This window comes from Kluyvera genomosp. 1 (assembly GCF_001266615.1).
GTDB lineage: Bacteria > Pseudomonadota > Gammaproteobacteria > Enterobacterales > Enterobacteriaceae > Kluyvera > Kluyvera cryocrescens_A.
The window spans coordinates 56,912-245,646 of the sequence record NZ_LGHZ01000011.1 but is presented as its reverse complement, the minus strand read 5'-3'; the positions used below and the strand labels follow the sequence as shown (position 1 = coordinate 245,646).

Here is a 188,735-nt window from a genome sequence, read left to right as displayed (position 1 = left end):
CCACCACCAGTACCACCGCCAGTGCCGCCACCAGTGCCACCGCCAGTGCCACCGCCAGTGCCACCGCCAGTGCCTCCATCACCACCACTGTCTCCTCCGCCGGATCCACTGCCCTGAGTGGAACCATTTTTGGCCGTTGAATGAGAGCCCCCGCCGCTACCGCTACAGGCAGAGAGTGAGAATGCAATAAGTACTGCCACAGCAATAATGCTTAAGTGGCTAACGTTATTAGAAGTCATGATCCTTCTCCACCAGTTAAAACGCCGAGTGCGTATTAGTCAGTGTAAGTAGAAAAATAAGCCTTGCACGGGGTGTTTTTTTTCATACGAAAGTCTGAATATTCTGATTTAACTTAGGCAGAAACAAAGTCTGCTATGTAAAATAATATGCCTTTGCGAAACATGCTGTTACTTCATTTTTAACATAGTAAGCCGAAATAAATAATGGGGTAGGGAGTTTAGCAGGAGTTAAATTGAGTAATAAATTGGGAGTAATCTGAGTGGCGTAAAGCGTCTGAATATATTGTTTCTGTTTTTTAAATAACGATCATGGTCACAGAAAACATCAGCCTCCAGAATTAGAGGCTGATATATTGTATATTAACGTTTCTCGCGCCAGGCTATTTCAATTTCCTCGGCGAGTATTTTGACGCCAGCTTCTATTTTTTCTGGCTCTGGAACATAGTTCATACGCATGCATTGATGGGTATGCTCCCAAGATTCATCCAGACCAGGGAAGAAGAAGTCGCCAGGTACCATCAGAACCCCGCGTTTTTTCAGGCGCTGATACAGTTCTTCTGTGGTAATCGGCAAATCTTTAAACCACAACCACAGGAAAATTGCCCCTTCAGGCTTGTGAATGAGGCAGCGTTCTTCTGGCAGATAACGACGAATAGTGGCAATTGTTTCCTGAACGCGCTGGTAGTAGAAGGGCTTGATAACTGTTTCAGACAGTCGCAGTAGATCTTTTCGCTTAATCATCTCGCACATAATGGCTGGTCCGATGCCACCTGGTGCAAGGCTGATAATGCCGTTCATATTACTGATAGCCGTGATGATTTTTTCGCTGGCAATAATAATCCCACAGCGGCTGCCCGGTAGACCCAGTTTTGACAGGCTCATGCACAGCACGGTGTTTTGATTCCACAGTGGCGTGGCTTCGCTGAAGATGATCCCGGGGAAAGGGACGCCATAGGCGTTGTCGATAACCAGCGGAACTCCATGCTGGGTCGCCAGCGCATCCAGCTGTTTAACTTCGTCATCAGTAATGACGTTGCCGGTTGGGTTGGTTGGACGCGAGACGCAAATCATCCCGGTATCTTTACCAATCGGCAGGTTGTCAAAATCAACGTGGTATTTAAACTGCCCTTCAGGAAGCAGCTCAATATGCGGACGTGTTGAAACAAAGAGGTCGTCTTCGAGGCCGGAATCCGCGTAGCCGATATACTCCGGCGTCAGAGGGAAAAGTACCTTACGGGTAGTGCCATCCGCGCGACGACCGGCAAACAGATTAAACAAGTAGAAAAATGCGCTTTGACTGCCATTTGTCAGTGCAATATTCTGTGGGCCAATCTCCCAGCCTAATTCATCACGCAGCATATCCGCGAGGGCGATCAGCAGCTCATTTTTTCCCTGCGGGCCGTCATAATTACAAAGCGCATCAGAGACTTTGCCGCTTTCCAGCATCTCCGCCAGGAGATTCGTGAAGTATGAATTCATCTCTGGAATCTGCGCCGGGTTACCGCCGCCGAGCATGATGGCCCCTGGGGTGCGTAAACCGTCGTTGAGGTCTTCCATCAGGCGGGCAATGCCTGTATGGCGGGTGAACTTGTCGCCGAAAAGTGAAAATGTCATCGCTGATTATCTATTGCTTGATCTGTGAAGTGGGTAACGATAACGCCACTCACGATGTGGTGCAAATGGCCTGCTGGCGACATTCATGGAGGGTAATGCGATATATCTTTATTATGGTAGTGTTTTATTCTAAAAAAGCCTGCGCCAACGACGCAGGCCTGGAGAAGGATAAATCAGTGGTGACCCGCCCATACTACCATCACTTTATCCTGCCCGTTTTCACGCACAAAACCGTAGCCCTGAGGGAGTGTGAGCGTCGTTTGTTTGCCTGCGCCAATGGCCGGGTGCCGCGCGCGGAATTGCCCCAATTTCTGCCAGTGGGCAACCGTTGCGGCGGCGTGACCCGCGACATCCTGCCAGTTCATCTGCGAGCGGGTTCCCTGCAGCGGGTCAGAACCAGTAGGGCCAAATGGGCGGCTGGATTCATCGCCATAGAAAATCTGCACCGCGCCGGGGGCCAGCAATAGCAGTTCGGCGGCGTTGTTGCCTTTCTCGCGGAACAAGCGGGTATCGTGGGATGACAGATAGCTCAGGACGTTAAAACTCTGCAGTTTGTCGGCCATTTGCTGCCAGGTGAGATCGATATTTGCCAGGCAACTCGTGGCTTTTGCCGCTTGATCCTGGTAATCAAAGTTGATCATCGCGTCAAAGCCATGGCGGTAATACTCACTCTCCATCACGCCGTGGCCCCAGGCTTCGCCCGTCATCCAGAATGGGGCATCATCCAACGCTTTTTGTGGATTGGCCTTCTTCCATTCCGCCAGTGCTTCAATAGATTGCGTTTTCAACTGTTGCCATGCCGCCATTTCAACGTGTTTGGCCGTGTCGACGCGGAAACCATCAATGCCATAATCGCGTACCCATTGGCTGAGCCAGCGGGTGAGGTAATCACGCGGTGTATTACCCTCAATAGCTTTGGCGTGGGTATCCGGTTTATGGCTGTAGAAATGGGGCAGCCCGCTTGCGGTGGCCGACTCGGTTTTGAGATCCGGCAGGAATGCCAGCGACATGGTTAAATCATCAAAGCCGGGATTGTCGTAGTCGCCAATATCGGTGCGGATCCACGCTTTACCCCACCATTTCTCCCACGCGGCTTTGTCGCTGAAATTGATGTAGTCATTAAAGCTGTGCCAGGTTTGGCCCGGGCCGGGCTTCCAGTCAGTCCACTGTTGGCCCAATGTTTTGGTGATCTCATCTCCTTGAAGGTACAGCGCGCCAAACTGATATTGCTGCATGTCGGCGAGCGTCGCATACCCGGTATGGTTCATGACGACATCAAATAAGACGCGCATGCCGCGCCGATGGGCACCATCCACCAGCGCGCGAAGATCATTCTCGGTGCCCATATTGGCATCGAGCCGCGTCCAGTCCTGGGTGTAGTAGCCGTGATAGGCGTAATGGGGGAAATCACCATTGGTGCCACCGCCAACCCAGCCGTGGATTTGCTCAAGCGGAGAGCTTATCCACAACGCGTTGACACCGAGTTGCTGGAGATAATCCAGCTTGCTGGTTAGCCCTTTAAGGTCGCCACCGTGGAAGGTGCCAATCTCCTGCATGTCGTCTTTATGGCGACCATAGCTGTTGTCGTTGCTGGGGTCGCCGTTGACAAAGCGGTCGGTCAGTACGAAGTAAACCGTGGCGTTATGCCAGCTAAACGGCGCGCGTTCGTTCACATCTGCATTTTCAAGTAGTAATAGACCATTGCTGCCATCGGCAGGCAGCAGCGTAATTTTCCCCTGTTTGACCACCGTGGTCTGCCCGCTGTAGAAGTCACGAACGGTACTGCCTTCAGCGAATGTTTTCGCGACATCCAGCGTCAGCGGTTTTCCATCCCAGCGAGGACACTGGCGAACGTCTACCTGCGTGTCGCTGCTATCGGCGGCGCTTTGGACCGCAATCATCAGCGTTGGCGTTCCTGAACGGGTATCCACTTCAAGCATATAGTCACCATCCCTGAACAGGCGCCATTGAGGGGAATCTCCCTGGCAGGGCTCCAGAGAGAGCATTTGGTTAAGCCGAATCGCTGACGAGGGTTGCCAGCACTGTTGGTCAAAATTAAGCCTTAGAGGGCGAGTACCCTTTGTGAGCATTTTTTGACTGGTGAATTTTCCCGTTCCGTCGGCGGAAAAAGCAGGGAAGTCATCCATCGTCCAGCTTGCTGCGCTGGCGAAGGCGGGGAACATTAACGGTAGGATTGCGGCGAGTTTCATTCCAATATCCTGTGCCTGAAGGTGTTTTTTTGTAGTGTGCCAGCCGTTGGTTATGCTGGGCTCATCCTCTTGTCAGGAGGAGAGAAAGGGCTGAGTGATGACGGTCAAAAAATGAACTAAAATGAGAGCTGCTCGGCATTTTGCCTGTACGAATTGTCATATGCTGAATCGCGTCCGTGAGGGCGTTTCGGAATCGGACTATTTCTTGTACGTGCTTTTGTGGGCTATTTTTGCTATAATTTGAGATTCAGCTCTCAATTTTATTAAATAAGAAGGCGTTGGAATGATTGCATCCGACCAGGAGATCTAATGATATCGACACCCATTCGACGATATGGGGCCGCGATACTAATGTTACTCATCTGCACATTTTCAGGTGGGGTGTTCGCAAAAACGCACACGGTAACAAAGCATCAAAAAGCCTCGGTAACAAAGACAAGTTTAAGTAAGGCCAGCAGTAAGCAAGAGTATTCTCGCAATAGTGTAAAGAGCAGTTCACTTCCTGATTTGCGAAAATACCCTTCCGGGACACCAAGGAAAAGAGCGTTTCTCCGGACGGTAATGCCTTATATTACGAGTCAAAATGCTGCTATCACGGCGGATCGTAACTGGTTGGTTTCCAAACAGTACGAAGGTCGTTGGTCGCCGTCTGAGCGCGCGCGTCTGAAAGACATTGCCGCTCGTTATAAAGTGAGCTGGAACGGCAACACGCGTAAGGTGCCGTGGAACTCTCTGCTTGAGCGTGTAGATATTATCCCAGGCAGCATGGTAGCCACCATGGCTGCAGCAGAAAGCGGTTGGGGTACCTCTAAACTGGCGCGTAGCAACAACAACCTGTTCGGCATGAAATGCGGTAAAGGTTGTAAAAATGGCGCGGGTTCAGTTAACGGCTACACCAAGTTTGACTCCGTAAAAGAGTCTGTGCAGGCGTATGCAAGAAACCTGAATACGCATCCAGCTTATGCCTCGTTCCGTAAATCACGCGCACAGCTGCGTAAGACGGATCAGGAAGTCACCGCTACGGCGATGATTCATAAGCTGAAAGGCTATTCGACCAAGGGTTCTAGCTACAACGACTACCTGTTCGCGATGTACCAGGATAACCAGCGTCTGATTGCAGCACACATGTAATCGGTACTGAATCGTAAAAAAGCCTTCCATCACAGGAAGGCTTTTTTTATCCGTAAAACTCACGTGAATCCATCAAGCCTGAATCAGCGCCTCGCTATGCTGTTCACGGTACTCTTTTGGCGTGGTGTCGTACTCTTTCTTAAACACGGAATAAAAGTACTGCAGCGATGGATAGCCACACATCTGCGAGATTTCATTGATCGACAATGACGTGGAGACGAGCAGGCTGCGCGCTTTTTCCAGCTTCTCGCTGTGGATCACCGCGTGAATAGTCTCGCCAACCTCTTCTTTAAAACGCTTTTCAAGATTCGAGCGTGAAATGCCGACGGAGTCGAGCACCTGCTCGACCTTGATGCCCTTACAGGCGTTATTGCGGATATAGTGCATGGCCTGGATAACCGCTGGATCGTTCAATGAACGGTAGTCCGTCGAGCGGCGTGCCATGACGCGCATGGGCGGCACCAGCACGCGCTGGAGCGGTAGGGTTTCGCTATCGAGAAGACGCTGCATCAGTTTCGCCGCCTGGTAGCCCATCTGGCGTGCGCCTTGTGCCACCGATGAAAGTGCCACGCGGGAGAGGTAGCGAGTTAGCTCTTCGTTATCAATACCGATAACGCAGAGTTTTTCCGGCACCGGAATATGCAGATGCTCGCAGGCTTGCAGAATATGACGCGCTCGGGCATCGGTTACGGCGATGATCCCCGTTTGCGGCGGCAGCGTTTGCAGCCAGTCGGCGAGACGATTTTGGGCGTGCTGCCAGTTTTCCGGGGCGGTTTGCTGGCCCTGATAAATTACGCCGCGATATTTTTCTTTGGCGACAATCTGGCTAAAGGCGTACTCGCGCTCTTCGGCCCAGCGCTTGCCGCTGGCGGAGGGAAGACCATAAAAGGCGAAACGATGAACCCCTTTTTCCTTTAAATGCAAAAATGCGCTTTCAACCAGCGCATAGTTATCGGTCGCAATGTAGTGAACCGGTGGATACTGTTCCTGTCGATGGTATGAACCACCGACGCCGACGATCGGCACGTTGACGTCGGTCAGAAGCGCCTCGATGGTTGGGTCGTCGTAGTCGGCGATGACGCCATCGCCGAGCCACTCTTTAATATTTTCAATGCGCGCGCGGAAATCTTCTTCAATGAAGATATCCCACTCTGACTGCGACGCCTGTAAGTATTCGCCAACGCCTTCAACGACCTGACGATCGAAAGCTTTGTTGGCATTGAATAACAGCGTCACGCGGTGACGTTTTCCAAACATGGTTCAGGGTTCCTCGTGAATCATGAGCGGTGCTGCCACGGACGCGACGGCAGCACCACGGACTGGTAATTACGCGCGCCGCTTGGTGGCGGAGTCCATCCAGACGGCAAGCAATAAAATCGCACCTTTAACGATATACTGCCAGAAAGTCGGGACGTCCATCATACTCATTCCGTTATCGAGCGAAGCCATGATAAATGCCCCCATCACGGCGCCGGCTACGCTGCCGACGCCACCTGCAAGGCTGGTACCACCGATAACGCAGGCGGCAATCGCGTCCAGTTCGGCAATGTTTCCCGCTGAAGGTGAACCGGCGCCCAGACGAGAGCTGAGAATCAGTCCAGCAATCGCCACCATCAGGCCGTTAATCGCGAATACCGCCAGCTTGTTGCGCTCCACGTTGATACCCGACAGACGGGCGGCTTCGATATTTCCACCGATGGCGTAAATGCGTCGACCAAAAGCGGTACGCATCGCCATAAACATTCCTGCTAGCATCAGCAGCGTGAGCAGCAGTACTGGCGTCGGTACGCCACGGTAGTCGTTTAACAGCCAGATAGCACCCAGTACGATAACGGCCGTCAGCGCCTGACGACCGACCATCCCGGTGGACGCTGGTGTCGTCAGGCCCAGAGACTGCCGGCGCATCCGGCCTCGCCACTGCCAGGCGACAAATGCCATCAGCCCGATAGCGCCGAAAGTAAAGCCAATCCCGTTTGGCAGATAGCTCTGGCCGATTTGCGACATGGCGGCACTGGTGGGTGAGACGGTTGTGCCGTTAGTGATGCCAATCAGTATGCCGCGGAATGCGAGCATCCCGGCTAGCGTGACGATAAACGAAGGCACCTTGCGGTAGGCGACCCACCACCCGTTCCATGCTCCAAGCACCAGACCCATTGCCAGCGTCACGATGATGGTAAGCGGCAGCGGCCAGCCGAGCCAGACATCAAAAATGGCCGCCGCGCCGCCCAACAGGCCCATCATGGAACCCACGGAAAGGTCGATTTCCGCAGAGATAATGACAAACACCATCCCCACCGCCAGGATGCCGGTGATGGCAGTTTGGCGCAGCAGGTTAGAGACGTTACGCGCGCTCAGATAGGCGCCGTCGGTGGTCCAGGTGAAGAACAGCATGATCGCCACGATTGCGGCGATCATCACGAAAACCTGCAGGTTGAGCGATTTTAACCGTAGCGCTGGAGTGGCTGCAGGGGCCGCCAGTTTCATTTCAGACGGGGTGTTTTTCGACATGGCGTTCGCTCCTTAAGGCGGCTTCCATCACGTGTTCCTGGGTCAGGTTATGGTTCACCAGGTCGGCTTTGAGTTTTCCTTCGTGCATGACCAGTACCCGGTCGCTCAGACCCAGCACTTCCGGTAGTTCAGAGGAGATGACGATGACGGCGATACCTTGCTGTACCAGCTGATTGATAAGCTTGTAGATTTCATATTTCGCGCCAATATCGATACCGCGAGTAGGCTCATCGAGAATCAGAATGCGGGGATTTAGCAGCAGACAGCGTGCCAGAATCGCTTTCTGTTGGTTGCCGCCGCTCAGACGACCAATCGCGAGATCTGGTGAAGAGGTTTTCACTTTCAGACGCTGAATGGATTGCAAAATACACTGTTGCTCTTTGGCATCATCAAGGCTGCTCAATGCGCCGCTAAAATCGTTAAGCGCGGCGAGCGTGATATTTTTGCCGACGGCCATGACCGGAACGATGCCGTCTTTTTTACGGTCTTCCGGCACCATAGCGATTCCATGAGCGATGGCCTGTTGACAGCTACGGATATCGACCGGTTGCCCATCAATGAAAATTTTACCTTCCCAACGCCCATGCCAAACACCAAACAGGCACTGTACCGCCTCGGTCCGACCTGCGCCGACCAGCCCGGCAATGCCGAGGATCTCTCCACGCTTGAGGCTAAATGAAATATCATTGACGCGTTTGATATGGCGATTGACCGGATGCCAGGCGGTGAGATGTTCCACGCGCAGGATTTCGTCCCCCGTCGTGTGGGGGTCGTTGGGATATAGAGCCGTCAGCTCGCGACCGACCATCATGGTGATGATGTCATCTTCGGTCATGCAGTTGGCATCGCGAGTGCCAATATGCTGGCCATCGCGGATAACGCAGATGGTGTCGGAAATCGCCTTTACTTCGTTAAGCTTGTGGGAGATGTAGACACAGGCGATGCCGTGGTTTTGCAGATCGCGAATGATATCGAGCAGCACGGCGGTCTCTTGCTCGGTCAGCGAGGCGGTAGGTTCGTCGAGGATCAGCAGTCGTACCTGCTTATTCAGCGCCTTGGCAATTTCAACCAGTTGCTGCTGACCCAGGCCCAAATCTCCCACCCGCGTATCAGGCGAAATGGCCAGGTTGACCTGAGCGAGGAGTTTCTCACAGCGCAACGTCATGGTGTCGTAATCCAGCACGCCGTGGCGGCTGATTTCCGCACCGAGAAAAATATTTTCCAGCACGGTCAGATGTTTAACCAATGCCAGTTCCTGGTGAATAATGGCGATGCCTTTACGCTCAGTATCGCGAATATGGGTGGGTTGAAGCGTTTCTCCGGCAAAAATAATCTCACCGTCATAGCTGCCGTGCGGGTAAATACCGCATAGCACCTTCATTAAGGTTGATTTGCCGGAACCGTTCTCACCACACAGTGAAACCACCTCACCTGGATTGAGGCGTAGGCTGACGTTATCAATAGCCTTAACCACCCCAAAGGTTTTGGTGATGCTCTTCATTTCGAGTAAATATGGCATAAGTGTTTATGCTCCACGTTAACCTGGCTCGCGGTTCTTATCGCCAGCCGAGCCGCCCCAGCGCTGGGCTGGGGCATGCCATTTAGAGTTCGCTTTTCTTATGGAAACCATCTTTCACGACGGTCTCGTCAATATTGGTTTTATTGACTTCAATCGGGGTAAGCAGGCGGGAGGGAACGTCTTTCAGGCCATTATTTAACGTGGCATCGGATTTCGGCTGCTGACCGTTGCCCAGTTCGACGGCAATCTCGGCGGCGCTATTTGCCAGTAGCGTGATCGGTTTATACACGGTCATGGTCTGCGTACCGTTCATAATACGTTTGATACCCGCAAGATCGGCATCCTGTCCGGAGATAGCCACTTTGCCCGCCAGCCCCTGGGCGCTTAACGCCTGGATAGCCCCGCCGGCAGTGGCATCGTTTGACGCGACAACGGCATCGATTTTGTTATTGTTGGCGGTGAGCGCATTCTCCATAATCTTCAGCGCATTTTCCGGCAGCCAGCCATCAACCCATTGATCGCCGACGACTTTAATTTTTCCCTCATCAATATAAGGTTTTAATACTTTCATTTGGCCAGCACGGAAAAGCTTAGCGTTATTATCAACTGGAGACCCGCCCATCAGGAAATAATTCCCTTGTGGTACCTGGTCAACCAGACTTTTGGCCTGCATTTCACCGACTTTTTCGTTATCGAATGAAATATAAAAATCAATATCTGCATTATTAATCATGCGATCATAGGCTAATACTTTAATTCCTTCTTGCTTGGCTTCTTTAATTACGTTGCTAAGTACCTGGCCGTTATAAGGAATAATAACAAGGACATCGACACCGCGATTGATCATATTTTCAATCTGCGCCATCTGAGTCTCTTCGTTACCGTTAGCTGACTGAACAAAGACTTTGGCACCCAGTTGCTCAGCCTTGTTCACAAAGATATCGCGGTCTTTCTGCCAGCGCTCAAGTCGCAGGTCGTCAATAGCCATGCCGATCTTAACGTCTTTGGCACTGCTAGCCATGCTGGTCAGGAGAAGCGATGCGCAGAGTGTGAGGCAAAGGTTCTTTATCTTCATAATCATAATGCCTTCTGTAGGGATAGGGGTGAGATTGGCGATAAAAGAAACAGAAATGACTTAACACGCAGCAAATTCTTAACATGTATATAGCGTCTGGCAATTACAGATTTTTATCTTGCCATTACGATATTTCGTTTAATTGCTAATATTTGACCGCGATCTGATTTTCATTTTGTTAAATGGAGAAATTACAAACTGAAATGAAGAATTCGCCTTTTTATTTTGGGAGCCAGCGCACAGTTGTGGATTCTCTTAATAGCAGTGTGAAATAACGTAATTGAGCAACGGCAATTCCGTATTCAGTATGACTACACGAAGTATTCCTCGCCGCGTCTCAGATTATGGAGTTCATTATGCAAGCTTATTTCGACCAACTGGATCGTGTTCGTTTCGAAGGCCCAAAAACCGAAAACCCGCTGGCTTTCCGCCACTACAACCCGGATGAGCTTGTACTGGGTAAACGCATGGAAGACCACCTGCGCTTTGCTGCCTGCTACTGGCACACCTTCTGCTGGAATGGTGCAGATATGTTCGGTGTTGGTTCATTTGACCGCCCATGGCAACAGCCGGGCGAAGCGATTGAGCGCGCAAAACGTAAAGCCGACGTGGCGTTCGAATTCTTCCATAAACTGAACGTACCTTATTACTGCTTCCACGACGTCGACGTTTCTCCAGAAGGCGCAAACCTGAAAGAGTATCTGAATAACTTTGCCCAGATGCTGGATGTGCTGGCTGAGAAACAGCAGCAAAGCGGCGTTAAGCTGCTTTGGGGTACCGCTAACTGCTTCACCAACCCGCGCTACGGCGCTGGTGCAGCGACTAATCCAGATCCAGAAGTGTTCAGCATGGCGGCCACTCAGGTATTCACGGCCATGAACGCGACCCATAAATTGGGCGGCGAAAACTATGTGCTGTGGGGCGGTCGTGAAGGCTATGAAACGCTGCTCAATACCGACCTGCGTCAGGAGCGCGAACAAATTGGCCGCTTTATGCAGATGGTGGTTGAGCATAAACACAAAATCGGCTTCCAGGGTACCTTGTTGATTGAACCCAAACCGCAGGAACCGACCAAGCACCAGTATGACTATGATGCTTCAACGGTGTATGGCTTCCTGAAACAATTCGGCCTGGAAAAAGAGATCAAGCTGAACATCGAGGCCAACCACGCGACGCTGGCAGGCCACTCTTTCCACCACGAAATAGCCACCGCCATTGCGCTGGGCCTGTTTGGTTCTGTGGACGCCAACCGCGGTGACCCGCAGCTTGGCTGGGATACCGACCAGTTCCCGAATAGCGTCGAAGAGAATGCGCTGGTGATGTACGAAATCCTCAAAGCAGGCGGTTTCACCACCGGTGGGATGAACTTTGATGCCAAAGTCCGTCGTCAGAGCACCGATAAATACGACCTGTTCTACGGCCATATCGGCGCTATGGATACCATGGCGCTGTCGCTGAAAGTGGCGGCCCGCATGATTGAAGGCGGTGAGCTGGATAAACGCGTGGCGAAACGCTACGCGGGCTGGAATGGCGAACTGGGCCAGCAGATTCTAAAAGGCCAAATGTCGCTGCAGGAACTGGCGAAATATGCTGAACAGCATCAGTTGGCGCCGCAGCATCAAAGCGGCCACCAGGAGTTGCTGGAAGGGCTGGTGAATCATTACCTGTTCGACAAGTAAGGCGTAAGTCTTGCAGTATAAACAATGCCCGGAAGCGCAAGCTTACCGGGCATCGTAATAATAAAAGGAGCAGTCGCGATGTATATCGGCATAGATCTCGGAACCTCCGGCGTAAAGGCGATCCTGCTTGATGAGCAGGGCTGCCTGCTGGCTTCACAAACGGAAAAATTGACGGTCTCTCGCCCCCATCCTCTTTGGTCTGAACAGGATCCTGAGCAGTGGTGGCAGGCGACGGACCGCGCCATGAAAGGGTTAGGCGAGCAACATAGCCTGCAGGGTGTGAAAGCGCTGGGGATTGCTGGACAGATGCACGGCGCGACGCTTCTCGATAAGCAGCAGCGCGTGCTGCGTCCGGCGATTTTATGGAATGACGGTCGCTGCGCCGAGGAGTGCGAACTGCTGGAAGCGCAGGTGAAAAACTCGCGACAGATCACCGGCAATCTGATGATGCCGGGTTTTACCGCGCCGAAATTGCTGTGGGTGCAGCGCCATGAAGCGGAAATTTTCCGCCAGGTTGATAAGGTCCTTTTGCCTAAAGATTATCTGCGGCTGCGGATGACCGGCGAGTTTGCCAGCGATATGTCCGATGCGGCAGGCACGATGTGGATGGATGTGGCAAAACGTGACTGGAGCGACGAGATGCTCGGAGCCTGTGGGTTAACCCGCGAGAATATGCCCGCGCTATTTGAAGGTTGCGATATTACCGGCCACCTGCTGTCATCGGTTGCCAGCACCTGGAAAATGCCTGCTGTGCCGGTCGTTGCGGGTGGCGGTGACAATGCCGCGGGAGCGGTGGGTGTCGGCATGGCGGATGCTGGCCAGGCGATGCTGTCGCTCGGCACCTCGGGCGTCTATTTTGCTGTTAGCGAAGGCTTTTTGAGTAAGCCAGAAAGCGCGGTGCACAGCTTCTGCCATGCGCTGCCTGAACGTTGGCACCTGATGTCGGTGATGCTGAGCGCCGCATCCTGCCTGGATTGGGCGGCGAAGCTCACCGGGCTGGGGACGGTTCCTGCGTTAATTGATGCGGCACAAACGGCGGATATGAGCGCAGGCCCCGTGTGGTTCCTGCCCTATCTTTCCGGCGAACGCACGCCGCACAATAACCCTGAGGCGAAAGGTGTGTTCTTCGGTCTAACCCATCAACACGGCCCGGCTGAACTGGCGAAAGCGGTGCTGGAAGGGGTTGGCTTTGCGTTGGCGGACGGGATGGATGCTGTCCATGCCTGCGGCGTTGAGCCGAAGAGCATCACGCTCATCGGCGGCGGCGCGCGTAGCGCCTACTGGCGTCAGATGCTGGCGGACATTTGTGGTAAGCAGTTAGATTACCGCACCGGTGGCGACGTCGGCCCAGCGCTCGGCGCTGCTCGTCTGGCACAGTTGGCTATCCGCAAAGATAAGTCATACGCTGAACTACTGCCGCAGCTGGCTCTGGAGCAAGAGCACCATCCGGATGCCCAGGGCGTGGCTTACTACGCGCCATTGCGTGAAACGTTCCGTAAAATCTATCAACAACTGCAACCGTTGATGTCCTGACGCTCCTTCCTACCCGCTCCTTAAGGGGCGGGTAGTCTGCCATTCCCTACGAGTGTTACATCAATATTTTATATTGATGAATTCTGAAACTGCCGTTTTTCAATATCGTGATACTGCGAAAAATCTCTCGCTGCTCATAATGGTGACGTTATAGATGAGGGAGATGGATGATGTGGAACATCGTTAAATTACCGCGCCTCACGCTTATTTCTGGCGTTTTACTGTATCTGTCCTTCCTATGGCTCGCCTGCCCGGCGCTGGAAGATAAAGGCTATTTTCTGGCGGTATTAGCGCTGGGGATCTTTGCCATTGTCGCTCACCGCCAGGCGGTCACCCCTCAATTCGAAAAACTATGCGGGCTGATGTTGCTCCTGGCAGCCGGGCTGCTGCTGGTTGGCATACTCAATATGCCGTTCGCACTTGCCTATAAAGGACTCTCGGTTGCGGCATGGTTTGCCTGCATGTACGGGACGTCTGCCTACACGCCTTCGTCGCTACAGCATATCAGCTAACCAATCGGCGCTTATCCACACGCTGTAAAGCGAGTGAAAGCAGTAGACTGCCGGCAAGGGTGGCGGTAAATACCCAGAGCACATCCAGCGCCGCCCAGTGTTTGAGATCGAGATTCCAGCTGCGGAGCGCATAGATGATGAAGGCATGGAAACCATATATGCCCAGCGAGTGGCGTGAGATCAGCCCCAGCCCGGGGAGCACTCGCTGGTTTAGCGTGTTCTTGACCACAATAAACAGCGCAGCTGCACAGATAAAGACCATCGGTCCGCAGTAGACATACCAGGTGTCAGCAAAATTTCCGCGCCACTGCAGTTCATAAAGCGTCCCGCGTGAAATAATCCATACCGCACCGATAAACAGCAGGCCGCAGATCCCCGTCAGTGATTTACGGCTGGTTTCCATCATTCCCAATGCGCGTCCAAGCAAACCGTAGAGCACGTAGTAGAAGGTATCGCCGTTAATGTAGAGGTTCACCGGCAGCCATTTCGCCCCGTAGCTGCTGAGTGGGACCGTATTCGGGTTGGCCACAATACCAATCACCACCATCAGTGCCAGCAGCATTTTTCCGCTGATAGCCTTGACCTCAATCAGCGGGGAAACCAGGTAAATCACCATGATGGCGAAGAAAAACCACAGGTGATAGAACATGGGTTTTTGCAGCAGATTTTTGAGTGATGCCTCCACACTGATATGGGTGAACGTCGCGATAAAGATCAAGGCGATGGCGCTGTAGAAAAGAAGGCACAGGGCAATCCGTAGGAAATGGCGCGGTTGTGCGCTGCGCGGGCCAAAAAAGAGAAAGCCTGAAATCATAAAGAACAGTGGTACGCTGACGCGAGAGGCGGAATTCAGCACGTTAGCGAAATCCCAACTGAGCGGGCTGATTTGATGTGGATTGGTTACGAACCAGGTCGTGGTGTGGATCATCACCACCATCAGGCAGGCAATTCCGCGTAGGTTATCAATCCAATTAATCTTTGCTTGCATCAGATGCCTTTTTCCTGGCTATTAATAGAGATTCAGACTCGCCTTATCTGGCGCTATTTCACTGGATAATTCTGAGTTTTTCGCCCCGTGCTTGTGGAGTCGCTGCGAGATTCGCACAATGCGGTGGCATAAAGGGGTACAGCCTAAAATAACCGCCTGGAAATAGAAATAATGATGATGAAGTCTCTCCCGTTTTTGCTGGTGGGTTTCCTGCTAGCAGGGTGCTCGACGGCGGAACCGCCGGTAGTGCAAAAAACGCAAAGTGCGAGAGTGAATCCCGCGCTCTCACTGGAGATGGAACAACTGTGCAAAAACAACGCCGCGCAGCGCTACAATACGGCAGCGCAGAAAATCGATGTCACCGGTTTTGAACGTTATCAGGGTAGCTATGAGCTGCCGGGCTATACGGCGAAGAATGAAAGTTTTGTCTGCTCTTTTGATGCAGATGGCAGTTTTTTACATCTCTCGATGCGTTAAAACGGGCGAGAATGCCGTAATAATCGGCCCGTTTTGTTCAATTTTCCCTAAACAACCCCGTTTCATACTGTATATCTCGCAGCCAGCGGGTATACTGGATCCTTCCTTTAAATCCACACGTATCCAGCACGAAATCATATGCAAAAGTTTGATACCAGGACCTTCCAGGGCCTGATCCTGACCTTACAGGATTACTGGGCTCGTCAGGGCTGCACCATTGTTCAACCACTGGACATGGAAGTCGGCGCGGGCACTTCTCACCCAATGACATGCCTGCGTGCATTGGGCCCAGAGCCAATGGCAACTGCCTACGTGCAGCCTTCCCGCCGTCCAACCGATGGCCGCTATGGCGAAAACCCGAACCGTTTACAGCACTACTACCAGTTCCAGGTAGTGATTAAACCGTCTCCGGACAACATCCAGGAGCTGTACCTCGGGTCTCTGAAAGAGCTGGGTATGGATCCAACCATCCACGATATTCGTTTCGTGGAAGATAACTGGGAAAACCCAACGCTGGGTGCCTGGGGGCTGGGTTGGGAAGTGTGGCTGAACGGAATGGAAGTGACGCAGTTCACCTACTTCCAGCAGGTTGGCGGCATGGAATGTAAGCCGGTGACCGGTGAAATCACCTACGGTCTGGAGCGTCTGGCGATGTATATCCAGGGCGTGGACAGCGTTTACGATCTGGTCTGGAGCGACGGCCCGCTGGGTAAAACGACCTACGGCGACGTGTTCCATCAGAACGAAGTGGAACAATCCACCTACAACTTCGAATACGCCGATGTGGACTTCCTGTTCACCTGCTTCGAGCAGTACGAGAAAGAAGCGCAGCAGCTGCTGGCGCTGGAAACTCCGCTGCCGCTGCCTGCCTACGAGCGCATTCTGAAAGCCGCCCATAGCTTTAACCTGCTGGATGCGCGTAAAGCCATCTCCGTCACCGAGCGTCAGCGCTATATCCTGCGCATCCGCACCCTGACCAAAGCAGTGGCAGAAGCTTACTATGCTTCCCGTGAGGCCCTTGGCTTCCCGATGTGCAACAAGAATAAATAAGAGGCGGCCATGTCTGAGAAAACTTTCCTGGTGGAAATCGGCACTGAAGAGCTGCCACCAAAAGCACTGCGCAGCCTGGCTGAATCCTTTGCTGCGAACGTGACCGCAGAGCTGGATAACGCTGGCCTCGCGCACGGTAAAGTTGAATGGTTTGCTGCCCCGCGTCGTCTGGCGCTGAAAGTGGCAAATCTGGCGGCTGCACAGGCCGATCGCGAAGTCGAAAAACGCGGCCCGGCGATTGCCCAGGCGTTCGATGCGGAAGGTAAACCAAGCAAAGCGGCTGAAGGCTGGGCGCGTGGCTGCGGTATCACCGTCGATCAGGCTGAGCGTCTGACCACCGATAAAGGTGAATGGCTGCTGTATCGCGCACACGTGAAGGGCGAAAGTACCGAAGCGCTGCTGCCGAACATGATTGCGACCTCGCTGGCGAAGCTGCCAATTCCAAAACTGATGCGCTGGGGCGCGTCCGACGTGCAGTTTGTGCGTCCGATTCACACCGTGACCCTGCTGCTCGGCGACAAAGTCGTCCCTGCGACTATTCTCGGGATTCAGTCCGATCGCGTGATTCGTGGCCATCGCTTTATGGGCGAGCCAGAATTCACCATCGACAATGCCGACCAGTATCCGCAGATTCTGCTGGAGCGCGGTAAAGTCGTTGCTGACTACGAACAGCGCAAAGCCAAAATCAAAGCGGATGCTGAAGAAGCGGCACGCAAAATTGGCGGTAACGCCGATCTGAGCGAAAGCCTGCTGGAAGAAGTGACCTCTCTGGTGGAATGGCCGGTTGTCCTGACGGCGAAATTCGAAGAGAAGTTCCTCGCGGTGCCAGCCGAAGCGCTGGTATACACCATGAAGGGCGACCAGAAGTATTTCCCGGTTTACGATAACGCCGGCAAACTGCTGCCGAACTTCATTTTCGTTTCCAACATCGAATCGAAAGATCCTGTCCAGATTATCTCGGGTAACGAGAAAGTGGTTCGTCCACGTCTGGCGGATGCTGAGTTCTTCTTCAACACCGACCGTAAAAAGCGTCTGGAAGATCATCTGCCGCGCCTGCAAACCGTGCTGTTCCAACAGCAACTCGGTACACTGCGCGACAAAACTGATCGCATTCAGGCTCTGGCGGGTTGGATTGCCGGCCAGATTGGTGCTGACGTTAATCACGCGACCCGTGCGGGCCTGCTGTCTAAATGCGACCTGATGACCAACATGGTCTTCGAGTTCACCGACACCCAGGGCATCATGGGTATGCACTACGCGCGTCACGACGGCGAAGCCGAAGACGTGGCCGTCGCGCTGAACGAGCAATATCAGCCGCGCTTTGCAGGTGATGATTTGCCGTCCAACCCGGTAGCTTGCGCGGTAGCGATTGCCGACAAGATGGATACCCTCGCGGGGATCTTCGGTATCGGCCAGCATCCGAAAGGCGACAAAGACCCGTTTGCGCTGCGTCGTGCGGCGCTCGGCGTGCTGCGTATCATCGTTGAGAAGAACCTGAACCTCGATCTGCAAACGCTGACCGAAGAAGCGGTACGCCTGTACGGTGACAAGCTGACTAACGCCAAAGTGGTTGATGAAGTTATCGACTTCATGCTCGGTCGTTTCCGCGCCTGGTACCAGGATGAAGGCTACACCGTTGACACCATTCAGGCAGTACTGGCGCGTCGCCCGACCCGTCCGGCTGACTTTGATGCACGTATGAAGGCGGTTTCGCACTTCCGTACTCTGGAAGAAGCGGCGGCGCTGGCTGCGGCCAATAAACGTGTTTCGAATATCCTCGCGAAATCAGACGAAACGCTGAATGACATCGTTCATGCGTCCGTGCTGAAAGAAGCGGCGGAGATTAAGCTTGCTGGCAACCTGGTTGTTCTGCGTGACAAGCTGCAGCCATACTTCGCCGAAGGCCGTTATCAGGAAGCGTTGGTTGAACTGGCCTCCCTGCGTGAGCCAGTGGATGAGTTCTTCGAAAACGTGATGGTTAACGCCGAAGACAAAGACGTACGTATCAACCGTCTGACCCTGCTGTCTAAACTGCGCGATCTGTTCCTGCAAGTAGCGGATATCTCCCTGCTGCAGTAATCGCCTTTGGATAGCCAAAAAACCTGCCTTCGGGCAGGTTTTTTTATGTCCGCAACTTGATAATCCCTATTTTCGTTAACTGGGGAATGCAGGATAGTTTTAATTTTAATATATATGATTTACCATATGTGAATTACCAAAGATGGATGAAGTGAAAATGCTACAGCCAGTTCAACTTTTTAAAATCCTGTCCGACGAAACGCGGCTGGCCATCATTATGCTGCTCAGAGAGTCAGGAGAACTTTGCGTTTGTGATATCTGTGCCGCCACCGAGGAGTCACAGCCTAAAGTTTCGCGACATATGGCGATTCTACGGGAGTCTGGGCTGGTTCTGGATCGCAGGCAGGGGAAATGGGTTTATTACCGTCTGTCTCCACATATGCCGGCCTGGGCGGCAGAAACCATTACCACCTCCTGGCAATGCCTACGCAATGATATTGGTGAATGGCTGAAAAAATCGGCCTGTACATCCTGCTAAGTTAAAAATACATACATATAATCATATGTGATGGAGCGCTGAATGTTGTTGGCCGGAAGTCTCTTTTTACTGACGCTGGTGTTGGTAATCTGGCAGCCCAGAGGGTTGAGCATTGGCTGGAGTGCAAGCATCGGGGCGGCGCTCGCGTTAGCGACCGGCGTGATTCATGTCAATGATATCCCGGTGGTCTGGAATATCGTCTGGAATGCGACGGCGACGTTTATCGCGGTGATCATCATCAGCCTATTGCTCGATGAGTCCGGCTTTTTTGAATGGGCTGCACTGCATGTTTCCCGCTGGGGAAACGGGCGTGGACGCCTGCTGTTTACCTGGATAGTCCTGCTCGGCGCAGCCGTTGCCGCGCTGTTTGCCAACGATGGGGCGGCGCTTATCCTGACACCAATCGTCATTGCCATGCTGCTGGCTCTAGGATTCAGCAAAGGAACGACGCTGGCTTTTGTCATGGCCGCGGGGTTTATCGCTGATACCGCCAGTCTGCCGCTGATTGTCTCGAACCTGGTCAATATCGTCTCGGCGGATTTCTTTGCGCTGGGCTTTACACACTATGCTTCAGTGATGGTTCCTGTCGATCTGACGGCCATTGCGGCCACGCTGGTAATGCTGCATCTGTTCTTCCGTCGGGATATTCCGGCGACCTATGACGTTGCGCTGCTGAAGGCCCCCGCCAGTGCAATAAAAGACCCGGCAACGTTCAGGGCGGGCTGGATTGTGCTGCTGTTTCTGCTGGTGGGTTTCTTTATGCTGGAGCCGATGGGTATTCCGGTCAGCGCGATCGCCGCGACAGGGGCCGTCGTGCTCTTTGCGGTTGCTAAAAGGGGGCATGCCATTAATACGGGGAAAGTGTTGCGCGGCGCACCCTGGCAGATTGTGATTTTCTCGCTGGGTATGTACCTGGTGGTCTATGGGCTGCGCAATGCTGGGCTGACGGATTATCTGTCGGGGGTATTGAACGTGCTGGCGGATAAAGGCTTATGGGCAGCCACTTTTGGCACCGGCTTCCTGACAGCGTTCCTGTCATCGGTGATGAATAATATGCCGACGGTGCTTATTGGGGCATTGTCGATTGATGGCAGCACGGCCTCAGGCGTCATCAAAGAGGCGATGATTTATGCCAACGTCATTGGCTGTGATTTGGGCCCTAAAATCACCCCGATCGGCAGCCTGGCAACTCTGCTGTGGCTGCATGTGCTGTCGCAGAAAAATATGCAGATTAGCTGGGGATATTACTTCCGCGTGGGCATCGTCATGACCCTGCCGGTGCTCATCGTTACCCTGGCCGCGCTGGCGCTGCGGCTTTCTGTCTCTTTGTGAGTATCTGACATGAACAACATAACGATTTACCACAATCCCGCCTGCGGGACGTCGCGTAACACGCTGGAGATGATCCGTAACAGCGGCATTGAACCGACGATTATTTATTATCTCGATACACCACCCTCACATGATGAGCTGGTTAAACTCATTGCCGATATGGGGCTGACGCCGCGCGCATTGCTGCGCAAAAATGTCGAGCCGTATGAACAGCTTGGCTTGGGAGCCGCGACGTTTACCGATGAGCAATTAATCGGCTTTATGCTTGAAAATCCCATTTTGATTAACCGCCCTATCGTCGTGACACCTATAGGAACTCGCTTGTGTCGTCCTTCTGAGGTGGTGCTGGATATTCTTCCCGAACCGCAGAAAGGCGCCTTCACGAAAGAGGACGGCGAAAGGGTCGTGGACGGTCACGGGAAAAGGATTAAGCCGTAGAGTGGGCAAAAAATCGCCTTGAAATCGGTAACGCAATGCGTTTATCCTTTGCAACGACGAATCCCTCGTCTCACTGAGGCACACTGAAAATGGACAAACACACCTGTTGAATTCGAATCCTTGCTGAGCAGATGACTGCAAGCAGGGGAGTTATTGATTTCACTCAGGAGTGCTTATGGCCCATCGTGCCCAATTCCCTTCATTTATTTTGCATCAGGTTTCCTGTCAGTTCGCGACGGGAGATACGCTTTTTGGTCCGCTGAATCTGTCGCTGGACAACTCGCTTTGCGCGCTTGTTGGGCGTAATGGTGTCGGTAAAACCCGGCTCCTGCATCTGCTGGCGGGGGTAGATACACCATCCACTGGTCATATTGAACGCTTCGCTTCTCACGCCTACGTAGCCCAGCTGCATGAGGTCGAGGAAGAGGCGACGCTCGCTGATTTTTTGGGGTATACATCGATTTTCGCCTCGCTACAGCGCCTTGATTCTGGCCAAGTGACGGCAGAGGATATCGATGCGCTGGACGGATTTTGGGATCTGCCGCCGCGACTAGATGCCGCATTTCAGGAGGCGGGTTTGGGGGCGGTTACGCCACAACGGCTGGCCTCTTCTCTCAGCGGCGGTGAGCGAATAAAGGCTTTACTGTGCGCGGCGTTTATTTCGGATGCCGACTATCTCCTGCTGGATGAACCGACCAACCATCTGGATACCCGTGGGCGTGAATGGCTTTATCGCCAGCTGGAAAACTGGCGCGGCGGTGCGCTTATCGCCAGCCACGACCGCCAGCTGTTGGCGCGTATGCCGCGTATTCTCGAATTGACTCCCGGCGCGCTGCGTAGCTATGGCGGTAATTTTGCCGACTACCAACAGCAGCGTGATGCGGAACAAAATGCTGCGCGTGCAGCGCTGGAACATGCGGCCACCGAGCGACGACGTACGCGGGCGCGGATGCAAAAAGAGCATGATGATTGTCAGCGGCGTTCGGCAAAAACGCTGCGCACCGTGGATAGCCTGAACATCGCGTCGTTTGAACGGGTGAAATATAAAGGCGCGGCGCGAGAGCGCCCCGGCACGTTATTACGCCAGCATCGGGAACAAAACAGCGCGCTGGATAGCGCAGTCCGCCAGGCTCGAGAACGGGTAGAGAACGATAGCCCGGTGTTGTTTACGCTGCCGGGCAGCCATATCGCGGTTGGGAAACAAATTCTTGTGCTGGACGCGCTGAGGCTGGTCCATCAGACACTTCCACCGCTCGATTTGCGGTTGACGGGGCCAATGCGTGTGGCGCTACGTGGTCCCAATGGCTGTGGGAAAACAACGCTCTTAAAATCGCTGGCGGGCCTCGAATCACCGCTTTCAGGGCTTTGCCAGCTTTCGGTCACCGCAGCGCTGTTGGATCAGCATCTGACGCAGTTGGATTTGTCGCAGTCGGTTATTGCCCATCTGCGCGCCGGTGAAACGCCTCTGGATGAAGGGATGATTCGTACCCGACTGGCGCAGCTGCAGCTTGGCGCAGATAAGGTGAATTTACCGCTGGCGATGCTGAGCGGAGGCGAACGGCTTAAAGCTGCGCTGGCCTGCGTGCTCTGGCGGCGGGAGTCGACGCAGTTGCTATTGCTGGATGAACCGACCAACCATCTGGATTTGGCGTCAGTGCAGGCGATAGAGTCCGCGCTGGCTGATTTTCCCGGTGCGATGCTGGTGGTGTCTCACGATGAGGCGTTCTTGCAGGGGCTTAAGCTGACGCATAGCCTGGAGTGGCAGGTGTCGGGCTGGCATTTCGCCGAACTTTAGATAAAAAAAATCCCCGCCGTAAGGCAGGGATTCATAATTCTTAGCGGCGTTAACTTACAGGGAAGTTACGTTGCCAGCTGCTGGGCCTTTAGCGCCGTTCTCGATGGTGAAGGAAACTTTCTGACCTTCGTCCAGAGATTTGTAGCCATCGTTCTGGATAGCGGAGAAGTGTACGAATACATCTTTAGAACCGTCATCAGGAGTGATGAAGCCGAAACCTTTATCAGCGTTGAACCATTTTACGATACCAGTCATTTTACCGGACATAGAAATTACCTTTAAATATTTAGTGAGCCTTACGGCATTATGGCATGCTTTACAGAATTTAAAAGCGTAAAGAAAATGTCGCTACGAGGGGTACCAATGGATAACCTTGAAGGGAACTGCTTTACTCACTGCTTTGTGGTCTGTACGTCAAACCGTGGATGCATTAACGCATACTTCTTATCTGGAAAGCAAACGTTATCCGCATAGAATTTATGATGCCGCTTCGTTTTCTTGGTGATGTTTTTAGTTTAATTATTTGAAAATAATGTATTTTATTAAAATTTGGTGAAGTGTAAAAAAATGTCATTCAACCCCGGCAGCGGTGCTGCCGGGGCGAATATCATACTTTTTGCACGGAATCCGGTACAGAAACCGGTGCGTTGTCAGCATGGCCTGACTGGCGCTTACTGGCCGCGTATTTGACCATCAGCGCGATGGCAGAGAGCACCGCAGGGATCGCCAACAGGGCGAAAATGGTCTTAAAGGAGAGCTCTGCCTGCATCAGGAATGCGCCGCTGAAGGCACCCAGGATGCCGCCGAAACGACCCAACCCCAGCATCCAGGCAACACCCGTCGCGCGGCCCTGCGTTGGATAAAAACCTGCCGCCAGCGCCGGCATGGAGGACTGCGCGCCGTTCATAATGGTACCGGCGATAAACACCATCACGCCCATCAGCACCAGGCTATCTGTGGAGAAGCCAACCAGGCAGACAAAGACTCCAGTGAGTAAATACCCTACCGCGACCACTTTATTAGGATTGATTTTATCCATCAGCGCGCCGAGGACCAGAACGCCAATACCGCCGCCCAGTGGGAAGAGGGCGGTGATGACTGAAGCCTGGCTTAAGGTTGCACCGGTTTCACGGATCAGCAGCGGCAACCAACTGGTCAGCAGATAGAAGATTAGCAGGCCCATAAAGTAGGTCAGGCACAGCATGATGGTGCCCACCAGATAGCGCGGTGAGAAGATGACGCCGAGCGCGGACTGATCTTTAACCTGCCCCGCTTCCTGCAGGACGAATTGCGTGTTCTCTGGCAGCGGCGCGATACGGCGCAGGATGCCGGAAATTTGCTGTTGGGACTTGTTCTTCACTGCCAGATAACGGGCGGATTCCGGCAGCAGGAAAATCAACGCAACGGCCAGCGCCAGCGGCATCACGCCGCCGAGAATAAGCACGCTCTGCCAGCCGTAATGTGGAATCATCCAGGCAGAAATAAAGCCACCCATTGAAGAGCCAATCGGGAAGCCGACGAACATTAAATTGACCAGCAGCGCGCGACGGCGTCCCGGCGCGTATTCGCTCATTAATGTGGCGGCATTTGGCATTGCCGCTCCCAACCCAAGGCCGGTTAAGAAGCGCAGGATGGTCAGTTGAGTTAACGATGTGGCGAAGGCGGTAATCAGGCTGAAGCCGCCAAATACCAGAATCGACAAGACCAGCACTTTTTTCCGTCCAATACGGTCAGCCATTGGGCCTGCGGTCAGTGCGCCGAATGCCAGGCCCACGAGTGCAGCGCTCATCACCGGTCCGAGATCGGATTTTTGCACGCCCCATTCCTGGACGAGGTCAGAGGCGATAAAGCCGATAATGGCAGTGTCGAATCCGTCCATAGCGACGGTGACGAAGCACAGTACCAGGATCATCCACTGGTATTTTGAAAAGGGATGGCGGTTGATAAAAGCCTGAATATCCGTGGTTGTTTGTGTTGTCATGCGGTAATTCCTGCTAAGCGATGTGAGAGAGCCGGATTGATATCTCTTATCTCTCCCGCGGGTATCGAGATAGTTGGGCGATAATCGAACGTAATGTCGTTAATCGTTCATTCAATAAAATCACTTACCCGCACTTCTCACAATGCATCGCCAAACGGAAGTGTGCGATTATCGTTCCCTTGACCGTAATGACCGGCATAGCAGAATGTAAAAATCATTTATATCATTAGGTTAAGTTATTTTTCTTTGGCGGGATTCATTACCATAAATGTGATGGGCGCAACACCTTATTAACATTTTTGCTGAACCCGTGGGGAACGTGTGAAAAAGGTATCTTGCGACGCGGCTCTGGACTATCCTTGTCACCGTTAGGCACGCGTGTGCCAGTTTGCGCTTTTTTGGCTGAAGGAGTAAGAAAATGGCGACAGGAAAGTCCTGCTCTCGCTGGTTTGCGCCTATTGCGGCGTTATTGATGGTTGTTAGCCTGAGTGGGTGTTTTGATAAGGAAGGCGATCAACGTAAAGCATTCGTCGATTTCCTGCAGAATACGGTCATGCGCGGGGGTGAACGCCTGCCGACGCTGACAGCCGATCAGAAAAAACAGTTCGGGCCGTTTGTTTCCGACTATGCCGTCATTTATGGCTATTCACAGCAGGTGAGCCAGGCGATGGACGCCGGTTTGCGCCCGGTTGTTGATAGCGTAAACGCGATTCGTGTGCCGCAGGATTATATGACCCAGCGCGAGCCGCTGCGTCAGGCAAATGGTTCGCTGAACGTCCTGAGTCAGCAACTGCAGAATGCGAAAATGCAGGCGGATGCTGCGCACGCGGCGCTGAAACAGGCCGACGATCTGAAGCCGGTGTTTGATCAGGTGTATAGCAAAGTTGTCACCGCACCGTCTGATGCGCTGCAGCCGCTGATCCCTGCTGCGCAGATCTTCACTCAACAACTGGTACAGGTGGGTGATTTTGTCGCTCAGCAAGGTACTCAGGTGAGCTTTGTGGCTAACGGCATTCAGTTCCCAACGTCACAGCAGGCGAGTCAGTACAATACGCTGATTGGGCCATTGGCTTCACAGCACCAGGCATTTAGTCAGGCCTGGACTGCGGCAGTGAACGCCACCAAATAAGTCTTCAGAAAGCCCGGCAGAAGCCGGGCTTTTTCGTATTATCCCGCGACCTGCGGGTTCACACAGTTCTTCTCCACTTTCCCCAGCAGCGCATCAATGAGGTTATCCACCGCACAGGCCGCCATGTTATAGCGCGTCTCATGCGTCGCGGAACCGATATGCGGCAGCGCCACCACGTTAGGCAATGTTAGCAGCGGCGAATCGACCGGCAGCGGCTCCTTCTCGAACACATCCAGACCCGCAGCATGGATTTCGCCGTTTTGCAGCGCGGCGATCAGCGCCTGCTCATCCACCACCGGGCCACGACCGGCATTAATAAAGATGGCGGAAGACTTCATTCTGGCAAACTGCTCAGCACCGAACAGGTGATGCGTCTCTTCGGTCAGCGGCAGGATCAGGCAGACAAAATCAGCCTCTTCCAGCAGCGTATTTAAGTCACAGTAGCGGGCATTAAAGCGTTCCTCCGCCTGCGGATGCTGGCGGCGAGCGTTGTACAGAATCGGCATGTTGAAACCGAAATGGGCGCGCTGCGCTAGCGCCATGCCAATACGGCCCATGCCGACGATACCCAGCGTTTTATGGTGCACATCCACGCCAAACCAATCCGGGCCAATGCCTTTCGTCCATTCACCGGCTTTTACCCGCTCGGCCACTTCCACGACGCGGCGGGCGGAGCTTAACACCAACGTCATTAGCGTATCGGCGACGGTCTCGGTCAGGACGGTTGGCGTGTGCATCAGCAGCACGCGACGCGCGTTCAGCGCGTCCACGTCAAAGTTATCGTAACCCACGGAGATCGTTGAGGTGGCACGCAGCTTGGGCATCTTCTCCAGCAGGGCGGTATTGACGGCTTCGCTGGAGCCCAGCAGGCCTTCTGCCTCGGCAAACGCCTGGTGATGTTGTGCGACGGTTTCCGGACGCAGGTTAGCGACCTGAGTCACGGTAAAATGCTCTTCCAGGCGATGCAGTAAATCGTCAGGTAACGTTTTATAGAGAATAATGGACGGCTTCATGCAAATCTCCGTAAGTTAAAATTTAAGCGTGGCGTGCGCCAACCGGTAGCTGTTGATTATTAGCAGGCTTAACAATCAGAGTTAGCCATACTGAGGCAAAAAGCGCTACCCCCATAAATATGTATGAGGCGGACGGGCTGCCGGTGGTGCCGTTGAGATAGCCGACGAACCACGAGCCGAGGAACGAACCCAGCGCACCCATACTGTTAATCAGCGCCATCGCGCCCCCTGCCACGTTGCGCGGCAACATTTCAGGAATGATGGCGAAGAACGGGCCATACGGGGCGTACATGGCGGCACCGGCAATAACCAGCAAGGTATAAGAGAGCCAGAAGTGATCGGCACCCACGGCCCAGGAGCCGATAAAGGCAAAGGCAGCAATCAGCAGCAGCGGCCAGACGAACAGCTTGCGGTTTTGTAGCTTATCGGAGGCCCATGAGACCACAATCATCGCTACCGTAGCGGCTAAATAAGGGACAGAAGAGAGCCAGCCGACTTCCACCATGCCTAAGTTTGCGCCGCCGCTACGAATGATCGATGGCAGCCACAGGACGAACCCGTAAACCCCAATACTCCAGGTAAAATACTGCATGCACAGCAGAATAACGTTGCGTGAGCGGAATGCCTCGCCGTAGTTACGTACCGCTTTGATACCCTGCTGCTCGCGTTCCAGTTGTGCCTGCAGCGCCGCTTTTTCAGACTCGCTGAGCCAGCCCACCTGCGACGGTTTGTCCTTTACCAGCACCCACCAACAAAATGCCCAAATGACCGCCGGGAAACCTTCGATGATGAACATTTCACGCCAGCCGAGCGCCTGAATCAGGTAGCCAGAAACCACCGACATCCACAGTACCGTCACCGGGTTGCCGAGGATCAGGAAGGTATTGGCGCGTGAGCGTTCCGATTTTGTAAACCAGTTACTGATGTAGATGAGCATCGCTGGCATCACCGCCGCTTCGACCACGCCGAGGATAAAGCGGATGGCAGCGAGTGCAGGAATGTTGCTGACGATCCCGGTGAGCGATGCGCAGCCGCCCCATAAAATCAGGCAGACGAAAATGAGCTTACGCACGCTGCGCCGCTCGGCGTAAATTGCGCCGGGGATTTGGAAGAAGAAGTAGCCGAGGAAGAACAGGGCGCCCAACAGGGAAGAGATCCCTTTGGTGATGCCTAAATCTTCGTTAATACCGGCCGCGGAGGCGAAACTGAAGTTCGCACGGTCAAGATACGCCAGGCTGTACGTGATAAACACGATGGGCATGATGTACCACCAACGTTTTGCTGCGTTTGTTGAGCTGTTCATAGGCCTGCCTCTATTATCGCTTTGCCGCCGCTGCATGTAGGGTACAGGGAGGCAGTTATCGTAACGTGACGCTATTCACCTAACGCTTCACGTGTGGGTAATCCTTCGCTGTCACCCTGGACCTGGATTGCCAGAGCGCCAATTTTGTTCCCGCGGGTCACGGCCTGATGCAGCGAACGGCCTTCCAGCAGGGCACTGATAACCCCGACCGCAAAACCATCTCCTGCGCCTACCGTATCAACCACGTTATCCACTTTTACCGGTGCAACGCAGCCATGTTCGCCGTCGGCGGTTTTATACCAGGCACCGTCCGCCCCGGTTTTCAGCACCACCGCTTTAACGCCGTGATGCAGATAAAAATCAGCAATACCTTCCGGGGTTTGCTGACCGGTTAAAATCATCCCTTCTTTTAACCCCGGTAGAACCCAGTCGGCCTGGAACGCCAGCGCATTGAGTTTTTCGACCATCTCCGCTTCGTTCTTCCACAGAACCGGCCGCAGGTTTGGATCGAAGGAGATCGTTTTGCCCTGGGCTTTCATCGTACTGGCGGTGTGCGCTAGCAGTTCATAAGAGCTGGCGGACAGCGCTGCTGCGACGCCGCTTAAATGGAGGTGACGGGCGCTGGCGAAGTACGCTTCGTGGTAATCGTCCACGCTAAGGTGGCTGGCCGCCGAGCCTTTACGGAAATATTCCACAATGGGATCGGTTCCATTTTCGACTTTAGATTTGAGCTGAAAGCCCGTTGCGTACTGGCCATCAACGGTAACAGCACGGCTATCAATACCCTCTTTTTTCAGGGATTTCAGGACGAAGCGGCCAAAACTGTCGTTGCCGACGCGGCTGACCCAGCCCACTTTCAGCCCAAGTCGCGCCAGCCCAGTAGCGACGTTAAGCTCGGCACCGGCGACCCGTTTGATGAACTGCTCAACCTCGTCCAGATCGCCGGTCTGCGTCGCGACAAACATCGCCATCGCTTCACCTATGGTGATGACATCCAAAGAATTTTTCATATTGAGTCCTTGCGTAACAGTTCGACGTAGTGACGCGTCACCTGGGTTAGGTCGGCCCCTTCTAACGGGAACTCGATACCGCGTGGTACGTCGATAGGCAGTTGATTGAGCAGCTGTAGCCAGCGAGGATCCGCTTCGTCCGGCGGCACTGCGCGATAGCTATCGTGATGCGCCACGGCAGCTTTGACGTGGACATAGCCCACGGACGGGGCGAGCTGTTCGGCTGCTGCTTCCGGCGTATCGCCGACCCACAGCCAGTTACCCATATCAAAGGTCAGCTGCACGGGCAGCTTCTGGGTGTGGCAAGCAGCGTTAAAGCGCTGCATAGGCGGTAATCGCCCACAGACGGTCTGATCGTTCTCCACTACCAGTTTCATCCCGCTGCTGTCGAGCCAGTCGCGCAGGGTCGTAAACTGAAGCGCGTTGGTGAAGTGACCGAGGGATACTTTCAGCCATAGCGCGTTGAGCGTTTTGGCTTCCTGAAGCAGCGCTGGAAGTTGAGGATTGAGGGTGCCATCGGACATAAACAGCGGCTCGGGAGCCGAGTAGCAGGCCTGCAGGCCTACTGAGGCAATTGCCGATGCCAGCTGGGGAAGCGCCTGTTGTTCGGCAGGGGTGAACATTTCGCGGCGAATTTCCACGCCGTCAGCCCCCGCAGCGGCGATAACCGGCAGCATAGCGATTTGTCCACCTGCGGCACGTACCGAGTCATAGCCATAAGCGGCAGTGACCACCATGATTTTTCTTTGCATAGGGACTCCAAATCCAGCGTTCTTTCTAATACGCTAAATGGAATCGGTTCCAAAGAGAATCTCAGGGTGTTGAATTTATGATCACCATCACGAAGGAATGTTAACGCGCCGTTGATCCGCGAACGATCAGCTCACCGGAAAAGACCTGCTCATGGATAGATTCGGAAACCCCTTCGATGCGCCGAACAACCTGCTCGACGGCGGCGTAGCCAATCTGCCAGGTCGGCTGTTTCAGGGTGGTGATGCCCACGCCTGCCAGTTCTGCCCATTCCAGTTCGTCAAAACCGAGTAGGCCAATATCGCTGCCCCAGTTCAGACCAATGCGTTTAAGCGAGCGGGCAACCTGTAGCGTTAATGCACCGTTGGCGGAAATAACCGCCTTGCGCATGCCGCGATGCTGCTGGTGGAACTGACGCAGAGTGTTATCAAGCTGGGTGTTTTCGGCCAGCGGCACTTCGGCGTTTTCGGCCACGACGCCGGGATAGCGGGCGAGGGTGGCACGAAAGGCGCTCAGGCGCTCGCGACGGGTATTGACGGTGCCCAGCGGTTCGCTGATAAACAGCAGCGCTTCAAAGCCCTGTTCGATAAGGTGTTCGGTGGCGGTTGTCGCGGCCTGGGTGTTATCCAGCCCTACGACATCACAGGAGAAATCCGGGATTTTTCGGTCAATCAGCACCATTGGCAGCGCGGACTGTTGCAGGCGCTGGAGACCTTCTTCCCGCATCCCCACGGCATTCACTACAATGCCTTCTACCTGATAACTGCGTAGCAGATCGAGATAGTGCAGCTCCTGGTTCACCTCGTTGTTGGTGTTACACACCAGCGGAGTAAAGCCTTTCTCACGGCAGGCCGCTTCGATACCGCTCAACACGTTGACGGAGTAGGGGTTGGTGATATCGGCGATGATAAGACCTATCAGGCGGGTACGGCCGCGTTTGAGGTTGCGGGCCATCAGGCTTGGGCGGTAGTCGAGTTCAGCAATGGCGGTTTCAATGCGTGCGAGAAGCGCATCTGAGAGCAGATGTTTTTCGCCATTCAGATAGCGTGAAATACTGGTTTTGCCGGTTTTTGCCGCTTTTGCCACATCGCTAATGGTGGGGCGTGCTGATTTTGCCATGGAAGTTCTCTCGCCTGAAAGTGAGAACACCTTAACGCGAAAATCTGGCTAAGCAAGTGTTTTGCCGGGTGGTGTTGCACCGCCCGGCAATAAAAAGATTACATCGGGCTGAGGGTGATCTCGACGCGGCGGTTCTGCGCTTTGCCCTCTTCGGTGCTGTTGCTAGCGATAGGATTCGCCGGGCCCATTCCGGAAGTGCGTACGCGCGCGGCTGCGACGCCCTGAGTGATGAGCGAGCTGGCAACTGAGTCGGCACGCTGCTGGGACAGTTTCATGTTCAGCTGCTGGCCGCCGGTGCTGTCGGTGTAACCGACGACGTTCACCGCGGTTTTCTCATACTCTTTCAGGACCATGGCGACGCCGACCAGCGTGTTGGCACCCGCGGGTTTCAGCGTGGAAGACGAACTGTCGAAGGTCACGTTGTTAGGCATATTGAGCACGATGTTGTCGCCGTTACGGGTGACGCTCACGCCGGTGCCCTGCATTTTCTGCCGCAGTTTCGCTTCCTGCGCATCCATGTAATAACCCACGCCGCCGCCCACGGCAGCACCCGCTGCGGCACCAATCAGTGCGCCTTTGCCTCGGTCGTGTTTAGACGATGACAGCGCACCGATACCGGCGCCGACTAATGAGCCCAGCCCTGCGCCGATCCCGGCTTTACCCGCTTCGCTTTCACCGGTATAGGGGTTAGTCGTACAGCCAGAAACCGCCATTGCGCCGCTCACCAGAGCCGCAATCATGAAAATGCGTTTTTTCATCTTATGTCCTTAATCCTTTTTATTCTTTGCCACGGCAGGTGTGGCGGTTGATTATGACGTGCAAAAGCGGGGAAAATTCCCCTCGATTTTTAACTTTTTGTAAATAATTTCGAGCGATGATGAAAGATCGCCGTAACACCTGCATCAGCTATCCAGGAGTATGCCTTGGCAAATTCAGCGACAACCAAAACCATCCTTACCGCCGCCCATTGGGGACCCATGTGGGTTGAAACTGACGGCGAGCAGGTTCTTTCCTCGCGCGGGGCGCTTAAAACCACGTTTACCAACTCGCTGCAAAGCGTGGTGCGCGACCAGGTGCACAGCAAAACGCGCGTGCGTTATCCGATGGTGCGTAAAGGATTTCTGGCATCGCCAGATAGCCCGCAGGGTGTGCGCGGGCAGGATGAATTTGTGCGGGTAAGCTGGGACGATGCGCTGGCGATGATCGACCGCCAGCACCGTCGTATTCGCGACAGCTATGGTCCATCGTCAATTTTCGCCGGTTCCTACGGCTGGCGTTCCAACGGGGTATTCCACAAAGCGGCGACGTTACTTCAGCGCTATATGAGCCTGGCAGGCGGCTATACCGGCCATCTTGGCGATTACTCGACTGGCGCGGCGCAGGCGATTATGCCCCACGTGGTGGGCGGCAATGAGGTTTATCAGCAGCAGACCAGCTGGCCGATGGTGCTGGAGCATTCTGACGTGGTGGTGCTGTGGAGTGCCAATCCGCTGAATACGCTGAAGATTTCTTGGAACGCTTCCGATGAGCAGGGGTTACCCTATTTTGAACAGCTGCGCCAAAGCGGCAAACGGCTGATCTGCATCGATCCGATGCGATCGGAAACTGTCGCCTTTTTCGGTGAATCAATGGAGTGGATTGCGCCGCATATGGGGACCGATGTGGCCATGATGCTGGGCATTGCCCATACGCTGCTGATCAATGACTGGCACGATGCGGAGTTTTTATCGCGCTACACTACCGGTTTCCCCACCTTTGCTGACTATCTGCTGGGCAAAAATGACGGTGAAGTCAAATCTGCCGAGTGGGCGGCGGCGATCTGCGGTGTCAGTGCGGCTAAAATCTGCGAACTAGCAGACATTTTCCGTCATAACACCACCATGTTGATGTCTGGATGGGGCATGCAGCGCCAGCAGTTTGGCGAGCAAAAACATTGGATGCTGGTGACCCTAGCCGCCATGCTGGGGCAAATTGGTACACCGGGCGGCGGGTTTGGCCTTTCTTACCATTTTGCCAACGGCGGTAATCCAACGCGTCGCGCAGCGGTGCTGGCCTCAATGCAGGGCACGGTGCAGGGCGGCGTTGATGCGGTAGATAAAATCCCGGTGGCGCGGATTGTTGAAGCGCTGGATAACCCCGGCGCGCCGTATCAGCACAACGGTCTGGATCGCCAATTCCCGGATATTCGCTTTGTCTGGTGGGCCGGCGGCGCTAACTTTACCCATCACCAGGACACCAACCGCTTGATTCGCGCCTGGCAAAAGCCGGAGTTGGTGATCATTTCTGAATGCAACTGGACGGCGGCAGCACGCCACGCGGATATTGTCCTGCCCGCCACCACCTCATTTGAACGCAACGACCTCACCATGACCGGCGATTACAGTAACCAGCATTTGGTGCCGATGAAGCGAGTGGTGATGCCACAGGATGAAGCGCGAGATGATTGGCAGGTGTTTGCCGATTTAAGCGAACTTTGGCAGTCGGGCGGACGTGCGCGTTATACCGAAGGTAAAAGCGAGCTGCAGTGGCTGGAGACGTTCTACAATATCGCCGCTGAGCGCGGTGCCAGCCAGCAGGTTACGTTGCCGCCGTTTGAACGCTTCTGGCAGGCCAACGAACTGATTGAGATGCCAGAGAGCGAACAAAACGCCGGGTTTGTGCGCTTTGGCGCGTTTCGCGCCGATCCGCAGGCGAACCCGCTCAAAACGCCGAGCGGTAAGATTGAGATCTATTCTGAGCGTATCGCCAGCTTCCAGTACCCGGACTGTCCGCCGCATCCAATGTGGCTGGAGCCTGACGAATGGCACGGCAACGCGCAGCCGGGCCAGCTTGAACTGCTGTCGGCCCATCCGGCGCACCGCCTGCACAGCCAGCTCAACCATACCTCGCTACGCGAACAGTACGCCGTGGCTGGACGCGAGCCGCTCACGCTACATCCGCAGGATGCACAGGCGCGGCAAATCAACGATGGGGACGTGGTACGGCTGTGGAACCACCGTGGGCAGGTGCTGGCGGGTGTGGTAGTGAGCGAAGACATTAAACCCGGCGTGATGTGCCTGCACGAAGGCGCGTGGCCCGATTTGGATCTGCAGGCCGGTGGCATCTGCAAAAACGGGGCGGTAAACGTGCTTACTAAAGATATCCCCAGCTCGCGGCTGGGGAATGGCTGTGCGGGGAATACAGCGTTGGCCTGGGTTGAAAAGTATAACGGCCCTGAACTCACGTTAACGGCGTTTAATCCGCCTGCCAACGCATAATCCAGGTAGGATGCCGGGTCTCTTCCTGCCACGCGCTGTCTTCAATACGAAAACCCTGCGCGTGGTAGAAATTCACCGCCCGACAGTTTTTTTGGTACACCTCAAGGCTTAAATCGGTAAAGTGCTGCTTAACCGCGTCCAGCAGTGCTGTACCGATACCGAGGTGGAAAAATTCCGGCGCGACAAATAGCGCCCCCACGAAGCGTCCTTGAATGACGCTCACAAACCCTCGCACCTGCTGTTCCTCCTCCCACACCCAGGTTTCGGCGGCCGGGAGGTAGGTATCGCGTACAATCGGCAGGCTCTCCTGCCAGTACTGCTCGGCGATAAACGGATGGGCGTAGGTTGTACTTTCCAGCCACAGCTCGAGTAAAGAATCGAACTGGTTAGTGTTCCATTTTCTGATCATGCTGAACTCCAGGATGGCAGAAGCAGCCCGTCACGTGGTCGCTGACCAGACCGCAGGCCTGCATGAAGGAATAACAAATCGTGGTGCCGACGAATTTAAAACCGCGCTTTTTCAGCGCCTTGGATAGCGCATCGGAGGCGGGCGTGGATGTCGCTATTTCAGCGAGCGTCGCGGCCTGGGTGACGATAGGTGTGTTATCGACAAATGACCATACGAAGGTATTGAAAGGCTCGCCGTTGGCTTCCATGGCCAGGAATGCGCGCGCGTTGCCGATAATGGCCTGAATTTTGCCCCGATGGCGAATGATGCCGGCATCCAATACCAGACGCTCGACGTCTTCTTCCGTCATGGCTGCCACTTTGACTGGGTCGAAGTGATGGAAGGCCTGACGATAGTTTTCGCGCTTCTTCAGCACGGTTATCCATGACAGCCCGGCCTGCTGGCCCTCGAGGCAGATCATTTCAAACAGTTTTTGGTTATCTTTTTGAGCGACACCCCACTCGGTATCGTGATATTCGATATAAAGCGGGTCCTGGCTTACCCAACCGCAACGCTGCATGTGATTCTCCCTTTTGCCAATGGCTCACCCACGATAATAAAACCCTGTACTTCGCTTGACGCCAATAATAAAGAGACAATAGTTAATACAGGGATCTTTCCCATAAAACATAACAATAACTGCCGAACCTGGCTCTTCTCTGGAGTCACTTGATGAATAATAAGAAATGCAATGGCCCCTGGCGATATGTTACGCCGGCATCGGTTTTCGTGTGGATGTTATTTTCCCCACATGCAAATGCCTGGCAACAGGAATATATCGTGTCTGACTCACAAAGTAATACTGCGGAGCGCTATACATGGGATAGCGATCACCAACCGCGCTACGATGACATTCTGGCGGAGCGCATTGAAGCCGTGCAGGCTGGCGCGGGACTGAATCTGAATTCACCGGATGATATGCCGCTGGATGCTACCAAAACGATGAGCTTTGGCTGGAATTTTCCGTTAACCAACAGCATCACGACGGGGCCTGTCGCCCAGTGGCACTATGACGGCTCTCCGGGCTTTATGTGGAATGAATTTGGCGACTCGGTGACCACGGCGTCGCTTACCGATCCGCTGTGGCATGCCAGCGTCAGTACCCTTGGCTGGCGGGTTGATTCGCACACCTGGCTTGGTATCAGGCCATGGGCGCAGGTGAGTTATAACCAACAGTTTGGCGAGAACCAGTGGAAGGCGCAGTCTGGTTTAAATCGGATGCCGACCGCGACGCAGGATGGCAACTGGGTCGATGTGACCGTCGGTGCCGACATGTTACTGAATTCACATCTGGCTGCCTATGCGGCGCTGTCGCAGGCGGATAATATGCCCACCGGCGTTAACTATTTTTATACGATGGGCGTCAGCGCGCGCTTCTGAGTTCGTCAGTTTTTATTACCAACATCAGCGGCTGTTCATTTTTTTCAATGTCATTCATTCCGCCGCTGATGCATTTCATTCCGTCCTGAATGCACTTCATGCCTTTTTTGAACTGAGAAAATGCTAACTTCGTTATCGTTGGCAGCAGTTAATCTACGAAGGCATCTTCATCATGAACGCTGCAACTAAAAATCATACTCGCTGGCTGACATTGTTCGGCACCATCATCACCCAATTCGCTTTAGGTTCAGTCTATACCTGGAGCTTGTTCAACAGCGCGCTGTCCAGCAAGCTGGATGCCTCGGTCAGCCAGGTGGCGTTCTCCTTCGGTTTATTGAGCCTGGGGCTGGCGCTCTCGTCCTCCGTTGCCGGTAAACTGCAGGAGCGCTTCGGCGTTAAACACGTCACCATGGCTTCCGGCATCCTGTTGGGTATCGGTTTCTTCCTGACCGCACATGCTAATAGCTTACCTATGCTGTGGCTGAGCGCCGGGGTGATTGTGGGTCTTGCCGATGGTGCGGGGTATCTGCTGACGCTGTCCAACTGCGTTAAATGGTTCCCTGAGCGCAAAGGACTGATTTCTGCCTTTGCTATCGGTTCTTATGGCCTCGGTAGCTTGGGGTTCAAATTTATCGATAGCCATCTGCTGGCAACCGTGGGCCTGGAAAAAACCTTCATGATCTGGGGCGCGATTGTGCTGGTGATGATTGTCTTCGGCGCGATGTTGATGAAAGATGCACCGAACCAGGCCGTTGCGAGCCATAACGGGGTGATGGAAAACGACTTCACGCTGGCTGAATCCATGCGTAAACCGCAGTACTGGATGCTGGCTGTAATGTTCCTGACCGCCTGTATGAGCGGCCTGTACGTTATCGGTGTAGCAAAAGATATTGCCCAGGGCATGGTACATCTGGACCTGGCGACCGCCGCTAACGCCGTAACCATCATCTCGATTGCCAACCTGAGCGGCCGTCTGGTGCTGGGTATCCTGTCCGACAAAATCTCTCGTATTCGCGTTATCACTATCGGTCAGATTATTTCGCTAGTGGGGATGGCCGCACTGTTGTTCGCTCCGCTAAATGAAGTGACCTTCTTCGCGGCGATTGCCTGTGTTGCTTTCAACTTCGGTGGCACCATTACCGTCTTCCCATCGCTGGTAAGCGAGTTCTTCGGTCTGAATAATCTGGCGAAAAACTACGGTGTGATTTACTTAGGCTTCGGGATTGGGAGCATCTGTGGTTCGCTGATTGCATCGCTGTTCGGCGGCTTCTATGTCACCTTCTGCGTTATCTTCGCCCTGCTGATTATTTCCCTGGCGCTGTCGACCACAATCCGTCAGCCAAAAACTGAAATCCTGCACCAGGCTCACGCTTAAAAATAATTACCTCACTTATTAAGTAGATTCTGGCCAGATATTTTTGTAAATATCTGGCCAGATCACGATCCCCGCGAATACTTTTCCCCTTTCTTGTTGTCTACTTACCGCGCTTGCATATGAGGCCAGAATGGCTCATGACATTTATTCTCGGGCCTGACGATTTTTGTCGTCTTTGTCCGTTTTTTGTTTTCCCTTTTCCCAGGGTTTTTGCATGAAATATATAAAATCGATGTCTCAGCAGACGCTGTGTGTGCTGCTGGCGGTTTACATCGGCTGGTTGATGAACTATTCCGTGTTCGTCCGCCGGTTTGAAGGCTATCTACAGGATTTTAGCGTCGAAAAAGGGATTTTCATTGCTATCGAACTTGTGGGTACTTTGCTAGTGACCTTCTTCTTGCTGCGTTTGCTGTCGCTCGGTGGACGTACTTTGTGGAAAGTCCTGGCCACGTTAGTGGTGCTGATTTCCGCCGGTGCCAGCTACTACATGACCAATCTGAATGTGGTGATTGGCTACGGCATAATCGCCTCGGTGATGACTACCGATGTCGATCTCTCCAAAGAAGTGGTGGGCTGGCACTTTATCTCCTGGCTAGTGCTGACCAGCATCGTACCGCTGGCCTTTATCTGGCTCAACGGGGCGCGTGACACGCTGTTGCAGCAGTTACGTACCCCAGGTCAGCGGATACGCAGCGTGGCGATTATTCTCGTCTGCGCGTTGCTGGTGTGGGGGCCGATTCGCCTGATGGAAGCGCATCTTAAAGAGAGTGAGCGCCTATCTCAGGTTGATTTGCCAAGCTACGGCGGCGTGCTGGCAAACTCCTATTTACCGAGCAACTGGGTTTCTGCGCTGAGCCTGTACGGTTGGACGCAGATCGATGAATCTTTTGATACCAAAGAGCTAATCGACCCGGCTAAGAAATTCACCTACGTTGCGCCTGAGGGGATCGATGATACCTATGTGGTGTTTATCATCGGTGAAACCACCCGTTGGGATCATATGGGGCTGTTTGGCTACGCGCGTGATACCACGCCTGAGCTGGCCAAAGAGAAAAACCTGGTCGCGTTCCGCGGATACTCCTGCGATACCGCCACCAAGCTGTCGCTGCGCTGCATGTTCGTGCGACAGGGTGGGGCCAGCGATAATCCACAGCGTACGGTCAAAGAGCAAAACGTATTTGCCGTGTTGCACCAGCTCGGCTTTACCGGTGATTTGCTGGCGATGCAAAGCGAGCTGTGGTTCTACAGCAACACCATGGCGAATAACATCGCCTATCGTGAGCAGATTGGTGCTGAGCCGCGTAACCGCGGCAAGAGTGTGGACGATATGCTGCTCGCCGACGAGCTTAAAAACGTGCTGGCACGTAGCGGAGTTGACGGTAAGCATCTGATTATTCTTCATACCAAAGGCTCACACTTTAACTATACCCAGCGCTACCCACGCAGCTTTGCGAAGTGGCAGCCGGAGTGCGTGAACGTGGATGATAAATGCACGAAGGCGGAGCTGATTAACTCCTACGATAACTCGATAACCTACGTCGACCACTTCCTGGTGAATGTGTTTGACCAGATGCGCGATAAGAAGGCGATTGTCTTCTTTGCCGCTGATCATGGCGAGTCGATCAACGAGCATGAACGTCTGCACGGCACGCCGCGCAAGATGGCACCGCCGGAGCAGTTCCGCGTGCCGATGATGGTGTGGATGTCGGATAAGTATCTGGAAAATCCGGACCACGCTCGCTCTTTCGCCTATCTGCAGCAGCAGGCGGCGATGAAGCAGCCTAAGCGTCACGTTGAGCTTTACGATACGATCATGGGCTGTCTGGGCTACACCTCGCCGGACGGCGGTATTAATGAGTACAACAACTGGTGCCATGTGCCTGAGAAGGCAGTAAAAGCGCAGTAATGGCTTTCTCTTGACTGGGAGGCCAAAACCGCTCAAAAGCTAACACCGTTCACTAAAGCAAAGCGATTAGGGGAAACGCCGGGATTTAGTTCCCGGAGGGACGCCAAACCCGGTGGTCGCCCCGGGTATCTCAATCTTAAACTGACGGTGTTAGCTTAAAGAGCGGTTTTTTTATGTCATGCCCCCGGGGTATCAGCCATTTCGGTGGCGAAAACTAAGAGGCTGGCCCACGGTCCAGCGCCGCAAACTCTTCCCCTGTTTGTTCACAATTCTGTGACATATTCCATTGCTTTTTTTTATGCATAGCGGAATCTTTTTTCACGCTGCTTATGGCTAGACCCAGCATTTTCACCTGTGCGTTTTAACGTTCACGGCATTAATCGCTCAGATAATCAGCATATCGAAATAAATTTTTCACATATAGGCTAATTGTTAATCACTAAATGTTGCAAAGTATTAAGTGAATAACTCTGCTTTATTGCCCATAGCATAAATTTCTCTGCTGAAAATAGTCCTTCGGGGTTTTTTTAATCTTTGCCCATCCATTCTCACCTTCAATACAAATCCCGGATAACTGTATTGACGTTTTCACATTCTATTGACAGATTGTAGGGCATGAGGGGCATTTCATGGAGAATCCGCGCTGCAACTCAGTTGTTCCAGTGAAAGGAATCCCGCCTCTACAACACATCGACCAAGCCGGGTAAAACACAAATAAAGGCCAGGCGGTGTAACCCAATGCAAAGGGTAAAAACAACACAAATCACTTTGGAGCAGAATAATGAGTATTTCCTTGAAGAAGTCAGGGATGCTGAAGCTGGGTCTGAGCCTGGTCGCCATGACCGTCGCTGCCAGCGTACAGGCGAAAACCCTGGTTTATTGTTCAGAAGGCTCGCCGGAAGGCTTTAACCCACAGCTCTTCACGTCTGGTACCACCTATGATGCCAGCTCCGTGCCAATCTATAACCGTCTGGTTGAATTCAAAACCGGTACCACGGAAATCGTTCCGGGTCTGGCTGAGAAGTGGGACATCAGTGCAGACGGCAAAACCTACACCTTCCACCTGCGTCAGGGCGTAAAGTGGCAGGACAGCAAAGACTTCAAACCGACGCGTGACATGAACGCCGACGATATCGTCTTCTCCTTCGACCGTCAGAAAAATGCCCAAAACCCGTACCACAAAGTCTCTGGCGGCAGCTATGAATACTTTGAAGGCATGGGCCTGCCAGACCTGATTAGCGAAGTGAAAAAAGTCGACGATAATACCGTTCAGTTCGTGCTGACTCGTCCGGAAGCACCATTCCTGGCCGACCTGGCGATGGACTTCGCGTCTATTCTGTCAAAAGAATATGCTGACAACATGCTGAAAGCCGGTACGCCGGAGAAAGTTGACCTGAATCCAATCGGTACCGGTCCATTCCAGCTGCAGCAGTACCAGAAAGACTCCCGTATTCTGTACAAAGCGTTCCCGGGCTACTGGGGCACCAAGCCGCAGATCGATCGTCTGGTCTTCTCCATCACGCCTGACGCTTCCGTGCGTTACGCTAAGCTGCAAAAAAACGAATGCCAGGTGATGCCGTACCCGAACCCGGCAGACATCGCGCGCATGAAAGAAGACAAGAGCATCAACCTGATGGAACAGGCTGGCCTGAACGTGGGTTACCTCTCCTTCAACACCGAGAAAAAACCGTTTGATGATGTGAAAGTGCGTCAGGCACTGACCTACGCGGTCAACAAAGAAGCGATTATCAAAGCGGTTTATCAGGGGGCAGGCGTTGCGGCTAAGAACCTGATCCCACCAACCATGTGGGGCTATAACGACGACGTCAAAGACTATACCTACGATCCGGAAAAAGCGAAGGCACTGCTGAAAGAAGCGGGCCAGGATAAAGGCTTTACCGTTGAGCTGTGGGCGATGCCGGTACAGCGTCCATACAACCCGAACGCTCGCCGTATGGCTGAGATGATTCAGGCTGACTGGGCGAAAATCGGCGTACAGGCCAAAATCGTGACCTACGAGTGGGGCGAATACCTCAAGCGTGCGAAAGCCGGTGAACACCAGGCTGTCATGATGGGCTGGACCGGCGACAATGGGGATCCGGACAACTTCTTCGCGACGCTGTTCAGCTGTGCTGCGGCGAAAGACGGTTCCAACTACTCCCGCTGGTGCTACAAGCCGTTTGAAGATCTGATTCAACCGGCGCGTGCGACCGACAACCACGAAAAACGCGTTGAACTGTACAAACAGGCTCAGGTAGTGATGCACGATCAGGCTCCTGCTCTGATTGTCGCTCACTCAACCGTATACGAGCCGGTGCGTAAAGAAGTCAAAGGCTATGTGGTTGATCCATTAGGTAAGCACCACTTCGAAAACGTATCTATCGAATAATAAAGACGACGCCTTAACCGGCAGCGCACGCTTCCTACCCCCTTGGGGTGGGAAGCCGCGCCGTATCTGCGTCTGTCTCATTTGGGGCTGGCGGCAGATTTGTGAGCAATACAGACGTCCTGTGACCAGGCGGGCCGTCATTATAGAGAATCAGGGCTATGTTGCAGTTTATCCTCAAACGGTTGGGTCTGGTGATCCCAACGTTTATCGGTATCACCCTCCTGACGTTTGCCTTCGTGCATATGATCCCCGGCGACCCGGTGATGATTATGGCCGGCGAACGCGGTATCTCCCCTGAGCGTCACGCCCAGCTTCTTGCTGAGCTTGGCCTCGATAAGCCGATGTGGCAACAGTACCTCCACTATATCTGGGGCGTGCTGCACGGTGATTTAGGGATGTCATTAAAAAGCCGACTTCCGGTGTGGGACGAGTTTGTGCCGCGTTTTAAAGCGACGCTGGAACTCGGTATCTGCGCCATGATTTTTGCTGTCGCCGTTGGTATTCCAGTTGGCGTACTGGCTGCGGTTAAACGCGGTTCCATCTTCGACCACACCGCCGTTGGCCTTGCGCTGACCGGCTACTCCATGCCGATTTTCTGGTGGGGCATGATGCTGATTATGCTGGTCTCGGTGCAGTGGAACCTGACGCCGGTTTCCGGGCGCGTGAGCGATATGGTGTTTCTTGATGACAGCAACCCGCTGACCGGCTTTATGCTGATTGACACTGCTATCTGGGGCGAGCAGGGCAACTTTATCGATGCGCTGGCGCATATGGTTCTACCGGCGATGGTGCTGGGTACCATCCCACTGGCGGTTATCGTGCGTATGACCCGTTCGTCGATGCTGGAAGTGCTGGGCGAAGACTACATTCGTACCGCTCGCGCCAAAGGGCTGACGCGCATGCGCGTCATCGTGGTTCACGCCCTGCGTAACGCGATGCTGCCGGTGGTCACCGTTATCGGTCTCCAGGTCGGTACGCTGCTGGCCGGGGCGATTTTGACGGAAACCATCTTCTCCTGGCCAGGACTGGGACGCTGGTTGATTGATGCTCTGCAGCGCCGCGACTATCCGGTGGTTCAGGGCGGGGTGCTGCTGGTGGCGACGATGATTATTCTCGTCAACCTGCTGGTGGACCTGCTGTACGGCGTGGTGAACCCGCGCATCCGTCATAAGAAGTAAGGGGCCGTCATGACACAAGTTACTGAGAATAAAGCGGTGTCCGCACCGGTGCCGATGACCCCTTTCCAGGAATTCTGGCACTACTTTAAACGCAATAAAGGCGCCGTGATTGGCCTGGTCTATGTGGCCATCGTGCTGTTTATTGCCATCTTCGCCAACTGGATTGCGCCGTATAACCCGGCGGATCAGTTCCGCGATAGCCTGTTGGCGCCACCTGCGTGGCAGGAAGGCGGCTCATGGGCGCATCTGCTGGGTACCGATGACGTTGGCCGTGATGTGCTGTCGCGCTTGATGTACGGCGCGCGTCTGTCGCTGTTGGTCGGTTGTCTGGTGGTGGTGCTTTCGTTGGTGATGGGGATTGTCCTCGGCCTGGTTGCCGGTTACTTCGGCGGCATCGTCGACAACATCATCATGCGCGTCGTCGATATCATGCTGGCGCTGCCAAGCCTGCTGCTGGCGCTGGTGCTGGTGGCGATCTTCGGCCCGTCGATTGGTAACGCCGCGCTGGCGCTGACGTTCGTGGCTCTTCCTCACTACGTGCGCTTAACGCGTGCAGCGGTGCTGGTGGAAGTGAACCGCGATTATGTGACGGCCTCTCGTGTGGCAGGCGCTGGCGCAATGCGCCAGATGTTCGTCAATATTTTCCCAAACTGCCTCGCGCCGCTGATCGTTCAGGCGTCGCTCGGTTTTTCTAACGCCATTCTCGATATGGCTGCCCTTGGCTTCCTGGGGATGGGCGCACAGCCGCCTACGCCAGAATGGGGTACCATGCTCTCTGACGTTCTGCAGTTCGCGCAAAGCGCCTGGTGGGTTGTGACCTTCCCAGGTCTGGCGATTCTGCTGACGGTGCTGGCATTTAACCTGATGGGTGACGGTCTGCGTGATGCGCTCGATCCCAAACTGAAGCAGTAAGAGGTTCGAGATGGCGTTATTAAATGTAGATAAATTATCGGTGCACTTCGGCGACGAAGGCACACCGTTTAAAGCCGTAGACCGTGTGAGCTATAGCGTCAGTCAGGGTGAAGTCGTCGGTATTGTCGGTGAGTCCGGCTCCGGAAAATCCGTCAGCTCGCTGGCGATTATGGGGCTGATTGACTATCCCGGCCGCGTGATGGCCGAGAGCCTGCAGTTTAACGGTCAGGATCTGAAACGTATTTCAGAGAAAGAGCGTCGTAATCTGGTGGGCGCCGAAGTGGCGATGATCTTCCAGGATCCGATGACCAGCCTTAACCCGTGCTACACCGTTGGTTTCCAGATTATGGAAGCCATTAAAGTGCATCAGGGCGGTAACAAGAAAACCCGCCGTCAGCGGGCTATTGACCTGCTCAATCAGGTTGGTATTCCGGACCCCGCGTCACGTCTGGACGTTTATCCGCACCAGCTTTCCGGTGGCATGAGCCAGCGCGTGATGATTGCGATGGCCATTGCCTGTCGTCCGAAGCTGCTGATTGCCGATGAACCGACGACGGCGCTGGACGTCACTATCCAGGCGCAGATCATCGAACTGCTGCTTGAGCTGCAGCAAAAAGAGAACATGGCGCTGATTCTGATCACCCACGATCTGGCGCTGGTGGCGGAAGCGGCACACAAAATCATCGTGATGTATGCCGGTCAGGTGGTGGAAACCGGGGCGGCAAATGATATTTTCCGCGCACCTCGCCACCCGTATACCCAAGCCTTGCTGCGCGCGCTACCGGAATTTGCTCAGGATAAAGCGCGCCTGGCGTCGCTGCCGGGTGTGGTGCCGGGCAAATACGACCGTCCGAACGGTTGCCTGCTCAACCCGCGTTGCCCGTATGCTACGGATAAATGTCGCAGCGTTGAACCTGAACTGGCCCTGCTTAACGATGGTCGCCAGTCGAAATGCCACTACCCACTCGATGATGCCGGGAGGCCCACACTATGAGTACGCACGAGGCCACCTCGCAGCAGCCGCTGCTGCAGGCAATTGACCTGAAAAAACATTACCCGGTGAAGAAGGGCATTTTCGCCCCTGAGCGCCTGGTGAAAGCGCTGGATGGCGTTTCGTTTACCCTCGAACGCGGTAAAACGCTGGCGGTCGTGGGGGAATCCGGCTGCGGAAAATCCACCCTGGGCCGTCTGCTGACGATGATTGAAATCCCGACCGGCGGTGAACTCTATTATCAGGGGCAGGATCTGCTCAAGCACGACCCGCACGCGCAGAAGCTGCGTCGGCAGAAAATCCAGATTGTGTTCCAGAACCCGTACGGTTCCCTGAACCCGCGTAAGAAAGTGGGACAGATTCTGGAAGAGCCGCTGCAGATTAATACCTCACTCAGCAAAGAGCAGCGCCGGGAAAAGGCGCTGGCGATGATGGCGAAAGTGGGGCTGAAAACTGAGCACTATGACCGCTATCCGCATATGTTCTCCGGCGGCCAACGTCAGCGTATTGCGATTGCCCGTGGCTTGATGCTGGATCCCGACGTAGTGATTGCCGATGAACCCGTCTCCGCGCTCGACGTTTCCGTACGCGCGCAGGTATTAAACCTGATGATGGATTTGCAGCATGAGCTGGGGCTGTCCTACGTCTTTATCTCTCACGATCTGTCGGTAGTGGAGCATATTGCGGACGAAGTGATGGTGATGTATCTGGGGCGCTGCGTGGAGAAAGGAACCAAAGACCAAATCTTCAACAATCCTCAGCATCCGTATACCCAGGCACTGCTTTCAGCAACGCCGCGTCTAAACCCAGACGAGCGTCGCGAGCGTATTAAGTTGACCGGTGAGCTGCCAAGCCCGCTCAACCCGCCTCCGGGTTGTGCGTTCAATGCCCGCTGCCGCCGTCGCTTTGGGCCGTGCACTCAGCTTCAACCACAGTTGAAAGATTATGGTGGTCAGCTGGTGGCGTGCTTTGCGGTCGATCAGGATGAGAATCCAGAGAAAGCGGTATAGCAGATAAGGCGTTTTGCTAAGAGGGGAAACGCATGAGGCCGCCGGGGTTAAATCCGGCGGCCTTTTTCGTTGTTATTGCGGATAAGGCACCCAGGCACCGCCGTTCAGACGAACGTAAGGTTTGCCCTGGTACTGCATGACAACGGTGTTGGAGTTCTCCGATACCGCAGCGGTTTGCGGCAGATTACCGGTGAAGGCTGACCAGTTGACGCTATCTTCAGTGAAGATTTTTCCGTCTACCGCACGCGCGACCAGCTCAGAAATCGCCAGATAACTGCTTGGCTGATTGATATCAATCGCTGCGCCCTGATGCGGAGCCTTCATGCCGAAGAACTTCACGGCCGCAGGAACGTGGGTAATGGATGGGCTTGGGATATCACGCAGGCCAGAAACCTGCATCTTGTCGCCCTGCAGCGCTGCGCCGTGTTCCGGCACCACGATAACCATCACTTTACGACCCGATTTATCCAGCTCATTAAAGAAGGTATCCAGCTCATCAAACAGCTTCTGCGCACGGGCTTTATAGTCCGCGGTTTTGCTCTGACCCTGGTAGTGGTTACCGTCGTGCAGCGGCAGGATGTTATAGAAGGTGGCTGAACGCCCACCTGCTGGCATATCCGGCGACTGCATCCAGCGGTTGAGGACCGCGAGGTCGTCATACACAGGGGAACCGTCAAAGGAGAGCAGGTTAACCGGCAGCTTGCTTTGATCCATCAGTGGGCTCTGCATACCGCCGTTCTCGCGCACTTCTTTGAGGAAGTCGCCAAACACGCCGTTGTGGTCAAGCATCAGGTGCTGGGTAAAGCCCAGTTTTGACAGGTTATCAAACAGATAGCACTGGTTACCCGCTGGCTGATACAGGTTGGTATGCGAGGGTTGACCGCAGCTTGCGCGCAGCAGACGAATCGCCGCCGGGCCGCTGTAAGACGTTGCGGAGTTAAAGTCGCTGAAGCGGATATCAAAGTGGGACCACAGCGGGTGCTGCATGAGGCCCGCGGCTTCCACATCGGATGTGGCGAGCGAACAGATGTTAATCACCAGCAGGTCAAACGGCTGGGCGTCAGCCGGCAGCTGCGTCGGGAACGTCGTTGCACGCTTGCTTTCAGAGGCGTAGAAGCCATTTAACCATGCATTAAGGTTGTCCGACGTCGGTGCCTCGGTTTGCGCTGGAATATCACCGCTGGCTGCCGGAGTGCCTGATGCCGCTGCCGCCGGTGACGCGGTGGTGGTCGCGGCGGTGGTGTTGGTGACTTGACCGGTAGGCCACAGGCTGAAGGATGGGCCAACCAGCGCTGTCAGGTTAACCCAGACCATGGCGATAACCACAAAGACGGTAATGCGGATCCACTGATTCAGGAACATCCACGCCACAACCAGCACGAAGAAGGCGCCTACCATTTCCCAGTTAATGAAGCGCGTCACCAGATCCCAGATGTAGTCGGCGCTGAAGCCGGCAACCTGCGAGCCCTGGCTCATAATGCTCTCCGGGCCAGGCAGCCAGGTATCGTGCCAGAACAGCGCAAAGCCTAGCGGAATGGCGAGCCACTGCCGCCAGCGGTGCAGACGGTCGTTGGGCAGTGGGAATAGCAAGAACGCCATAAAGACGAGGTTCATCATGGGATGGAAATTCAGATACCCAGCCCAAAGCAGCCCAAATTTAACCAGGAAATAGAGGTTCCAGCCTGACAGCCCTCGCCAATAATGCCAAAGCGGGGAAGGGGTAGCGGCGGCATTTTGCGTCGATTTAGTCATTTTTTGATTTTGCCCTGACGGCCTTATCGCGGCGCAGAACGCCTACGGGTTTAACATAACGGGGTTTGAGAAACATCAGGCGAAACGCATTCTGAATACGTCGCTGATGGTGGCGTGCTATATAGCCGAGCGGGAAGAAAATCAGCGCACAGAGCACCACTAATTGAATAATATCGCTTATCGACATCATGACGGCGTCCCTTCGGAGTCAGCTGACAGGCGGTGAGGCTCGGGATAGCGGCGCCAGCCATTATCCTCGAAGGTCGCGTTGATCACATTTCTCGGCTTCGGCGCGATTTGCAGTGGTTTCGTCCACTTCTCGGGTTTCACATCGCGCATCATCACCAATTCTGAGGCGATTTGTTTATCTTCGAACCAGATCATGCGATTCGAGAAAATATCGCCGGTCGGTAACGGGAAAATATGGTTCAGCGCTTTGTCGAGATCGTTCACGCGACAGAAAGGCAGGAACAGTACCAGACGCTGATCGGCGATGGTGGAGATATCGCCCATTCGGTGCGGACGACAGAGCGTTAACGCCTGCTCTACACGCAGCCCTGGTGCCGGACGTAACGCGACCATCACGCCTTTGCTGTCTGCTGGGAGTAAGGTGTTGTTGATAACCTTTTGCACCCCATCGCAGAAAACATCCCACTTCTGATAGCCTTTCAGTTTTAGCGGTTCGGTATTCTCCAGCAGGGTCGTTAAATCTTCCGGGACATGGCGATTGAACTGCTGCGTCTGCACGCTTTCAATCAGGGTCAGGCTGCGAGACAGCGGCGCGCTGGATGAGATGACCAGATTGGCACCGCAGCTTAGAAGCAAACGCTCGTCGGTTGCGCGCAGGCTGGGCGTGGTTTCGCGAACGATAATTTTTAAGGCGGTACCGCGTTGGCGACGCAGAGTATGGGTAAAGCGTGCAAGCTGCTCTACCTGGCTATTTTGGCTCAGTGAGAATATGACGGTTGCTGCTTGAGCAGTGCGCGCGGCATTAAAAACAGCATCGTTTGTGTCAAATAAAGACCAATGTTCTGAAAGTGCCGGGGCGCCTTCAAGAATATTGATATTACTGATCACTTGTTTTTCATCGCTACGAGGCTGGATATTGGCAACTTCATCCTGAGCTAAAGACCAGCCGCCCTCGTTTTGCTTAATTAAAAGCTGCTGACGTGCACTCACGCCTTTTTCATTGGCCCAGTAGGATATATCTAGCAGTTGACTATCACCCTGGTAACGTAAACTTGCGAGACCGGAAAGAGAGCGATATTCACCAAGTAATAGTGAGGTCTGAGCGTCAGCGTTGTTTCCCGGACTCAGAACTAAAAGGGTGCAATGGTAGTATTTTGCCCATTTCTGAGATTTCCTAACCCAATTGAGTAACTTTTCGGCAGGAATATTTTTCCAGGCATTGTGGGAACATAAAAGGACAACGAAATAATTATTCGGCTCAAGTGTACAGAGCAGATCGCGGCGCATGGAGTATAGACTATCCGGGCTATCCTGCATGGCAAAAAGCGATATTTTTTTTGGCCCCTTATTTTCCTCTAATTCTATGAGGTCATTAGGGTTTTCGCCCATGCTAACCACGGCAACTTTCGCCTCATCCACCTGGGCGGAAAGCGTTTGGTTTAGCAGGCTAACGGCATCTTCATGGCGATCGGTATTAATCCACCATACACCGCCTGTGGGCATATGACTGACTTCATCCCACAGCGACTTAATGCCAATAGAAAATATGGGGTTCATCGTGTCCCTCTTATCGACGATAATCCGGCATCTAAGTTTACTAGTGTAAACGCCAGAATAAACCTAATATTGAAATTAAATAGCATCAGATTTAGCATGTATAGTCTAAATAACTCGAGTTTCGTCAGGCGATAAGTGAGCTAACCCCTCAAAACCTGCATAACTATGTGGTTGAGATGCGTAAAAGCGAATGCATACATCTGCAGTCTGAAGTATGACGAGTATAAACGAATTTCATAGAAAGGTTGCGCATCGTTCGATGTGGCGCATTCTGACTTTGATTTCAGAGGGAGCCAAACAATGCCTGATAATGAACCTGTGACATCCGTTGATTCACAACTTGGCTACACTTTTCAGAATGACTTTCTCGCACTGAGTCGGGCTTTCTCTCTACCCAATATAGATTACACTGATATTTCCCAGCGCGAAAAATTAGCGGCTGCGTTTAAACGTTGGCCGCTGCTGGCAGAGTTTGCAGAACAAAAAGCCGAACAAAAATAAGGAAGCCATAATGGCTATTCTGGGAATACAGGGCGTACGTGGTGGCGTGGGTACGACCTCCATCACGGCGGCATTAGCGTGGTCTTTGCAACTGCTCGGGGAATCGGTGCTGGTCATCGATGCAAGCCCTGATAATATGCTGCGTCTGTCGTTTAATGACGATATTGCACGCGAAAGCGGCTGGGCGCGCGCGGTGCTAGACGGCAAGGACTGGCGTGATGCCGGCCTGCGTTATACCTCACTTATCGATGTTCTTCCTTTTGGTAAATTGCAGCCTGGCGAACAGCAAAACATCGCAACGCTTAGCCGCCATTTGATGGCGGTGGGTGAGATTGCCAAAGAAATGGAGAGCCAGGGGACATACCAGTGGATCCTGCTCGATCTCCCGCACGGGTTTTATCCGTGGACGCCGTCGCTGATTGACGCCTGTCATTTCACCCTGACGGTGGTTAAACCGGACGCCAATTGCCATATTCGACTGCATCAGCAGCCGCTGCCCGCCAATACGCATATTCTCCTTAATGGTCTGCGCATGAACAGCCCGCTGCAGGAAGACCTTTATCAGGTATGGCTGCAAACCCAGCGTCGTCTGCTGCCGGTGGTCATTCACCGTGATGAAGCGATGGCGGAAAGTCTGGCAAGCAAGCAGCCGCTGGGTGAATACCGTCATGACTCTCTGGCCGCTGAAGAGTTAATTACACTCGCCAGCTGGTGCCTGATGCACTACGCCGGACATCATGCGGCGGCGGAGCGCGAAGCATGATTCGCCTCGGCAGTTTAATTTTTGTCCCGCCGGTCTACGCGCGTATGCGCGCGCGCTACGTAGAGTATCGCCGCAACGGTTCCTCCTGGTTCGCGGCAACATTATCTTGCTTGTGGGTTGGTTTGGCGTGGATGTTTTTGCCGCTGGAAAATCCGCGCTGGCAGTCGCTGTTTGCACGCCAGGACGAACTGTTTCCGCATATCAATTTTTCCCGCCCGCGTCCGCTGGACCCGCTTCGTTTCGCCCTGCAGGCCGCTTGGCTGATTGTCAGCAGGTCGCCTGAGAGCCGTAAGCCAGTGCAATGGCGACCGCTTTCTGGGATTGACCGTCTGCGCGAGCGTTATATCCGCTGGGCGGATGAACTGCCTGCTCGTTTTAATAGCAAAACCGGCCACCTCGATGACAAAAAAGAGCTGGCCCACCTCAACCCGAAAGTCCGTCGACTGGTACTGGGTGTGGCGATTACATTTTCGCTGATCCTGGCGCTGGTGTGTATCACCCAGCCGTTTAACCCGCTTTCCCAGTTTGTTTTCCTGATGCTGCTGTGGGGCGTAGCCCTGCTGGTGCGGCGTATTCCGGGACGCTTCTCGGCGCTGATGCTGATCGTTCTGTCGCTGACGGTTTCCTGCCGCTACATCTGGTGGCGCTATACCTCTACGCTTAACTGGAACGACCCGGTCAGCCTGGTCTGCGGCCTGGTATTACTTTTTGCCGAAACCTATGCCTGGATTGTACTGGTTCTGGGCTATTTCCAGGTGGCCTGGCCGCTGAACCGCCATCCGGTTCCGCTGCCAAAAGATATGGACCAATGGCCAACGGTGGATATCTTCGTTCCAACCTATAACGAAGACCTCAACGTGGTGAAAAACACCGTTTATGCCTCGCTGGGTATCGACTGGCCAAAAGATAAAGTGGTTATCTGGATCCTCGATGATGGTGGCCGCGAAGAGTTTCGCCAGTTCGCCAAAGATGTGGGCGTGCAATATATTGCCCGTAAGACGCATGAACATGCGAAAGCCGGGAACATCAACAACGCCCTGAAGTATGCGAAAGGCGAGTTCGTGTCGATCTTCGACTGCGACCACGTGCCAACGCGCTCATTCCTGCAGATGACCATGGGCTGGTTCCTGAAGGATAAGAAGTTGGCAATGATGCAGACGCCGCACCACTTCTTCTCGCCGGACCCGTTCGAACGTAACCTTGGCCGATTCCGCAAAACGCCGAACGAAGGCACGCTGTTCTACGGGTTGGTGCAGGATGGTAATGACATGTGGGACGCGACTTTCTTCTGCGGTTCCTGTGCCGTTATCCGCCGCGAACCGTTGGATAAAATCGGCGGTATTGCCGTTGAAACCGTCACCGAAGATGCGCACACCTCGCTGCGACTTCACCGTCTGGGTTACACCTCTGCCTACATGCGTTTACCGCAGGCGGCAGGGCTGGCGACGGAAAGCCTGTCGGCGCATATCGGCCAGCGTATTCGCTGGGCGCGCGGGATGGTACAGATCTTCCGCCTGGATAACCCGCTACTCGGCAAAGGGTTGAAGCTGCCGCAGCGGCTGTGCTACCTCAACGCCATGTTCCACTTTTTATCCGGCGTGCCTAGGCTTATCTTCCTGACCGCACCGCTGGCTTTCCTGCTGCTACACGCCTATATCATCTACGCGCCTGCGCTGATGATTGCGCTGTTTGTATTGCCGCACATGATTCACGCCAGCCTGACCAACTCCAAGATTCAGGGCAAGTACCGCCACTCTTTCTGGAGCGAAATCTACGAAACCGTGCTGGCCTGGTATATCGCACCGCCAACCATGGTGGCGCTGTTTGCGCCGCATAAAGGGACCTTCAACGTCACCGCGAAAGGTGGCCTCGTGAAAGAGGAGTATGTCGACTGGGTGATTTCCCGTCCGTATATCTTCCTCGTGCTGCTGAACCTGGTAGGCGTAGCATTTGGTATCTGGCGCTACATGTATGGCCCGGCAGATGAAGTCCTGACCGTGTGGGTGAGTCTGCTGTGGGTGTTCTACAACCTGATTATTCTCGGCGGCGCCGTGGCGGTCTCGGTGGAAAGTAAGCAGGTGCGTCGTTCGCACCGCGTGGAAATCAAAATGCCTGGGGCTATTTCCCGTGAAGACGGCCATCTCTTCTCCTGTACCGTTCATGACTTCTCCGATGGTGGCGTGGGTATCCGTATTAACGGTGATGCTCAGGTGCTGGAAGAGCAGAAGGTGAATCTGCTGCTTAAACGCGGCCAGCAGGAATATGTCTTCCCAACGCAGGTTGTTCGCGTGCTGGGAAGTGAAGTCGGGCTGAAGCTGCTGCCAATGAGCACGCGACAGCATATCGATTTTGTACAGTGTACGTTTGCGCGCGCGGATACGTGGGCGCTCTGGCAGGACAGCTTCCCGGAAGATAAACCGCTGGAAAGTCTGATGGATATCCTGAAGCTGGGGTTCCGTGGTTATCGTCACCTGGCCGAGTTTGCGCCGCCGGTGGCCAAAGAAATTTTCCGGTCGCTCACCTTGCTGGTGGCGTGGGTGGCCTCGTTCGTACCGCGTCGACCTGAACGCGAGGCGGTGATCGAGCATCCGCTATCGGCTATGGCTCAACAATAATGATGATTACGCGATGAAAAGAAACCTTTCCTGGATTTGTGCAGTGGCGGTGGGCATGGGCAGTTTACTGCCGCTCACGACGTATTCAGAACCGACGACAGAGGTGTCCGTTGCGCCATCTGTTCAGGAGGATGCAGCAGCGTCGGCTACCGCCGCTGTCACGCCGGTAGTGGTGGAAGATGCGCCGAGCCGCGACGTAAAGCTTTCTTTTGCTCAGATTGCGCCGCCTCCAGGCAGCATGGTGCTGCGTGGTGCTAACCCGAACGGTGGCATTGAGTTCGGTATGCGCAGCGACGAAGTGGTGTCGAAGGCGTTGCTGAATCTGACTTACACGCCATCGCCGTCATTGCTGCCTGTCACCTCGCAGCTCAAGGTTTACCTCAATGATGAGCTGATGGGCGTTCTGCCGGTCACCAAAGAACAGTTGGGCCAAAAGGTCACCACGCAGATCGCTATCGATCCGCTGTATATCACCGACTTTAACCGGGTGCGCCTCGAGTTTATTGGCCACTACCGCGACGTGTGTGAAAACCCATCTAACTCAACCGTTTGGCTTGATGTCGGCCGCAGCAGTTCACTGGATTTGACCTACCAGTCTCTGAAAGTACGCAATGACCTCTCGCACTTCCCGGTCCCGTTCTATGACACGCGCGACAACCGAGCGTTGAATCTGCCGATGGTGTTTGCCGGTTCTCCGGATCTGCAGCAGCAGCAGGCGGCGGCTATTGTCGCCTCGTGGTTTGGTGCGAAAGCCGGCTGGCGTGGCCAGGCGTTCCCGGTGATGTACAACACGCTGCCGGACCGCAATGCCATCGTCTTTGCGACCAACGATCAGCGCCCAGACTTCCTGCGCGATCACCCTGCGGTGAAAGCGCCGACGATCGAAATGGTTGATCACCCGAACAACCCTTACCTGAAGCTGCTGGTGGTATTTGGGCGTGATGATAAAGATCTGCTGAAAGCCGCGCAGGGTATTGCGGCAGGTAACATTCTGTTCCGTGGCAACAGTGTGACAGTGAATGAAGTTAAACCGCTGCTGGCGCGCGTACCGTACGATGCGCCGAACTGGGTGCGAACCGATCGTCCCGTGACCTTCGGCGAGCTGAAAACCTACGAGCAGCAGCTGCAATCCACCGGGCTTGAGCCAGCGTCCATTAACCTGTCGCTGAACCTGCCGCCGGATCTCTATCTGATGCGCAGCACCGGCATCGATATGGATTTGAAATACCGCTATACCATGCCGCCGGTGAAAGACAGCTCGCGCATGGACATCAGCCTCAACAATCAGTTCCTGCAGTCGTTTAACCTGAACAGCACCCAGGACGTCAACAAGCTGATGATGCGCCTGCCGGTTCTGCAAGGCCTGCTGGATGGTAAGAATGATGTCAGCATCCCAGCGCTGCGTCTGGGCGCAATGAACCAGCTGCGTTTTGACTTCCAGTACATGAACCCGATGCCGGGCGGTTCGGTCGATAACTGTGTGACCTTCCAGCCGGTGCAGAACCACGTGGTGATTGGTGACGATTCAACGATTGATTTCTCACACTACTACCACTTCCTGCCGATGCCGGATCTGCGCACCTTTGCCAATGCGGGCTTCCCATTCACCCGTATGGCGGATCTCTCCGATACGACAATCGTCATGCCGAAGAAACCGTCTGAAGAACAGCTCAGCACGCTGCTGAATACCGTGGCGGTGATTGGCGGCCAGACCGGTCTGGCGGGCTCGAATATGACGATTACCGATGACGGTAGCCAGATTAAAGATAAAGACGCTGACCTGTTGCTGATTGGATCCATTCCACCGTCGCTGAAAGATGATAAGAAAGTGGATCTGCTGGTGGATGCGACCCAAAGCTGGGTGAAAACGCCGGTACGCCACAACGACCTGTCGAGCATTTATCTGGATGCTGACGATCGTACCGCCAGCGTACAAACCGAGGTTTCTTCCTCGGGGCCGATGGCCGCTATCGTGGGTTTTGAATCGCCATATTTCAAACAGCGTAGCGTTGTCGCGCTGCTGGCTGATAGTGATAAAGGGTATGACCTGCTCAATGATGCGCTGAATGACAGCGGCAAGCGTGCGGCCATGTTTGGTTCGGTATCGGTTATCCGCGAATCCGGTGTAAACAGCCTGCGTGTGGGTGACGTGTATTACGTTGGCCACCTGCCATGGTTCGAGCGTGTCTGGTTTGCCCTGTCTAACCATCCGGTGCTGTTGGCCATCTTCGCGGCGATCAGCATCGTGTTGCTGGCATGGGTACTGTGGCGTCTGCTGCGCATTATCAGCCGTCGTCGTTTGGATCCGGAAGACGAGTAAGCCGTGATGAGAATGTTACGCTGGATTGTTGTGCTGTGCGCCCTTAGCGGCCAGGTTCAGGCCGCGTGTAATTGGCCTGCCTGGGAGCAGTTTAAACAGGATTTTGTTAGCGCTGAAGGGCGCGTTATTGACCCCAGCGATCCACGTAAGATAACGACCTCGGAAGGGCAAAGCTACGCGCTCTTCTTTGCCCTGGCGGCGAACGATCAAAAAGCGTTCGCCACGCTGCTTGGCTGGACGCAGAACAACCTTGCTCAAGGCTCTCTGCGCGAACATCTTCCCGCCTGGCTGTGGGGGAAAAAGAACGAAACGGAGTGGAAGGTGCTGGACAGCAATTCTGCTTCCGATTCCGACATCTGGATAGCCTGGACGCTGCTGGAAGCGGGGCGTCTTTGGAAGAACGACGACTACAGTGCAACCGGCAAGGCGCTGTTGGCTAAAATTGCTGATGAAGAAGTCGTGAAGGTTCCGGGCCTGGGCATGATGCTGCTGCCGGGCCGCGTGGGTTTTGCCGAAGAGACCAGTTGGCGTTTCAACCCAAGCTATTTCCCGCCACAGGTTGCCCAGTACTTCAGCCGCTTCGGTGCGCCGTGGACGACGCTGCGTGAAACCAATCTCAAGCTGTTGATGGATACCGCACCAAAGGGCTTTTCGCCTGATTGGGTCAGTTACGATAAGACAAAAGGTTGGCAGCTGAAAGCGGCAGATATCGTGGGCAGCTACGATGCCATTCGCGTCTATCTGTGGGTCGGTATGATGGACGATGCGGACCCGCAAAAGGCTCGACTGCTTAAACGCTTTAATGCGATGGCGGCACAGACCGTGAAGCAGGGACTGCCGCCGGAAAAAGTGGCCATTGCCACCGGCAAAGTGACCGGTAATGGCCCGGTCGGTTTCTCAGCATCATTACTTCCATTCCTACAAAATCGTGACGCCCAGGCCGCTCAGCGCCAGCGCGTTGCTGACAATTTTCCCGGCGCGGATGCGTATTACAATTTTGTTCTGACTCTCTTTGGGCAGGGCTGGGATCAACACCGTTTTCGCTTCAGCGCCCGCGGCGAATTACTACCTGACTGGGGCCAGGAATGCGCAAGTTCACACTAAGTTTAATCACTCTCTCTCTGGGCCTGACGCTGGTACAGCCAGGCTATGCGGATACCTCGGCGGAAGAGCAATTGCTCAACCAGGTGCGCCTTGGAGAGGCCAGCAAACGGGACGATTTGGTGCAGCAGTCGCTGTATCGGCTGGAGCTGATTAATCCCAATAACCCGAAAGTCATGGCCGCTCGCCTGCGTTATTTACTGCGCCAGGGCGATGCCGCTGGGGCGCAAAAACAGCTGGATAAACTGGCGAAAGTGGCCCCTAACTCTGCGGAATATAACACTGCTCGCGTTGAAATCGGGCTGAATACCGACGCCGGACGCCAGGCGTTGCAGCAGGCACGCCTGCAGGCAACGACCGGGCACGTGCCGGAAGCGTTGGCGGCTTACGAAAAAGCCTTTAATGGGGCGCCGCCGGACGGCGACTATGCGGTTGAATACTGGAGTGCGGTAGCTAAGATCCCCGCGCGCCGCGCTGAAGCATTGAAGCATCTGCAATCATTAAACCAACAGAATCCGGGCAATACCGGTCTGCAAACCACGCTTGTGAATATGCTACTGGCGGATAACCGTCGCGACGAGGCGTTTGCCGTGCTTGAACAGATGGCCAAATCGACCGGCGGGCGCGGTGCGGCGAGCGACATCTGGTTTAACGCCATCAAGAATCAACCGGTCAGCCCGAATAGCGTACAGGCATTACAGCGTTATTTATTGATCTTCAACAGCGGCGAATCTGCCGATAGCGCGCGTGCGATGCTGGCCGATCAGCAAAAGCAGATGGCGGATCCGGTTCTGCGTGAGAAAGCGGAACAGCAGGTTAAAGCGGCGGAAGTGGAAGCCAGCAAACCGCAGACCTGGGAGCTCTACTGGCCGCTGATTCGCAAAGGCGATGCGGCGCTGAAAGCCAATAATCTGGCGCAGGCGGAAGGTTTCTATCAGCAAGCGCGTAAGCTTGATGCCACCGACAGCTATGCGGTACTTGGGCTGGGCGATGTTGCGATGGCGCGTAAAGACAGCGCTGGCGCCGAGCGTTATTACCAGCAAGCGTTACGTCTCGATCGTACGAACAGCAGCGCGATTCGCGGGCTGGCCAATATCTATCGTGCGCAATCCCCAGAGCGCGCGACCGACTTTATTAACAGCCTTTCTGCCAGCCAGCGCCGCAGTATCGACGATATTGAACGCAGCCTGACTAACGATCGTCTCGCACAGCAAGCGGAAGCGCTGGAAAACCAGGGACGCTGGGCGCAGGCTGCCGAACTCCAGCGTCGTCGTCTGGCGCTCTCTCCGGATGATGTGTGGATAACCTATCGACTTTCCCGCGATCTGGTCAGCGCTGGCCAGCGAAGCGAAGCCGATAACTTAATGCTGAATCTGGCACGGAAAAAACCGGCCGATGCCGAGCAGGTTTATGCTTATGGGCTGTATATGTCCGGCAACGGACAGGATCAGGCCGCGCTGACGCATCTGGCTGCGCTACCGGTCTCGAAGTGGACGGATAATATTCGCGAACTGGATACGCGCCTGCGTAGCGATCAGGTCATCGCTCAGGCAAACCGCCTGCGCGATGGTGGCCAGGAAACGCAGGCTATCGCGTTATTAAAACAGCAGCCGGAGTCTGCGCGTATTCACTCGACGCTTGCCGACTGGGCGCAGCAGCGAGGCGATAGCGCAACGGCAATAGCCGAATACAACGCCGTGCTGGCGAAAGACCCGCACGATGAGGATGCCCATCTGGGGTTGGCTGAAGTGTATGCCGCCGATGGCAATAAATTGGCGGCCCGCCAGCAGCTCGCTGAAGTGCCCGCCGAAGGTGAACGTTCGCTGAACACGCAGCGTCGTATTGTGCTGGTGAGCGCGCAGCTTGGCGATACCGCCACGGCGCAGAAGATGATGACTGCGCTGATTCCGCAGGCCAAATCTCAGCCGCCGTCGATGGAAAGTGCGATGGTGCTGCGCGATGCGGCGAACTATCAGGCGCAGGCGGGAGACCCTCAGCAGGCGCTGGACACCTACAAAGATGCGATGGTAGCGGCGCAGGTCACCCCAACGCGCCCGCTGGATAACGACAGCTTTACCCGCCTGACCCGTAATGACGAAAAAGATGATTGGCTTAAACGCGGCGTGCGCAGCGATGCCGCCGACCTTTATCGTCAGCAGGATCTCAACGTCACCTTGCAGCATGAATACTGGGGCTCCAGCGGTACCGGCGGCTACTCGAATTTGAAAGCGCACACCACCATGTTCCAGGTGGATGCGCCGCTGTCTGATGGCCGTATGTTCTTCCGTTCAGACCTGGTCAACATGGATGCCGGGAGCTTCTCAGCGGACAAAAACAACGCCTACAAAGAGCAGTGGGGCACCTGTGATTTGTCTACCTGCTACGGCTCGAAGAATCAGTCTGGCAACGGCGCGAGCGTTGCGGTCGGCTGGAAGAACGACACCTGGGATGCCGATATTGGTACCACGCCGATGGGCTTCAACGTGGTTGATGTGGTCGGTGGCCTGAGCTACAGCAGCGATATCGGCCCACTGGGTTATACGCTGAATGCACACCGTCGCCCAATCTCCAGCTCGCTGCTGGCATTTGGTGGACAAAAAGATAACAGCAGCGGCGCGCATCCCGGTACCACCTGGGGCGGCGTTCGCGCTGACGGCGGCGGTATCAGCCTAAGCTACGACAAAGGTGAAGCCAACGGCGTATGGGCGTCACTGGGCGGCGATCAGCTGACCGGCAAGAATGTGGATGATAACTGGCGCGTGCGTTGGATGACGGGCTACTACTACAAGGTTATCAACGAGAACAACCGCCGAGTGACGGTAGGGCTGAACAACATGATTTGGCACTATCAGAAGGATCTGAGCGGCTATACGCTGGGTCAGGGGGGCTATTACAGCCCGCAGGAGTATGTGTCGTTTGCGGTACCGGTTAACTGGCGCCAGCGCACGGAGAACTGGTCCTGGGAAGTCGGTGGTTCAGTCTCCTGGTCGCACTCACGTACGAAAACGCAGCCGTCTTATCCATTGATGAACCTCATTCCGTCACAGTGGCAGGAGGCCGCGAGCAACGATAGCAGCAGCGGCAGCAGCAGCCAGGGCTTCGGTTATACGGCGCGTGCTATCGTAGAGCGTCGGGTCACCTCTAACTGGTTTATCGGCGCGGGCGTTGATATCCAGCAGGCGAAAGACTATACCCCTAGCCATGCGTTGCTGTACGTGCGTTACTCTGCTGCTGGTTGGCAGGGCGATCTCGATATGCCGCCGCAGCCTCTGATTCCGTATGCGGATTGGTAATTCACTCTATTCTGCTTTATACCCTAAACCGTTCGGGCTGCAGTGAAACGGCAAGGGCGTGAAACCTCAGCCATGGGCTAAGTGGTGTGGCTGAGGGGAATGAACGCTTCCCCATGTCGGCAGCTCTCGTCTGGCGGGTTATAGGTATTCGTCTTATATAACCCGTCTTCACGGCGGGTTATAATCGTTGCGGCTGAGTCTATTTTGACTTTGCTGCCAGCCTCGTTATTCTCAATTGCCTGTGCAATACGTTCGTTTCAGTGGAGAGCTCTTTTGCGCGTCAGCCGTTCACTTACCATAAAACAAATGGCTATGGTTGCAGTTGTTACCATGTTGTTTTTGTTCGTCTTTTGCTTCATTTTACTGTTCCATTTTGTGCAGCAGGACCGCTATAACACCGCGGCGCAGCTTGAAAGCATCGCGCGCTCCGTACGTCAGCCGCTGTCTGCGGCCATTTTGAAAGCCGACATTCCCGAAGCCGAGACCATTCTTGAACGTATTCAGCCGTCGGGCATTGTGAGCCGTGCGGATGTGGTATTGCCGAACCAATTTCAGGCGTTGCGTATGAGCTTTATTCCGGAACGTCCGGTTCCGGTGAACATCACGCGTATTTTTGAACTGCCGGTGCAAATTTCGCTGCCGCTCTATTCGCTGGAACGTCCGGCAAACCCGCAGCCGCTGGCTTATTTGGTGCTACAGGCTGACTCCTATCGTATGTATAAGTTCGTCATGAGCGCCTTAGCAACGATAGTGACCGCTTACTTTCTTTTGGTGCTAATTCTGACCGTGGCGCTGACCTGGTGTATTAACCGTTTGATTGTCAGGCCGCTGCGCAAGATTGCCTATGAAATCCACGATCTGCCGGGTGCTGACCGCATTGGGCATCAGCTGACGCTGCCGCGCCTGCATCATGATGATGAAATTGGCACGCTGGTGCGTAGCTACAACCGAAATCAACAGGCATTATTACGGCAGTACGACGAACTTAGCAGCCAATCGACCCGTTTTCCGGTCTCTGACCTGCCGAATAAAGCTTTTCTGTTAGGGCTGCTGGAGCAGAGTCTGGAGCGTCAAAGCCCGGTAGCCCTGCTGACAATAGCCTGTGAAACCCTGCAGGATACGGCCGGCGTGCTGAAAGAAGAGCAGCGTGAAATTCTGTTGCTGACGCTGGCCGAGAAAGTGAAACAAGTGATTTCACCACGCATGGTGCTTGCACAGATCAGCGGCTATGATTTCGCGATTCTGGCCTACGGCATCAAGGAGCCGTGGCACGCCATAACGCTAGGTCAGCAAGTACTTACTATCATTAATGAGCGTTTACCGTTACAAGGCATCCAACTGCGGCCGAGCGCCAGCATCGGGATTGCGATGTACAGTGAAGGCCTGACGGCAGAACAGTTCTACCGCCGCTCGCTCTCCGCGGCGTTTACCGCACGGCGTAAGGGCAAAAATCAGATTGAGTTTTTCGATTCTGAGCAGATGGTGAAGGCGCAAAAACGCCTGACCGAAGAGAGCGATATCCTGACTGCGCTGGATACTCAGCAGTTTTCCATCTGGCTGCAGCCGCAAGTGGATACCAAAACCGGGCAAGTCTGTAGCGCTGAGGTGCTGTTGCGCCAGCGTCAGCCGGACGGACAATGGGCGTTACCCAACGATCTCATCGAGAATATCGAGTCCTGTGGGTTGATGGTCACTGTCGGGCACTGGGTGCTGGAGGAGTCATGCCGCCAGCTGGCAGTGTGGCAGTCGCACGGCATTATGCTACCGCTGTCGGTGAATATTTCTGCACTCCAGCTGCTGCATCACGATATGGTTTCCGACATGCTGGCGCTGCTTAACCGTTACCGAATCGCACCGGGTACGCTGGTGTTGGAAGTGACGGAAAGCCGTCGTATTGATGATCCGAAGGCTGCCGTGGCGATTCTGCGTCCGCTTCGCAACGCCGGGGTGCGCATTGCGCTGGATGACTTTGGTATGGGCTACGCTGGGCTACGTCAGCTGCAACATATGAAATCCGTGCCAGTCGATATTCTTAAAATCGATAAAATCTTCATCGACACTCTGCCGGAAGATGCCAGCATGGTGGCGGCGATTATTCAGCTTGGGCGAAGCCTTAACTTGAAGATGGTCGCTGAGGGCGTTGAAAATAAAGAACAATATGACTGGCTGAAGGCGGAGAATGTCGACATTCTGCAGGGCTTCTTCTTTGCTCGTGCGGTACCGACGGAGGTCTTTGAGCAGGATTATCTGGGTAAGGAGAAATCACTGCTACCGGAGTAAATTTGATAACGATTGTGCGTGTCAGCTCAAGGTTTTAACAATTAAGTATCAAATTCACTTACAAATATTTCGATTATGTTTCTTGGATGTTATTTTGTGCCCACAGGTGAAAATAATCCCTACTTTTCCTGTGGCTATAGCTTAAGGACATCCTATGAAAACCTCTTTCTTTAAAAGCCTCTATTTCCAGGTGCTGTCGGCGATAGTGATCGGTGTACTGCTCGGTCACTATTACCCGGAACTGGGCGCGCAAATGAAACCGCTCGGCGATGCCTTCGTCAAACTGATTAAAATGATTATCGCCCCGGTTATCTTTTGTACGGTCGTCACCGGGATCGCTGGCATGGAAAGTATGAAAGCGGTAGGCCGCACCGGTGCCGTCGCGCTGCTGTACTTTGAAGTGGTCAGTACCATTGCTCTGCTGATTGGTCTGGTGATTGTTAACGTGGTTCAGCCGGGTGCCGGAATGAACGTTGACCCGGCCACCCTGGATGCGAAAGCCGTCGCCATCTATGCGGAACAGGCTAAGGATCAGGGTATTATCGCCTTCCTGATGGACATCATTCCGTCGAGTGTTATCGGCGCCTTTGCCAGCGGCAACATTCTGCAGGTGCTGTTGTTTGCGGTGATGTTCGGCTTTGCGCTGCATCGCCTGGGCAACAAAGGTCAGCTGATTTTCAACGTTATTGAAAGCTTCTCACAGGTCATTTTCGGCATTATCAATATGATCATGCGCCTGGCGCCGATTGGTGCATTCGGGGCGATGGCCTTCACCATTGGTAAATACGGCGTGGGTACGCTGGTGCAGTTGGGGCAGCTGATTATCTGCTTCTACATCACCTGTATTCTGTTCGTGGTGGTAGTGCTGGGCTCTATTGCGCGTGCGACCGGATTTAGCATCTTCAAATTCATTCGCTACATCAAAGAAGAGCTGCTGATCGTGCTGGGGACATCGTCCTCTGAGTCCGCGCTGCCGCGTATGCTCGATAAGATGGAAAAGCTGGGCTGCCGTAAGTCCGTAGTAGGGCTGGTAATTCCGACAGGCTACTCGTTTAACCTTGATGGTACGTCTATCTATCTGACGATGGCGGCGGTGTTCATCGCTCAGGCCACCAACAGCCATATGGATATCTTCCATCAGATAACCCTGCTGGTGGTGCTGCTGCTCTCCTCTAAAGGGGCGGCTGGGGTTACGGGCAGCGGATTTATCGTGCTGGCGGCGACCATCTCGGCGGTAGGGCATCTACCGGTGGCGGGCCTGGCGCTGATTCTGGGTATCGACCGCTTCATGTCGGAAGCCCGCGCGCTGACCAACCTGATTGGTAACGGCGTGGCAACCATCGTGGTGGCCAAGCGCGTGAAACAATTAGATGCAAAACAGCTTGATGACGTGCTCAATAACCGTCCGACTGCCAACAAATCGCACGAATTATCCTCATAATCCCATCACTTAAGCCCGTACTCCCTTGCTGGAGTGCGGGCTCCTGCGCATAATTAGGCGGCGTTATTCGTGAGCCGTGATAGCCTATGGCTATCGTGTATTTTATTTTACGTAGCCATGTGACGTTTTGACGATCGCGTGGTCCAACTGACGTATTTACTTCAAGATTTTAGGCTATCGCCAGAGGGCGGTAGTTGTTTATACCCGGAAATAGCGCCCAGGCGACTCACGCGTCTGCGGATTGAGCTAAGAAGGGAGTCACCAGGAATGTTCATCAGGGGTTCACATGCAGGGCACAACAATTCGACTTTTAGCCGGTGGTTTGCTGATGATGGCAGCGGCCAGCTGTGTGCAGGCAGAAACGCTCCAGCCGGACCCGGCCTGGCAACAAGGCACGCTGCCTAACGGCTTCCAGTGGCAGGTGCTTGCCACGCCACAGCGCCCGAGTGACCGTGTAGAGATCCGGCTCTCGATTGATATTGGCTCGCTGAACGAAAGCGCTCAGCAGACCGGCTACAGCCACCTTATTCCGCGCATTGCGCTGACGCAAAGCGGCAGTATGCCTGCCGCGCAGGTTCGCTCAATGTGGCAACAGGGGATTGATCCAAAACGACCGCAGCCGCCGGCGATCGTCTCTTACGATTTCACCCGTTTTAATTTGAGCATGCCAAATAATCGCAGCGACCTGCAAAAAGAGGCGCTGACCTGGCTTGCTAACTCGCTGGGCAAACCGGACATTACGCCGGACACCATCAGCTACGCACTGAGCGTACAGGACATGGTGGCAACCTGGCCGCACGACACCAAAGAGGGCTGGTGGCGCTATCGTCTGAAAGGCTCAACCATGCTGGGTCACGATCCTGCCGAGCCGCTGAAGCTGCCGGTGGATGCGAAACAGCTGACCGAGTTTTATCACAAATGGTACACCCCGGATGCGATGACGTTAATCGTGGTGGGTAACGTGGATAGCCGCGCGACCATCGAGCAGATCGGTAAGGTCTTTGGCGAACTAAAAGGTAAACGCGAAACGCCGGCTGTGATGCCGACGCTCTCTCCACTGCGCCCGGAAGCAGTCAGCATCATGACTAACGCGGTACAGCAGGATCGCTTGTCCATCATGTGGGATGGTGCGTGGCAGCCTATCCGCGAGTCGGCGGCGCTGCAACGCTACTGGCGAGCCGATTTAGCGCGTGAAGCGCTATTCTGGCATGTTCAGCAGAAGCTGAGCCGTACCAACATGAAAGATATTGGCCTGGGCTTTGACTGCCGCGTGCTTTATCTGCGCGCGCAGTGCGGCATTAACCTCGACTCTCCGGGTGACAAGCTGGAAGGCAATCTGGGGTTGGTGGCGCGTGAACTGGCGAGCGTTCGTGATAACGGCCTGCCGGAAGACGAGTTCAATGCGCTGGTGGCGCAGAAAAAGCTCGAGCTGCAAAAGTTGTTTGCGACCTATGCGCGTATGGATACCGACGTGCTGATTAATCAGCGTATTCGTTCCCTGCAAAACCAGGTGGTGGATATTGCACCTGAGCAGTATCAGAAGCTGCGTCAGAGTTTCCTTGAGTCACTGACGCTCGATATGCTCAACCAGGATCTGCGTCAGCAGCTGTCGCAGGATATGGCGCTGATTCTGCAGCAACCAACCGGCGAGCCTGAGTTCAACATGAAAGACCTGCAGGATACCTGGAGCAAAATCATGCTGACCTCTAAGCCTGAATCCGCTGCGGTAGTGGATGATAGTCACCAGGATGTCACGGATATTCCGCCGGCGCAGTAAGCGCGGCGGCTGACCCCTCACCCTAACCCTCTCCCCATTGGGGAGAGGGGATCGATCGAGCTGTTGGCGGTTTGGTGTTCATTCCTTCCTACTGATGAGAAGGGATCGCTCAAACGACGGGTTGTTTTGCCTTTCCCCCTCGCCCCTTTGGGGAGAGGGCCGGGGTGAGGGGAAACCCATGCTCCAGACGAAAAAAAACCTCTCCCGCCAGGAAGAGGTTTTTTTATGCGTGCAATCTTACGCTGGCATCGCGTCGCGCGGAATAATCGCGCCACGGTGTTGAATCACGGTGCTCGCCGTCTGGTGGCCGCGTTTTGCTGCCGCCTGTGCATCACCGCCGGTAAGACGTACGGACAGATACCCGGCGCTGAAGGAGTCGCCCGCTGCGGTAGTATCGACCACTTTCTCTTTTGGTAGCTTCACCGCAGGTACATCGACCAACGCTTCACCGTTAACGGAAACCAGGCAGGAGTCAGCGCCACGCTTGACCACCACTTCGTTAACGCCCGCGGCGTGGGTGCGTGCAATCACCTCTTCAACCGGCTTCTCGCCCCACAGCGCATCTTCGTCGTCCAGCGTCAGGAAGGCGATATCAGTGCATTCCAGCATCTGCTGATACACTTTCTGCGTCTCTTCTTTGCTCGCCCACAGGCGCGGACGGTAGTTGTTATCGAAGATAACTTTGCCGCCGTTGGCTCGGCACTGGGTGAGCAGCGCCAGCAGCTTCTCACGGCTCGCCGGGCTTAAGATAGCCAGGCTAATGCCGCTCAGATAGAGGTAGTCAAAGCCGGCCAGCTGTTCGCAGATAGCGGCAGACTGCTCGCTCTCCAGCCAGAACTTCGCGGCCGCTTCGTTGCGCCAGTAGTAGAACGTGCGTTCGCCGGTGTCATCGGTTTCGATGTAGTACAGACCCGGCATGCGGTCGCTCATGCGTTGAATCAGGTCAGTGTTAACGTTCTCCGCCTGCCAGGCGTCCATCATCTGCTGGCTGAAGGTATCGGTGCCTAACGCCGTGACGTAATTGACGCTGAGTTCAGCCGGGGAGACCTGACGCGCGATATAGACGGACGTGTTTAAGGTGTCGCCGCCAAAACCACGGTTAACTTGTGCGCCCTTCTCGGACAGTTCAATCATGCATTCGCCAATCACGGCAATTTTTTTAGACATAGTCATCAACCTGAATCGGTAAATTTTTCGTAGTGTGCGCTGTGGCTAATCGGTGGTCAACTATATTAAAACATCGTTCCATTATTTTTTTTGAGCTAGCGCGTGTTACGGCGTATTTGTCATCTTTGCAGAAAAATAAAATGGCTTGGCCTGGACATAAAGTTATCAAATGGCCCGCCGATAACCTTATGACCAGACCCTCTGACCCTCTATTCACAGGAAGCTTAAATGACGTTAAAGCAGGTGAGCCAGCGGGCGAGAGTTCCTGATACGGAGCTGGATAGCCTACAGCAGCTGCGTTATTGGCAAGAGTGTGAGCGCGTCTATACATATCAGCCTATCTACACCACCCAGGGTCGCCTGATGGCGATAGAGGTGTTAACGGTAGTGACCCATCCCTCTGACCCCCAAAAGCGTATCGCACCGGATCGTTACTTCGCCGCAGTCTCTATTGGTCAGCGAATTCATGTCATCAAAGAACAGGTGGCAATGCTGGCAAAAAAGAAACAATTCTTTGTGCAGAACAAGGTGCTGGCTTCGGTGAACGTTGACGCGCCTACGCTGCTGGAAATGCGCCAGGATAGGATCCTGAAAACGATGATCGAAACGCTGCCGTGGCTGCGTTTCGAGCTGGTGGAGCATATGGCGCTGCCGCAGGATTCAACGGTGGCCTCGCTGTGCGAATTCGGCCCGCTGTGGTTGGATGACTTCGGCACCGGGATGGCCAACTTCTCGGCGCTTAATGAAGTGCGTTACGACTACATTAAAGTGGCACGCGATTTGTTCATCATGCTGCGTAAAACCCCGGAAGGCCGCAAACTGTTTATCCTGCTGTTACAGCTGATGAACCGCTATTGCGAAGGGGTCATTGTCGAAGGCGTTGAGACGCTGGAAGAGTGGCGTGAAGTGCAGCAGTCACCGGCGCATGCGGCGCAGGGCTATTTCCTGTCCCGTCCGGTGCCAATGTCGACCTTAGATAATTTGATGATTCACCTGGCATAACGCTGGCCTACGCGAACGTAGGCCAGTAAGAAGGGGTTAGAGCGATTCGTGACGCGTTTCGTGCGTCAGCAGCAGCGCAATTAACGTCAGTGCCGCCATAGCCGCCAGATAGACGCCCACATAGAACAACCCATAGCTGCTCTGCAACCAGGCTGCGATATAAGGCGCGACGGATGCACCCAGGATCGATGCCACGTTGTATGAGAACGATGCCCCGGTATAACGCACTTCAGTTGGGAACAGTTCAGGCAGCAGCGCTCCCATTGGACCAAAGGTCAGACCCATCAGGCTCAAGCCCACCAACAGATACAGCATAATCAGCGACGTGTCCCCGGATCCCAGCAGCGGCTGGAAGAAGAACAGGGCGAATACGATGATCAGGCTGGTGATGACGATCATGCTTGGACGACGCCCGAAACGATCAGCCAGCAGGCCCGCAATGGGCACCATCACGCCGAAACCGATAACCGCCAGCATCAGCATCCACAGCACTTCGTTACGCGGCAAGCCCAGACCATTCGGGGCAGCAGCGGTACTGTACGTCATGGAGTAGACGGTCATGATATAGAACAGCGTATAGGTTGCCAGCATGATAAAGGTGCCGAGAATGGTCACGCGAACGTGTTTGCTCAGCAGCGTACCCATTGGCACTTTAACCTGTTTCTTCGCCGCGGCGATTTTGGCAAATACCGGCGTCTCATGCAGCGAAACGCGTACGTACAGACCAATCAATACCAAAACGGCGGAGAAGATAAACGGAATACGCCAGCCCCAGCTCATGAACTGCTGGTCGGTCAGCAGCCAGGAGAGCAGCAGGAAAGTACCGTTGGCAAAGAAGAAGCCAATTGGCGCGCCCAGCTGTGGGAACGAACCGTATAGCGCACGCTTACGCGGTGGCGCATTCTCGGTGGCCAGCAGCGCCGCGCCGCCCCATTCACCGCCTAATCCCAGACCCTGACCAAAACGCGCCAGCGCCAGCAGCATCGGCGCCAGAATGCCGATGGAATCATAGGTTGGCAGCAGACCAATCAGTACGGTTGAGATCCCCATGGTCAGCAGCGAAGCCACCAGAGTCACTTTGCGTCCGACACGGTCACCGAAGTGGCCGAATAGCGCGGAACCGATAGGACGAGCGACGAAGGCGATAGCGAACGTTGCTAGCGATTGCAGCGTTGCCGCCGTGGGATCGCCCTGTGGGAAGAAAATATGCGGGAACACGATGACCGCGGCGGTGGCGTAAATATAGAAGTCGAAGAACTCAATGGCCGTGCCAATGAGGGAAGCCACGACGACTTTATTACGCGAGTTAACCGGAGCGGAAGCCTGTTCGTTATCGAGTGTTGTGCTGGTCATAGTCTTTTCTAATATGTATAGCGAACGAAAGGCCATATTAGACATAGCAAAAGAGACATTTCAATGTGTAACGGGAATGTAAAAACAGGCAAAAATAGCGAAAGAGTGGATAATTTTTATACCAGAAGATTATCAAACATGAAACGCTTCACATTTTTTATAAATTGGATGATAAAACTGGTTTTTGGTTAAATAAAAGTTACGGACTGGATTTATATGCTGAAACGATGAGTTGGGCTGAAATTTTTCATTATCTCTCAGCCCAACATGGTGATTACCGGTGGGTTTTGCCCGGCATTCTCGGGTCGTCTTTGTATTCCGCGGTCGCAATCCACGCGGCGCAGAATAGGGTCAGTCGCGCGAAGAAGTAGAAGAACGCCATCAGTCCAAGCACCGAGCCAAACGCCGCGCCTGAAGGGGATTTCACCAGCGTCGGGAGCGTCCAGGTCATGATGATTTTAATCACCTCAAAGCCAACTGCTGCAATAAAAGTCCCGCGAATCAGGGCTTTTTTGCGCGGCCGATGGCGTGGCAGGCGCCAGAAAATCCAGAAGAACAACAGGTAGTTGGCAAAGATAGAGATGGCGAGGCCAATCAGCCTCCAGGCCGGCTTAAGCCATTCGATGCTGTCGAGATACAGCGCAGAGATAATCAACTGCTGTGCTGAACCGGCGACCGAGGTAATCGACAGAGTAATAATCAGTGCGATGAGCAGGCCAATCAGTGAGATAAAGTCGCGCAGATATTTCAGCCACAGCGCTTCCTGATCCTGTGGCGTGCGTTCCCAAACGTCACGGGACTGCGCGCGGATGGCCTCGCGCAGGTTGCCCATCCAGTTGATACCGGAGTAGAGCGCAATCCCCAGCCCGACCAGTCCGACAGTGGTACGTTGCTGCACGGCGGTGTTGATGGTGCTTTTAAGCGTTGCGGCGAGCGTGGGGTCACTGACGTTGACGAGGATTTTATTGAAGATGTCCTGCAATAGCGTCGGGTGTGAAGCAAGCACAAAACCGGCGGCAGCGAACGACACCATCATGATGGGAATCATCGATAGGAACGAAAAATAGGTAATGGCGGCACCAAACTGATTGCCCATGCGATCGTTGAAACGCTCAGCGGCGCGGATCAGATGGGCGATAACCGGGCGGCGTTGGATCTTCTGTGCCGTGCTGGTGACGGTATCCAGCGCCTTGCTGGCCTTTTGCTGCGTACGGGATAGGTGGCTTGGTTCCGCTTCCTGCAGCGGACGCTTCTCGTCATTTTCCGACGTCATCAGGGATATTTTCCTTTTTATTGCTTTTACTTAAGTATAGATCGTTCGCCGAAGTCGGCGCAGGCGCGCCTCGTCCGGGTGATATTCCAGCAAGCCTGGCCTTGTGGCTCGGGCTGCAAGGCGGAATTTAATCAACGTAATCCTGCAACACCTCGGTTAACCATTCCATGAACAGATGAACCCGGCGCGAGAGATTACGGCGATGTGGGTAAAGTAACGAAACTGGCATGGGCGCTCCCCGGTACTGCGGCAGTATCTCCACCAGTTTGCCGTTATGCAGCGCCTCACGGACACCTACGCGCGGTGCCTGAATGATCCCCAGTCCAGCCAGGCAGGCGGCATGATAGGTTTCGGTGCTGTTTACCGTCAGAACGCCGCCGGCTTTCACCCACTGCGTACCATTCTCTCTTGCCACTTCAAAACCCGGCGGGCGTACGCCGATATTGGTCGCGTAGTGCACCAATGCATGGCTGCTCAGGTCGTCCAGCGATTCCGGGTAGCCAAAGCGCGATAAATAGGTAGGGCTTGCGCAGTTGATCACGGTTAGCTTGCCGAGCGGTCTGGCAATAAGGCCAGAGTCCTTAAGCGTACCAACGCGTACCACGCAGTCAAATCCTTCGCGAATGACATCCACCAGGCGGTCGCTGCTGCTGAGCTCAAGTTCAATGCCTGGGTAGTGCTGTAAAAAGTCCGGTAGCTTGGGAATAACCACGTGGCGAGCAACGGCGACGGGCATATCCACGCGCAGCCTTCCGCTGATGCTGCTGGGATCGCTTTGAAACATGCTGTCCAGCTCATCGAGATTGCTCAACAGATCTTTGGCGCGTTCGTAATACACCATCCCATCCTGGGTTAACAGCACCCGGCGCGTGGTGCGGTGCAGCAGACGGCAGCCGAGATGGTTCTCCAACGCCTGGATCTGCCGCGATACGCTACCTTTAGGAAGCCCCAGGGTGTCAGCCGCACGGGTGAAACTCTCCAGTTCGGCGACGCGAATGAACAGCTGCATTGCGTGAATTTTATCCATCGAAATGGCCCATTGTTGTTGCAGATGAGACAGTGAAGCGCAACTGGCGGTATTTATTGTTCTTTTACCACCTAATAAGCTTGTTCTCAACGAACATACCATCTGAAATGAGGTTCATATGTCCCAACGTATCGCATTAGTCACCGGCGGCAGCCGTGGTTTAGGTAGAAATGCAGTATTGAAACTGGCCGCTGCCGGAACGGATATTATTTTTACCTACAACAGCCAGCGTGATGCTGCGCTGCAGGTTGTCGCTGAAATTGAGAAAACAGGCGTGAAAGCGGTGGCATTGCAGCTAAATGTCAGCGATATCGCAAGCTTTAGCGCATTTGCTCAACAGGTCAAAGCACAGCTTCATCAGGTATGGGGGCGTGAGTCCTTTGACTATTTAGTGAACAATGCCGGGGTGGGGCTCTACGCGGCGTTCGCCGAGACCTCTGAAGCCCTGTTTGATGAGTTGATGAACATCCACTTTAAGGGACCCTTCTTCCTGACTCAGCAACTGCTGCCGCTGCTCGCTGACGGTGGGCGTATTCTCAACGTCTCCACCGGATTAGCACGCTTCGCCCTGCCGGGTTATGCCGCCTATGCATCGATGAAAGGGGCGATGGAAGTGCTGACTCGCTATCAGGCCAAAGAACTTGGGGCGCGCGGTATCTCCGTTAACAGCATTGCACCGGGGGCGATTGAAACCGACTTCGGCGGCGGACATCTGCGCGATAACGAAGAGCTTAACCGCTACGTGGCCTCGCAAACCGCGCTGGGCCGTACGGGATTACCGGACGATATCGGCGACGCGATTGCCGCATTGCTGAGCGATAACCTGCGTTGGATGAACGCGCAGCGCATTGAAGTCTCCGGTGGGATGTTCCTGTAACCGTGATGATGACACTCGTAAGGATGCGATGAACTCATTGTGCTGAAATAAGTCCGCGCTCGGACTTATTTCTTTTTTCATTTCCCATGATGGCTGAATTGTTTTATGTTTTGGTTAATTAATATTATTTAACCACGTTCTATTTTAATCCTTTTCTTAATTCACTTGTGATGAGTTATGTGAATACGTAATTGAGGAGTCGTGGTTGTAAGTATTCATAATTGTGATGTTTGCATTATTCGGTTTCTACGTAGAATGCCCCAGGCCAAACGGCGAGTTCTTATTTTGTGCCGCGAGGATTACTCTTTCGGCCATTAGAAGGCTATTTATTATTTAAGGGGAGTCCGTAATGCAGGTAATCATGTTTGACAGGCAGTCAATATTTATTCATGGAATGAAAATCATCTTACAGGAACATATTCCAGGAATTGATATTTCTGCCGTCAGTCAGGCCGATGACCTCTGGAGGCAACTGTTGCGCGACCCGGATGCGCTCTTGATCCTTGACGGTGAGATGGATCATGACTTTTGCCGGTGGGTACTGCAGGAAAAGTATCAGCAGTTTCCTGATTCGAAAGGCATCATTGTCGCCAACGAATATAACCGTGCGTGGCTACACGACATGATGACGTTTAACGTGCAGGCTATTATCTCGCGTAACGCCAGTATTGAAGCCTTTGTGAAGACTATCAAAAGCGTCATGTGCGGCTTGATATGCCTGCCGGGAGATTGGCGGATGGAGTATGAGCAGGAAAAAAGTGGAATGGATAACCTCAGTCATCGCCAGCGTGAGATATTAACGCTGTTGGCCAACGGTGAGTCCAATAAAGAGATTAGCCGGACGTTAAATATCAGCGCGGGTACCGTAAAAGCGCACCTGGAATCACTGTACAAGCGTTTGGACGTGAGGAATCGCACGCAGGCCGCCATGCTGCTCAATAGCCGGAATGCGTCAGCGCATATCTGTCTGGAATAAGGCCGACTCTGCCTGGCGCTGTACGGCCAGGCTGCTTTGAGGTTGTCCTTCATGCTGCCACAACGCCAGCGCTTTCTGAAATTGTTGGCAATTTACGCTGTGGACGATAGGCGATAACTGGAAGGCTTCCGGCCCCAGGCTGAAAGCCAGTGAGAGCAGGGCATCAAACTGACTTTGCGTGAGCGGCGCATCCACGCTGTGATGTAAGATCTGCTGGTAATAACTCACATCCTGTTCAAAGAGTATTTCTGCCCGCAGTTGTGTAATAGGTGTATCAAATGTCTCGTGGTCATGAATCAGATGGCCGTAACCAATTAACCATAATCCTTCCTCATCCCGATATTTTTCCAGCGACAGTCCCTGATAGCGTTTAATAAAATCCAAACCCTGCGGGCTTGGCGTAAGGGGATCAAGCGGCATTTTTTATCCTCAATCGACGGGAGAATGAGTGTAAAAGAATGCCCTGGATACGCCTATTGGCCGAATGTCGGTGACGTATCATACTCATGGCTAAGTAGGCCAAAAAGCCAGTCGTCGTGCCACTCTCCGGCCAGCTGATAGCTTTCGCGCAGCTCCCCTTCCAGCCTAAAACCGATTTTCTCCAGCGTCCTGCGCGAGGCCATATTGCCCGCGGTGACCGTCGCGGTCAGGCGGCGAATGCCTCCCTCTTTAAATGCATAGTCGCATACCGCACGCAGAGATTCCGTGGCGTAGCCTTTTCCCTGTGATTCAGGGGCGAACAAAAAACCGACCTCCGCGCAGTCGACTTCCCGATGAATATACCCGGTGACCCCCAAAGCGACGTTTTGTGTATCGCGCACGACCAGACAAAGCCAGTGCGATGCACCGGGAGACCAGGGGGGCAGGCGAGAATCAAATGTCTGTCGAATCTCATTTTCGCTTCGCTCATCGGCGACATAGCGCATCACCTGCGGGTTCTGTTGCAGCATGAGAAAAAATGGCCAGTCTGCTGGCGTAATTAAATGACAGGCTAAACGTTCGGTGGTGAGCGCGATCATAAATTCACCCTCTGAAGGTGGGGACAGGACTGTTAATTTGCCTGATTTGCTCTATGGTGTAACGACAAAAATAACAAAATAATAACATGTTAATCCTAAGGCTAAATTGCCTTGTTGTTGATTAAGGAAATTGAAGATGCCGACCTCATCGCATCAGATTGGCCAGCAATTTGAACATTGCCTGAACGTCATCCGTCAGGCGTCGATAGAGATTCTCACGTTACTGAAAATGCGCGTCACGGAAGGCAAAGATCCACGCTGGTTTCTTGAACAGCTCGATCAGGCACGGCTGAATCTGGGGGGATGGGGTGCGGTTGCCCAGCGTCTGAAGATTAACGACAGCCAGCTGAGTGAATTTATGCTCCAGCTGCGCCACCTTCAGCAGGGGACCGTGTCTTACGAACATGGGCTACTCGCGACAGAAAATCAGCTCATTGCCGCCGAACGTTTCGTGGTCACGCTCGAGCAGATAAAGCAGCAGCAACCGCTGCTCAAGTACGGTACCGGTTATGCCAGCGACGCCGATCAGCTCCAGGAACAGGCGGAGCGGCAGATCCGGACAATTCATCTGATGCTCTGCGGGCTGGTGACGCAGATCTGGCCGGATTCGCTGCATCTGCACCATCATCTTAAATCGCTGTTTGGTGCGCAGGAGGTGGCTCGTTGGCACTCGCGCAGCCCGTCCGGTGAGATTCTTAATGGCATGTCTTTTAGCGAGCTGGCGCTGCTGGTAGTGGATAAAAAGACCTTTTCCCGCCATTACTCATCGCTGTTTAACTCAGGGGCAGCGTTAACTTTTCTGGTCGAACAGCGTCTGACGCTACACGCTTTTCTTGATGATATTCGCCGAATGCGCAATAAGCTGCTGGCGCATCATCCGTTGACCGAGATTGAATGCCTGCTGCTTGAACACTACACGCAGCAAATTACCGCGCCGGTGCAGCGTGCCTACGAGCAGGGGCGTACACGGGTGAATCCAGCGAGCCTGATGGCGGCTGATGGGAGTGAAACCCAACATTATTGGCACGAGGCTGCCGAGTACACGCAGGCCTGGGGCGCGGATGCGCAGCCCATTGCCGACAGCATTGAGCGTGTTCATCACGAAACGCGCGAGCATTCCGATGCTCATGAGCGGATCATCACCGCCGTTTTGTGGGGGGCCGTGGGCGTTGTGGTTCTGGGCATTACGCTGGGGGGGATCAGCATTTTGGTCTCGCCGCCGGAGCCTTCACCTCCGGTCGAACAACGCTATGCCACGCATGTTATTGACGAGGCGGTAGGGCAGATGCCTTCTGCGCGCGAGATGCTTGCCAGGCGCGGCATTCTCTGGGACAGCAACGCATTTCGTTCGGCTATCGACCGAAATGATATTGAGGTGGCCGAACTCTTTTTGCGCGGCGGCATGAACTGGCAGCTGGCGTGGACAGACCTGGCGATGTCTTCCCAGCATGAGGCGGTGCTTAACCTGCTGCTGCGCTACCGCAATCAGATGGATGAAGCCAAACCCTGCCGACGTTTTATCAACACGTTGACCCACGAGCTGTCACGCGGCACGCGGCTTGACGCCGTGCGGAAATCCTATCTACAAACCTTTTGCACCACGCCTGCGGTTGTCACCCGACAGCGGTTGGCGTTAGAGAATGCGCAGAAGCGCAATGCAGCCACCGGAGATGCCCAAAGTAAGAAATGGCTGCAGATTCAAAAATCGGTCTACGAGGTGATTAAGTAACTCAGCTGCGCTACGTAAAATTTGCTGAGTACACCCCCGTACCTCATCGCCTCTCACGTAGCGCAATTCGGATTAAAGCAGACGGTAATGGGCGTCAGGTTTTATTTTCATTGGCACCATGCTCTCTTTCAGCATCTCCCGCAGATCGATCTCTATCGCGTTGCAGATGGCGTTTAACGGCAGATCGTTATCTTCCGTACCGAATGGATCTTCCAGTTCGGTGGCGATGGCATCCAGCGCCAGCAGGGCATAGGTAGTGAAAATTGAGAACAGCAGCGTTAGAAAGCCAAAGTCATGAATCAAGAGCAGCGGATAGACCGCGCAAAAAATACCGACGGTGCGGTGCAGCAGCAGCGAATAAGCATAGGGAATCGGCGTATTGCTGATGCGCTCACAGCCGCCCTGAATCGTGCTTATCTGATTCAGGTAGGTATTGAAGTTACGATAAACAAACTCATTTGGACGATGCTGGTAAAGCCACTGACCAATACTCTGCAGCAGGGCGTTACACGGCGTGGTCAGGTGCTGATAATCCAGCGCTCGGCACACCGGAACCGGCCCGTGGCGTAGCTTCGCTTTGAGCGTCTCGCAGTAGGTCACCATCAAATCCAGCACCACCTTTTTCTCCTGCTGAGTGGTTTGGGTGGTATTCACGATTTCCCGCATTAGTGAGCGGTTAACGATTAGCAGATCGCCCCACAGCTTGCGGGCCTCCCAAAAGCGCAGCCACGCGGTATTATTGCGAAAGCCTAGAAACACCGAGATGGAAATAGAAATACCGATGAAATAGAACGAACTCTCTTTGGCGATAATCCCGTGGAGATGTAATAGCGGCAGCGTAAAGAGATAGACAATATTGAGCAGGATAAAAAAGCACAGCTGCGGCGATATTTTTCTCATGATCGACCCGCGCCATGAGAACAGCTTTCTAAACCAGGTTTGCTCCGGCCTGACTATCATGTTTAAGCCTTATCCTGCGACAGCGCCAGGATGGTGTCGTAGATAATTTGAAGACGTTGCAGATAGTGGGCAAACACGCCCGCTTTGTCATTCACTGAGATGGCGTGGTCAAGTTGACCCTGCCCATCAATGCAAGCAGGGGGAAGGACAAGGCCGCTTAGCTCTTCAGACTCAATCTGGAAATCGATTTTGACTTCACCAAAGGCCTGCGAGCGGACGATATTGATATTCACACAGCCAAACAGATTGACGGTAAGTCGCCCTTTTTCGCTTGGCTGGATCTGGTGGTTGTAGAGGCGTTCAGTGGCGGTAATCTGGGTAATCAACTCCATGGAGTACGTGTTCCAGTATTTATCCATTTTGTTTTTATGATTGAAGATGAGGATGGATTTGTCTTCCAGGGAAATAGCACTGTTCATCATGGTTTACTTATCGATAAGGAGTCTGAAAATATCTGATGTAATGGAAGTAACGTGATATGGCGCTATTGGCATTGCATCTACCGGGAGCTTAAATGCCCGCGTATACAAAATACCATGGTTTATATAAAGGTGCGGCAACGACAGCGCGTAAATAATAAGGTAGATAGTCGCTGCCTATTATGGGTTATTTCGATAATCAATGATGAGTAAGTGATTAATATTAGCGTGGATATTCGAGAGCAAATGAATAGCGTGCTGTGGGGGAATATTAGCAGAACAGTCGGGGTATTTTATTGACTGCCCAAAGGTGTTCGAAAGCGCTGTGCCTATGCGACTGGCGACATATAGTGTCGGAACGGGCCCTTGGGCACGCCCCGACACGGTGTGTGGCTTAATGGCAATGGTGCAAATTAATCCAGCTTAATACGCGCGATGCTGTCCAGGCCTTTGGTTGAGTAATCTTTGTTGAAGTCCGTTTTGAGCGTGACGAATAGCGTTTTGCCATCATCAGACAGCAGCAGGCTATTCGGACGGCTGGTGAAATCCCAGCTCTGCTTCACGGCGTAGCTGGTGGCATCCAGACGCAGCACTTTCTTCGATTCACGCTGGCTGATGAAAATCTCATTACGTTTATCGTCGAACTTAATGGCTAACGCATCGCCGGCAATACGCTTAATCACCTTACCGGTGTGCTCATCAAACACCAGCGTGGTTTTGGCTTTGGAATCATCGGTAACAAACAGGCGGCCGGTTTTCGGGTCTTCCGCCATATTCAGCAGCAGGTACTCTTTACCATCACCCGGCGTCCAGCGCTGCTCAATCTTGTAGCTCTGTGGGTTAATCACCAGCACTTCGCCTGCGCCGTTAGTGGCGTAAATACGTTTTGTCAGCGGAGAGTAGATAATGCCGGTAACCCATTTACCTGCGTTATCAATACGCCCTTTCAGGGTCATGGTGTTGGCATCAACGATGGTGATGAAGCCAGGTTCCGCTACGCGGCCGATAAACAGCAGCCCATCGTGGAACAGCACTTCACGCGCGCCCGTTGGGTCACCGTCTTTGTCTTTTTTGCCATCTAACACCAAACGCTGCAGTACTTTGCCGCTTTTGGCATCGACTCTCGACACCGTGCCGTCCAGTGAGTTGGTGGTGTAGAACACTTTGCCATTGTCATCGACGGCCATACCGAAGTTTTTCAGATCGGTGTGGGTGGTGCCTTTCGTGGCAAGGGTCGCGGGGTCGAGACGATAAATCACGCCGCCGTTCACATCTTTAAAGCTCTGCGCGCTTGCTACAAACAGCGCGTTTTCGGCGGACAGGTAGGCCATCTCATACAGGCCATCGCCCAGTTCACGTTGAGTCACGGAGGATGCCGTCTTCAGCGCAGCGGCGCTTTCGGCAGGCTGCGCATTTTCAGCAGCAGCAGGCAGTGCGGTCAGGGTAAAAGCGGCAATAAGTGCGGCGGACAGGGCCGTTTTACGCGGGCTGAATAACGATACCATTCGAAACTCCATCTGTGGATAAGCGATTCCCGAGTGAGGCAAAGCCGCGGCGGGAGTATTTTAATAAGAATGAGAATAATAATTATTTATAAGTGTCGCGCAAACCCCCCAATTGCGTAGTACCGGGAGGTCACGCCTCTCTTGCACGCTCAGCGTGGCGTTATTCTGCCAACCTAAGCGTGCAAAATATCAGCAACATACTGATATAGAACACGTATATATTTACTTACATTTAACTGACAAAACCGCCTGTGATATTTAAAGCGAGTAATTATCATTAGCGTTCTCATTTGTTGCCGATATCGCTTCTTATGCAGGTCAATCGCTTACGGAAAAGCAGGTCATCTCCTGGCGCTGCGGGCGGAAGGGCTTCACTCACAACAACAAGATTTGATGGGAATACTTATGCATTTTTATGGCAGGGAAATTAGCGGAAAACCGCTGACGGTTTCACTCCTGGCGCTGGCGATACACGGCTTCATTCAGCAGGCACATGCGGAAGAAAAAAGTCAGGATATGGTGGTTTACGGCAGCACGGAAAGTGCTGCGGATGAACAGCAGGATTACGCGGTGAAAACCACTCGTGCGGGTACCAAAATGAATTTGGCGCCGCGTGATATCCCGCAATCTGTCAGCGTAGTTACACAGCAGCGTATGCAGGATCAAAACCTGCAAACGGTGGATCAGGTGCTCACCAACGCCACCGGTATTTCATCGCAGCAGATAGACTCCGAGCGTTCTTACTACTACTCGCGCGGTTTTGAGATTACTAACTTTTCCTATGACGATATTCCGACTTCAATAGGCGATGCGTGGAACTACGGTGACGCCGCCGAAGATACCGCGATCTACGACCGTATTGAGATAGTGCGCGGCGCCAATGGCCTGATGACCGGCGCGGGGGACCCCGGTGCCACGGTGAATATGGTGCGCAAACGCGCGGACAGTAAAACCGCAACCGGTAATATCAGCGCCAGCTATGGGAGCTGGAATACCCAGCGCTACGTGGCCGATGTGGCTACGCCGCTGAATTCCGATGGCAGCCTGCGCGGGCGCATTGTGACAGGCTACCAGGATCAGGACAGCTGGCTCGACCGCTACCATAAAACCAAGAAATTCCTCTACGGTGTGGTTGATGCCGACCTGACCGACCACACGACCGTATCGCTGGGCTGGGACTACCAAAAAACCAATACCGGTAACCCGACCTGGGGCGGTCTGCCAAGCCTCTACAGCAACGGCACGCGCACCCACTACGACCGTAGCACCAACTCGGCAGCCGACTGGACTCGCTACCAGGTTGAATCGCGTAAGGTGTTTGTCGACCTGACTCATGATTGGGATAACGGCTGGACTTACCGCTTTAACGGCACCCACGGCGAACAGACCTTCAACGACACGTTGCTGTACGTGATGGGGAATCCGGATGCGGAAACCGGTGACGGCGCAACCGGCTGGGGGAGTAAAGACAAAGGCAAACGCACCGTCGACTCTTTCGATACCTATGCCAGCGGGCCGTTCAAGCTGCTGGGGCGTCAGCATCAGCTGATGGCAGGGGCCAGCTACAGCCGCCAGCATAACGCCACAGAGAGCCAGGATGGGCCGATGGATGCCAGCCAGATTGGCATTTTCGACAACAACTGGAACGGCAGCGTCGCGCAGCCAACGTGGGGTGACTGGTATCAGAACGCCAATGATATTGTGCGGCAGAAATCGGCCTATACCGCGGCGCGCCTGTCGTTGGCTGATCCGTTATCGTTGATTATTGGCGCACGCTATACCCAGTACAGCACTGACGGCAGCAGCGGCGACATGCGTAAATACAACATCACGCCATACGGGGGCCTGGTTTACGATCTGACCGAAAGCCTGTCGGCCTACGCCAGCTACACTTCCATCTTCTCGCCGCAGACCAAACGTACTGCTAGCGGCACATGGTTATCGCCAATAACTGGCAAAAACTATGAAACTGGCCTGAAAGCGGACTGGATGGACGGACGACTGACCACTAACTTTGCGGTGTTCCGCATTGAGCAGGAGAATGTGGCTGAAGAAGTGAGCGGCGAGTTTGTGAATGGCGGTAGCGAGCAGGCGTACCGGGCAACCAGCGGAGCGGTGAGTAAAGGGGCCGAGTTTGAAGTCAACGGCGCGGTAACCGATAACCTGCAGCTGACCTTCAGCGCCACGCGCTATGTTGCCACGGACAACGATGGCCGCTACAACAGCTTTGCCCCACAGACGCACCTTAAACTGTTCACCCGCTACCGTGTGCCGGTGATGCCAGCGCTGACCCTTGGCGGCGGTGCCAACTGGCAAAACGGCGTCTACAAAGATGTGACCGGACCGGACGGCGAAACACAGCGTCTGCGCCAGGGCAGTTACCCGCTGGTGAGCCTGTTTGCGCAGTATCAGGTTACCAAACAGCTGGCGGTGCAGGCGAACGTCAACAACCTGTTTGACCGCGAATATTACTCCTACCTGGATGATTCGGCCGTCTACGGCGAGCCGCGCAATGTCTCGGTGAGCATGAACTATTCGTTCTAAAACTACGCCCCGGTTTTGCCGGGGCACGCCGCTAGCGAGGTTGTGCCACCTGGCGGCGGATCTCTTCCAGCACCGCATCGAGAATAAACTGCACGCGCCACGGCTGATATTCGCGTTTGCGGTAAATGGCCACCAGATCGAGCCACCACTCATATTGCTCGGCAAAGCAGGGGGCCAGGACGCCGGCTTGAATGTCGGCCTGTACGCTGTTTTTCGGCGCAAAGACAATGCCCAGACCGTTGCGTGCCAGCTCAAGGGCGGATTGATTATTGTCGCAAATGTAGTTGCCGGTGACGCGGAAATCGCGGACTTCTTCACTTCCCGCGAGGCTAAAGCGCCAGATGTTAGCGTTATCGACCAGCATGGAATCCTGCAGGATGCATGAATGGTGTTCCAGCTCTTCCGGTAAATGGATCGGGTGCTTGGCCAGATATGCGGTACTGGCAAAAGCGCTAACGGCATATTTAGTGATGAAGCTGGCAACCAGCGATTCATTCTTAGGCTGCACGCAGGAAATTAAAATGTCGCAATCATCGGGGAAATCAGAACCCTCGTAAAAAGATTTAGGTTCGAGGTTAAATGTTTTTAAATAGAGACTAATGTTTCCGATGTCTTTTATGGTATTGACAACGTTGCGTGCTAAATAAGCATTGATCATCGTCGGTGAGTAAATAGTGACGCGGCCATTTTTCTCATGCTTATAGTCATCAATGAAATTATTGAGCTGGTTTTCTTTTTCCAGGAGATCGTTTACGTAGGGCAGAAGCGATTCGCCAAAGCGCGTCAGTGAGAGATTTCGGGAGCTGCGTTCAAAAATTCTCAATCCAATTTTTGATTCAACATCAGAGAGATACTTGCTCACATTGGCCTGCGCCATGCCAAGAATAGCGGCCGCGTGGCTGATGTTTTCGCTGGCTGCAATGACCGCGATTATTTTTAATTCCTGCGGCTTAATCTGGAGTTTTTTCATCGTTTGGCTCTATATATAAAACAATATAGTGTTATATAAATATTGAGATTGCAGCAATATAAATACGAACATTATCATATTTGGTATTAGGGTATGATATTAGGTTGGAACAACAGGAATGTCAATTAAGCGTAATGCCACGCTGCTTCTGGCGCTGTCTTTTATCGGTAATGCCGCGGCAAATGAATTATCTCTCGGGGCGGCGGTAATATATAACGAGTCAGCCTATCGCGGATATAATAAAAATACACATGTAGTGCCTATCGGGAATTATGAAAGCGATTCATTTTATATTCGCCAAACCACACTGGGCTATGCGTTATTTAAAGATAAACGTGATGAAGTCAGCCTGACCGCATCGTGGATGCCGCTGACCTTTGATCCGTCCGATAACGATGATCGTGCGATGAAGTGGTTGGACAAACGTGACAGCACGGCGATGGCCGGCGCTGCATGGTATCACCATGAACGCTGGGGCAGCCTGAAACTGTCGGCTGCCGCGGATATTCTGGATAACAGTAACGGTTGGGTTGGCGAAATCTCCTATTTCCGCGTGCTGCCCGTTGGCAAATTATCGATAACTCCGGCGCTGGGCGTTTATTACTACGACGCGAGCTTTAACCGTTACTACTACGGTGTGTCCGGCGCGGAGTCCCAGCGCAGCGGTCTGGCCCACTGGTCGCCGGGTAGCAGCTGGATGCCGTACGTCGGATTAACGCTCAAATACCCGCTTACCCGCAATCTGGTGCTGCTGGCGAATGCTTCGTACAGCGTGCTGCCAGATGAAGTCAAAAACAGCCCAATGGTCGACCGGGATGACAGTTTTACCCTGCTGACCGGCGTGAGCTGGCGCTTCTGATGGTGCCTGCCGCCAGACTCTCGAGATAAAAAAAGCCAGACTGCTGTCTGGCTTTTTGTCTTTCCCGGTGCACTAACTTAACGCATGGTCACGAACTCTTCTGCCGCCGTTGGGTGAATTGCCACGGTGTTGTCGAAGTCTTTCTTGGTCGCGTCCATTTTCAGCGCCACGGCGAAGCCCTGCAGCATTTCATCCATCCCGAAGCCGATACCGTGAATGCCGACAATCTTCTCTTCCGGGCCGACGCAAACCAGTTTCATACGGCACGGCTGGCGGTGTGAGGTCACGGCGGTATACATGGCGGTGAAGGAGGATTTATACACCTTCACGGCATCATCACCGTACTGTTCACGCGCCTGCGGCTCGGTTAAACCGACGGTACCGATTGGCGGGTGGCTGAAGACTACGGTCGGAATATTGCTGTAGTCCAGGTGTTCATCCGGCTTGTTGTTAAACAGGCGTTCGGACAGACGGCGGCCTGCGGCTACCGCGACTGGCGTCAGTTCAACCGCGCCGGTGTTATCCCCCACCGCATAAATTCCGGACACGTTAGTGTTCTGGAACTTATCAACGACGATGTAGCCTTTGTCATTGGTTTTCACGCCCGTTGCCGCCAGATTGAAATCATCCGTTGCCGGTTCGCGGCCAATTGCCCAGATCAGGCAATCCACGGTCTGGCTGCGGCCATCTTCCAGCTCCAGAGTCATGCTGCCATCGGCATTCTTCACCACGGCTTTTGGAATGGCATTGGTGTGCAGCTGCGGGCCTTCAGCGTTCATCACTTCCACCAGCGTCTCGACGATCAGCGGATCAAAAGTACGCAGCGGTGCGTGTTTACGCACGAACAGATGAGTTTCCGCACCCAGGCCATTAATCACACCGGCCAGTTCAACGGCAATGTAGCCAGCCCCGACCACCGCAACGCGTTTTGGCAGCGCCGGCAGTTCGAAGAAACCGTTGGAGTCGATACCCAACTCGACGCCCGGAATATTCGGGTGGCTAGGACGGCCGCCGGTGGCGATCAGAATGTGATCGGCAGTGATCGTTTCACCGTTGACTTCAATGGTTTTTGCATCGACAAAGCGCGCAAAGCCTTTAATCACGTCGACCTTGTTCTTACCCAGTACGTTGTCGTAGGAGGTATGAATACGGTCGATATAAGCGGTACGGCTGGCGATCAGACGGTCCCAATCGAAGTTATTGATGGTGGCGTCAAAACCGTAATCCGGGCCATACAGGTGGATAGCTTCGCGAATTTGCGCGGCATGCCACATCACTTTCTTCGGTACGCAACCCACATTGACGCAGGTGCCGCCCAGGTCTTTGGCTTCAATCAATGCGCATTTCTGGCCATACATGGCTGCACGGTTGATTGAGGCGATACCGCCGCTGCCGCCGCCGATGGCGATGTAGTCGTAATGTTTGGTCATGGCCGCTCCTCAAACGTTCAATGTCGGACAGGTGAGCGTCATGCCCACCGTCAAAATACTCGCGATTGTATACCTGAAATTAATAGGTTCCACCGATGTCTGCGATTACTCCGGCACAATCCAGTTGACCAGCGTATGGCCGATGCCGGTCGGTACCAGCTTGCTGTGCAGCCACGGCAGAACGTTGTTCATCTGGGCTTCGAGCTTCCACGGCGGATTGATAACAATCATGCCTGACGCGGTCATGCCGCGCTGATCGCTGTCGGGGCGCACCGCCAGCTCGATCTGCAGGATTTTACGAATGCCGGTGGCTTCAAGGTCTTTGATCATGCGCTTGATCTGTGCGCGCAGTACCACGGGATACCACAGCGCGTAGGTGCCGGTAGCAAAACGCTTATAGCCTTCATGAATGCCCGCAACCACTGCCTGATAGTCGGTTTTAATTTCGTAAGGCGGATCGATGAGGATCAGGCCACGGCGAGAAACCGGCGGCAGCTTGGACTTCAACTGCTGGTAGCCATCGGCTTTTTCCACGCGCGCACGGTTGTCCTTCTGGAACTCAGAGCGCAGCAGCGGGTAATCGCTTGGGTGCAGCTCGGTCATCTGCAGGCTGTCCTGCTCGCGCAGCAGCTGGCGGGCAATCAGCGGTGAGCCAGGGTAGTAGCGCAGCTGGCCGCTACGGTTAAAGTGCTCCAGCACGGAAATATACGGCTTCAGCTCTTCTGGCAGATCGTCCTGCTGCCAGATACGAGAAATGCCTTCCAGGTATTCCCCGGTACGCTCGGCGTGTTCACCGCTCAGCTGATAGCGGCCTGCACCGGCGTGGGTGTCCAGATAAAGAAACGGTTTTTCTTTCTCTTTAAGTGATTCAATGATCAGACTCTGAACGGTATGTTTTAGGACGTCGGCGTGGTTGCCAGCGTGAAAGCTGTGGCGATAACTGAGCATGGATGCAGAGATTCCGGGAATTAAACAAGATAACCGACAGTTTACCGCAGATCTGCTCAGATTACTGCTGTACCGCGACGTCGTTTCCATTGTGGCATTTATGTTGCAAAACATGACGGTGTCATAAAAACGTCAAGCAGCAGGATTAGCGTCAACCGCAGGCAAGGTAATTGTTTGAATAAAAGGAAAAATAATGAAACTGCAAATCACGTTGTTGGCTTCGGCGCTGGTGCTTGCGCTGCCAGCATTGGCAAAAGACGTTTCCGTCTCTCAGGCGGCGGCCATCGCCAACGGCGTCACGCCGGCGGCGGAAAGCCAGGCATTTGATACGCTGGAAGGCCAGTCGCTTACCGCGCTGCGTGCGGCGCTAAAAGGTGATGCCGCGACCCTTACGCGTGACCAACTCGAGCACGCAAAGCAGAGTAAAACTCAGGCTGACAAAGCCTGGCTCAAAGCCAGCGGTTATGATTTCCAGGCTAAAGCCAATCAGCAGGCCGGAATCGAACTGCTCTCTTCTTTCAGCACGCTGCCGGAAGCGGTGGTGAAGCAGAACCTGGTGACGGTCACCGACATTAACCGTGATGCCAGTCAGAGCACACGTCATCAGGCGTTGGCCGATGCCGAAGGCATTAACTATCTCTATTTCCTTAGCGATGCGATGGGGCCGCGTCTGGGTAAAGCGTTTATCACGGCCTACGACAAAGGGGAATTGAGTAAAGCGGCGGCGTTAATCAAAGCTTCAGAAGTCAGTACGGGGGCGGCGAAAAAACACTTCAACAACCCGCGTCCGTTCCTGATTCAGGGGAATACCATTCACCTGGTGCCCGATGATGTGGTGGTGAAAGATAACCACCCTTACAGCGCGGATGCGGGTTCGTTCCCCAGCGGCCACACCAATACCGGCTATACCGATGCGCTGCTGATGGCGCAGATGATCCCGGAGCGTTTTGACGCGCTGGTGACTCGCGGTGCGCGCTACGGTTATTCGCGTATTGTCCTTGGCGTCCACTATCCGCTGGATGTCATGGGGTCCAGAATGGTGGCGGAGCGCAACGTCGCCCATTACCTGAACGATGCGAAATACCGTGTGCTGTTTAATGAAGCTCGCGATCAGCTGCGCACGGCGCTGGAAAAAGAGTGTGGTACGACGCTTGCCGAATGCGCCAAAACAACGGGCAAAGACGACCCTTACCGCGACCCGGCGATGCGGGAATTCTATCATTTCACGATGACCTATGACTTGCCACAGCATAAAGGCGAAAAGCAAACGCTGACGGTACCGGATGGGGCTGAAGTCTTGCTGGAGGCGGCACTGCCAAATCTTTCAGCGGCCCAGCGCCGTGCACTGATGGCGAAAACCGCGCTACCGGCGGGCTATCCGCTCTCCGGGACCACGGCCGATCAGCAGTTCTGGCAGCGCGTGAACCTGCCGGCGGCTTATCAGATGGCGAAGAAAACGCATTAATCTAGCGTAGATAGCTGAGCGAGGGCGGTACCGGCTGCGGTATCGCCTGTTTTAATCCCTGATACAGCGTATCGACAGTTGCTGCGTGAGGTGTCCCTTTCGGCCAGACCAGCCAGTAGCCGTCGCCCGTCGCCACCGCCTCGTTAAACGGCAGCGCCAGCAGCCCGCTTTCAATGGCTTCCAGGCTTAGCAGTAAATCCCCAACCGACACGCCGTGGCCGCCGATGGCCGCCAGATAGCCGTGCTCAAGGGTATCGAACACTTTACCGTGTGCGGTGTTGAGTGCGTCGTGCTGTTGCGTCCGCTTGAGCCAGCGCCGCCAGTCGCGGCGATCCGGTGAAGGGTGAATCAACTCACAGCTTGCAATGTCGCGCCGCACCTTATCGATGAGCGCTGGCGAGCAGATAGGCACCAGCCATTCCTCAAACAGCAAGCGGCTCTCGGTGTCCGGGCCAAAATGACCGTTGCCGAGCAAAATCGCGCAATCATAGGGCTCGCGCTTAAAGTCCACGGTATCGGTATCCATCCAGACGCTGGCCAGCTCAACCGGCGGCGTTGGACAGTTTTTTAGTGCAGACAAAAGCCAACGCAGCGTGAGCGTGGAGGGGGCTTTTAGGCGCAGCTCCTGACGGCGACGGGCAAATGTCTCGCAGGCGAGTTCCAGGCTGTGAAAACCTTCACCGAGCTGAGCGGCAAGAACGCGACCGGTAGCGGAAATCTCCACGCGCGGTCCGTGGCGGCTGAAAAGCTCGCAGTCAAACCACTGCTCCAGCGTGCGGATATGACGGCTGACGGCGCCGGGTGTGACATTGAGTAATTCAGCGGCTTTGCTGAACGACCCTAACCGGGCGGCGGCTTCAAAGGCTCGTAGGGCATACAGCGGTGGTAGAGGCATGATGTGTGTCTATTGTGAGTTTAACTCACATTGAAGCGCAGTTTTTTGCGTTTTTCAACGCGCGTGGTCCACTCAATAATAGCGGGCATTGCTCGCTCTGGCGTAAGGATTCTCTGGATGAATGTTTCCCTGCTGACGGCCTATACGCTGGCCGTTTTACTTCTGCTTGTGACCCCCGGCCCGGTGGTCGCGTTGATTACCGCAACGGCGGCGCGCGACGGCCGACGCCGGGCGTTCGCCACGCTGGTGGGCACCAATTCGGCATCACTGATGCTGATGCTGCTGGCGATGCTGATGCTGCTAGGCTTGGTAGCGCTATCGCCCCTTTACCTGTCATTGCTGGGCATTGCCGGTTCGCTGTATATCGGCTGGAGCGCGCTGGCTGGGTTGGTGAGTCAGGCTAAGCCTTGCGAGGCGGTGAACCATCGCGGTGGTGTCATCAGGGGCTTTCTGACCGGCATTGCCAACCCGAAAGATATTCTGTTTTTTGTCGCCTTCTTTCCGCAGTTTATCGCCGTCACCGATAACTTTGCTTTTAGCATGGCGACGCTTTCGCTGGTATGGACGGTTTTGGATGTGCTAGTGCTGTCGCTGTACATCCTGGCGGTGACGAAGTGGTTGCCTGGTCAGCATCACCGCCGCCTGGAGCGGCTTTCATCGCTGATTTTGCTGGCTATCGCGGCGGTTGGTCTCTTCTACAACGTGGGTGAAATGAGTACCCACTATCATTGAAATTCCCCCAACTATCCCCCATTCTAGATCTATCGCTAAAGCGCCGCTGAGCGCTTCATTTCTTTCTTAGACCAGGACTGCGCATATGACCAATCCATTACTGACCCCCTTCGAGCTGCCGCCGTTTTCCCAAATTCAGCCAGAGCACGTTGTTCCTGCCGTCACCAAGGCGCTGAACGACTGCCGTGAAAATGTGGAACGCGTCGTCGCGCAAGGGGCGCCGTATAGCTGGGAAAACCTCTGCCAGCCGCTGGCAGAAGTGGACGATGTGCTGGGGCGTATTTTCTCGCCGATTAGCCACCTGAACTCGGTCAAAAACAGCCCAGAGCTGCGTGAAGCCTATGAGCAGACGCTGCCACTGCTGTCTGAGTACAGCACCTGGGTTGGGCAGCACGAAGGGCTGTACAAAGCCTACCGCGATTTACGCGATGGCGATAACTACGCGACGCTGAGTGTGGCGCAGAAGAAGGCCGTGGATAACGCGCTGCGTGATTTTGAACTCTCCGGTATTGGTCTGCCGAAAGAAAAACAGCAGCGCTATGGCGAAATCGCCACCCGCTTGTCTGAACTGGGTAACCTCTATAGCAACAACGTGCTCGATGCGACCATGGGCTGGACCAAGCTGGTGACCGACGAGTCCGAGCTGGCTGGCATGCCGGAAAGCGCGCTGGCTGCGGCGAAAGCCCAGGCCGAAGCGAAAGAGCAGGAAGGTTTCCTGCTGACGCTGGATATCCCAAGTTATCTGCCAGTCATGACCTACTGTGACAATCAGGCACTGCGTGAAGAGCTGTACCGCGCCTACTCGACCCGTGCTTCTGACCAGGGGCCGAATGCCGGTAAATGGGACAACAGCCCGGTCATGGAAGAGATCCTCGCGCTGCGCCACGAGCTGGCACAGCTGCTGGGCTTTGAAAGCTACGCCTTTAAATCGCTGGCCACCAAAATGGCCGAGAACCCGCAGCAGGTGCTCGACTTCCTGACTGACTTAGCAAAACGCGCCCGTCCGCAAGGTGAAAAAGAGTTAGCCCAACTGCGCGCCTTTGCCAAAGCCGAATTTGGCGTCGATAATCTGCAGCCGTGGGATATTGCCTACTACAGCGAAAAACAGAAACAGCATCTGTACAGCATCAGCGATGAGCAGCTGCGCCCATACTTCCCGGAAAATAAAGCCGTTAACGGCCTGTTTGAAGTGGTGAAACGCATTTACGGCATCACCGCCAAAGAGCGTACCGACGTTGATGTTTGGAACCCGGAAGTGCGCTTCTTTGAATTGTACGATGACCACAACGAACTGCGTGGCAGTTTCTACCTTGACCTGTACGCTCGCGAACACAAACGCGGCGGGGCATGGATGGATGACTGCGTCGGGCAGATGCGCAAGCTGGATGGCACGCTGCAAAAACCGGTCGCCTACCTGACCTGTAACTTCAACCGTCCGGTCAGCGGCAAACCCGCGCTGTTCACCCACGATGAAGTGATCACCCTGTTCCACGAATTTGGCCACGGTCTGCACCATATGCTGACTCGTATTGAAACCGCTGGCGTGTCCGGGATTAGCGGGGTGCCGTGGGATGCCGTCGAGCTGCCAAGCCAGTTTATGGAAAACTGGTGCTGGGAGCCGGAAGCGCTGGCGTTTATCTCCGGTCATTATGAAACCGGCGAACCACTGCCAAAAGAACTGCTGGATAAAATGCTGGCGGCGAAGAACTACCAGGCCGCGCTGTTCATTCTGCGTCAGTTGGAGTTTGGCCTGTTCGATTTCCGTCTGCACGCCGAATTCAGCCCGCAGCAGGGGGCGAAAATTCTGGAGACGCTGGCCGAGATTAAAAAACAGGTTGCCGTGGTGCCAGGCCCAAGTTGGGGCCGCTTCCCGCACGCCTTCAGCCACATCTTTGCTGGTGGCTACGCGGCGGGGTACTACAGCTATCTGTGGGCTGACGTGCTCGCGGCGGATGCTTTCTCTCGCTTTGAAGAGGAAGGTATTTTCAACCGTGAAACCGGCCAGTCGTTCCTCGATAACATCCTGACCCGCGGGGGTTCTGAAGAGCCAATGGCGCTGTTCAAACGTTTCCGTGGCCGTGAACCTCAGCTCGACGCGATGCTGGCGCATTACGGAATTAAAGGCTGATTATTCGCGTGAAAATCTGCTTAATGGATGAAACGGGCGCCGGAGACGGCGCCTTATCTGTTCTTGCCGCCCGCTGGGGACTGGAACACGACGATGACAACCTGATGGCGCTGGTGATGACGCCAGAACATCTGGAACTGCGTAAACGTGATGAGCCGAAGCTTGGCGGCATCTTCGTTGATTTTGTCGGCGGTGCGATGGCGCATCGGCGTAAATTTGGCGGTGGTCGCGGTGAAGCGGTGGCGAAAGCCGTTGGCATCAAAGGTGACTATCTTCCGGATGTGGTGGATGCGACGGCGGGTCTTGGCCGTGATGCGTTTGTGCTGGCGTCGGTTGGCTGCCGCGTGCGGATGCTGGAGCGTAACCCGGTGGTTGCCGCGCTGCTCGACGATGGCCTGGCGCGCGGGTACGCGGACCCGGAAATCGGCGGTTGGTTGCAGGAGCGCCTGCAACTGATTCACGCTTCCAGCCTGACGGCGTTAACCGATATCACCCCGCGTCCGCAGGTGGTGTACCTCGACCCAATGTTCCCGCATAAGCAGAAAAGCGCGCTGGTGAAGAAAGAGATGCGCGTGTTTCAGTCGCTAGTGGGGCCGGATTTAGATGCTGATGGGCTGCTGGCACCTGCGCGTCAGTTAGCGACTAAACGCGTGGTCGTAAAGCGCCCGGATTACGCTCCGCCGCTGGCGGAGGTAGCCACGCCGAATGCGGTGGTGACCAAAGGGCATCGCTTTGATATTTATGCCGGGACGGCAGAGTAGTTTCCCCTAACCCTCTCCCCGACGGGGAGAGGGTACCGTTTGGTACGGTTTGCGGGTTGGAGTGCCTGAACCGGTGGTCTTTAATGCTTGAGAGCGGTGAAGTTCGTCGTACTCCCCCTCCCTGTGGGAGAGGGGCGGGGTGAGGGCAACCGCGAGCGCCATTGCCCCTTATTGCTTAAACAAACGGCGCGTACGGATCCGCCATATCAAACGCCGCCGTTCTTTCCGCTTTTGGTGGGTAAATCAACTCGCTGACGATCGACACCTTCAGCTTTTTGGCCTCTTCGCGAGTCAGTTTCACCTGCTGATCCCAGCCTTCAGAATACACCGCACCCCATGCCCCCAGATCCAGACAGGTGACGTACATCTCCTGACGATACGGCAGCGGTGCGACATCCAGCAGGCTAGCCGCCGCGTTATTGCCAGCAAATTTACCCAACAAGATAGCGTGTTGGCAGGTCATCAGCGCATGGTTGCCTTTGTCATCGGTCGCTGCGTAGGCCACGTCGCCGGTGGCGTAGATATCGTCATGGCCCAGCACCTGTAGATTATTGTCCACGTGCAGGCGGCCCTGACGGTCGCGCGGCGCGTCAATCTGCGATGTCAGGCTGCTCGCTTGAACGCCGACCGTCCAGATAACCGTTTGTGAGGTAATCACCTGTCCGTCTTTGAGCGTGACGCCGGAGGCATCAACGCTTTCAACTTCGGCATTCACCAGCCACTCGACGCCCAGTTCGGCAGAGGCTTCGATGATCACGTCGCGCAGCTCTTTGCTCCAGCGTCCTCCAGGTTGGGCACCACGTTCAACTACGACAACTCTGGTCTTAGCATCTTGCCCCAGAATTTCGCGCAGACGGCCCGGCAGCTCCAGCGCCATTTCAATGCCGGTAAAGCCACCACCGCAGACAACGACGGTATTGCGCGCGTCACTTTCCGGCTGTTGGGACAGATCCTTCAGGTGTTGCTCCAGCACGCTGGCACTTTCTAACTGGTCGAGATCGAAGGCGTGTTCCGCGGCACCCGCGACCATACCGCGATTGACGTTGCTGCCGCTGGCCAAAACCAGGCGGTCGTAACGGCGCAGACGAATCTCACCGTTTTCATCTTTCCAGCTCACTTCTTTGGAGGCGGGAAGAATTTGCTCAACGGTGCCACGCAGGAAGTTAACACCGGTTACGTCGAACAGTGGCTGCAGCGGAGCAACCAGAGTCTGGACGGCGCTTTCATAAAAACGTGGACGCACTCGCAGCTCGGGTTGTGGTGCAATCACCGTAATATCAATAGATTGATTGTTTAAGTCGGCCAGGCGCGCGGCGCTCAGGGCTGCCCACATACCGGCAAAGCCGGCGCCGACGATCAGAATTTGTTTACGCATTGGTTTTTTCTCACTGGTGACTACGATTTGTTGACTCGGATTTTATTGGTCGTAGTTAAGAATTGCAATGTGGATCCACATTTAATGACAAATTAGCTAACGGTTTTCTATTTATCTAATTGATATTCAATTGATTATATTTTTATGGTTTCTGGTTTCATGTCGAGCGTCTGGAATCTGTGAACCGAAAAAGATACAATTAACTCAGATTAATTTTGGCTGAGATAAGAGTATGGCATTCTACAGTTCTGGGGTTGAGTACGGCATTCATAGCCTGATGTGTATGGTGGACAGCAAAGGCGATGCTCGTGACATGAGCGTGCGTGAAATCGCCGAGCTGCAAAGCGTACCCTACGATTATCTAGCCAAAATATTCACCCGTCTCTCTAAGGCTGGGCTGGTGCGCAGTATCGAGGGCAAAGGCGGCGGCTTCCAGTTGGCGAAACCTGCCGAGCACATTACGGTGCTGGATGTGGCGAATGCCATTGATGGCGATAAGCGTATTTTTGAATGCCGTGAAATTCGCCAGCGCTTAGCCGTTTTTGATGAGCAGCCACCGGAGTGGGCCTGTGAAGGTATTTGCGGCGTGCGTTCGGTGATGGATATGGCGCAGCAGCGAATGGAAGAGGCGCTGGGTCAGCATACGATTCTCGATCTGGCGCGCAAAATGTACCGCAAAGCGCCGGATACTTTCGTGGTGGAAGTGCAGGAGTGGATCGCCGGGCGTAAGGGCGACAAATAAAAACGCCTGCAAAAGCAGGCGTTTCTCGATGCTCGACGGGACTTATTCTTCTTCGTCGTCGCGCAGCGGAACAATCAGCATATCGACGTGGACGGTGTTGATCAGCTGACGTGCAGACGACATCAGTTTGCTCCAGAAGTCCTGGTGGTGACCGCAAACAACCAGGTCCATATCGTATTTCTTAATGGCATCAACCAATACCTGACCCAGATCGCCGCTGCCGCTCAGGGTTTCGGTGATTGGATAGCCCGCGCCGGTAGACAGCTCGCTCAGCGCGTGGTGGGTTTCTTCAGAAATGCGTTTTTGCATATCGCCCAGGTTAACGTCAATAAGACCGGTGTACAGGTCTGAATAGTTCACATCAACGTGAATCAGAGAGACTTTAGCATTGTAAGGGCGAGCCATAGATACCGCTTTTTCGACCAGCACTTTGCTTTCTGGTGAAAGGTCGACGGCAATGAGAATGTGTTTGTAAGCCATGGTGTTACTCCTTCCATAAAGTTGTCGATGACTGTTGGACCAGACAGCCCATACGCTGTCCCTTGCCCGCGTCCTGCGTGCAACATGCGCGGGGTTTGCCATTAAAGACCTAATTGTAGTAGATATTTCTACCTTATCTTGGCCTTTAGGCGCCGTCAATCCATCCGGTTCGCCAATTAGTTAAACAAATTATTCCATTCTTCGTATTGATAACGATTAACCTTGTGGTAAAAAATTTAACTGATCTCCTACACTATTAAATGAGCCGATCGAATATTTAAACGTGATCGGTATCGCACTCTTTTACTGAGCCGTTGGTTGGATATGGGGAAGCGGTATGTTCCTGGAGATGTCTTTGGGAACTGGTCGCCGGGGAGGCGTTATGATCAGCACGATTGCGCTGTTTTGGGCCCTGTGTATCGTTTGTGTTGTGAATATGGCACGTTACTTTTCATCACTGCGTGCATTATTGGTTGTACTACGTGGTTGCGATCCCTTGCTCTATCAGTACGTTGATGGCGGTGGTTTCTTTACCTCCCACGGCCAGCCTGGCAAGCAGGTGCGCCTGGTTTGGTACATTTACGGACAGCGCTACCGCGATCATCATGACGACGAGTTTATCCGTCGCTGCGAGCGGGTGCGTCGGCAGTTCATTTTGACCAGCTCTCTCTGTGGACTGGTGTTGATTAGCTTGATTGGCCTGATGATTTGGCACTAAGCAAAAAAAAACGGGCCAGTTTCCTGACCCGTTTCTCTTTGTTTCTGATGCTTAGATAAGCTTCAGAGACAGCCAGTACAGTACACCAGACAGCAGAATAGACGCCGGTAAGGTGAAGACCCAGGCCATCAGGATGTTGGTCACGGTTTTTCTTTGCAGACCACCGCCGTCAACCACCATGGTACCCGCCACGGAGGACGACAGTACGTGGGTTGTTGAAACTGGCATCCCGGTATAGCTCGCCAGGCCGATGGAGACTGCAGAGGTCATCTGCGCCGCCATACCCTGCGCGTAGGTCATCCCTTTCTTACCGATTTTCTCACCGATAGTGGTTGCCACGCGACGCCAGCCGATCATCGTACCCACGCCTAATGCCAGCGCGACGGCCATGATAATCCACACTGGAGCGTACTCGATGGTGCTCAGCATGTCGGTTTTCAGCTTTTTCAGCAGACGCTGGTCATCGGCATTCACTTCCGGCATCTTCGCCACTTTATCGGTGGTATCGGAGATACAAAGCATAATGCGACGCAGCTGACCGCGCTGTTCAACGGAGAGCTTATCGTAGCTTTCGATGTTGGCCAGCATGGCTTTGGTGCGGTCGAGCGCATTGATGGTATTCGCCGGGTGACAGTGGAATTCCACTGCTGCCATCGCTTCCGGAGTCAATTTCTCAGCGCTGTCAGCCACTTTCTGCAGCAACTCAGGGCGCTGCTGGAAGAAGGTTTCAACGTTGTTGACGGCATCGCGGGTACGGGTAATTTCGTAACCGGAAGCATTCATATTGACGACGAAACCTGCCGGGGCGACGCCAATCAGTACCAGCATAACCAGACCAATGCCTTTCTGACCGTCGTTGGCGCCGTGGGAGAATGCCACGCCAATCGCCGAGAGGATCAGAGCAATACGGGTCCAGAATGGCGGTTTTTTCTTACCGTCTTTCTTTTCACGTTCAGCAGGAGTCAGGTGGATACGGGCGCGTTTTTTGGTACCGCTCCAGTAACGACGCAGCAGGAAAATCAGACCACCAGCGACGACCAGACCCACGATTGGCGAGATGATCAACGACGCGAAAATGTTAATCACTTTCGGGATGTTGAGAGCATCAACCACTGAAGTGCCGGTCATCAGCGCATTGGTTAAACCAATACCGATGATAGCGCCGATCAGCGTGTGGGAACTGGACGCAGGCAGACCGAAGTACCAGGTGCCGAGGTTCCAGATGATAGCAGCCAGCAACATGGAAAAGACCATGGCGAGGCCGTGCGCGGAGCCCATATTGAGCAGAAGATCCGTCGGCAACATATGCACAATCGCATAGGCTACACTCAGACCGCCCAACAGAACGCCGAGGAAGTTAAAGATTGCCGCCATAGCAACCGCAAGCTGCGAGCGCATGGCGCGGGTGTAAATAACGGTAGCAACCGCGTTAGCCGTATCATGGAAGCCGTTAATGGCTTCATAGAAAAGAACAAACACAAGTGCCAAAACTAACAACAGCCCGGTATGTAAATCCAGGCCAGCGAACAAATGTAACATAGGACGTTACGCCATTTTGAGGACATGAACGCGCGGCATTATCAGGGACTTTGGCAGCGCGGGCAAAGTGAAATCTCTATTTTTTTTGATAATTATCCGCCTCTTGTCAGCGAGTGCAAATAATTATTTCCATTGTATCAATCAGATAAGTCGGCTTTGTGGATATTTCACTGGTATGACATCCATGAAAAATTTACACTTCCCGACAATACCTATGTTGAGGATAGTGCGTGGAAAGGTTTGATGCCATTGTAGTGGGTGCCGGAGCGGCAGGAATGTTTTGTGCAGCCATGGCTGGGCAAGCAGGACGTCGCGTTCTGCTGCTGGATAACGGTAAAAAACCGGGACGTAAGATCCTGATGTCCGGAGGCGGACGCTGCAATTTCACTAACCTTTATGTCGAACCCGCGGCCTATCTCAGCCAAAACCCGCATTTTTGCAAATCAGCCCTCGCGCGTTATACCCAGTGGGACTTTATCGACATGGTCGGCAAGCATGGTATTGCCTGGCATGAAAAGACGCTGGGCCAGCTGTTTTGCGATGACTCTGCCGAGCATATTGTCGCGATGCTGGTCGCCGAGTGTGAGAAGGGCAACGTCACCACCCGCCTGCGCAGCGAAATTCTTAGCGTTACTCAGGATGACGCGGGCTATACCTTACAGCTCAATGGCGACGTGGTGGCGGCGGATAAGCTGGTTATCGCCAGCGGTGGCCTGTCGATGCCGGGTCTTGGCGCATCACCGTTCGGCTATAAAGTTGCGGAGCAGTTTGGTCTGAAGGTGCTGCCAACCCGCGCAGGGCTGGTGCCATTTACGCTGCATAAACCAATGCTGGAACAATTCCAGGTACTGTCTGGCGTCTCTGTACCATCGACCATCACCGCGCAGGACGGCACGCTATTTCGCGAAAGTCTGCTTTTCACTCACCGTGGTCTTTCTGGTCCGGCAGTGCTGCAAATTTCCAGCTATTGGCAAGCGGGTGAGTTTGTCAGTATTAATCTGCTGCCCGACGTTGACCTCGCTGACTTCCTCGATGTGCAGCGCGTGGAACATCCCAATCAAAGCCTGAAAAACACCTTGGCGATGCAACTACCAAAACGTTTGGTGGAGTGCTTACAGCAGCTGGGACAGATCCCGGATGTGACGCTCAAACAGCTTAACGTCCGTGAGCAGCAAACGCTGGTAGAGACGCTGACGAACTGGCGAGTTCAGCCTAACGGCACCGAAGGCTACCGCACGGCGGAAGTGACCCTTGGTGGTGTTGATACCAACGAACTTTCTTCACGCACCATGGAAGCGAAGAAAGCGCCGGGCCTGTACTTTATTGGTGAGGTGATGGACGTGACCGGCTGGCTGGGCGGCTATAACTTCCAGTGGGCGTGGTCAAGCGCCTGGGCCTGTGCGCAGGCGCTGGCTGATAACACTTGATCTGACCAAAAATAAGTTCAGCGCAAAACAAGAGAGCTTCGCCCTTCCTGAGACTCCGGATAAATTCATCCGGAGTGGTTTTATTTCATCGCTATATTCCCTTCGTCTGCGTTCCCACTTTGGCATAACCTGTGTGTCTTAAGGCCGGTGACACCATAGATTCTCACATCTGACATAGTCTCCTGTGTCCAATGTGCATGAAACGGGGAAGCGTTAATGTTTTGCTGATATCGGTTACCGCAATCCTCAGTTCGCTTGAGCCAGACAGCACAAAATCATTGTTAAAATGGCGTAAGCTAGCGATTTGAAACACCTTTCAGCTGTTCGTCCAGGACATTTCCCCATTTCGGCAAGTTGTTACTTTTTTATTTCGATATTTACAGAAATGGAAACAGTCGAATCTGTTTTTATGTCAGTCTATGTCCCGCTATGTATGGATTTTTCTGTTGATTATTCGTTTAAATTCAAGATAAACGATCGATAAGTCCAAATATGACTAAATCTCATACAATTTAACAAAACTACAAAAATAAAAGGTGTCATAGCCAACCAGGAATTTTCCAGAACAAAAATGAAAATAGGTTTTATTTTACATAACCTTTTGATAAGCAGACTGATATTTAAAAAAATGGGTTGTGATTTAAAGAATATTCCCGCATTAGCATTCTCACTGCTTTTCGTACGTAAATTGATCGACTCATGAAAATAGAAAGATAAAAATTATAGTGTAATTTGTTGCAACATGGTTTTGATCAAGTTAACCAATGATATGATTTATGACGCGTATTGATTCAGATCAATTTATGGCTTTTATAAAATTATATCTTTTTTTAATCAAAATCGTCTTATAAAAAGCTACGATTCGTTAAGGTATGAGGAACAAAAAAGCACGGATAGAAAAACAAATCATCGCGGATGTTTAACGGTCGCGAAATAATAATTGTAGAAAATTCCTATTATTGTGGATTGAAAAACTGACGTATATCATATTCACAGTAAATCGGCGGCATTAATTAACCTCTTATTATTAAGAGGCGGGTATACACATCCTTTATTTAGGTCGCCATGCGTGTTCGTTCAATTCAACCCAACAGGGAATTATTATGCGTAAATACACAACGGCTATTTCGGCTTTAGCTCTGGTTGTTTCATCTGCATTCGCGGCCTCTGCTTTCGCCGTGGATGGAACGATTACAATTAACGGAAAAATTACTGATACTACCTGCACCATTTCCGTTGACGGTGGCAGCAATGATGCGACAGTAACACTGCCAACCGTTTCTTCCAGCACCCTGACAGCAGCAGGCCAGACCGCTGGCGCGACGCCATTTAATATTTCTCTGAGCAGCTGTTCTGGCACTTCATTAAATACTGCGAGCACCTATTTTGAGCCTGGTGCTTATGTCGATAGCACAACCGGTCGTCTCAATATTGATAGTACTGCAGCAGACGCAGCAACTAACGTTCAGGTTGAACTGCTGAACGCAGATCGTAATGCCATCGTTGCGGGCGCTTCCGTAGCTAATGGTCAAAACGATGTACCGGTAGACATCAGTGGCGGTAACGGCACGCTCAACTACTTCGCACAGTACTACGCAACAGGCGCTTCCACCGCAGGTTCTGTCACGACCCAGGTTGATTACACCATGACCTACGAGTAATCCCTCCGGAGTAAAGGCTTTGGCCTTTACTCCGGTTTAAGATGAGGTATTCCGATGTTTAAAATTTTAATGCCCGCGTTAATGGCAGGCCTGCTTTCCTTTAACGCTTTTGCCGAAGTGGTGATTAATGGCACCCGAATTGTATTTAATGCCAAAGAGAAAGAATCCGCGGTTCAGTTAAAAAATAACGGAAAGAATCCTTATCTTTTGCAGCTCTGGATTGATGATGGCAACCCTAAATCTCGTCCCGGTGATGTGAAAGTACCATTTTTAATTACTCCACCTATTGTCCGTATCGATCCGGGTAAAGGCCAGGCCGTACGTATACTTTCCACGGCATCAGGATTACCGCAAGAAAGAGAATCTGTTTTCTGGTTTAACATGCTGGAAGTACCTCCGAAGCCTACGGCGAAAATAGATGCGGGCAGCAACCTGATTCAGTTGGCATTCCGTACGCGCATTAAATTGTTTTATCGCCCGGCTAATCTGCAACCCGAACCCTTACAGGCTTATAAAGATTTAAAATTTACACGTGATGGAAACAGTCTGACGGTCATAAATGACTCGCCTTACTTTATTACGCTAAATAAAGTTGAAATTCGCAAATCAAAAAATAGCGATATTCAGGCATCTGTCGATAAATTTCCACAGCGCATGGTTGAGCCGAAAGGGAAAATAACACTACCGCTGACGATAAAGAACACCGCCGGGATGAGCAGCGGAACGTTATTTTACAGCGTAATCAATGATTATGGCGGAGAGACGACCAATGAGCAGGAATTGCACGTTAGGTAATAAATATAATTATCCTTCTTCACCTTTAACACAGATTGCTCAACTGGTTATTTTTTCTCTCGCTTTATCTCAGAGCGCACGGGCTGACCAACAACATGATGTTGAATTTAATAGTGCTTTCTTACGCTCAGCAGTTGATGTTGGCGCTTATTCTCAGGGTAACCCGGTGGCGGCAGGTAGCCATACCGTCGATCTTTATATTAACGATAGATGGAAAGGTCGCTCAGCGGTGAATTTTGAGAATGCTCGTCCAGAAGACCGGGTAGCTGAACCCTGCTTTGATGCCACACTGATAGCCCAACTTGGCCTGGACAGTACACATCTTAGCCCTGAAGGATTAGCGCAGCTTAAAAGCGGATCGGGTTGCGTGCGCATTGCAAGCCTCGCGCCGGGGCTTTCGGCAAACTATGACGTAGCAACGCAGCAGCTTCAGGTGCAGGCACCGCAGATTTTTTTGCTGCGTAACGCGCGTGGTTACGTGAGCCCGGAGTTATGGGATAACGGCATTCCCGCTGCCACGTTGCAATACGACTACAACGCCTGGCACTCCGAAATGTCGAACTCAGATTCCCTCTCTACCCAGTATCTCGGCCTGCGTGGCGGCATTAACTGGGATGTTTGGCGCCTGCGCTATCGTGGCACTTTCAACTGGAATGAAGGCCAGGGCTGGCACTATGACAATACCAGCACCTACCTGGAACGGGCCATCGTACCGTTTCGCAGCAAAATGGTGCTAGGAGAATCCACGACAGATGGCCAGGTGTTCGATAGCGTGGGGTTTCGCGGCGTAATGCTGACCTCCGACGACCGTATGTATGAGGATTCTCAGCGCGGCTATGCACCCGTGGTTAATGGTATCGCCAACACCAACGCGCTGGTTCGCGTGAGCCAGCGCGGTGTTCGTATCTATGAAACTACCGTGCCACCCGGGCCATTCGTGATTAACGATCTTTATCCGACCGGTACCGGCGGCGATCTGCTAGTGACGATCAAAGAAGCCGATGGCAGCGAACGCAGCTTTACCGTCACCTACGCCTCCATTGCCGAACTATTACGTCCTGGCACGACGCGCTTCACCCTGATGGGTGGCCGTTATCACAACGCTACGATCGGTGAAAAACCGTATATAGCGATGGGGACACTGCGTCACGGCTTCACTAACCTGATAACCGGCTACACCGGCGTACTGGGAGGAGAAGACTATCAGTCCGTGGCGGGGGGGATTGCGCTGAACACGCCCATTGGGGCTATTTCATCAGATATCACCCACGCGCGTACCACGCTTCGCGATGATGTAAAAAAAGAAGGCCAGAGCCTGCGTTTTGCCTTTGCCAAAATACTGCCAGTCGTCGATACCAACGTCACACTTGCCAGCTACCGCTATTCCAGCTCGGGTTATTACGATATCGACGACGCTATGCTGCTGCGCAGCGGTCGGTGGGGCTACACGGATAGCTACACCAACAGCATTAATCGAAAAAACCGTATTCAGCTGAGCGCTAGCCAGACGATCTCTGAAACCCTCGGCAGTCTGAACATCAGTGCCAGCACGCAGGATTACTGGAATCGGAGCGGGCGTGATACGGAGTATCAGTTGGGTTACACCAACGCGTTCCGCAGGTTCAATCTCAATGTGAACGCCAGCCGCACCCGCGATTTGGTGAATGATAAGTGGGATAACAAAATTGCCATTGGTATCTCGCTACCGCTCGGTGATAGCGCTCAGTCGATGTACCTCAACTCTACCTACGTGCAGGAACGCGATCATCACGGTATTCAAAACTCAATTGCGGGTACCGCAGGCGATAACCGTCAGTACAACTACAGCGCTTTTGGCAACGTGGATCACTACGACACCAACGGTACCAAAACAACTGGCGGTGTTAGCGGCAACTGGACCGCCCCGTGGACCAGTGTCGGCGGCAGCTATTCTGCCGGGAACGGTTATCAACAATACGGCATGACCCTTTCAGGTGGGGCTGTCGCTTATGGAAATGGCGTCGTCCTGACGCCGGTGATGGGCGACACGATGGCGATTATTGAAGCCGATCACGCCAGTGGGGCGAAAATTACTAACAACACTAGCCTGAGCCTCGATCGCAGCGGTAAGGCCGCGGTGCCGTACCTTACGCCTTATCGCCAGAACACGATTGAGCTTGATCCTAAAGGGTTATCGAACGATGTGGCGCTGGATGTGACCAGTCAGAACAGTGTGCCGACCGCCGGGGCAGTGGTGTTGATGAAATATAAGACGGATATCGGTCATTCGGTACTGTTCACCGTCAGCCACGCCGGAGAAGAGCTGCCTTTCGGCGCGCCACTGGTCGATGAGAACAATGACACCGTCGGCTACATCGCCCAGGGCGGCCAGAGTTTTGCACGCGTGAAAAACGAACGCGGCACCCTACGCGTGCAGTGGGGGAAGAGCAATAGCCAACAGTGCGCTATTCACTATCAGTTGCCAGCACCTGCCGTCGGGGATGCCCTCCGCCAGCGCGACGTTGTATGCCAATAAAGGAACCAGACACATGAAATACTTCCTTCACGCTTTATTGCTGCTGGCGGTGGCTGGGCTCAGCCCTAACGCACTTGCCGATGGCACCTGGGTTAACTGCGAGCGCACCAATGGTTACTATCAGTACTTTAACTCCACCTCGATTCAGGTAGGGAAAGATGCGGCCGTCGGCGATCTACTTGGTACCTGGATCACTTCCTCCAACCCGACCGCCTGGACGTGTTCTCACGTTAGCAGCTATCAGAGCTACACCGTGCCGATGGCAGTACAGGGGTACCCGCCATATACCATCTGGGGCTCTACTCAAGTAGACGGGCAGACCTACAACGTTTACAACACCGTTGTAAAAGCCGGGCTCGGCTATGTTGCCCGCTGGCGCTATACGGTGAAAGGGCAGACCAGCGATTGGTATCCGCTGACCGTGGCGAACGGCGTGTACCAGACGCCATCCCAGTTGTTTAATGTCAGCTATGACAGTTCGGTCCCTAAATGGAACATCGGCGTCGACGTGCAGGTGCGTTTTGTGAAAACCTCCGCCTCGCTGACCGCAGGCAGTACATCGGTGTTTGACCCGATGTATATGCGCACTTACCAGACCTATGGCGGGAGTTCATTCGCAGGAAGCGGAACCTACATGATTGCCGATTTCCTCGCAGGTAATCTGAACGTGGTTACCACCGGAGGGACCTGCACCACATCTAATGTCAGCGTCACGCTGCCGCCGGTCAGTCGCAGTGAGTTCACAGGCGTAGGTTTTACCGCCGCACGCACCGACTTTGCCCTGAACTTCACCAAATGTCCGGCAGGCCTCGCTAGCATCAGTTATCTCTTCACGCCGACGAGTACCATCGTGAACAACAGTATCGGCGTTTTTAAGCTCGACAGCAGCGCGACCGCAAGTGGCGTCGGGCTGCAATTGTTAACCGATCAGGACATTCCCTTGAACTTCAACACTGCTTATCTGCTGAGTCAGTACGATCCGTCCGTCAATAATGCTAACTACACAGTGCCTTTGCGCGCAGGGCTCTATCAGACAGACAACAGCGTCTCTTCCGGTAGTGTCAGTGGGTCGGTTACTTTCACCTTGAGTTACAAATAGCCGAAAGGAGACCACTCGCCGATGTTAAAAAGGATCCTTCAGCATTTTGGGTATGCAATCTTCTTGTTTGGGTTGGCTTCTGGTTCACTCGTACAGGCCGCCACTTATGTGAATCAAACCAGGCTTATTATTGATGAGAATACGCGGGACGTGACTTTTTCAGTGATTAATGAAGGGACTAGCCCCACGTTAATGCAGCTCTGGAGCGATCGTGACAATCTGCTCGATAGGCCGGAAATCATTAAGATGCCGTTTGTTATCACGCCGCCAGTGTTCCGTTTGGAGGCAGGGAAATCACGGGCCGTCCGTATTCAGTGGACTGGAGACAGCAGTTCCCTTGCAAAAGAGAGTGAGTCCTTGTTTTGGCTAAATATTTTGGAAGTGCCCCCCAAAAGCGCTAATCCAACGGATGCGAACGTGCTACAGATGGCGTTTCGTACACGCATCAAGCTCTTATATCGCCCGTCGGCCATTGCCAAGGTCACTCTCCTGGAAGGAGTAAAACAACTGGAGACAGCGACCATCCCCTGTGCCGGAAAAACGTGCCTACGTCTGAAAAGCCGTTCGCCATTACACATCACATTACTGAACATCACGCTGAATAATGGAATGCAGATCAACGTGTTACCACATGACGGTATTATTGCCCCTTTTTCAACGCTGGATATTCCACTACCTGACCCGCAAAGGAGCGGGCAGCTACAGGCAGCCACATGGATTGATGATTACGGCGTGGCCAATCATTTCACAAAATAATCTGGGGGATATCGCGATGCTGGGATTTAACTCTGCTTCTTTACGTTATAAATTCATCTACTTAACTCGCAATATGTATCACGGGGTCGCCGTGCATTCGCTGTTTGCCGAATCGCTGCAAACATCATCGCTAAGTAAGGTTTGTGGTGAAGCTATTTCTTTTTATATGATTGATAAATATATAAATTTTATTCCATTTTCATTGCGCTTTGACACGTATTACCAGCAACATGATCAGCCGTTTTCTCAGGATATTATTCTGCCGGCCAAGCGGCTGGAAACGAAATGGATAACCTTTACTAACATTCTCTTTTTTGTCGATATGTTCGACCCTGAGCGCACCTCGTTTTTGTACCTTGGCCCGGATGATGAAATTGCGGAGATTAAAGCCAAAATTGACGTTTACCTGCGCCACTGCACTGCAGTTGTCTGCAATGACAAAAAAATGCAGAGCAGCGTCTTCACCTTCTCTTTGCGAGACCAGCAAATTGTTTTTCACATGCTGGCAGGCCGGACAATCAAAGAGATCGCCGGGATGCTGAACGTCAGTGATAAGTTGATTTATAAAGAACGAGACCAGCTCACCCGAAGGCTGGAGTCGCAGAAAGAACCGTTTTTGTATAAGCGGTTAGCGCAAAGAAGCAAAGCGCATCCGGTGACGACGTAAAAGTTTGAGGTAGTGATCCTCAGACTTTAATGCTTGGTTCTGGCTAGTTCGGCTTGACCATGACACTCAACAGGTTACAGAGACGACGAATACGCAGCATTGTTGAGAGCATCATTATTAACAGAAGTGCCGCAACAGTGTGAGAGTTGAGACTCTGACACGACGGTTATCGCTACGGGCGGCCTGTATTGTTATTCCACAAGAATAAACGTCTTATTTCTCCTGCTGGCTAAACAGCGCCAGCAGCATCTCGACCTGTTCGTCGAGCGGGGCCAAATCCTGTTTGACGATCAGATGCAGCGGCGTAGCGCGCCTGACGCCGTGGCTCAGCGGTAACTGTTTTAACGTTCCCTGCGCCAATTCCGCCGCAATTCTCTCCTCCGGCAGCCAGCCGTAACCTACCTGATACATCACTGCATCGATAGCAGCATCAATCGTGGAAAAGGTCCATGCATCGCGGCCAGCCTGGCGGTCACTGTCGCTTTCCGCAATACGGATCAGCGGCCACGGGCGCAGCAGTTCATCGTTGAGCGGGCCTGGTTGATTGAATAGAGGGTGATCGCGATGGGCCACGGCGACAAAATCAATATTCATCAGCCATTCACCACGTCCGGTGATGTCCTGACGGCGCGTCAGTACCATCACATCGGCTTCGGTCTGCGCGACATCATTACTGCTGGCGTTTTCCAGTACTTCCGTCAACCGTACCTGGGTTTGCGGATAGTGTTGCTGGAACTGACGCAGTATGGCGAACAGCCGCTGGCGAGGGAAAATACTGTCGACCACCAGGTCTAAACGGGTGCGCATCCCTTCACGCAGCGTGGCAGCACGGTTCTCGACCCGGCTAAAGGCTTTAAGCAGTGGCTTGACCTGGCTCAGTAGCAGCTCGCCCGCCGGGGTTAAGACCGCTCGTCTTCCTTCCGGTACTAACAGGGCTACCCCCAGCCGTTCTTGTAGCAACGCGAGGTTATAGCTCACCGACGATTGGCTGCGGTTGGTCTGTTCCGCGGCTTTGGCAAAGCTGCCTAGCTCTACCACTTTCTCCAGTAATACCCATTGTTCCAGCGTCGTCTTATGCATAATTGATTCAATAATTAGATGAATATCATTAAAACATAGCGTTATTCATTCGGTTTTTAAAGCAATAAGATCTCTGCATCGACACAAGGAGATTTCATTATGAGCAACTTTGATAAACATGATTTGAGCGGTTTTGTTGGCAAACATCTGGTCTATACCTATGACAACGGCTGGAACTATGAAATTTACGTCAAAAATGACAGCACTCTGGATTACCGCATTCACAGCGGCATCGTAGCGAATCGTTGGGTGAAAGATCAGCAGGCGTATATTGTCCGCGTGGGGGAAAGTATCTACAAAATCTCATGGACCGAGCCGACCGGTACAGACGTGAGCCTTATCGTCAACCTCGGCGACAAACTGTTCCACGGCACGATCTTCTTCCCGCGTTGGGTGATGAACAATCCAGAAAAAACGGTTTGCTTCCAGAATGACCACATTCCATTGATGAACGCCTATCGTGATGCGGGCCCAGCGTATCCAACGGAAGTGATTGATGAATTTGCGACCATTACCTTCGTGCGTGACTGCGGTGCCAATAACGATAGCGTTATTAACTGTGCAGCCAGTGAATTACCAAAAGATTTCCCTACTAATTTACGTTAATTGTTTAGTGCGGCCATATGCAGTATTTATTACACTAATATGCAACGAAGGTTAATTTACTCACTAAATAAAATCCTCGTTTAGGTCGCGTTGAATAATGTGATTTCGCGCTCAGTTAGCATGTAAGCTGGGCGCTTTGTTTTCATCATAAAAAGAGTGTAATCAATTGATAAACAATTAATTTTGTTTATTGAACATTTATTGTCTCGAACCCTCCTCCTTTCTTAATCTTATCCTAAGATAACACTGATACTTTTAACGCCATCGAATGTTGCTGGCTTAAATATCATGTCTATTCACTCCTGATTTTAACAAAACAACTATCGTTAGGTTTTATTCACTATTCAGGCGTGCTCATTTGAGTAACAGGGTAAGGAACATTCATGAGTGATTTTCTGCCGTTTTCTCGCCCCTCTATGGGCGAAGCGGAATTTGCGGCGCTTAAAGAGGTGCTGCAATCCGGTTGGATCACCACCGGGCCGAAGAACCAGGCGCTGGAAGAGGCGTTCTGTGCCTTAACGGGCAACCGCTTTGCTATTGCCGTCAGCTCTGCCACCGGTGGTATGCACGTGACGCTGATGGCGATGGGCATTGGTCCCGGCGATGAAGTGATTACCCCATCCCAAACCTGGGTTTCTACCCTCAATATGATCGTCTTGCTGGGGGCGACGCCGGTGATGATCGACGTTGATCCGGACAACCTGATGATCACCCCGGAGGCCGTTGAAGCGGCGATCACCCCGCGTACCAAAGCGATTATCCCGGTGCATTATGCCGGCGCGCCAGCGGATATCGATGGTATTCGCGCTGTGGCCGAACGCCACGGGATTCCGATGATTGAAGATGCCGCACACGCTGCCGGGACCTACTACAAAGATCGTCATGTCGGCTGGCAAGGGACGGCGATTTTTTCCTTCCATGCCATCAAAAATATGACCAGCGCCGAAGGCGGGTTGATTGTCACCGACGATGAGCAGCTGGCAAACCGCATTCGCAGCCTGAAGTTCCACGGCTTGGGCGTGGATGCCTATGACCGCCAGACGCACGGTCGCGCCCCGCAGGCGGAAGTTATCAGCCCGGGCTTCAAGTATAACCTCGCGGATATCAATGCCGCGCTGGCGCTGGTACAGCTGGGAAAACTCGGCCAGGCCAATCAGCGCCGCAGCGAAATCGCGACGCGCTACACCCATGAGCTGGCTGATACCCCGTTCCAACCGCTGGCCGTTCCGACATGGTCGCATCTGCATGCCTGGCATCTGTTCATCATCCGCGTTGATGAAGAGCGCTGCGGTATCAGCCGCGATGCGCTGATGGAAAAGCTAAAAGCCCAGGGTATTGGTACCGGGCTGCATTTCCGCGCGGCGCACACGCAAAAATATTACCGCGAGCGCTTCCCGGCGCTGTCGCTGCCGAATACCGAATGGAACAGCGCGCGTATCTGCTCGATCCCCTTGTTCCCGGATATGACCGATGACGACGCCACCCGCGTGATTACGGCGCTCCATCAGCTAGCAGGACGTTGAAATGTTTGAATACCCGAAAGTGAAAAAAGTCTCCGTAGTGATTCCGGTTTACAACGAGCAAGAGAGCCTGCCGGAGCTGATTCGCCGCACTGACGCAGCCTGTGCCCTGCTGGACTGCGAATATGAAATTCTGCTGGTTGATGACGGTAGCGTTGATGACTCGGCGCATATGCTAGTGGCCGCTGCCGAAGCGCCAGATAGCCATGTGGTCGCGGTGCTGCTCAACCGTAACTACGGCCAGCACTCGGCAATTATGGCGGGCTTCAGCCACGTAACCGGTGATTTGATTATCACCCTTGATGCCGACCTGCAAAACCCGCCGGAAGAAATTCCGCGTCTGGTAGAGAAGGCCAACGAAGGCTATGACGTGGTTGGCACCGTACGACAAAACCGTCAGGACAGTGTATTTCGTAAAACCGCCTCGAAGATGATTAACCGTCTGATTCAGCGGACCACCGGGAAAGCGATGGGTGACTACGGCTGCATGCTGCGCGCCTATCGCCGCCATATCATCGACGCGATGCTCAACTGCCATGAGCGCAGCACCTTTATCCCTATTCTGGCGAATACCTTCGCTCGCCGCGCCGTGGAAATCCCGGTACACCACGCCGAGCGCGAGTTTGGCGACTCCAAATACAGTTTTATGCGCCTGATTAACCTGATGTACGACCTGGTGACCTGTTTAACCACCACGCCGCTGCGTCTGCTCAGCGTGGTCGGCAGCATTATTGCCGCCCTCGGTTTTGCCTTCTCCATCCTGCTGGTGGTGCTGCGTTTGGTACTCGGTGCGGAATGGGCGGGCGACGGCGTATTCATGCTCTTTGCCATTCTGTTCATGTTCATCGGCGCCCAGTTCATCGGTATGGGGCTGCTCGGGGAATATATCGGCCGTATCTACAACGACGTACGTGCCCGTCCCCGTTACTTTATTCAACGTGTTGTACGCCAGGAAAGCCTGGTGTCTGAAGAGGAAAATCGTTAATGAAAGCTGTTGTATTTGCCTATCACGACATGGGTTGCACCGGTATTCAGGCATTGCTGGATGCCGGATACGACATCGAGGCGATCTTCACTCACCCGGATAACGCCGGTGAAAATAACTTCTTTGGCTCCGTTGCCCGTCTGGCGGCCGAGCAAGGGATTACCGTTTATGCCCCGGAAGACGTCAACCACCCGCTGTGGGTTGACCGCATTCGTGCGATGTCCCCGGAGGTCATTTTCTCCTTCTACTATCGCAATTTGCTGTGCGATGAAATCCTGAAGCTGGCACCGAAAGGTGCGTTCAACCTGCACGGTTCTCTGCTGCCGAAATACCGTGGTCGTGCGCCGCTGAACTGGGTGCTGGTTAACGGCGAGAATGAAACCGGTGTGACTTTGCATCGCATGACTTCCCGCGCTGATGCCGGTGATATCGTCGCGCAGCAGTCCGTCGCGATTGCTGATTCTGACGTCGCGCTGTCGCTGCATCGCAAACTGTGTTCCGCCTCCCAGATGTTGCTGGGCGATGCGCTGCCGAAGATCCGTAGCGGCCAGACGCAGGAAAGTGCACAGGATGATTCTCAGGCAACTTACGTGGGGCGTCGTACTCCGGAAGACGGCCGTCTGGAGTGGGAAAAACCGGCTCAAACGCTGCATAACCTGGTTCGTGCGGTGAGCGATCCGTGGCCGGGCGCGTTTGGTTTTGTGGGCACCAGCAAATTTATCGTCTGGAAATCCCGCGTGCGTACCGATCTACCGGCGGCAAAACCGGGCACCGTGCTTTCTGTTGCGCCGCTGGTTGTTGCCTGTGGCGAAGGGGCGCTGGAAATTGTGACCGGCCAGAGCGCCAACGGCGTCTATATGCAGGGTGCACAGCTGGCACCGGCGATGGGCCTGGTCGCCGGCGCGCTGCTCTCCAGCCGTCCATTTACCGCCGTGAAACGCCGCACCCGCGTACTGATCCTCGGGGTTAACGGCTTTATCGGTAACCACCTGACTGAGCGTCTGCTGCAGGATGACAACTACGAGATTTATGGCCTGGATATTGGCTCCGATGCCATCAGCCGTTTCCTCGATTGCCCGCGCTTCCACTTTGTGGAAGGGGATATCAGCATTCATTCCGAGTGGATCGAATATCACATTAAGAAATGCGACGTGGTCCTGCCGCTGGTCGCGATTGCCACGCCGATTGAGTACACCCGTAACCCGCTGCGAGTATTCGAGCTCGATTTCGAAGAGAACCTGAAGATTATTCGCGACTGCGTGAAGTACAACAAACGCATCATCTTCCCGTCCACTTCAGAAGTGTACGGCATGTGTACCGACGCGAACTTTGACGAAGACACCTCGAATCTGGTGGTGGGGCCAATCAACAAACAGCGCTGGATTTACTCGGTTTCCAAGCAGCTGCTGGACCGCGTGATTTGGGCCTACGGTGATAAAACCGGTCTCAAGTTTACCCTGTTCCGTCCGTTTAACTGGATGGGGCCGCGTCTTGATAACCTGAACGCTGCGCGTATTGGTAGCTCCCGCGCCATTACCCAGCTGATTCTGAATCTGGTTGAAGGCTCGCCGATTAAACTGATTGAAGGCGGTAAGCAGAAACGTTGCTTCACCGATATCAGCGATGGTATCGAAGCGCTGTTCCGCATCATTGAGAACAAAGATGGCCGCTGTGATGGGCAGATCATCAACATCGGTAATCCGGACAACGAAGCAAGCATCAAAGAGCTGGCGGAAATGCTGCTGGACTGCTTCGAGCGTCACCCACTGCGCGACCGCTTCCCGCCGTTTGCCGGTTTCCGCGAAGTGGAAAGCAGCGACTATTATGGTAAAGGTTATCAGGACGTTGAGCACCGTAAGCCGAGCATCCGCAACGCGAAACGCTGCCTCGACTGGCAGCCAACCGTTGAGATGCAGCAGACGGTCGAAGAGACGCTGGACTTCTTCCTGCGTACGGTGGAACTAACGGACGAAAAACCATCATGAGAAAAGTAGGTTTGCGCGTTGATGTGGATACCTTTCGCGGAACGCGCGAAGGGGTTCCACGGCTGATGGCGGTGCTCAAAAAGCACCGCGTCCAGGCCAGTTTTTTCTTCAGCGTCGGGCCGGATAACATGGGGCGCCATCTGTGGCGCCTGGTAAAACCGAAGTTCTTGTGGAAGATGCTGCGCTCGCGCGCGGCATCGCTGTATGGCTGGGATATTCTGCTGGCCGGTACTGCCTGGCCCGGTCGCCGCATTGGTGCGGCCAATGCGGAAATTATCCGCAGCGTCGCGCAAGCCCATGAAGTGGGGCTGCACGCTTGGGATCACCATCGCTGGCAACAGTGGAGTGGTGTCTGGAAAGAGCAGCCGCTGGTGGATGAAATCGGTCGCGGGCTGCACGAGCTGGAGGCCATACTTGGGCGTCCCGTTTCTTGTTCGGCTGTCGCTGGCTGGCGTGCCGACCAGCGGGTGGTGAAGGCTAAAGAGTCGTTTGATTTTCATTACAACAGCGACTGCCGCGGCACGCAGCCGTTTCGTCCACAGCTGAATAATGGTGAACTTGCCACGGTGCAAATCCCCGTCACGTTGCCGACCTGGGATGAAGCGGTAGGGACCGTGGTCAGTGCGGAGGGCTTCAACCGCTGGCTGCTGGAGAAAATCCGTCTCGATACTGGGACGCCGGTTTATACCATTCACGCTGAAGTGGAAGGGGGCGTTTGTGCTGAACAATTCGACCATCTGCTGACGCTGGCTGCGCAGCAGGAAATTCATTTTTGCCCATTAAGCCAGCTTCTGCCGGATGACTTTAGTCAGCTACCGGTTGGGAAAGTGGTGCGTGGAGAGATTGCTGGCCGTGAGGGCTGGCTTGGTTGCCAACAACTTTTGAGCCCCGATGTATGAAATCCCTTCGCTATGGAATTTCGTTAGCTGCATTGTTCGTGCTGTATTACCTGGTTCCGCTCAATTTCCGGCTGCTGTGGCAGCCGGATGAAACCCGTTATGCGGAAATAAGCCGTGAGATGCTGGCAACGGGTGACTGGGTGGTGCCTCATTTCCTGGGGTTACGCTATTTTGAGAAGCCGATTGCCGGTTATTGGATTAACAGCATCGGTCAGTGGTTGTTTGGTCACAACAACTTTGCCGTCCGTTTTGGCGTGGTGTTCTCCATCACCGTCTCCGCGCTGCTGGTGGCCTGGCTGGCGTGGAAAATCTGGCGCGACCGTAAAGTAGCGCTGCTCTCCGGCGTGATTTTTTTAACTGCGTTTTTGGTTTACGGTATTGGCACCTATGCGGTGCTCGATCCGATGATTACCCTGTGGATGACCATGGCGATGGCCAGCTTCTGGTTGGCGGCGTCAGCGACATCCACCGCTGAGCGATTCTGGGGATACGTGCTGCTGGGCATCGCCTGCGGTATGGGGGTGATGACCAAAGGTTTCCTCGCACTGGCGGTACCGGTGATTGGTGTTCTGCCGTGGGTTATTGCGCAAAAACGCTGGCGAGAAGTATTGATTTGGGGCTGGCTGTCGGTGTTGGTTTGTGTGCTGACCGTCTTGCCGTGGGGGCTTGCTATTGCCGAACGCGAAGGCGATTTCTGGCGCTATTTCTTCTGGGTGGAGCATATTCAACGCTTCGCCCAGAGCGACGCCCAACACAAAGCACCGTTCTGGTATTACATTCCGTTCCTGATTGCCGGAAGCTTACCGTGGCTGGCGTTACTGCCTGGTGCGCTCAAACGTGGCTGGCGTGAGCGCGAAGGCCAGGGGGGAGCGCTGTACCTGCTGGGCTGGGTTGTCATGCCGTTCCTGTTCTTCAGTATCGCCAAAGGCAAGCTGCCGACTTATATTCTGCCGTGCTTTGCGCCGCTGGCGATGCTGATGGCGCGCTATGCGGTAGAGGCGGCGAAAACGGGGGCTAAAGCACTGCGGATTAACGGCCTTATCAATATCGCCTTTGGTGTGGTGGGGCTGGTAGCAGTGATGGCTGTCTCGCCATGGGGCCCGATGAAGCATCCGGTATGGATGAAAATTGAGCTGTATAAATGTGTGCTAGCCGCGGTGGCCTTCTTTGTCTGGGCGCTGATGGGCTGGCTGTCAATCAAGCCGGGAACCCAGCGCTGGACGCTGGCTGCGCTCTGTCCGCTGGGGCTGGCGCTGCTGGTGGGATTTGCGATCCCTGACCGCGTGACCGACAGCAAGCAACCGCAGTTCCTGGTCGATATCGTGAACGAGTCGCTGACGCCAAGCCGCTATGTGCTGAGCAACAGCGTCGGCGTCGCAGCAGGGCTGGCGTGGGAGCTTAAACGCAGCGATGTCATGCTGTATGGTCAGCAGGGAGAGCTGAAATACGGGCTCTCGTACCCTGATGCTCAGGGCCGCTTTGTTGATAGTGATGAGTTCCCGCAGTGGCTGGCGGCACATCGTCAGGAAGGGCCAATCTCTTTGGTGCTGCTGCTGTCGCGTAATGTGAAGTTGGCGGATCTGCCGCTGCCGAAACCTGATGAGGTGTACATGATGGACCGCACCGTCTTTATTCAGTATCGCCCGAAATGATTGTTTGGGCCTGTCTGCTGCTCGCCAGCTTATTGAGCTGCGCTGGGCAGCTGTGTCAGAAACAGGCGACGCGCCCGGCCCCGCAAGGCCGGCGTGGCCGTCATCTGTTGACCTGGCTTGGCTTAGCGCTGGCGCTACTTGGGCTGGGAATGCTGCTGTGGCTGCTGGTATTACAGCAGATCCCGGTTAGCGTGGCCTACCCGATGTTGAGTCTCAACTTTGTGTGGGTGACGCTGGCGGCACGCACCATTTGGCGTGAACCGGTGAGCCGTCGCCACTGGGCCGGCGTGGTGTTGATTATTCTGGGCATCATGCTCTTGGGGAGCAGCGTCTGATGGGACTGTTGTGGGCATTAATGAGCGTGGCGTTGGTCAGCGCCGCGCAGCTGACGCTGCGTTCGGCGATGACTACGCTGCCATCGGCGGATGAGCCGTTGGCTCTGCTAATGCATTTGCTGCACTTAGGCGACGGTACTTTGGCTCTGTTTTTAGGGCTGTTAGGCTATGTGGCGTCGATGGCCTGCTGGTTCTTCGCGCTAAAACGCCTGCCGCTGGCCAAAGCTTATGCCTTGCTGAGCTTGAGCTACATGGTGGTGTGGCTGGCCGCCATTTGGCTACCCGGCTGGCATGAGCCTTTTTCGTGGCGTGGGCTGTTGGGCGTCGTCGTGATTGTGGCTGGGGTGATCACCATTTTCTGGCCCAACAAACCTTCCCGCGCCGTATAGCGCGGTCTCGACCCGGCGACAAAATATGCAATAATGCCCTTTTGGTTATGTTTAAACTCTAAATAATTCGAGTTGCGGGAAGGCGGCAAGTGAGGGAATCCCGATGAGCTTACTCAAGTCAGTGATTCGGGTGAGTGAGCGCAGCCAACGCACAGGCAACTTGAAGTATGACGAATATATAAGGGATTATTTATGCCAGCGGCCGACGCGGAGGTGCAGCTTAGCGGTTTGCGCCTCAATCTGCGTATTGTCTCCGTCGTTATCTTCAACTTCGCCAGCTACCTGACCATTGGCCTGCCGCTGGCGGTCCTGCCAGGCTATGTCCATGATGTCATGGGGTTTAGCGCCTTCTGGGCTGGGTTGGTGATTAGCCTACAGTATTTCGCCACGCTACTGAGCCGCCCGCACGCTGGGCGCTATGCCGACCAGCTCGGACCCAAAAAAATCGTTGTCTTTGGCCTGTGCGGCTGCTTTCTCAGCGGGCTGGGATATTTATTGGCCTCGTTTGGCAGCGACTGGCCGCTGATTAGTCTTGTGCTGCTGTGCGTGGGGCGCGTGATCCTTGGCATTGGCCAAAGTTTTGCTGGCACCGGCTCCACCCTCTGGGGCATTGGCGTGGTTGGCGCTCCCCACATTGGCCGGGTGATTTCGTGGAACGGCATTGTGACCTACGGGGCGATGGCGATGGGCGCACCGCTGGGCGTGCTTTGCTACAGCTATATCGGCCTGCAGGGGCTGGCGCTAGCGATAATGGCCGTGGCGGCGGTGGCCATTCTGGCGGCGCTGCCGCGTGATGAAGTAAAAGCGGCGAAGGGCAAACCGATGTCGTTTCGCGCCGTTCTGGGGCGGGTGTGGCCTTACGGCATGGCGCTAGCCCTGGCATCGGCTGGGTTTGGCGTTATCGCTACCTTTATCACTTTGTTTTACGATGCCAAAGGCTGGGACGGCGCGGCCTTTGCGTTGACGCTGTTTAGCTGCGCTTTTGTCGGTACCCGGTTGTTGTTCCCTAACGGTATCAACTGGCTGGGCGGCCTGAATGTGGCGATGATCTGTTTCGCCGTTGAGGTGGTCGGTTTGCTGCTGGTGGGCGTCGCGGCGACTCCGCTGATGGCCAAGGTCGGGACATTTTTGGCTGGAGCCGGTTTTTCGCTGGTCTTCCCGGCGCTGGGCGTGGTGGCCGTGAAGGCGGTACCGCAGCAGAATCAGGGCGCGGCGCTGGCTACTTATACGGTGTTTATGGATCTGTCGCTGGGGATCACCGGGCCGCTGGCTGGGCTGATGATGGCGTGGATGGGCGTGTCGACTATCTATATTGCAGCCGCGGGGCTGGTGACGCTGGCACTGCTGCTGGGATGGCAGCTAAAAAAACGGCCTCAGGCGTAATCACGCGAGAGGCCGTTAGGTCATCAGACGAACTTAGTTGATGACCAGCGTATTAATGATTTTTTCCGCGTCGGCCTGTGCTTGCTGCTGGTTATCCGCTGGCAGCGTGACCTGCAGCGTCAACAGTTTGCCATCGACTTTACCCAACACAACGGAAGAGTAGGCGGTCTGCCCTTTAGCCGAAATGATGCTATCGAGCTGCTGCAGGCTGTGGCCCTTCACGTCGATAGCTTTATTGGTGACAACCTGCAGCTGCGGATCGCGGTTGCGCTGCTGTTCTTCCAGGCGCTTGCTCAGCACGGCCAAATCTTCATTGGTGCCATCACCGACAATCACGATGACCGCTTTCTGGCCGGTCGCATCAGAATAAACGTGCATGTTGTTGCTTTGGGTACCGAGCTTCCCGCTCTGGTCGGTCATCCCGGCCGGTAGCGTGAAGCTGAGTTTACCGTCTAACAGGCTGATGGCCTGACCGGCGGCGTCACTTGCGGCAGCCGAACCCTGTGCTGGGGTGCTGGTATCGCTGTTGTCACAGGCAGCAAGACCCACAACCAGCAGGCCAATACCAACGTATTTCACCAATTTGCGCATTGACTTCTTCCTTTCGATAAACAGCCACTAACGGCTCATCCCGCTATCTTATCACAACCAATGTCATGAACTCTTAACCGGGCTGTGCTGCGGATAAATCAGATTTATCTGCCAGCTTTTTCATCAGCAGGTTCAACAACACGCCGTACATCGGCAAGAAGAACACGATGCTTATCAGCACCTTGAAGGTGTAGTCTACCAGCGCGATTTCCACCCAGTGGGCCGCCATAAAAGGATCGGTGCTGCGCCAGAAGGCAATGAAGAAGAACGCCAGTGTATCGCTGATATTACCGAACAGCGTTGAGGCAGTCGGCGCCAGCCACCAGTGTTTGCTTTGACGCAGGCGGTTGAAGACGTGGACGTCGAGAATCTGCCCTAATGCGTAGGCCATAAAGCTCGCGGCGGCGATACGGGCGACAAACAGGTTGAAGTGCGCCAGCGCGCCGAAGCCCTGCCATTCTCCCATATAAAACAGAGACGAAATGACGTAAGAGATCATCAGCGCCGGAATCATCACCGCAAAGACGATGCGCCGCGCCAGCGGTGCGCCAAAAATACGCACGGTAAGGTCGGTAGCCAGGAAAATAAACGGAAAGCTAAACGCACCCCAGGTGGTGTGAAATCCGAAAACGGACACTGGCAGCTGCACCAGATAGTTACTGGAGGTGATCACCAACAGGTGAAATAGCGATAGCCAAACCAGCGCATGACGGCGCTGTATGGAGGTAAAGGGAGTCATATTGTACCTTTTTAGTGGTTGGGGTGAGGGAACCCAATAAACTGCAAACCTATTGCAGGGGCGGAATGATACTGCTTTCCCGGTTCATTGCAATGGTTGTTTTTCACGCAATCGTTAACCTTGTTGCGTTGTGGGAGCGGCGGCGTAAACTAATGCCGTTTTTTTAAATGACGAGATGATAATGACCGATTTGTTCTCCAGCCCCGATCACACCTTAGATGCGCAGGGACTTCGTTGCCCGGAGCCGGTAATGATGGTGCGCAAAACCGTGCGTACGATGCCGGTGGGTGAAACGCTGCTGATTATTGCCGACGATCCCGCTACTACGCGTGATATTCCCGGTTTTTGCCGTTTTATGGAACATGAGCTGATTGCCGAGCAGACCGACTCGCTGCCGTATCAATATCTGCTGCGTAAAAGCCATTAATGCCGGACGACGGTTGTAGCTCTATTAATGAGCATGCTTATCATAACATATTGATTTTATTTGTTTGGTAAGCGCAGCCGTTGTTAGTTTCCTCTGCGGAATTGTTCGTACTGCTAATCTTGAGCTGCCTCTCAGTTTCAATGTCTATCCTGTAAAGCTGCTAGCCAATTTATTGATGTGAATCGCATAATTTCCCCTCGTTTCCCTTCCGGCACATCAAATAAAAATGAAAAAATCGATTCTTGCGCTTTTACTTTCTCTGGGTACCTCTGCGGCGATGGCTGAACCCGTCAATATCACCATCCTCGGCACCTCCGATCTTCATGGCACTTTTGTACCGTGGGACTACTCAACGGACACTGAAAACCTGGCGGGCAGCTTGAGCCAGATTGCCACCAAGGTGCGTCAGGTCCGCAATGAACAGCCTAACGTCATTCTGGTCGACGCAGGCGATACCATTCAGGGCAACTTTGTCGAGACCTTCAAGAACGACAAAACCAGCCCGATGATCCTGGGTTTTAACGCGCTGGACTATGACGTCTGGGTGATGGGTAACCACGAATTCGACTTCGGCCTGAAATCGTTGTCGACCTCGCTGAACCAGTTTAAAGGCACGGCGCTGGCCGGCAATATCCTGTGGGACAGCGGAAAACCGTACCTCCCGGCGTCTAAAATCATTGAACGCCAGGGCGTGAAGATTGGCATTATCGGTATGGATACGCCGATGACCGCCGAATTTGCCAAAGGCACCGACCGCGTGAAGGGGCTGAACTTTACTGACCCCGTTGATGCCGTGAAAAAGACCATTGCGCAAATTCAGGGCCAGGTGGACGCCATTGTGCTGGTGGCACATATGGGCATCGATAACGAGAACGAGAGGCCGGGAACCGGCGTGGGGGATATCGCGCGCGCGAACCCTGAACTGGCGGCTATTGTTGCCGGGCATATGCACGTAAAAGTCGACAAAGAGGTGATTAACGGCGTTATCGTCACCGAACCGGATAAGTATGGCCGTGCGCTGTCGCGTATCGACCTGCAGTTTGAGCAACACAATGGCAAATACGTACTGATTAACAAAGACAGCTATACGTATGCCATTAAAGGCATGGCGTCCGATAAGACGCTGGAAGAAGTCTATCAGCCGTATCACAAGATTCTGCGCGCTAACGCCAATCGCCCGATTGCTCAACTGAGTGGCCAGGATCTGGTGCCGCCGGATGCGGTGAAGGGCATTCCGCAGGTGCATATTCAGGACACCGGCATCAGCAAGCTGTATCAGGAAGCCAGTCGCCACTACGCGCCGAAGGCGCAGGTGATTGCGCTGCAGATTGATAACGACCGTCCCAAACTCAACGTTGGCACCATCACGGCGAAAGATATCGCTTTTAACTACCAGTATGCAGGCGGTGAAATTACCGTCTATCAGCTGACGGGCAAAGAGCTCAAGAAATACATGGAGTGGTCTGCCGGTTACTTCAATCAGTTGCATGACGGTGACGTGACCTACAGCTTTAATCCGCAGCGCCGAGCGTCCAAATACTCCACCAATGATTTCTTCGACGGGGTGACCTATAAAATCGACCTGCGCCAACCGGCTGGGCAGCGCATTCAGGACCTGAAAATGGTCGATGGTACGCCGGTGACGGACAACACGCCGATTCGCCTGGGGATGAACAGCTACCGCATGGGTCATCTGACGCAAAAAGGCGGCGTGCTGGAAGGCATGCAGTTCCCGGTGCTCTCGGACACGAAAGCGGAATATGGCGAAGAGGCCGGTACGATTCGAAATCTGACAATCCGTTATCTGAGCGAAGTGAAAAAGGGTCAATATCAGGGTGTGACGGAGCAGCGCTGGCAGCTGGTTGGCCTGCAAGGTTATGACCGTGAAAGTAAAATCGTCGACACGTTGCTCAATGAAGGCAAAATCAGCGTCCCGACCACTGACGATGGGCGCTACAGCAACGTGGCGTCATTCAATGTGAAAGAACTGCTGTTTAGTGACCCACAGGCGAAGCAGCAGAAAAAGGCGGCATTACAGGCGGAGCTGGCGGCGGCAAGTACGCCGGCGGCGAAGAAGTTCGTCAGCGATAAACTGGTGGTGCTTGAGGCGATAAATCAACCTGGATGATATCGATGCGGCGGGCGGTCAAAGTGACCGCCCGGAACTGTGTAGAGGTTGGGTAAGCGCTACGCTTACCCTGCCTCATTATCGGCTTGATAAACGCAGCGCCAGCATACTCTGCATTAAGCGGTAAACTTCCCTCGCAGCAGACGCAGGGCGTTGAGCGTTACCAGCACGGTGGCGCCGGTATCGGCCAGCACGGCCAGCCAAAGCCCGGTCATTCCCAGCAGGGTGGTGATGAGGAAAATCCCTTTCAACCCCAGCGCAATGGTGATGTTCTGCCGTACGTTGGCGTGGGTGGCGCGCGCCAGACGAATCATCTGTACCAGCCCGGTTAAACGGTTGTGGGTCAGCGCCGCATCGGCGGTTTCCAGCGCCACGTCGGTACCGCTGCCCATCGCAATGCCCATCGCCGCTGCTTTCATCGCCGGGGCGTCATTGATACCGTCGCCGACCATCGCCAGCGGCCCCTGAGCGTTAAGCGCGGTGACCTCTTTGACTTTATCGGCGGGCAACAGATTGGCGCGGTAGGCCATGCCAAGCTCGTCGGCAATTGCCGCCGCCGCACGTGGGTTATCACCGGTCAGAATCACCCCCTGAATGCCCAGTTCGCGTAGGCCATCCACGGCCTGACGCGCTTCCTGACGCACCGTATCGCGAAGCGCCAGAATCCCCAGCAGCATGTCATTACGCGTTACCAGCACAACTGTGTTGCCCTGACTTTCCAGTTGCTCAATGTTTGCCTGCTGTGCCTCCGCGGGGAATTTACCCGCTGCGCAGATAACGATACGTTGGCCGTCGACTTCCGCTTCAATTCCTGAGCCGACCAGCGCACGCTGAGCCAGCGCTTGCGGGATGGTGAGATTACGCTGCTGAGCTTCCCGCACTACCGCTTGGGCCAGTGGGTGAGTAGAACCCTGCTCGACGGCGGCGGCCATCGCCAGCAGTGCCGATTCATCAACATCCGTGGTAGGGATGACCGCCGTCACCTGCGGTTTGCCGAGCGTCAGGGTGCCGGTCTTATCAAAGGCCATCTGGGTGATACGGCCTAATTGTTCCAGCGCCGCACCGCCTTTAATCAGCGCTCCGTGGCGCGCTGCGGTGGCCAGACCCGATGTAATTGCCGCCGGTGTGGAGATCACCAGTGCACATGGACAGCCAATCAGCAGCAGGGTCAGCCCTTTGTAAATCCACTCTTCCCAAGAGGCGGAGAGCAGCAGCGGTGGCACCAGCGCAACCAGCAGCGCAACGGCCATTATCACCGGCGTGTAGATACGGCTGAAACGGTCGATAAAACGCTCTATCGGCGCACGGCGTTCTTCCGCTTCTTCGATCAGACGCAGGATACGGTCGATGGCGCTATCGCCGGGTTTGGAGATGACGCTGAGCTGCACCAGACGGTCGGCGCTGGTGGCGCCTGCTGGGACGCTTTCGCCCGTACTGCGTTCAACCGGGATCGACTCGCCGGTGAGGGCGCTTTCATCGAAGCTGGCGAATGGCGTAATAAGCTTGCCATCAGCGGGGAGACGACCACCGGCGGCCACTTCAATCACATCGCCGGGTTGCAAATCTTTCTGCGCCACGGTTTCACGTCGGCCGTCGCGCACCCGCACGGCGGTATCGGGCTTCAACGCCATCAGCGCGCTCACGCCCTGACGCGCGCGGTTGGCGGCCCAGCCTTCGAGTCGTTCGCCGATTAAAAATAGCAGCAGCACCATTGCCGCTTCCGCCGTCGCGCCGATAAACAGCGCGCCGATGGCCGCTACGCTCATCAGCGTTTCGATGGCAAACCAACTGCCGCTTTTAATGAGGCGCAGTGACTGGCGGGCGATAGGGAACAGCCCGACCAGGGTGGTGGCAATAAAGGCCAAATTGCCGAGCGGATGGTTAAACTGCTCAAGCCCCCAACTGATAGCCATCATGACGATAAGCGCAATCAGCGGCAGGTTTTCCCGCAAGCGGGAGGTTTTGGCTTCTGGTTCGGAGGCGTCTTCGCTGCGCAGCGTGTAGCCCGCGGCGCTGACCGCTTTTTCAATCTGCGCACGGACGTCATCGTCGGCATCGACCAGCAGTTTTTCGGTGGCAAACAGCACTTTGGCCTGCTTCACTCCGGCAACCTGGCGCGCGGCAGTTTCCACTTTGCGGGCGCAGGCGGCGCAGTCCATGCCGTTAACCACCCAGCTGTAGCGCGCATCCAACGGGCTTTCTACCGGCTCCGGGGCGGTGGCACATTGGCTGTCGCAGCAGCAATCGTCCTGCGTCTGTGGGGCAGGAGCCAGCTTGAATGAGGAGAACTGCGGGGCTTTTTTGTCATGCGTCTCTGGAGTCGACATCGTATCCTCCGGTTAATGATCGTTGTTTCATTAAGCGCAGCATACACTCTGGAGTCGACTCCAGAGTCAAGCAGGAAATTACAAATAAAGTGCGCGAACGATAAAGAAGTGTCCGGCAAAGTAGCAGGCGGCGTAAATGGCGGTATCCGCGCGGAAGCGACAACGATAGTGACTCACCAGCCAGATAATATTGCCAATCAGCAATAGCGCGGCGCCGAAGAACCCGGACATCGCGGTATCGGTTGGGCGCAGGAACCACAGTTCGCCCGCCACCCAGACCATAACCAGCGTCATGCCAACAAACGCCAGCACCGGCAGACGCATCTCTTCCAGCCTTGTCCAGATCGTGACTAGCAGCAGCGCGCCAATCACCAGTAATATCACCGGCAGCGGCCAGAAGAAGGTGAAGGTCAACTGACCGGCAAACCAGATGGTATAAAGCAGGTGCGAAAGGAAAAAGGCCCCCACCGCATAGAGCATGCGCTGTCGTGGCAGCAGCGTTAGCGCATCGCCGACCAGCGCGGCACACAGACCCGCCAGCACCAGATAGCTGATAGCGTTAAACATCGGTGCCTGCCACGCAAGAAACAGCAGTAAAATGAGCGTGATAGGTTTGAATGCCCAGCGCTGCCAGGTTGGGCCACGGTAGGCGGCGTCAACATAGAGCCACCCGGAAAAGAACACTGCGATAAACGACCAAAGCATATTAAGTCCCTGTATCTGTTATCTTAATAGGTACGGTATTTCCAGTCCTGAATGTCCAGTGTAGTAGTGGGGAATGCAGGATGACAATGACTGACTGCGCCGTTTACTATGATTTGCGTAAATTCTTAAGAGAATCTGAAATGAGCAAGATGCCCCTTTTTTTCGTCGTCGTGGTGGCGGTTATCGTCATCGCCGCCTCGTTTCGCTACGTTCAACAGCGCCGGGAAAAGATGGATAACGACGCCGCGCCGCTGCTGCAAAAGCGGGTGGTAGTGAGCAATAAAAGGGAAAAAGTACTGAATGACCGCCGCTCGCGTCAGCAGACGGTGGTTCCCGCAGGCAGTGAAATACGCTATGACGTCAGCTTTAAGCCTGAACAGGGCGGGCTGGAGGTGAGTTTTCGCGTAGAAGCTGAGCAGTATCATCAGCTTACCGTCGGGGATAAAGGAACGTTGAGCTATAAAGGCTCGCGATTTGTCGATTTTAAGGCGGAATAGGTCATGCTGGCCTGGTGCGCTCACCAGGCCGACAGGTTTATTTCTTCTTTTTCAGGCTGGCAGCCGTTTTCTTTTGCCACACCAACAGTTCAAACACGCCAAAGAGAAAAATGCGAACTTTCTCGCCAAACGTCATCTGCGGGCCATCTTTTGGCATCGTGGACTGCAGCAGTGCCATCTGCATACCGTGCATTAACACCATAAAAATCAGTGCGACGTTGACGAAAATATTCAGCGGGCGCGGGAACGGCTGAATGACATTCAGCACCAGAAATCCCCATACGCACAGCATTAACAAGCGACCCAGATTAATCAGCATCCTTTTCTCCCTGCACTTCACGATGATAGAGGCGGTAAGCAACCTGGCCGGCGATTTTTTCCCGGTGCAGACTCCAGCTGGCGGGCACCGGCGGCATACCGTTTTCCACTTCGCTTTCAACGTAGATGAGCGCGCTTTCCGCCAGCCAGCCGTGTGCTTCCAGCAGGTTTAACGTCTCTTCCAGCAGCCCTTTACGGAACGGTGGATCGACAAACACCACATCGTGCGGTGTTCCGCTCTGGTTAAGGTAGGTCAGGGTGTTGGTGTTCACCACTTTGCCGTGTTCGGCTTTGAGCGTGGCGAGATTTTTTTGCAGCTGCTGAGCAACGTGACGCTCCATCTCCAGCAGCGTCGTGCTGGCGGCATAACGGGAGAGTGCTTCCAGCCCTAACGCGCCGCTACCGGCGAAACAGTCCAGACAGCGGGCGTCTACCATTGACGGCGCTAGCCAGTTAAAAAGGGTTTCACGCACGCGGTCGGTGGTGGGTCTGAGACCTGGGCTGTCGGGGACAGGAAGTTTACGGCCGCGCCACTGCCCGCCAATAATGCGGATCTGGCCACTGCCGCCGGAGGTTGGTTTTTTCATTTGCTCACTCTGATCGCTCTTTCAGCCTGCTATTCTAGCGATCTGCTCTGCCGGGTGAAAGCGGTGAAGCCAGGGAAGTTAAGTGGTAGACTAAGCGACTAATTTCATCATTATTTCAGCCTTCGCGTCGATTGTGGCGAAGTGGCGCCATCAATTATCAGCGGGGAGTGTGGTTGCAAATGGCAAAAGAGAAAAAACGCGGGTTTTTTTCCTGGCTGGGCTTTGGTCAAAAAGAACAGGATCAGGTTGTTGAATCAGAAGAAAAAATTGAAGAACAGCCGGCACTAGAAACGCCAGCGGTTGATCCTGAGACGGTTGTTGAAACGCCAGCGGTTGAAGACGTTGCCGCCAAAGAGAATGCCGATGCGCATACGGTTGAAGAAAGTGAAGTTTTCGCCGCTGATGTGGTTGAGGTCACTGAGCAGGTAGCGGAAAGCGAAAAATCGCACGTGCGTGCTGAAGAAGCCGTTTCTGCGGTTGAAGAACCTCTGGTCGCCGAAGAGTCTGCTCCGGTGCAGGTGGAAGAACTGCCGGTGGTTGAGGACAACGCGCCAACTGTCGTCGCAGAAACGCCGAGCGTCGAAGAGCCTGTCCGGGTAGAAGACCTGCCGGTTGTCGAAGAAAATGCCCCTGCCGCGGTGGAAGAAACTCCGGTTGTTGAAGAGCTTGCTCCTGTATTAGTTGAAGAACTGCCGGTCGTTGAAGACAACGCTCCCGTAGCCGATGAAGAAACACCGGTTGTCGAAGAAACCGCACCTGTACGCGTCGAAGATCTGCCGGTTGTTGACGTGATTGCACCTGAAGTTGAAGCCGCTGCCGAAACCGTCGCGACCGAAGAAGCTGACGCTGAAGAGACTGAGCTGAGCGACGAAGAGCTGGAAGCGCTGGCGTTGGCTGCCGCTCCGCAGGACGAAGCGGCAGGTGAAGAAGCCGAAGAACAGCCGGTAGAGGAAGAACCTGCCGCACAGCAGGAACAGGAAAAACCGACCAAAGAAGGTTTCTTCGCCCGCCTGAAGCGTAGCCTGTTAAAAACCAAAGAAAACCTCGGTTCCGGATTTATCAGTCTGTTCCGTGGCAAGAAAATCGACGATGATCTGTTTGAAGAGCTGGAAGAGCAGCTGCTGATTGCCGACGTCGGCGTGGATACCACCCGTAAAATCATCGCCAGCCTGACCGAAACGGCCAGCCGTAAACAGCTTAAAGATGCGGAAGCGCTGTACGGCCTGCTGAAAGATGAAATGGGTGAAATCCTCGCAAAAGTGGATGAACCGCTTAATATTGAAGGCAAAACGCCGTTCGTTATTCTGATGGTTGGCGTCAACGGTGTGGGTAAAACCACCACCATCGGCAAGCTGGCGCGCCAGTTCGAGCAGCAGGGTAAAACGGTGATGCTGGCGGCGGGGGATACTTTCCGTGCGGCGGCAGTTGAGCAGCTCCAGGTGTGGGGTGAGCGCAACAATATTCCAGTAATTGCGCAGCATACCGGCGCAGATTCTGCCTCGGTCATTTTCGATGCCATTCAGGCAGCGAAAGCGCGTAACGTGGATGTGCTGATTGCCGATACCGCAGGGCGTCTGCAGAACAAGTCGCACCTGATGGAAGAACTGAAGAAAATTGTCCGCGTGATGAAGAAGCTGGATGTCGATGCGCCGCACGAAGTGATGCTGACGATTGACGCTAGCACCGGGCAAAATGCCATTAGCCAGGCCAAACTGTTCCATGAAGCGGTGGGCCTGACCGGCATCACGCTGACCAAACTCGACGGAACTGCCAAAGGCGGGGTGATATTCTCCGTGGCAGATCAGTTCGGCATTCCGATTCGTTATATCGGCGTCGGTGAACGTATTGAGGACTTACGTCCGTTTAAAGCGGGCGATTTTATAGAGGCACTTTTTGCCCGAGAGGATTAATCATGATTCGCTTTGAACACGTCAGCAAAGCCTATCTCGGCGGGAGACAAGCGCTGCAGGGGGTGACTTTTCACCTGCAGCCAGGCGAGATGGCATTCCTGACCGGCCATTCCGGCGCAGGTAAAAGTACCCTGCTGAAGCTTATCTGCGGGATCGAACGGCCAAGCGCCGGGAAAATTTTGTTCAGCGGCCATGATATCAGCCGCCTGCAAAACCGTGAGGTGCCGTTCTTGCGTCGCCAGATCGGCATGATTTTCCAGGATCACCATCTGCTGATGGACCGCACCGTGTTTGATAACGTGGCTATCCCGCTGATTATTGCGGGTGCAAGCTATGATGATATTCGCCGCCGCGTCTCTGCGGCGCTGGATAAAGTCGGCCTGCTCGATAAAGCGAAAAATCTCCCGATTCAGCTCTCCGGCGGTGAACAGCAGCGTGTGGGGATCGCCCGTGCGGTGGTCAACAAGCCTGCGGTACTGCTGGCGGATGAACCGACCGGTAACCTTGATGATGCGCTGTCGGAAGGCATTTTGCGTCTATTTGAAGAGTTTAACCGCGTTGGGGTGACGGTGCTGATGGCGACGCACGATATCAATCTCATCTCTCGTCGTTCATACCGCATGCTGACGCTGAGCGACGGTCACTTGCATGGAGGCTTGACGGGTGAATAAGCGTGATGCAATGAATCAAATCCGCCAGTTCGGCGGCCGTCTTGACCGTTTTCGCAAGTCGGTAACGGCTTCTGGCGATACGGGGCGTAATGCGCCGAAGCGCGGAAAACCCGCGCCAAAACCGAACTCGCGTAAAACCAACGTATTCAATGAGCAGGTGCGTTATGCCTGGCAGGGCGCGGTGCAGGACCTGAAAAGCAAGCCTATCGCTACCTTCCTGACGGTGATGGTTATCGCCATCTCTCTGACGCTGCCGAGCGTTTGCTACATGGTTTACAAGAACGTCAACACTGCGGCTTCACAGTACTATCCTTCTCCGCAGATCACGGTTTATCTGGAAAAAACGCTGGATGACGATGCGGCGGCGAAAGTGGTTGGGCAGCTACAGGCCGAGCAGGGCGTAGATAAAGTGAACTACCTCTCCCGCGATGAAGCCTTGGGCGAGTTCCGTAACTGGTCGGGCTTTGGCGGGGCGCTGGATATGCTCGAAGAGAACCCGCTGCCTGCCGTGGCTGTGGTTGTCCCGAAAATCGATTTCCAGACTACCGATGCGTTGAACACGTTACGTGACCGCGTGGCGCAGATTCAGGGCGTCAACGAAGTGCGTATGGATGACAGCTGGTTCTCCCGTCTGGCGTCCATTACCGGACTTGTGGGCCGCGTATCGGCGATGATTGGTGTGCTGATGGTTGCAGCGGTCTTCCTCGTCATTGGTAACAGCGTGCGTCTGAGTATCTTTGCCCGCCGTGACACCATTAACGTGCAGAAGCTGATTGGTGCAACGGATGGTTTTATCCTGCGTCCGTTCCTGTACGGTGGCGCGCTGCTGGGCTTCTCCGGTGCGTTCCTGTCGCTGATTCTGTCGGAGATTCTGGTGATGCGTCTGTCATCGGCGGTGACGGAAGTGGCGCGGGTATTTGGTACCCAGTTTGAGCTGAGTGGCTTGTCGTTTGACGAATGCCTGCTGCTACTCCTGCTGTGCTCGATGATTGGCTGGGTGGCCGCCTGGCTTGCCACGGTCCAACATTTACGCCACTTTACCCCCGATTAAAAAAGTTCTGTTATAATCATCCCCTGCGACGACCCACGTCCGCAGGGGATGCGTTTTAAACCCCATCTTTCTGCCCTCGCGCTTATCGCGTGTCACATTTTGTGCGTAATTTATTCACACAGTTGCATTGAACTTGTGGATAAACTCACGGTCTGATAAAAGAGCGGATGATATTCTCGTTGCTCATAGAGCCTGGCATGTTTGTTGCGTATATCGGCAAGCCTCCGCCAGTATGAAGTGAATTGAGAGGATTTGAATGACCAAAGAAATGCAAAATTTAGCGTTAGCCCCTGTCGGTAACCTGGAATCCTATATCCGGGCTGCGAACACATGGCCGATGTTGACGGCTGATGAAGAAAAGGCGCTTGCTGAACGGCTGCATTACCAGGGCGATCTGGAAGCAGCTAAAACGCTGATCCTGTCTCACCTGCGCTTTGTTGTTCATATTGCTCGTAATTACTCGGGCTATGGCCTGCCGCAGGCGGACCTGATTCAGGAAGGCAATATCGGCCTGATGAAAGCGGTGCGTCGTTTTAACCCAGAAGTGGGCGTCCGTCTGGTTTCCTTTGCCGTGCATTGGATCAAAGCGGAAATTCACGAATACGTGCTGCGTAACTGGCGTATCGTCAAAGTCGCGACCACCAAAGCACAGCGTAAGCTGTTCTTCAACCTGCGTAAAAACAAGCAGCGTCTGGGCTGGTTTAACCAGGATGAAGTTGAAATGGTGGCCCGTGAACTGGGCGTGTCCAGCAAAGACGTCCGCGAGATGGAATCTCGTATGGCGGCGCAGGACATGGCGTTTGATATGACTTCTGACGATGACTCAGAAAGCCATGCCGTTGCACCTGTGCTCTATCTGCAGGACAAATCGTCCAACTTTGCCGATGGCATCGAAGACGACAACTGGGAAGAGCAGGCAGCCAACAAGCTGACCGACGCGATGCAGGGTCTGGACGAACGTAGTCAGGACATTATTCGCGCCCGCTGGCTGGACGAAGACAACAAGTCTACGCTGCAAGAACTGGCCGACCGTTATGGCGTTTCCGCCGAGCGTGTTCGTCAGCTTGAAAAGAATGCGATGAAAAAACTGCGTGCGGCGATTGAAGCCTAATCACGCCGGTTAGTTCACCGCTCCGATAACCCCTGGATGCCCATCCGGGGGTTTTGTTTTTTTATCCTACCGTCATCACGCTTTCCTCTGTTTATTTCCGTTTTGCCGCTGGCGTTAATGCAGGCGATGGCAAAGACTGAATATGCGCTACGCATTTTTCCGTCTTTTAACGGCAGGGGGTTTACCGTGAGTAACGAGTCACTGAATCATCGGCGTTTACAGGCAACGCCACGCGGCGTTGGCGTGATGTGCGGTTTCTACGCAGAGCGCGCGGAGAACGCCACGCTGTGGGATATTGAGGGCAATGAGTATATCGATTTTGCCGCTGGGATTGCGGTGCTCAACACCGGCCACCGCCACCCGCAGGTGATTGCTGCCGTCGAGAACCAGCTCAAGGCATTCACCCACACTGCCTATCAAATCGTGCCCTATGAAAGCTACGTATCATTAGCAGAACGTATCAATGCTGCGGCACCGATCGCGGGGAATGCCAAAACCGCTTTCTTCAGCACCGGGGCTGAGGCGGTGGAAAACGCGGTGAAGATTGCCCGCGCCTACACCAAACGCCCAGGGCTTATCACCTTCGGCGGCGGCTTCCACGGCCGTACCTTTATGACCATGGCGCTCACCGGCAAAGTGGCACCGTATAAAATTGGCTTTGGCCCGTTCCCGGGCTCGGTCTATCACGGTATTTATCCGAACGCCGCCCACGGCGTCACCACCGAAATGGCGCTGAAAAGCCTGACCCATATCTTTAAAGCCGATATCGCACCCGATCAGGTGGCGGCGATTATTCTCGAGCCGGTGCAGGGTGAAGGTGGTTTTAACGTCGCACCCGCTGATTTTATGCAGGGTCTGCGCGCGCTGTGCGATACCCACGGGATTTTGCTGATCGCTGATGAAGTGCAGACCGGTTTTGCCCGCACCGGCAAGCTGTTCGCCATGGATTATCACAGCGTGAAACCTGACCTTATCACCATGGCTAAAAGCCTGGCCGGTGGCTTCCCCCTCTCCGGCGTTGTCGGACGCGCGGAGGTGATGGACGCACCAGCACCGGGCGGTTTAGGCGGCACCTACGCCGGTAACCCGCTAGCGATAGCCGCAGCGCATGCGGTGCTGGACGTTATTGAAGAAGAGGCGCTGTGCACGCGAGCGAACCATCTTGGCCAGCACTTGATCGAAGTGCTTAATAAAGCACGCGAAATCTGCCCGGCGATTGCCGATGTCCGCGGTTTAGGCTCGATGGTGGCGGTAGAGTTTATCGACCCGCAAAGTGGCGAGCCGTCGCCGGAGTTCACCAAACTCGTCCAGGAACGTGCGCTGGCGGAAGGCGTTCTGCTGTTGAGTTGCGGTGTGTACGGTAACGTGATTCGTTTCCTTTACCCACTCACCATTCCGGAGAAACAGTTCCAGCAGGCGCTGGAGGTGATTCGCCGGGCGCTGACGGAATAGTTATCTGCTGAACCTTGCCAGCCATTAAGCCACTCTGATGGGTGGCTTTTTTTTGTCATTTTTGCGTTACAAATCCGTCAAAATTATCGTTTCAATTCCATAAAAATGGGGTATGTTTTAGCAGAGTATGCTGCAAAAGCACAGGCAGTATCCCTTAATATTAATATCTTATACTTAGCTTGCGCTTCATATAAGAATAATGTGCTAAATAACAACATCACAACAAATGCAATAACCATAACAATGGGGAACCTCAGGATGAATATGAAGGGTAAAGCGTTACTGGCAGGATGTATTGCACTGGCATTCAGCAATATGGCATTAGCAGAAAATATTAAAGTTGCTGTCGTGGGTGCGATGTCCGGTCCGGTTGCGCAGTATGGCGATCAGGAGTTCAGCGGCGCAGAACAAGCGGTATCGGATATCAACGCTAAAGGCGGTATCAAAGGCAATAAACTGGAAATCGTTAAATATGACGATGCCTGTGACCCGAAACAAGCGGTCGCGGTCGCGAACAAAGTCGTCAACGATGGCATCAAGTACGTTATTGGCCACCTGTGTTCCTCTTCCACCCAGCCAGCGTCTGATATCTATGAAGATGAAGGCATTCTGATGATCACTCCTGCGGCGACCGCGCCGGAGCTGACCGCACGCGGCTATAAGCTGATTCTGCGTACTACCGGTCTGGACTCAGACCAGGGCCCAACGGCGGCGAAATACATCATCGATAAAGTGAAGCCGCAGCGCATCGCTATCGTGCATGACAAGCAGCAGTATGGTGAAGGCCTGGCGCGTTCTGTACAGGACGGTCTGAAGAAGGGCGGGGCTAACGTGGTCTTCTTCGACGGTATCACCGCCGGTGAGAAAGACTTCTCCACGCTGGTCGCACGCCTGAAGAAAGAAAATATCGACTTCGTTTACTTCGGCGGCTACCACCCGGAAATGGGGCAGATTTTGCGCCAGGCGCGTGCTGCGGGTCTGAAAACCCAGTTCATGGGCCCAGAAGGGGTTGCGAACGTGTCGCTGTCTAACATTGCTGGCGATTCTGCGGAAGGCCTGCTGGTGACCAAACCGAAGAACTACGATCAGGTTCCGGCGAACAAACCGATTGTGGATGCGATTAAAGCGAAGAAACAGGATCCAAGCGGCGCATTCGTATGGACCACCTACGCCGCGCTGCAGTCTCTGCAGGCTGGTTTGAACCACTCAGACGATCCGGCTGAGATCGCTAAATACTTGAAAGCCAGCACTGTCGATACCGTGATGGGGCCGCTGTCATGGGATGAGAAAGGCGATCTGAAGGGCTTCGAGTTCGGCATCTTCAACTGGCACGCTAACGGCACCGCAACCGACGCAAAATAAGATTCACCGCGTCGTGTGAGCACGTCAGACGCCCGGGTTACATACGAGTAGCTCGGGCGTCATTCGCTAGGCCGGGGTCTGTATTACCCTCTAATCCAGCTGTCATTCTGCATCGTAAAACCCAATGCTTTCGCAAACGCCGCCATTTCCTGGCTCTCCTCTGCGTGAGATTTGCTGAGCACCCAGCGGCTGACCTGCGGGTTGTTGTGCATGACTTCTTCAATCAGGTACTGGCCCACGCCGCGGCGGCGGGTGATTTCGCGTACGCAAAGATCGTCCAGCGTTCCCTGATCGCTGTTAAGCGTGACCCGCACCGCCGCAAGCAAACGCTCGTTGAAGCGGGCGGCGTAAAGATGGTGGGTGTCATCCAAAGCCAGGTCTGTCGCGGTTATGGCAGGCCAGATCTTACCGAGGCAGATACGATCCTGGTCGCTAAACGTGGTTAAACGAATGATGGTCAGTTTCATGGACGGTTTGCTCAAATCGGAAAAATTGTGGCCAGTTTACTCAATTTATCCTGCTGGAGGCTTTCTCTTTTTGCGGCGTCTAACAGGGGATTAGTTTTTCGATGTCTACGCAGGCAGTTTGAAACATTATAGATAGAAAAATAACCAGAATTTTAACCTGAAAACCAGCGTTTTATTCGGCCATATGTGTCGTTATTTTATGCTGAAATCGGACTTATTTTTGTTTATCTATGGCGAAAATCAGAATATTATCTTTTCTTAATAGACTGAAAAATAGAGAATTTAGTCTGTATTTGGTTAAAAAACTGCGCTAACTCATTAAAGATAATGGTAAAAGTAGCGTTGTATAATAAAAGTACAGAATGCTTTTTAACCGCATAATTACAAAATATATACACGCCACGACGTGTAAATACGACATCACGAATGGGGATCCCGAAGCATGAAAAGGAATACAAAAACAGTAATCGCAGGGATGGTCGCACTGGCTATGTCACACACGGCACTGGCGGCTGATATTAAAGTTGCGGTGGTAGGGGCCATGTCCGGCCCGGTCGCGCAGTGGGGCGACATGGAGTTCAACGGTGCGCGTCAGGCGATTAAAGATATCAACGCCAAAGGCGGCATCAAGGGCGACAAACTGGTCGGCGTTGAGTACGACGACGCCTGCGATCCAAAACAAGCGGTGGCGGTTGCCAACAAGATCGTCAATGACGGCATCAAATACGTGATTGGCCATCTTTGCTCTTCTTCCACTCAGCCCGCTTCTGACATCTATGAAGATGAAGGCATTCTGATGATCTCTCCGGGGGCGACCAACCCAGAGCTGACCCAGCGTGGCTATCAATACATCATGCGTACCGCAGGTCTCGACTCCTCCCAGGGGCCGACGGCGGCAAAATACATTCTGAATAACGTTAAACCGCAGCGTATTGCCATCATTCATGACAAACAGCAGTACGGTGAAGGTCTGGCACGCTCCGTTCAGCAGAGCCTGAAAGCGGCGAAGGCTAACGTGGTCTTCTTTGACGGTATCACCGCTGGTGAAAAAGATTTCTCCGCGCTGCTCGCCCGTCTGCAAAAAGAGAATATCGACTTCGTTTATTACGGTGGCTACTACCCGGAAATGGGCCAGATGCTGCGCCAGGCGCGCGCGGTCGGTCTTAAAACCCAGTTCATGGGGCCGGAAGGCGTCGGTAACGCTTCGTTGTCGAACATTGCCGGCGATGCGGGTGAAGGGATGCTGGTTACCATGCCAAAACGCTATGACCAGGATCCGGCAAACAGCGCTATCGTCGATGCCCTGAAAGCGCAGAAGAAAGATCCAAGCGGTCCGTACGTATGGATCACCTATGCCGCCGTACAGTCTCTGGCGACAGCCATGGAACGCACCGGCAGCGATGAGCCGCTGGCGCTGATTAAAGATTTAAAAGCTAACGGGGCAAAAACCGTGATTGGGCCGCTTTCCTGGGATGAAAAAGGCGATTTGAAAGGATTCGAGTTTGGCGTCTTCCAGTGGCATGCCGACGGCTCGTCCACGGTCGCGAAGTAACCTTCATTCCCCCCTGGCGGGCGTAGATCCGCAGGGGTAGCAAAAGGCTAATTTATGTCAGAGCAGGTTCTCTACTTTGTGCAGCAGATGTTTAACGGCGTTACGCTGGGAAGCACCTATGCACTGATCGCCATCGGTTACACCATGGTGTACGGAATTATCGGCATGATTAACTTCGCCCACGGCGAGGTCTACATGATCGGTAGTTATGTCTCCTTTATGATCATCGCCGCGCTGATGATGATGGGCATCGACACCAGCTGGCTGCTGGTGGCGGCTGGCTTCATCGGGGCGATTGTGATTGCCAGCGCCTACGGCTGGAGTATCGAACGGGTGGCCTATCGTCCGGTGCGTAACTCCAAGCGTCTGATTGCGCTGATCTCCGCTATCGGGATGTCCATCTTCCTGCAGAACTACGTCAGTCTGACCGAAGGCTCGCGCGATATCGCGCTGCCAAGCCTGTTCAACGGTCAGTGGATTGTCGGTAGCAGCGAAAACTTCTCCGCGTCTATTACCACCATGCAGTTGGTTATCTGGATTGTCACTTTTGTGGCGATGCTGGCGCTGACGCTGTTTATCCGTTACTCACGGATGGGCCGGGCCTGCCGAGCCTGTGCAGAAGACCTGAAAATGGCCAGCCTGCTCGGGATTAATACCGACCGCGTGATTGCGCTGACGTTTGTTATCGGCGCAGCGATGGCGGCGGTAGCGGGCGTGCTGTTGGGTCAGTTCTACGGTGTAATCAACCCGTACATCGGCTTTATGGCCGGGATGAAAGCCTTTACCGCAGCGGTGCTTGGCGGTATCGGCAGCATTCCAGGCGCGATGATTGGCGGGCTGATTCTTGGTATCGCAGAAGCGCTGTCGTCGGCGTATTTGAGTACAGAATACAAAGACGTGGTGTCGTTCGCGCTGCTGATCGTGGTGCTGCTGGTGATGCCAACCGGCATCCTGGGTCGCCCGGAGGTAGAGAAAGTATGAAACCGATGCAATTTGCGATGGCGCTGCTGTCGGCGGCGATGTTCTTTGTTTTGGCCGGCGTCTTTATGGGCGTGCAGTTGCAGCTTGACGGCACTAAGCTGGTGGTCGGCAGCGCGGCGGACATTCGCTGGCAGTGGATCTTTATTGGTACCGCCGTAGTGTTCTTCTTCCAGATGCTGCGTCCGCTGTTCCAGAAAGGGCTGAAAAGCGTCTCCGGGCCGAAGTTTATTCTGCCGGCAATTGATGGCTCGACCGTCAAACAAAAGCTGTTCCTGATTGCGCTGCTGGTGATTGCTGTAGCGTGGCCGTTTATGGTGTCACGCGGCACGGTGGATATCGCCACTCTGACCATGATTTACATCATCCTCGGTCTGGGGCTGAACGTGGTGGTCGGGCTGTCGGGCCTGCTGGTGTTGGGCTACGGTGGCTTCTACGCTATTGGCGCTTACACTTTCGCACTATTGAACCACTATTACGGCCTGGGCTTCTGGACCTGTCTGCCGCTGGCTGGCCTGGTATCCGCCGCTGCGGGCTTCCTGCTGGGCTTCCCGGTGCTGCGCCTGCGCGGTGACTATCTGGCGATTGTGACCTTAGGCTTTGGCGAAATCGTCCGTATTCTGCTGCTGAACAACACTGAAGTCACCGGCGGCCCGAACGGCATCAGCCAGATCCCGAAACCGACTTTCTTCGGCCTTGAGTTCAGCCGTAGCGCCCGTGAAGGCGGCTGGGATACGTTCAGCAACTTCTTTGGCGTCAAATATGACCCTTCCGACCGCGTCATTTTCCTCTATCTGGTGGCGCTGCTGCTGGTAGTGCTCTCCCTGTTCGTGATTAACCGCCTGCTGCGTATGCCGTTGGGGCGCGCGTGGGAAGCGCTGCGTGAAGATGAAATCGCCTGTCGCTCGCTGGGGTTAAGCCCAACGCGTATCAAGCTGACCGCCTTCACCATCAGCGCCGCGTTTGCGGGCTTTGCCGGTACGCTGTTTGCTGCGCGTCAGGGCTTCGTGAGCCCGGAATCGTTCACCTTTGCCGAGTCAGCCTTTGTGCTGGCGATTGTGGTGCTGGGCGGAATGGGCTCACAGTTTGCGGTGATCCTCGCGGCGATTCTGCTGGTGGTGTCGCGTGAACTGATGCGTGACTTCAATGAATACAGCATGTTGATGCTCGGTGGCCTGATGGTACTGATGATGATCTGGCGTCCACAAGGACTTCTGCCGATGACCCGTCCACAGTTGAAGATGAAAAGCGGGAAAGCGAAAGAAGGAGAGCAGGCATGAGTCAGCCATTATTATCCGTTAACGGTCTGATGATGCGTTTTGGCGGCCTGCTGGCGGTCAACAACGTCAATCTCGAGCTGCGTCCTCAGGAAATCGTCTCGCTTATCGGCCCGAACGGGGCCGGTAAAACCACCGTTTTTAACTGCCTGACGGGCTTCTACAAGCCGACCGGCGGTACCATCATGCTGCGCGATCAGCACCTCGAAGGGCTGCCGGGCCAGCAGATTGCCCGTATGGGTGTGGTGCGTACTTTCCAGCACGTGCGTCTGTTCCGCGAAATGACGGTGATTGAAAACCTGCTGGTAGCACAGCATCAGCAGCTGAAAACCGGCGTCTTCTCGGGTCTTTTGAAAACGCCATCGTTCCGCCGTGCGCAGAGCGAAGCGCTGGATCGCGCCGCCACCTGGCTTGAGCGTATTGGTCTGCTGGAGCACGCCAACCGTCAGGCCAGTAATCTGGCCTACGGCGATCAGCGTCGTCTGGAGATTGCGCGTTGCATGGTGACGCAGCCGGAAATCCTGATGCTGGATGAACCCGCAGCGGGCCTCAACCCAAAAGAGACCAAAGAACTCGATGAGCTGATTGCTGAGCTGCGTAATCATCACAACACCACTATCCTGCTGATTGAGCATGATATGAAGCTGGTGATGGGTATTTCTGACCGCATCTACGTGGTGAATCAGGGCACACCGCTGGCCAACGGGACACCGGAAGAAATCCGCAACAACCCGGACGTGATCCGCGCTTATCTGGGTGAGGCATAAAATGGATAAAGTGATGTTATCGTTTGATAGAGTTAGCGCCCACTACGGGAAGATTCAGGCGCTGCACGAGGTCAGTCTGCATATTAATCAGGGCGAGATCGTGACACTCATCGGTGCGAACGGCGCGGGAAAAACCACGCTGCTCGGTACGCTGTGCGGCGATCCGCGGGCGACCACAGGGCGGATTGTCTTTGATGATAAAGACATTACCGACTGGCAGACGGCGAAAATCATGCGTGAAGCGGTGGCGATTGTGCCGGAAGGGCGTCGCGTGTTCTCGCGCATGACCGTGGAAGAGAACCTGGCGATGGGCGGCTTCTTTGCCGAACGTGACCAGTTCCAGGAGCGCATCAAATGGGTGTATGACCTGTTTCCGCGTTTGCATGAACGTCGTATCCAGCGTGCGGGCACCATGTCCGGCGGTGAACAGCAGATGTTGGCCATCGGCCGTGCGCTGATGAGCCAGCCGCGTCTGCTGCTGTTGGATGAGCCCTCTCTTGGGCTGGCGCCGATCATCATCCAGCAGATCTTCGACACCATCGAGCAGCTGCGCGAGCAGGGCATGACCATCTTCCTCGTCGAGCAGAACGCCAATCAGGCGCTGAAGCTCGCCGACCGCGGCTACGTGCTCGAAAACGGTCACGTGGTGCTGGAAGATACCGGTGATGCGCTGCTGGCTAACGAAGCGGTACGTAGTGCCTATCTTGGTGGCTAAGCACTGCTGTTAGCGGCATAAATCCCTTACCCGGCCGACACCTTCCGTAGGCCGGGTAAGCCGTATTATCTTCCTGTTCATCCTCTCCTTTCTCCGTGAATGTTGGGCAGTACGCTTGCGTTCCGCTTCCGTAACTGTTTATTTCCTATACGTGTCTCAGCTCCCACTTTGCCTTCTTCGAAGCGTCACTGCCTTGCCATCCCTTTGTCGCCTTACTATCTTTTTTTTGTAATAAAAAAGTTATTTTTCTGTCATTCGAGCATGTCATGTTACCCCCGCGAACATAAAACGCGTGATATCGCGCATCCCGGCACAAAAAGAGAGATAACCGATGATATCGTTACGACATACAGCTTTAGGGTTGGCAATGAGCCTGGCGTTTGCAGGCCAGGCAATGGCAGTGACCACCATTCCATTTTGGCATTCTATGGAAGGTGAACTGGGGAAAGAGGTTGACTCTCTGGCGCAGCGCTTTAACGCCGCCAACCCGGATTACAAAATTCAGCCGATCTACAAAGGTAACTACGAGCAGAGCCTGAGCGCAGGTATTGCCGCGTTCCGTACCGGTAATGCGCCAGCCATTTTGCAGGTGTATGAAGTGGGTACCGCCACCATGATGGCCTCGAAGGCGATTAAGCCGGTCTATCAGGTGTTCAGCGATGCCGGTATCAAGTTCGACGAATCTCAGTTTGTGCCAACGGTTTCCGGTTACTACACCGATTCTAAAACCGGTCATCTGCTCTCTCAGCCGTTCAACAGCTCCACGCCGGTGCTGTACTACAACAAAGACGCCTTCAAAAAAGCCGGTCTTGATCCGAATCAGCCACCAAAAACCTGGCAGGATCTGGCGGCCTATACCGCGAAGCTGAAAGCGGCGGGGATGAAGTGCGGCTATGCCAGCGGCTGGCAGGGCTGGATTCAGATTGAAAACTTCAGCGCCTGGCATGGTCTGCCGGTAGCGACCAAAAACAACGGTTTCGACGGCACTGATGCGGTGCTGGAGTTCAACAAACCGGAGCAGGTGAAGCACATCGCACTGCTGGAAGAGTTGAATAAGAAGGGTGATTTTAGCTACTTCGGGCGTAAAGACGAATCCACCGAGAAGTTCTACAACGGTGATTGCGCCATTACCACTGCGTCGTCCGGCTCGCTGGCTGATATTCGCCAGTACGCCAAATTCAACTACGGCGTGGGCATGATGCCTTACGACGCTGACGTGAAGGGCGCGCCGCAGAACGCCATTATCGGCGGGGCAAGCCTGTGGGTGATGCAGGGTAAAGATAAAGATACCTACACCGGCGTGGCGAAGTTCCTCGAGTTCCTGGCTAAACCGGAAAACGCGGCCGAATGGCATCAGAAAACCGGCTATCTGCCGATTACCACCGCTGCGTATGACCTGACGCGTCAGCAGGGCTTCTACGATAAAAACCCTGGGGCGGATATCGCCACCCGTCAGATGCTTAACAAGCCGCCGTTGCCGTTCACCAAAGGGCTGCGTCTGGGCAATATGCCGCAGATTCGCACCATTGTTGATGAAGAGCTGGAAAGCGTATGGACCGGGAAGAAAACGCCTCAGCAGGCGCTGGATTCTGCGGTTGAGCGCGGTAATCAGCTGCTGCGCCGCTTTGAGAAATCGACGAAGTCTTAATCTTATCGCCTGACCCCTCACCCTAGCCCTCTCCCCATTGGGGAGAGGGGACTGTTCGGTGCTGTTTGGTAAGGATTGCCCGGTACGGCCTTTCTCCTGCCAATGCTGGAGAGGGGACTTTTCGGAGCCGTCTGGTCAATATCGCTCAGCTCGGCCTTTCTCCCTCGCCCCTTTGGGGAGAGGGCCGGGGTGAGGGGAAAACAACTCAGAGTTTAACTATGTCATCATCCCGTCCGGTGTTTAAATCGCGCTGGCTACCTTATGCGTTGGTCGCCCCGCAGTTGATTATCACCGTTATCTTCTTTATCTGGCCTGCGGGCGAAGCGCTGTGGTACTCGCTGCAAAGCGTCGATCCGTTCGGTCTCTCCAGCCAGTTTGTCGGCCTGGATAACTTCGTGGCGCTATTCCACGACGGCTATTACCTCGACTCGTTCTGGACGACGATGAAGTTCAGCGCGATGGTCACGGTGAGCGGTCTGCTGGTGTCGCTATTCTTTGCGGCGCTGGTCGATTACGTGGTGCGTGGCAGCCGCCTGTATCAAACGCTGATGCTGCTGCCCTACGCCGTCGCGCCCGCCGTTGCGGCCGTATTGTGGATATTCCTCTTTAACCCTGGGCGTGGGCTTATCACCCACTTCCTCGGCGAGTTCGGCTATGACTGGAACCACGCGCAGAACAGCGGCCAGGCGATGTTTCTGGTGGTGTTTGCGTCGGTCTGGAAGCAGATCAGCTACAACTTCCTGTTTTTCTTTGCCGCCCTTCAGTCCATTCCTCGTTCGCTGGTTGAAGCCGCCGCGATTGATGGCGCTGGCCCGATTCGCCGCTTCTTCAAGCTGGCGCTGCCGCTGATTGCGCCGGTGAGCTTCTTCCTGCTGGTGGTGAATCTGGTGTACGCCTTCTTCGATACCTTCCCGGTGATTGATGCTGCTACCGCCGGTGGACCCGTGCAGGCGACCACCACGCTTATCTACAAAATTTATCGGGAAGGCTTTGCCGGGCTCGACCTCTCGGCCTCTGCCGCCCAATCGGTGGTGCTGATGTTCCTCGTCATCATCCTGACCGTGGTGCAGTTCCGCTACGTGGAAAGAAAGGTGCGCTACCAATGATTGAGAACCGTCGCGGGCTGACGATATTCAGCCACACCATGTTGATCCTCGGGATTATCGTGATTCTGTTTCCGCTGTACGTCGCGTTTACGGCGGCGACGCTGGATAACAAAGCGGTGTTTGAAACGCCGATGACTCTGATTCCCGGCACCCATTTGCTGGAGAACATGAAGGCGATTTGGGTGAATGGTGTTGGCGCTAACAGTGCACCTTTCTGGCTGATGATGCTCAACAGTTTCATCATGGCCTTTGCCATCACGGTCGGCAAAATTGCGGTTTCCATGCTTTCGGCTTTTGCCATCGTTTGGTTCCGTTTCCCACTGCGTAACCTGTTCTTCTGGATGATTTTTATTACGCTGATGCTGCCGGTAGAAGTACGTATTTTTCCGACGGTGGAAGTGATCGCCAACCTGAAAATGCTCGACAGCTACGCGGGGCTAACGCTGCCGTTGATGGCTTCCGCCACGGCGACCTTCCTGTTCCGCCAGTTCTTTATGACGCTGCCGGACGAGCTGATTGAAGCGGCGCGTATTGATGGCGCTTCGCCGATGCGCTTCTTCCGCGACATTGTGTTGCCGCTGTCGAGAACCAATCTGGCGGCGCTGTTCGTTATCACCTTCATCTACGGCTGGAACCAGTATCTGTGGCCGCTGCTGATTATTACCGACGTGAATCTCGGCACCGCCGTGGCGGGCATTAAAGGGATGATCGCCACCGGTGAAGGCACCACACAATGGAATCAGGTTATGGCAGCGATGCTGCTGACGCTTATCCCTCCGGTTGTCATCGTTTTAGCCATGCAGCGCGCTTTCGTGCGTGGCCTGGTCGATAGTGAGAAATAAAAATGGCAGGTTTAAAACTACAGGCAGTAACCAAAAGCTGGGATGGCAAAACCCAGGTGATTCAACCGCTGACGCTGGATGTGGCCGACGGCGAGTTTATTGTGATGGTCGGCCCTTCGGGCTGCGGCAAATCGACGTTGCTGCGTATGGTGGCCGGGCTTGAGCGAGTCACCAGTGGTGATATCTGGATTGATCGTAAGCGCGTAACTGAAATGGAGCCAAAGGATCGCGGCATCGCGATGGTATTCCAGAACTACGCGCTCTATCCACATATGAGCGTGGAAGAGAACATGGCCTGGGGCCTGAAGATTCGCGGCATGGGGAAAGCGCACATTGCCGAAAAGGTGCAGGAGGCGGCGCGTATTCTGGAGCTGGATGGCCTGCTTAAACGGCGTCCGCGCGAGCTCTCCGGCGGCCAGCGCCAGCGCGTGGCGATGGGGCGTGCGATCGTGCGCGATCCGGCGGTATTCTTGTTCGATGAACCGCTGTCTAACCTCGACGCCAAGCTGCGCGTGCAGATGCGTCTTGAATTGCAGCACCTTCATCGCCGTCTCAAAACCACTTCGCTGTACGTTACTCATGATCAGGTCGAGGCGATGACGCTGGCTCAGCGGGTGATGGTGATGAACAAAGGCATCGCCGAGCAAATTGGGACGCCAGTAGAAGTGTACGAGAAGCCTGCCAGCCGCTTTGTGGCGAGCTTTATCGGCAGCCCGGCGATGAACCTGCTGGACGGACAAATGGATGAGACAGGAACGCGATTTGTACTGGCCAACGGCATGCAGCTGCCGCTACCGGGTGTGCGCCGTGAATTTGCTGGACGCCGTATGACGCTGGGTATCCGCCCGGAACATATTGCGTTAAGCTCGCAGGCGGAAAACGGCGTGCCGATGGTGGTCGATACGCTGGAAATTTTAGGTGCAGATAACCTGGCGCATGGACGCTTTGGCGAACAGAAAATGGTGGTTCGCTTACCGCACCAGCTGCGGCCAAATGCGGGCACAACATTGTGGCTGCATCTGCCGGACGAACATCTGCATCTCTTTGAAGGTGAAACAGGATTACGCGTATGAGCAACTGGCCTTATCCCCACATCGTCGCCCACCGTGGCGGCGGTAAGCTGGCACCGGAAAACACCCTCGCGGCGATTGATGTGGGCGCGCACTACGGTCATACCATGATCGAGTTTGACGCGAAGTTATCGAAAGACGGTGAGATTTTCTTGCTGCACGATGACAACCTCGAGCGCACCAGTAATGGCTGGGGCGTGGCGGGTGAGCTGAGCTGGCAAGATCTGCTGCGGGTAGATGCAGGCAGTTGGTTTAGCAGCAGCTTTAAGGGTGAACCGCTGCCGTTGCTGTCTCAGGTGGCGGAGCGCTGCCGCCAGCATGGCATGATGGCGAATATTGAGATTAAACCGACCACCGGCACGGGTCCGTTAACCGGCAAAGTGGTGGCGCTGGCCGCTCGAGAACTGTGGTCCGGTATGACCCCTCCGCTGCTGTCATCGTTTGAAATTGATGCATTAGAAGCCGCGCAGCAGGCGGTACCTGAACTGCCGCGTGGGCTGCTGCTCGATGAGTGGCGCGACGACTGGCGAGAGCTGACGACGCGTTTAGGATGCGTTTCTATTCACCTCAACCATCGTCTGCTCGACGAAGCACGGGTGGATGCGCTGCATGAGGCCGGCCTGAAGATTCTGGTCTATACCGTGAATAACCCCCAGCGCGCGGCTGAATTGCTGCGCTGGGGGGTGAATAGCATCTGTACCGATGCGATTGATGTGATTGGCCCGGACTTCCAGCCTTAATACTGTTTCAGCATGTCGCCGTTTCTTTTCGGAACGGGCTGGCTCGGCGGGTTCAGCATGCCAGGTTGCGTTTGCTGAACACGCTGCTGATTAGCATTCATCTGATTTTGCAGATGTTGCTGTTGTTGCTGCGTCTGCAATTTTAGCTGTTGATTCAACATACCCTTATTTTGCTGCTGCTGGTTCAGCATTCGCGACTGCATCCGCTGCTGGCTGGGGATCTCATACCCCGGCTGGTTTGGGTTATTGTCGATGTTTAAAGGTGCGGCAAGCGCCGTGAACGGCAACAGCGCCGCCAGAATCAGTAGTCGTTTCATCGCCTTTCCTCCTCGTAGGGGATTCTCTAAGTTTACTCCTTTCCCACCAGAACGAGGATTATTTCAGCATTATGAACCAGGCTTAATACGGGACGTCCCCGTACACTCTGGAGAATTATGCTAATGATAAAGCCGTCATTTTTATGCCGGGTAGCGCTTGCTGCTCTGCTGGCAGGAAGCTGTTACAGCGCCGCTGCTGCGCCGCCACCGCCGGTTTCTTATGGCGTTGAAGAAGATGTTTTCCATCCGGTTCGCGCGCAGCAGGGGATGGTGGCCTCGGTTGATGCGATGGCCACCAACGTGGGTGTCGAGATCCTTAAGCAAGGCGGCAACGCTGTGGATGCCGCGGTAGCTGTAGGCTATGCACTGGCGGTGACCCATCCGCAGGCGGGGAACCTTGGCGGCGGTGGCTTTATGATGCTGCGCACTAAGGACGGCAAAACCACGGCGATAGATTTTCGTGAAATGGCGCCCGAGCAGGCGTCGCGCGATATGTTCCTCGACTCGCAGGGTAACCCGGACAGTAAAAAGTCCCTCACCTCGCATCTTGCTTCCGGCACACCGGGGACCGTGGCCGGTTTTTCGCTGGCGCTGGAGAAGTACGGCACGATGCCGCTGAATAAAGTGGTTCAGCCCGCCATCAAGCTGGCACAGGACGGTTTTATCGTGAATAGCGCGCTGGCTGACGATCTCAAAACCTACGGCAGCGAAGTGTTGCCGAATCATGCCAACAGTAAAGCGATTTTCTGGAAAGACGGTGAACCGCTGAAGAAGGGTGACAAACTGGTGCAGGCGAATCTGGCAAAAAGCCTGACGCTCATCGCGGAAAACGGCCCGGATGTTTTTTATAAAGGCGCAATCGCCGACCAGATCGCCGAAGAGATGCACAACAACGGCGGCCTGATGAGTAAAGCTGACCTGGCCAACTACAAAGCGGTGGAACGTACGCCGATTAGCGGTGAATACCGTGGCTACGAAGTCTTCTCGATGCCGCCACCGTCCTCCGGCGGGATCCACATCGTACAAATCCTCAATATCCTCGCAAACTTCGACCTGCATAAATACGGCTTCGGCAGCGCCGATGCGATGCAGCTAATGGCGGAAGCGGAAAAGCACGCTTATGCCGACCGCTCGGAGTATCTCGGTGACCCTGACTTTGTGAAGGTGCCATGGCAGGCGCTGACCAACAAAGCCTACGCCAAATCCATTGCCGGGGAGATTGACCTCAACAAAGCTAAACCGTCCAGTGAGATTAAACCGGGCAAACTGGCACCGTACGAGAGTAATCAAACCACGCACTTCTCGGTAGTCGATAAAGACGGTAACGCGGTGGCGGTGACCTATACGCTGAACACCACTTTTGGCACCGGCATCGTGGCGGGGAATACCGGCATTTTGATGAACAACGAAATGGATGATTTCTCAGCCAAGCCTGGCGTGCCGAACGTTTACGGACTGGTGGGCGGAGATGCGAACGCCGTGGGGCCGAAAAAGCGTCCGCTGTCGTCGATGTCACCGACTATCGTAGTGAAAGACGGCAAAACCTGGCTGGTGACCGGTAGCCCAGGCGGCAGCCGGATTATCACTACGGTACTGCAAATGGTGGTAAATACCGTTGATTTTGGCATGAATGTGGCGGAAGCAACCAATGCGCCGCGTTTCCACCATCAATGGCTGCCGGATGAGCTGCGGGTCGAGAAAGGCTTTAGCCCGGATACGCTGAAGTTGCTGGAAGGGAAAGGGCAAAAAGTCGCGGTTAAAGAGGCGATGGGCAGTACCCAGAGTATTATGGTCGGGCCTGATGGCACGCTGTATGGCGCGTCCGACCCGCGTTCACCGGATGATTTGACGGCGGGGTACTAGTTTACCCTTCCTCAAGCCCTACTATGGAAATGAGAAGGGGAAGGCGTTTACTCTGCTTTCTGGTCATCGGAAGATGGGTATAAGAACGCGTTCTTAACCTACGACACTAAACGGTTCCCTCTCCCTTTCAGGGAGAGGGTTAGGGTGAGGGTCACCCCTTCATCCGTGCCATAAAGTAGGCATCCACATACTCACCGTTGCGTAGCCCATACTTGCGCCCGGTGCCTTCAATCTCAAAACCATGCTTCTGGTACACCGCAACCGCCGGGGCGTTATCGACAAACACCGTCAACTCAATACGCTCGACGCGCAGCCAGTTATCGCACATGTCTATCATGGTGCGGACCAGCGCACTGGCGACACCGCGATTTTGCCAGCGAGAATCGACGCAGATACCAAAATCGGCAACGTGGCTCCGGCGCGGGCGCTGGGCCACCTCAATGGCAAGGTGGCCTACCACCTGCTCATCAATGCAGGCGACCAGTTGTTTCGTGCCGGGCCGGTCGGCTAGCCGTTCGTGCCACATATGGCTGGAAGGATGAGGGACCTGTAGCGTGTTGTGATACACCTCCGGCTGGGCGTGGATTTGACGGATTGCGTCGTAATCTTGGGCTTCGGCATGGCGAATCACTATGTCACTCATTCTTCATTTCCTTTTGAGGTTAAAAGTCCCTTTTAACATCATTGATTTTTAAATGTGCGTCAATTGGCTTTTTTTGCAAAAAACGGTGGACAAGTGCGAATGAGAATGATTATTATTGTCCTGCATTCAGGGCGTCCTTGCGGAGCTTCTGAAAGCACGACATTGCTCACATTGCTTCCAGTATTACTTTAGCCAGCTTAATGCTGGCTTTTTTTTGTCTGTAGTTACGTTATGGTATTCAGCAATTATTTCAAAAGGACTGAATCATGACCCTACACTGCGCCTTCATTGGCTTTGGCAAAAGCACCACCCGCTATCATCTCCCGTACGTTTTACATCGCAAAGCCGACTGGCACGTAGCCCATATCTATCGCCGCAGCCCGAAGCCGGACGAGCAGCAGCCGCAGTACGCGCATATTCATTTCACCAGCGAGCTAAACGACATTCTGCACGATCCGCAGGTCAAGCTGGTGGTGGTCTGTACGCATGCTGACAGCCACTTTGAATATGCGAAGAAGGCGCTAGAAGCAGGGAAGAACGTGCTGGTCGAGAAGCCGTTCACGCCAACGGTTGCGGAAGCCAAAGCGCTTTTTGCGCTGGCGAAAAGCAAAGGTCTGACCGTATCGCCGTATCAGAACCGTCGTTTTGATGCCTGTTTCCTGACGGCAAAAAAAGCCATTGAGAGCGGTAAGCTGGGCGATATCGTGGAAGTAGAAAGCCACTTCGACTACTTCCGCCCTGAAGCGCCAACTCAGCCGGGGCGCCCACAGGACGGCGCATTTTATGGCCTTGGCGTGCATACTATGGACCAAATCATCTCGCTGTTTGGCCGCCCGGATCATGCCGCTTATGACATCCGTAGCCTGCGTAACCCGGCTAACCCTGACGATACCTTTGAAGCACAGCTGTTCTACGGCAACCTGAAGGCGATTGTGAAAACCAGTCACCTGGTGAAAATCGACTATCCGAAATTTATCGTTCACGGCACCAAAGGGTCGTTTGTGAAATACGGCATCGACCAGCAAGAGACCAGCCTGAAGGCGGGTATTATGCCGGGCGATGCGGGCTTTGCGGCGGATGAGTCCTTAGCGCATCTGGAATACGTTAACGAGGCGGGTGAAACGGTGAAAGAGACGTGGCGAGCTGAGCAGGGTGATTATGGCCGCGTGTATGACGCACTGTATCAAACGCTGGTTAACGGCGTGCCGAATTTCGTCAAGGAAACTGAGGCTCTCACCAATATGGAACTGCTGGAGCGGGCCTTCCAGCAGCCGTCTCCTGCCACCATAAGCCTCACCAAATAAGCTATTATGGCTCCTCTGATCTTGTTCATAATTTTTGAACAGAGGAGTCAATTTTCACCCACTATCATCCCAGGCTGTTTACGTCCAAACTTGTTTCATCGAAAACATGAGGGGGTAACAAATGATTTTCTTACGTAAAGCAAACGAACGTGGTCACGCAAATCATGGTTGGCTGGACTCCTGGCATACCTTCTCTTTTGCAGATTACTACGATCCGAATTTTATGGGCTTCTCCGCGCTGCGCGTCATTAACGATGACGTGATTGATGCCGGTCAGGGGTTCGGTACCCACCCGCATAAAGACATGGAAATTCTGACCTACGTTCTGGAAGGCGCCGTTGAGCACCAGGACAGCATGGGTAATAAAGAGCAGGTTCCGGCGGGCGAGTTCCAGATTATGAGTGCAGGTACCGGCGTGCGTCACTCCGAGTACAACCCGAGTGCGACCGACAAGCTGCACCTGTACCAGATCTGGATCATTCCAGAAAAAACCGGCATCACGCCGCGCTACGAACAGCGTCGCTTTGACGCTCAGCAGGGTAAACAGCTGGTGCTGTCGCCGGATGCGCGTGAAGGTTCGCTGAAAGTGTACCAGGACATGGAACTCTACCGCTGGGCACTGGCGAAAGATGAACAGTCTATTCATCAGATTGCCGCTGACCGCCGCGTGTGGATCCAGGTGGTAAAAGGTGAAGTGAGCATCAACGGCACCAAAGCGACAACCAGCGATGGGCTGGCCATTTGGGATGAGCAGGCGATTTCAATCCATGCGGATAGCGAAAGCGAAATTTTACTCTTCGATCTGCCGCCAGTTTGATCCGGCTTAAATAAATAACGTAACCTCCCCAATCTAGCGGGGAGGTTGCGCCATCTCCGTGGTAAACTTCAGCAATATTTCACCTTTGCTTGCCTCTGGACGATGAAAAAGAAAAGACCCGTACTTCAGGATGTTGCCGATCGCGTTGGCGTAACCAAAATGACGGTTAGCCGTTTTCTCCGTAATCCGGAACAGGTTTCCGTAGCATTGCGCGGTAAAATTGCGGCGGCTCTTGATGATTTGGGTTACATCCCCAATCGAGCTCCCGATATTCTCTCCAACTCTACCAGCCGGGCTATCGGCGTACTTTTACCTTCATTAACCAACCAGGTTTTCGCAGAAGTGCTGCGCGGCGTGGAAAGCGTCACCGATGCTTATGGTTACCAAACGATGCTGGCTCACTACGGCTATAAGCCCGAAATGGAGCAAGAGCGCCTCGAGTCGATGCTTTCCTGGAACATTGACGGCCTGATCCTCACCGAACGTACCCACACTCCCCGCACGCTGAAGATGATTGAAGTTGCTGGTATCCCCGTGGTCGAGTTGATGGATAGCCAATCGCCGTGTCTCGACATCGCCGTCGGCTTCGATAACTTTGAAGCGGCGCGCCAGATGACGGCCGCGATTATCGCGCGCGGTCACCGCCGTATTGCTTATTTAGGGGCGCGTCTTGATGAACGTACTATCATCAAGCAGAAAGGCTATGAGCAGGCGATGCTGGACGCCGGATTAACGCCTTACAGCGTGATGGTCGAGCAATCCTCGTCATATACCTCGGGAATTGAGCTGATGCGCCAGGCGCGTCGGGAATTTTCGCAGCTCGACGGTATCTTCTGTACCAACGATGACCTTGCGGTGGGCGCTGCATTTGAGTGCCAGCGTTTGGGGCTCAAAATTCCTGATGATATCGCCATCGCCGGTTTCCACGGCCACGACATCGGCCAGGTGATGGAACCGCGTCTCGCCAGCGTGCTGACGCCGCGTGAGCGCATGGGCCGCATCGGTGCAGAGCGACTGCTGGCGCGCATCCGTGGTGAAGCAGTTACGCCAAAAATGTTAGATTTAGGTTTCACTTTGTCACCGGGCGGTTCTATTTAGCCCTGACAAATTTGAACTAGATCACACATATTCACTTAGAATTCACTTCCGGCACGAATGGTTATTGCTTATCCACTTGCCGGGCAGGACAATGTTACCGATAACTGTTACCCGTAACAATTCCCCAAGTGCCCAACAGGAGGACGCCTTGAGCACGACTAACCACGATCACCACGTCTATGTACTGATGGGCGTATCCGGCAGCGGTAAATCTGCGGTTGCCAGCGAAGTCGCGCATCGCCTGAACGCTGCATTTCTGGACGGCGACTTCCTGCACCCACGCTGCAATATCGTCAAAATGTCCTCCGGCGAACCGCTGAACGACGACGATCGCAAACCATGGCTGCAGGCGCTGAACGACGCCGCATTCGCGATGCAACGTACTAATAAAGTCTCGCTGATTGTCTGCTCTGCGCTGAAAAAAGCGTACCGCGACATTCTGCGCGAAGGTAACCCAAATCTCTCTTTCATCTATATGAAAGGTGATTTTGAAGTGATTGAAAGCCGCCTGAAGGCGCGTAAAGGCCACTTCTTTAAAACGCAGATGCTGGTGACCCAATTCGAAACCCTGCAAGAGCCGGGCGCTGAAGAACGCGATGTGCTGGTGGTTGATATCGATCAGCCGCTGGAAGGCGTTATCGACAGCACGATTGAATTGATTAACAAAGGCCGTATCGCGTGACAACTTTAACGCTCGTTTTAACAGCAGTCGGTTCTGTTTTACTGCTGCTGTTTTTAGTCATGAAGGCACGTATGCACGCCTTCCTGGCTTTGATGGTGGTTTCTATTGGTGCAGGTCTGTTCTCCGGTATGCCGCTGACCAAAATCGCGGCCACTATGGAGAAAGGCATGGGCGGTACGCTGGGCTTCCTGGCGATTGTGGTCGCGCTCGGCGCGATGTTCGGCAAAATTCTGCATGAAACCGGTGCGGTCGATCAGATTGCCGTCAAAATGCTGAAATCCTTTGGCCACAACCGCGCACACTTCGCGATTGGCCTGGCCGGCCTTATCTGCGCGCTGCCGCTGTTCTTCGAAGTGGCTATCGTACTGCTGATTAGCGTTGCCTTCTCGATGGCGCGTCATACCGGTACCAACCTGGTAAAACTGGTGATTCCACTGTTTGCCGGTGTCGCTGCTGCCGCGGCGTTCCTGGTTCCAGGCCCTGCGCCGATGCTGCTGGCTTCCCAGATGCACGCGGACTTTGGCTGGATGATCCTGATTGGTCTGTGCGCAGCGATCCCGGGCATGTTGATTGCCGGTCCGCTGTGGGGCAACTTCATCAGCCGTTACGTTGAGCTGAACATTCCTGAAGACGTCACCGAGCCGCACCTGGGCGAGGGCAAGATGCCGTCCTTCGGCTTTAGCCTCGCGCTGATTCTGCTGCCGCTGGTACTGGTGGGTCTGAAAACCGTTGCTGCGCGCTTTGTACCGGAAGGTTCTGAAGTTTATCAGTGGTTTGAATTTATCGGTCACCCGTTCACGGCGATTCTGGTTGCCTGTCTGGTTGCTATCTATGGCCTGGCGTTCCGTCAGGGCATGGCGAAAGATAAAGTGATGGAAATCTGCGGTCACGCGCTGCAGCCTGCGGGTATCATCCTGCTGGTTATCGGTGCCGGTGGTGTGTTCAAACAGGTGCTGGTGGATTCCGGCGTTGGCCCGGCGTTGGGCGAAGCGTTAACCGGGATGGGTCTGCCTATCGCACTGACCTGCTTCATCCTGGCTGCTGCGGTGCGTATTATTCAGGGTTCCGCGACGGTTGCCTGTCTGACTGCGGTTGGCCTGGTGATGCCTGTCATTGAACAGCTGCATTACAACGGCGCACAGCTGGCGGCACTGTCTATCTGTATCGGCGGCGGTTCTATCGTGGTGAGCCACGTGAACGACGCCGGCTTCTGGCTGTTCGGTAAATTTACCGGTGCCACTGAAGCACAGACGCTGAAAACCTGGACCATGATGGAAACCATTCTGGGTACCGTGGGGGCGATTGTTGGTATGGTGGCGTTTACGCTGCTTAGCTAATCATCGCTCTCAACCCGGCGCACGATGTGCAGCCGGGTTAGTTGAATCTTCGCCCGGGCTCACGTCAGTGTCGCTCGGGCGAATTGTTTATACGCGACTTATCCTTTCATCCACGCCCGAATACCGTCCAGGAACATCTGGGTGGCCATCATCACCAGAATCAACCCCATCAGACGTTCTAAAGCGTTGACGCCTTTCTCGCCCAGCAGGCGCAGGAATAGCGACGACTGCAGCAGAATGACGACCGTACCGCCCCAGGCAATCAGCAGCGCAATGACCAGATGCGACAGGTTATTAGGATACTGGTGCGAAAGCAGCATCAGCGTTGCCAGCAGCGATGGACCCGCCACCAGAGGAATCGCCAGCGGTACAATAAACGGCTCTTCGCCCGCCGGTAAACCGTTGCTACCACCCTCTGCGCTAGGGAAAATCATCTTGATGGCAATCAGGAACAAAATAATCCCACCAGAGATAGAAACCGTCTCGGCACTCAGGTTCAGGAAGGCGAGAATTTTCTCACCGGCGAACAAGAAAATAAGCATTATCAGCAGTGCGATTAAAAGCTCACGTATCATGATCGCCTTGCGGCGCTTGGGTTCCGTGTGTTTTAGCACCGACATAAAAATGGGTAGGTTTCCCAATGGATCCATAATCAGGATCAATAAAACAGCGGCGGAAAAGATTTCACTCATCACTCAAATTCCCTGATAATCGTTAAGGACTTTCTGCTCTACGCATCACCCTTGCCATGGATTCTGACGAGGGGAAATGTGGCCCCCAAAGGCGGGGGAATAAGTTGCATTTCTGATTGCTTCGCAATCATTGATTAATTTCACTTGCGACTTTAGCTGCTTTTTGTAATGTGATGGGATGGCCAGTGGGACTGGCAAGCATAAACAGCACACATATCTGCAGGAAAATACGCTATGAAAAATGTTGGTTTTATCGGCTGGCGCGGGATGGTCGGCTCTGTACTCATGCAACGCATGGTGGAAGAGCGCGATTTTGACGCCATTCGCCCGGTCTTCTTCTCTACCTCTCAGCTTGGTCAAGCTGCACCCACCTTTGGTGGCAGCACTGGAGGTACGCTTCAGGATGCTTTCGATCTTGAAGCGCTGAAGGCGCTCGACATTATTGTCACCTGTCAGGGCGGAGATTATACCAACGAAATCTATCCGAAGCTTCGTGAAAGCGGCTGGCAGGGCTACTGGATTGATGCGGCCTCTTCGCTGCGCATGAAAGACGACGCCATTATCATTCTCGACCCGGTCAACCAGCAGGTGATCACCGATGGTCTGAACAATGGCGTGAAAACCTTTGTCGGCGGCAACTGTACCGTCAGCCTGATGCTGATGTCGCTGGGCGGCCTGTTTGCCAATGACCTGGTGGAGTGGGCCTCTGTGGCAACCTATCAGGCAGCTTCCGGCGGCGGTGCGCGCCATATGCGTGAACTGCTGACCCAGATGGGCCAACTGCATCACCACGTCGCCAGCGAGCTGGCAGACCCGGCTTCCGCCATCCTCGAGATTGAACGTAAAGTCACTACCCTGACCCGTAGCGGCGATCTGGCGGTAGATAACTTTGGCGTTCCGCTGGCGGGCAGCCTGATTCCGTGGATCGACAAACAGCTCGACAACGGCCAGAGCCGCGAAGAGTGGAAAGGCCAGGCTGAAACCAACAAGATTCTCGCGACCTCTTCCGTCATCCCGGTTGATGGCCTGTGCGTGCGCGTCGGCGCGCTGCGTTGCCACAGCCAGGCATTCACGCTGAAATTGAAAAAAGATATTTCCATAAGTTCTGTAGAGGAATTACTGGCCGCGCACAACCCGTGGGCGAAAGTGATTCCAAACGATCGTGAAATCACCATGCGTGAATTAACACCAGCGGCTGTCACCGGCACGCTGACCACGCCGGTTGGGCGTCTGCGTAAGCTGAACATGGGGCCTGAGTATCTCTCCGCGTTCACCGTGGGTGACCAGCTCTTGTGGGGCGCAGCTGAGCCGTTGCGCCGCATGCTGCGCCAGCTGGCGTAAACATTTGTTCATTGATGAGGGGTGGCTAAACACCCCTTTTTTTTGCGTAATACAAGGAGTAAACGCAGAGATGTTTAATTTTCTATCAGGAGTCAGGTAAAGCGTTGGCTATGCTTTAATCAAGGTCTATCACCTTGACTGAAGGTTGAATGGAGCCGAGAAAGCACTCTTTTTCTGTGCTGCACCGTTCGGGTCACAAATGTCGTCATTTACATTGGATTGAGGCGACACAAAAACAAAGGATGATGAAACATGTCCGATCGTATTGATAGAGACGTGATTAACGCGCTAATTGCAGGCCATTTTGCGGATCCTTTTTCCGTATTAGGGATGCACCGAACGGAATCGGGACTGGAAGTCCGGGCATTGCTGCCTGACGCGACCGATGTATGGGTTATTGAACCGAAAACCGGACGTAAAGTTGGCAAACTGGAGTGCGTTGACGCACGCGGTTTCTTTTGCGGTATTCTGCCGCGCCGTAAAAATTTCTTCCGTTATCAACTGGCTGTCGTTTGGCATGGCCAGCAGAACCTGATTGACGATCCGTACAGCTTTGGCCCATTGCTCCAGGAAATGGACGCATGGCTGCTGTCTGAAGGTACCCATTTACGCCCGTATGAAACGCTCGGCGCGCACGCGGATACCATGGACGGCGTGACCGGGACGCGCTTTGCCGTCTGGGCGCCTAACGCGCGTCGCGTCTCCGTGGTCGGCCAGTTCAACTACTGGGACGGTCGCCGCCATCCGATGCGCTTGCGTCGTGAAACGGGGATCTGGGAGCTGTTTATTCCCGGTGCGCACAACGGGCAGCTGTATAAATTCGAGATGATCGACGCCAATGGTGCGCTGCGGGTGAAAGCTGACCCGTATGCCTTTGAGGCGCAGATGCGTCCGGACACCGCCTCGCTGATTTGTGGTTTGCCACCGAAAGTTGAGCAAAGCGAAGCGCGGAAAAAAGCCAACCAGCTTGATGCGCCAATCTCTATCTACGAAGTACACATGGGCTCCTGGCGTCGCCATACCGACAACAACTTCTGGCTGAGCTATCGCGAGCTGGCGGATGAACTGGTGCCGTACGCCAAATGGATGGGCTTTACCCATCTGGAACTGCTGCCCGTCAACGAACACCCGTTCGACGGGAGCTGGGGCTATCAGCCTACCGGTCTGTATGCGCCAACCCGCCGTTTCGGCACCCGCGAAGATTTCCGTTATTTCATCAATGCTGCGCATGCTGCGGGCTTGAGCGTCATTCTTGACTGGGTGCCGGGCCACTTCCCGTCGGATGATTTTGCACTGGCGGAATTTGACGGTACCAACCTGTACGAGCACAGCGATCCGCGCGAAGGCTACCATCAGGACTGGAATACCCTGATCTACAACTACGGCCGCCGTGAAGTGAGCAACTTCCTGGTCGGCAACGCCCTGTACTGGGTGGAACGCTTCGGTATTGACGCACTGCGCGTGGATGCAGTGGCATCCATGATTTACCGCGACTACTCTCGTAAAGAGGGAGAGTGGGTCCCGAATGAATTCGGCGGTCGTGAAAACCTCGAGGCTATCGAATTCCTGCGTAGCACCAACCGCGTGCTGGGCGAACAGGTCCCCGGTGCGGTGACGATGGCGGAAGAGTCGACCGACTTTGCTGGCGTGTCCCGCCCATCGGATATGGGGGGGCTGGGTTTTTGGTTTAAATGGAACCTGGGCTGGATGCACGACACCCTGGACTACATGAAACTCGACCCGGTTCACCGCCAGTATCATCACGACAAAATGACCTTCGGCATGCTCTACAACTACACGGAGAATTTCGTGTTGCCGCTGTCGCATGACGAAGTGGTCCACGGTAAGAAATCGATTCTGGACCGCATGCCGGGCGATGCGTGGCAAAAGTTTGCCAACCTGCGCGCCTACTACGGCTGGATGTTTGCCTTCCCGGGCAAAAAGCTGCTGTTTATGGGCGATGAGTTTGCCCAGGGACGTGAATGGAATTTTGACGGCAGCCTTGACTGGCATCTGCTCGAGGGCGGCGATAACTGGCATAACGGGGTACAGCGTCTGGTGCGCGACCTCAACCTTACCTATCGCCACCATAAAGCGATGCACGAGCTGGACTTTGACCCATACGGCTTTGAATGGCTGGTGGTCGACGATCATGCGCGTTCGGTATTTGCGTTTGTCCGTCGCGACAGAGATGGCAATGAAATCATTGTGGTCAGCAACTTTACGCCGGTTCCGCGTCATGATTATCGCTTTGGCATCAATCAGCCGGGCCGCTGGCGTGAAGTGCTCAACACCGACTCCGGTCACTATCACGGTAGTAACGCGGGCAACGGTGGCGAAGTGCGTAGCGACATGATTGAAAGCCACGGTCGTGCGCAGTCGCTGAGTCTGACGCTGCCGCCGCTGTCGACTATTTGGCTGGTGCGAGAAGGGGATTGAAAATGAGCCAGCTCGCAGCAGGGAAACCCGCGCCGCTGGGCGCCAGCTTCGATGGCGAGGGCGTGAACTTCACGCTCTTTTCTGCGCATGCGCAGCGGGTCGAACTCTGCGTGTTTGACGCGCAGGGTAACGAGTCACGCTATGACTTACCCGCACGCAGCGGCGATATCTGGCACGGCTATTTGCCGCAGGCGCGCCCCGGTTTGCGGTATGGCTACCGAGTGCATGGCCCGTGGGATCCGCGGCAGGGCTACCGCTTTAACCCGGCAAAGCTGCTGCTCGATCCGTGCTGTTTCCGGGCTGAAGGCGATCCGAACGACGATCCGCGCTTTCATGGTGGCTTCGATGTGCCGGACAGACGTGATACTGCATCGATTGCACCGAAATCGGTGGTTGTTGATCTGACCTATGACTGGCAGGACGATGCGGCACCGCGCACGCCGTGGGGTAATACCGTTATCTACGAAGCGCACGTGAAAGGGCTGACCTATCGCCATCCAGGATTGCCGGAAGAGATTCGCGGTACCTATAAGGCGCTGAGCCATCCGCTGATGATTGCGTATTTCAAGCGCTTGGGGATCAGCGCGCTGGAGCTGCTGCCGGTGGCGCATTTTGCCAACGAGCCGCGCCTGCAGGAGATGTTCCTGAAAAATTACTGGGGCTACAACCCGCTGGCGATGTTTGCGCTGGCGCCGCGTTACGCCTGTGAGCCTGAACGAGCGCTGGATGAGTTTCGCGATGCGGTGAAAGCACTGCATAAAGCCGGTATCGAGGTGATTCTTGATGTGGTGCTAAACCACAGCGCCGAGCTGGATCTCAACTATCAGACCTTCTCGCTGCGAGGGATCGATAACCGTAGCTATTATTGGTTAAGAGACGATGGCGATTACCACAACTGGACCGGCTGCGGTAATACCCTGAACTTGAATCACCCTGGCGTGGTGGAATATGCCCGCCAGTGCCTGCGTTTTTGGGTCGACGTATGCCATGTGGATGGCTTTCGCTTTGATTTAGCTTCGGTGATGGGGCGCACGCCGGGATACCGTCAGGATGCGCCGCTGTTTAACGCCATTCATGAAGACCCGGTGCTCTCGCAGGTGAAGCTGATTGCGGAACCGTGGGATATCGGTGATGGCGGCTATCAGGTGGGGAATTTCCCGCCGCCGTTTAGCGAGTGGAACGACCATTTTCGCGATGCAATACGCCGATTCTGGCTTGAAGGTTCGCTATCGCTGGGTGAATTTGCCCAGCGTTTCGCTGCCTCAAGCGATGTTTTTCAGCATCAGGAGCGTCGCCCCAGCGCCGCCATCAACCTGGTCACTGCGCACGATGGCTTCACGCTGCGCGATTGTGTCAGCTTTAACGACAAGCACAATGAGGCAAACGGGGAAGAAAACCGCGACGGAACGAGCAATAACCATAGCAATAATCATGGTATAGAAGGATTAGATGCGGATCCTGAGGTGATGGCGCGTCGCCTGGCAAGCGTTCAGGCGCTGTTGACCACGATGCTGCTGTCGCAGGGAACCCCAATGCTGCTGGCCGGTGATGAACACGGCCACAGCCAGCAGGGGAATAACAATGCCTACTGCCAGGACAACGCGTTGACCTGGCTTGATTGGGAAAATGCCGACGATGCGCTGACGGAGTTTACCGCAGCCCTTATTCACCTGCGTCAGCAGATCCCGGCCTTAACCCGCGATGAGTGGTGGCAGGAGGGCGACGGCAACGTGCAGTGGCTCAATCGGGATGGACAGCCGCTCAGTGCAGATGAGTGGCAGCACGGCACGCATCAGATGCAGATCCTGCTTTCCGACTGCTGGCTTATTACGATAAATGCAACACAAGACGTGGCAAGTCTAACGTTACCTATGGGGGAATGGCGTGCCGTTCCTCCCTTCGCCGGGGATGCTAACCCGGCGATCATGGATGTCTGGCATGGGCCCGCGCACGGAGTGTGCGTATTTCAAAGGTCATAGTCTCTGAATTACCCGGAACCCGGCGGCGACGCCAGGAAACCTCATTACCCGGAAGGACGAGCAACAAAAGGAGTTAATCATGGTTAGGCTAGAAAAAAACGATCCCTTAATGCTGGCTCGCCAGTTGCCTATCAAATCCGTCGCCCTGATTCTGGCCGGTGGACGCGGTACGCGACTGAAGGATCTCACTAATAAACGGGCAAAACCGGCAGTCCATTTCGGCGGCAAATTCCGCATTATCGACTTTGCGCTATCAAACTGTCTGAACTCCGGGATCCGCCGTATCGGCGTTATTACGCAATATCAATCGCATACGCTGGTACAGCACATCCAGCGCGGATGGTCATTGTTCAGCGAAGAGATGAATGAATTCGTCGATCTGCTGCCGGCTCAGCAGCGTATGCACGGTGAAAACTGGTATCGCGGCACCGCCGACGCCGTCACGCAGAACCTCGACATTATTCGCCGCTATAAAGCCGAGTACGTGGTTATCCTCGCCGGCGACCATATCTACAAGCAAGATTACTCGCGCATGCTTATCGACCATGTCGAAAAAGGCGCGCGCTGCACCGTGGCGTGCATTCCTGTGCCCATTGAAGAGGCACCGGCGTTTGGCGTCATGGCGGTCGATGAGAACGAAAGGATCATCGACTTCGTGGAAAAACCAGCCAACCCACCGGCAATGCCGGGCGACCCGACCAAATCGCTCGCCAGCATGGGTATCTATGTCTTTGATGCCGATTACCTTTATGAGCTGCTGGAACAAGATGACAGCGATGAAAACTCCAGCCACGATTTCGGCAAAGATTTAATTCCTAAGATAACCAAAGCTGGCGCGGCTTATGCACATCCATTCCCGCTGTCCTGCGTACAGTCCGACCCGCATGCGGAACCTTACTGGCGTGACGTGGGGACACTGGAAGCCTACTGGAAAGCGAACCTCGATCTGGCGTCCGTGACCCCTGAGCTGGATATGTACGACCAGCACTGGCCTATCCGCACGCATATGGAGTCGCTGCCTCCGGCGAAGTTTGTTCAGGACCGCTCCGGTAGTCACGGGATGACCCTTAACTCGCTGGTGTCCGGCGGCTGTATTATTTCAGGCTCGGTGGTGGTGCAGTCGGTGCTGTTCCCCCACGTGCGCGTGAATTCATTCTGTAACATTGATTCGGCAGTCTTATTGCCAGACGTCTGGGTTGGACGTTCCTCGCGCCTGCGCCGCTGTGTTATCGACAGGGCCTGCGTGATCCCGGAAGGTATGGTGATCGGTGAAGATGCGGAAGAAGATGCGCGTCGATTCCACCGTTCAGAAGAAGGGATCGTGCTGGTCACGCGCGAGATGCTGCGGCAGTTGGGGTACAAACAGGAGCGATGATGCAGGTTTTACACGTTTGTTCTGAGATGTTCCCGTTACTTAAAACGGGTGGCCTTGCGGATGTGATTGGCGCACTGCCCGCAGCACAAATTGCCGAAGGCACCGATGCACGCGTACTGCTACCGGCGTTCCCCGATATTCGTCGCGGGATCCCGGATGCCAAAGTGGTGGCTCGTCGCGACACCTTCGCCGGGCGCATGACGCTACTGTTTGGCCATTACAACGGGGTCGGCATTTATCTGATTGATGCGCCGCATCTCTACGATCGCCCAGGGAGTCCGTATCACGATACCAACCTGAACGCTTATCCCGATAACGTGAAGCGTTTTGCGCTGCTGGGATGGGTAGGCAGTGAAATGGCCTGTGGGCTAGATCCCTTCTGGCGCCCGGACGTGGTGCATGCCCATGACTGGCATGCGGGTCTGGCACCGGCGTACCTGGCGGCCCGTGGCCGCCCGGCGAAGTCGGTCTTTACCGTGCACAACCTGGCGTACCAGGGGCTGTTTTATGGTCACCATATGGATGAAATCCAGCTGCCGGGCGAATTCTTTAACATGCACGGGCTGGAGTTCCATGGGCAAATTTCGTTCCTGAAAGCCGGGCTGTACTACGCCGACCATATCACGGCGGTGAGTCCAACCTATGCGCGGGAAATTACCGAACCGCAGTTTGCCTACGGGATGGAAGGGCTGCTGCGTCAGCGCCATCGGGAAGGTCGTCTGTCGGGGATCTTAAACGGCGTGGATGAAAACGTCTGGAGCCCGGAAAAGGATCTGCTGCTGCCCGCCAGCTACAGCCGCGATACGCTGGAGAAAAAGGCGGAGAACAAACGCCAGCTGCAGGTGGCGATGGGGCTGAAGGTGAGCGACACCGCGCCGCTGTTTGCCGTGGTCAGCCGTCTGACTAGCCAGAAAGGTCTCGATCTGGTGCTGGAGGCGCTGCCTGGGCTGCTTGAGCAGGGCGGCCAACTGGCGCTGTTAGGAGCCGGCGATCCGGTTCTGCAGCAAGGATTCCTCGCCGCCGCTGCCGAACATCCGGGGCAGGTGGGCGTACAAATTGGCTATCACGAAGCGTTCTCGCACCGCATTATTGGCGGCGCTGACGTTATCCTGGTGCCGAGCCGCTTTGAGCCTTGTGGCTTAACGCAGCTGTATGGCTTGAAATACGGTACGTTGCCGCTGGTTCGCCGTACCGGTGGCCTGGCAGATACCGTTGCGGATAGTTCGCTGGAAAACCTCGCCGACGGCATTGCCAGCGGTTTCGTTTTCGAAGACAGCAACGCCTGGTCGCTGCTGCGAGCCATTCGCCGTGCTTTCGTATTATGGTCTCGTCCTTCGCTCTGGCGCTACGTTCAGCGCCAGGCGATGAACATGGATTTTAGCTGGCAGGTTGCTGCGCACTCATATCGTGAGCTTTATCAACGCCTGATCTAACTACGGGGATCTTAGTTATGAATGCACCTTTTTCGTATGCATCACCGACCCTCAGCGTTGAGGCACTGAAGCATTCTATTGCCTATAAGCTGATGTTTATTATTGGGAAAGACCCGGCTATCGCCAACAAACACGAATGGCTGAACGCCACGCTGTTTGCCGTACGCGACCGCCTGGTTGAGCGCTGGTTGCGCTCTAACCGCGCTCAGCTTTCCCAGGAAACGCGACAGGTGTACTACCTGTCGATGGAATTTTTGATTGGCCGCACGCTTTCCAACGCGCTGTTATCTTTAGGGTTATATGAAGATGTCAAAAACGCACTGGAAGAGATGGGGTTAGACCTTGAAGAGCTGATTGACGAAGAGAATGACCCGGGGCTGGGTAACGGGGGCTTAGGGCGCTTAGCGGCCTGTTTCCTCGACTCACTGGCGACGTTGGCGTTGCCGGGGCGTGGCTACGGCATCCGCTATGACTACGGCATGTTCAAGCAGAACATCGTCGATGGTCGGCAAAAAGAGTCGCCGGACTACTGGCTGGAATACGGTAATCCGTGGGAGTTCCCGCGCCACAACACGCGCTACAAAGTACGCTTCGGCGGCCGCGTGCAGATGGAAGGCAAAACCAGCCGCTGGCTGGAGACGGAAGAGATCCTCGCCGTCGCTTACGATCAGATTATCCCGGGCTATGATACTGACGCCACCAACACGCTGCGTTTGTGGAACGCGCAGGCCAGTAGTGAAATCAACCTCGGTAAATTTAACCAGGGTGACTACTTCGCCGCGGTAGAAGACAAAAACCACTCGGAAAACGTGTCGCGCGTGCTCTACCCGGACGACTCGACCTACTCCGGGCGTGAACTGCGTCTGCGCCAGGAGTACTTCCTGGTGTCGGCCACGGTGCAAGATATTTTAAGCCGCCACTACATGTTGCATAAAACCTATGCCAACCTGGCGGATAAAATAGCTATTCACCTGAATGACACCCACCCGGTGCTGTCGATTCCAGAGCTGATGCGCCTGCTGATTGATGAGCATAAGTTCAGCTGGGATGAGGCGTTCACGGTGGCCTGCCAGGTCTTTTCCTACACCAACCATACGCTGATGAGTGAGGCGCTGGAAACCTGGCCGGTCGATATGCTGGGTAAAATTCTGCCGCGTCACTTGCAGATTATCTTCGAGATTAATGACTACTTCCTGAAGACACTTCAGGAGCAGTATCCAAACGATACCGGCTTACTGAGCCGCACGTCTATCATTGATGAGTCGAACGGCCGTCGCGTACGTATGGCATGGCTGGCGGTGGTGGTGAGCAAGAAGGTCAACGGTGTTTCCGAGCTGCACTCCAATTTGATGGTGCAGTCGCTATTTGCCGACTTTGCCGCCATCTTCCCGATGCGCTTTACCAACGTGACAAACGGTGTGACCCCGCGTCGCTGGCTGGCGTTAGCCAACCCAGCGCTCTCCAGTGTGCTGGATGAGAATATCGGCCAGACCTGGCGTTCGGATCTGAGCCAGCTCAGCGAGCTGGAGCAGCATATTGATTATCCGAAGGTTAACCAGGCAGTGCATCATGCCAAGCTGGAAAACAAAAAACGACTCGCGTCTTTCATTGCCCAGAACCTGAATGTGGTGGTGAACCCAACGGCGCTGTTTGATGTGCAGATTAAGCGTATCCACGAGTACAAACGTCAGCTGATGAATGTGCTGCACGTGATTGCCCGCTATAACCGCATCAAGGCCGATCCGAGCGCGGACTGGGTACCAAGGGTCAATATCTTCGCCGGGAAAGCCGCGTCGGCCTACTACATGGCGAAGCATATTATTCACCTGATCAACGACGTGGCGGATGTGATCAACAACGATCCGCAGATTGGCGACAAGCTCAAAGTGGTGTTTATCCCGAACTACAGCGTGAGCCTGGCGCAGATGATCATTCCGGCGGCGGATCTGTCTGAGCAGATCTCGCTGGCGGGGACTGAAGCTTCTGGGACCAGTAACATGAAGTTTGCGCTCAACGGTGCGTTAACGATTGGCACGCTGGACGGTGCTAACGTCGAGATGCAGGAGCACGTTGGGGCGGATAACTTCTTTATCTTCGGCAACACCGCTGAGGAAGTGGAAGCACTGCGCAGTAAAGGCTACAGCCCGCGAGATTACTACGAGCAGGATGCCGAGTTACGCCAGGTGCTGACGCAAATCGCGACCGGCGTGTTTAGCCCGGGTGAGCTGGGACGCTACCGTGACCTGGTGGATTCGCTGATTAACTTTGGCGACCACTATCAAGTACTGGCAGACTTCCGCAGCTACGTGGATTGCCAGGATAAGGTTGATGAACTGTACCGTGAACCGGAGGAGTGGACCACCAAAGCGATGCATAATATCGCCAACATGGGCTACTTCTCTTCCGACCGTACCATTCAGGAGTATGCCGAGAATATCTGGCATATCGAGCCGGTGAAGCTGTAAAGAGAAACGGGGCCATTCGGCCCCGTTTTTATCATCAGGTGACATCAACATCATTAAGACGCCAGCGACAGCTCAGGCTTTCCCAGCGTTTTCACCAGCCATTCGCTAATCCGTGACTGCTGTTCGGCGTTAAGCCACATGCCCTGCTTGGTACGACGCCAGATGGCATCATCCAGACGGCGCACCCACTCGTGCTGCACCAGGTAGCGTAGTTCTGCTTCATAAAACTCATGGCCAAAATCTTCACCCAGCCCGCTGATATCGCGCGCATCGCCGATAATCAACTCGCTGTTGCTGCCGTAGGTGCGGGCGTAGTGACGCGCCAGCGACTCGGTAATAAACGGATAGCGACGGCGTAGCTTCGCGGCGTAGTCATCACGATCGCCACTGATTTCACCGCCGGGCAGAACCGCGCCTTTGGTCCACGCCGGGCCGATACCGTTATAGTACGGTGTCAGTTTCTCGAGCGCGTGCTCAGCCAGCTTACGATAGGTGGTGAGCTTGCCACCGAAGACCGACAGCAGCGGTGCCTTGCCGTGGTCATCATGAATGTCCAGGGTGTAGTCGCGGGTAATAGCCTGCGGCGAATCGGACTCGTCATCACACAACGGACGCACGCCGGAGTATGTCCAGACGATATCTTCGCGGGCGAGCTGTTTTTTGAAGTGCCCGTTATAGACCTTCAGCAGGTAGTTAATTTCGCTTTCATCGATCTCAACGTTTTTCGGATCGCCCTGATACTCGACGTCGGTGGTGCCGATGATAGAAAACTCGTCCATCCACGGGATCACGAACACGATACGTTTGTCTTCGTTTTGCAGGATATAGGCCTGCTTCTGCGTGTGTACGCGCGGTACCACGATATGGCTGCCTTTGATGAGACGGATACCGTACGGTGACGGCAGCTGCATGCCATCATCAAAGAACTGTTTCACCCATGGGCCGGTGGCGTTGACCAGACCGCGAGCCTGCCAGCGGAAGCGTTCTCCGCTGTCGATATCTTCCGCTTCTACAATCCACAGGCCGTTTTCGCGTTTGGCGGAGATGGCGCGAGTACGAGTGCGGACTTCACCACCTTTCTGCACCACCATTTGCGCATTGGCTAACACCAGGCGGGCGTCATCGACCCAGCAGTCGGAATATTCGAAACCGCGCACGATTTCCGGCTTCAGGACTGATTCTGCGCCAAAACGCACACCGGTCGAGGCGGGCAGGCTGGTGCGTTTACCCAAGTGATCGTACATAAACAGGCCGGTACGGATCATCCACGCCGGACGCAGGTGCGGGCGGTGAGGCAATCGGAAACGCAGCGGAATGGCGATATGGGGAGCCATTTTTAACAACACTTCACGCTCGGCCAGCGCTTCGCTGACCAGACGGAATTCATAGTGCTCAAGGTAGCGCAGACCGCCGTGGATAAGCTTTGAGCTGGCGCTGGATGTGGCGCACGCCAGATCTCTGGCTTCCAGCATCAGCACGGATAAACCACGGCCAGCCGCGTCAGCCGCAATGCCTGCGCCGTTGATGCCGCCACCTATCACAATCAGATCTTTGGTTTCCATTATTGCTACCTCAAGGACTTTCGTTATAGCTCATCAATGTTCGTTATCGCTCATAATAGCAAGTAAACGCGCTTTTGGTAACATAGAAAAAACATTTTAGAGTGATGTGCATAACATATTGGCGTTTACGTGGCGTGACGACGTACACTTGGCGGTAAAATGTCGTCAGCAAGACACCTGCCATAATGATAAGAGAGCACCATGGATCAGTTTGAATGTATTAACGTAGAACAGGCGCACCAGAAGCTGCAGCAAAACGCCGCGGTGCTGGTGGATATTCGTGACCCGCAGAGCTATGCCGTTGGCCATACACCGGGGGCGTTTCATCTGACGAACGATACGCTGGGCGCGTTTATGCGCGATAACGACTTTGAAACACCGGTTATGGTGATGTGCTATCACGGCAACAGCAGTAAAGGTGCGGCCCAGTATCTGCTTCAGCAGGGCTACGATCAGGTTTACAGCGTGGATGGCGGCTTTGATGCCTGGCATCGCCACTTCCCGACAGAGGTTGAACACACGGTATTTTAACCGCCGTGGGTTTACCGTAGCGATTTTAGCCCCAATACCGCCTGTTAATAGGCGGTGATAGTGTCGCGTTGCAACCTATCCGTCAGGGTTTGGGTATATACTGTCCTCTTTTGTGTGGAATAGAAGCGACCTGCTGTATGTTGATGATCACCTCTTTTACCAACCCTCGCGTGGCCCAGGCCTTTGTGGACTATATGGCAACGCAGGGCGTTATTCTGACTATCCAGCAGCATGAGCGTAGCGATGTCTGGCTTTCCGACGCCTCACAGGAGGCTCGCGTTCGCGCGGAGCTGGAGCAATTTCTCGCCAACCCTGCCGACCCGCGTTATCTGGCAGCGAGCTGGCAGTCGGGGCAAACCAATAGCGGCCTGCACTACCGCCGTTTCCCCTTCCTGGCGACCCTGAAAGCCGGCGCGGGCCCGGTGACGATGAGCATCATGACGGCCTGTATCCTGGTGTTTATTCTGATGAGCGTGGTGGGCGATCAGCCCGTCATGTTAATGCTGGCCTGGCCGTACGATGATTCGCTGAAATTTGAAGCCTGGCGCTACTTTACTCACGCTTTAATGCATTTCTCCTTCATTCATATCCTCTTCAACCTGCTATGGTGGTGGTACCTCGGCGGTGCCATCGAAAAGCGCATCGGCAGCGGTAAGCTGGTGGTGATTACGCTTATCAGCGCGTTGCTGAGTGGCTTTATGCAGCACCAGTTCAGTGGCCCATGGTTTGGCGGTTTGTCCGGCGTGGTGTACGCGCTGATGGGTTATGCCTGGCTGCGCGGCGAGCGCGACCCGCAAAGCGGTATTTTCCTGCCGCGCGGGCTGATGATGTTCTCGCTGATTTGGCTTGTGGCCGGATGGTTTAATGTATTTGGGATGTCGATTGCGAACGGCGCGCACATCACCGGGCTGGTGATTGGGCTGGCAATGGCCTTCGTCGATACGCAGAATGTGCGAAAACGAGCATAATTTTCCAGGGATTCATCATGAAACAAACACAACGTCATGACGCGATAATCGAGCTGGTAAAACTACAGGGTTACGTCAGCACGGAAGAGCTGGTGGAACACTTCTCCGTGAGTCCGCAGACGATTCGCCGCGATCTGAACGACCTTGCCGATCAGAAAAAAATTCTGCGCCACCACGGCGGTGCGGCGCTACCATCGAGCTCGGTGAATACGCCGTGGCACGACCGTAAAGCGACGCAGACGGCTGAAAAAGAGCGGATTGCCCACAAGGTTGCCAGCCAGATCCCCAACGGCTCTGCGTTGTTTATCGATATCGGCACGACGCCGGAAGCAGTAGCGCATGCGCTGTTAAATCATAGCGATCTGCGTATTGTGACCAACAATCTTAACGTCGCGAACACGCTGATGGTGAAAGAGGATTTTCGCATTATTCTGGCGGGCGGTGAGCTGCGCAGCCGGGATGGCGGCATCATAGGTGAGGCGACGCTGGACTTCATCTCTCAGTTCCGTCTCGACTACGGCATTCTGGGGATCAGCGGTATCGACAGCGACGGTTCGCTGCTGGAGTTTGATTATCATGAGGTGCGTACCAAGCGCGCAATCATCGACAATTCCCGCCACGTGATTCTGGTTGTCGACCATTCGAAGTTTGGCCGTAATGCGATGGTCAATATGGGCAGTATCAGCATGGTAGACGCGGTGTATACCGACGTTTTACCGCCGCCGGGCGTGATGCAGGTGATTGCCGAAAATGAGGTACAGCTCGAGCTGTGCTAAAAGAAAGGGCGCTGATGAAGCGCCCTTTTTGTTGCCGTTTTCAAACCGCTTTCAATGGAGGCATCGTTCGTGTTAAGACATCTGCTGCTGGAATTTTCCTTCGCTGAGATCGGAGACGATAGCGTTCATGCGATCTTCGGTCAGGCGATAGTAGCGGATAGAGACGGCAGTAATCAGGTAGAAGATAGCCGGCAGTACGGTAAACAGAATGAGCACGCCACGAATCGCTTCCGCTGATTGCTGCTCGACGCCCGCTTGGTAGCCGTAGAAGGCCAGCCCCCAGCCGGTCAGTGCGCCGCCGATAGCGACACCCAGTTTGATAATGAAAATGTTGGCCGCTACGTTCATCCCGGTAATACGGCGCTGGGTTTTCCACTCACCATAGTTATTGGCATCGGTAATCATCGACCACTGCAGCGGGGCGTTAATCCCTTGCAGAATATTCAGGATAATGTGAACGATAAATGCAGGGATCCAATAATCGGCAGGCAGTACGAGGAAGGCTAATCCAAATAATGCGCTGAGGATATTCACCCATACCGAGGCGCGAATTTTACACATCCAGGACCCGACTTGTTTAGCCATCAGGCTACCCACTACGGCAGCCACGGTGGTCGCCAGCATAAACAGCGAAATAATACTGCTGCCCTGATTCAGAATATATTGTACGAAATAAACCAGCAGGCTACCGCGTACCACAACGCCGCAGAGCATAGCCAGGTTATATATCGACAGTACGCGCCACTGATCGTTTTTCATCAAAATACGCACGTCGCGTAAAATGTTCAGGTTCTCTTCTTTGACCGGCGTAATACGCTCACGAGTCGTCATAAAGCAGATCAGGAACATAATACAGCCGATGGCCCCGAAGATGCCCATTGCCCACTGCATACCGGTGGCTCTGTCGCCTGGCGCAATAAGGTCGGCAAGCGGCAGGATAAGCGCGGTACCCATGGCGCCACCGATTGGCGCAACGGCAAAGCGCCATGACTGTAGCGACAGGTTTTCTTTCGGGTCGGCAGTAATCGCCGCACCCAATGAGCAGTAAGGGATATTAATTGCCGTATACATAAGAGTCATAAATATATATGCGACAACGGCATAGGCAATTTTCCCGGTTTGTTCGAAGTTAGGCGTGGAATATACCAGCACGCAGCTTACGGCAAAGGGAACACAAATGATTAATAGCCAGGGACGGAAACGCCCCCAGCGGCTTTTCGTCTGATCGGCAATAGCCCCCATAATCGGGTCAGTAATCGCGTCTAAAACCCTGACGACTAAAAATAATGTCCCCATTACTGCCGGGGGTAAGCCATAAATGTTCGTATAAAAATAAGCAAGAATGGCAACTGAAGAATCAAAAACAATATGGCTTGCGGCATCGCCCAAACCAAATCCAAACTTCTCTTTATTACTGATTTTTCCGGTTAATGCCGACATAGAGTCACCTGTTTATTATTACGTGCCAACATACGACATCATTTATAAAAGGTGACGTTGAACCTGAGTATTCTAATTTTTCACTTTGTAGTTATGTTAATTCTCTATTGTGACACAGCTATCTCTTTGTCATTCAGCGAGTAGGGCATTAAGGCAGCTTGAGGCGAGAGAGAGGCGCTTATCAGGCCAGTATCAGCCTGATAAGCGGTCGGCGTTTAGACCCCGTAACCCATCATCTTCAGCAGATTTTGTGCATGCAGCACCGCGTCCTGACGATGCGCGACGCCGAGTTTTTGATACAAGTTACGGATATGGGTTTTGATAGTCGTGGCGGCGACGTCGAGCTCTCCGGCAATCTGTTCGTTGCTATAGCCAGAATAGATAAGCCCCAGAACCTGCCACTCACGCTGGGTGAGAGGGCTGGTGCGGATAAGCTCCGGCACTTCCGGATGGTTAAGCAGGCGCTCAACGAAACTTTCGTCAAAGTGAGCAAACTTATGGCGGTGGTGCTGGTTAATCTCGCGCAGAATACGCTGAGCGCGGTGCTGGTCCAGCTCCGGCAGTGTATTGAGCTGGATAAGCTGACGCAGCTGCTGCGCCATTGCTTCACCTTCAATGACGAAATGGCTGATAAACCCGGTACGGTTGGCCAGTTGCAGCGCCTCCAGCAGTACGCGCTGGGCTTCATTCTTGTTACCAGACTGCCAGTGCAGCTGGTTAAGCAACAGCAGGTTGCGGTTGAGATCGCTCATCAGGCGCAATGAACGGGCGTTTTCGTTCAGTTCCTCAAGCACCATCTCCGCGGAATCGAACTCACCCAGTAAAATCTGGACTCGGGCGATATTGCGCCACTGGCCCTGCAGGAAGTGGTTGTTCGCAAACTCGGGTTTTGGCGTATGGCGCAGCCAGTTGGCGGCGGATTTTTTATCGCCAACCATCTGCCAGTAAATTACCCGGACTTTATCGGCGTTGGAGACCCAGTCGCTATGATAAGCGCCGTTGCCCAGCAGATTCTCAAGGCGGTTGAGGTGATTGCGGGCGTTGTCCAAATCGCCACGCGCCAGTGAGCACTGAACCTGCAGGGTCAAACACTGCAGCTGTTGCTGTGGCTGGAAGCCGCTGAGCACTTCAATACCGGTACGGGCAGCGGCTTCTGCTTCATCGAGACGCGCCCATGCCCACAGCAGCTGTGAACGAATGCGCAGCAGGAATTCATGCATCGGCAGCTGTTCAAGATGCTGCTCGCGGATAAGCTGGAAACCTTTCTCCTGACACTCCCAGGCGGCCTGCAGGAAGCCCTGGGCAAACAGAATCTCGCTTTGCTGGATAAGGCTCCACAGCGCGTAGTGCCAAATATCATGACGACGCGCCATCTGTTCCGTTTGCTGCATGACGGCGATGGATTGGCTCAATAACCCTTTGCAGTGCAGCACTTCGCCGTGCACCGACGTGGCGACGATTCGGCTATAAAAATTGGCCAGCGGCAGCTCTTCCAGCGCGACGGTGGAAAGGCGCTCCGCCTCATCCTGATCGCCGTCATTAATAGCCACCTGGGCGCGAAGAGCGTTGAAATCACCGTGCAGCGACGCGTCCATTTCAGACGTCATTTCCTGCTCGGCGCGGGCCAGAAGGGTATTCACTTCGCTATAGCGATGCTGGCTTTGCATCAGCCAGGCCTGGAGAAGCACCAGACGTGGATTCTCAAGCAGACTTTCCCATGGCAGCGCGGAGAGCGACTCTTCAAGCAGCGCCAGTTCGCTATGGTGGAATAAGCCCCAGGCGTGATTCAGCAAGATATCACGTAGCATTGTCGGGTCACCCGCGGCCAGCGCGTGGTGAATAGCTTCGCTTGGGAAGCCCTGCGCCATCCAGCTTTCTGCAGCAGCGCGGTGAATTTCTGGTAGTTCGGCCGCCAGTTCCCACTGACAGCGCTGACGCAGGAAGCTGCAAAACAGCGGATGGTAGTTAAACCATTCACCGGAATTATCCATGCGCTGCAGGAACAATCCCTGACGTTCAATCTCTTCGAGACGCATCTGGCCGTTTTCTTCGCCGGTGACGCGGGCGATCAGCGAGTCGTTCATTGAGCGCAGCAGCGAGCTTTTTAACAGGAAATTACGCGTGTCTCGATCGACGTTATCGAGAACTTCATCCACCAGATAATCGGAGAGATGGCTGGCGTTAATGCCCGCCAGGCGACGTGCCGAGTGCTGAGTGGCGTTATTACGCTGACGGGCGGAGAGTGCAATCAGCTGCAGCGCGGTGGCCCAGCCGGCGACGTCATCGCACAGACGGCTGCTTTCCGCCACTTCAATTGGTGAGGCTAAGCGGCAGTCGAAAAATTGCTTGGTTTCAGCATGTGTGAAGGAGAGCTGTTGGCTGCCCACTTCCAGCAGTTGGTCGCGTACGCGCAGGTTGGCTATTCCCAACTGCGGCAGGTTACGCGACAGAACCACCAGCGTGAGATTTTCCGGCTGATGGCGCAGGAAAAAGCGCATGGCATCGTGGATCACTGGGTTGGTGATCAGATGGTAGTCATCAATGACCAAATAGAGCGGGCGCTGCCATTCGCTAAGCTCGATGAAGAGCTGAGAGAAAAGGGAGCTCAGGCTGGCGTACTGGCGCTTTTGCACCATGTTTTCGCTAGCGTCGCAATGGCCGCCTGTCGCTTGCTGGACCGCGGCGATCAGATAGCTGGCGAAACGCTCCTGCTGGTTGTCGCCCTCATCAAGGGAGTACCAACCAAGGTCGCTCATCCCTGCCGCCCATTGTGAAACGAGCGTAGTCTTTCCATAGCCAGCCGGACTGGTTATCAGCGCCAGACGATAATTGTTCGCGCCTGAAAGTTTCGCCAATAGCCGTTCGCGAACCACTGTGTGTTCGAGACGGACAGGTCGACTAAGTTTTGACGGAATCAACATAGCTAATCACTTCACTGTGAGGATTGGAAAAAAAGATTTTTTTTGCGCTTCGTAATTAATCCATACAAAGGTCGGTCAAATAGCTATGTATTGCAAGTTATGTCCCATTTTGATGCTTGCGAATTTGCTATATGTCACAATTTTTTATATTTAATGCCAACTTCGTATTATGGCTTGCAAGGTGCGAAAATACTGAGTTTTGTAAGTATTTGTTGTTCCATATGAAATAGATTTCAGGCAATGCCCAGAATAAAAGTCGTTTAGCTATGTTTCATTCCAGGTAAATTTCCGTAGAAACAATACGTATTAAATTGTTGCTTATTTTCGGTAGTAAATAGTTTCCTTATTTGCATATTCATTACAAAACGTCATTTCATTTTATGCGCTGACGCGAAGATCTCCAGGTCCTCATCCCCGACAATAACGGGGGACTGATGGGCCGTTAAGCTGATTGAAAAACGTGCGATTTTGCCGTTGGCGGCTAACGTTATAGTGGCGGCGATCACACTTTTCGCTCATCCCTGCGACTCCTCCCTGGCTAATACCGGACAGGAGGAGGAAGTCGTGCAATCAGCCTGGCACACTAGCGCTAATGTTTATGTAAAAAGGATTCTAATTCGCTATGTCACAGCCTACTTTTAATCACGATTCATTCCAGGCTGCCCTGACGCGTCAGTGGCAGCGTTTTGGCCTACAGGCCGCTTCCGAAATGACATCTCACCAGTGGTGGCAGGCAGTGAGCGGCGCGCTGGCGGAACAGCTTTCCGCGCAGCCGGTAGCGAAGCCGGCAAAAAACCAACGTCATGTGAACTATATCTCGATGGAGTTCCTGATTGGTCGCCTAACCGGTAACAACCTGCTTAACCTCGGCTGGTACGAAGGCGTGAGTGAGGCGCTGAAAGGCTACAACATCAACCTGACTGACCTGCTGGAAGAAGAGACTGACCCTGCGCTGGGCAACGGCGGTTTGGGACGTCTGGCTGCGTGTTTCCTGGACTCCATGGCGACCGTTGGCCAGTCGGCAACCGGTTATGGTCTGAACTACCAGTACGGTTTGTTCCGCCAGTCCTTTGATGATGGCCACCAGATGGAAGCGCCGGACGACTGGAAACGCGGTAGCTACCCGTGGTTCCGCCACAACGCCGCGCTGGATGTGCTGGTGGGTATCGGCGGCAAAGTGGTGAAAGGCGAATGGCAGCCTGCCTTTACCATTACCGGGGAAGCCTGGGATCTGCCGGTGCTGGGTTACCGTAACGGCGTAGCGCAGCCGCTGCGTCTGTGGCAGGCGACCCACGCGCATCCATTCAATCTGACCAAATTCAATGACGGTGATTTCCTGCGGGCAGAACAGCAGGGCATCGACGCCGAAAAATTGACCAAAGTCCTCTACCCGAACGATAACCATACCGCGGGTAAAAAACTGCGTCTGATGCAGCAGTACTTCCAGTGTGCGTGCTCGGTGGCAGATATTCTGCGCCGTCATCATCTGGCGGGCCGTAAGCTGCACGAGCTGGCCGATTTCGAAGTGATTCAGCTTAACGACACCCACCCAACCATCGCCATTCCAGAGCTTCTGCGCGTTCTGATTGATGAGCACCAGCTGAGCTGGGACGACGCCTGGGCTATCACCAGCAAAACCTTCGCCTACACCAACCACACGTTGATGCCGGAAGCGCTGGAGTGCTGGGATGAGAAACTGATTAAAGCGCTGCTGCCGCGTCACATGCAGATTATTAATGAAATCAACAAACGCTTCAAAGTGCTGGTCGACAAAACCTGGCCGGGCGATGACGCGGTATGGGCGAAACTGGCCGTGGTGCATAACAAGCAGGTACGCATGGCAAACATGTGCGTTGTCAGCGGCTTTGCGGTTAACGGTGTGGCTGCGCTGCACTCGGATTTGGTGGTGAAGGATCTGTTCCCGGAATATCACCAGCTGTGGCCGAATAAATTCCATAACGTGACCAACGGCATCACGCCGCGTCGCTGGATCAAACAATGCAACCCAGCGCTGGCGGCGCTGCTGGATAAATCGCTGAAGAAAGAGTGGGCCAACGATCTTGACCAACTGATCAACCTGGAAAAATACGCAGACGACGCTAAATTCCGGGAGCAGTACCGCGAGATCAAGCTGGCGAACAAACAGCGTTTGGTGAAGTTTATCAAAGCGCGTACCGGTATTGAGATCACCACTAATGCGATTTTTGATATTCAAATCAAACGTCTGCACGAGTACAAGCGTCAGCACCTGAACCTGCTGCACATTCTGGCACTGTACAAAGAAATTCGTGAAAACCCGCAGGCTGACCGCGTACCACGCGTGTTCCTGTTTGGCGCGAAAGCGGCACCGGGCTACTACCTGGCGAAGAACATCATTCTGGCAATCAACAAGGTTGCTGAAGCGGTGAACAACGATCCGAAAGTGGGCGATAAGCTGAAAGTGGTGTTCCTGCCGGATTACTGTGTGTCGGCGGCTGAAATGTTGATCCCGGCGGCAGACGTTTCCGAACAGATCTCCACGGCCGGTAAAGAAGCCTCCGGTACCGGCAACATGAAGCTGGCGCTGAACGGCGCGCTGACCGTCGGTACGCTGGATGGCGCGAACGTCGAAATCGCAGAGCAGGTGGGTGATGAAAACATCTTTATCTTCGGCCACACCGTCGAACAGGTGAAAGCGCTGAAGGCCAAAGGCTACGATCCGCTGAAATGGCGTAAAGCCGACAAGCAGCTGGATGCGGTGTTAAAAGAGCTGGAAAGCGGTAAATACAGCAACGGCGACAAGCATGCGTTTGACCAGATGCTGCACAGCATTGGCAAGCAGGGCGGTGACCCGTATCTGGTGCTGGCTGACTTTGCCGCTTATGTGGAAGCGCAGAAGCAGGTTGATGTGCTGTACCGCGATCAGGAAGCCTGGACCCGTGCCGCTATCCTGAATACCGCGCGCTGCGGCATGTTCAGTTCCGATCGCTCTATCCGCGATTATCAAAAACGTATTTGGCAGGCAAAACGCTAAGGACAGGCAATGGAAAGCAAACGCCTTGATAATGCCGCGCTGGCGGCGGGGATTAGCCCAAACTACATCAATGCCCACGGAAAGCCGCAGTCTATCGATGCCGACACCAAACGGCGTTTGCTTGACGCGATGCACCGCGATGCCGCCGAAACAGCGGCAACGCCGATGCCGAACGTGATGGTCTGGACGTACGGTAAGAAAATGGCGCTGCCGGTGGAGGGGAAAGGTGAATTTAGCTGGATCCTCACTACCGAAGAGGGCAAGCAGTACCAGGGGCAAGTGGCTGGGGGGAAAAACCTCAGCCTGCCGACCCGCTTGTCGGAAGGGTATCACTCACTGACGCTGACGCAGAGCGACGAACGCTGGCACTGCCGGGTGATCGTCGCGCCAGAGCGTTGCTATGAACCGCAGCCGCTCAAAGAGGCCAAAAAGCTATGGGGTGCCTGTGTGCAGCTTTACACCTTGCGCTCAGAGAATAACTGGGGGATTGGTGATTTTGGTGACCTGAAGGCGATGCTGCCGGAAGTCGCCAAACGTGGTGGCGCGTTCATCGGCCTCAACCCGATTCATGCGCTCTATCCGGCGAATCCGGAAAGTGCGAGCCCATACAGCCCTTCATCGCGCCGTTGGATGAACGTTATCTATATTGATGTCAATGCGGTGGAAGACTTCGCCAAAAGCGAAGAGGCGCAGGCTTGGTGGAAACTGCCGGCGACGCAGCAGAAGCTGAAAGCCGCACGTGAGGTGGCACAGGTGGATTACACCGCGGTCACCGAATTGAAAATGACCGCGCTGCGTATGGCGTGGAAGCGCTTTGCCAAACGCAATGATGAGCAGATGGCGACCTTCCGCTACTTCGTTGATAAAGAAGGTGAGAGCCTGTATTGGCAGGCGGCATTTGATGCGCTGCACGCTCATCAGGTGAAAGAAGATCCGATGCGCTGGGGCTGGCCGGTTTGGCCGGAAGCCTATCGCACCACCGATAGCCCGGAAGTCCATGCGTTCTGTAAAAAGCATGCCGACGAGGTGGATTTCTACCTGTGGTTGCAATGGCTGGCGTATATCCAGTTTGCCGACTGCTGGCAGACCAGCCAGCGTGACGAGATGCCGATTGGCCTCTATCGCGACCTGGCAGTGGGCGTGGCCGAAGGTGGCGCGGAAACCTGGTGTGATCGCGAGCTGTACTGTTTAAAGGCATCCGTTGGCGCACCGCCGGATATCCTCGGGCCGCTGGGGCAAAACTGGGGGCTGCCGCCGATGGATCCGCATATCATTGCGGCCCGCGCCTATGAGCCCTTTATCGAACTGCTGCGTGCCAATATGAAGAACTGCGGCGCGCTGCGTATCGACCACGTCATGTCGGTACTGCGTCTGTGGTGGATCCCGTACGGTGAAACCGCCGACCACGGTGCCTACGTGCAGTATCCTGTGGATGCGCTGTTGTCGATTCTGGCGCTGGAAAGTAAGCGTCACAACTGCATGGTGATTGGTGAAGATTTAGGGACAGTGCCGGTTGAGATCGTCAGTAAGTTGCGTAAGAGCGGTGTTTATTCCTACAAAGTTCTCTACTTTGAGAATGATCATGAGAAGACCTTCCGTTCACCAAAAGCGTATCCGGAACAGTCGATGGCCGTGGCCACCACTCATGACCTGCCAACGCTGCGCGGCTATTGGGAAAGCGGTGATTTGACGCTGGGTAATGAGCTGGGTCTGTACCCCGATGCTGATGTGCTGCGCGGGCTGTATCAGGATCGTGAGCTGGCCAAGCAAGGGCTGATGGATGCGCTGCACAAGTACGGCACGCTGCCGAAACGTGCGGGTCACAAAGCGTCACTGATGTCGATGACCGCCACTTTAAGCCGCGGTATGCAGCGTTATATCGCTGATAGCAATAGCGCGCTGTTGGGGCTTCAGCCGGAAGACTGGCTGCAGATGTCCTCGCCGGTGAATATCCCTGGCACCAGTACCGAGTATCCGAACTGGCGACGTAAGCTCTCCACTTCTCTGGAAGCGATGTTTGCTGATGATGATGTGAACAAGCTGATTAAAGATTTGGACAAGCGCCGGAAAGCGGCGAGCAAGAAGAAGTAAAAACAAAAACGCCGGGGCAAACCCCGGCGTTTTTATATCGGTAATGCGTGGTGTTAAACCACCATCCCCAGCAGCAGACAGCCTACCAGACCACACACCGAGATAATGGTTTCCAGCATAGACCAGGACTTAATGGTCTCGCCGATAGTCAGGTTGAAGTACTCTTTAAACAGCCAGAAGCCCGGATCGTTGACGTGGGAGAAGATAACGGAACCGGAACCTACCGCGATAACCATCAGCTCTGGGCTGACGCCCGTGGTGGCAATCAGTGGCGCTGCAATACCGCCTGCGGTAATCGCCGCAACGGTGGCTGAACCCAGCGCAATACGCAGAACCGCAGCGATAGACCAGGCCATAAACAGCGGAGATACGTTGGATTCGTGCATGATAGAGGCAATGTATTTATCCACGCCGCTGTCGACCAGAACCTGTTTGAACGCACCGCCACCGCCGATGATCAGCAGCATCATGGCGATAATTTTGATGGAGGAGATCAGCGTGTCGTTGATTTCATCCATAGAACGGCCGCGGTTCAGGCCGAAGGTGAAGATAGCAATCAGTACCGCAATCAGCGTCGCCATTACCGGGTCACCGAAGAACTCGGCGGCAGGCAGCAGGGCGTGACCTTTCGGCAGCACCATTTCAGCGACAGCACGCAGTGCCATCAGGATAACCGGAACCAGAGAAGTCCAAACGCTAACGCCGAAGGATGGCATTTCTGCGTCGGTGAAGGTTTTCGGGTTGTGCAGACCTTCCGGAATTGGCTTGTCGATGCCTTTCAGGCAGCGAGCATAAACCGGGCCCGCCAGAATAACGGTTGGGATGGCCAGCAGCGTACCGTACAGCAGGGTTTTACCCATATCCGCGTGGAAGATGGTGGCGATAGCCGTTGGGCCTGGATGTGGTGGCAGGAAGCCGTGGGTGACGGACAGCGCCGCAGCCATCGGTACACCGACATACAGCAGAGGAATACGCGCGGAGGCAGCGATGGTGAAGACCAACGGCAGCAGCAACACGAAGCCCACTTCATAGAACAGTGCGAAGCCTACGGTGAAACCGGTCAGTACGACGGCCCACTGAATGTGCTTACGACCAAATTTATCGATAAGGGTGGTTGCGATACGCTGTGCACCACCGCAGTCGGCCAGCATCTTACCGAGCATGGCGCCGAAGCCCATAATCAGCGCCAGTCCACCGAGGGTACCGCCTACGCCATTTTTAATGGAGACGATCACTTTGTCCAGGGGCATGCCCTGCATCAATCCGACGGCCAGAGCCACCAGAACCAGTGCGATGAATCCGTTCATTTTGAAGCGGATCATCAACAGTAATAAGAGGATAACCCCGATTGCTACGATGATTAATGGCATAATTTTTCCAGCCTTTAATTTGTTATGGGTAACGTCATTGTTGCTACGACAACTTCCAATTGTCCCTACAGAGGGAATAGGTACTGACTACTTCACGCCACCGTAATGTTGTATGACTCAGACAGAGAATAGCTGGCTATTATTTAACACGATGGCGTATGGCGGGATGATACGGGTAACATGCTGTGTTTGAGAATATGTCAGGCGGTGGAAATGTGAAATATGCGACTCCAGTCAAACTATTAGCTGGATTTTTGCAGCGTTGCGGATCGAAAAATGAGAGGAATGTTGCGCGGTAACATGAGAAATGAAGGTGTTGTGCCCGTTCAGGCGAAGCGTCTGTGAGGGAATTGGCGCTAACCCGGGGTCGGCTTAGTGCCTTGCCCGGGTCGTGGGAGAATCACTCGTAGTATTAGTAGTAAGAGTGTTCGCCGCGCTGGTGTTCGGTGAGATCGCGTACACCTTTGAGCTCGGGGAACTCAACCAGCAGCTGCTTCTCGATGCCTTCTTTCAGGGTCACATCCACCATCGAACAGCCGTTACAACCGCCGCCAAACTGCAGAATAGCTAAGCCGTCTTCGGTGATTTCCATCAGCGTAACGCGGCCACCGTGGCCTGCCAGCTGTGGGTTAATCTGTGATTGCAGCATGTACTCAACGCGCTCCATCAGCGGCGCATCGTCGGACACTTTACGCATTTTAGCGTTAGGTGCTTTCAGCGTCAGCTGAGAACCCAACTGGTCGGTGACGAAATCAATTTCCGCATCTTCCAGATACGGAGCGCTCAGTTCATCGACATAAGCGGTGAGCTGTTCAAATTTCAGTGCTGTATCACTTGCTTCCACCGCATCCGGCGGGCAATAAGAAACGCCGCATTCTGCGTTAGGCGTACCAGGGTTGATCACGAATACACGGATCTGGGTCCCTTCTTCCTGATTTTGCAGAAGTTTGGCAAAGTGCGCTTGCGCAGTATCGGAAATACGGATCATAGCTTTGACCTAATAGTTGACTACTTTAGTTGGTTATAATACGCCCATCGCTGGGGGTCTACAAGGTGCGACACAGACACCATACCTGAACGCTCGCCGCGCCATTTCGCAAAAGCAGGCGGGAAATCTCGGCTGCAGTACTGCCCGTCGTGACAACATCATCCACAATAACCATATGGCGACCCTGCACGGGTAATTCAAGCCGAAACGCGTTTTTCAGGTTGTGCGAACGTCGTCGTGCGCTGAGCTGATGTTGAGTGGCGGTGGGGCGAATGCGGGCAAGCGTCCGGGGATGATATTCGCAAGGCAGCCATGTGCTGAGCGCTTTGCACAGCAGATCACTTTGGTTAAAGCCGCGTCGCCAGTGACGTCGCTGCCATAGCGGTACACTAATAAGCTGTTGGGGTGGAGGAAGCCCTGACTGCTGGCGAACGGCTAAAAGCAGCAGGCGTGCGAGTGTGGCAGCCAGCTCGGCTTTACCGTTAAACTTGAAGCGATGAACCATCTCACTGAGCGGCGGCTGATAGCCATTCACCGCCACTAACCGTTGCCACGGCGGCGGTTTTTGCAGGCAGCGCCCGCATGGCGTATTGGTGCTAGCAGACGGCAATCCGCACTGCGGGCAACCGCACATCTTGCTAAATAACGTTTTGCTACAGCGCGAGCAAACGCCCCATGCGGGCAGCGCAAGAGGCATTTGGCATAGCCAGCACAAGCCGTGGACTGTTAGCATAATCCCCCCTTAGAGCGAAGAAATGAGAACAATAGCTGATGAACGACATCTGGTGGCAAACCACGGGCGAAGGAAATTGTCATCTTGTGCTGCTGCACGGATGGGGACTGAACGCACAGGTTTGGGATTGCATTACGCCGGAATTAGGCGCGCATTTTACATTGCATTTGGTCGATCTGCCGGGCTATGGCCGGAGCGTAGGCTTTGGCGCTTTATCGCTGGAAGAGATAGCCGAAAAAGTACTGGAGAAAGCACCAGAGCAAGCCGTTTGGCTTGGCTGGAGTCTGGGGGGGCTGGTCGCCAGCCAAATCGCATTGCGTCACCCTGAACGCGTACAGGCGTTGGTAACCGTGGCGTCATCGCCATGCTTTGCCGCACAGGATGAATGGCCGGGGATTAAACCCGAGGTATTGAGTGGCTTCCAGCAGCAGCTCACTGATGATTTCCAGCGTACCGTGGAACGTTTTTTGGCACTGCAGACCATGGGGACCGAAAGCGCGCGACAGGATGCCAGAGCGTTGAAGAAGACGGTGCTGTCACTGCCTATGCCTTCATCGGAAGTCCTTAACGGTGGGCTGGAGATTTTGAAAACCGCCGATATGCGTCAGGCGCTGGTGCGGCTCAATATGCCATTCCTGCGTATGTACGGGCGGTTGGATGGGCTGGTTCCGCGTAAAATCGTGCCGCTTCTCGACACGCTATGGCCGGGCAGTGAATCCGTAATTTTTGATAAGGCCGCGCACGCGCCGTTTATCTCTCATCCTCAGGTATTTTGCGAACCGCTGGTGGCATTGAAAAAGCAATTAACGAATTAATTCCTGTAGTAAGTGGTAAAACAGATATTCATAGCAATACTTAAGCTGCTGCAGCAGGTGATTATTTCATCCGAACGCTGTAGCGCAAATACAACCCTTATGGAGAGTAGAGGCTATGAAACTTATTACAGGTATTGTTGCATCTCTGGTGATTGGCTCCCTGTCGTTTGGTGCGTTTGCTGCTAAAGAGATCCAGAAAGATGATGTCGCCAAGATGAATTTGACCAAAATTGGCAACATCACCACGTCAAGAACCACGTCACCAATGGACGCCAAACGCGATCTTTCGAAAAAGGCGGATGAGATGGGCGGGAAGTACTATGTGATCATTGCGGGCGAGAAAAACGAAAAAACCGTCCATGGTAATGCGGACGTTTATAAGTAGCTTCTAATCCTCTGTTCCCGGCGTCAATTTAACGCCGGGAATAGGGTATCAGCGCAGTGCCCACCATTCACGTAAGCAGGCTTTCCCTTCCGGACAGCTTTTACAGCTGCCGGAGAGGCAGCCATCAGGATCTTCGCTAATCTTCACGACTTTCCCCATGGCTTCCAGGCGGCCCAGCATGGCATCGACCAGCGCCTGTGGCGTATGCAGTTGGGCGCTGAGCTGTGCGGCTTCCATGCGTCCTTGCAGTGCCAACATATCGCGTACTTCGATCAATGATGCCATGTCGACTCCTAGTGACAATCGCCCGCTGGGCTAGAGCAGCATGACGTTGGCGTTTTGCGCGTGGCCAGCAGCGAAACGTCCACGCGGCTACGAGCACGACGCAACAGGCCCAGCAGTACCACGTTGAACAGAATCACCGCCAGAATGCACACCAGGCTGTAGCGTGGATGCTGGCTAAAGCTGACGGTCTGGTAGTACAGCGTCGAGAGCGAGTAGGCGATATTCAGCCCCCACAGAATGGAGAAGGTCATCCAGCCGCGGCTCGATTCACGAGCAACTGCGCCCATTACCGAGATGCATGGGATATAGAGCAGCACGAAAATCAGGTAGCTGTAGGCTGCCGCCGCGCTGCCGAATTTGGTGCTCATCACGCCCATGGCGCCGGTTTCCATTTCGCCATCGCCTTTGCTGGCTTCAATGGGGTTTGCCAGTACGCTCAGGCTGAAGGTGTCTTTCAGGCCCTGCCAGGTTTCATCCGCAGCCGCCAGCAGTTCATCACCGAGGTGGAATTCCTGCGGGTTAAACTCTTCGTTCTGAATGTTTTCAGCGGTGTAAAGGGTGTTCAGCGTACCGACAACCACTTCTTTCGCCATCGCGCCGGTAAACAGCCCGACAGTCGCCTGCCAGTTATCCTCGTGCACGCCAATCGGTTTAAATACCGGCGTGATAGCTCGGCTCACCGAAGCCAGCGCGGAGTCATTGATGTTATCGACAATTTTGCCGCTGAAGGAGAAGCTGTTCAGCGCGCTGAGGAAGATGCTGACGATAACGATAACTTTACCGGCACGCAGTACGAAGCCTTTCAAGCGCTGCCAGGTCTGGATAATCAGGCTTTTCACGTGCGGAACGTGGTACACCGGAAGCTCCATGACGAACGGTGATGCTTCGCCGCGCATGATGGTGTACTTGAGCATCAGGCCGGTCAGGATGGCGATGGCAATACCGAGCACATACAGTGAGAAGACCACCAGTGCACCGCCTTGACCAAAGAAGGCAGCGGCGAAGACGGCGAAAATCGCCAGTCGTGCGCCACAGGACATAAATGGTGCCATCATGATGGTCATCAGACGTTCGCGCGGTGCATCGAGTGTACGAGCCCCCATCACCGACGGTACGTTACAGCCGAAGCCAACGATCAGTGGCACGAAGGATTTCCCCGGCAGACCTAACGACTGCATCAGACGGTCCATCACGAATGCGGCGCGAGCCATGTAGCCTGAATCCTCAAGGAAGGAGAGGAACAGATACATCATGCCGATTTGCGGGACTAATGGTAGCACGGTGTTGATACCGCCGCCGATGCCCTGCGCCAGGAATACGGTGAGCCAATCAGGGAAGTGTAGGGTGTAGCCAATCCACTGAATGCCATGAATGAAGATAGCGACTGAACCACCGTCAAAGATAGGTTGCAGCGCGCCGCCGATGTTGATTGCCAACAAGAACATCAGATACATGACGAACAGGAAAATCGGTAAACCCAGAATCCGGTTGAGGATGATTTTGTCGACCGCCGTGGTGAAACGGCTTGGTTCAGCGGTTAGGGTGTTGCTGACGGCGTCGCAGATAGCGGCGATGCTTTGATAGCGCGCATCGGCGATATACAGCGCGGGGTCATCCATCTCTTCGCTCAGGTGAGCGAGTGAAACATCCAGCTTGTGCGCGGCGTCGCCGGCGTAGGCTCGGCTGTAAATATCGCCTTCCAGCATCTGCATCCCCAGCCATTGACGCTGGCGTTCTGGGATATCTTCCGCCATCTCACGGGCCAGATTATCGGCCTCGCGCAGCAGTGGCTGCGGATAGTGTACCAACTCCAGAGGCTCATTCGCCTGGTGACGATCGATGGCCATTTTCAGTGCTTCGATACCGCGACCGCGCGTGGAAACCAACGGTACTACCGGGCAGCCCAGGCGGGCGGCGAGAGCATCAACGTCAATGCGGATTTTTTGCTTCTCGGCAATATCGAGCATGTTCAGCGCGACAACGCAGGGAATGCCCAGCTCCAGCAGCTGTAGCGTCAGATAAAGGTTACGCTCAAGGTTGGAAGCGTCGACGACATTAATCAGCAGGTCGGCATCACCGCTGAGAATGTAGTGGCAGGCAATTTGCTCATCCAACGAGGTTTGCGACGAGATAGTGGTGAGCGAGTAAGTGCCCGGTAGGTCGACCAGGGTGACCTGATGGTCGATGGTCGAGAATGCCCCTTCTTTACGTTCAACCGTGACTCCGGCCCAGTTACCTACGCGCTGGCGCGCACCGGTTAACTGATTGAATAAGGTCGTCTTGCCGGAATTAGGATTGCCAATTAAACCAATGGTTAATTTTTTCATATTTCAGACTCTTAGTACCAGGCTGGAGTTATTGTGCAACGGCTTCTAATTCAATTAGCGCGAGATCTTTTTTACGCAGCACCAGGCTAACGCGACGGGTTTCAATATGAATAGGATCGCCAAGCGGCGCCACGCGAACCACATTAAATGATGAACCCGGTAGCATCCCCAGAGACAGTAGTTTCTGACGATAAGCGGGGCTAATTTCGCGGGAGAAACCGACAATCTTCCACGCAGTATCAGGTGTAAATTGCATATAACCTACTTGTGTATCAGCTAGCTGAACAGAGGAGATACCGCCGTACGCTGCGGACTGCAGCTGGGATATCGTCAACAGATGAAGAATAAAGACTGACTGGAAATAATGATAATGAGAATGGTTTTTATCATCAATACATAACATGCGATTGAAAGCTATTTCGACGGAAATTTGCACTTTTATTGATATGACTCAAGCAACGCATTGTAGCGGTAAATGAATTTAATATTATTAATCTCACTTAATGTTTAATTAAGGTTTCATTGGTTAATAAAATTAAAACGGCTGAAGCTTATTATTACAAGTGAAGGAAAATATAACGAGGGATAGAGAGGACGCCATTATTGTGCTCAACAATGACTGTTGTTGAATGCCAGCGTGAACGTTTTTTTGGCGTCTGCGAGGAATGTCGCCCGGCGTTGCTGCGCTCGGCCGGGCGTTATGATTAGCGTTTTTTACCCATTGCGGCTGCCAGCGCATCCATCATGGCGCTGTTACCCGCAGGTTGAGCATCACGCCCGCGCGGTTTAGCGGCTTTCGCCGCTGGGCGATTGTTGCCCTGGCTGCGATCGTTGCCCGCGCCACGACGGGCGTTGGTTTCCCCCGGCTGCTCGTCCAGACGCATGGTCAAGGCGATACGCTTACGCTGCAGATCCACTTCCAGCACTTTCACCTTCACAATGTCGCCCGCTTTCACCACGGTGTGCGGATCTTCGACGAACTTGTCGGCCAGTGAAGAGATATGGACCAGACCGTCCTGATGCACGCCGATATCGACGAACGCGCCGAAGTTGGTGACGTTAGTCACCGCACCTTCCAGCACCATGCCCGGCAGCAGGTCATTCATGGTTTCCACGCCATCGGCGAACTTTGCAGTTTTAAACTCAGGACGCGGATCGCGGCCCGGTTTTTCCAGCTCTTTGATGATGTCGGTGACGGTCGGCAGACCAAAACGCTCGTCGGTGAAATCAACTGCTTTGACGTTACGTAGCTCGCTGCTATTACCCATCAAGTCCTTCAGTGCCTGATGCGTCGCCGCCAGAATGCGTTCGACCACCGGATAGGCTTCTGGGTGAACGGTGGAAGCATCCAGCGGGTTATCGCCGTGGTTGATACGCAGGAAGCCCGCGCACTGTTCAAACGCTTTTGGCCCCAGACGGCTCACTTTCAGCAGCTGTTGGCGGTTCTGGAACTGACCGTTCTCATCACGCCAGGTGACGATATTCTGCGCCATCATTCGCGTCAGGCCCGCGACGCGGGTCAGCAGTGGAACGGAAGCGGTATTCAGATCAACGCCAACGGCGTTTACGCAGTCTTCCACCACCGCATCCAGCTTACGCGCCAACTGAGTCTGGCTAACGTCGTGCTGATACTGGCCCACGCCGATGGATTTCGGATCGATTTTCACCAGCTCGGCGAGCGGATCCTGCAAGCGACGGGCGATAGATACCGCACCACGGATGGACACGTCGAGATCCGGGAATTCTTGTGCCGCCAGCTCGGAGGCGGAATAAACCGATGCCCCTGCTTCGCTGACAATCACTTTCTGTGCCGTGACTTTCGGGAACTGCTGCTGTACGTCGAGGAAGAAGCGTTCGGTTTCGCGAGAGGCGGTACCGTTGCCAATCGCCACCAGTTCAACATTATGCTTTTCACACAGCGCGGCAACGGTAACGGCGGCTTTTGCAGCCTGGCCGGTGTGCGGATAAATGGTGTCGGTGGCAACCAGTTTGCCGGTGCCATCTACGACGGCAACCTTAACGCCGGTACGCAGACCGGGATCGAGTCCCATGGTGGCGCGCAGGCCAGCCGGTGCAGCCATCAGCAGGTCGTGCAGGTTGCGAGCGAACACGTTGATCGCTTCGTCTTCTGCGCGCTCGCGCACGGTGCCCATCAGCTCGGTTTCGAGGTGCATCAGTACCTTGATGCGCCACGTCCAGCTAATCACTGCTTTACGCCAGCTGTCTGCTGGAGCGTTGTTTAAACGCAGCCCGAGGTGATCGATGATGATCTGCTCGCAGTAGCTCTCTTTTGGCGGCTCGTCGAACTGCGGGTCAGCATTGAGGGACAGCTGTAGCACGCCTTCGTTACGCCCGCGGAACATGGCCAGCGCGCGGTGGGAAGGGGTGGTAGAAATCGGTTCGTGGTGGTCGAAGTAGTCGCGGAATTTAGCGCCTTCTTCTTCCTTACCGCTGACCACGGTGGCGACCAGATGGGCGTTTTTCCACAGGTAGTCACGTACTTTTGCCAGCAGGGCGGCATCCTCGGCAAAGCGCTCCATCAGGATGTAGCGGGCGCCATCAAGCGCGGCTTTGCTATCAGCTATGCCTTTGTCGGCATCAATATATTTGGCGGCTTCTGTCTCCGGATCGTGAGACGGATCGGTCCACAGCAGATCGGCCAGCGGCTCGAGGCCTGCTTCAATGGCAATCTGTCCACGCGTACGACGTTTTTGTTTGTAAGGCAGATAGAGATCTTCGAGCTCGGTTTTGTTCAGCGTGCCGTTGATCGCTTTTTCCAGCGCATCGGTCAATTTGCCCTGCTCGGAAATGGATTTCAGGATGGTCTGACGACGGTCTTCCAGCTCACGCAAATACCCCAGTCGGGTTTCCAGATTACGCAGTTGCGTATCATCCAGACCGCCTGTGACTTCCTTACGATAACGTGCGATAAACGGCACGGTGTTCCCTTCATCAAGCAGGCGAACGGCGGATTCCACCTGTTCTGCTCTGGCCTGAAGTTCACCCGCAATAATGCGGCAGAGCGAATCATTCAACATGGCTTGGTTTCACTGTTAGGTCATAAAATCAGGGGACAGTTATACGGATTGACTGGCAAAAATGCCAGTCATCAGCGGGGGCTTCGGAATGTTCCGGCTCATTTAACGTATTCAATCTCGTTGACGTACCAGCTGGCCTCACCGGCAGGCGTATTAACCACCGCCAGGTCGCCCACCTCTTTTTTCAGCAAAGCGCGGGCCATCGGGGAGTCGATAGAGATATAGTCGTTGCGGCCAAAGATTTCATCATAGCCAACGATGCGAAAACGCTTGGTCACGCCGTCATCGTTTTCGATTTCAACCCACGCGCCGAAGAAGACTTTGCCTTCTTGCTGCGGTGAATAATCGACAATCTTCAGATGCTCGAGGCATTTCGTTAAATAACGTACGCGGCGATCGATTTCTCTTAGCCGCTTTTTATTATATTGGTAGTCAGCATTTTCACTGCGATCGCCAAGGCTTGCGGCCCAGGTCACTTTTTTGGTGACTTCCGGGCGCTCTTCGCGCCAGAGATAATCCATCTCTTTTTTGAGCTTTTCGTACCCTTCTCGGGTGATCAACGGTGTTTTCATGATTCAGTGCTTACCTGGCCGCCGGGTCATCATTACGCACAATACGTAGTACGCCAGCATACCGACAGAATAAATAATGTGTACTAAGATCCATTGTATACTTAACTCGCTGTTAAATATGCTTTGTAACAATTTAGCCTGGAATATATACCAGATTTAGCTGGTCGTTAGAGCAGGCTTTTTTGAGAATACGTACTGAATAATTGTTGCGAACCTTTGGGAGTAAAAACAATGCAAGAGAATTATAAGATTCTGGTTGTGGATGACGATATGCGCCTGCGTGCGCTGCTGGAACGTTATCTAACCGAGCAGGGTTTCCAGGTTCGAAGCGTCGCTAACGCCGAACAGATGGACAGATTGCTGACTCGCGAATCTTTCCATCTGATGGTGCTCGATTTAATGCTGCCTGGCGAAGATGGCCTGTCTATTTGTCGCCGCCTGCGTAGCCAGAGCAACCCGATGCCGATAATCATGGTAACGGCAAAAGGGGAAGAAGTTGACCGTATCGTCGGGCTGGAAATTGGTGCCGATGATTATATTCCAAAACCGTTCAACCCGCGTGAACTGCTGGCCCGTATTCGTGCGGTGCTGCGTCGTCAGGCCAATGAACTGCCGGGCGCACCTTCGCAGGAAGAAGCGGTGATTGCCTTTGGTAAATTCAAATTGAACCTCGGCACCCGCGAAATGTTCCGTGAAGATGAGCCTATGCCGTTGACCAGCGGTGAGTTTGCGGTGCTGAAAGCGCTGGTGAGCCATCCGCGTGAGCCGCTGTCCCGCGATAAGCTGATGAACCTTGCTCGCGGTCGTGAATACTCGGCAATGGAACGTTCTATCGATGTGCAGATTTCGCGTCTGCGCCGGATGGTAGAAGAAGATCCAGCCCATCCACGTTACATTCAGACCGTATGGGGTCTGGGCTACGTTTTTGTTCCGGACGGTTCTAAAGCATGAGGCGATTGCGCTTCTCGCCACGAAGTTCGTTTGCCCGCACGTTGTTGCTGATTGTCACCCTGCTGTTTGTCAGCCTGGTGACAACCTATCTGGTGGTGTTGAACTTCGCGATTTTGCCAAGCCTGCAGCAGTTTAATAAGGTCTTAGCCTACGAAGTCCGTATGCTGATGACCGATAAACTGCAGCTGGAAGACGGGACGCAGCTTGTCGTGCCGCCGGCATTTCGCCGCGAGATTTATCGTGAGCTTGGTATCTCACTCTATTCCGATGAAGCTGCAGAGGAAGCGGGGCTTCGTTGGGCGCAGCACTATGAATTCTTAAGCCAACAGATGGCCCAGCAGCTCGGTGGGCCAACTGAAGTTCGCGTTGAAGTGAACAAAAGCTCCCCGGTGGTTTGGTTGAAAACCTGGCTGTCGCCCAATATTTGGGTGCGGGTGCCGCTGACCGAAATTCATCAGGGAGACTTCTCTCCGCTCTTCCGCTATACCCTCGCTATCATGCTGCTGGCCATAGGCGGCGCATGGCTGTTTATCCGTATCCAGAACCGACCCCTGGTCGATCTGGAGCATGCGGCGCTGCAGGTGGGTAAAGGGATTATTCCGCCGCCGCTGCGCGAATACGGTGCGTCTGAAGTACGTTCGGTGACTCGGGCCTTTAACCATATGGCCGCGGGGGTGAAGCAGCTGTCTGACGACCGTACGCTGCTGATGGCCGGCGTCAGCCATGATTTACGTACACCGCTAACGCGTATTCGTCTCGCCACCGAAATGATGGGTGAGCAGGATGGCTATCTGGCGGAGTCGATCAACAAAGACATCGAAGAGTGCAACGCCATCATTGAGCAGTTCATCGACTATCTGCGTACCGGTCAGGAAATGCCGCTGGAGTTTATCGATCTCAACGCCGTGCTCGGCGAGGTGATTGCGGCAGAGAGTGGCTATGAGCGCGAGATTGATACCGATCTTCTGGCTGATGAGATCCCGGTTCGCGTGCATCCGCTGTCTATCAAGCGTGCATTGGCCAATATGGTGGTGAACGCCGCGCGCTACGGTAACGGCTGGATTAAAGTCAGCAGCGGCCGTGAAGCGCATCGTGCCTGGTT

The 188,735-nt window shown here is 54.3% G+C and carries 155 protein-coding genes (1 of these 155 cut by a window edge); 97 read left to right on the top strand and 58 right to left on the bottom strand.

Going from position 1 to position 188,735, the window contains the following annotated elements; genetic code table 11:
* Positions 1–599: 599 nt before the first annotated feature.
* On the bottom strand, positions 600–1,853 hold the full coding sequence (avtA, locus tag KP80_RS07535) for a valine--pyruvate transaminase (protein WP_052282976.1): 1,254 nt from the start codon (positions 1,851–1,853) through the stop codon (positions 600–602).
* Between the two features lie 173 nt (positions 1,854–2,026).
* Positions 2,027–4,063: an alpha-amylase gene (locus KP80_RS07530; protein ID WP_052282975.1), complete on the bottom strand. Its 2,037-nt coding sequence runs from the start codon at positions 4,061–4,063 to the stop codon at positions 2,027–2,029.
* Between the two features lie 309 nt (positions 4,064–4,372).
* Here KP80_RS07530 and KP80_RS07525 point away from each other — a divergent pair, with 309 nt between their 5' ends.
* Positions 4,373–5,194, top strand: coding sequence for a protein bax (locus KP80_RS07525; RefSeq protein ID WP_052282974.1), 822 nt, complete (start codon positions 4,373–4,375; stop codon positions 5,192–5,194).
* Positions 5,195–5,266: 72 nt separating this feature from the next.
* On the opposite strand, the gene xylR is transcribed toward KP80_RS07525, so the two are convergent.
* The 4 genes from xylR to xylF form a co-directional block, all read right to left on the bottom strand.
* Entirely contained in the window at positions 5,267–6,451 is a 1,185-nt protein-coding gene (gene xylR, locus KP80_RS07520; protein ID WP_052282973.1) for a D-xylose utilization transcriptional activator XylR, read from the bottom strand.
* A gap of 69 nt (positions 6,452–6,520) precedes the next feature.
* Complete coding sequence (gene xylH / locus KP80_RS07515) at positions 6,521–7,702, bottom strand: xylose ABC transporter permease XylH (RefSeq protein ID WP_052282972.1); 1,182 nt, start codon at positions 7,700–7,702, stop codon at positions 6,521–6,523.
* Entirely contained in the window at positions 7,680–9,221 is a 1,542-nt protein-coding gene (locus tag KP80_RS07510; protein ID WP_052282971.1) for a xylose ABC transporter ATP-binding protein, read from the bottom strand. The genes xylH and KP80_RS07510 overlap by 23 nt, the downstream gene beginning before the upstream one ends.
* 82 nt (positions 9,222–9,303) lie before the next feature.
* A complete protein-coding gene (xylF, locus tag KP80_RS07505; RefSeq protein WP_052282983.1) occupies positions 9,304–10,296 on the bottom strand; it encodes a D-xylose ABC transporter substrate-binding protein in 993 nt (330 codons plus the stop codon).
* A gap of 356 nt (positions 10,297–10,652) precedes the next feature.
* Between xylF and xylA the strand changes: the two genes are divergently transcribed.
* The 3 genes from xylA to KP80_RS07490 all read left to right on the top strand — a co-directional run bounded on the left by xylA (position 10,653) and on the right by KP80_RS07490 (position 14,020).
* A complete protein-coding gene (gene xylA, locus KP80_RS07500) occupies positions 10,653–11,975 on the top strand; it encodes a xylose isomerase (protein WP_052282970.1) in 1,323 nt (440 codons plus the stop codon).
* 78 nt (positions 11,976–12,053) lie between these two features.
* Positions 12,054–13,508 (top strand): xylulokinase, encoded by a 1,455-nt coding sequence (gene xylB, locus KP80_RS07495; RefSeq protein WP_052282969.1) that lies wholly within the window; start codon positions 12,054–12,056, stop codon positions 13,506–13,508.
* 167 nt (positions 13,509–13,675) lie between these two features.
* Positions 13,676–14,020 (top strand): hypothetical protein, encoded by a 345-nt coding sequence (locus tag KP80_RS07490; RefSeq protein ID WP_052282968.1) that lies wholly within the window; start codon positions 13,676–13,678, stop codon positions 14,018–14,020.
* Here KP80_RS07490 and KP80_RS07485 read toward each other — a convergent pair.
* Positions 14,013–15,008 carry an acyltransferase gene (locus tag KP80_RS07485; protein WP_052282967.1) on the bottom strand — a complete coding sequence of 332 codons (996 nt, stop codon included), beginning with the start codon at positions 15,006–15,008 and terminating at the stop codon, positions 14,013–14,015. The genes KP80_RS07490 and KP80_RS07485 overlap by 8 nt on opposite strands.
* Before the next feature lie 171 nt (positions 15,009–15,179).
* Here KP80_RS07485 and KP80_RS07480 point away from each other — a divergent pair, with 171 nt between their 5' ends.
* The 7 genes from KP80_RS07480 (at position 15,180) to KP80_RS07450 (ending at position 22,657) form a co-directional block, all read left to right on the top strand.
* A complete protein-coding gene (locus KP80_RS07480) occupies positions 15,180–15,485 on the top strand; it encodes a YsaB family lipoprotein (protein WP_052282966.1) in 306 nt (101 codons plus the stop codon).
* Between the two features lie 138 nt (positions 15,486–15,623).
* On the top strand, positions 15,624–16,535 hold the full coding sequence (glyQ, locus tag KP80_RS07475; protein WP_052282965.1) for a glycine--tRNA ligase subunit alpha: 912 nt from the start codon (positions 15,624–15,626) through the stop codon (positions 16,533–16,535).
* 9 nt (positions 16,536–16,544) lie between these two features.
* The gene (gene glyS / locus KP80_RS07470) at positions 16,545–18,614 is read left to right on the top strand and encodes a glycine--tRNA ligase subunit beta (protein WP_052282964.1); all 2,070 of its coding nucleotides are present in this window, start codon (positions 16,545–16,547) and stop codon (positions 18,612–18,614) included.
* A gap of 157 nt (positions 18,615–18,771) precedes the next feature.
* The gene (locus KP80_RS07465) at positions 18,772–19,092 is read left to right on the top strand and encodes a transcriptional regulator (RefSeq protein WP_052282982.1); all 321 of its coding nucleotides are present in this window, start codon (positions 18,772–18,774) and stop codon (positions 19,090–19,092) included.
* Positions 19,093–19,134: 42 nt separating this feature from the next.
* Entirely contained in the window at positions 19,135–20,424 is a 1,290-nt protein-coding gene (locus KP80_RS07460; RefSeq protein ID WP_052282963.1) for an arsenic transporter, read from the top strand.
* Positions 20,425–20,433: 9 nt separating this feature from the next.
* A complete protein-coding gene (arsC, locus tag KP80_RS07455) occupies positions 20,434–20,862 on the top strand; it encodes a glutaredoxin-dependent arsenate reductase (protein ID WP_052282962.1) in 429 nt (142 codons plus the stop codon).
* Positions 20,863–21,037: 175 nt separating this feature from the next.
* The gene (locus KP80_RS07450; RefSeq protein WP_052282961.1) at positions 21,038–22,657 is read left to right on the top strand and encodes an ABC-F family ATP-binding cassette domain-containing protein; all 1,620 of its coding nucleotides are present in this window, start codon (positions 21,038–21,040) and stop codon (positions 22,655–22,657) included.
* Between the two features lie 54 nt (positions 22,658–22,711).
* On the opposite strand, the gene cspA is transcribed toward KP80_RS07450, so the two are convergent.
* Both cspA and KP80_RS07440 read right to left on the bottom strand, forming a co-directional pair.
* Complete coding sequence (gene cspA, locus KP80_RS07445) at positions 22,712–22,924, bottom strand: RNA chaperone/antiterminator CspA (RefSeq protein WP_035893107.1); 213 nt, start codon at positions 22,922–22,924, stop codon at positions 22,712–22,714.
* Positions 22,925–23,264: 340 nt separating this feature from the next.
* Positions 23,265–24,638: an MFS transporter gene (locus KP80_RS07440; RefSeq protein ID WP_052282960.1), complete on the bottom strand. Its 1,374-nt coding sequence runs from the start codon at positions 24,636–24,638 to the stop codon at positions 23,265–23,267.
* Positions 24,639–25,056: 418 nt separating this feature from the next.
* Between KP80_RS07440 and KP80_RS07435 the strand changes: the two genes are divergently transcribed.
* On the top strand, positions 25,057–25,767 hold the full coding sequence (locus tag KP80_RS07435) for a DUF3053 domain-containing protein (protein ID WP_052282959.1): 711 nt from the start codon (positions 25,057–25,059) through the stop codon (positions 25,765–25,767).
* A 38-nt stretch (positions 25,768–25,805) separates the two neighbouring features.
* Here the strand turns inward: KP80_RS07435 and ghrB are convergent, their stop codons facing one another.
* The 6 genes from ghrB to KP80_RS07405 form a co-directional block, all read right to left on the bottom strand.
* On the bottom strand, positions 25,806–26,780 hold the full coding sequence (gene ghrB, locus KP80_RS07430) for a glyoxylate/hydroxypyruvate reductase GhrB (protein ID WP_052282958.1): 975 nt from the start codon (positions 26,778–26,780) through the stop codon (positions 25,806–25,808).
* A 22-nt stretch (positions 26,781–26,802) separates the two neighbouring features.
* On the bottom strand, positions 26,803–28,083 hold the full coding sequence (locus tag KP80_RS07425) for an MFS transporter (RefSeq protein ID WP_052282957.1): 1,281 nt from the start codon (positions 28,081–28,083) through the stop codon (positions 26,803–26,805).
* 71 nt (positions 28,084–28,154) lie between these two features.
* The gene (locus KP80_RS07420; RefSeq protein ID WP_052282956.1) at positions 28,155–29,093 is read right to left on the bottom strand and encodes a sugar kinase; all 939 of its coding nucleotides are present in this window, start codon (positions 29,091–29,093) and stop codon (positions 28,155–28,157) included.
* A complete protein-coding gene (locus KP80_RS07415; protein WP_052282955.1) occupies positions 29,090–29,845 on the bottom strand; it encodes a sugar phosphate isomerase/epimerase family protein in 756 nt (251 codons plus the stop codon). Before KP80_RS07415 ends, KP80_RS07420 begins: the two co-directional genes overlap by 4 nt.
* Before the next feature lie 100 nt (positions 29,846–29,945).
* On the bottom strand, positions 29,946–30,962 hold the full coding sequence (locus KP80_RS07410) for a LacI family DNA-binding transcriptional regulator (protein WP_052282954.1): 1,017 nt from the start codon (positions 30,960–30,962) through the stop codon (positions 29,946–29,948).
* Positions 30,963–31,060: 98 nt separating this feature from the next.
* On the bottom strand, positions 31,061–31,720 hold the full coding sequence (locus tag KP80_RS07405) for an OmpA family lipoprotein (RefSeq protein ID WP_052282953.1): 660 nt from the start codon (positions 31,718–31,720) through the stop codon (positions 31,061–31,063).
* Between the two features lie 165 nt (positions 31,721–31,885).
* Between KP80_RS07405 and KP80_RS07400 the strand changes: the two genes are divergently transcribed.
* On the top strand, positions 31,886–34,219 hold the full coding sequence (locus KP80_RS07400) for a molybdopterin guanine dinucleotide-containing S/N-oxide reductase (RefSeq protein ID WP_072129068.1): 2,334 nt from the start codon (positions 31,886–31,888) through the stop codon (positions 34,217–34,219).
* Here the strand turns inward: KP80_RS07400 and KP80_RS07395 are convergent.
* Both KP80_RS07395 and tag read right to left on the bottom strand, forming a co-directional pair.
* Entirely contained in the window at positions 34,197–34,628 is a 432-nt protein-coding gene (locus KP80_RS07395) for an N-acetyltransferase (RefSeq protein ID WP_052282951.1), read from the bottom strand. The two genes, KP80_RS07400 and KP80_RS07395, sit on opposite strands and share 23 nt — an antisense overlap.
* Positions 34,606–35,187, bottom strand: coding sequence for a DNA-3-methyladenine glycosylase I (gene tag / locus KP80_RS07390; protein WP_052282950.1), 582 nt, complete (start codon positions 35,185–35,187; stop codon positions 34,606–34,608). Before tag ends, KP80_RS07395 begins: the two co-directional genes overlap by 23 nt.
* Before the next feature lie 152 nt (positions 35,188–35,339).
* Here tag and KP80_RS07385 point away from each other — a divergent pair, with 152 nt between their 5' ends.
* From KP80_RS07385 to dppF, 8 genes are all read left to right on the top strand, one after another.
* On the top strand, positions 35,340–36,047 hold the full coding sequence (locus tag KP80_RS07385) for an autotransporter domain-containing protein (protein WP_052282949.1): 708 nt from the start codon (positions 35,340–35,342) through the stop codon (positions 36,045–36,047).
* A 172-nt stretch (positions 36,048–36,219) separates the two neighbouring features.
* A complete protein-coding gene (locus KP80_RS07380; protein ID WP_052282948.1) occupies positions 36,220–37,422 on the top strand; it encodes an MFS transporter in 1,203 nt (400 codons plus the stop codon).
* 214 nt (positions 37,423–37,636) lie between these two features.
* A complete protein-coding gene (gene eptB / locus KP80_RS07375) occupies positions 37,637–39,328 on the top strand; it encodes a kdo(2)-lipid A phosphoethanolamine 7''-transferase (RefSeq protein ID WP_052282947.1) in 1,692 nt (563 codons plus the stop codon).
* 781 nt (positions 39,329–40,109) lie between these two features.
* Positions 40,110–41,717 (top strand): dipeptide ABC transporter periplasmic-binding protein DppA, encoded by a 1,608-nt coding sequence (dppA, locus tag KP80_RS07370; RefSeq protein ID WP_052282946.1) that lies wholly within the window; start codon positions 40,110–40,112, stop codon positions 41,715–41,717.
* 158 nt (positions 41,718–41,875) lie between these two features.
* Positions 41,876–42,895 carry a dipeptide ABC transporter permease DppB gene (dppB, locus tag KP80_RS07365; RefSeq protein ID WP_052282945.1) on the top strand — a complete coding sequence of 340 codons (1,020 nt, stop codon included), beginning with the start codon at positions 41,876–41,878 and terminating at the stop codon, positions 42,893–42,895.
* A 9-nt stretch (positions 42,896–42,904) separates the two neighbouring features.
* Positions 42,905–43,807 carry a dipeptide ABC transporter permease DppC gene (gene dppC / locus KP80_RS07360; RefSeq protein ID WP_052282944.1) on the top strand — a complete coding sequence of 301 codons (903 nt, stop codon included), beginning with the start codon at positions 42,905–42,907 and terminating at the stop codon, positions 43,805–43,807.
* A 10-nt stretch (positions 43,808–43,817) separates the two neighbouring features.
* A complete protein-coding gene (gene dppD, locus KP80_RS07355; RefSeq protein ID WP_052282943.1) occupies positions 43,818–44,801 on the top strand; it encodes a dipeptide ABC transporter ATP-binding protein in 984 nt (327 codons plus the stop codon).
* On the top strand, positions 44,798–45,808 hold the full coding sequence (gene dppF / locus KP80_RS07350) for a dipeptide ABC transporter ATP-binding subunit DppF (RefSeq protein WP_052282942.1): 1,011 nt from the start codon (positions 44,798–44,800) through the stop codon (positions 45,806–45,808). Before dppD ends, dppF begins: the two co-directional genes overlap by 4 nt.
* A 72-nt stretch (positions 45,809–45,880) precedes the next feature.
* Here the strand turns inward: dppF and bcsG are convergent, their stop codons facing one another.
* Genes bcsG through bcsE form a run of 3 tightly spaced genes read right to left on the bottom strand, consistent with a single transcriptional unit; the run spans position 45,881 to position 49,306 of the window.
* Positions 45,881–47,560, bottom strand: a complete 1,680-nt coding sequence (gene bcsG / locus KP80_RS07345; RefSeq protein WP_052282941.1) for a cellulose biosynthesis protein BcsG — start codon at positions 47,558–47,560, stop codon at positions 45,881–45,883.
* Entirely contained in the window at positions 47,553–47,750 is a 198-nt protein-coding gene (gene bcsF, locus KP80_RS07340; RefSeq protein ID WP_052282940.1) for a cellulose biosynthesis protein BcsF, read from the bottom strand. Before bcsF ends, bcsG begins: the two co-directional genes overlap by 8 nt.
* On the bottom strand, positions 47,747–49,306 hold the full coding sequence (gene bcsE, locus KP80_RS07335) for a cellulose biosynthesis protein BcsE (RefSeq protein ID WP_052282939.1): 1,560 nt from the start codon (positions 49,304–49,306) through the stop codon (positions 47,747–47,749). The genes bcsF and bcsE overlap by 4 nt, the downstream gene beginning before the upstream one ends.
* Positions 49,307–49,606: 300 nt before the next feature.
* Here bcsE and bcsR point away from each other — a divergent pair, with 300 nt between their 5' ends.
* The 9 genes from bcsR (at position 49,607) to KP80_RS07290 (ending at position 65,397) form a co-directional block, all read left to right on the top strand.
* On the top strand, positions 49,607–49,807 hold the full coding sequence (bcsR, locus tag KP80_RS07330) for a cellulose biosynthesis protein BcsR (RefSeq protein WP_052282938.1): 201 nt from the start codon (positions 49,607–49,609) through the stop codon (positions 49,805–49,807).
* Between the two features lie 10 nt (positions 49,808–49,817).
* Positions 49,818–50,570 carry a cellulose biosynthesis protein BcsQ gene (gene bcsQ / locus KP80_RS07325; protein ID WP_052282937.1) on the top strand — a complete coding sequence of 251 codons (753 nt, stop codon included), beginning with the start codon at positions 49,818–49,820 and terminating at the stop codon, positions 50,568–50,570.
* Positions 50,567–53,185 (top strand): UDP-forming cellulose synthase catalytic subunit, encoded by a 2,619-nt coding sequence (gene bcsA / locus KP80_RS07320; RefSeq protein WP_052282936.1) that lies wholly within the window; start codon positions 50,567–50,569, stop codon positions 53,183–53,185. The genes bcsQ and bcsA overlap by 4 nt, the downstream gene beginning before the upstream one ends.
* Positions 53,186–53,198: 13 nt before the next feature.
* Positions 53,199–55,505 (top strand): cellulose biosynthesis cyclic di-GMP-binding regulatory protein BcsB, encoded by a 2,307-nt coding sequence (gene bcsB / locus KP80_RS07315; protein WP_052282935.1) that lies wholly within the window; start codon positions 53,199–53,201, stop codon positions 55,503–55,505.
* A gap of 6 nt (positions 55,506–55,511) precedes the next feature.
* Positions 55,512–56,609 (top strand): cellulose synthase complex periplasmic endoglucanase BcsZ, encoded by a 1,098-nt coding sequence (gene bcsZ, locus KP80_RS07310; protein ID WP_052282934.1) that lies wholly within the window; start codon positions 55,512–55,514, stop codon positions 56,607–56,609.
* Positions 56,591–59,899 (top strand): cellulose synthase complex outer membrane protein BcsC, encoded by a 3,309-nt coding sequence (gene bcsC, locus KP80_RS07305; protein ID WP_052282933.1) that lies wholly within the window; start codon positions 56,591–56,593, stop codon positions 59,897–59,899. The genes bcsZ and bcsC overlap by 19 nt, the downstream gene beginning before the upstream one ends.
* A gap of 273 nt (positions 59,900–60,172) precedes the next feature.
* Positions 60,173–62,179, top strand: coding sequence for a biofilm formation regulator HmsP (gene hmsP / locus KP80_RS07300; RefSeq protein ID WP_052282932.1), 2,007 nt, complete (start codon positions 60,173–60,175; stop codon positions 62,177–62,179).
* A 154-nt stretch (positions 62,180–62,333) separates the two neighbouring features.
* On the top strand, positions 62,334–63,620 hold the full coding sequence (locus KP80_RS07295; protein WP_052282931.1) for a dicarboxylate/amino acid:cation symporter: 1,287 nt from the start codon (positions 62,334–62,336) through the stop codon (positions 63,618–63,620).
* Between the two features lie 286 nt (positions 63,621–63,906).
* Positions 63,907–65,397 carry a M16 family metallopeptidase gene (locus KP80_RS07290; protein ID WP_052282930.1) on the top strand — a complete coding sequence of 497 codons (1,491 nt, stop codon included), beginning with the start codon at positions 63,907–63,909 and terminating at the stop codon, positions 65,395–65,397.
* Positions 65,398–65,634: 237 nt separating this feature from the next.
* Here the strand turns inward: KP80_RS07290 and KP80_RS07285 are convergent, their stop codons facing one another.
* Positions 65,635–66,564: a sugar kinase gene (locus tag KP80_RS07285; protein WP_052282929.1), complete on the bottom strand. Its 930-nt coding sequence runs from the start codon at positions 66,562–66,564 to the stop codon at positions 65,635–65,637.
* A 228-nt stretch (positions 66,565–66,792) separates the two neighbouring features.
* On the opposite strand from KP80_RS07285, the gene pdeH reads away from it, so the two are divergent.
* Positions 66,793–67,566 (top strand): cyclic-guanylate-specific phosphodiesterase, encoded by a 774-nt coding sequence (pdeH, locus tag KP80_RS07280; protein ID WP_052282928.1) that lies wholly within the window; start codon positions 66,793–66,795, stop codon positions 67,564–67,566.
* Between the two features lie 36 nt (positions 67,567–67,602).
* Here the strand turns inward: pdeH and KP80_RS07275 are convergent, their stop codons facing one another.
* From KP80_RS07275 to KP80_RS07265, 3 genes are all read right to left on the bottom strand, one after another.
* Complete coding sequence (locus KP80_RS07275; RefSeq protein WP_052282927.1) at positions 67,603–68,919, bottom strand: MFS transporter; 1,317 nt, start codon at positions 68,917–68,919, stop codon at positions 67,603–67,605.
* A 274-nt stretch (positions 68,920–69,193) separates the two neighbouring features.
* On the bottom strand, positions 69,194–70,192 hold the full coding sequence (gene yhjD, locus KP80_RS07270; protein ID WP_052282926.1) for an inner membrane protein YhjD: 999 nt from the start codon (positions 70,190–70,192) through the stop codon (positions 69,194–69,196).
* 127 nt (positions 70,193–70,319) lie between these two features.
* Positions 70,320–71,219, bottom strand: coding sequence for a LysR family transcriptional regulator (locus KP80_RS07265; protein ID WP_052282925.1), 900 nt, complete (start codon positions 71,217–71,219; stop codon positions 70,320–70,322).
* Between the two features lie 118 nt (positions 71,220–71,337).
* Between KP80_RS07265 and KP80_RS07260 the strand changes: the two genes are divergently transcribed.
* A complete protein-coding gene (locus KP80_RS07260) occupies positions 71,338–72,096 on the top strand; it encodes an SDR family NAD(P)-dependent oxidoreductase (RefSeq protein WP_052282924.1) in 759 nt (252 codons plus the stop codon).
* A gap of 349 nt (positions 72,097–72,445) precedes the next feature.
* A complete protein-coding gene (locus KP80_RS07255; protein WP_052282923.1) occupies positions 72,446–73,072 on the top strand; it encodes a helix-turn-helix transcriptional regulator in 627 nt (208 codons plus the stop codon).
* On the opposite strand, the gene KP80_RS22310 is transcribed toward KP80_RS07255, so the two are convergent.
* On the bottom strand, positions 73,049–73,492 hold the full coding sequence (locus tag KP80_RS22310) for a lysozyme (RefSeq protein ID WP_072129067.1): 444 nt from the start codon (positions 73,490–73,492) through the stop codon (positions 73,049–73,051). The two genes, KP80_RS07255 and KP80_RS22310, sit on opposite strands and share 24 nt — an antisense overlap.
* Positions 73,493–73,545: 53 nt before the next feature.
* Positions 73,546–74,091 carry a GNAT family N-acetyltransferase gene (locus KP80_RS07245; RefSeq protein ID WP_082221722.1) on the bottom strand — a complete coding sequence of 182 codons (546 nt, stop codon included), beginning with the start codon at positions 74,089–74,091 and terminating at the stop codon, positions 73,546–73,548.
* Between the two features lie 136 nt (positions 74,092–74,227).
* Between KP80_RS07245 and KP80_RS07240 the strand changes: the two genes are divergently transcribed.
* Entirely contained in the window at positions 74,228–75,820 is a 1,593-nt protein-coding gene (locus KP80_RS07240; protein WP_052282921.1) for an STY4199 family HEPN domain-containing protein, read from the top strand.
* Between the two features lie 72 nt (positions 75,821–75,892).
* Here KP80_RS07240 and KP80_RS07235 read toward each other — a convergent pair whose 3' ends face one another.
* The 3 genes from KP80_RS07235 to KP80_RS07225 form a co-directional block, all read right to left on the bottom strand.
* Positions 75,893–76,780 (bottom strand): bestrophin family protein, encoded by an 888-nt coding sequence (locus KP80_RS07235; RefSeq protein WP_072129066.1) that lies wholly within the window; start codon positions 76,778–76,780, stop codon positions 75,893–75,895.
* A 2-nt stretch (positions 76,781–76,782) separates the two neighbouring features.
* A complete protein-coding gene (locus KP80_RS07230) occupies positions 76,783–77,202 on the bottom strand; it encodes a hypothetical protein (RefSeq protein ID WP_052282919.1) in 420 nt (139 codons plus the stop codon).
* 410 nt (positions 77,203–77,612) lie between these two features.
* Positions 77,613–78,704, bottom strand: a complete 1,092-nt coding sequence (locus tag KP80_RS07225; protein WP_052282918.1) for a YncE family protein — start codon at positions 78,702–78,704, stop codon at positions 77,613–77,615.
* Between the two features lie 405 nt (positions 78,705–79,109).
* On the opposite strand from KP80_RS07225, the gene fhuE reads away from it, so the two are divergent.
* Positions 79,110–81,248, top strand: a complete 2,139-nt coding sequence (fhuE, locus tag KP80_RS07220) for a ferric-rhodotorulic acid/ferric-coprogen receptor FhuE (RefSeq protein WP_231625913.1) — start codon at positions 79,110–79,112, stop codon at positions 81,246–81,248.
* 31 nt (positions 81,249–81,279) lie between these two features.
* Here fhuE and KP80_RS07215 read toward each other — a convergent pair whose 3' ends face one another.
* Positions 81,280–82,218, bottom strand: a complete 939-nt coding sequence (locus KP80_RS07215; RefSeq protein WP_052282917.1) for a LysR family transcriptional regulator — start codon at positions 82,216–82,218, stop codon at positions 81,280–81,282.
* 118 nt (positions 82,219–82,336) lie between these two features.
* On the opposite strand from KP80_RS07215, the gene KP80_RS07210 reads away from it, so the two are divergent.
* Positions 82,337–83,077: a MipA/OmpV family protein gene (locus KP80_RS07210; RefSeq protein WP_052282916.1), complete on the top strand. Its 741-nt coding sequence runs from the start codon at positions 82,337–82,339 to the stop codon at positions 83,075–83,077.
* A 77-nt stretch (positions 83,078–83,154) separates the two neighbouring features.
* Here KP80_RS07210 and gorA read toward each other — a convergent pair whose 3' ends face one another.
* Positions 83,155–84,507, bottom strand: coding sequence for a glutathione-disulfide reductase (gene gorA / locus KP80_RS07205; RefSeq protein WP_052282915.1), 1,353 nt, complete (start codon positions 84,505–84,507; stop codon positions 83,155–83,157).
* Between the two features lie 105 nt (positions 84,508–84,612).
* On the bottom strand, positions 84,613–85,455 hold the full coding sequence (locus KP80_RS07200) for a 23S rRNA (adenine(2030)-N(6))-methyltransferase RlmJ (RefSeq protein ID WP_052282914.1): 843 nt from the start codon (positions 85,453–85,455) through the stop codon (positions 84,613–84,615).
* A gap of 193 nt (positions 85,456–85,648) precedes the next feature.
* Between KP80_RS07200 and KP80_RS07195 the strand changes: the two genes are divergently transcribed.
* A complete protein-coding gene (locus tag KP80_RS07195) occupies positions 85,649–86,920 on the top strand; it encodes an acid phosphatase (RefSeq protein WP_052282913.1) in 1,272 nt (423 codons plus the stop codon).
* Between the two features lies 1 nt (position 86,921).
* On the opposite strand, the gene KP80_RS07190 is transcribed toward KP80_RS07195, so the two are convergent.
* Positions 86,922–87,815 carry a LysR family transcriptional regulator gene (locus KP80_RS07190; RefSeq protein ID WP_052282912.1) on the bottom strand — a complete coding sequence of 298 codons (894 nt, stop codon included), beginning with the start codon at positions 87,813–87,815 and terminating at the stop codon, positions 86,922–86,924.
* A 117-nt stretch (positions 87,816–87,932) separates the two neighbouring features.
* On the opposite strand from KP80_RS07190, the gene KP80_RS07185 reads away from it, so the two are divergent.
* From KP80_RS07185 to rsmJ, 3 genes are all read left to right on the top strand, one after another.
* A complete protein-coding gene (locus KP80_RS07185) occupies positions 87,933–88,547 on the top strand; it encodes a LysE family translocator (protein ID WP_052282911.1) in 615 nt (204 codons plus the stop codon).
* Between the two features lie 85 nt (positions 88,548–88,632).
* Positions 88,633–90,675 carry an oligopeptidase A gene (gene prlC / locus KP80_RS07180; protein ID WP_052282910.1) on the top strand — a complete coding sequence of 681 codons (2,043 nt, stop codon included), beginning with the start codon at positions 88,633–88,635 and terminating at the stop codon, positions 90,673–90,675.
* Between the two features lie 8 nt (positions 90,676–90,683).
* Entirely contained in the window at positions 90,684–91,436 is a 753-nt protein-coding gene (rsmJ, locus tag KP80_RS07175) for a 16S rRNA (guanine(1516)-N(2))-methyltransferase RsmJ (protein ID WP_052282909.1), read from the top strand.
* A 175-nt stretch (positions 91,437–91,611) separates the two neighbouring features.
* On the opposite strand, the gene KP80_RS07170 is transcribed toward rsmJ, so the two are convergent.
* Complete coding sequence (locus KP80_RS07170) at positions 91,612–92,811, bottom strand: NAD(P)/FAD-dependent oxidoreductase (RefSeq protein WP_052282908.1); 1,200 nt, start codon at positions 92,809–92,811, stop codon at positions 91,612–91,614.
* Positions 92,812–93,043: 232 nt separating this feature from the next.
* Between KP80_RS07170 and KP80_RS07165 the strand changes: the two genes are divergently transcribed.
* Positions 93,044–93,553 carry an RrF2 family transcriptional regulator gene (locus KP80_RS07165; RefSeq protein WP_052282907.1) on the top strand — a complete coding sequence of 170 codons (510 nt, stop codon included), beginning with the start codon at positions 93,044–93,046 and terminating at the stop codon, positions 93,551–93,553.
* Positions 93,554–93,595: 42 nt separating this feature from the next.
* Here the strand turns inward: KP80_RS07165 and uspA are convergent, their stop codons facing one another.
* Positions 93,596–94,033 carry a universal stress protein UspA gene (gene uspA / locus KP80_RS07160; protein ID WP_035894835.1) on the bottom strand — a complete coding sequence of 146 codons (438 nt, stop codon included), beginning with the start codon at positions 94,031–94,033 and terminating at the stop codon, positions 93,596–93,598.
* Positions 94,034–94,415: 382 nt separating this feature from the next.
* Between uspA and uspB the strand changes: the two genes are divergently transcribed.
* On the top strand, positions 94,416–94,751 hold the full coding sequence (gene uspB / locus KP80_RS07155; protein WP_052282906.1) for a universal stress protein UspB: 336 nt from the start codon (positions 94,416–94,418) through the stop codon (positions 94,749–94,751).
* 51 nt (positions 94,752–94,802) lie between these two features.
* Here the strand turns inward: uspB and pitA are convergent, their stop codons facing one another.
* Positions 94,803–96,290: an inorganic phosphate transporter PitA gene (gene pitA / locus KP80_RS07150; protein ID WP_052282905.1), complete on the bottom strand. Its 1,488-nt coding sequence runs from the start codon at positions 96,288–96,290 to the stop codon at positions 94,803–94,805.
* Between the two features lie 230 nt (positions 96,291–96,520).
* Between pitA and KP80_RS07145 the strand changes: the two genes are divergently transcribed.
* The 6 genes from KP80_RS07145 (at position 96,521) to KP80_RS07120 (ending at position 104,543) form a co-directional block, all read left to right on the top strand.
* Positions 96,521–97,717 carry an NAD(P)/FAD-dependent oxidoreductase gene (locus tag KP80_RS07145; RefSeq protein ID WP_072129064.1) on the top strand — a complete coding sequence of 399 codons (1,197 nt, stop codon included), beginning with the start codon at positions 96,521–96,523 and terminating at the stop codon, positions 97,715–97,717.
* A 1,103-nt stretch (positions 97,718–98,820) separates the two neighbouring features.
* On the top strand, positions 98,821–99,378 hold the full coding sequence (locus tag KP80_RS07140; protein ID WP_052282903.1) for a fimbrial protein: 558 nt from the start codon (positions 98,821–98,823) through the stop codon (positions 99,376–99,378).
* 54 nt (positions 99,379–99,432) lie between these two features.
* On the top strand, positions 99,433–100,173 hold the full coding sequence (locus KP80_RS07135; protein ID WP_052282902.1) for a molecular chaperone: 741 nt from the start codon (positions 99,433–99,435) through the stop codon (positions 100,171–100,173).
* Positions 100,124–102,688, top strand: a complete 2,565-nt coding sequence (locus KP80_RS07130) for a fimbria/pilus outer membrane usher protein (RefSeq protein ID WP_331456496.1) — start codon at positions 100,124–100,126, stop codon at positions 102,686–102,688. The genes KP80_RS07135 and KP80_RS07130 overlap by 50 nt, the downstream gene beginning before the upstream one ends.
* A 13-nt stretch (positions 102,689–102,701) precedes the next feature.
* Positions 102,702–103,787: a fimbrial protein gene (locus tag KP80_RS07125; protein ID WP_052282900.1), complete on the top strand. Its 1,086-nt coding sequence runs from the start codon at positions 102,702–102,704 to the stop codon at positions 103,785–103,787.
* A 21-nt stretch (positions 103,788–103,808) separates the two neighbouring features.
* Positions 103,809–104,543: a molecular chaperone gene (locus KP80_RS07120; protein ID WP_052282899.1), complete on the top strand. Its 735-nt coding sequence runs from the start codon at positions 103,809–103,811 to the stop codon at positions 104,541–104,543.
* 880 nt (positions 104,544–105,423) lie between these two features.
* Here the strand turns inward: KP80_RS07120 and KP80_RS07110 are convergent.
* A complete protein-coding gene (locus KP80_RS07110; protein WP_052282897.1) occupies positions 105,424–106,290 on the bottom strand; it encodes a LysR family transcriptional regulator in 867 nt (288 codons plus the stop codon).
* A 96-nt stretch (positions 106,291–106,386) separates the two neighbouring features.
* On the opposite strand from KP80_RS07110, the gene KP80_RS07105 reads away from it, so the two are divergent.
* The 9 genes from KP80_RS07105 (at position 106,387) to KP80_RS07065 (ending at position 116,044) form a co-directional block, all read left to right on the top strand.
* Complete coding sequence (locus KP80_RS07105) at positions 106,387–106,896, top strand: phenolic acid decarboxylase (protein WP_072129063.1); 510 nt, start codon at positions 106,387–106,389, stop codon at positions 106,894–106,896.
* Positions 106,897–107,279: 383 nt separating this feature from the next.
* On the top strand, positions 107,280–108,419 hold the full coding sequence (gene arnB / locus KP80_RS07100; RefSeq protein ID WP_052282895.1) for a UDP-4-amino-4-deoxy-L-arabinose aminotransferase: 1,140 nt from the start codon (positions 107,280–107,282) through the stop codon (positions 108,417–108,419).
* A gap of 1 nt (position 108,420) precedes the next feature.
* Positions 108,421–109,401 (top strand): undecaprenyl-phosphate 4-deoxy-4-formamido-L-arabinose transferase, encoded by a 981-nt coding sequence (arnC, locus tag KP80_RS07095; protein WP_052282894.1) that lies wholly within the window; start codon positions 108,421–108,423, stop codon positions 109,399–109,401.
* Positions 109,401–111,386, top strand: a complete 1,986-nt coding sequence (gene arnA / locus KP80_RS07090; RefSeq protein WP_052282893.1) for a bifunctional UDP-4-amino-4-deoxy-L-arabinose formyltransferase/UDP-glucuronic acid oxidase ArnA — start codon at positions 109,401–109,403, stop codon at positions 111,384–111,386. The genes arnC and arnA overlap by 1 nt, the downstream gene beginning before the upstream one ends.
* On the top strand, positions 111,383–112,285 hold the full coding sequence (gene arnD, locus KP80_RS07085) for a 4-deoxy-4-formamido-L-arabinose-phosphoundecaprenol deformylase (protein ID WP_052282892.1): 903 nt from the start codon (positions 111,383–111,385) through the stop codon (positions 112,283–112,285). The genes arnA and arnD overlap by 4 nt, the downstream gene beginning before the upstream one ends.
* A complete protein-coding gene (gene arnT / locus KP80_RS07080) occupies positions 112,282–113,937 on the top strand; it encodes a lipid IV(A) 4-amino-4-deoxy-L-arabinosyltransferase (protein WP_052282891.1) in 1,656 nt (551 codons plus the stop codon). Before arnD ends, arnT begins: the two co-directional genes overlap by 4 nt.
* The gene (gene arnE / locus KP80_RS07075) at positions 113,934–114,272 is read left to right on the top strand and encodes a 4-amino-4-deoxy-L-arabinose-phosphoundecaprenol flippase subunit ArnE (RefSeq protein ID WP_052282890.1); all 339 of its coding nucleotides are present in this window, start codon (positions 113,934–113,936) and stop codon (positions 114,270–114,272) included. Before arnT ends, arnE begins: the two co-directional genes overlap by 4 nt.
* Positions 114,272–114,661 carry a 4-amino-4-deoxy-L-arabinose-phosphoundecaprenol flippase subunit ArnF gene (gene arnF / locus KP80_RS07070; RefSeq protein ID WP_052282889.1) on the top strand — a complete coding sequence of 130 codons (390 nt, stop codon included), beginning with the start codon at positions 114,272–114,274 and terminating at the stop codon, positions 114,659–114,661. Before arnE ends, arnF begins: the two co-directional genes overlap by 1 nt.
* Positions 114,662–114,853: 192 nt before the next feature.
* Positions 114,854–116,044: an MFS transporter gene (locus KP80_RS07065; protein WP_052282888.1), complete on the top strand. Its 1,191-nt coding sequence runs from the start codon at positions 114,854–114,856 to the stop codon at positions 116,042–116,044.
* A 33-nt stretch (positions 116,045–116,077) separates the two neighbouring features.
* Here KP80_RS07065 and KP80_RS07060 read toward each other — a convergent pair whose 3' ends face one another.
* Positions 116,078–116,635, bottom strand: a complete 558-nt coding sequence (locus tag KP80_RS07060; RefSeq protein WP_052282887.1) for a DcrB family lipoprotein — start codon at positions 116,633–116,635, stop codon at positions 116,078–116,080.
* 73 nt (positions 116,636–116,708) lie between these two features.
* Complete coding sequence (locus KP80_RS07055) at positions 116,709–117,374, bottom strand: 7-cyano-7-deazaguanine/7-aminomethyl-7-deazaguanine transporter (protein WP_052282886.1); 666 nt, start codon at positions 117,372–117,374, stop codon at positions 116,709–116,711.
* 181 nt (positions 117,375–117,555) lie between these two features.
* Here KP80_RS07055 and tusA point away from each other — a divergent pair, with 181 nt between their 5' ends.
* On the top strand, positions 117,556–117,801 hold the full coding sequence (gene tusA, locus KP80_RS07050; protein WP_052282885.1) for a sulfurtransferase TusA: 246 nt from the start codon (positions 117,556–117,558) through the stop codon (positions 117,799–117,801).
* A gap of 226 nt (positions 117,802–118,027) precedes the next feature.
* Positions 118,028–119,929: a bifunctional metallophosphatase/5'-nucleotidase gene (locus KP80_RS07045; protein WP_052282884.1), complete on the top strand. Its 1,902-nt coding sequence runs from the start codon at positions 118,028–118,030 to the stop codon at positions 119,927–119,929.
* A 116-nt stretch (positions 119,930–120,045) separates the two neighbouring features.
* Here KP80_RS07045 and zntA read toward each other — a convergent pair whose 3' ends face one another.
* Positions 120,046–122,256, bottom strand: coding sequence for a Zn(II)/Cd(II)/Pb(II) translocating P-type ATPase ZntA (zntA, locus tag KP80_RS07040; protein WP_052282883.1), 2,211 nt, complete (start codon positions 122,254–122,256; stop codon positions 120,046–120,048).
* 78 nt (positions 122,257–122,334) lie between these two features.
* The gene (locus KP80_RS07035) at positions 122,335–122,961 is read right to left on the bottom strand and encodes a lysoplasmalogenase (protein WP_052282882.1); all 627 of its coding nucleotides are present in this window, start codon (positions 122,959–122,961) and stop codon (positions 122,335–122,337) included.
* Between the two features lie 140 nt (positions 122,962–123,101).
* Between KP80_RS07035 and KP80_RS07030 the strand changes: the two genes are divergently transcribed.
* Positions 123,102–123,458: a DUF2500 domain-containing protein gene (locus tag KP80_RS07030; protein WP_052282980.1), complete on the top strand. Its 357-nt coding sequence runs from the start codon at positions 123,102–123,104 to the stop codon at positions 123,456–123,458.
* 37 nt (positions 123,459–123,495) lie between these two features.
* On the opposite strand, the gene KP80_RS07025 is transcribed toward KP80_RS07030, so the two are convergent.
* Both KP80_RS07025 and rsmD read right to left on the bottom strand, forming a co-directional pair.
* Positions 123,496–123,777 (bottom strand): DUF1145 family protein, encoded by a 282-nt coding sequence (locus KP80_RS07025; RefSeq protein WP_052282881.1) that lies wholly within the window; start codon positions 123,775–123,777, stop codon positions 123,496–123,498.
* A complete protein-coding gene (gene rsmD / locus KP80_RS07020; RefSeq protein ID WP_052282880.1) occupies positions 123,767–124,363 on the bottom strand; it encodes a 16S rRNA (guanine(966)-N(2))-methyltransferase in 597 nt (198 codons plus the stop codon). Before rsmD ends, KP80_RS07025 begins: the two co-directional genes overlap by 11 nt.
* 179 nt (positions 124,364–124,542) lie before the next feature.
* Here rsmD and ftsY point away from each other — a divergent pair, with 179 nt between their 5' ends.
* From ftsY to livJ, 6 genes are all read left to right on the top strand, one after another.
* Positions 124,543–126,273, top strand: a complete 1,731-nt coding sequence (gene ftsY, locus KP80_RS07015; protein ID WP_052282879.1) for a signal recognition particle-docking protein FtsY — start codon at positions 124,543–124,545, stop codon at positions 126,271–126,273.
* A 2-nt stretch (positions 126,274–126,275) separates the two neighbouring features.
* Positions 126,276–126,944, top strand: a complete 669-nt coding sequence (ftsE, locus tag KP80_RS07010) for a cell division ATP-binding protein FtsE (protein ID WP_052282878.1) — start codon at positions 126,276–126,278, stop codon at positions 126,942–126,944.
* Complete coding sequence (ftsX, locus tag KP80_RS07005; protein ID WP_052282877.1) at positions 126,937–127,995, top strand: permease-like cell division protein FtsX; 1,059 nt, start codon at positions 126,937–126,939, stop codon at positions 127,993–127,995. Before ftsE ends, ftsX begins: the two co-directional genes overlap by 8 nt.
* Positions 127,996–128,251: 256 nt before the next feature.
* On the top strand, positions 128,252–129,106 hold the full coding sequence (rpoH, locus tag KP80_RS07000; protein WP_052282876.1) for an RNA polymerase sigma factor RpoH: 855 nt from the start codon (positions 128,252–128,254) through the stop codon (positions 129,104–129,106).
* A gap of 186 nt (positions 129,107–129,292) precedes the next feature.
* On the top strand, positions 129,293–130,558 hold the full coding sequence (locus KP80_RS06995; protein WP_052282979.1) for a 4-aminobutyrate--2-oxoglutarate transaminase: 1,266 nt from the start codon (positions 129,293–129,295) through the stop codon (positions 130,556–130,558).
* Positions 130,559–130,816: 258 nt separating this feature from the next.
* The gene (livJ, locus tag KP80_RS06990; RefSeq protein ID WP_112203516.1) at positions 130,817–131,920 is read left to right on the top strand and encodes a branched chain amino acid ABC transporter substrate-binding protein LivJ; all 1,104 of its coding nucleotides are present in this window, start codon (positions 130,817–130,819) and stop codon (positions 131,918–131,920) included.
* A gap of 83 nt (positions 131,921–132,003) precedes the next feature.
* Here livJ and panM read toward each other — a convergent pair whose 3' ends face one another.
* Positions 132,004–132,387, bottom strand: a complete 384-nt coding sequence (gene panM / locus KP80_RS06985; protein WP_052282874.1) for an aspartate 1-decarboxylase autocleavage activator PanM — start codon at positions 132,385–132,387, stop codon at positions 132,004–132,006.
* A gap of 442 nt (positions 132,388–132,829) precedes the next feature.
* On the opposite strand from panM, the gene livK reads away from it, so the two are divergent.
* The 10 genes from livK (at position 132,830) to ugpQ (ending at position 143,082) form a co-directional block, all read left to right on the top strand.
* On the top strand, positions 132,830–133,939 hold the full coding sequence (gene livK / locus KP80_RS06980; RefSeq protein ID WP_052282873.1) for a high-affinity branched-chain amino acid ABC transporter substrate-binding protein LivK: 1,110 nt from the start codon (positions 132,830–132,832) through the stop codon (positions 133,937–133,939).
* Between the two features lie 54 nt (positions 133,940–133,993).
* Entirely contained in the window at positions 133,994–134,920 is a 927-nt protein-coding gene (gene livH, locus KP80_RS06975; protein WP_052282872.1) for a high-affinity branched-chain amino acid ABC transporter permease LivH, read from the top strand.
* Positions 134,917–136,197 carry a branched chain amino acid ABC transporter permease LivM gene (gene livM, locus KP80_RS06970; RefSeq protein WP_052282871.1) on the top strand — a complete coding sequence of 427 codons (1,281 nt, stop codon included), beginning with the start codon at positions 134,917–134,919 and terminating at the stop codon, positions 136,195–136,197. The genes livH and livM overlap by 4 nt, the downstream gene beginning before the upstream one ends.
* Entirely contained in the window at positions 136,194–136,961 is a 768-nt protein-coding gene (gene livG, locus KP80_RS06965; RefSeq protein WP_052282870.1) for a high-affinity branched-chain amino acid ABC transporter ATP-binding protein LivG, read from the top strand. Before livM ends, livG begins: the two co-directional genes overlap by 4 nt.
* 1 nt (position 136,962) lies before the next feature.
* The gene (gene livF / locus KP80_RS06960) at positions 136,963–137,676 is read left to right on the top strand and encodes a high-affinity branched-chain amino acid ABC transporter ATP-binding protein LivF (protein ID WP_156315613.1); all 714 of its coding nucleotides are present in this window, start codon (positions 136,963–136,965) and stop codon (positions 137,674–137,676) included.
* A gap of 331 nt (positions 137,677–138,007) precedes the next feature.
* Positions 138,008–139,324 (top strand): sn-glycerol-3-phosphate ABC transporter substrate-binding protein UgpB, encoded by a 1,317-nt coding sequence (gene ugpB, locus KP80_RS06955; RefSeq protein WP_052282869.1) that lies wholly within the window; start codon positions 138,008–138,010, stop codon positions 139,322–139,324.
* Positions 139,325–139,542: 218 nt separating this feature from the next.
* A complete protein-coding gene (gene ugpA / locus KP80_RS06950; RefSeq protein ID WP_052282868.1) occupies positions 139,543–140,430 on the top strand; it encodes a sn-glycerol-3-phosphate ABC transporter permease UgpA in 888 nt (295 codons plus the stop codon).
* On the top strand, positions 140,427–141,272 hold the full coding sequence (gene ugpE, locus KP80_RS06945; RefSeq protein ID WP_052282867.1) for a sn-glycerol-3-phosphate ABC transporter permease UgpE: 846 nt from the start codon (positions 140,427–140,429) through the stop codon (positions 141,270–141,272). Before ugpA ends, ugpE begins: the two co-directional genes overlap by 4 nt.
* Positions 141,273–141,274: 2 nt before the next feature.
* Complete coding sequence (locus KP80_RS06940; protein WP_052282866.1) at positions 141,275–142,345, top strand: sn-glycerol-3-phosphate import ATP-binding protein UgpC; 1,071 nt, start codon at positions 141,275–141,277, stop codon at positions 142,343–142,345.
* A complete protein-coding gene (gene ugpQ, locus KP80_RS06935) occupies positions 142,342–143,082 on the top strand; it encodes a glycerophosphodiester phosphodiesterase (RefSeq protein WP_052282865.1) in 741 nt (246 codons plus the stop codon). Before KP80_RS06940 ends, ugpQ begins: the two co-directional genes overlap by 4 nt.
* On the opposite strand, the gene KP80_RS06930 is transcribed toward ugpQ, so the two are convergent.
* Positions 143,079–143,399, bottom strand: coding sequence for a DUF2756 family protein (locus KP80_RS06930; RefSeq protein WP_052282864.1), 321 nt, complete (start codon positions 143,397–143,399; stop codon positions 143,079–143,081). The genes ugpQ and KP80_RS06930 overlap by 4 nt on opposite strands.
* 123 nt (positions 143,400–143,522) lie before the next feature.
* On the opposite strand from KP80_RS06930, the gene ggt reads away from it, so the two are divergent.
* Positions 143,523–145,262: a gamma-glutamyltransferase gene (ggt, locus tag KP80_RS06925; RefSeq protein WP_052282863.1), complete on the top strand. Its 1,740-nt coding sequence runs from the start codon at positions 143,523–143,525 to the stop codon at positions 145,260–145,262.
* Positions 145,263–145,413: 151 nt separating this feature from the next.
* Here the strand turns inward: ggt and yhhY are convergent, their stop codons facing one another.
* Complete coding sequence (gene yhhY / locus KP80_RS06920) at positions 145,414–145,905, bottom strand: N-acetyltransferase (protein ID WP_052282862.1); 492 nt, start codon at positions 145,903–145,905, stop codon at positions 145,414–145,416.
* Between the two features lie 266 nt (positions 145,906–146,171).
* Between yhhY and KP80_RS06915 the strand changes: the two genes are divergently transcribed.
* The 5 genes from KP80_RS06915 to gntU all read left to right on the top strand — a co-directional run bounded on the left by KP80_RS06915 (position 146,172) and on the right by gntU (position 151,143).
* Complete coding sequence (locus KP80_RS06915; RefSeq protein ID WP_052282861.1) at positions 146,172–147,209, top strand: oxidoreductase; 1,038 nt, start codon at positions 146,172–146,174, stop codon at positions 147,207–147,209.
* A gap of 121 nt (positions 147,210–147,330) precedes the next feature.
* On the top strand, positions 147,331–148,026 hold the full coding sequence (locus KP80_RS06910; protein ID WP_052282860.1) for a pirin family protein: 696 nt from the start codon (positions 147,331–147,333) through the stop codon (positions 148,024–148,026).
* 102 nt (positions 148,027–148,128) lie between these two features.
* Complete coding sequence (gene gntR / locus KP80_RS06905) at positions 148,129–149,124, top strand: gluconate operon transcriptional repressor GntR (RefSeq protein WP_052282859.1); 996 nt, start codon at positions 148,129–148,131, stop codon at positions 149,122–149,124.
* Positions 149,125–149,272: 148 nt separating this feature from the next.
* The gene (gntK, locus tag KP80_RS06900; protein WP_052282858.1) at positions 149,273–149,806 is read left to right on the top strand and encodes a gluconokinase; all 534 of its coding nucleotides are present in this window, start codon (positions 149,273–149,275) and stop codon (positions 149,804–149,806) included.
* Complete coding sequence (gene gntU, locus KP80_RS06895) at positions 149,803–151,143, top strand: gluconate transporter (RefSeq protein WP_052282857.1); 1,341 nt, start codon at positions 149,803–149,805, stop codon at positions 151,141–151,143. The genes gntK and gntU overlap by 4 nt, the downstream gene beginning before the upstream one ends.
* Positions 151,144–151,241: 98 nt before the next feature.
* Here the strand turns inward: gntU and KP80_RS06890 are convergent, their stop codons facing one another.
* Positions 151,242–151,835, bottom strand: a complete 594-nt coding sequence (locus tag KP80_RS06890) for a YhgN family NAAT transporter (protein WP_052282856.1) — start codon at positions 151,833–151,835, stop codon at positions 151,242–151,244.
* 234 nt (positions 151,836–152,069) lie between these two features.
* On the opposite strand from KP80_RS06890, the gene asd reads away from it, so the two are divergent.
* The 6 genes from asd (at position 152,070) to glgP (ending at position 162,867) form a co-directional block, all read left to right on the top strand.
* Positions 152,070–153,176 carry an aspartate-semialdehyde dehydrogenase gene (asd, locus tag KP80_RS06885; protein WP_052282855.1) on the top strand — a complete coding sequence of 369 codons (1,107 nt, stop codon included), beginning with the start codon at positions 152,070–152,072 and terminating at the stop codon, positions 153,174–153,176.
* Positions 153,177–153,428: 252 nt separating this feature from the next.
* Complete coding sequence (gene glgB / locus KP80_RS06880) at positions 153,429–155,615, top strand: 1,4-alpha-glucan branching enzyme (protein ID WP_052282854.1); 2,187 nt, start codon at positions 153,429–153,431, stop codon at positions 155,613–155,615.
* 2 nt (positions 155,616–155,617) lie between these two features.
* Positions 155,618–157,594: a glycogen debranching protein GlgX gene (gene glgX, locus KP80_RS06875; RefSeq protein ID WP_052282853.1), complete on the top strand. Its 1,977-nt coding sequence runs from the start codon at positions 155,618–155,620 to the stop codon at positions 157,592–157,594.
* 79 nt (positions 157,595–157,673) lie between these two features.
* Positions 157,674–158,969 carry a glucose-1-phosphate adenylyltransferase gene (gene glgC / locus KP80_RS06870; RefSeq protein WP_052282852.1) on the top strand — a complete coding sequence of 432 codons (1,296 nt, stop codon included), beginning with the start codon at positions 157,674–157,676 and terminating at the stop codon, positions 158,967–158,969.
* Positions 158,969–160,402, top strand: coding sequence for a glycogen synthase GlgA (glgA, locus tag KP80_RS06865; protein ID WP_052282851.1), 1,434 nt, complete (start codon positions 158,969–158,971; stop codon positions 160,400–160,402). The genes glgC and glgA overlap by 1 nt, the downstream gene beginning before the upstream one ends.
* 17 nt (positions 160,403–160,419) lie before the next feature.
* Positions 160,420–162,867 carry a glycogen phosphorylase gene (glgP, locus tag KP80_RS06860; RefSeq protein ID WP_052282850.1) on the top strand — a complete coding sequence of 816 codons (2,448 nt, stop codon included), beginning with the start codon at positions 160,420–160,422 and terminating at the stop codon, positions 162,865–162,867.
* 53 nt (positions 162,868–162,920) lie between these two features.
* Here the strand turns inward: glgP and glpD are convergent, their stop codons facing one another.
* Positions 162,921–164,429, bottom strand: coding sequence for a glycerol-3-phosphate dehydrogenase (gene glpD / locus KP80_RS06855; protein WP_052282849.1), 1,509 nt, complete (start codon positions 164,427–164,429; stop codon positions 162,921–162,923).
* A gap of 201 nt (positions 164,430–164,630) precedes the next feature.
* Here glpD and glpE point away from each other — a divergent pair, with 201 nt between their 5' ends.
* The 3 genes from glpE to KP80_RS06840 all read left to right on the top strand — a co-directional run bounded on the left by glpE (position 164,631) and on the right by KP80_RS06840 (position 166,704).
* On the top strand, positions 164,631–164,960 hold the full coding sequence (gene glpE / locus KP80_RS06850; RefSeq protein WP_052282848.1) for a thiosulfate sulfurtransferase GlpE: 330 nt from the start codon (positions 164,631–164,633) through the stop codon (positions 164,958–164,960).
* Between the two features lie 137 nt (positions 164,961–165,097).
* The gene (gene glpG, locus KP80_RS06845) at positions 165,098–165,928 is read left to right on the top strand and encodes a rhomboid family intramembrane serine protease GlpG (protein ID WP_052282847.1); all 831 of its coding nucleotides are present in this window, start codon (positions 165,098–165,100) and stop codon (positions 165,926–165,928) included.
* 17 nt (positions 165,929–165,945) lie between these two features.
* The gene (locus KP80_RS06840) at positions 165,946–166,704 is read left to right on the top strand and encodes a DeoR/GlpR family transcriptional regulator (protein WP_052282846.1); all 759 of its coding nucleotides are present in this window, start codon (positions 165,946–165,948) and stop codon (positions 166,702–166,704) included.
* Positions 166,705–166,776: 72 nt separating this feature from the next.
* Here KP80_RS06840 and KP80_RS06835 read toward each other — a convergent pair whose 3' ends face one another.
* Together KP80_RS06835 and malT are read right to left on the bottom strand one after the other, a co-directional pair.
* Complete coding sequence (locus tag KP80_RS06835) at positions 166,777–168,144, bottom strand: glycoside-pentoside-hexuronide (GPH):cation symporter (protein ID WP_052282845.1); 1,368 nt, start codon at positions 168,142–168,144, stop codon at positions 166,777–166,779.
* A 215-nt stretch (positions 168,145–168,359) separates the two neighbouring features.
* On the bottom strand, positions 168,360–171,065 hold the full coding sequence (gene malT / locus KP80_RS06830; RefSeq protein WP_052282844.1) for an HTH-type transcriptional regulator MalT: 2,706 nt from the start codon (positions 171,063–171,065) through the stop codon (positions 168,360–168,362).
* A gap of 622 nt (positions 171,066–171,687) precedes the next feature.
* On the opposite strand from malT, the gene malP reads away from it, so the two are divergent.
* Positions 171,688–174,078 (top strand): maltodextrin phosphorylase, encoded by a 2,391-nt coding sequence (malP, locus tag KP80_RS06825; RefSeq protein ID WP_052282843.1) that lies wholly within the window; start codon positions 171,688–171,690, stop codon positions 174,076–174,078.
* 9 nt (positions 174,079–174,087) lie between these two features.
* Positions 174,088–176,169, top strand: coding sequence for a 4-alpha-glucanotransferase (malQ, locus tag KP80_RS06820; protein ID WP_052282842.1), 2,082 nt, complete (start codon positions 174,088–174,090; stop codon positions 176,167–176,169).
* Between the two features lie 53 nt (positions 176,170–176,222).
* Here the strand turns inward: malQ and gntT are convergent, their stop codons facing one another.
* From gntT to gntX, 3 genes are all read right to left on the bottom strand, one after another.
* The gene (gntT, locus tag KP80_RS06815) at positions 176,223–177,539 is read right to left on the bottom strand and encodes a gluconate transporter (RefSeq protein ID WP_052282841.1); all 1,317 of its coding nucleotides are present in this window, start codon (positions 177,537–177,539) and stop codon (positions 176,223–176,225) included.
* A gap of 412 nt (positions 177,540–177,951) precedes the next feature.
* Positions 177,952–178,527, bottom strand: coding sequence for a Fe-S biogenesis protein NfuA (nfuA, locus tag KP80_RS06810; protein WP_052282840.1), 576 nt, complete (start codon positions 178,525–178,527; stop codon positions 177,952–177,954).
* Between the two features lie 58 nt (positions 178,528–178,585).
* Positions 178,586–179,260 (bottom strand): DNA utilization protein GntX, encoded by a 675-nt coding sequence (gene gntX, locus KP80_RS06805; RefSeq protein WP_072129062.1) that lies wholly within the window; start codon positions 179,258–179,260, stop codon positions 178,586–178,588.
* Positions 179,261–179,298: 38 nt separating this feature from the next.
* Here gntX and bioH point away from each other — a divergent pair, with 38 nt between their 5' ends.
* Both bioH and KP80_RS06795 read left to right on the top strand, forming a co-directional pair.
* On the top strand, positions 179,299–180,075 hold the full coding sequence (bioH, locus tag KP80_RS06800) for a pimeloyl-ACP methyl ester esterase BioH (protein ID WP_052282838.1): 777 nt from the start codon (positions 179,299–179,301) through the stop codon (positions 180,073–180,075).
* Positions 180,076–180,190: 115 nt separating this feature from the next.
* Positions 180,191–180,460 carry a YdgH/BhsA/McbA-like domain containing protein gene (locus KP80_RS06795; RefSeq protein WP_052282837.1) on the top strand — a complete coding sequence of 90 codons (270 nt, stop codon included), beginning with the start codon at positions 180,191–180,193 and terminating at the stop codon, positions 180,458–180,460.
* Between the two features lie 48 nt (positions 180,461–180,508).
* Here KP80_RS06795 and feoC read toward each other — a convergent pair whose 3' ends face one another.
* The 5 genes from feoC to greB form a co-directional block, all read right to left on the bottom strand.
* A complete protein-coding gene (gene feoC, locus KP80_RS06790; protein ID WP_052282836.1) occupies positions 180,509–180,745 on the bottom strand; it encodes a [Fe-S]-dependent transcriptional repressor FeoC in 237 nt (78 codons plus the stop codon).
* 8 nt (positions 180,746–180,753) lie between these two features.
* A complete protein-coding gene (gene feoB, locus KP80_RS06785; protein WP_052282835.1) occupies positions 180,754–183,072 on the bottom strand; it encodes a Fe(2+) transporter permease subunit FeoB in 2,319 nt (772 codons plus the stop codon).
* 28 nt (positions 183,073–183,100) lie between these two features.
* Positions 183,101–183,328 (bottom strand): ferrous iron transporter A, encoded by a 228-nt coding sequence (gene feoA, locus KP80_RS06780; protein WP_052282977.1) that lies wholly within the window; start codon positions 183,326–183,328, stop codon positions 183,101–183,103.
* Positions 183,329–183,776: 448 nt separating this feature from the next.
* Positions 183,777–186,110 carry a Tex family protein gene (locus tag KP80_RS06775; RefSeq protein WP_052282834.1) on the bottom strand — a complete coding sequence of 778 codons (2,334 nt, stop codon included), beginning with the start codon at positions 186,108–186,110 and terminating at the stop codon, positions 183,777–183,779.
* A 98-nt stretch (positions 186,111–186,208) separates the two neighbouring features.
* Entirely contained in the window at positions 186,209–186,682 is a 474-nt protein-coding gene (gene greB, locus KP80_RS06770; RefSeq protein WP_052282833.1) for a transcription elongation factor GreB, read from the bottom strand.
* 231 nt (positions 186,683–186,913) lie between these two features.
* On the opposite strand from greB, the gene ompR reads away from it, so the two are divergent.
* Both ompR and envZ read left to right on the top strand, forming a co-directional pair.
* Entirely contained in the window at positions 186,914–187,633 is a 720-nt protein-coding gene (gene ompR, locus KP80_RS06765) for a two-component system response regulator OmpR (RefSeq protein WP_001157751.1), read from the top strand.
* Positions 187,630–188,735: the 5' portion of a two-component system sensor histidine kinase EnvZ gene (gene envZ, locus KP80_RS06760; protein ID WP_052282832.1), read on the top strand. It continues 247 nt past the right edge of the window; 1,106 of the gene's 1,353 nt are visible here — the first part of the coding sequence; the start codon lies at positions 187,630–187,632; its stop codon lies off the right edge, out of view. The genes ompR and envZ overlap by 4 nt, the downstream gene beginning before the upstream one ends.

Coding starts and splice junctions, on each gene's coding strand:
- eptB (WP_052282947.1), top strand. CDS start 37,637: ATGAAATATATAAAATCGATGTCTCAGCAGACGCTGTGTGTGCTGCTG.
- bcsE (WP_052282939.1), bottom strand. CDS start 49,306: ATGAACCCCATATTTTCTATTGGCATTAAGTCGCTGTGGGATGAAGTC.
- glgB (WP_052282854.1), top strand. CDS start 153,429: ATGTCCGATCGTATTGATAGAGACGTGATTAACGCGCTAATTGCAGGC.
- livM (WP_052282871.1), top strand. CDS start 134,917: ATGAAACCGATGCAATTTGCGATGGCGCTGCTGTCGGCGGCGATGTTC.
- KP80_RS07245 (WP_082221722.1), bottom strand. CDS start 74,091: ATGATCGCGCTCACCACCGAACGTTTAGCCTGTCATTTAATTACGCCA.
- KP80_RS07480 (WP_052282966.1), top strand. CDS start 15,180: ATGATGATGAAGTCTCTCCCGTTTTTGCTGGTGGGTTTCCTGCTAGCA.
- xylF (WP_052282983.1), bottom strand. CDS start 10,296: ATGAAGATAAAGAACCTTTGCCTCACACTCTGCGCATCGCTTCTCCTG.
- malQ (WP_052282842.1), top strand. CDS start 174,088: ATGGAAAGCAAACGCCTTGATAATGCCGCGCTGGCGGCGGGGATTAGC.
- KP80_RS07295 (WP_052282931.1), top strand. CDS start 62,334: ATGAAAACCTCTTTCTTTAAAAGCCTCTATTTCCAGGTGCTGTCGGCG.
- livH (WP_052282872.1), top strand. CDS start 133,994: ATGTCAGAGCAGGTTCTCTACTTTGTGCAGCAGATGTTTAACGGCGTT.
- bioH (WP_052282838.1), top strand. CDS start 179,299: ATGAACGACATCTGGTGGCAAACCACGGGCGAAGGAAATTGTCATCTT.
- KP80_RS06940 (WP_052282866.1), top strand. CDS start 141,275: ATGGCAGGTTTAAAACTACAGGCAGTAACCAAAAGCTGGGATGGCAAA.
- gntX (WP_072129062.1), bottom strand. CDS start 179,260: ATGCTAACAGTCCACGGCTTGTGCTGGCTATGCCAAATGCCTCTTGCG.
- fhuE (WP_231625913.1), top strand. CDS start 79,110: ATGCATTTTTATGGCAGGGAAATTAGCGGAAAACCGCTGACGGTTTCA.
- bcsR (WP_052282938.1), top strand. CDS start 49,607: ATGCCTGATAATGAACCTGTGACATCCGTTGATTCACAACTTGGCTAC.
- KP80_RS07060 (WP_052282887.1), bottom strand. CDS start 116,635: ATGCGCAAATTGGTGAAATACGTTGGTATTGGCCTGCTGGTTGTGGGT.
- xylR (WP_052282973.1), bottom strand. CDS start 6,451: ATGTTTGGAAAACGTCACCGCGTGACGCTGTTATTCAATGCCAACAAA.
- arnC (WP_052282894.1), top strand. CDS start 108,421: ATGTTTGAATACCCGAAAGTGAAAAAAGTCTCCGTAGTGATTCCGGTT.
- KP80_RS07420 (WP_052282956.1), bottom strand. CDS start 29,093: ATGAAAAATTCTTTGGATGTCATCACCATAGGTGAAGCGATGGCGATG.
- uspA (WP_035894835.1), bottom strand. CDS start 94,033: ATGGCTTACAAACACATTCTCATTGCCGTCGACCTTTCACCAGAAAGC.
- KP80_RS07170 (WP_052282908.1), bottom strand. CDS start 92,811: ATGCGTAAACAAATTCTGATCGTCGGCGCCGGCTTTGCCGGTATGTGG.
- arnB (WP_052282895.1), top strand. CDS start 107,280: ATGAGTGATTTTCTGCCGTTTTCTCGCCCCTCTATGGGCGAAGCGGAA.
- malT (WP_052282844.1), bottom strand. CDS start 171,065: ATGTTGATTCCGTCAAAACTTAGTCGACCTGTCCGTCTCGAACACACA.
- uspB (WP_052282906.1), top strand. CDS start 94,416: ATGATCAGCACGATTGCGCTGTTTTGGGCCCTGTGTATCGTTTGTGTT.
- bcsF (WP_052282940.1), bottom strand. CDS start 47,750: ATGATGTCGATAAGCGATATTATTCAATTAGTGGTGCTCTGTGCGCTG.
- KP80_RS07510 (WP_052282971.1), bottom strand. CDS start 9,221: ATGCCATATTTACTCGAAATGAAGAGCATCACCAAAACCTTTGGGGTG.
- KP80_RS07130 (WP_331456496.1), top strand. CDS start 100,124: ATGATTATGGCGGAGAGACGACCAATGAGCAGGAATTGCACGTTAGGT.
- dppB (WP_052282945.1), top strand. CDS start 41,876: ATGTTGCAGTTTATCCTCAAACGGTTGGGTCTGGTGATCCCAACGTTT.
- glgP (WP_052282850.1), top strand. CDS start 160,420: ATGAATGCACCTTTTTCGTATGCATCACCGACCCTCAGCGTTGAGGCA.
- dppF (WP_052282942.1), top strand. CDS start 44,798: ATGAGTACGCACGAGGCCACCTCGCAGCAGCCGCTGCTGCAGGCAATT.
- ompR (WP_001157751.1), top strand. CDS start 186,914: ATGCAAGAGAATTATAAGATTCTGGTTGTGGATGACGATATGCGCCTG.
- KP80_RS07030 (WP_052282980.1), top strand. CDS start 123,102: ATGAGCAAGATGCCCCTTTTTTTCGTCGTCGTGGTGGCGGTTATCGTC.
- glgC (WP_052282852.1), top strand. CDS start 157,674: ATGGTTAGGCTAGAAAAAAACGATCCCTTAATGCTGGCTCGCCAGTTG.
- dppC (WP_052282944.1), top strand. CDS start 42,905: ATGACACAAGTTACTGAGAATAAAGCGGTGTCCGCACCGGTGCCGATG.
- KP80_RS22310 (WP_072129067.1), bottom strand. CDS start 73,492: ATGCCGCTTGATCCCCTTACGCCAAGCCCGCAGGGTTTGGATTTTATT.
- dppA (WP_052282946.1), top strand. CDS start 40,110: ATGAGTATTTCCTTGAAGAAGTCAGGGATGCTGAAGCTGGGTCTGAGC.
- dppD (WP_052282943.1), top strand. CDS start 43,818: ATGGCGTTATTAAATGTAGATAAATTATCGGTGCACTTCGGCGACGAA.
- KP80_RS07380 (WP_052282948.1), top strand. CDS start 36,220: ATGAACGCTGCAACTAAAAATCATACTCGCTGGCTGACATTGTTCGGC.
- KP80_RS07465 (WP_052282982.1), top strand. CDS start 18,772: ATGCTACAGCCAGTTCAACTTTTTAAAATCCTGTCCGACGAAACGCGG.
- arsC (WP_052282962.1), top strand. CDS start 20,434: ATGAACAACATAACGATTTACCACAATCCCGCCTGCGGGACGTCGCGT.
- KP80_RS07285 (WP_052282929.1), bottom strand. CDS start 66,564: ATGTCTAAAAAAATTGCCGTGATTGGCGAATGCATGATTGAACTGTCC.
- KP80_RS07215 (WP_052282917.1), bottom strand. CDS start 82,218: ATGAAAAAACTCCAGATTAAGCCGCAGGAATTAAAAATAATCGCGGTC.
- KP80_RS07260 (WP_052282924.1), top strand. CDS start 71,338: ATGTCCCAACGTATCGCATTAGTCACCGGCGGCAGCCGTGGTTTAGGT.
- glgX (WP_052282853.1), top strand. CDS start 155,618: ATGAGCCAGCTCGCAGCAGGGAAACCCGCGCCGCTGGGCGCCAGCTTC.
- KP80_RS07440 (WP_052282960.1), bottom strand. CDS start 24,638: ATGACAACACAAACAACCACGGATATTCAGGCTTTTATCAACCGCCAT.
- KP80_RS07405 (WP_052282953.1), bottom strand. CDS start 31,720: ATGAAAAAACGCATTTTCATGATTGCGGCTCTGGTGAGCGGCGCAATG.
- KP80_RS07395 (WP_052282951.1), bottom strand. CDS start 34,628: ATGATCAGAAAATGGAACACTAACCAGTTCGATTCTTTACTCGAGCTG.
- KP80_RS07415 (WP_052282955.1), bottom strand. CDS start 29,845: ATGCAAAGAAAAATCATGGTGGTCACTGCCGCTTATGGCTATGACTCG.
- KP80_RS07165 (WP_052282907.1), top strand. CDS start 93,044: ATGGCATTCTACAGTTCTGGGGTTGAGTACGGCATTCATAGCCTGATG.
- KP80_RS07525 (WP_052282974.1), top strand. CDS start 4,373: ATGATATCGACACCCATTCGACGATATGGGGCCGCGATACTAATGTTA.
- KP80_RS07185 (WP_052282911.1), top strand. CDS start 87,933: ATGAATGTTTCCCTGCTGACGGCCTATACGCTGGCCGTTTTACTTCTG.
- feoC (WP_052282836.1), bottom strand. CDS start 180,745: ATGGCATCATTGATCGAAGTACGCGATATGTTGGCACTGCAAGGACGC.
- KP80_RS07025 (WP_052282881.1), bottom strand. CDS start 123,777: ATGCTGATTAATCTGGGTCGCTTGTTAATGCTGTGCGTATGGGGATTT.
- avtA (WP_052282976.1), bottom strand. CDS start 1,853: ATGACATTTTCACTTTTCGGCGACAAGTTCACCCGCCATACAGGCATT.
- xylB (WP_052282969.1), top strand. CDS start 12,054: ATGTATATCGGCATAGATCTCGGAACCTCCGGCGTAAAGGCGATCCTG.
- KP80_RS07035 (WP_052282882.1), bottom strand. CDS start 122,961: ATGCTTTGGTCGTTTATCGCAGTGTTCTTTTCCGGGTGGCTCTATGTT.
- KP80_RS07490 (WP_052282968.1), top strand. CDS start 13,676: ATGATGTGGAACATCGTTAAATTACCGCGCCTCACGCTTATTTCTGGC.
- KP80_RS07125 (WP_052282900.1), top strand. CDS start 102,702: ATGAAATACTTCCTTCACGCTTTATTGCTGCTGGCGGTGGCTGGGCTC.
- KP80_RS07435 (WP_052282959.1), top strand. CDS start 25,057: ATGGCGACAGGAAAGTCCTGCTCTCGCTGGTTTGCGCCTATTGCGGCG.
- KP80_RS07235 (WP_072129066.1), bottom strand. CDS start 76,780: ATGATAGTCAGGCCGGAGCAAACCTGGTTTAGAAAGCTGTTCTCATGG.
- feoA (WP_052282977.1), bottom strand. CDS start 183,328: ATGCAATTTACACCTGATACTGCGTGGAAGATTGTCGGTTTCTCCCGC.
- KP80_RS07055 (WP_052282886.1), bottom strand. CDS start 117,374: ATGACTCCCTTTACCTCCATACAGCGCCGTCATGCGCTGGTTTGGCTA.
- tag (WP_052282950.1), bottom strand. CDS start 35,187: ATGCAGCGTTGCGGTTGGGTAAGCCAGGACCCGCTTTATATCGAATAT.
- KP80_RS07195 (WP_052282913.1), top strand. CDS start 85,649: ATGAAACTGCAAATCACGTTGTTGGCTTCGGCGCTGGTGCTTGCGCTG.
- KP80_RS07210 (WP_052282916.1), top strand. CDS start 82,337: ATGTCAATTAAGCGTAATGCCACGCTGCTTCTGGCGCTGTCTTTTATC.
- rpoH (WP_052282876.1), top strand. CDS start 128,252: ATGACCAAAGAAATGCAAAATTTAGCGTTAGCCCCTGTCGGTAACCTG.
- livF (WP_156315613.1), top strand. CDS start 136,963: ATGGATAAAGTGATGTTATCGTTTGATAGAGTTAGCGCCCACTACGGG.
- greB (WP_052282833.1), bottom strand. CDS start 186,682: ATGAAAACACCGTTGATCACCCGAGAAGGGTACGAAAAGCTCAAAAAA.
- tusA (WP_052282885.1), top strand. CDS start 117,556: ATGACCGATTTGTTCTCCAGCCCCGATCACACCTTAGATGCGCAGGGA.
- glpD (WP_052282849.1), bottom strand. CDS start 164,429: ATGGAAACCAAAGATCTGATTGTGATAGGTGGCGGCATCAACGGCGCA.
- KP80_RS06915 (WP_052282861.1), top strand. CDS start 146,172: ATGACCCTACACTGCGCCTTCATTGGCTTTGGCAAAAGCACCACCCGC.
- nfuA (WP_052282840.1), bottom strand. CDS start 178,527: ATGATCCGTATTTCCGATACTGCGCAAGCGCACTTTGCCAAACTTCTG.
- KP80_RS07265 (WP_052282925.1), bottom strand. CDS start 71,219: ATGGATAAAATTCACGCAATGCAGCTGTTCATTCGCGTCGCCGAACTG.
- bcsQ (WP_052282937.1), top strand. CDS start 49,818: ATGGCTATTCTGGGAATACAGGGCGTACGTGGTGGCGTGGGTACGACC.
- KP80_RS07425 (WP_052282957.1), bottom strand. CDS start 28,083: ATGAACAGCTCAACAAACGCAGCAAAACGTTGGTGGTACATCATGCCC.
- arnE (WP_052282890.1), top strand. CDS start 113,934: ATGATTGTTTGGGCCTGTCTGCTGCTCGCCAGCTTATTGAGCTGCGCT.
- zntA (WP_052282883.1), bottom strand. CDS start 122,256: ATGTCGACTCCAGAGACGCATGACAAAAAAGCCCCGCAGTTCTCCTCA.
- arnA (WP_052282893.1), top strand. CDS start 109,401: ATGAAAGCTGTTGTATTTGCCTATCACGACATGGGTTGCACCGGTATT.
- gorA (WP_052282915.1), bottom strand. CDS start 84,507: ATGACCAAACATTACGACTACATCGCCATCGGCGGCGGCAGCGGCGGT.
- KP80_RS07385 (WP_052282949.1), top strand. CDS start 35,340: ATGAATAATAAGAAATGCAATGGCCCCTGGCGATATGTTACGCCGGCA.
- KP80_RS07485 (WP_052282967.1), bottom strand. CDS start 15,008: ATGCAAGCAAAGATTAATTGGATTGATAACCTACGCGGAATTGCCTGC.
- KP80_RS07290 (WP_052282930.1), top strand. CDS start 63,907: ATGCAGGGCACAACAATTCGACTTTTAGCCGGTGGTTTGCTGATGATG.
- KP80_RS07460 (WP_052282963.1), top strand. CDS start 19,135: ATGTTGTTGGCCGGAAGTCTCTTTTTACTGACGCTGGTGTTGGTAATC.
- bcsB (WP_052282935.1), top strand. CDS start 53,199: ATGAAAAGAAACCTTTCCTGGATTTGTGCAGTGGCGGTGGGCATGGGC.
- rsmD (WP_052282880.1), bottom strand. CDS start 124,363: ATGAAAAAACCAACCTCCGGCGGCAGTGGCCAGATCCGCATTATTGGC.
- glpG (WP_052282847.1), top strand. CDS start 165,098: ATGTTGATGATCACCTCTTTTACCAACCCTCGCGTGGCCCAGGCCTTT.
- pitA (WP_052282905.1), bottom strand. CDS start 96,290: ATGTTACATTTGTTCGCTGGCCTGGATTTACATACCGGGCTGTTGTTA.
- yhhY (WP_052282862.1), bottom strand. CDS start 145,905: ATGAGTGACATAGTGATTCGCCATGCCGAAGCCCAAGATTACGACGCA.
- KP80_RS06930 (WP_052282864.1), bottom strand. CDS start 143,399: ATGAAACGACTACTGATTCTGGCGGCGCTGTTGCCGTTCACGGCGCTT.
- KP80_RS07200 (WP_052282914.1), bottom strand. CDS start 85,455: ATGCTCAGTTATCGCCACAGCTTTCACGCTGGCAACCACGCCGACGTC.
- bcsA (WP_052282936.1), top strand. CDS start 50,567: ATGATTCGCCTCGGCAGTTTAATTTTTGTCCCGCCGGTCTACGCGCGT.
- cspA (WP_035893107.1), bottom strand. CDS start 22,924: ATGTCCGGTAAAATGACTGGTATCGTAAAATGGTTCAACGCTGATAAA.
- KP80_RS07135 (WP_052282902.1), top strand. CDS start 99,433: ATGTTTAAAATTTTAATGCCCGCGTTAATGGCAGGCCTGCTTTCCTTT.
- KP80_RS07530 (WP_052282975.1), bottom strand. CDS start 4,063: ATGAAACTCGCCGCAATCCTACCGTTAATGTTCCCCGCCTTCGCCAGC.
- KP80_RS06795 (WP_052282837.1), top strand. CDS start 180,191: ATGAAACTTATTACAGGTATTGTTGCATCTCTGGTGATTGGCTCCCTG.
- KP80_RS07110 (WP_052282897.1), bottom strand. CDS start 106,290: ATGCATAAGACGACGCTGGAACAATGGGTATTACTGGAGAAAGTGGTA.
- asd (WP_052282855.1), top strand. CDS start 152,070: ATGAAAAATGTTGGTTTTATCGGCTGGCGCGGGATGGTCGGCTCTGTA.
- KP80_RS07225 (WP_052282918.1), bottom strand. CDS start 78,704: ATGGTATCGTTATTCAGCCCGCGTAAAACGGCCCTGTCCGCCGCACTT.
- gntT (WP_052282841.1), bottom strand. CDS start 177,539: ATGCCATTAATCATCGTAGCAATCGGGGTTATCCTCTTATTACTGTTG.
- arnF (WP_052282889.1), top strand. CDS start 114,272: ATGGGACTGTTGTGGGCATTAATGAGCGTGGCGTTGGTCAGCGCCGCG.
- livJ (WP_112203516.1), top strand. CDS start 130,817: ATGAATATGAAGGGTAAAGCGTTACTGGCAGGATGTATTGCACTGGCA.
- KP80_RS07140 (WP_052282903.1), top strand. CDS start 98,821: ATGCGTAAATACACAACGGCTATTTCGGCTTTAGCTCTGGTTGTTTCA.
- KP80_RS06910 (WP_052282860.1), top strand. CDS start 147,331: ATGATTTTCTTACGTAAAGCAAACGAACGTGGTCACGCAAATCATGGT.
- glyQ (WP_052282965.1), top strand. CDS start 15,624: ATGCAAAAGTTTGATACCAGGACCTTCCAGGGCCTGATCCTGACCTTA.
- KP80_RS07410 (WP_052282954.1), bottom strand. CDS start 30,962: ATGGCAAAATCAGCACGCCCCACCATTAGCGATGTGGCAAAAGCGGCA.
- bcsC (WP_052282933.1), top strand. CDS start 56,591: ATGCGCAAGTTCACACTAAGTTTAATCACTCTCTCTCTGGGCCTGACG.
- KP80_RS06835 (WP_052282845.1), bottom strand. CDS start 168,144: ATGTCGGCATTAACCGGAAAAATCAGTAATAAAGAGAAGTTTGGATTT.
- malP (WP_052282843.1), top strand. CDS start 171,688: ATGTCACAGCCTACTTTTAATCACGATTCATTCCAGGCTGCCCTGACG.
- yhjD (WP_052282926.1), bottom strand. CDS start 70,192: ATGACGTCGGAAAATGACGAGAAGCGTCCGCTGCAGGAAGCGGAACCA.
- arnD (WP_052282892.1), top strand. CDS start 111,383: ATGAGAAAAGTAGGTTTGCGCGTTGATGTGGATACCTTTCGCGGAACG.
- KP80_RS07255 (WP_052282923.1), top strand. CDS start 72,446: ATGCAGGTAATCATGTTTGACAGGCAGTCAATATTTATTCATGGAATG.
- livK (WP_052282873.1), top strand. CDS start 132,830: ATGAAAAGGAATACAAAAACAGTAATCGCAGGGATGGTCGCACTGGCT.
- glgA (WP_052282851.1), top strand. CDS start 158,969: ATGCAGGTTTTACACGTTTGTTCTGAGATGTTCCCGTTACTTAAAACG.
- feoB (WP_052282835.1), bottom strand. CDS start 183,072: ATGAAAAAATTAACCATTGGTTTAATTGGCAATCCTAATTCCGGCAAG.
- KP80_RS06890 (WP_052282856.1), bottom strand. CDS start 151,835: ATGAGTGAAATCTTTTCCGCCGCTGTTTTATTGATCCTGATTATGGAT.
- glpE (WP_052282848.1), top strand. CDS start 164,631: ATGGATCAGTTTGAATGTATTAACGTAGAACAGGCGCACCAGAAGCTG.
- ftsY (WP_052282879.1), top strand. CDS start 124,543: ATGGCAAAAGAGAAAAAACGCGGGTTTTTTTCCTGGCTGGGCTTTGGT.
- ftsE (WP_052282878.1), top strand. CDS start 126,276: ATGATTCGCTTTGAACACGTCAGCAAAGCCTATCTCGGCGGGAGACAA.
- KP80_RS07240 (WP_052282921.1), top strand. CDS start 74,228: ATGCCGACCTCATCGCATCAGATTGGCCAGCAATTTGAACATTGCCTG.
- KP80_RS07065 (WP_052282888.1), top strand. CDS start 114,854: ATGCCAGCGGCCGACGCGGAGGTGCAGCTTAGCGGTTTGCGCCTCAAT.
- livG (WP_052282870.1), top strand. CDS start 136,194: ATGAGTCAGCCATTATTATCCGTTAACGGTCTGATGATGCGTTTTGGC.
- ugpE (WP_052282867.1), top strand. CDS start 140,427: ATGATTGAGAACCGTCGCGGGCTGACGATATTCAGCCACACCATGTTG.
- bcsZ (WP_052282934.1), top strand. CDS start 55,512: ATGAGAATGTTACGCTGGATTGTTGTGCTGTGCGCCCTTAGCGGCCAG.
- bcsG (WP_052282941.1), bottom strand. CDS start 47,560: ATGACTAAATCGACGCAAAATGCCGCCGCTACCCCTTCCCCGCTTTGG.
- ugpB (WP_052282869.1), top strand. CDS start 138,008: ATGATATCGTTACGACATACAGCTTTAGGGTTGGCAATGAGCCTGGCG.
- glyS (WP_052282964.1), top strand. CDS start 16,545: ATGTCTGAGAAAACTTTCCTGGTGGAAATCGGCACTGAAGAGCTGCCA.
- gntR (WP_052282859.1), top strand. CDS start 148,129: ATGAAAAAGAAAAGACCCGTACTTCAGGATGTTGCCGATCGCGTTGGC.
- panM (WP_052282874.1), bottom strand. CDS start 132,387: ATGAAACTGACCATCATTCGTTTAACCACGTTTAGCGACCAGGATCGT.
- KP80_RS07450 (WP_052282961.1), top strand. CDS start 21,038: ATGGCCCATCGTGCCCAATTCCCTTCATTTATTTTGCATCAGGTTTCC.
- ugpA (WP_052282868.1), top strand. CDS start 139,543: ATGTCATCATCCCGTCCGGTGTTTAAATCGCGCTGGCTACCTTATGCG.
- xylH (WP_052282972.1), bottom strand. CDS start 7,702: ATGTCGAAAAACACCCCGTCTGAAATGAAACTGGCGGCCCCTGCAGCC.
- prlC (WP_052282910.1), top strand. CDS start 88,633: ATGACCAATCCATTACTGACCCCCTTCGAGCTGCCGCCGTTTTCCCAA.
- KP80_RS07190 (WP_052282912.1), bottom strand. CDS start 87,815: ATGCCTCTACCACCGCTGTATGCCCTACGAGCCTTTGAAGCCGCCGCC.
- pdeH (WP_052282928.1), top strand. CDS start 66,793: ATGACGTTAAAGCAGGTGAGCCAGCGGGCGAGAGTTCCTGATACGGAG.
- KP80_RS07275 (WP_052282927.1), bottom strand. CDS start 68,919: ATGACCAGCACAACACTCGATAACGAACAGGCTTCCGCTCCGGTTAAC.
- ggt (WP_052282863.1), top strand. CDS start 143,523: ATGATAAAGCCGTCATTTTTATGCCGGGTAGCGCTTGCTGCTCTGCTG.
- KP80_RS07230 (WP_052282919.1), bottom strand. CDS start 77,202: ATGATGAACAGTGCTATTTCCCTGGAAGACAAATCCATCCTCATCTTC.
- KP80_RS06775 (WP_052282834.1), bottom strand. CDS start 186,110: ATGTTGAATGATTCGCTCTGCCGCATTATTGCGGGTGAACTTCAGGCC.
- KP80_RS07120 (WP_052282899.1), top strand. CDS start 103,809: ATGTTAAAAAGGATCCTTCAGCATTTTGGGTATGCAATCTTCTTGTTT.
- xylA (WP_052282970.1), top strand. CDS start 10,653: ATGCAAGCTTATTTCGACCAACTGGATCGTGTTCGTTTCGAAGGCCCA.
- ghrB (WP_052282958.1), bottom strand. CDS start 26,780: ATGAAGCCGTCCATTATTCTCTATAAAACGTTACCTGACGATTTACTG.
- ugpQ (WP_052282865.1), top strand. CDS start 142,342: ATGAGCAACTGGCCTTATCCCCACATCGTCGCCCACCGTGGCGGCGGT.
- KP80_RS06840 (WP_052282846.1), top strand. CDS start 165,946: ATGAAACAAACACAACGTCATGACGCGATAATCGAGCTGGTAAAACTA.
- KP80_RS07045 (WP_052282884.1), top strand. CDS start 118,028: ATGAAAAAATCGATTCTTGCGCTTTTACTTTCTCTGGGTACCTCTGCG.
- arnT (WP_052282891.1), top strand. CDS start 112,282: ATGAAATCCCTTCGCTATGGAATTTCGTTAGCTGCATTGTTCGTGCTG.